The organism is Microbacterium sp. AG238 (assembly GCF_003610405.1).
GTDB lineage: Bacteria > Actinomycetota > Actinomycetes > Actinomycetales > Microbacteriaceae > Microbacterium.
The window spans coordinates 114,320-340,294 of record NZ_RAQC01000002.1; the positions used below are offsets into that span (position 1 = coordinate 114,320).

Genomic DNA, 225,975 nt, shown 5'->3' on the forward strand with positions numbered 1-225,975 from the left:
GTGTTCGACGAGCAGAACACGATCACAGACCCCGAGAACCCGACGACCATCGCGCAGCCGCGCGGCGAGCTCGTCTTCGAGGGCGCCCGCTTCCGTTACCAGGATGCGCCGGAGAGCGAGCGCGATCTGCTCGACGGCATCGACCTCGCGCTGCGTCCGGGCGAGACGATGGCGCTCGTGGGCCTGACCGGGTCGGGTAAGACGACGCTCACGACGCTGCCCGGCCGGCTGTACGACGTCACCGGCGGCCGTGTGCTGCTCGACGGCGTCGACGTGCGCGACCTGCGGCTCGACGAGCTGCGCCGCCACGTCGGCATGGCGTTCGAAGACGCGACGCTGTTCTCGCAAACCGTCCGCGAGAACGTGCTGCTCGGGCGCGAAGACCTCGAGCGCGGCAGCGCGGAGGCCGAGCGCGTCATGCGAGAGGCGCTGTCTGTCGCGCAGGCGAACTTCGTCGACACGCTGCCGGCGGGGGTCGACACGGTCATCGGCGAAGAGGGGCTCAGCCTCTCGGGCGGACAGCGGCAGCGCCTGGCGCTCGCCCGCGCCGTCGCCGCTCGTCCGGCCGTGCTCGTGCTCGACGATCCGCTGTCGGCACTCGACGTCGACACCGAGGCGCTCGTCGAAGACGCGCTCCGCGAGGTGCTCGCCGACACGACCGCCCTCATCGTCGCGCACCGCCCGTCGACGGTGACGCTCGCCGACCGGGTGGCGCTGCTCGAAGAGGGGCGCGTGACCGCCGTCGGCACCCACTCCGAGCTGCTGCGCACCAGCGAGCACTACCGCCACGTCATCTCGAGTCTCGAGGACGAACAGCAACGACAGGACGAAAGGGAGGTGACCCTGTGAGCACCGTCACCGGGACGAGCGGCGAGGACCGCTCCGACTACACCCGCGACGAGAGCCGCGAGATCCGGCGGCGCTCGCTGCGCCTGCTCGGGTCGCTGGTCTCGCCGCTGCGCATGCAACTGGCGCTGGCGGCGGTCGTGCTCGTGGTGTCGACGGCGTTGCGGGTCGCCGGCCCCGCTCTCGTGGGCTGGGGTATCGCCAATGCGCTACCCGCCGTGCAGAAGGAAGCCGACTGGATGCCGGCCATCGCGGTCGTCATCGTCTTCCTCATCACGGCTATCGGCGGCGCCGCGCTCATCGGCTGGTACGCCGTCGTCGCAGCTCGCCTGACCCAGGCGGTCATGATCGACCTGCGCAAGCGGATCTTCCGCCACACGCAGCGGCTGAGCCTGGAGTTCCACGAGTCGTACACCTCGGGGCGCATCATCTCGCGTCAGACCAGCGATCTCGACACGATCCGCGAACTGCTCGACGGCGGCCTGAACGAGCTCGTCTCGGGTCTGCTCTACGGCGGGTTCACCCTCATCGCGCTCCTGCTGCTCGATTGGCAGTCGGGCGTCATCCTCGCGGTCATGGGCATTCCGCTGTTCCTGCTCATGCGCTGGTTCTACCTGCGCTCGCAGGTCGTCTACCGCGAGTCGCGCGTCATCAGCGCGAAGGTGATCGTCAAGTTCGTCGAGTCGATGACCGGCATCCGCGCGGTGAAGGCGTTCCGCAAGGAGCCCGCGAACGATGCCGAGTTCGGCGGGCTCTCGAGCGACTACCGCGATGTGAACATGCGCTCGATCCGCCTGTTCGGAACGTTCGAGCCGGCGCTCATGGCGGTGGCATCCGTCTCGCTCGCCCTCGTGCTGGCATGGGGCGGATTCCGGGTGGTCGACGGCACGCTGAGCCTCGGCTTCCTGCTGTCGGCTGTGCTGTACGTGCGCAACTTCTTCGCGCCGATGCAGGAGGTCGCCTTCTTCCTCAACTCGTACCAGTCGGCGACAGCGGCGCTCGAGAAGGTGTCGGGCGTGCTCGAAGAGGAACCGACGGTTCCCGACCCGACGGCTCCGGTCGAGCTGCGTGAGGCCCGCGGGCACCTGCGTTTCGAGGACGTGACCTTCGGGTACTCGGATGCCGTGACGATCCTGCCCGACTTCTCGCTCGACATGCCCGCGGGGCAGACGATCGCGCTCGTGGGGACGACGGGCGCCGGCAAGTCGACACTCGCCAAGCTCGTCGCGCGCTTCTACGACCCCACGCAGGGCCGGGTGACCCTCGACGGCGTCGACCTGCGTCAGCTGCATCCGAAAGACCTACGGCGCGCGATCGTCATGGTCACGCAGGAGGCGTACCTGTTCAGCGGCACGGTGGCCGACAACATCGCGCTCGGCAAGCCCGACGCGACGATGGACGAGATCCAGGCCGCGGCACGGGCCGTGGGCGCGCACGAGTTCATCGAGCGACTCCCCGACGGATATGCGACCGACGTCAACAAGCGAGGCGGCCGCGTGTCGGCGGGGCAGCGTCAGCTGATCTCGTTCGCGCGCGCGTTCCTCGCCGACCCGGCGGTGCTGATCCTCGACGAGGCGACGGCCTCGCTCGACATCCCGAGCGAGCGGCAGATCCAGGAGGCCCTCGGGACGCTGCTGGCCGACCGCACGGCGATCATCATCGCGCACCGCCTGTCGACAGTGGCCATTGCCGACCGTGTGCTGGTGATGGAGCACGGCCGCATCATCGAGGACGACACACCCGCCGCGCTGATCGCGGGAACGGGCAAGTTCGCCCAGCTGCACACCGCCTGGCGCGAGTCGCTCGTCTGACCGCACGCCGAGAACGCACCCTCGCCCCGAGAACGCACCGGAGACGGTGCGTTCTCGGCGTTGCGGTGCGTTCTCGGCGGGGGTCGGCGTTGGGTGGAGGCCGTCAGCGGATGACGCCGGCGTGATGGGTGACCGCGGCGAGGGGGTGCGACTCGTCGAGGTCGGCGAGGGCCATCACCCCGTCGATGCCGACGCCGACGGGGGCCACCAGGCGCACCGACTCGTCGCCCGCGTGCAGATCGTCGGCGAAGGCCTCCCGCAGCGGGGTCGAGCCGAACACGCCTCCGATCGCGCACACCGGGAACGACTCCTCGTCACTGCGCACCTGGGCGATCGCGGCGCGCACGCTCTGGGCGAGCTCATGCGCGGCGCGCACCGAGATGTCCTGCGCGACGGCGTCGCCCGCGTCGGCCGCGCGGGCGACGACGGCCGCGTAGCTCGCGACGACGCGGACGCGGTCGGGGTCTGCCTGCAGGCTCATGTACGCCTGCGACAGGTCGGGCCAGCGGTCCGAGACCGCCGCCGTCAGCTCGGTCGTCGGGCCACGACCGTCGTAAGCGCGCATCACGGCGTCGAGGGCCTCGCGGCCGATCCAGTAGCCGCTGCCGGCATCGCCCATGATCCAGCCCCAACCGTCGACGCGTGCGGTGGTCTCGGCCCCGACGGCGAGCGTCACGACTCCGGTGCCGGCTGCCACCACGGCCCCGCGCCGGTCGCCGAGGGCGCCGAGGAACGAGGTCGTCGAATCGTGCGCGAGCACGACCCCGCGCACGCCCTGCGCCGCCGTCAGGGCGAGCAGGGCGTCGGCGTCGGCGTTCGCGTCGGTCAGCCCCGAGATGCCCGCCACAACCACGTCGGCCAGTGCCCCGGTGCGCGTCGCCGTCTCGGCGACGACGGCGGCGAGCTGGGGGAGCAGCGGCTCGCCGGTGCGGATGCCGGGGAAGAGGAGGTCTCCACCGGATGCCGCGGCCGGGCGCACCTTGATCCCGCTCTGTCCCGCGTCGATGGCGAGCACGCGACGTGCACTCATGCGGCGCCTCCGAGCGCGCGGCGCAGGAAGGCCGCCTGGGCCTCCCACTGGTAGCCCTGCCCGCCCTCGTGCTCGTTGAAGGGGAAGACCGACATCTCCTTGTGCGTGCCGCCGTAGGCGTTGAATGCGGCGTAGACCGTCGAAGGCGGGCACACCGGGTCGAGCAGTCCCACCGAGAACAGGGCGGCGGCGTCGGCGCGACGGGCGAAGTTCACGCCATCGAAGTACGACAGGGTCTCGAAGACCCGGGCCTCGTCGCCGCGGTGGACGGCGAGCCATCGCACGACCTCCTGATAGGGGTCGCTGCCGGTGAAGCCCACGGCGCGCTCGAAGTTGCAGAGGAAGGGTACGTCGGGCATCGCCGCGACGAGGCCCTCGCTCAGGCCGGCGGCCGCGATGGCGATACCGCCGCCCTGGCTGCCGCCCGTGACCGACACCCGCGAGGCGTCGACCTGCGGCAGCGACCGCACCGCGTCGACCGCGCGCACGGCGTCGGTGAACACGCGCCGGTAGTAGTAGGTCTCCGGCGATTCGATGCCGCGAGTCATGAAGCCGGGCACGGCCGGGCCCGACCCGTGCGGATCGGGCGTCTCGCCGCCGCTGCCCCACACGCTGCCCTGTCCGCGGGTGTCCATGACGAACGAGGCGTATCCGGCGGTGGCCCAGGCGAGCCGCTCGGTCGGCAGACCCCGACCGCCGCCGTAGCCGACGAACTCCACGACCGCCGGCAACGGCCCCTCGCGATGCGCGGGGAGGATCAGCCAGGCCTTCACGGGATCACCGCCGTAACCGGGGAAGGTCACGTCGTGCACATCGACGGTGGCGTACAGCTCGGCTGCCGCAGACACCGTCACCTCGCCTCCGGCCTCACGCGAGCCCGCGATCGTGGCCGACCAGAAATCGTCGAAATCGCTGGGCTCGCTCACCTCCGGGCGATAGTCCTGCAGTTCGGCGAGCGGAAGATCGAAGCGCGGCACGCGCTCACCCTAGCGCGAAGCCCGGAGTCGTGAGAGATATCTCGACATCGAGAGAACTGCCCCCGTGCGATACGCTGAGGACCGACCCTCGACGCGCTTTTTGGAGAGACGACACGTGCCCGACTCGACCATCATCTACACGTACACCGACGAGGCGCCGGCACTGGCCACCGCCTCCTTCCTGCCCATCGTCGAGGCCTTCGCCGGTGCGGCCGGCGTGGCCATCGAAACCCGCGACATCTCGCTCGCGGGCCGCATCCTCGCCGCCTTCCCGCAGAACCTCACCCCCGAGCAGCAGGTGGGCGATGCCCTCGCCGAGCTCGGCGGCCTGGCGACGCTGCCCGAGGCCAACATCATCAAGCTGCCGAACATCTCGGCCTCGATCCCGCAGCTGAAGGCGGCCATCGCCGAGCTGCAGGCTGCGGGGTACGACATCCCGAACTACCCCGACGAGCCGCAGAACGTCGACGAGAAGGACGTCCGCGCCCGCTACGACCGCATCAAGGGCTCCGCCGTGAACCCCGTGCTGCGCGAGGGCAACAGCGACCGTCGCGCTCCGCTGTCGGTGAAGAACTACGCGCGCAAGCACCCGCACCGCAACAAGCCGTTCGCCGACGGGGCGAAGACCCGCGTCGCGACGCTGGGCCACGACGACTTCAAGTCGAACGAGACCTCCACGGTCATCGAGGGCGACGACGTGCTCACCATCCGCTTCACGGCTCAGGACGGCACCGTCACCGAGCTGAAGTCGGGCCTCAAGGTGCTCCCGGGCGAGGTGGTCGACGCGACCTTCCTGTCGGCCGCGGCCCTCGACGCCTTCCTCGCCGACACGGTCGCGCAGGCCGCCGCCGAGGACGTGCTGTACTCGGTGCACCTCAAGGCGACGATGATGAAGGTCAGCGACCCGATCATCTTCGGTCACGTCGTGCGCGCCTTCTTCGCCGACGTGTTCGCCCGTTACGGCGACGACCTCGCCGCTGCCGGCCTCACCCCCAACGACGGCCTCGGTGCGATTCTCGCGGGCCTGTCTCAGCTCGGGAACGGCGACGAGATCCGTGCCGCCTTCGACGCCGCGATCGCCGCCGGCCCGCGTCTGTCGTACGTCAACTCCGACAAGGGCATCACGAACCTCCACGTGCCCTCCGACGTGATCGTCGACGCCTCGATGCCCGCCCTCATCCGCAACGGCGGCAAGCTCTGGGGTGCCGACGGCGGCGAGGACGACACGATCGCCGTCATCCCCGACTCGTCGTACGCCGGCGTCTACCAGGCGACGATCGACGACGTCATCGAGCACGGCCCGCTCGACCCCGCCACGATCGGGTCGGTGCCCAACGTCGGCCTGATGGCCCAGGCGGCGGAAGAGTACGGCTCGCACGACAAGACCTTCGAGATCCCGGCTGCGGGCACGGTCGAGGTCGTCGACTCCTCGGGCTCGGTCCTGCTGTCGCACGAGGTCCAGGCCGGCGACATCTGGCGTGCGACCCAGACGAAGGATGTCGCGGTGCGCGACTGGGTCAAGCTCGCGGTCACCCGCGCGCGCGCAACGGGCGTCCCCGCCGTGTTCTGGCTCGACGAGACCCGCGCCCACGACGCGAACCTCATCGCGAAGGTCAAGACCTACCTCGCCGAGCACGACACCGACGGCCTCACCATCGAGATCCTGGCGCCCGCCGACGCGACGCGCTACTCGCTCGAGCGCATCCGCCGCGGTGAGGACACGATCTCCGTCACCGGCAACGTCCTGCGCGACTACCTGACCGACCTCTTCCCGATCCTCGAGGTGGGCACGAGCGCCAAGATGCTCTCGATCGTCCCGCTGCTAGCCGGTGGCGGTCTGTTCGAGACCGGCGCAGGCGGCTCGGCACCGAAGCACGTGCAGCAGCTCGTCGCCGAGAACTACCTGCGGTGGGACTCGCTGGGCGAGTTCTTCGCTCTGGCCGCCTCGTTCGAGCACCTCGCCGAGTACACCGGCAACGCCCACGCCAAGGTGCTCGCCGACACGCTGGATGCCGCGACCGGCACGTTCCTCGAGCAGGACAAGTCGCCCGGCCGCGCGCTCGGCACGATCGACAACCGCGGCAGCCACTTCTACCTCGCGCTGTACTGGGCTCAGGAGCTGGCCGCACAGACGGTCGACGCCGAGCTCGCCGCCGCGTTCGCGCCGGTCGCTGAGGAGCTCGCCGCGAACGAGACCACGATCGTGGACGAGCTGGTGGCGGTTCAGGGATCGCCGGCGGAGATCGGCGGCTACTACCGCCCCGATGCCGAGCTCGTCGCTGCCGTCATGCGGCCTTCGGCGACGCTGAACCGCATCATCGACGGGATGTGACCTCACTCTGACGCAGCAGAACGCCCCGGCCGCTTCGGCGGTCCGGGGCGTTCTGCTGCGTGCGTGGGGGAGTCCGTCAGAAGCGGATCTCGGCGACGACCTCGCCGTACTCGGTCTCGTCGACGGGGGTGAAGCCGACACGGGTGAAGAACGCCTCGGGCCCGCCCTCGCCCGCTTCGTAGATCACGTTGAGGCAGTCGAAACCGCGCTTGCGCGCCTCGTCGACCAGTTGCTCGACCGCGAAGCGTCCGACGCCGCGGCCCTGGTCGTCGGCGTCGACGTTGATGCGCCACAGCACCGAGCGGAAGTGCTCGTGCGGCGCGTCGGGGTCGAAACCGGCGCTGACGAATCCGACGACCTCGTCGCCGTCGAGGATGACGCGCTGCCATGAGGTCGCAGGGTCGACCACGGTCGCGGCGATGGCGTAGCTCTCGGGCACGACGAAACGCTCCTGCCCGGGCTTCAGCGACAGGTTGTTCACCGCGACGATCGTCGACGCCGACAGTTCTTCCACTCGGAGGTCAGCCATGGTCACAGGCTAACGGTGATCGATCCGTCGCGCATCGATCGATCGGACGATACGACGGGAGACGTCGGTTCCCGTCGATCAGGCGTGGACGTAGACGTCGGTTCCGGCGACGGCCCACTCGTAGATCTGGGCGGCGCGCGAGTCGGGCATCCCGACGCACCCGGCGCTCATCCGGTTGCCCCAGTTGCTGTGCCAGTAGACGCCATGGAACGCCTGATCGCCGTTGAAGTACATGGCCCACTTGACGTCGGGCTGAACGTAGCTGACACCCGAGTCGGCAGCGGTGCCGCGCATGTCCTGGCGTGGGGTCTTCCACCCGATCGTGTAGTAGCCGGTCTGCGTGTCGGCGCCGGGGCGGCCCGTCGAGACGAGCCACGAGTCGACGACGACGCCGTTCTCCTTGAGGTAGAGGCGTTGCTCGCCGAGGTCGACCTCGAGAAGACGGGTGATGGTCTCGGTAGTGACCGGGACGACATCCACGGGCAGACGGTAGGCGGCATCCCCCGTCGCGAGCTGTTCGGCGAAATCGGCGGCGATGCCGTCGGTCGAAGTCAGCGTGCGGCCGTCGAGACCGGCGTCGGAGTCGTCGATGATCTCACCGGCGGCGTTGGCGAACACCACGCCGTTCACGGGGGCACGATCGACGAGGCTCGGCAGCGTGTCGACGACGGGCTGGATGGCGGCGGGGTCTGCCGTGATCTCGAACGACCCGTCGTCGGCGGTCGCGACCGTCAGCCAGCTCGCCGCCGTGGCGCGGTCGACGGGAACGGTGCGCTCGTCGCCGACGTAGAAGCCGACGCCGTCGAGCATGCTGTTGAGCGACGCGGCGGTCTCTTCCGCGGCGGCGGTGGTGGTCAGTGCCGAGACGGGTGTGAGCTCGGGGTCGATGGCGGCGCCGGTCGCGCCGGAGTCGAACGCGCTCTGCAGGCCCGCACGGGCCGCCTCGGGGTCCACTCCCGCGCCGGGCACGTCGGGGCTGACGACGTAGGACGTACCGTCGAACGAGATGGATGCCGCCGTGGGCTCGACGTAGAGGTCGCCCGCAGCGCCCCGCAGCGCGCTGCTGGCGCTGGCTTCGTCGAGGGTCACGGTGGCGGCGATGGGGTCGCCGAACCACTGGGTGACGTTCCACGCGGGTCGGGCGTCGAAGGCGGATGCCGCGAGCGCCGTGCCGTCCACCTGCGCCCCGAGGTCGGCACCCGAGACGCTCGCCCCGCCGTCACCGAGCGTGACGGTGGTCTGGTCGAGCCGGTCCTGCACAGCCGATGCTGCGGCGCCGGGGGTCATGAAACCGACGGGGACGCCGGCGATGGTCGTGCCGGGGGCGATCAGGAAGAAGGATGCCGCGGCTGCTCCCAGCGCGACGACGCCGACGGGAACACCGATCCACAGGCCGAGATGCCGCTTCTTGCGCGCCGGCTCGACAGGTGCCCATTCGACGCGCTGATCGGGATCGGTCGAGGGCACGCCCGATTCGGCCGTGCTCTCGTGATCATGCTTCGACGCGACATCCGTCACCGCTGTACCCCCGTCTGCGCGTGAACGCGCACTCGGAACTCATGGTACGCGACAGCAGTCCGAGAGCGGCCTGAGTGAAACCAGAGTGTTATTCAGCGGCGCGATCCGGCTCGCGCCGGGTGCTCAGCTGGCGCCGCAGAGTTCGGTGTAGGTGTCGATGCTGCCCTGGACGTCGCTGAGCGCCGTGGTCAGCTCCGTGGCTCGATCGGTGTCGCCGGCGGCGACGGCCTCCATCGAATCGGCGGCCGAGGAGAACGCCGTCTGCAGGTCGGGGAGGATGCCCGAGACTTCTTCGTTGGTGACCTGGGCGGCAGCCTCGCCCATGCCGTCGGAGATGGTGCGCAGCGCACTCGCCGCCGCGGCGGGGTCGGAGGGGTCGATCTCCTGGATGCCCTGCGTGGCTTCGGTCATGACGTCGTCGACCTGCGTGCACGCGTCTTCGACCGACTGGTTGCTCGCGGCGTTCGAGCCTCCGGAGGCGGAGTCGTCGCCCCCGGTGCATCCGGTCAGGGCGACGAGCGCCAGCGCGGTGACGGTGAGGGCGGTCAGGCGACGGTTCATGCGGTTCTCCTCGGGGCGGCGATCACTCCACCCTACGGAGGAGTGGCGCTGGAGAGTCCCACTTGACATCTGGTCTGGACGTGCGGCGCGGATGTAACGGGTTTGTAAACATCACTAGCAAAACCGACCCGGCCGCTTGTGCCGGCCCCTTTCGTAAGGTCTACTAACAAACATGACGAGCTCGGACACCCAGGCCCCGCGGCGCACGACCCGCACGCGGCGCCCAGGCGCGAAGATCCTGCCCGAGCACGCTCGGGCGCACAACCGCGCGCTCGTTCTCGAACGGCTCTTCCACGGGGGAGCGATGAGCCGTGCCGACCTGGCCCGCGAGACCGGATTGACGCGCGTCACGATCTCCGACCTCGTCGCCGAGCTCATCGGCGACGGCTTCGTGGCGGAACAGGGTGTCCGCGAGGCCGCGGGCCCGGGCAAGCCTGCCATCCTCATCGATCTCGCTCGTGACGGGCACCGCATCGTCGGCCTCGACCTCTCGGGGAACGACCTGTTCGCGGGGGCAGTCATGACCCTCGACGGCGAGATCGTCGCGCGTCACGAGGCTGCCGTCCCCCGAGACCGCGCCGACATCCTGCCGGTGGTCGTCGAGCTGGCGCGCACTCTCGTGCGCGATGCGCATGCGCCCGTGCTCGGGGTGGGCGTCGGTACCCCGGGTGTCGTCGACGCGGCCGGGGTCGTGCTCGCCGCGCCCGGCCTCGGTTGGGAAGGCGTCGACCTCACCGGCATCCTGAGCGATGCCGTCGGCGTGCCCGTCCTCGTCGCGAACGACGCGAACGCCGCGGTGCTCGCGGAGCACACGTTCGGCGGAGCCGGTGACGACGTCATCCTCGTCAAAGTCGGCCGAGGCGTCGGTGCCGGGCTCCTCACCGGCGGCGACCCCCTGCGCGGTGCGCGATCGGCCGCGGGTGAGATCGGTCACGTCACCGTGGGCACCGACGGCGGCCCCGACTGCGCCTGCGGCAAGGTGGGATGTCTCGAGGCATGGATCTCGGTCCCCTCTCTCTCCGCCCGCCTCGCAGCCGGTGCCGAAAGCGATCGCGAGGGACTCCTGCGCGACGCGGGCGAGCGGCTCGGCATCGCACTGGCCCCCATCGTCGGGGCGCTCGATCTGTCGGAGGTCGTCCTCTCCGGCCCCGCAGAACTTCTCGACGGCCCGCTCGCACGGGCGGCTGCCGAGACGGTGCGCACCCGCACGCTCGCCACGTTCCACGACGAGCTGCAGGTGCGGATGACGGAGCAAGGCCAGGACATCGTCCTGCGCGGCGCTGCCGTCATGGTCCTGTCAGGTCGCCTCGGCGTCTCCTGACCCTGCTCCACATCCCCTGAGATCCACCCGCACCAACCGCTCCACACCCGGACGAGCCATCCGACTCGTCGACACCAGAGAAGAAGGAATCACCATGAAGAAGAGCCTCGGAGCACTGTCGCTCCTCGGTGCCTCCGCCCTGCTGCTCGCCGGTTGCGCGAGCGGCGACGCGGGGCAGAGCGCCGAGACCGGAGACCTGACCGTGTGGCTTGTCGGCACCGACACCCCGCAGGACGCCCGCGACTACCTCAAGAAGACGTTCGAAGCCGAGAACGAAGGCTGGACGTTGACCATCGAGGAGAAGACCTGGGCCGACACCGCGGACAACTACGTCGCCGCGCTGTCATCGAACGACGCACCCGACCTGGTCGAGGTCGGCAACACGCAGTCGCCCGGCTTCATCGACCAGGGCCTGTTCCTCGACATCTCCGACATCGAGGCCGACCTCGGCGGCGATGCGTTGCTGCAGAGCTTCGTCGAGCTCGGATCCGCGGACGGCAGCCTCTACGCCGCGCCGTACTACGCGGGGTCGCGCATCGTCTTCTACTCGCCCTCTTCATACAGCGGTGAGGTGCCCACGACGCTCGAGGAGTACGTGGCCGACGGCATCGCCGCGACGACAGCCACCAAGTCGGGCATCTACGCACCCGGCAAGGACTGGTACAACGCCCTTCCCTACGTCTGGGCGAACGGCGGCGAGATCGCGACCCAGGACGGCGACACCTGGAAGGGCGGGTTCTCCAGCTCGGGCGGCATCGCCGGTCTGGAGATGCTCCAGGACGTCTACGAGAATGCCACCATCGCGCCGGCCGACGCGGACGAGACCGATCCCCAGGTGCCCTTCTGCGCCGGCGAGGTCGGATTCCTCTCCGCTCCCGCCTGGGTGAAGTGGTCGATCCTCGCACCCGCCGACGACGCGAAGGCTCCCGGCTGCCCCGAGACCGCGGGCGCCGACCTGAAGGCCTTCGCGCTTCCCGGCATGACCGCCGGCGAGGTCGCTCCGGTGTTCGCGGGAGGCTCGAACATCGCCGTCGCCGCGAAGTCGGACGCACCCGACAAGGCCGAGGCTGCGCTGAAGATCATCCTCTCGGAGGGCTACCAGAAGATCCTCGCCGAGAACGGCCTGATCCCCGCGCTGACCTCCTTCGCCGAGTTCCTGCCCGACGACGAGATCACGGCCGAGGCCGCCAAGGCCGTCGCGTCGTCGAAGGCCGTGCCGGCGAGCCCGAACTGGTCCGAGGTCGAGTCATCCGGTGCCATCAAGGACGCGCTGGTCAAGATCGCACAGGGCGGCGACGTCACCGCGATCGCGACCGAGCTCGACAGCCAGATCGAAGCGATCCTCAACAAGTAGCCGGGCGTCGTGGGACGCGGCGCCCGGCCCCGCGTCCCACGACGATCGCAGAGAGGACAGGACGATGACAGACGTCCTCACCCGCCCGCCCCGCCGCGCGAAGCGCCCGGCGTCGCCGACGCCGGGCGAGCGGGAACGGTCGCGCCGACGGCGTGACAACGTCGGCGCGCTGACACTGCTCGGCCCATCGCTCATCATCCTCGGGGTGATGGTCGGCTATCCCGCCGTGCTGATGCTCGTGCAGTCGTTCACCGACTACGCCATCCGCAACAAGGTGCAGGGCACGCTGCCCGACTTCATCGGTTTCGAGAACTACCTCGAGGTCTTCACGCAGTCCGACTTCCCGGCCGTCCTCGTCCGCAGCCTCGGGCTGATGGTGGTGATGACCGTGCTGATCGTCAGCCTCGGCGCTCTCGTCGCCGTGCTCATGACGCGGCTGCGGCGAGGCTGGCGCGTCCTCGTGTCGCTCGGCCTCCTGCTCGCCTGGGCGATGCCGCCGCTGGCGGCGACCACCGTCTGGGGCTGGATCTTCGACTCGCAGTACGGCATCGTCAACTGGGCCCTGAACACCATGACGGGATCGACCGACTGGACCAACCATTCGTGGCTGGCCAACCCGTGGTCCTTCTTCTTCGTCCTCACCGTGATCGTCGTCTGGCAGGGCGTGCCCTTCGCCGCCTTCACCCTTTACGCAGCACTCGGACAGGTCCCCGCCGAGGTGCTCGAGGCGGCATCCCTCGACGGCGCGGTGGGCTGGCAGCGTTTCCGCCTCGTGGTCTTCCCCTACCTGCGCAATGTCGTCACGGTCGTCGTCGTGCTCCAGGTCATCTGGAACCTCCGCATCTTCACCCAGGTCTACGCGCTGCAGCAGCGCGGCGGCCTCATCTCCGAGACCAACGTGCTCGGCACCTACATCTTCCGGCAAGGGCCGGGGGAGTTCGGCGTGACGAGTGCGATCGGCGTGCTCATGGTCGTGCTGCTCCTCGCCCTGTCATGGGGATACATCCGCACCACGCTCAAGGAGGAGGAGCTGTGAGCACCCAGGTCACCCCGGCGACCCAGCTCGGCACGATCGGGGTCGACGAGGTCGTCGGCGAGGTGGGGCGCGCGAAGCGCCCCCGGCCGCGATCGCTCGACGTGAGGCGACCGCCGCGTCGCCGCATCCTCTCGCGGGCGGGACTGAACCTCGCGGCGCTGATCGTCTTCGTCTGCTCGGTGTTCCCCGTCTACTGGATGCTGAACATGTCGTTCACGCGCGGCGAGAGCATCATCAGCCGCACCCCGAGCTTCCTGCCCTTCGACTTCACCCTCGGCAACTACGCGACCGCGTGGACGCGCGAGGCGGCTCCGGGGCAGACCGACTTCGTGCACGGTCTGCTGTCGTCGACCCTGGTGACCGTGGGCGTCCTCGTCGTCACCCTGGTGCTGGCCTTCCTCGCCTCGATCGCGGTCGCCCGCATCCGCTTCCGCGGCCGGCGCTCGTTCATCGTCGCCGTGCTCATCGTGCAGATGATCCCCGGCGAGGCGATGATGTTCACGATCTACGGCATGATCGACGACTGGCGCCTGATGAACACCCTCATCGGCCTCGGCATCGTCTACGTCGCCGCCGTCATCCCCTTCACGATCTGGACCCTGCGCGGCTTCGTCGCGGGAGTCCCGGCAGACCTCGAAGAGGCGGCCATGATCGACGGGTGCACGCGCACCCAGGCGTTCTGGAAGGTGACCTTCCCGCTGCTGGCCCCCGGGCTCGTCGCGACCGGCATCTTCGCGTTCATCCAGTCGTGGAACGAGTTCACGATGGCGCTGCTGCTCATGAAGGGCTACAACCTGACCCTCCCGCCGTGGCTGCTGTCGTTCCAGTCGGCGACCGCCGCGACCAACTGGGGCGCCGTGATGGCGGCATCCACCCTCATCTCGATCCCCGTCGTGATCTTCTTCCTCATCGTGCAGGGGCGGATGTCGGGCGGGCTCGTCTCGGGCGCAGTGAAGGGATGACGCTGCGCATCGGTGTCGACGTGGGCGGCACGAAGATCCTCGCCGTGTCCGTCGACGACCACGGTGACGAGATCGCGCGGCGGCGCCGGCCCACCGGATGGGGCGGGGATGCCGTCGCCGACGGCGTCGCAGCCATCGTCGCCGACCTCGCGGGCAGTGAGACGGACGTCGCCATCGGCGTCGGGGTTCCGGGACAGATCCTGCCGGGAAGCGGCGTCGTCGAGCACGCTCTGAACCTCGGGATCGAGCGGTACGACCTCGCCGAGGCTGTCGGGGCGCGGCTGGGCGTCAGGCCCTCGATCGACAACGACGTGCGCTACGCGGCCGTCGGCGTGCGCTCGCTCCGGCGCGCGGGCGGATCGCTCGCCTACCTCAATCTCGGTACCGGCGTCGCGGCGGGAATCGTCGACGAGGCCGGACCGAGGCGCGGCGCACGCGGCGCGGCCGGCGAGATCGGCCACATCCCCATCGACCCCGACGGCCCTCGCTGCCGCTGCGGACAATACGGATGCATCGAGGCGTTCGCCGGCGGCGGAGCCGTCGCCGAGCGCTGGGGCGAAGCCGCGCCGCTCCCGGTGCTGACGGTCTTCGACGCCGCCGATGCGGGAGACGAGCGCGCGGGCGCCATCCGAGGCGACCTGGTCCGCGGCGTCGCCGCAGGGGTTCGGCTCCTGGTGCTCACGACCGACGTCGACGTGGTCGTCCTGGGTGGGGGCATCGCCGCGCTCGCCGACCGCCTGCTCAGCCCCGTGCGGGCGGCGCTCGCCGAGTCCGCCGCGGCGTCGCCGTTCCTGCGGTCACTGCGGCTGGACCAGCGGGTCGAGCTCGTGCCCCGCGATGTGCCGGTGGGAGCCCTGGGGGCCGCTGTTCAGGCCCAGGCGAGCGGAAGCAGATGCTCGGTGCTGAGCGGTGCCAGTGGCAACGCGGCGGCTTCGTCCGCCGTGAGCCAACGCGCCTCGGCGATCTCGGCGGCTGCGCTGACCGACGCGGGGTCGAGCGTGATCGCGAACGCTTCGGCGACCACGCGGAAACCCGGCTCGTTCGCGGCATCCGACTCGAACCGGCCGAGATAGACGAGGTCGGGTTCGGCCACGACGACGCCGAGCTCTTCGTGCAGCTCGCGGACGAGGGCCGCGCCGGCCGACTCGCCCGGCTCGGGCTTGCCGCCGGGCGCCATGAACCGCTCGGTGCCGCGCTTGCGGACGAGGAGCGTGCGCCCGTCGCCGTCGGTCACCACCGCGGCGCTGACGTGCACCTCCCGGGCGGGGACGGATGCGGTCACTGTGCGAACACCTTCCCGGGGTTCAGGATGCCGGCGGGGTCGAAGACCCGCGCGATGCGGCGCTGCAGCTCCCACTGGTCGTCGCCGAGCTCGTCGGCGAGCCAGCGTCGTTTGAGGACGCCCACGCCGTGTTCCCCGGTGAGTGTTCCGCCGAGGCGCAGAGCCGACTGGAAGAGGTCTTCCGCCGCCTCCCAGATCACCTCGGGAACCTCGTCGCCGTCGAAGATGAAGTTCGGATGCAGGTTGCCGTCGCCCGCGTGGCAGACGGTGGGGATCGTCAGGCCGAAGCGCTCTTCGATGCGCGCGATCTCGTCGAACATCGCGGGCAGGGCGCTGCGCGGCACCGAGACGTCTTCGATGAGTGCAGTCCCCAGCGTCTCCATGGCCGGATGCATCGACCGCCGCACGGTCCACAGCTGCTGAGCCTCCGCGTCGTCCCGGGCGAGGCGAACGGTGCCGCCTGCCGCGGCGAGCACCGCCACGACGGCCTCCGCTTCGGCGGTCGCCCCGGGGCCGTCGGTCTGGACCGTCAGCTGCGAGGCGCCGGGGGTGGGGGCGGGAAGACCGAGCAGACGATGCGAGGCCGCCAGCGAGGTTGCGTCCATCAGTTCCATGATCGCCGGCTGGATCCCGGCTGCGGTGACCGCCGACGCCGCGACCGCCGCGGCGCGGACATCGCCGAACGTCGCGGCGATCGTGCGCGCCTCACCGGGAACGAGGCGGCGGAGTTTCAGCGTCGCGGCGACGACTATGCCCAGGATGCCCTCCGAGCCGATGACGAGCGAGGTCAGGTCGAGACCCGTCACGCCCTTGACCGTCCGATGGCCCAGGCGCATCAGGCGCCCGTCGGCGAGGACGAGATCGAGCCCGAGGACCGCGTCTCGGACCACGCCGTACTTCGCGCACAGCAGGCCGCCCGCGCCCGTGGCGATGTTGCCGCCGACGGTGGAGATGTCGCGGCTCGCGGGATCGGGAGCCCACCACAGGCCGTGCTCCGCGAGGGCGGCGTTCAACTGTCCGTTCAAGATGCCGGGCTCGACCACCGCGATGAGGTCGTCGGGGTGGACCTCGAGGATGCGGTCCATCGAACGCAGCGACAGCCCGATCTCGCCGACGCCGGTGTTCGCGCCGCCGGCCAGCCCCGTGCCGGCGCCGCGCGGGACCACGGGGGTGCCGGTCGCCGAGGCGATGCGCATCGTCTTCTGGACGTCGTCGACGGTGCGGGCATGGACGACAGCGAGGGGCGACCCGGATGCCGCCTGGCCCGACTTGTCGGCCCGGGCAGCGGTGCGGCCGGCGTCCGTGACATCGACGCGGTCGCCGAGCTCGGCGACGAGCCGGGCGACGACGTCGGGCACGGTCATGACAGGCGCTGGCGCCCGGCGATCACGCCGCAGGTCACCGCGATGACTCCGAACACCAGACCGATCCAGGCCTGGCCCATGCTCCACCAGGCGATGGTGGCCGAGGCATACACGAACAGCTCCACGAGGGCGCGCACGAACGGGTGCACGACGAGCACGGCGCGCGGCGAGACGAACAGAGCCCACAGGAGGATCGCGGCGACAGGAGCCCCGATGCCCGCGACCAGATTGAGCGGGAAATCCCACGCGGCGAAGCCCCAGATCGCGAACGTCGCGACGGCGAACAGCAGACAGGCGAAGGCGAGGAGCTCGACCGCCGAGAGAGCCCGCCGCGTGCCGGCCGCCTGCTGCGGCGCCTCGGGGTTGGCAGGACGGACGTTCGGCAGTTCGGACATGCCTCCGATTCTAGGCGCCGGCCTCACGCCACCGCCCCGGGAGAGACCTCCGGCGAGCGGGTCACGCGCACCCGGTCCACACGCGGCGGACCACGAGATCGGCGTCGAGCAGCACGGCGTCCGCGGGGCTTCCGATCGCGAGCGATCCGAGCTCGGGGCGGCCGATCGCCCGGGCCGGAGTGGTTGTCAGCGCCGCGACGGCCGCCGGCAGGTCCACGCCCGCGGCGACCGCCGTCCGCAGCGCGGCATCCTGCGTGAGGGTGGACCCGGCGATCGTTCCGTCGAGCAGCCGTGCCACGGTGTTCTCGACGCGCACCGCGAGCGCCCCGAGCACGTAGTCGCCATCGGCCGAGCCGGCAGCCGCCATCGCATCGGTGACGAGCGCGATGCGCCCGGGGGCGGCGGCGAAGGCGATCCGCACCACCTCGGGAGCGAGATGCACGCCGTCGGCGATGACCTCGAGCGTGACCCGCGGGTCGGCGGTGGCCGCGCCGATGGGGCCGGGCTCGCGGTGGTGGAGTCCCGGCATGGCGTTGAAGGCATGGGTGAGGATCGTGGCGCCGGCATCGAACGCGGCGCGCGTGGTCTCGGCATCCGCGTCGGTGTGCCCGACGGCGGCCGCCGCACCCGCGGCGACGATGCGCTCGATCGCGGCGAGGGCGCCGGGAAGCTCGGGGGCGATCGTGACCTGACGGACGGTGCCGCGCCCGGCATCCATCAGCCGCGCCACGGCGTCGGACGCGGGGGCGATGAGCAGCCCGGGGTCGTGGGCGCCGTGGTGCCCGAGGTCGAGGAACGGGCCTTCGAGGTGCGAGCCCAAGACGGTGCCGTCTGTTTCGGTGAGATCGGCGATCGCCGAGACCCGGCGTGCCAGGTCGTCGACCGACGCGGTGACGAGCGAGATGACCGCACGGGTCGTGCCGTGAGCGCGATGCAGCTCGCGGGCCGTGCGGATCGCGTCGGCGCCGTCGTCGTACGCCGCGCCACCGCCGCCGTGACCATGGATGTCGATGAAGCCGGGTGTGATCGTCGCGCCGGGACCAGCGGCCTCGACGGCGTCGACGATCTCGTCGACCGGTGCGCCGGCCACCGCGCCCCGCCACGTGTCGCCGGTGCCGTGCGCCTCGACCCGGCCGCTGCGTACGACGAGCCACGCGTCGGGCGTCTCGCGTCCGCCGTCGATGAGCCGCGCGGAATGGATGACGTGGTTCACGGGGTCCATGCCACCTCCGACGAAGCGGGGAAACGGATGCCGAGGGTCGTCCACAACGGCCCGAGCCCGCTGACCCGCTCGCGGAACGACTCCCACGTGCGGTCATCGGCGGCCCCGGTGGCGACCGACCAGGCGGCTTCGGCCGCAGCCGCGATGCGCGGGAAGGCCAGGGCGTCGATGCCGTCGAGATCGCGCACGGTCTCGGTCCACAGCGGGGCTTCGACCCCGAGGATGTCGTCGTCGGTGAGGCCGGACACGACATCGACCGGCTCCCACGAGTACGCCCGCTCGAGGCTCGTCGGGCCGTTCGCCCAGGTCAGCCCGAGCGGCGCATCGGCGGTCGGCTTCATGTCGAGGTACACGGCGTCGGCGGGGGAGAGGATGACGCGGCCGCCCCGCGCGACGAACGCCCGCGCCCGCTCGTCAGCGCCGTCGGTCGGTGTGATGAAGCCCCAGTACTGACCGATCGTGCCCGGTGCGAGGTCGTCGGCCGCGCCGGCCTCGTGCCACGCCACCGGGGTCTTGCCGAGGCGCGAGATGACTCGCGACGTGCGCGCGACGAAGGTCGCGAAGTCCGCCGCCGGGGTGCCGTGCGCCTCGTCGCCGCCGAAGTGCAGGTACGGCCCGGGCGTCAGCTCCGCCAGCTCCGTCAGGACGTCCTCGACGAACGCGTCGGTCGCCGGTGCGCCGATGCGCAGCGACGAGAAGCCGACGCCCATGCCCGAGTACGGCTCTCCGGCGACGGGGGTCGGGCCGCCCGCGGCATCCCACCCCTCCAGCGACGGCGCGGCCGCGACCTCGGGGTAGGCCAGGCCGACGGCGTGGGTGTGTCCCGGCATGTCGAACTCCGGGACGACGGTCATGTGGTTCGCGGCGGCGTGCGCGATGATCGCGCGGTAGTCGTCGGGTGTGTAGAACCCGCCGGGATCACCGCCCACCGCGCTCGACGAAGCGCGGGCGGCGAGCTCGGGGCGGCTGGCCAGAGCGAGCCGCCAGCCCTGGTCGTCGGTGAGGTGCAGATGCAGGACGTTGAACTTCAGGCTCGCCGCCCGCTCGAGGTAGGCGGTGACGGTCGAGACGTCATGGAAGTGGCGCGCGACGTCGAGCATGACGCCGCGGTAGGCGAAGCGAGGCTCGTCGGCGATGTCGACGGCGGGGATGACCCAGCCTTCCGGCGACCCGGCGATGAGCTGGCCGAGAGTCTGGGCTCCGTAGAAGAGGCCAGCGGCGTCGGCGCCTCGGATCGACACGCGGTGCTCGTCGACCGACATCCGGTACGACTCGGGCGGGCCGTCGCCGTCGACTGCGACGTCGATGACGGCGCGACCGGGATCTGCCGTGAGGTGGAGGCCCGTGCGGGTCAGGATGAGCCGGTGGAGCACGCCCGCGGCATCCGCATCGCCGGTCACAGCCACGTCGGCGGTGAGCGCGAAAAATGCGCCGGGAGAGGGCGTGACGGAGGAGGGCAGCGGGACCAGTGGCAGCGACGTCATCGCGCCCCTATCTGTAAGGATGCCTAACAAACTTTCGTGCCAGCGTACCAGCGCGGCATCCGTTATGCTCGGACGCGTCGCGACTGGCGTTGAGGTGGGCCACCACCGGGGAGCGACCGACACGGCATTCGACCGCACGCCTGGGCCGATGTGGAACCTCTGTTCGTGAAAGCCGTCGTCAGGAGATCGTCATGACCGATTCGTATTTCAACGCCCCGCTCGCCGAGGTCGACCCCGAGATCGCTCAGGTCCTCGAGCGCGAGCTCGACCGCCAGCGCGGCTACCTCGAGATGATCGCATCCGAGAACTTCGTGCCCGTCTCGGTGCTGCAGTCGCAGGGGTCGGTGCTCACCAACAAGTACGCCGAGGGTTACCCGGGTCGCCGCTACTACGGCGGCTGCGAAGAGGTCGACGTCGCCGAGGAGCTCGCGATCGAGCGCGCCAAGTCGCTCTTCGGCGCCGCGTTCGCCAACGTCCAGCCCCACTCGGGCGCGACGGCCAACGCCGCCGTGCTCCACGCCATCGCGCGCCCCGGCGACACGCTCCTGGGCCTCTCGCTCGACCACGGCGGCCACCTCACCCACGGCATGAAGATCAACTTCTCGGGCCGCCTGTACGACATCGTCGCCTACGGCGTGAACCCCGAGACCTCGCTGATCGACATGGACGAGGTCCGCCGCCTCGCCCACGAGCACAAGCCGAAGGTCATCATCGCGGGCTGGTCGGCCTACCCGCGTCAGCTCGACTTCGCCGCGTTCCGTGCGATCGCCGACGAGGTCGGCGCGTACCTCTGGGTCGACATGGCGCACTTCGCCGGTCTCGTGGCCGCGGGTGTGCACCCGTCGCCCGTGCCGCACGCCCACGTCGTCTCGTCGACGGTGCACAAGACCATCGGCGGCCCCCGCTCGGGCATCATCCTCACGAACGATGCCGACCTGGCCAAGAAGATCAACACCGCCGTCTTCCCGGGGCAGCAGGGCGGCCCGCTCATGCACGTCATCGCGGCCAAGGCGACGGCGTTCAAGCTCGCCGCGACGCCGGAGTTCAAGGAGCGCCAGGAGCGCACCGTGCGCGGCGCCGCGATCATCGCGGACCGCCTGACGCAGCGGGATGTCGCGGATGCCGGCATCGCCGTCCGCTCGGGCGGCACCGACGTCCACCTCGTGCTCGTCGACCTGCGCGACGCCGAGCTCGACGGCAAGCAGGCCGAAGACCTGCTGCACGAGATCCGCATCACGGTCAACCGCAACGCGGTGCCGAACGACCCGCGTCCGCCGATGGTCACCTCGGGCCTGCGCATCGGCACGCCCGCTCTCGCGACCCGCGGCTTCGGCGACGCTGAATTCACCGAGGTCGCCGACATCATCGCGCTCGCGCTGCAGCCCGGTGCCGACCTCGAGGCCCTGCGCGCTCGCGTGGCGACGCTCGCCGACGCCTTCCCGCTGTACCCCGGCCTGCAGCAGTAACCCGGCGTCGCCGGTCGCCGAGAACGCACCCGCTCCGCGAGAACGCACCCCGCGCGGTACGTTCTCGCGGGGGCCATGCGGTCTCGGCGGCCGCGGCCCCACGACCGCGATCCCTCTCGAACGGAGACTGACATGACCGCGCAGAAGCTCGACGGGCGGGCCACCGCCGCCGCCATCAAGACCGAACTGGCCGAGCGCGTCGCCGCGCTGAAGGCGCGCGGGGTGACCCCGGGCATCGCGACGGTGCTGGTCGGCGCCGACCCGGCATCCCAGCTGTACGTCGGGATGAAGCACCGCGAGTCCGAGGCGATCGGCATGAACTCGATCCAGATCGAGCTGCCGGCAGAGTCGACCCAGGCCGAGGTCGAGGAGGTCATCGACCGCCTCAACGCAGACCCGACGTGCCACGGCTACATCGTGCAGCTCCCGCTGCCGAAGCACCTCGACACCGACCGGATCCTCGAGCGCATCGACCCCGCGAAGGATGCCGACGGTCTGCACCCTGTCAACCTCGGGCGTCTCGTGCTCAACGTCAACGACCCCATCACGACGCCCCTGCCCTGCACGCCGCGTGCCGTCATCGAGCTGCTGCAGCGCAACGGGTACGACCTAGCGGGCAAGCACGTCGTCGTGGTCGGCCGCGGTGTCACGATCGGCCGCTCCATCGGCCTGCTGCTGACCCGTCGCGAGATCAACGCCACGGTGACCCTCACCCACACCGGAACCGCCGACCTCGGTGCGCACCTGCGCGAGGCGGACGTGATCGTCGGCGCCGCAGGCGTGAAGCATCTCGTGACCGCTGCCGATGTGAAGCCGGGCGCCGCCGTGCTCGACGTGGGGGTCACGCGCGAGAACGACCCCGAGACCGGCAAGTCGAAGGTCTACGGCGACATCGCACCGGATGTCGCCGAGGTCGCGGGCCTGCTCTCGCCGAACCCCGGCGGCGTCGGCCCGATGACCGTCGCCCTGCTGATGACCAACGTCGTCGAAGCCGCCGAGCGCGCGACCGCCTGACCCCGGCCTCCGCGTCCCCGCCCCCCGCTCGTCGACTCGCCACGAACTGCGGATGCCGGCCCGCCCGGACCCGCGTTGTCTGGCGACTCGACGGGGTGGAGGGGGAGTGGGGTCAGAGGAGGAAGCGGGAGAGGAAGGCGCGCGTGCGCGGTTCGCGCGGGGAGCCGAAGACCTCCGACGGTGCACCTTCCTCGACGATGACGCCTTGGTCGAGGAAGACCACCCGGTCGGCGACATCCCTCGCGAACGCCATCTCGTGCGTCGCCATCAGGATCGTCGACCCGGCCACGGCGAGATCACGGACCAGTTCGAGGACCTCGCCGACGAGTTCGGGGTCGAGTGCCGACGTGATCTCGTCGAGCAGCAGCACCTCGGGGTCCGTCGCGATCGCACGGATGATCGCCGCCCGTTGCTGCTGGCCGCCCGAGAGCCGATCGGGGTGCTCACCGGCCTTGTCGGCCAGCCCGATGCGCGCGAGGAGCTCACGCGCCCGCGCCTCCGCCTCGCGCCGTGGCACGCGATGCACGACGCGGGAGGCCAGGGTCACGTTGTCGAGCACCGACAGATGCGGGAAGAGGTTGTAGCTCTGGAACACCGCTCCCAGGCGTGCCCGCACCGCGTTCGCGTCGACGCGAGGATCGGAGATGTCCTCGCCGGCCAGCAGGATCTGCCCGTCGTCGATGGGCTCCAGCAGGCCGAGGCAACGCAGCAGGGTCGACTTGCCCGAACCGCTCGCACCGATCAGGGCGACGACCTCGTGCCGGGCGAGCGATACATCGACGCCGCGAAGCACCTCTTTGTCGCCGAACGACTTGCGGATGCCGCTGGCGTGCAGGACGTCGGTGCCCGCGGTGACCTCGCTCACAGCACCGATCCCGTCTGCTCGCGGCGTCGAAGCCTCGCGGTGTACCAATCGGTGAGCCGGATCGTCGGGATCGCGAGCAGCACGAACAGCACGCCCGCCACGACATACGGGGTGAAGTTGTAGGTCGTCGCGACCACTCCCCGCGCCTCGGCGATCGCGTCGAATGCGGCGAGGATCGAGATCAGCCCGACATCCTTCTGCATCGAGATGAAGTCGTTCATGAGCGGCGGGGTCATCTTGCGCAGCGCCTGCGGCAGCACGACTCGCACCAGGGTCTGCGGGTAGCTGAGCCCCAGCGCGCGGGCGGCGAGACGCTGCGACGGATGCACCGACTCGATGCCCGCCCGGACGACCTCCGCGACGTAGGCCGAGTAGGTCAGCGTGATGGCGAGGACACCCAGCAGCACCGGGTCGATGCGGGTGTTCAGGATCGTCGGCAGCCCGAAGCCGATGAGGTACAGCACGATGACGAAGGGCAGGCCTCGGAACAGGTCGGTGTAGGCGGCGGCGATCAGGCGGAGCGGGAAGAACACCGGCCCCCGCAGGGTGCGCAGCAGCGCCAGCACCAGGGCCACCGCGGCGACCGTGAATACCGAGATCGCGAGCACCTGCAGGTTGACGAGGAACCCCTGCCACACCTCCGGCAGCGCCTGGACCGCCACGGCGGGGTCGAAGAAGCTCCGCTGGACGGTCGCCCAGCCCTCCGTGTTGATCACCGTCACCCAGACGACGGCGGCGAAGGCGAGCGTCGACGCGACGGCGATCAGCACCGACCGGCGCTCGCGGCCGCGCCGATACGCACGGCGCTCGAGTTCGAGCGCGCTCGGGACGGAGGAGGTCACGGATAGACGCTAGCGCGCCCTCACTGGAGGAGCGTCACGCCCTCCGTGAGACCCGAGAGCCACTTCTGCTCGAGGTCGGCGAGGGTGCCGTCCTCGCGCAGTTCGTCGACGGCGGCCGTCACGGCCGGGGTGAGCGGCGAGTTCTTCGCCAGCAACAGGCCCCATTCGTCCTCGATGCCCGCCTTCGGCAGCTCGCCGACGAAGAACGAGTTCTCGATGTAGAAGTTGACGGCGAGGTAGGCGGTGGGCGTGTCGAGCACGATCGCGTCGATCTGTCCCGCGCCGAGGGCGGCCACGGCATCCTCGTTGGAGTTGTACAGGCGGGCCTCGGCGTCGGGCGCGACCTCTGCCAGCGTCTGGGCGCTGGTGGAGTTCGCCATCGCGCCGATCGTGAGGTCGGTCAGGCCCGCGATGTCGGAGACGCCGTCGGCCGCGCCGCCCGCGATCGCGACGATCGACTGGCTGGCCGAGTAGTAGGGCGACGAGAAGTCGACGCCCTGCTTGCGCTCATCCGTGATCGTGTACTGCTGGACGTTGATGTCGAAGCTCTTCGGCCCGGGCGCGATCGCGGCCTCGAAGCTCGTGCGCACCCACACGACGTCATCCGGTGCGAAGCCGAGCTTGTCGGCGACGGCATAGGCGACGGCGGCTTCGAAGCCCTCGCCCGACTCGGGGTCGTCGTCGACGAAGTACGGCTCGTAGGCCGTCTCGCCGGTGGCGAAGGTGAGCTTGCCGGGGGTGACGTAGTCTTCGGCGGCAGGTCCGGAGGCGGCGTCGCCGGAGGCGGCGGGCGCAGGCGAGGACGAGCAGCCGGCGAGGAGGATCGCGAGCGCAGCGACGCCGATCGACGCGGCGCGGACAAGAGAGCGGGACATCGGGGAACCTCCGGGTGCGGATGCCGCGCATCGGCGTGCTGTCACCGGCGGCTGCATCCATTCTCACCTGCCCCGGATACCGCGGGGCGCGCGGGTCGTCGTGTTACGGCCTGCGCGGCGGCGGGGCCCGAACCCTGCGAGGTCCCACTTGGGCCGGGTATGAGCCGCGCTTACCCGGCCTAAGTGGGACCTCGCGGGGAGTGGACCGCGGGGGCGGGATCGGGCAGGATCGGCGGCGTGCGGGACAACGGTGGGGGCGATAGCGGCAAAGGATGCCGCGGGGGAGCTGAGGTGATCGCGGCGCAGCGGCTGCGCTCCCACCTGTTGAGTGAACCCGCGTCGTCACTCGGCGAGGCCGCGGCTCACATGCTCGCGCTACAGGCGCAGGACTTCTGGTCCGGACGATGGGCGCTCGCCGTCCGCACCGACGGCGAGCCCGCGCTGCGCGCGGTGGATGCCGCGTTCGAGGACGGCACGCTCGTGCGCTCGTGGACGCAACGCGGGACGCTGCACATCGTGCGCTCGGTCGACCTCGCCGGGATGCTCGCGGTGACCGCCGAGCGCCAGCAGCGCGCGGCAACCGGCATCCTGCGTGGGCTCGCGGTCGACGATGCGGTGCTGGCGACGGCTGAGCGCGCCGCCCGGCAGGCGCTGCGCGGCCGGAACCGGCTCACGCGCGACGAGTTCGCCGACCTCCTGCGCGGCGCCGGCATCGAGACGGAACGCTCGCGTGGCAACCACATCCTCTCGGCGCTTGCCGTGCGCGGGGTGCTCGCCTTCGGCCCGGTGGTGCCGCGCGAGGGCGGGCCGACCCGCGACCAGTTCCTCGTCGCCGTGGACGAGCTGCCATCGGGGCGGATGCCCGACGATCCGCTCGCCGAGATGTTCGTGAGCTACATGCGCTCGCACGGACCCGCGCGCATCGAGGACTTCCGATGGTGGGCGGGCCTGCCGATCGGGATGTCGCGACGTGCGGCCGAGGCGGCTGGTGACCGGGTCGTCGAGGTCGAGACCGGACTGTTCGCGGCACCGGATGCCGAGCCCGGCGCGTCGGCATCCACCTCCGGCTCGGTTCCCGGCCGCGACGGCGGGGATGTCGTCGCCCTCCCCGCCTTCGACGAGTACTACCTCTCCTACGCCGACCGGACGACCGTCTGCGACCCCGACCTCGCGTCGCGGATCGGTCCGACCATGAACGGCCAGGTCGCGCCGATCCTGATCTCCCGTGGCCGGGTCATCGGCACCTGGCGCCACTCCGTCGCCCTCGGGCGGCACCATCTGCCACCCGGCTCCACGCTCGTGACGGACCCGTCGGTCGCGGCATCCGCGATTGCGGCGGCGCTCGCGCGGGTCTCACGCTTCCTCGCCGGCTGAGCTCGCGCGGCGCCTCCGAGGTCCCAGTTCGGCCGGGTATCCCGGCGTGATTCCCGGCCCAACTGGGACCTCGAGCGCTGTCCCGGGTCAGCCGGCGGCGTGACGGTCGAGGAAGGCGTAGACCTCGCCGTCGTCGACACCGGGGAAGTTGCCGCGCGGCAGCGGCGAGAACATCTGCATGTGCACGCGAGCGCTCGGCCAAGCCTTGCCCTCCCATCGCGACGTCAGATCGGGATCGGGCCGCCGGCAGCACGACTCATCGGGGCACGTGGATGTCGCCCGCTTCTGCGTCTCGCGTCCGCGGAACCAGCGGGCGTCGTCGAACGGTACGCCGACGGTGATCGAGAATTCGCCCTCAGCGGTGGTCCCGGTCTGGCTCGAGCACCAGAAGGTTCCGCCCGGGGTGTCGGTGTACTGGTAGTGCTCGACGGTGCGGTTCTGCTCCTCGAACGCCGACCGCGCCGAGAAGGCCCGGCACACGACCTGGCCCTCGACGCTGCCGGTGACGTCCATCGGCAGCGGCAGGCCGTCGTTCTCGTAGACCCGCGTGATCGCGCCCGCCCCGTCGACGCGCAGGAAGTGCAACGGGATGCCCAGGTGCGTGGTCATGAGGTTCGTCATCCGCATCCCGGCCGCCTCGTGCGTCACCCCGAACGCGTCGCGGAAGTCCTCGACAGCCAGGTTGCGGTCCTTCTTCGCCTGCGACAGGAACGCGACCGAGGCCGTCTCGGGCATGAGGCAGCACGCGGCGTAGTAGTTGATCTCGAGGCGCTGCTGCAGGAAATCGGCGTAGTCGTCCGGGGGAGTGTGTCCCAGCAGGCGATGGGCCATCGCCTGCAGTGCCATCGACCGCAGGCCATGGCCGCCCGGGATCGACGCGGGGGGAAGGTAGATGCGCCCGTTCTCGAGGTCGGTGACCGAGCGTGCCGAGTGCGGGAGGTCGGCGACGTACAGCAGCTCGAACCCCAGCTGCTCGGCCATGATGCTCACGGTGCGATGCGTCAGCGCGCCCGAGGTGTGCCCGGCCGCCTTCAGCTGCTTCTCGGCGAGGCGCTCGATGTCGGGGAGGTAGTTCGCGACTTCGCGCATCCGTAGGCGCAGCTCGGTGTTGGCGCGCCGAGCCTCTTCGGGCGTCGCGATCGCCTCGCGCTCGCGGCGCTGCAGTTCGCGATGCAGCCCGAGGATCGACTCCAGTGTCTCGTCGCTCATCGTCTTGCCCGCGCGTACCGGTGCGATCCCGAGCCTGCGGAAGACGGGACTGGCCTGTGCCCGCTCGAGCTCGAGTTCGAGGGCCGCGCGCCGGTTCGGCGGTTCAGGCGAGAGGAGATCGGCGACATCGGTGCCGGTCGCCGAGGCGATCGACTGCAGCAACGAGAGCTTGGGCTCGCGCCGTCCGTTCTCGATGAGGCTCAGCTGGCTGCCGGCGACGCCGACCTGCGCGCCGAGCTCGTCGAGCGTCAGCCCGCGGGCGACTCGGTGGTGACGGATGCGGTGGCCGAGGGTCGCGAGTTCGATTCCGGATGCAGCCATTCCTTGATCATAGGGAAAGATTCGGGTTTCTTGAAGGCGCCGTCTTCTGTAAGACGGGGTATTCGTGCGTTGGAATCGTCAGGTATCACCGATCTCGCCGCCGATGTAGGAGACCGACATGGCCATCGCCGACCTCTTCACCCGTCCCGCCTCAACCGGTACGTCCGCCGCGGCCAGCGCGCAGCGCCGCCCCCGCACCGATCTGGGCGCCCGGCCCGCGACGGCATCCGGACCGCTCGCGGATCTCGTCGCCTGGGTCGACGAGATCGCCGCGCTCACGCGGCCCGATCGGGTGCACTGGGTCGATGGCTCGGCCGCAGAGAACGACGCGCTGCTGCGCGAAATGGTCGACGAGGGCAAGCTCATCAAGCTCAATCCCGAGTGGCGGCCCGGGTCGTACCTCGCCCGATCGCACCCGAGCGACGTCGCTCGCACCGAGGCGCGGACCTTCATCGCGTCCGAGCGCGAGGAGGACGCCGGCCCCACCAACAACTGGGTGGCCCCCGACGACATCCGGGCGACCATCACCCCCCTGTTCGCCGGATCGATGCGCGGACGCACCATGTACGTCGTGCCGTTCTCGATGGGAGCGGTCGGCGGCCCGCTGTCGCACATCGGGGTACAGGTCACCGACAGCGCCTACGCGGTGGCGTCCATCGGCATCATGACCCGCGTCGGCTCGGCCGTGCTCGACGAGATCGCCGGCGGCAAGCCCTGGGTCAAGACCGTGCACTCGGTCGGCGCGCCGCTGGCGGCGGGTGAGACGGATGTCGCGTGGCCGTGCAACGACGAGAAGTACATCGTCCACTTCCCCGACACTCTCGAGGTGTGGTCGTTCGGGTCGGGCTACGGCGGCAATGCGATCCTCGCGAAGAAGTGCTTCGCGCTGCGCATCGCATCGGTGATCGGTCGTGACGAGGGCTGGCTCGCGGAGCACATGCTGCTCATCCGGGTCATCGATCCGGCAGGCAAGGCCTACCATGTGGCGGCCGCGTTCCCCTCCGCCTGCGGCAAGACGAATCTGGCGATGCTGCGTCCCACCATCCCCGGGTGGCGGGTCGAGACGCTCGGCGACGACATCGCGTGGCTGCGTCCGGGGTCCGACGGCCGGCTGTGGGCGATCAACCCCGAGGCCGGCTTCTTCGGCGTCGCACCGGGAACGGGCGAGTCGACGAACGTCACGGCGGTCGAGACGCTGTGGGGCAACACGATCTTCACGAACGTGGCGCTGCGCCCCGACGGCGACGTCTGGTGGGAAGGGCTCACCGATGAGGCGCCCGCCGAGCTGATCGACTGGGAGGGCAAGCCCTGGACCCCCGACTCGGGCCGGCCGGCCGCGCACCCCAACTCGCGCTTCACGGTGAGCGCCGCCCAGTGCCCGCAGATCGCGTCGGATTGGGATGCCGCCGAGGGCGTGCCTCTCGACGCCATCCTGTTCGGCGGGCGGCGGGCGACCAACGTCCCCCTCGTCGTGGAGGCCACGGACTGGACGCACGGCGTCTTCATAGGCTCGAACATCTCGTCGGAGCGCACGGCGGCGGCCGAGGGGACGCTCGGCGAGCTGCGCCGCGACCCCTTCGCCATGCTGCCGTTCTGCGGATACAACATGGGCGACTACTTCGCCCACTGGCTGAAGGTCGGGCAGAAGCTGCGGTTCGACCGGGCGCCGCGGGTGTTCCAGGTGAACTGGTTCCGCAAGGGCGCGGACGGGCGCTTCCTGTGGCCCGGCTTCGGTGACAACTCGCGGGTCATCGACTGGATCGTCCGCCGCCTGAACGGTGAGGTCGACGCCGTCGACAGCCCGATCGGCCGTCTGCCGCGCACCGATGACCTCAACCTCGACGGCATCGAGGTGTCCCAGCGTGATCTCGACGAGCTGTTCGCGGTCGACACGGAGTCGTGGCTGCGCGAGGCCGACCTCACCGAGGAGTTCTACGACACCTTCGGCGACCGGCTGCCCGCGGCACTGCGCTCCGAGCTCGAGGCCCTGCGCTACCGCCTCGGCCACCGCGCCTGACGCCGCCCCGTCCCGCCGCCCCGCGCCGGCCGCGAGGACGCACCGTCGCCGCGAGAACGCACCGCAGAGGGTGCGCGCTCGTGGCGATGGTGCGTTCTCGGCGAGAAGGCATGGGCCTCAGACGAGCAGCTGGTGCTTCGCGAGATCGCGATACAGCGGCACCGTGGCGACGAGCTCGGAGTGCGTGCCCTGGCCGACGACCCGGCCATGGTCGAGCACCACGATGACGTCGCTGTCGACGACCGTCGAGAGCCGGTGCGCGATGACCACGAGGGTGCGTCCCGTCGCGACCGCGTCGATGGCCTCGCGCATCCGCTGCTCGTTGAGTCCGTCGAGCGACGACGTCGACTCGTCCAGCAGGAGGACCGGGGGAGCCGCCAGCAGCGCGCGCGCGATCGCGAGACGTTGACGCTCTCCGCCCGAGAGCATGACACCCGCTTCGCCGACCGGAGCCTCGAGCCCCAGCTCGCTGCGCTCGAGCACGTCGCCGAGGTTGACCGCGCGCAGAACACGTTCGCATTCCGCGTCGGTGGCCTCGGGGGCGGCCAGTCGCAGATTGTCGGCGATCGTGCCCGCGAGGGTGGGGGCGTCCTGCTCGACGTAACCGAGCTGTGCGCGCAGTTCGGCGCGGGGGATCGACCGGATGTCGGTGCCCCCGACCAGCACCGCCCCGCCGGTGACGTCGTAGAACCGTTCGATCAGGGCGAGGGTCGTCGACTTGCCCGCACCCGAGGGGCCGACGAGGGCCACGCGCGCGCCGCGGGGAACGCGGAAGCTGACGCCCCGGAGCACCTCGCCCTCACCGGCGGCGACAGCCCCGGTTGCCGGGACGGAGACCGCTTCGGCATCCGCGTCGCTCTCCGAAGCACCGGCTCCCTCGGTCACCGCGGTGACCGCGGAGGTGTCGACGCGCGCGTCGGCGAGCGTGCGCAGCGCTTCGTCCGACGCGGTGCGCCGAGCCGCGACGACGGCCTCGGGGTAGTGGAAGTGCACCTCTCGGAACTCGATCGCGACGTCGCTGTCGCCCGAGGCGGTGACGGCGGCCGCGGCATCCGGGTCGGCCGAGTCCTCCGTGGGCAGATCGAGCACTTCCTGGATGCGGCCGAGCGCGCCGAGCGCCTGGTTGACCGAGGTGATCGCCCCGAGGAACGACGCCAGCGGCTGCACGAGGAAGAACAGGAACATCACGAACGTCACGAGGCTCGCGATCGAGATGGCGCCCGAGGCCACGCGGTATCCGCCGACGCCGAGCACGACGAGCAGTGATAGCTGAAGCGCGATGCCCGCGACGGGCACGACGAGAGCCGATGCCTTCGCGACCCGCACCCCCGCGTCGTACGCCTGGCGAGCGGAACCCGTGACGGCTGCTTCCTCGCGCTCGGTCGCTCCAGCGGCACGGATGGTGCGGATCGAGCCGATCGCCCGTTCGACGCCCGAGGCCAGTTCGCCGACGCGCTCCTGCTGTTCGCGTGTGGCACGGCGGATGCGGGTGCTCAGGCCCACGACGACGGCGACGGAGGCTCCGATCACGATGACGATGAGCAGCAGGAGCAAGGGGTCGATGAAGAGCATCGCGACGATCGCGCCGACGAAGATCAACGCGTTGCCGACGGAGTCGGCGAGGCCCTGGGTGAGCACGGCGTAGAGCAGGGTCGTGTCGGTGCCCACCCGCGAGACGAGGTCGCCGGTGCGCCGGGCGTCGAACTCGGAGATCGGCAGCCGCAGCAGCCGCGCGATGAGACGGCGGCGGCTGGAGAACACCACCGCCGTGCCGGTGCGCTGGAGCAGATAGTGCTGGAAGGCGCCGATGGCGGATGAGACGACGACGAGGATCACGAGTGCCCACACGAGGATGCCGAGCGCGTCGCCCGCCTGCACACGCTCGATGACCTGCCCGACGACGAGCGGCTGGCCCAGCGTGGCGACAGCCTCGACGACGCTCAGCACGGCGACCGCGACGAGCACTCCTTTGTGCTCGAACAGGTAGGGGAGCAGCTGCGAGAGCCGGGCTCGGGGCCCCTCATCGGTGCGGCGGCGTCCGCCGCGCATGCGGCTGCGGGTGTCGGACATGCGGTCCCCTCGGTTCGGCGAAGCTGTCACCTTCGACCGTACTTTCTTTCGCCCGAGGTGGTTGTCTGCTCACGGCGTCGATGGCAGAGTGCCCGGATGCGTTCGACCACGAAACGTCAGGCGGCGCCGCTTGCGGCGGCCGCGTTCCTCGTGTTCTCCCTCGCCGGCTGCACCGGTCCGGTCGTAGACGGCGAGGTGGCAGAGCCGTCGGCATCCGTCGGTTCCACGCCATCGCCCACACCGACATCCGATGCACGCACCGACGAGGAGCAGCTGCCGCTGCCGGTCGATGAGATCGCGGACTGGGCCGAGACGGCCGTGCCGCGTTCCTCGGACACGACCGGCATGGGCACGTTGTCGGGGTGGCTCAGTCAGCACACCTCCGCGCACCAGACATCGCAGTTCTCGTCGCTGCCCGCCGGCACCTACCAGGCGCAGGTCGCGTGCCGCGGCGCCGGCACGATCACGGTGACGGCGGGCCCGGTCGACGGAGCCTCGCCGAGCGAGCCCGTGACGTGCGAGAACAGCACGATCGCCTTCGACGTCACCATCGACCAGCCCGGCATGAGCGTCACGATGGACCTTGCGGGCGACCCCACCATCTACGCGCTCACGTTCGAGCGGATGGCCTAGACGCTCAGCGCTCGACGAGCACGCCGTCGGCGTCGGCCCAGAGGCGCCGGCCGGGTGTGAAGACGACGCCCCCGACCGTGACCGGCACATCGACCTCGCCGATGCCCGCCTTGCCGCTCTTACGCGGGTTCGAGCCGAGCGCCTTGACACCGAGGTCGAGCGACGCGATCGCCGCACGGTCGCGGATCGCGCCGTTCACGACGATGCCCGCCCACCCGTTCTCGACGGCGGATGCGGCGATCAGATCGCCGACGAGAGCCGATTCGAGCGACCCTCCGCCATCGACGACGAGCACCGCGCCATCGCCCGGCGTCGCCAGCACCTGTTTCACGAGTGCGTTGTCGCGATGGCAGCGCACGGTGCGGATCGGGCCCTCGAAGGCTCTCCGGCCGCCGAGGTCGAGGAGCTGGACGCCGAGCGAGTCGAGCTCGTCGCCGCGTTCGTCATAGAGATCAGCGGTGGCGGTCGTCATGTCGACAGGGTAGCGGCGACCGCCGAGCGCGGCCCCTCAGGCGCCGGTGGCGACGGGCCGATCGGGATGCTGCGACCACTGACTCCACGAGCCGGGGTAGAGGACGGGCCGGTACCCCGCGAGGCTCAGGGCGATGGCCTCGTGCGCGGCGCTGACCCCCGAGCCGCAGTAGACGCCGACCGTCGAGCCGGGCTCCGCGCCGAGCGCGGCGAATCGTGCCCGCAGCTCGTCGATGCTGCGGAACCGCCCCGACTCGTCGTTGTTCTGCGTCGTCGGCGCGGACACCGCGCCCGGGATATGACCGGCGCGCGGGTCCATCGGCTCGACCTCGCCGCGGAACCGTTCGCCGGCGCGGGCGTCGAGCAGCAGGCCGGCGCGGGCATGGTCGAGGACGTCGTCCATGCCCAGGACCGGCAGTGCGCCCGGCGACACGACCGCGGTGCCCGGACGCACGGCTGGCGCGTCGCCCTCCTCGAGGTCGAATCCCGCGTCGATCCAGGCGGCCAGGGCGCCGTCGAGCACCCGGACGTCGGCGATGCCGGTATCCCGCAGCACCCACCACGCTCGGCCGCTCGCGAGGTTGGCGACGTCGTCGTAGACCACGACGGTGTCGCCGTCGTCGATTCCCCAGTCGCGCACGGCGGCCTGCACCGTCTCGCGGGAGGGAAGCGGATGCCGCCCGGCAGCCGGGTCGCCGTGCTCGGCGAGCTGCGTGTCGAGGTCGGCGTAGCGCGCGCCGGGGATGTGGCCGGCGCGGAACGCGGGGCGTCCGTCGGGGCGGTCGAGCCACCATCTGACGTCGAGGATCCGCAGGGGCCCGCCGTCGGGATAGCGGCCCGCCACGATGGCAGCCCGGAGTTCAACGGCAGTGGTGAGGATGCGATCCATGCGTGCGATTCTCGCGCACCGCGGCTCCGGTCGCTGTCCGACCGCATCGCTAGTGTTGTCGCGTGCCAGAATCCGTCATCTCCGCCCGTGGGCTGCGCAAGACTTACGCCGTCAAGGGCAAGCCCGACTTCGTCGCCGTCGACGACCTCTCGTTCGAGGTGGCGCCCGGCGAGTCCTTCGGGCTGCTCGGCCCGAACGGCGCGGGCAAGTCGACCACGATGAAGATGATCGGCGCGGTCTCGACGCGCAGCGGCGGCGACCTGCAGATCCTGGGGCTCGACCCCGATCGCTACGGTCCCGAGATCCGGTCGCGGCTCGGTGTCGTACCGCAGCAAGACAACCTCGACGGTGAGCTCAACGCGCGCGAGAACCTCTACATCTACGGGCGCTACTTCGGTCTTCCCGGCAAGGTCTGTCACGAGAAGGCCGATGAGCTGCTCGCGTTCGCGCAGCTGGAGGACAAGGCCAAGAACAAGGTCGACCAGCTCTCGGGCGGCATGAAGCGACGCCTCACGATCGCCCGCGGTCTCATCAACGACCCGCGCATCCTGCTGCTCGACGAGCCGACCACGGGTCTCGACCCGCAGGCGCGCCACGTGCTGTGGGACCGGCTGTTCCGGCTGAAGGAACGCGGCACGACCCTCGTGCTCACCACGCACTACATGGACGAGGCCGAGCAGCTGTGCGACCGGCTCATCGTCGTCGACAAGGGGCGGATCATGGCCGAAGGCACTCCCGCCTCCCTGATCCGCGAGCACTCGAGCCGCGAGGTGCTCGAGGTGCGCTTCGGCTCCAATCGCAACGAGTCCGCGGCGGTCCAGCTGCGCGGCATCGGCGACCGTGTCGAGATGCTGCCCGACCGTATCCTCGTCTACGCGCACGACGGCGAGGCCGCTCTCGAGCGGGTGTCGGCAGCCGGCCTCACGCCGCTCACGAGCCTCGTGCGCCGGTCGAGCCTCGAGGACGTCTTCTTGCGCCTGACCGGACGGTCGCTGATCGAATGAGCACGCGAACCGCACATCCCACCCTCGACGAGTTGCGTGCCGAAGCCCTCGCCGGCGGGCGCAGGCCCCGCCGTTACGGCACCTGGTACGTCGCCGAGCACATGGTCCGCGCGATGCGCGCCTATGGCTGGACCATCGTCGTCGGCGCCGTCGGGCAGCCGATCATGTACCTGCTCGGGCTCGCCGTCGGACTCGCTGCCCTCATCACGGTGCCGATCTCCTCCCACGGGCAGGAGGTCGGCTACCTCCCGTTCGTCGCCCCGGCTCTGCTGGTAACCGCGGCGATCGCGGTGGCATCCGAAGAGATGACCTACCCGGTGATGGCGGGGTTCAAATGGCGCCGCTACTTCTACGGCTTCAACGCCTCGGCGCTGTCGAGCCCGCAGATCGCGAACGGCGTCATCATCGGGGCGACGGCGCGGATGATCGTCGCCGTCGGCGCCTACTACCTGTTCATCTGGCTGCTGCCGTTCGGCGCCGTGCCGAACCCCGCGACGGGCTGGCTGTCGATTCTCGCCGGCGTCGCGGCGGGCGTCGCCTTCGGCATCCCCCTCATGGCGTACGCCGGGTCGATCCAGGACGACAAGGGGCAGTTCGCTCTCGTTCAGCGGTTCATCTTCATGCCGATGTTCCTCTTCTCGGGCACCTTCTACCCGGTCGAGACCTTACCGATCGGCCTGCAGTGGATCGCCTGGATCTCGCCCCTGTGGCACGGCGCCGAGCTCGGGCGTGCGGCGACCTACGGGGCCGACATCGGGGCCGGGATGATCGCCGTGCACGTGCTCTACCTCCTCGCGCTCGCCGCCGTCGGCTACCTCTGGGGCCGGCGGGTCTTCACCGAGAGGCTTGCGAAATGAGCGCCCTGATCGCGCGAGAGACGTCGCCGGCCGGTCGCCGCGGCGGTGTGCGCGCGCTGTGGGCGGGCAACCCCGGTGCGGTCGTGCAGCGCGGTCTCATCGCGGCTCGGTCGTCGAGCTGGATCGTGGTGCTGTCGGGCTTCTTCGAGCCCGTGTTCTACCTCGCTTCGCTCGGGATCGGGCTCGGCGCCCTCATCGGCGACGTCGAGACTTCGTCGGGCACCGAGGTTCCGTACGCCGCGTACATCGCCCCGGCGCTGCTCGCGGTTTCGGCGATGAACGGCGCCGTGTACGACTCGACGTGGAACGTCTTCTTCAAGCTGAACTACGGCAAGCTCTACGAGGGCATGCTGTCGACGTCGCTCGGGCCGCTCGACGTCGCGCTCGGCGAGATCCTCTACGCGCTGCTCCGCGGTCTCGTCTATGCCACCGGCTTCATGATCATCATGCAGGTGCTCGGGCTCAACCTCGCATGGACCGCCGTGCTCGCTCTCCCGGCGGTGCTGCTCATCGCGTTCGGGTTCGCGAGCATCGGGATGGCCGTCACGAGCTACATGAAGACCTTCCAGCACATGGACTGGATCAACTTCGTGCTGCTGCCCATGTTCCTCTTCTCGGCGACCTTCTACCCGATCACGGTGTACCCCGAGTGGGTGCAGGTGATCGTGCAGGCGCTGCCGCTCTGGCACGGCGTCGAGCTGATCCGAGGATTGACGACCGGAATCCTCTCCGCCGGGATGCTGTGGCACGTGCTCTACTTCGTCGTGATGATCGGGCTCGGTCTGGTCTTCACCACGAAACGACTGCGAGCTCTGTTCCTCGACTGACGCCGAGACTCACCGCGCGGCAGCCTGCGCCTCCTCGCGGCGCCTCGATATCCAGGCCAGGACGTCCGGGGTGACGTAGTCGACGTGGCCCGCCTTCGGCCGAATGTCGGCCTCGAGTACCGCGAACGCCCACGCGCGCGCGACCGCCCACCGGGCGTCGTCGATGGGGGCCGATCGCGCGACATACGCGTCGTGCAGCGCGCGCCCGAAGCGAGGCAGCAAATCGGGAGCCAGTGCGCTGCCCGGGGATGCCGGGGTGCTCGTGAGGCGGCCGATGAACTCGACGAGCGAGTGGGTCCTCGCGAGATCGAGCAGCGCGGGGCCACGGCGGGCGTTCGCCCAATCGATGACGCCGGAGACCTCGCTGTCGCGCACGATCACGTTGAACGGATGCAGGTCGAGGTGCAGCATGCTCTGTCGCGTGCCCTCGAAGGTCGCGTGCACGCTCGCTCGCGCCGCTGCCGTGGGCGGCATCGCCCAGGCCGCCGACCACGAAGGCAACGCCGAGACGTCGAGGTGCGCCGCGTGCAGGCGAGCCAGAACATCGCCGCACGCCGCTCCCCAGTGCTCAGCCTCGTCGGGAGCGCGTGCGAGGCGTCCTGCGAGCGTCTCGCCGTCGCAGAATGCCACGATCGTGAGACGCCCGTCTCGTTGTCGCTCGTCATGCAGGACCGCGGGAACCGTCAGGCCGCCCTCAGAGGCCAGGCGCAGCGCCGTCGTTCCCACTGACCTCTCGTCGTCCGAGCCGCCCGGAGCCGACGGCGCCCACCGCGCGACCGCGTCGGGGATGCCGTCGCGGGTATGCACATGCCAGACACGGTCACCGCTGGAGCCGGCTTCCATCGGGGTGATGAGCGCCTCCGCGGGACGAGTGACGACCCCCAGGGCGTCGACGATCCGTTCGACGATCCCGGGCGGAAGCGATGATGCGGTGGCCACGCGGCCACGCTATCCCGGCGCTGGTCCGTGACGCGACGAGGCTACGACTCGATGACCTCGCGCGCTTTCCGGATGCGCCGCGGATTCACCGGATGCGTCGCGAGCACGACCTTGCCGCGCGAATGCAGCTTCTGGAGGTCGTCGTATGCCTCCGCGACGTCCGCGAGCGGGTAGAAGCCCGACACGAGCGGCGAGACGACCCGCTTCTCGGCGAGCTCGACAACCTTCCGCAGCTGAGTCGTGCCGTGGGCGACGGCGTCGGGGCTGTCGGAGAGCAAGGCGACCTCACGGTCGCGCCGATCGGCACTCGAGCGGAACTTCCCTGCGGGCACCCCCAGAGCCTCGGCCACCTCGCGCCCGTCCTGCCCGAAGTTGTCGATGAACGCCGTCACGCCCCCGGGCGCGAGAGCGCGGATGCGCTCGACGATCCCTTCGCCGTAGCGCACCGGCTTGACGCCGAGCTGGCGCAGGTAGTCGAAGTTGCGCTCGCCGCAGGTGCCGATGACCCGGGCGCCGCGGTGCAGCGCGATCTGCGCCTCGATACTGCCGACCCCGCCTGCGGCCGCCGAGATGACGACGGTGTCGCCGGAGTCGATCTTGAGCTCGTCGAGGATGTCGAGCGCGGTGGTGCCCGCCAGATACAGCCCGCCAGCGATCTCGAAGGTCACGCCGCGCGGCTTGCGGACCAGCCGGTCCACCCCGACCGTGAGGTGACTCGCATGCGCCCCCGATCGCACGTGGCCGACGACATCGGTGCCGACGGCGAACCCGCTGGTACCGGTGCCCGCCGCGATCACGGTGCCCGCGAAGCAGCTGCCCGAGCGGCGAGGAAAGGGATCGTCCCATTCCTTCTCGGCGCCCGATCGCACGAAGCCGTCGATGTGGTTGAGGCCCATCGTGATGATCTCGACCGTCACCTCTCCGGCCTCGGGCGCGGAAAGCGGACGTTTCACGAGACGCAGAACCTCGGGCCCGCCGGCCTGCTCGTACTCGACGACCGACGCCTCGGCGACCTTCTTCATGACGGGCTCCTCACCTGAATGTGAGTCAGACAGTAGACCGCGCGTGATGAGGTGGGGAGACCTTGACAACGACGGATGCCGCGAGCCCGAAGGCCCGCGGCATCCGTTCGTTCGCCGTGGCGATCAGCGGGTGGCCGCCGCCTCGCCGATGTTGGTGTCGTACTCGGAGTCCTTGGTCTCCTTCGACAGCCACAGCGCGATGAAGGTGAGCACCGCCGACGCCGTGAGATAGACGCCGACGAGCCAGGTCGAGCCGCCCGCGAGCGCCCACAGGGTCGTCGCGATGCTGGGCGCGACGGCCGCGCCGAGGATCGACGCCACGTTGTACGAGATGGCCGAGCCGGTGTAGCGCACGTTGGTCGGGAACAGCTCGGGCAGCAGCGCGCCCATCGGGCCGAAGGTCGCGCCCATGAGCATGAACCCGAGCACGAGGAATGCCTGCACGAGGGCTCCGGTGAACTTCGGGTCGAGCTGCGGCGCGAGGAAGACCGCGAACAGCAGGCCGAAAACCGCGATGACCCCGGTGACCCACAGCAGCAGCTTGCGCCGGCCGATGGAGTCGGCCACGGGGCCCGACAGCAGGGTGAAGATGCCGAAGAAGATCACGCCGACGATCTGCATGATGACGAAGTCGGTGAACCCGAACCCGAGGCCGGGGACGTAGGCCGCCGCGTCGAAGGCCGCCCCCGATGCCTCGGCGGTCGCCTGCGCGGTCTCGAGGGTCGGCTTGGTGCCGTACGCGAGGGTGAAGCTCGTCATCAGGTAGAAGAGCACGTAGGTGGCGAGCATGATGAACGTGCCGAGGATGAGCGCCCGCCAGTGCCCGCGGACGACGGACCCGAGCGGGAACTTGCGGATGGCACCGGTCTTCTCCGCCTTGGCGAACGTCTCGCTCTCGACGAGCTTGAGACGCACCCACAGGCCGACGATGACCATGACGGCCGAGAACAGGAACGGCACGCGCCAGCCCCAGGCGAGGAACTCCTCGGATCGCTGGGCCGGGCCGTCGGGGTGCGGCAGCGCGAAGTAGATCACGAGGAAGACCGAGTTGGCGATGATGAAGCCGATCGGGGCGCCCAGCTGGGGGAAGGTGCCGTACCAGGCGCGCTTGCCCTTCGGTGCGTTCTCGGTCGCGACGAGGGCGGCTCCCGACCACTCGCCGCCGAGGGCGAAGCCCTGAGCGAGACGCAGCACGAGGAGCAGCAGCGCCGCCCACCAGCCGATGTCGTTGAAGGTGGGGAGGCATCCGATGAGGATCGTTGCGATACCCATCGTCAGGAGCGACGCGACGAGGGTGGCCTTACGGCCGAACTTGTCGCCGAAGTGGCCGAAGACGACGGCACCGATGGGTCGGGCGACCATCGCGGCGCCGAAGACCGCGAACGAGGCGAGGAGCGACGCGGTGTCGTCATCGCTCGGGAAGAAGAGGATCGGGAAGACCAGGACGGCCGCGGTCGCGTAGACGTAGAAGTCGTAGAACTCGATCGTGGTGCCGACGAGGCTGGCGGTGATGACGCGGGAGCGGGGGTTCGCGGGCGCGGCGGGGGCCGCGGTGGCGGATGACATGTGCGGTGTGATGCCTGTCTGGGAGAACGGGTGAGCGCCCTCGTGGGAGCGTGCCGGTGGGCGGACGTCCGAGCGGGGTGGTGCGGCGGACGTTCGACGCGGGGATCACCGGCGGCGTCGACGGTGTCGGCGACGCACGATCGTCCATTCTACGGCGGATGCCGCGACCCGGGGTCCGAGTCGCGGCATCCGCTTGCCTGGTGGGCCGTGGCCCGGGTCGTCAGCGCCAGAGCACCGCGATCGCGACGTTCGCCACCGTGCCGAGTCCGATGAGCCAGAAGATCGCGGCGGGGACCGACTGCGTGCGCTTCTGGCGGGCTGAGCCGATGCCCAGAAGCGCGCCGATCACGAGCAGGATGACGAGTTTGACGGTGATCTTGACGTAGTTGAACTCGTGGTCGGTGCCCCACGGCGCTGCCAGAGCGAGCCCGGCGACCCCGGCGACGAGCAGGCCGTAGCTCATGACCCGGGTGATGCGGCGGGCTCCGAGGGCTTCGACGAGCCAAGCGCCGAAGAGCGTGGCGAAACCGATGAGGTGGACGACGAGGACGATTCCGCGGAGCGTTTCCATACCCTCAGCCTAGCTGAAGGTATGGAAGCCCGAAACGACGTCAGCCGCGGAACGAACGCAGCGTCAGCGCGGTGCGCAGCGCGGCATCCGCAGCCTCGGCGCCCTTGTCCTCCTTCGAACCGGGCAGGCCCGCCCGATCGATGCCCTGCTGCTCGTCGTCGAGGGTGAGCACTCCGAATCCGACCGGCTTGCCCGTGTCGATGGCGACACGGGTCAGCCCGTCGGTGGCTGCCGAGGAGACGAAGTCGAAGTGCGGTGTTCCGCCGCGGATGATGACGCCGAGGGCGACGACCGCGTCGGCGCCGGAATCGAGCGCCGCCTTGGCCACGACCGGCAGCTCGAACGAACCCGGCACGCGCACGAGCCGCCAGGCCGCACCGGACTCCTCGAGCACGCGTTCCGCGCCGGCGATGAGGCCGTCGGTGATGACGTCGTGCCATTGGCCGGCGACGACGACGACCTTCAGGTCGGTCGCGTCGATCTGCTGGCGTTCGGGGGCGCCGTGTCCGCTCATGCGATGTTCTCCGAGTTCTGTCGGGAGTCGGTGGTCTCGTCGGCTGCGCCGGTGGACGTGGCGGCGACCGTGCCGCGGGCGAGTGCCGCGCTCAGCTCGGCATCGTCGATGATGTGGCCCATGCGGTCGCGCTTCGTCGCGAGGTACTGGTGGTTGTTGGCACCGACTCCGACGAGCAGCGGTACCTGGTCGGCGATGTCGAGGCCCAGGGCGCGCAGCTGCGACACCTTGTCGGAGTTGTTCGTCAGCAGTCGGATGCTGCCCACGCCGAGGTCGGCGAGGATGCCGGCCGCAGCCGCGTAATCCCGGGCATCGGCGGGAAGCCCGAGCGCGAGGTTCGCGTCGAGGGTGTCGAGCCCGCGCTCCTGCAGCTGGTAGGCGCGCAGCTTGTTGATGAGGCCGATGCCACGACCTTCGTGACCGCGCATGTAGATGACGATGCCGCCCTCGCGGTCGATCGCGTCGAGGGCCGCATCCAGCTGCGGTCCGCACTCGCACTTGAGCGAGCCGAACGCCTCGCCCGTCAGGCACTCCGAGTGCACGCGCACGAGCGGGGCGGCATCGGTGAGATCGCCCGAGACGACGGCGATGTGGTCGGTCCCGGTGACGCGGTCCTTGTAGGCGAGGAAGCGGAACGCACCGTGCGAGGTCGGCACCTGCGCCTCCGCACGCAGGCTCACGCGGCGGCGGTTGGCCGCGGCGCCGCCGGCGGGGCGTGGATCCGTCTCCTCGAGGTGGGCGATGAGCTGCTCGATCGTGATGACGGGGATGCCGTCGCGCTCGCCGAGCTCGAGCAGTCCCGGCATCCGCATCATCGAGCCGTCGTCGGCGACGATCTCGGCGATCGCGCCGACCGGCTCGAGACCGGCGAGCTGCATGAGCTCGACGGCGGCCTCGGTGTGACCGCTGCGCTCGCGGACGCCCCCCTCGACGGCGCGCAGGGGCAGGATGTGCCCCGGACGGATGACGCTGCCGGGCGTGGAGGCGGGGTCGGCGAGCACCGTGAGGGTGCGGGCGCGGTCGGCGGCGCTGATCCCGGTCGTCACGCCCTCGGCCGCGTCGACCGAGACGGTGTAAGCGGTGCCGCGGGCGTCCTCGTTCGTCTCGACCATCGGGGGGAGGTCGAGACGGTCGGCCCACTCGGCGGGCATGGGAGCGCAGATGAACCCGCTCGAGTGGCGGACCGTCCACGCGATCCACTCGGGAGTGGCGAGAGCGGCCGACAGGATGACGTCGCCTTCGTTCTCGCGGTTCTCATCGTCGGCGACGATGATCGGCTTTCCGGCCCGCAGCGCGTCGAGCGCCTCGGAGAGGGGAGAAAGGCTCATCGGGAGCCTCCTTCGTTCGAGAGGGTGGTGAATGCCAGCAACCGCTGGACGTGTCGGGCGAGGATGTCGGTCTCGAGGTTGACCGCGTCGCCGGCGACACGGTCGCCGAGCGTCGTCGCGGCGAGGGTCGCGGGGATGAGCGAGACCTCGAGCCAGGCCTGCGGTGCGGTCGCCGTGCTCACATCGCTCACCGTCAGCGAGACGCCGTCGACCGTGATCGAGCCCTTATCGACGACGAGCGGTGCCAGGTCGGCAGGCACCGAGATGCGCAGCACGCGCCACTGCTCACCGGGACGCACCTCCAGCACGCGGCCGAGGCCGTCGACGTGCCCCTGGACGATGTGCCCGCCCAGACGGGTGTGTGCCGCAAGGGCGCGCTCCAGGTTCACGGCGCGGCCCGGTTCGATGCCCGTCAGGCTCGACACGTCGAGCGTCTGGCGCATCACGTCGGCCGTGAACCAATCGTCGCCCTGGTCGACCACCGTGAGGCAGACGCCGCTGACGGCGATCGAGTCGCCGTGCCCGGCATCCGACACCGCCTTCGGCGCGCGCACGGTGATCCGGACGCCGTCGCCCGACGGCTCGACGGCGACGACCTCGCCGATCTCTTCGATGATTCCGGTGAACATCAGGCGTCTCCTTCGGAGGGGGATGTCGGGGGCACGGGGGAGGCGACGATCAGCAGGTCGTCGCCGAGGGGCTCGACCGAGCTCACCCGCAGGCGTCGCTGGTCCGCGATCGTCTCGACGCCGAGCGAACGCAGTGCGGGACGGTCGTCGCCGGCCGATCCGGAGCCGATGAGGGTCGGCGCGATGTATGCGAGGATCTCGTCCGCGAGCCCGGCCCGCACGAACGCGCTCGCGATGGTCGGGCCGCCCTCGACGAAGACGCGCTGCACGCCGAGTTCCCGCAATTGCGTCATCAGCGAGGGCCCGTCGGGGCTCTCGCCGCCCAGGTTCTCGCCGTCGCGGTGAAGCAGCGGCATCGGATGACGGCGCACCAGGGCGTCGTCGGGCACGGACCGCTGACCGAGCACGACGGGCATCGGCTGCCGGTCGTAGAGGGTGCCGTCGGGACGCCGAGCGGTCAGGGCGGGATCGTCGGCGAGGAGGGTACCCGTTCCCACCACGATGGCGTCCGCCTCGCTGCGGCGGCGATGGACGTCTGCTCGTGCGACCGGGCCGGTGATCCATTGGCTCGTGCCATCAGGGGCCGCCGCGCGCCCGTCGAGCGACTGCGCCCACTTCACGGTGACGTGCGGTCGGCCGAGGCGCTGCACGGTGAGCCAGTCGTGGATGAGCGCGTGACCGTCGTCGCCCAGCACTCCGCCCTCGATATCGACGCCGGCATCCCGCAGACGCCGGGCTCCACCGGCCGACGCGTCGCCCGGGTCGGAGACGGAGTAGACCACGCGCGCCACGCCGGCCTCGATGAGGGCGAGCGCGCACGGGCCCGTGCGGCCGGTGTGGTTGCAGGGCTCGAGACTCACGACGGCAGTCGCGCCACGCGCCGCGCCCGCGGGCAGCTGCGACAGCGCATCCACCTCGGCGTGCGGCGTGCCGGCGCCGCGGTGCCAGCCCTCGGCGAGCACGGAGCCGTCGGCGGCGAGCAGCACGGCGCCGACCTGGGGGTTCAGTCCGCGCGGACCGTTGCCGGCGAGCTCGAAAGCGCGACGCATCGCGGCGATCTCGCGGTCGGTGGTGCCCGGCATCCTTCGTCCTTCGGTCAGTCTCCGGGGACGCGGGCGGGCGCGCGCAGCGCGAACGCTGCCGTGCTTCCTCTCATCCGGACTAGCGACTCGCGTCGCATCACCGTCGGTCCCGGAATTCCACCGGATCAACCTCTCGGCCCGAGGGCCTCGAGGGTCGCGGACTCTCACCGCCGGTTCGGATTCTCACCGACCCCGGAGCACGTTCAATACTCCGATCGTACTCAACGCGCGCGCGTCCGCGGCATTCCCGACTTCCGCCGTCACTTGAGCAGGCGTGAGAGCCGGCGATCGGCGAGCAGCTTGCCCCCGGTCTGACACGTCGGGCAGTATTCGAGACTGTTGTCGGCGAAGAAGACGCTGCGCACCTCATCGCCGCAGACGGGGCAAGCCTCGCCGCGGCGGCCGTGCACCCGCATCCCTCGGCGCTTGGCGTCTTTCAGAACGGCGGGCGGCTTGCCGGATGCCGCGGCGACCGCCTCGGCGAGCGTCGCGCTGAGCGCTGCGTAGAGGCGGTCGACCTCGGCGTCGTCGAGGTTTGCGGCGAGGGCGTACGGCGACATCTTCGCGGCATGCAGGATCTCATCGGAATACGCGTTGCCGATGCCGGCGACGATCGATTGATCGCGCAGCACGCCCTTGATCTGCGTGCGACGTCCGGTCAGCAGACCCGCGAGCGTGTCGCGGTCGAAGGAGGCATCGAGCGGGTCGGGCCCCAGCCGCGCGATGCCGGGCACCTCGGCCGGATCGCGGACGACGTAGACCGCGAGCGACTTCTTCGTACCGGCCTCGGTCAGATCGAACCCCGAGTCGTCGTCGAAGCCGATGCGGAGCGCGATCGGGGTCTTGCCCGGGCGGATGACGGTCGACGGCAGCGCGTCGTACCAGCGCAGCCATCCGGCCTTGGCGAGATGGAACACGAGGTGCGTGCCGCCGTCGGTGGCCAGGTCGACGAACTTGCCGTGGCGGGACGCCGAGGTCACCGTCGCGCCCTCGAGCGACTCGATCGGCGGATCGTAGGTCTTCAGCGCAGAGATCGCACTGACCCGGGCTTTCGTGATGCGGCGCCCGGCGAGGCGGCCGCCGAGGTAGTCGACGAGTCCCTGCACTTCCGGCATCTCGGGCATGGCGTCATCCTGGCACGCATCACCCCCATCGAGCACGGGGTTGCGCGCCTGATTCGGCGCGGTTCAGGCCGCGCGGGTCGATCCGCGCGGGTCAGTCGGCGCGGGTCAGTCGGCGAGGATCGGCCAGGGCTGCGGGGTGCGGTCGTCCGTCGGCAGGAGGCCGGCGATCCAGCCGTCGTGGTGGGCATCGCTGTGCGAGAGCCCCTGGCGCAGCATCCCCTCGTATCGGAAGCCCAGAGTGCGCGCCGCGCGTGCTGAGGCGATGTTGCCGACGATCGCCCGCCACTCGATGCGTGCGAGCGCCAGCGGCTCGGCGAACCCGAAGTCGATGACCGCCCGCGCCGCCTCGCTCAGGTATCCGTGCCCGCGCGCCGGTGCGCTCATCCAGAACCCGATCTCCGCCGCGCCTCCCGGGCTCACCCGGTGCAGGCCGATCATGCCGATCCACTCGCCGTCACGACGGATACCCCAGGTGAGCTCGGACTGCTCGTCCCACCAGGCCGCCGCCTTCGCGACGAACTCCTCGGCATGCGCGCGGGTGTACGGCGACGGCACCGTCGTCCAGCGCGGGACCTCGGGGTCCTGGGCGGCAGCGGTGATCGCCTCGGCATCATCGAGAGTAGGGATCGACAGCTCGAGCCGCGCCGTGCGGAGGGTCACCGGTTCCATGCCCCGACCCTACCGAGGTCCGGCGCGTGGTCCGGTTCCGCGGCCCCACACCTCGGTTCGGTGCCGCGAACAGGTTCAGCTTCGTGTTCCCGCGTCGAACGGCCCGGTGCGCCGCGTCCATCCTGCTGACGGCACGTCCGTCGGCTGTGCGGGTGGGGCGGTCTGCTCGCCGGTCTTTCGTGCGTCGATGGGGCGAAGGGGGAGTGGACCGCGCTAGCTGTGCCGCGAACAGGCTCACGGCATCATCGCGCGCGCCACCGCGCGCGGCGGCCCGCGTGAGCCTGCCGGCGGCACCGACACCGCGACTCCCCCACAAGCGGCGGATGAGCTGATCTGCTCACAATCTGCTACTGCTCCGGCCGCTGACGTGACCGCAAGCGGCACCGTCTCCGCATGGACCTTCGCGCCTCCTCAGCCTGGCCCGCCGCCGACGTCATGGATCTGCGTTGCTGGTCGACATCCGAGCTGCGCGCCGACGGAATGCGCAAACGCGACATCGCGGATGCCGTTGCCGCGGGCCGGCTCGTGAGGCCCCGGCGGGGGTCGTATCTCGTCGCCGATGCGCCACGGTCCGTCGTGACCGCCGTGTCGCTCGGTGGTCGGCTGACCTGCGTCAGCCTCCTGCGTCTGCTCGGGGCGTTCGTCCTCGAGCCTGGACAACCGCACGTTCAGCTCCCGCCGACGGCATCCCGCTTACCGCTCCGAACGGCGGGGACGGACGCGAAGCCGGTCCTGCACTGGACACCGCCCGCCGCACCGCGGCCCCGTTGGTTCGCGTGCTCGAGCATCATCGACGCCTTGGCGCGCGCGGTGATGTGTCAGCCGCCCCGAGCGGCCGTCGCGACGCTCGACAGCGCGCTTCAGCTCGGGCTCCTCCATGCTGCCGATCTCGACGCGGTCTTCGCGGCGCTACCGCTCCGGTACCGTTCCCTCCGGCGCCTGATCGACGGACGGGCCGAGTCCGGGCCGGAGACGCTCATGCGGCTCCTTCTGCGCGGCGTCGCGAAGACTGTCGAACTGCAGGTGCGCATACCTGGAGTGGGGCGAGTCGATCTGCTCGTCGACGGCTGGCTGATCGTGGAATGCGACAGCGATGCGCATCATTCCGGACTCGACGCGCGGCGACGAGACAGCACGCGCGATCTCGCGGCGGCAGCCCTCGGTTACCTGACGCTGCGACCGATGGCGGCGGACATCATGTGGCGTCCCGACCGGGTGCTCGAAGCCGTGCGGGGACTTCTCGGTCGCGGCGCGCCGCGGGCGCGCGTGCGCTGACTCCGGACGGGCGGGCCTCGTCGCGGGCCTTGTCGCGCGTGCCGTGCGCAGGCTGAGGGGGGTCGCGGCGGGTCGTGTGGGTGTGTGCGGAGTGCTGAGCCTGTTGACGGGACGGGGATGAGTCGAGGGTTGGTCCCCGGCCCCTCCCGCCCCGGCCGGTGTCGACGGATGTGGTCGTGGTGTGGGCTGGTGGACGGGGGCGGTGCCTGCTGTTCCGCGTGCCGTGAGCAGGCTCAGGTACGTCGCGGCGGGTCCTGTGGGTGTGCGCGGGGTACTAAGCCTGTCGACGGAACGGGGATGAGCCGAAGGGATGCTCGGTCCGCGTCGCCCCGCTTCGGCAACCCGGATCCGCACGGGGGATGGGGGCTGAGGTCCCACCCCGGGCCGGTATCGACGCTGATATCGCCGTGTTTCTGGTCCGGGCGTGGCCGGACGCGGCTCGGCCGCCTGCGCCCGCTGTTCCGCGTGCCGCGTTCAGGCTGAGAGGCGCCGCGGCGGGACGTGCGGGCGTCAACGGGGTGCTGAGCCTGTCGACGGAACACAGACGAGATCGAGACTGAGGATGCGGGCCTCAGGCTGAGGGATTCTGCGAGATGTAGACCGCCATCGCGGCCAGGTTCGACAACGGAGCCATCGCGCCGTTGGCCGGCGCGTCGAAGACCATCGCTTCGACACCCGCCTCGGCATACGACGCGACCCAGGCCGCCGCCGACGGAAGCGGCACCGCGAGCAGTCGCGACGCCTCATCCTCGGGCAGGCCGAACCCGAGGGCGGCTTCGTGCGCCCGGTCGGCCGTCGAGAACGCGAAGATGACGGCACCTTCGTCGGACCGCAGCGCGAAGGGGGTGGGCTCGTCGTCGGAACCGCGGGCGATGAAGAGCCAGCGATCCAGAGCGAAGGCGGCGCGCCAGAGCCGCTCCTGAACTGCGGCGTCGGTCGGCGATGCCTTCGATGCGGCGGCGGCCTCGTCGAGCGCTGCGATCAGTTCGGGTGCGGGCTCGGCCGGCACCTCCGCCAACGGCTCCGCGGACGCTGATGCCGACTCCGCGGGAACAGCAGCCCCGGCCCCGGTCGATTCGTTGTCAGACACGTCGCAGCAGTCCCAGCTTGTCGTAAACGTCGCCGAGCGTACGGTCGGCGACGTCGTCGGCACGGGCGGCGTTCGACGCGAGCACCCGGTCGAGCTCGGCGGGGTCGTCGAGCAGCTCGAGCGCGCGCTCGCGCACCGGTCCGAACTCGGACACGACCACCTCGGCGAGGCCCTTCTTGAAGTCGCCGTAGCCGCGGCCGGCGTACTCGTCCTCGATGGCGGGGATCTGACGGCCGGTGAGCGCCGCGTAGATCACGAGCAGGTTCGACACCCCGGGCTTGTTCTCGCGGTCGTATCGCACCGACCCCTCCGAGTCGGTCACGGCCCGCATGACCTTCTTCGCCGACACCTTCGGGTCGTCGAGGAGCCACAGCACACCGGCATCCGATTCTGCCGACTTCGACATCTTCGCGGTCGGGTTCTGCAGGTCGTAGATGCGGGCGGTGTCCTGCTGGATGACGGGCATCGGCACGCGGAAGGTCTCGCCGAAGCGCGAGTTGAAGCGCTCCGCAAGGGTCCGCGTCAGCTCGACGTGCTGCTTCTGATCGTCACCGACCGGCACGATGTCGGTCTGGTAGAGCAGGATGTCGGCGGCCATGAGCACCGGGTAGGTGAACAGCCCCACGTTGGTGGCGTCAGCGCCGTAGCGCTGCGACTTGTCCTTGAACTGCGTCATCCGGCCGGCTTCGCCGAAGCCGGTGATGGTCGAGAGCACCCACGCGAGCTCGGCGTGAGCGCGGACGTGCGACTGCACGTACAGCGTCGACCGAGACGGCTCGATGCCCGCCGCGATGTACTGGGCTGCGGTACGCCGGGTCTTCGCCCGCAGTTCGGCCGGATCGTTCGGCTGGGTCAGGGCGTGCAGGTCGACGACCGAGAAGAATGCGTCGTAGGTGTCCTGCAGGTCGCGCCACTGCATGAGAGCCCCGATGTAGTTGCCGATCTGGAGCGAATCGGCGGACGGCTGCATTCCGGAGTACAGGCGGGGCTTGGTCACCAGAAGAGTCTACGGGCGTCGTCCCGCGCTTCGTCGCCCCGCCCCTCGCCCCTCGGACGTCACCCAGGGAAGACGTAGTCCGCCACGACGGGGGCGTGGTCGCTCCACCGGGTGTCCCACGAGGGCGCGCGTACGACGCGGTAGTCGGTGACCCGCTCCGCCAGCTGCGGGGTGGCGAGGTGGTAGTCGATGCGCCATCCGGTGTCGGTGTCGAAGGCTTTGCCGCGGTTGGACCACCACGTGTACGGCCCGTCGACCTCGCCGGCGAACCGGCGTCCGACATCGACCCACCCGAGACCGGTGCCCCGCCCGCCGTCGACGGTGTCGACTTCGACGCCCGCGGGCGCGGTGAAACGGTCGAAGTAGGCGCGCTCGCGCGGCAGGAAGCCCGCCTTCTTGCGGTTGCCGCGCCAGTTGCGGATGTCGAACTCGCGGTGGCCGACGTTCAGGTCGCCGGTGATGACCGCGAGCTCGCCCAGCTGCGGCATCCGCTCCTCCATCGCGTCGAGGAACGCGTACTTCGCGACCTGCTTCTCGGTGTCGGCCTCGCCGGTGAAGACATAGGCGCTGACGACGGTGAGGTGCTCGCCCGCGACCTCGATGTCGGCCTCGACCCAGCGTCCCTTCGAGTCGAGGTCGTCGTCGCCGAGCTCGATGCGCCAGACGTCGAGGGGCTCACGGGCGGCGATCGCGACGCCCGCACGTCCCTTGGCGAGCGCCTCATCGGAGACGAAGTGCCAGCCGGGCAGGGCGGCGGCGAGGTCGGAGGCCTGCGCGCGGACCTCTTGGAGAGTCAGGATGTCGACGTCGGCGGTCTCGAGCCATTCATGCATGCCCTTGCGGGCGGCGGCGCGGATGCCGTTGACGTTGACGGAGGCGATACGAAGACGGCGTGACACGTCTGCCAGCGTAACCGCGACCTCCGACACCGCTCACCGGGCGGTCGTCTGCTCCGCGTCGAGTCGCCGCACCAGCTCGCGAGCCCGGTTCACGTCGCGCCGAGCGGGGATGCGCTGCCACCAGCCCGCCTCGGCGAGAGCGTGCTCGGCGTCGCGCAGCTGTGCTTCGGCGACGACGCGCAGCGCCCGCCGCTCGTCCGCGCGGCGCTCCTCCTCGGTCCTGACCTCGAGCGGGATGTCGTCGTCCGCGGCCGACACGGCCACCCACGACGCCGCGACGAGGATGACGATCCCCGCGAGCCGCAGCCAGAGGAGGAATCCGATCAGCACAGAGAAGGTCGCCAGGAGCGGGTTGGTGGGGGAGTATACGGCGAGGAAGCCGGCCCCGAGCTGCAGCACGCTCAGCGCGACGCCGCCGAAGATCGATCCGGGGATGATCTTGCGCCAGGGCAGTGCTGTGCCGGTCAGGAACCGGATCAGGGCGGTGAGCGCGGCGGCGTTGATGACGATCGCGACCAGCACCGATGCGAGCCGGCTGAGTACGTCGATCGTGGTCGACTCGTAGGCGACGTCGAACAGGTCGAACAGCTGCCGGACGACGCCGCCGGCCACGAGGCCGAGCGCGGCCCCCAGCACGAGCGCGAGGCCGAACAGCAGGGCCGCGCCGAAGTCGCGCAGCTTCAGGAGCACGTAGTTGCGCGTGTCGAACGGCAGGCCGAAGATGTCGCGCACCGCACGTCGCGTGAAGGTCACGAATCCGATGGCCGTCCACACCGCGACGGCCAGGGCGGCGGTACCGGTGACGGCGAGGAGGCTGCCGCTGTCGCGCGCGATGCTGGCGACGTCTTCTGGGGAGACGGGACCGTCGTGCGAGATCAGCCCCGGGATGTAGCTGTTGACGACCCCGATGAGGGCGTCGATGGCCATGCGCGACCCGCCGAGCCACAGCCCCACCACGGCGAACGCCGTGTAGAGGGTGGCGAAGAGCGCGAAGAGCGACTGGTAGCTGATGCTCGCCGCGAGGAGGAACCCGTTGTGGCGGAGGAAGTGCCGCCAGACCCGGATGGGGAACCAGCCGAGCGTGCGACGCGTGATGGTCGTCGCACGCTCGAGAGGCTGATCGAGGCGTTCGCGCAATCGGGACGAGTCCCACCGCTCGCGCAGCGCATCTGTCGCCGAGGGGTCGGGTTCCACGTCGTCGAATGTACCGGCAGCGTCGGTGTCAGCTGATCGAGCGCGAGGCCCGGCCGGCTCAACGACCGCGCAGAACCGCCTGCTTGACCTCGGCGATCGCCTTCGTGACCTCGATGCCGCGCGGGCATGCCTCGGTGCAGTTGAAGGTCGTGCGGCACCGCCACACGCCCTCCTTGTCATTGAGGATGTCGAGGCGGACGTCGCCGGCATCGTCGCGCGAGTCGAAGATGAAGCGGTGCGCGTTGACGATCGCGGCCGGCCCGAAGTACTGACCGTCGGTCCAGAACACGGGGCACGACGAGGTGCACGCGGCGCACAGGATGCACTTCGTGGTGTCGTCGAAGATCTCGCGGTCGGCGATCGACTGGATGCGCTCCTTGCCGGCCTCGGGCTTCGAGTTGGCGATCAGGAACGGCTGCACCTCGCGGTAGGAGGCGAAGAACGGCTCCATGTCGACGACGAGGTCCTTCTCCAGGGGCAGGCCCTTGATCGCCTCGACGTAGATCGGTTGCGAGATGTCGAGGTCTTTGATCAGCGTCTTGCAGGCCAGCCGGTTGCGGCCGTTGATGCGCATCGCGTCGGAGCCGCAGATGCCGTGGGCACACGAGCGGCGGAAGGTCAGCGACCCGTCGACGTCCCACTTGATCTTGTGCAGGGCGTCGAGGACGCGGTCGGTCGAGTAGAGCTCGACGTCGTAGTCGACCCACCTCGGCTCGCTGTCGACCTCGGGGTCGAAGCGCCGGATGATGAAGGTGACCAGGAACGACTGGATGCCGGTGTCGTTCGCCGCCTCGGCAGGGGCCGTGGCATCGGTCTCGACGATCGTCATCAGTACTTCCTCTCCAGCGGCGGGTACCGCAGTTCGCCGGCCTCGTTCTTGGTGAACACGACGGGCTTCCAGTCGAGCCGGATGTGGTCTTCGGGGTGCGACGAGTGGGGGTCGCCCGACAGGTAGGCCATCGTGTGCTTCATGTAGTTCTCGTCGTCGCGCGTCGGGAAGTCGTCGCGCATGTGTCCGCCGCGGCTCTCCTTGCGGTTGCGTGCGGCGACGACGACGACCTCGGCGATGTCGAGCAGGAAGCCCAGCTCGACCGCTTCGAGCAGGTCGGTGTTGAACCGCTTGCCCTTGTCGTCGACGTGGATGTTGTTGAACCGCTCGCGCAGGTCGGCGATGACGTCCATGACGTGCAGGAGCGACTCCTCGGTGCGGAACACCTGGGCGCCCTTGTCCATCTCGTCCTGGAGCGTCTTGCGCAGGACCGCGATCCGCTCGGTACCGGGGTTGTTGCGCACGCCTTCGATCAGCTCGCGCACCTCCTTGGCGGGATCGGCGGGCAGCGGGACGAAGTCGGCGGTCTTGACGTACTCGACGGCGTTGCGGCCGGCGCGCTTGCCGAAGACGTTGATGTCGAGCAGCGAGTTGGTGCCGAGGCGGTTCGAGCCGTGCACCGAGACGCACGCGCATTCGCCGGCGGCGTAGAGACCCGGAACGACGGTGGTGTTGTCGGCGAGGACCTCGGCCTTGACGTTCGTGGGGATGCCGCCCATCGCGTAGTGCGCCGTGGGCATGACCGGCACGGGCTCGACGACCGGGTCGACGCCGAGGTAGGTGCGGGCGAACTCGGTGATGTCGGGGAGCTTGGTCTCGAGGACCTCAGCCCCCAGGTGCGTGCAGTCGAGCAGCACGTAGTCGCGGTGCGGGCCCGCCCCGCGGCCCTCGGCGACCTCCTGCTGCATGCATCGGGAGACGATGTCGCGGGGAGCGAGGTCCTTGATGGTGGGCGCATAGCGCTCCATGAACCGCTCGCCCGACGCGTTGCGGAGGATCGCGCCCTCGCCGCGCGCGCCTTCGGTGAGGAGGATGCCGAGACCGGCGAGGCCGGTGGGGTGGAACTGGAAGAACTCCATGTCCTCCAGCGGCAGGCCCTTGCGCCACACGATGCCGACGCCGTCGCCCGTGAGGGTGTGGGCGTTCGAGGTCGTCTTGTAGATCTTGCCGAAACCGCCGGTGGCGAAGATGACCGCCTTCGAGTGGAAGACGTGCAGATCGCCCGTGGCGAGGTCGTACGCGACGACGCCGGCGGTCTGGGTCGAGCCGTCGGGGGCGGTGACGGTGATGAGGTCGAGCACGTAGTACTCGTTGAAGAAGTTGATGCCGAGCTTGACGCAGTTCTGGAACAGCGTCTGCAGGATCATGTGGCCCGTGCGGTCGGCGGCGTAGCAGGCGCGGCGGACCGGCGACTTGCCGTGGTCGGCGGTGTGGCCGCCGAACCGGCGCTGGTCGATCTTCCCGTCGGGCGTGCGGTTGAAGGGGAGGCCCATGTTCTCGAGGTCGATGACCGCGTCGATGGCCTCCTTCGCGAGGATCTCCGCCGCGTCCTGGTCGACGAGGTAGTCGCCGCCCTTGACGGTGTCGAAGGTGTGCCACTCCCAGGAGTCCTCTTCGACGTTGGCGAGTGCCGCCGCCATGCCGCCCTGCGCCGCACCGGTGTGCGAGCGGGTCGGGTACAGCTTCGAGATCACCGCGGTACGGGCACCCGGACCGGCCTCGATCGCCGCCCGCATGCCGGCGCCGCCGGCGCCGACGATGACGATGTCGAACTGGTGGTAGTGGATGCCGTCCTTGACGACGACCTCTTCGGTCTGGGTGCTCACGGGGCGAGCCTTTCGTTGCTGTGATTCACGTCGTCGGAGCGCAGGGTCAGCCCTGGCAGGTCTCCCAGAGCATGCTGTCCGCCGTCACTCCGAGGCAGGGGTCGAAGGTGAACACGACCAGGGTGCCGAGCAGGATCAGCAGTCCGGCGGAGAGCCAGATGGCCCACACCAGAACCTTGCGCGCCGTGGCACCGGTGACGTAGTCGTTCACGATCGTGCGCATGCCGTTCGCGCCGTGGATCAGCGCGAGCCACAGCATGAGGACGTCCCACCACTGCCAGAACGGGCTGGCGAACTTTCCGGCGACGAACGCGAAATCGATTCCCTTGATGCCCTCGCCGAGCATCAGGTTGACGAAGAGGTGACCGAAGATCAGGACCACCAGGAGCACGCCGGATGCGCGCATGTAGACCCAGCCCCACTTCTCGAGGTTGGCGCCCTTCTTGCGGACCTGCGGGCTGCGGGGAGCGGCAAGGGTGTCGGCGGTCATCAGTGACCCCCTCCAATCTCGGAGAGAACGATCGGCACGTGGCGGGCTGCGAAGCCGACGATCGTGACGGCCCAGACCGCCAGCACGCCCCACCACAGCTGGCGCTGGTGGCGCGTGGCCCACGGCCACAAGTCGACCGCGATGATGCGCAGGCCGTTGAAGGCGTGGTACACGATCGCGGCGACGAGGGCGACCTCGCCGAGACCCATGATCGGGTTCTTGTACGTGCCGATGACAGCGTCGTAGGCCTCGGGCGACACGCGGATCAGCGCGGTGTCGAGCACGTGGACCAAGAGGAAGAAGAAGATGGCCACGCCGGTGATGCGGTGAAGCACCCACGACCACATGCCCTCGTTGCCGCGGTACAGCGTGCCGCGCGGGGTCTTTGATGTGGTCTGGGCTACCGACGGTGTGACGCGTGCTGGTGCAGACACGGTCGTCCTCCCTGGATCGAACACGGTTCGTGGGGGCGATCGATGCCCCGGTGGGGTGGTTGACCCCCGGCGTCACATGGGCGCACAACGATTCTAGGCCGGGAAAATGACGCGGGGCGACGAAGGGCACCCTAAAGAAAGGGGGTTCTTGCGCCGGGAGCCGCACCGGCGCCCGGGTACGCTCGGAGCATGGTCGACGAGATCCCGGACTTCTACGCCGTCATCCCCGCGGGAGGGGTGGGCAGCAGGCTGTGGCCGCTGTCGCGCGCCGACGCCCCGAAGTTCCTGCATGACCTGACCGGATCGGGCCATTCGCTGCTGCGCGACACGTGGGATCGGCTCGCGCCGCTCTCGGGCCCCGATCGCATCGCCGTGGTCACCGGCCGTGCTCACCGCGCCGCGGTCGAGGCTCAGCTTCCCGGCATCCCCGACAAGAACGTCTTCCTGGAGTCGGAGCCGCGCGACTCGGCCGCAGCCATCGGTCTCGCGGCGGCGATCCTGCACCGGCGGCACCCTGACGTCATCATCGGCTCGTTCGCGGCCGACCACGTCATCCGCGGCAGCCGGGTGTTCGAGTTCGCGGTCCGCGACGCGGTCGAGGTCGCCCGCGAGGGCTACATCTGCACCATCGGCATCACCCCCTCCGAGCCCGCTGTCGGCTTCGGCTACATCAAGCGCGGCGGCGAACTGATCGTCGAGGGCGCTCGCGACGCCTCTCTCGTCGAGCGTTTCGTCGAGAAGCCCGACCTCGAGACGGCGCGAGCCTATGTCTCCGACCGGTCGTACCTCTGGAACGCGGGCATGTTCATCTCGCGGGCCGATGTCCTCCTGGCCGAGATCGAGGCGAACAGCCCCGAATTGCACGCGGGCCTGCTCGAACTGGCCGAAGCGTGGGACGACCGCGACCGTCGCGGCCCCGCCGTCGACCGCATCTGGCCGCGACTGAAGAAGATCGCGATCGACTACGTCGTCGCCGAGCCCGCAGCAGAGAAGGGCAAGCTCGCCGTCGTCCCGGGTCACTTCGACTGGGATGACGTCGGCGACTTCGCGAGCCTGGCCAAGCTCAACTCGAACGGGCGCAAGAACGATCTCGCCATCCTGGGCGAGAACGCCCGCATCCTCTCCGACGCCGCCAGCGGCATCGTCGTGAGCCACACGTCGCGCGTCATCAGCCTCATCGGCGTCAAGGACATCGTCGTGGTCGACACCCCGGACGCGCTGCTGGTCACCACGAGCGAGAACGCCCAGCGCGTCAAGCACGTCGTCGACGCCCTCAAGCTGACGGGCCGCGGCGACGTTCTGTGACGCGCACATTGCGTCTTTGTAACCATTCGCGAGGCGGGGTGCGTCCGAGGTGCAACCCGGACGAAACAGTAGGTAACTTCATTCCAGCCGCCGCGAAGTCCGCGGCGCCTTCAATGTGGAGGCTGCATTGACACTCTCGACCCCTCAGAAGCTCGTCGGCATCACAGCTGCCGCGGGCCTTCTCGTCGCCCTCGCCGGTTGCGGAGCCGCACCCGATGAGGCCGGCGGATCCGCCGCACCCGAGGCGGGCTCGGACTTCACCCCCTGTCTCGTCTCCGACGAGGGCGGCTGGAACGACCGTTCGTTCAACCAGTCGGCCAAGGAAGGCATGGACCGCGCGGCCAAGGAGCTCGGCGTGGAATCGATCGAGGTCGAATCCACCACGGAGAACGACTACGCGCCCAACCTCGAGACGCTCGTCTCGGAGGGCTGCGACCTGATCGTCGCCGTCGGCTACAAGCTCGCTCCGGCCACCGTCGCGTCGGCCACGGCGAACCCCGACATCGACTACGCGATCATCGACGACTACGCCGACACCGACTTCGACGGCACGACCGACGCGCCCAACATCAAGCCGCTGGTGTTCAACACCGCTGAGGCCGCCTACCTCGGCGGCTACGCGGCGGCTTCGTGGTCGGCTGACGCCGGTGTGAACAAGGTCGGCACCTTCGGTGGCGACAAGTTCAACTCGGTCACGGTCTTCATGGACGGCTTCCAGCTGGGTGTGGAGAAGTACAACGAGGACAAGGGCGCGAACGTCGGCGTCGTCGGCTGGGACATCACCGCCCAGGACGGCAACTTCACGGGCGGCTTCACCGCCAACGACACCGCCAAGCAGGTCGCTCAGGGCATCCTCGACCAGGGTGTCGACGTGATCCTGCCCGTCGGCGGCCCGATCTACCAGAGCGCCGCGCAGGCGATCCGCGAGGGTGGCAGCGACGTCGTCATGCTCGGCGTCGACAGCGACCTCGCCGTCTCCGACGACACGGTCGCCGACCTGACGCTCGTGTCGATCCAGAAGGCGATCGACGTCGCCGTCTACGACGCCACCGTTGCTGCCCAGAGCGGCGACTTCACGACCGACCCCTACGTCGGCACGCTGAAGAACGAGGGCGTGAAGCTGTCGAGCTTCCACGACTTCGAGTCGCGTCTGCCGGCCGGTCTCGCCGACGAGCTGACCGCCCTCCAGGAGTCGATCGTCGCCGGTGACATCACCGTGGACTCGCCGAACTCCCCGTGAGTTCATGAGTCGTCGGGGCCGGGGGACGAAAGTTCCCCGGCCCCGACCGCTGTCCACCCACCCTCCGTCGCATAGATTGGCCGACATGAAGCTCGAACTCCGGGGCATCACCAAGCGCTTCGGCACCCTGGTCGCCAACGACCACATCGACCTCGTCGTCCGGCCGGGCGAGATCCACGCTCTCCTCGGGGAGAACGGCGCCGGCAAGTCGACTCTCATGAACGTCCTCTACGGCCTGTACCAGGCCGACGAGGGCCACATCCTCCTCGACGACGTCGTCCAGGACTTCCGCGGACCCGGCGACGCCATGGGCGCGGGCATCGGCATGGTGCACCAGCACTTCATGCTGGTCCCGGTCTTCACCGTCGCCGAGAACGTCATGCTCGGTCACGAGAACACCAAGGGTCTCGGGGTGCTCGACCTCGCCGCCGCCCGCGCGCACGTGCGCGCCGTGGCCGACCGCTTCGGCTTCCAGATCGACCCCGACGCCGTCGTCGGCGATCTGCCGGTCGGCGTGCAGCAGCGCGTCGAGATCATCAAGGCGCTCTCGCGCGAGGCCAAGGTCCTCGTCTTCGACGAGCCCACCGCCGTGCTCACTCCGCAGGAGACCGACGAGCTCATGGCGATCATGCGTCAGCTGCGTGACGAGGGCACCTCGATCGTCTTCATCACCCACAAGCTCCGTGAGGTCCGCGAAGTCGCGGACCGCATCACCATCATCCGCCTGGGCAAGGTCGTCGGCGAAGCCTCGCCGACGGCGAGCAACGCCGAGCTGGCAGCGCTCATGGTCGGCCGCCCGGTCGAGATGGTCGTCGCCAAGGGGGCACCGAACGTGGGGGAGGGCGGTCTCGTCCTCGACGGCATCCGCGTCGTCACGCCGTCGGGAATCGTCGTCGTCGACGACGTCGACCTGCAGGTGCGTTCGGGTGAGGTCGTCGCCGTCGCCGGCGTCCAGGGCAACGGTCAGACCGAGATCGTCGAGGCGATCCTCGGGCTCCTGCCGATCGACCACGGTTCGATCCGCCTCGACGGCGACGAGCTCGGCGGACGCAGTGTCCGCGCGATCCTCGACCGCGGCGTCGGGTTCGTGCCCGAGGACCGCAAGGAGGACGGCCTCGTCGGAGCGTTCTCCGTGCAGGAGAACCTCATCCTCGACCGTTCGGACGACCGCGCCTTCAGCCGCGCGGGCACGATCGACCGCCGGGCGCTCGAAGCGTTCGCCCGCGAGCGCATCACCGAGTACGACATCCGCACCCAGGGCCCCGACACCCCGGTCGGCACCCTGTCGGGCGGCAACCAGCAGAAAGTCGTCATCGCCCGCGAGATGGCCCGGCCGCTGCGACTGCTCGTCGCGGCCCAGCCCACACGCGGCGTCGACGTCGGCAGCATCGAATTCATCCACAAGCGCATCATCGAGGCCCGTGACTCCGGCGTCGCCGTCCTCGTCGTCTCGACCGAGCTCGACGAGGTGGTCGCCCTGGCCGACCGCATCGCGGTGATGTACCGCGGTCGCATCGTCGGCGTGGTTCCGGCGACGACGCCGCGCGACGTGCTCGGTCTGATGATGGCCGGCGAGGTTCCCGAGGAGTCAGCAGCATGACCACCCCCACGCCCGGTCCCGGGCCCGACCTTCCCGTCGAGCCCGCGGACTCGCAGCTGCCCCCTGTCGGCGGCCCCCTGACGGGCAAGCCCGAGGTGGCCCCGCCGCCGACGACGAACCGCGTCATCACCGAGGTGATGCGCAGCAGCGCCGTCATCACGGTGCTCGCCATCGTGCTCGCGCTCATCGTCGGCGGCATCATGATGGCCGTCACGGACGAGCGGGTGGCTGCGGCGTCCGGCTACTTCTTCGCTCGCCCGGGTGACACCCTGGCCGCGATCTGGCAGTCGGTCTCGGGCGGCTACGACGCCCTGTTCCGCGGCGCCGTGTTCAACACGCGCGTCGACGACTTCGCGACGCAGATCCGTCCGCTCACGAATACGCTCGGCTTCGCGGCTCCGCTGATCGCCGCCGGACTCGGCGTAGCGCTGGCGTTCCGCGCCGGTCTGTTCAACATCGGCGGCCGCGGCCAGATCCTCATCGGTGCCGCTTTCGCCGCCCTCGTGACGTTCAACCTCGATCTGCCGATGTTCATCCACCTGCCGCTGACGCTGATCGCCGGCATCGTGGGCGGCGCCCTCTGGGGCGGGCTCGTCGGACTGCTGAAGGCGCGCACCGGCGCGCACGAGGTGATCCTCACGATCATGCTCAACTACATCGCCTACTACCTCGTCAGCTGGATGGTGCGGACCCCCTCGCTGCTGCAGCAGACGGGCACGACGCAGTCGATCTCGCTGCGAACGCCGGAGTCCGCCCAGTTCCCCGAGCTGCTCGGCCCGCAGTACCCGCTGCTCGACTGGGGCTTCATCGTCGTCATCATCGCGACGGTCGTCGTGTGGTGGGTCATCGAGCGATCCAGCCTCGGCCTGCGGCTGCGCGCCGTGGGCGAGAACCCGCACGCCGCACGCGCCGCCGGCATCTCGGTCGAGCGCATGTACGTCTATGCGATGCTCTTCGCCGGCGGGCTCGCGGGCCTCGCCGCCATGAACCAGGTTCAGGGTCAGGTCACCACCGGTTTCACCGCTTCGATCGACGCCGGCATCGGTTTCGACGCGATCACCGTCGCTCTGCTCGGACGCTCGCGTCCGTGGGGCGTCTTCGCCGCCGGCATCCTGCTCGGCGCACTCAAGGCGGGCAGCTTCACGATGCAGGGCTCGGAGGGGATCCCCGTCGAGATCGTGCTCGTGGTGCAGGCGCTCATCGTTCTGTTCATCGCGGCTCCGCCGCTCGTGCGGACGATCTTCTTCCTTCCCAAGACCGATGCTGAGAAGCGCGCGTCGGGCCGCACGAAGAACTCGTCGCGCCGCGCCGCTGTGAAGGCGGGTGCCTGATGGCAACGACCGATCTGACCTCCGCCGCCGCTGCTCCCGTCGCGGTGAAGGTCCGCCACCTCAAGCCGGCCATCGCCCTGGGCGTCGCCACGCTGCTGCTGGCGATGCTGTTCGCCCTCGTCCCGCGAGGCGGTACGAGCACGTTCCGCCTCGCCGACGGCGGCTCGACGATCCCGATCCCGGACGTCGCGCTCCCGACCGGGCCGACCAGTTGGACGCTGCTCGCGCTCATGGCCGTCATCACGGCGGTCGCGACGTGGGACGCGTTCGCCTACCGCCGCCCCCGCACGTGGCTGATCGCTGTGGCAGGGTTCGTCGGCGTGTTCGCCTTCCTCGTCTGGGCAGCTGCCGAGGGGCTCGTTCCCGTCATCGGTCTGCTCTTCGGCGCCGTGTCGCTGTCGGTCCCGCTCATCTTCGGTGCCCTCGGCGGCGTCATCGGTGAACGTGTCGGCGTCGTCAACGTCGCCATCGAGGGTCAGTTCCTGCTCGGCGCCTTCGGCGCGGTGCTCGTGGGCAGCATGACCGGCAACCCGTTCATCGGACTGATCGCCGCCATGGTCGGCGGCGTCCTGGTGAGCCTCGTCCTCGCGGTCTTCTCGATCCGCTACCTCGTCGATCAGGTGATCGTCGGTGTCGTGCTGAACGTGCTCGTGACCGGCCTCACCGGATTCCTCTTCGGTGCGCTCCTCGCGCCGAACGAGGCGACGCTCAACCGTGCGACGACGTTCCAGCGCCTGCCGATCCCGCTGCTCAGCGACATCCCCGTGATCGGGCCCGTGCTGTTCAACCAGACGTTCATCGTCTACCTGATGTACGTCACCGTCGGTCTCGTCGCCTGGGGCCTCTACCGCACCCGGTGGGGTCTGCGGCTGCGGGCCGTCGGCGAGCACCCGCAGGCCGCGGACACCGTCGGCATCAAGGTCAACCCGACCCGGTTCTGGAACGTCAGCCTCGCCGGTGCGATCGCCGGCGCCGGAGGTGCGTACTTCACCCTGGTGTCGGTGCCGACCTTCACCAAGGAGATGACCGCGGGCCTGGGCTTCATCGCCCTCGCCGCCGTCATCTTCGGACGCTGGGACCCGATCCGCGCGACTCTGGCGGCGCTGCTGTTCGGGTTCGCGACGAACCTGCAGAATCTGCTGACGGTGCTGCGGACGCCGATCCCCAGCGAGTTCATGCTCATGCTCCCGTACCTTGTGACGATCCTCGCGGTCGCCGGGTTCGCGGGGCACATCCGTGGGCCGGCAGCCGCCGGCAAGCCGTACATCAAGGGGTGACCTCTGCTGTGACAGACATCGATTGGGACGAGCTGCGCGCCGTCGCGACGGAAGCCATGACGCGTGCGTACGCACCGTACTCGCGCTACCGGGTGGGCGCGGCCGCGCTCGTCAGCGACGGACGCATCGTCTCGGGATGCAACGTCGAGAACGCGTCGTACGGCGTCGGGCTGTGCGCCGAGTGCGCCCTCGTCGGCGACCTGCACATGTCGGGCGGCGGACAGCTCGTCGCCTTCGTGTGCGTCAACAACGACGGGCAGACGATCATGCCGTGCGGTCGGTGCCGCCAGCTGCTGAACGAATTCGCCCTGCCCGGAATGCTGCTCGAGACCGTCTCGGGCATCCGCACGATCGACGAGGTGCTGCCCGACGCGTTCGGGCCCCGCGACCTCGAGGAGGCCGCCCGATGAGCGCCGAGTCCACTGCATCCGCTGTCGAGGCGTTCGACGCCGTCGATGTCATCCGCACCAAGCGCGACGGCGGGGCCGTCGCCGAAGACGCCCTCCGCTGGATGATCGATGCCTACACGCGTGAGTACGTCGCCGACTCGCAGATGGCGGCGTTCGCCATGGCGGTGCTGCTCAACGGCATGGAGCGCGACGAGATCCGCGTCATGACCGACGCGATGATCGCCTCGGGCGAGCGCATGAGCTTCGCCGGACTCGGCAAGCGCACGGTCGACAAGCACTCCACCGGCGGTGTCGGCGACAAGATCACCCTGCCCCTCGCGCCGCTCGTCGCCGCCTTCGGTGTCGCCGTGCCGCAGCTGTCGGGCCGTGGCCTCGGACACACGGGCGGCACGCTCGACAAGCTCGAGTCGATCCCCGGGTGGCGTGCGGCGCTGTCGAACGACGAGATGTTCGCTCAGCTGCGCGACGTCGGTGCCGTGATCTGCGCCGCAGGCTCGGGCCTCGCGCCGGCCGACAAGCGGTTGTACGCGCTGCGCGATGTCACCGGCACGGTCGAGGCGATCCCGCTGATCGCGTCGAGCATCATGTCGAAGAAGATCGCCGAGGGTACGGAATCGCTCGTGCTCGATGTGAAGTTCGGCTCCGGCGCCTTCATGAAGGACGTCGACAAGGCGCGCGAGCTCGCCCGCACGATGGTCGCGCTCGGCGCCGACTCGGGCGTTGCGACGACCGCGCTCCTCACCGACATGAACGCACCCCTGGGCCTTGCGATCGGCAACGCGAACGAGGTCCGCGAATCGGTCGAGGTCCTCGCCGGCGGCGGCCCCGCCGACGTGGTCGAGCTCACCGTGGCGCTGGCGCGCGAGATGCTCGCGCTCGCAGGACAGCCCGACGCCGACGTCGAGGCGGCCCTCGCCGACGGCCGGGCGATGGACGTCTGGCGCCGCATGATCCAGGCACAGGGCGGCGACCCGGATGCCGCGCTCCCCGCGCCCCGCGAGACGCACACGGTCACCGCGCCGACCGCCGGCGTGATCTCCCGGCTCGAGGCGCTGCCCTTCGGCATCGCCGCCTGGCGCCTCGGCGCCGGTCGCGCCCGTGCCCAGGACCCGGTCATCCACGCCGCGGGCATCGACCTGCACGTCAAGCCGGGTGACGAGGTGGCTGCCGGTCAGCCGTTGTTCACCCTTCTGGCCGATGATGGTGCGCGGTTCGACCGTGCTCTCGACGCGCTGCACGGCGCGTGGGAGATCGACGACGACGCTCCGCCCGCGGGGCCGCTCGTCCTCGAGCGCATCACAGCCTGAGCTCCGGCATCCGCCCCTCGGATGCCGTCCTTCCTAACCGTCCTACCCGCTCGTTCACACCAGGGAGCCCGCCATGCCGATCGAACAGCACGCCGACGTGAAACTGCAGGGCGTCTCGGTGCGGTCGCTGCCGAAGGTCTCGCTGCATGACCACCTCGACGGCGGCGTGCGTCCCGCCACGATCGTCGAGCTGGCCGACGAGCTCGGAACCGACCTGCCCGAGACCGACGCGGACGACCTCGCCGACTGGTTCGAGGAGCAGAGCGATTCGGGTTCGCTCGTGGACTACATCAAGACCTTCGAGGTCACACTCGGGGTCATGCAGACCCGTGAGGGGCTGCGCCGCATCGCGCGCGAGTTCGTCACCGACCTCGCCGCTGATGGCGTGGTCTACGGCGAGGTGCGCTGGGCGCCCGAGCAGCACCTGCGCGCTGGTCTGTCGCTGCAGGACGCCGTCGACGCCGTGCAGGAGGGCATCGAAGAGGGCGAGGATGCCGCCGAGGCTGCGGGCGACGACATCCGTGTCGGTCAGATCCTGTCGGCGATGCGTCAGGCCGACCGCTCGCTGGAGATCGCCCGTCTGGCGGTCGACAACCGCGGCCGCGGCGTCGCGGGCTTCGACATCGCGGGCCCCGAGGACGGCTTCCTTCCGGCGGGCCACCGCGAGGCGTTCGACTATCTCGCCTCGGAGTTCTTCCCGGTGACCGTGCACGCGGGTGAGGCCGCGGGCCTCGACTCGATCCGTTCGGCGCTCATCGACGGGCGTGCGCTGCGCCTCGGCCACGGTGTGCGCATCGCTTCGGACCTCAACGTCGTCTCACGTGAGGGCGAAGAGGTGCTCGTCCAGTTCGGCGACCTGGCGCGGTGGGTGCGCGACCGCGAGATCCCGCTCGAGCTGGCACCGTCCTCGAACCTGCAGACCGGTGCCATCGCCGGCTGGGGCACGCAGTGGGAGGATCACCCCTTCGATCTGCTGTACCAGCTGGGCTTCTCGGTCACGGTGAACGTCGACAACCGCACCCAGAGCCGGACATCGCTCACGCGTGAGCTCGCGACCCTGGCGCAGACCTTCGACTACGACCTCGACGATCTCCAGGCCTTCCAGCTGAACGCCGCCGCCGGCGCGTTCCTCTCGGTCGAGGAGCGCGAGGAGCTCATCGAGGTCATCGCGGAGGGCTTCGGGGCATGACCCCGGCTAACCCCGCCTAACCCCCTCGAGGTCCCAGTTGGGCTGGGTGTCGAAGCCTGATTCCCGGCCCAACTGGGACCTCGCGGTTTCTGCCCAGAGGGCGGCGAGCACGCGATGCTCACAGACGCGGGAGCCGGAGGCGTGGGAGCGTCGAAGAGGCAGAGGCTGTCGGGATGCGTCGGCCTCAGCCCCTTCCTGAACCGCTGCGCGGAGTTCCGTTCTCGGTCGGAGCCGCCCGAGCGATGGGCGTGACGGCGGGACGACTCGACGCGAGCGACCTCGAGATCCCGTTTCGCGGTACCCGGACACCGCGCGGAGCCCGCCCCGCGGATGTCGCCGAGCGGTGCACGCAGTATGCGGTGCGGCTGCGGCCCTGGCAGTTCTTCAGCCACGACACCGCGCTCGCGCGATACGGGGCGCCGCTCCCGTTCGGGAGCGATGCGCTCGCCCTGCACGTGGCGGCCCACCGGCCGAAGCGCGAGCCGCGAGCCGACGGAGTCATCGGCCACCGCCTCGGCGAACGTTCTCCGGCGGTGTGGACTGTCAGCGGCATCCCGTTCGAGCATCCCGCCCGCGCGTGGCGGCACGTCGGCGCGGTGTGGCAGCACGACGACCTCGTCGCGGCGGGCGACTACCTCGTCGGCCGCGGCGGGCTCGTGACCCTTGAACAGCTGGCGGACGAGGTCGAGCTGCACGCGGCGCGTGGGCGCAGCCGGCTCATCCGTGCGCTGGCCGACATCCGGCCGGGTTCGGAGTCGTCGGAGGAGACCCGTCTGCGTCTGGTCCTCCAGCGAGCGGGGCTTCCCGAGCCGGAGCTGAACCAGGAGCTGCGACGGGCATCCGGCGTCTTCATCGCACGGCTCGACCTCGCATATCGGCGATGGCGGGTGGCCGTCGAGTACGACGGTCGCCAGCATGCCTTCGACGACGCACAGTTCGCGCGCGACGCCGACCGCTGGCACGCGATCCGAGCGAGCGGCTGGGAGCACGTACGGATCCTGCGCCACCACCTTCGCGGTGACGGTCGGCCGGCGGTCGATATGGTCCGGTCCGCCCTTCTCCGAGCTGGGTGGCGTCCCTGACGCTCGAAGGCCTCACCGAGGTCCCACTTGGGCCGGGTATAGCTGCCGACTTCCCGGCCGAACTGGGACCTCGGGAAGGTGCCCCTGGGGCGTGCCCCCCGGGCGCCGGGTCAGCGGGGGAGGGATGCCACGAGTGCCGACAGCGCCGCGGTGACCTCGGCCCGCATGTCGGCGGGCGAGATCGAGGGGGTACCGTCGCCGGCCTGGGGACCGTAGTCGCCGAAGGATGCGTGGCTGGCGCCGGCGATCTCGACGAAAGTCGCACCGGCGGGCAGCAGGTGGCGGTTGTCGTCGACCTTCTGCGGTGTGGTCAGGCCGTCGTCCGAGCCCGACAGGCTCAGCACCGGCAGCCCTGATGCCGACAGGTCGGTCGCGCAGTATGACCCGAACAGGACGAGCCCGTCGGCATCCGTCGCCATCTGGCACGCCCGTACGCCGCCGAGCGAGTGCCCGCCAACCAGCCAGGTCTCGACCCCGGGGACGAGGTCCGTGAACGACGAGAGCGGCCGCGGGTCGAAGAATGCGAGGTTGAGCCACGGCCGGGTGATCACCACCGTCACATCGTCGTCAGCCACCACGTCGGCGAGGATCGCCGCGTATGCCTCGGCCTGCACTTTCGCGCCCGGCACGAAGACGAGGCCGACACCCCCCGGTCCCGCGGCGGGTTCGAGCACGAGGCTGCCGTCGACCTCCGACATCGCGATGCGCGCGTCGGCGCGGACGGCGGCGAGGGGCTCCGCCTCGGCGTCCATGACTCTGACCTGGCTCCAGACGAGGATGCCGACGACGGCGGCCACCAGGATGCCGGCGATCGACAGCAGGCCGACGCGGACGATCCGTCGCGTCCGCAACCGACGGCGCGGGCGTCCGGGCTCGTCACCCGCCGCCCGCACCGCCGCGTCGCTCATCGGGGGTCTGAGCCGATCGCCGACTGGCGCTCGGCGACCGCGCGCTCGACCCGCGCGAAGAGCGGGTGCGAGGGCTCGAGTCCCGTCACCGAGGCCGTGAAGGATGCCGCATCCTCGGTGCGCAGGCGCTGCTGCAGCTCGACGGACTGCGGGTCCTCCGGGTCGTCGAACGCAAGGGCGGCGCCGATCGCCGCGACCAACGCATCCACCGACAGGCCGGCCTCGGCCGCTTCCGCGGCGGGGCCGACGAAGCGCTCGTGCCGGGAGAGCTTGCGGAGGGGCTGGCGTCCCACGCGTCCGACGGTGTCGGGCAGCTCGGGGTTGGCGAAGCGCCGCAGGATCGTGGCGCGGTACTCCGCGAGCTCGCCGGCGTCGAGACCGTGCTTGTGGACGAGGAGCGCCGAGGTCTCTTCGAGCGCGGCCGAGACGCTCGCGGCGATCTCGGGTACGGCGAGGGCTTCGGCCACGGTCGGGGTACCGGCCTGCGCACCGAAGTACGCCGTCGTGGCGTGTCCGGTGTTGACCGTGAAGAGCTTGCGCTCGATGTAGGGCTCGAGGTCGTCGACGAAGTGCGCGCCGGGGATGTTCGGCAGGTCGCCCCCGAACGGGCCGGACTCGATCGCCCACTCGTAGAACGGCTCGACCGTGACGTCGACGCCGGCGCCCGCGGGCTGCGCGGGCACGATGCGGTCGACGGCGGTGTTGGCGAAGATCGCTCGGCCCGAGACGGCCTCCCACGCGTCACCGGCCTGGGCGCGGATCTCGTCGCGCAGCAGGTCGGTGGCACCGATCGCGTTCTCGCACGCCATCACGGCCAGCGGAGCGGCCGCGGGGTCGCGCAGCGCGAGACCGGCGAGGATGTGCGGCGCGATGAACTTCAGAACAGTGGGACCCACCGCGGTCGTGACGACGTCCGCGGTCGCGACGGCATCCGCGACGGCCTGCGGGTCCTCCGCGCTGTTGAGTGCGCGGAAACCGGTGACGGTGCGGTCGACACCGCCCTCGCCGACCTCGTGGACGGTGTACTCGGACGCGGCGTTGATGGCGTCGACCAGGGGAGCGGCGACATCGGAGAAGACGAGCTCGTAGCCGCCTTCGTTCAGGAGGAGGCCGACGAAGCCGCGGCCGATGTTGCCGGCTCCGAAGTGGACCGCGGTGCTCACTGGTTCACCGAAGCGAGCAGGGCGTAGAGCTCGTCGGGGGTCTGCGCGGCCTTCAGTCGGGCGACGTCGTCCTCCTCGGAGAAGAGCAGGGCGATCTGCGACAGGATGTCGAGGTGCTCGTCGCCCTTGCCGGCGATGCCGACGACGAACGACACGGGCTCCCCGCCCCAGTCGACGCCGCCGTCGTAGCGGACGAACGACAGCGCCGAGTCGAGGATCGCGTCCTTGGTCTCGTTGGTGCCGTGGGGGATGGCGAGCTCGTTGCCCATGTACGTCGACACGGTCTGCTCCCGCTGCTGCATGGCGTCGAAGTACGCGGAAGTGACGGCACCGGCGGACTCGAGAAGGTCAGCGGCCTCCTTCATCGCCTCTTCGCGGGTAGCGCTTCCGGAGTGGATGCGGATCTGACCGATGTTCAGGACCTCACGTGCCATGTCTGTCTCCTTCGAGTGATGTTGCGGGGGGATGACGCGGGGCCGAGGCGGATGGACCGCCCCGGCCCCGGGTCTGGGTTTCGAGCCTATGCGTCGGCGTCGTGCTGCTTGCGGACCATCTCCACGACCTCGTCGTACTTCGGCGAGTTCATGAAGTTGTCCACCGACACGTGCAGCGCGTCGGGGTTCTGCGCCTTCGCGCGGTCGGTCAGCTGCTGCTGCGTGATGACCAGGTCGGCGGTGCCGTCGAGGTTCGCGATGGCCTTGTTGACGACGGTGACGTCCTCGATGCCGGCCTTCTTCATCTTGTTGCGGAGGACGCTCGCGCCCATCGCCGACGAGCCCATGCCCGCGTCGCACGCGAACACGATCGACTGGATCGGCTTGGTCGCCGTCGCGGTGCCGGTGCCGGTCTCGGCGGCTGCGCCGGTGGCGGCGGCCGCACCCGATGCGCGCAGACCCGACAGGGCCTCCGAGCTCTTGCCCTTGTTGGCCTCGGTGCGTGCGATGGCGTCCTCGAAGGTGCCCTCACCGGCCGCCTCGCGGGCGAGGTCGCGCTTGCGGCCCGCCAGCAGGATTGCCGCCGAGACGGCGAACGTCACACCGGCCGAGATGATGACCGACAGGATGACGCCGAGGTGGCTGCCCGGCGCGGTCTGGATGAGCACCGCGAAGATCGACCCCGGCGAGGCTGCCGCGACGAGGCCGGAGTTGAAGATGACGTTGGTGGCAACGCCACTGGCACCACCGGCGATGAGCGCGACGATCAGGAGGGGCTTCGCCAGCACGTACGGGAAGTACACCTCGTGGATGCCACCGAAGAACTGGATGATGAACGCGCCCGGTGCGGTTCCGCGGGCGATTCCCACGCCGAAGACGGAGATCGCGAGCAGCAGACCAGCGCCGGGGCCGGGGTTGGCCTCGACGAGGAAGAGCAGGCTCTTCCCGGTCTCGAGCGACTCCTGGGTTCCGAGCGGGGTGAACACGCCGTGGTTGATGGCGTTGTTGAGGAACAGCACCTTCGCGGGCTCGACGATGATGCTCGCCAGCGGGATCAGGCCGCGGTCGACGAGGAAGCCGACGGCACCACCGAGCACGTCGGTGACGAACTTCATCACCGGGGCAAGCCAGAAGAAGGCTGCGAGCGCCGCGAAGAATGCGACGAAGCCGGCACTGAAGTTGTCGACGAGCATCTCGAATCCGGCGCGGACCTTGCCCGCCCACAGCTTCTCGATCCACTTGAGAGCCAGAGCGGTCAGGGGACCGGCGACCATGGCGCCGAGGAACATGATGGTGCCCGAGGCGCCCACGATGACGCCCATCGCCGCGACTGCGCCGACGACACCGCCGCGGACGCCGAAGACCATGCGGCCACCGGTGTAGGCGATCAGGGTAGGCAGCAGGTAGGTGATGATGGGACCGACCAGGCCGGTCCACTCGGTGCCGTCAGGGGTGACCCCGCCGCCGAGCATGCGGGAGTCGGCCCACTGCCAGGCTTCGATCGGCCCGTCCTGTCCGACCCATCCCGTGTCGATGAACAGAGCGGTGATCAGACCCCATGCGATGAAGGCCGCGATGTTGGGCATGACCATTCCCGAGAGGAAGGTTCCGAAGCGCTGGACGCGGACCCGGACCCCACCTCCCGCGGGTGGTGTTGACGTCGTTGTCATTTCTGGTTCTCCTTCTGGTGCGGTGCAGTGTGTGGTGCGGGTGCTGGTGCTGATCAGATGCCGGCGGCGGTCTGCGCGGCGGCGCGTGCCGAGGCCGCGTCCGTCGCGGTCAGGGCGGCCTCGGCGATGCGACGTGCGTCGTCGAGGGTGTGGGCGAGCAGGGTGGCGCGGACGTCGGCGAGCGCGGTGGGCGCCATCGACAGGCTCGTGGCGCCGAGGCCCACGAGCACGACGGCCAGCAGCGGGTCGGCCGCGGCCTCGCCGCAGATGCCCACGGGCTTGCCGTTGGCCTGGCCCGCCTTGCCGGTCTCGTGGATGAGACGCAGCACGGCCGGGTGCCAGGGGTCCTGGAACGACGACACCGAACCGAGCAGGCGGTCGGCGGCGAGCGTGTACTGCGTCAGGTCATTGGTGCCGATCGAGGCGAAGTCGGCGACCTTGAGCACGTGGTCGGCGAGCAGCGCCGACGACGGCACCTCGACCATGACACCGGCGGTCTTGATGCCGTACTCGCGAGCGATTCCGACGAAGTACTCCGTCTCCTCGACGGTGGAGACCATGGGGGCCATGACCCACAGGTCGGCCTCGGTCGCGGCATCCGCTTCGGCGAGCGCGGTGAGCTGCTCGCGCAGGATGTCCTCGCTGGCGCGGAGGGCGCGGAGCCCGCGGAGCCCGAGCGCCGGGTTCTCCTCGTGCGCGTCGTTGAGGAATGCGAGCGGCTTGTCGGCCCCGGCATCCAGGGCGCGGACGACGACCTTCTGGCCCGGGAACGCCTGCAGCAGCTTCGTGTAGGCCTCGCGCTGCTGCGCGACGGTGGGGGCCTGAGCGGAGCTGAGGAAGAGGAACTCGGTGCGGAAGAGGCCCACGCCCTCGGCGCCGAGCTCGACGGCCTGCGCCGCTCCCTCGGGCTTGCCGAGGTTCGCCAGCAGCGGGATGGCCGTGCCGTCGGCGAGTGCACCGGGGGTGATCGGGGCGGATGCCGCCGACTTCCGCTCGTCGGCGCGGTTCTGGGCCTGCGCGAGCTCGTCGTCGCTCGGGTCGGTCGTGACGACGCCCTTCGCGGCGTCGACGATGACGGTCTCGCCGTCGGAGAGGCTCGCGGCCTCGGTGACGCCGACGACCGCGACGATCGACTTCTCACGGGCCAGGATCGCGGTGTGCGAGGTCGGACCGCCCTCGGAGGTGACCAGCGCGAGGACCATGTCGAGGTCGAGCAGCGCGGTGTCTGCGGGGGCGAGGTCCTTCGCGACGAGCACGAACGGGTGTCCCGGCTCGGGCACGCCCGGGGCGGGGACACCGCGGAGGTGCGCGATGACGCGCTGCGCGACGTCGTCGAGGTCTGCGGCGCGCTCGCCGAGATAGCCGCCCATCGCCGACAGCTGGTCGCGGAACGAGGCGAAGGCGTCGTAGACGGCGAACTCGCCGGTCTTGCCGGCCTGCAGGCGGGTCGCGACCTCGGCCTCGAGGCTCGGGTCCTCGGCCATCATGGCCTGCGCTTCGAGCACGTCGCGGGCGGCTCCGCCCGCCTGTGCGCCGCGCTGTTCGAGTTCACGCGCGACAGCGGCGACGGCATCCTTCACGCGCGCCGTCTCTTCGTCGAGCGAGCGCTGCGACTTCTCGTCCTTCGGAGCGGGAAGCGGCTCCGCCATCCGTGCGATCGGTCCCTGCGCGACTCCCAGGCCGATGCCCACTCCGCGAAGCTCACTCATTGCTCGATCTCCTTCGTATCGTCCGTGTTCGTATCGATGGTCGTTCGTGGTCACTCGTCGTGGTCGGTGGCGAGGAGGTCGGCGAGTTCGTCGAGGACGTTCTCCGCGCTGTCGCCGTCGGCCGTGAGGGTGACGTAATCGCCGTACTCGACGCCGAGCGCGATGACTCCGAGGATGCTCGCCGCGTTCACGGGCGAGCCCGATCCCTTCGAGATCGTGACGTTGGCACCCGACTGCTTGACCGCCTGGGCGAACAGCTTCGCGGGACGGGCGTGGAGCCCGTTGGACGATCCGATGCGGACGGTACGCGATGCCTCGCTCATGAGGAGGTCCTCTCCGTTGATGGGATGTCGGTGCTGGAACGTGTGGTGGCAGCCGGAGCGGTGATCAGCGCGAGCGTCCGGCTGCCGTCGAGATCTCGGAAGATGTCGGCGGGCATCAGGATGACGCGCGTTCCGCGGGCAGCCGCGGCCTCGGTGATCCGGTCCAGCTTCGGGATGAGCTGGGGGCCGACGAGGACGATGTCCGCCGCGTCGAGATCGATCGGCAGTGACTGCTCGGTTCCGGCGGTGGCGGTGATGTCCAGACCGCGTGCTTGCGCCGCATGGCGCACTCGCTGTGCGACGAAAGTACTCGACGCACCCGCGCCGCATACGACCAGGATCCTCATCGACCCGCCTCCTCCTCTCCCCATTGTTGTGAGCGGCCTGAGAGGCGACAAGGCCTTCCTGCTTCCGCAGGGGCGGAAGGTGAGTCGGGCCATGATGGAATGGGAGCGTGACCAGGAGCCGGCAGGACCGCGTCCTCGCGATTCTCGCGCGAGACGGCGACTGGGTGACGGCAGCCGCGCTCGCCGACGCGATCGGGGTCACGCCGCGCTCCATCCGAAGCTATGTCACGGCGCTCAACGCCCGGGTCCCCGACGGCGCCGTGGTCGAGTCCGGGCCGCAGGGCTATCGTGCGGGGCCGGACAGTGCCGCCGCGGTGCACGTGGGTGACGCGGGCACACCTCGCGACCGGCTGCACCGCCTCGTGCGCGCACTGCTGGATTCCTCCGAGGGGATCGACCTCTTCGAGACCGCGGAGGCCTTCTTCGTCAGCCCCGCCACGATCGACGCCGACCTCGGCCGGGTGCGCGGCCTGCTCGGCGGCACCGAGCTCAGCCTCGAGCGCACGTCGTCGCGGGCGCGCCTGCGCGGCACGGAGATGGCTCAGCGGCGGCTCCTCAGCCGGCTCGCGCACGAAGAGACCGACGACGGATCGTTCGACCTCGACAGTCTTCGTCGCACTCTCGGCGAGCGGTCCGTCGGGGCGGTGGCCTTCGGCCCGTTCAAGGATGATCTCGTCGCCGAGCTCACCGAGCTCGGCTACTTCGTCAACGAGTTCGGCATCGGCGACGTCGTCATGCACATCGCCATCGCCGCCGATCGCATCACTCGGGGTCGGGCGCTCGAAGTGGCCGAGGCCGACGACGCCGCATTCCGCGCGGAGGTCGGCGACATCCTCGATCGCCTCACGCGACGCCACCTCGGGGTCGTCCTGGGCTCAGGCGACCGGCAGCACCTCGCCGCCCTCGTGCTCACACGTGTCGTCGCCCCGGGGGCGACCGAGCCGGCGGCGCTCGTCCGCGAGCGCATCGACCCGGATGTCGCGACCGCGGTGCGCGACGTCGTGCGGCGCGCGGCCGCGGAGTTCCTCGTCGACATCGACCAGGAGGACTTCGTGCTGCGCCTGTCGCTGCACGTGCAGAACCTCAAGCACCGGGCGCGCGAGCAGGCGTGGTCGCGGAACCCGCTCACCCGGTCGCTGAAGACGACGTATCCGATGATCTTCGAGGTCGCCGTCTACATCGCCGACGCGCTTCGGGGCCTCCTCGGCATCCCTCTCCTCGACGACGAGATCGCCTACATCGCGATGCACGTCGGCGGGCGCCTCGAACGCAGCCGGCTGTCGGCGCAGGCGCTGACGGCGACGATCGTCTGCCCCGGCTACTACGAGCTCCACGAGCTGCTGCGTTCCAGTGTCGACCGGTCGTTGGGGCAGGCACTGGATGTCGTGGGCGTCGAGACGCGCGTCGACCCGGACTGGGCCTCGATCGACACCGACCTCATCCTCTCCACCATCGCGCCTCCCGTGATGAGCGATCGGATCGTCCACATCCAGCCGTTCCTCACCGACGCCGACATCGATCGCGTGCAGACCGCCGCGGCCCGGCTTCGACGCGCTCGCCGCCTCGCGCGCCTGCGCGCCGAGCTCGAGCGCTACTTCGACCCCTCCGCCTTCATCCGCGGGCTCGACGGCGAGGGCGGGGAAGAGGCCTCGATACGCCGACTGGGCTCGCTGCTCGTCGAGCAGGGGGTCATCGACGACGACTACATCGAGCGCACGATCGAGCGCGAGCGGCTGTCCTCCACGGCCTTCACCGACGCGCTCGCCGTGCCGCACGCCATCGGCATGACGGCCACGCGCACGGCCATCTCGCTCGGCATCGCGGATCCCTCGATCGCGTGGGGCGACGGGCGGGTGCAGGTCGTGGCGATGGTGGCGTTCTCCGAATCGGATCGCGCCGCGTTCCAGACCGTCTTCGAGCAGCTGGTCGAGGTTTTCAGCGAGCGCGAGAGCGTGCAGCGGATCGTGCGCCGCGGCACGACCTTCAGCGCCTTCCTCGACGAGCTCGTGGCGGTCGTCGACGGCTGATCGCCTGCGCTCAGCGGGCCAGTCGCGCCCCGAGTCCCAGCTTCACCGCGGGCCACTCGTGCGGGAGCACGGAGTACACGACGGTGTCGCGCAGCGTTCCGTGCGGCCCGAGCCGGTGGTTGCGGAGCACGCCGTCCTGCTTCGCGCCGAGCCGCTCGATCGCCGCGCGCGATTGGCGGTTGTGCCATGACGTGCGGAACTCCACCGCGATGGCGTCGCAGGCCTCGAACGCGTGGGCGAGCAGGAGGCGTTTCGCGGCGGTGTTGACGGCTGTGCGCTGCACGGCGGGCGAGAGCCAGGTGTGCCCGATCTCGACTCTGCGGTTGGGTTGGTCGATGTTGCAGAACGTCGTCATCCCCACCGCGATGTCGCCCCGCAGCACGGCGAACGGGTTCATGTGCCCCTCGTCGCGCCAGGCAAGTCGCTGCGTGATGTCCGCCGACACCGAGTCGGGAACCGAGGTGTACCAGGCGTACTCGAGTCCGACGGTGGCCCGCGTCAGGTCGTCGGCATGTTCGTACGCGAGCGGCACGAGCCGCACGTGGTCGTCGGCGAGCTCCACGGGTTCGGTCAGCAGCACTCCCGAAGCCTAGCGGCGCGGAATGCGCGACGCGTGGGCCGTGCGTGCTGGAACGCGTGCGTCAGCCGATGGTCGCGAGCAGCCCGCGGACACCGGCCTCGAGAGCGGCGAGCCGGGATGCCGCGTCGGCGGGCGAGTCTCCGCGGACGTCGAGGTACAGCTTGAGCTTGGGCTCGGTGCCGCTCGGGCGTACGAGGATGCGGGCGTCGCCCTCGAGCCACAGTCGGAGGATGTCGCCGAGCGGCGGCCCCGTCACCGGAGCGGCGAGATCCTCGAACGACACGACTGCGGCATCGCCGATCCGCGTGGGCGGCGCCGCGCGGAGGGCGGCGGTGATGCGCCCGATGACCGCGAGGTCGTCGACGCGCACCGACACCTGTCCGCTGGCGAAGCTGCCGAACTCGGCGTCGAACTCGGCGAGCAGGTCGCCCAGCGCACGGCCCTGCTCTCGCGCCTCGGCGGCGAGGCCGAGGATCGCGATGGCGGCGGAGATGCCGTCCTTGTCCTTCACCGTCTCCGGATTGACGAGGTAGCCGAGCGCCTCCTCGAATCCGAAGACGAGCCCGGGGGCGCGTGAGATCCACTTGAACCCGGTCAGGGTGGCGTGGAAGTCGAGGCCGTAGCGCTCGGCGACGACCTGGAGCGCGGGGGAGGAGACGAGCGAGCAGGCGAGCGATGCCCCCGGCGTCGTGCCACCCTCCGCGGCGCGACGCGCCGCGCGCCAGCCGAGCAGCAGACCGATCTGATTGCCCGTCAGCCGCCGCCAGCCGCCCTCCGCCGCGGCATCCGGAATCGCGACGGCGAGACGATCGGCGTCGGGGTCGTTGGCCAGGATGAACTCGGCGTCGTTCGCGCGCGCTGTCTCGAGCGCCAGGTCCATCGCGCCCGGCTCCTCGGGATTGGGGAAGGCGACGGTGGGGAACCGGCCGTCCGGCTCCGCCTGCTCGGCGACCTGAACGGGGTGGGGGTAGCCGGCGGCGTCGAGGATGCGCAGCATCGTCTCGGTCCCCACGCCGTGCATGGCGGTGTAAACCCAGCGCATCCCGTTCGCGCCGGCAGGAGCCGGGGCGACCGTCGCCGTCGCCGCGACGTAAGCCTCGACGACCGCGTCGTCGGCGGTCTCGTACCGCTCGGAGCGGGGGAGGGCCGAGATGTCGCCCGCGTCGGCCACCCGCTGGATGTGCGCGGCGATCTCAGCGTCGGCGGGCGGCACGATCTGCGAGCCGTCGTCGGCGCCGCCGAGGTAGACCTTGTACCCGTTGTCGTCAGGCGGGTTGTGGCTCGCGGTGACCATGACGCCCGCGTCAGCGCCGAGGTGCCGCACCGCGAACGCCAGAACCGGCGTCGGGAGCAGACGGGGGAGCAGGATGGCCCGCAGGCCGGCGCCCGCGAAGATCTCGGCGGAGTCCTGTGCGAACCGCGCTGAGCCCCGGCGTCCGTCGTAACCGATGACGACGACGGGAGGGGCGTCCGGGCCCGCCTTCTCGAGGAGGTACGCCGCCAGGCCCGCGGCGGCCTGCGTCACGAGAACGCGGTTCATGCGATTGCTTCCGGCGCCGAGCCGGCCGCGGAGTCCCGCGGTGCCGAAGGCCAGGCGGGTGCCGAAGCGGTCGACGAGGTCGGCTGCGGCGACGGCATCCCCCGCCTCAGCCGCCGCGATGACCGCGGCCAGCTCGTCCCGGGTCTCGGGGTCGGGATCCTGAGCGAGCCAGGCTCGCGCCGCGTCCCACGGCACCACCGGGGTCGTCGTCTCGACGCCCACGCCCGTGACGGGCTCGTCCGCGGCGGTCACAGCGCCTCGATCACGCGGGCGAGGAGCGCTGAGATCACCGGCTCGGCCTCGCGTCCGGCCTCGATCACCTCGGCATGGCTGAGGGGGCTCTCCTGGATGCCGGCGGCGAGGTTGGTGATGAGGGAGAACCCGAGGATCTCCATGCCGGCCTCGCGCGCGGCGATGGCCTCGAGCGCCGTCGACATGCCCACGATGTCGCCGCCGAGCGTGCGAGCCATCCGGACCTCGGCCGGCGTCTCGTAGTGCGGGCCGCGGAACTGCGTGTACACGCCCTCGTCGAGCGTCGGGTCGATCGAGCGGGCGATGTCGCGCAGCCGCGAGGAATACAGGTCGGTCAGGTCGACGAAGGTCGCGCCCTCGAGCGGCGAGTCGGCGGTGAGGTTCAGGTGGTCGCTGATCAGCACGGGCTGGCCGGGGCGCCACGTCGGCTTGATGCCGCCGGCGCCGTTGGTCAGCACCATGATCTTCGCGCCCGTGGCCGCGGCCGTGCGCACGCTGTGAACGACCCGGCGGACGCCGTGACCTTCGTAGTAGTGGGTGCGCGCGCCGATGACGAGGATGCGTTTGCCCTCCGGGGTCAGGATGCTGCGAAGCGTGCCGACGTGCCCCTCGAGCGCGGGCTTGCTGAATCCGGTGACGTCGGTGGCGGGAATGGTCGCCGTGGTCTCACCGATCAGCTCGGCCGCACGACCCCACCCGCTGCCGAGGGTGAGCGCGATGTCGTGGCGCTCGACGCCGCTGATACGGGCGATGTCGGCCGCGGCCTCGCGGGCCACATCGAGCGGGTCGACCGCGGGATCGTCGAGCGGGTGCACGGAGGAGTCAAGCATCCCCCCACTCTAAGACGCGCGACCGCTCCGACGCAGGCGTGCGCGATGGCCTCCGCGGCTGAGGAAGAATGGAGACCATGTCGCCTCTCAGCTTCGAGCGCACCCAAAGCGTCGCCGTCCTCGGTGGCGGCCCCGGCGGATACGAGGCGGCCCTCGCCGCCGCCCAGCAGGGCGCGGAGGTGACGCTGGTCGAACGCGCCGGCGTGGGCGGCTCCGCGGTCATCACCGACGTCGTCCCCTCGAAGTCGCTCATCGCCACGGCTGATGCGGCCGTCGCCATCAGCGGGGCATCCGATCTGGGGGTGCAGCTGTTCGCGCGGTCCGATTCCGGCACGCCGCTCAAGCCCGAGGTCGCGATCAACCTCGCGGCGGTCAACCGCCGACTGCTTTCCCTCGCTCGCCAGCAGTCCGACGACATGCGCGCGCAGCTCGTCGAGGCCGGCGTGCGCATCATCTCCGGTCACGGCCGCCTCGACGGCACGCACGCCCTCATCGCGGCGACCGGCCCCGGGGGCACGGACTTCGACCGCGTCGAAGCCGACACCCTGGTCGTCTCGGTGGGTGCCTCGCCGCGCGAGCTGCCGAGCGCGAAGCCTGACGGCGAACGCATCCTGACGTGGACGCAGCTCTACGACATGAAGTCCCTGCCCGAGCACCTCATCGTCGTGGGCTCCGGCGTCACCGGCGCGGAGTTCGCGTCGGCGTACATGAACCTCGGCGCGAAGGTCACGCTGATCTCCAGCCGCGACCAGGTGCTCCCGGGCGAAGACGTCGACGCGGCCGCCGTCATCGAGAAGGTCTTCAAGCGCGGCGGGATGACGGTGCTGTCGAAGTCTCGCGCCGAGAGGGTCGAGCGCACCGAGAACGGCGTCGTCGCGACGCTCTCGGACGGTCGCACGGTCGAGGGGAGCCACTGCCTCATGGCGGTCGGCTCGATCCCCAACACCGCCGGCATCGGGCTCGAGGAGGCGGGCGTCCAGCTCACCGACTCCGGTCACATCCAGGTCAACCGCGTCGCGCGCACCTCCGTGCCGAACATCTACGCCGCCGGCGACTGCACCACCTTCGTGCCGCTCGCCTCGGTGGCCGCGATGCAGGGGCGCCAGGCCGTCTTCCACGCGCTCGGCGACACCGTCATCCCGCTCGATCGTCGCCGCATCACCGCGAACATCTTCACCGCTCCCGAGATCGCGACGGTGGGTCAGCAGCAGAAGGACGTCGAGTCGGGCCTCGTCAACGGCTACGTCCACAAGCTCCCGCTCGCCGCGAACCCGCGCGCGAAGATGATGGGCGTCAAGGACGGCTTCGTGAAGATCATCGCGCGTGAGGGCTCGGGCACCGTCATCGGCGGCGTCATCGTGGCCCCCCGTGCATCCGAGCTCATCTATCCGATCGCGATCGCCGTCGAGCGCCGTCTCACCGTCGACCAGGTCTCGCGCGTCTTCGCGGTGTACCCCTCGCTGACGGGCAGCATCACCGATGCCGCTCGCGCGATGCACCTCGTCCAGCGCGACGAGGATCCGCTGTCCTGAGCGGCGCCGACGTACCAACGTCGGAGAATCGCGCGAAGGTCGGAGCGGTACGAGCGAACGGTTCCGCTGTTCGCGACATTCTCCGACGTTCGCGCGGCGCAGGACGCGGGTAGGTCAGTCGACCTCGGCGTAGAACCGAGTCTCGGGTTCCGCGGCGACGTCGACGGTTACCGCGGTCGTCCGGCCGGCATCGGCGAAGTCGAGCCGGTGCGGCTGCTCGTCGCAGGCGATATCGGACTGCAGGGCACGCGAACCGGTCGCGGTGGCTGCTTCGACGAAGACGGTCGCGGTGTGCCCGCCGAAGCAGCGCACCTCGACCGCGGCCACCGGGCCGGGTTCGCCGAGCGTCAGGGTGACGCCGGCGGCGGCATCGGTCCTGTCTCCGACGGGGCTCGTGTTCCCGCTCGCGATGCCGACCCCGAGGTCCGCATCCGCGCGTTCAGCGGCCACCGAGGCGAGCCACGCATCCGCCGCCGCGAGATCCACGGTGGTGGGAGCGCAGGCGCTCAACCCGAGCACGAGCCCCAACGAGCAGACGACGGTGATGACACGTGAACGATGCGGCATGGCCCCGCTCCCGTCACGAGATGGTGAGCAGGGGGTGGCCCGCGCCGACCGTGGTGCCCGGGGTCGCATCGATGGCGCCGACGACGCCGTCCTTGTGCGCCTGGATGGGCTGCTCCATCTTCATCGCCTCGAGCACGACCACGAGGTCGCCCTTGACGACCTGCTGACCGGCCTCGACCGCGACCTTGACGACGGTCGCCTGCATGGGCGACTTCACGGCGTCTCCGGATGCCGCGGCGCTCGCACTCGCGGCGTGGGAGCGGCGCGACGGGGGCACCTGAGCGGGGCGCCCCACGGCGACCGGCGGTGTGGCGACACGGTCGGGAAGGCTGACCTCGAGCCGCTTGCCCGAGACCTCGACGACCACGGTGTGGCGGCCGCTCGGCTGCGCGGGAGCCTCCGACTCGCCGTCCCATGCAGGGATGTCGTTGACGAACTCGGTCTCGATCCAGCGGGTGAAGACGCCGAACGTGCCGTCCTCCGCCGTGAAGGCGGGCTCGCGCACGACGCGGCGGTGGAACGGCAGGACCGTCGGCATGCCGGCGACCTCGAACTCGTCGAGCGCGCGTCGCGAGCGCTCGAGGGCTTCCTCGCGGGTGCGCCCAGTGACGATGATCTTGCCGAGCATCGAGTCGAACGCGCCCGAGACCGAGTCGCCCGCGGTCACGCCGGAGTCGAGACGGATGCCGGGGCCGCCGAACGTCTTGAAGACGTGGATGCGGCCGGGCTGAGGCAGGAAGTTGCGCCCGGGGTCCTCGCCGTTGATGCGGAACTCGATGGAGTGCCCGACGGGGGCCGGGTCGTCGTAGTCGAGCGTGCCGCCTTCGGCGATGCGGAACTGCTCGCGGACGAGGTCGATGCCGGTGACCTCTTCGGACACCGGGTGCTCGACCTGCAGTCGGGTGTTGACCTCGAGGAACGAGATCGTGCCGTCGGCGCCGATGAGGAACTCGCAGGTTCCCGCGCCGACGTAGCCGACCTCGCGCAGGATGGCCTTCGAGGCGGAGTAGAGGATGTCGTTCTGCTCGGCGGTGAGGAAGGGGGCGGGTGCCTCTTCGACGAGCTTCTGGTGGCGTCGCTGCAGCGAGCAGTCGCGCGTGGAGACGACGACGACGTTGCCGGCCGCGTCGGCGAGGCACTGGGTCTCGACGTGGCGCGGCTTGTCGAGGTACTTCTCGACGAAGCACTCGCCGCGACCGAACGACGCGATGGCCTCGCGGGTGGCCGATTCGAAGAGTTCAGCGACCTCGTCGAGCTCGCGCGCGACCTTGAGCCCCCGCCCGCCGCCGCCGTAGGCGGCTTTGATGGCGATCGGCAGACCGTACTCGTTCGCGAAGGCGATGACCTCGTCGGCGCCGCCCACCGGCCCCGGAGTGCCCGGGGCGAGGGGAGCGCCCACCTTCTCGGCCACGTGGCGCGCGGTCACCTTGTCGCCGAGAGCCTCGATGGCTTCGGGTGTCGGGCCGATCCAGGTGAGGCCGGCGCCGATGACGGCACGCGCGAACTCGGCGTTCTCGGCGAGGAAGCCGTAGCCGGGGTGCACGGCGTCGGCACCGGAGCGGCGGGCGACGGAGAGGATCTTCTCGATGGAGAGGTAGGTCTCGGCACTCGTGGATCCCTCGAGGGCGTACGCCTCGTCGGCGAGGCGAGCGTGGAGCGCGTCGCGATCCTGGTCGGCGTAGACGGCGACCGACGCCTTCCCGCTGTCTCGGGCGGCGCGCACGATTCGGACGGCGATCTCGCCGCGGTTCGCGATCAGGACCTTGGCGATCTCAGGCATGAATGCCAGCCTAGCGAGCGCAGGCGCTCCTCTTTTGGATCACTCGCACAAAGTGATCGACTGAACGTGGGCGGATGCCTACCAACGCGGCGTCTCGGTCACGACGCGCGGGGCGTGGTCCACAGGTCGGGCCAGGCCACATCGAGCTCGCGGACGAGGCGGCGCAGCGTCGACAGCGACATCCCCACCACGGTCGAGGGATCGCCCTCGACCCGCGTGATGAAGGCGCCGCCGAGACTGTCGACGGTGAAGGCGCCCGCGACCTGCAACGGCTCGCCGGTGGCGACGTAAGCCGCGATCTCGTCCGCGGAGATGTCGTCGGCGAAGGTCACCGCGGCCTCGGCGACCGCGTGAGCCTCACGCGGAGCGGCGCCCGGACGAACCCGGAACACGGAGTGACCGGAGTGGAGGATGCCGGTGCCCCCGCGCATCCGCTCCCACCGCTCGGTCGCGACCGTCGGGAGCAGGGGCTTGCCGAGCACCTCGCCGTCGAAGGCGAACATCGAGTCACCGCCGATGACGATGCCGTCGAACTCGGGCTCGTCGCGCAGGAGAGCCGCGACGACGTCGGCGGCCTTGCGGCGCGCGAGCAGCAGAACGTGCTCCTCGGGCGGCAGAACCCGGCCCTCCGCTGATTCGAGCGCGGCGACGACAGCCTCCTCGTCGACCTCGGGCGCACGTGTCGACGGTTCGATGCCGGCCTGTCGCAGCAGCATGAGTCGGGCGGGGGAGGTCGAGGCGAGGCACACGCGCATGCCGTTCACGCTACCCGTGGGCGCGTGTGTGCGAGCATCGTGGGATGCAGTCCGGCGACCTTCTCGATCTCGACGTCACCGACGTCGCCCATGGCGGCGTCTTCGTCGCCCGTCACGAGGGGCGCGTCGTGTTCGTCCCCGACGCGATCCCCGGAGAAAGGGTGCGGGCACGGCTGACCGACACCGCGAAGTCCTCGTTCTGGCGGGCCGAAGCTCTCGAGGTGCTCGAGGCGTCGCCGCACCGGAGGTCCCATGTCTGGGCCCCGGCCGACATCGGCACCGCACCGGAGAACCGGCCCGGCGGGGCGGACTTCGGCCACATCGAGCTCACGTACCAGCGCGAGCTCAAGCAGCGGGTCCTGCGCGACGCCCTGCAGCGCTTCGGCGGCGTCGACAGCGACGTCGTGGTGGCCGCCGCGGGTGCCGACGAGACCGCCGACGGCACCGGATGGCGCACGCGCGTCAGCCTCCACGTCGACGACGAGGGGCGCATCGGTCCTTTCGCGGCCCGATCGCATCGCGTCGTCGAGGTCGACGATCTGCCCCTGGCGACGCCCGCGATCGCTGACGCGGTGTCGCGCGGCCGCTCGGCGGCTCCCGGTCGTCTCGACCTGGTGCAGCCCTCCGATGGGCGGGTGCGCGCGCTGCCGCGGCCCGAGACCCCCCGCCGTCGTGGTCGGGGCGGCCCCCGCCCGGTCGTGGACCCGGCTCTGCGCGAGACGGTGATCGAGCGGGTCGGCGACCGCGAGTTCCGGGTCGACGCGGGGGGCTTCTGGCAGGTCCACCGTCTCGCGCCGGCTGCTCTGCGGAACGCCGTGCACGAGGGGCTGCGCGCGGCAGGACGCGACGCGGTGGATCCCGAGGCGTGGCACCTCGATCTGTACGGCGGCGTGGGGCTGCTCGCGGCCGCCGTCGCGGAGCTCGGCGGCCCCGCCACCCGGATCACGAGCGTCGAGTCCGATCCGCGTGCCACCGACCATGCCGGTGAGAACCTCGCCGAGTGGGTCGGCGCGCGCGCGGAGACCGGTCGCGTCGACCGCTGGCTCGCCCAGACGGAGCAGGCGGCCTCGAGCGCCGAGCGTGCTCGGATGCGCGCCGGGGTCACGCTCCTCGATCCGCCGCGGGCGGGGGCCGGCCGCGAGGTCGTCGACTCGCTGCTGCGGTTGCGCCCCGCGACCCTCGTCTACGTCGCGTGCGATCCCGTCGCCCTCGCGCGCGACCTCGGCATGCTCCGCGCCGGGGGCTATGCGCCCGTGTCGCTGCAGGGGCTCGATCTGTTCCCCAACTCGCACCACGTCGAGGCGGTCGCGGTACTCACCGACGAGGGTCCGCTGTCCTAGGCTGAGCGCATGACACGGGTGGCACTCATCGACGATCACGAGTCGGTCCGACTCGGGCTCGCTGCCGCCTGTTCCCGCGCGTCCGTCGTCGACGTCGTCTTCACGGGCAGCACCGTCGCCGAGTACTTGCGCTGGCGCAAAGAGACCGGCGAGGCACCGGCGGATGTCGTCGTCCTCGACCTCATGCTCGGCGACGGCGCCACCGTCTCCGAGAACGTCGCGCAGCTCGTGTGGGACGGATCGCAGGTCATCATCCACAGCGTCGCCGACCGGCCGGCCGCCGTGCGCGAGGCGCTCGCCGCCGGAGCGCTCGGCGTCATCAGCAAATCAGCGCGCGCCGATGACGTCGTCGCGGCGATCCGGACGGTGGCGCGCGGCGAGCACCTCGACAACGTCGAGTGGGCCAGCGCCGTCGACGGCGACCGGGCGTTCGCCGACGCTCAGCTCTCCGCGCGCGAGCGCGACGTGCTGCGGCTCTATGCGGCGGGCCTTCCGCTGAAGGCCGTGGCCGAACGCCTGGGGATCGCCTATTCCACCGCGAAGGAGAACATCACCCGCGTGCGGGTGAAGTACGTCGAGGTCGGCCGCCCCGCACCCACCAAGGTCGACCTCCTCCGCCGTGCGATGGAAGACGGTCTCGTCGCCGAAGCCTCCGATGTCCGCTGACCCCCCTGACACCGGAGTCCCCCGTCCCCGCCGGCCCGCGGAGTTCCGTGAAGCTCTGGCTCAGACGCAGCGGTTCACCCAGTCGCGCATCGACCGCATCCTGGGAATCGTCGTCGGCGCGGGAAGCTCGGTCATCGGCATCCAGGCGCTCGTGGGCGCGCTCAGCGCGCCGGCGGGAAACCCGACCTGGAACACGATTCTGCTGGTCGTCGTCCTCGGCTCGCTCCTGATGATGTGCATCTCCCTCCTCACCTCCCGGGGTGTCCGCGTCTTCGCGGGGATCTTCGCGGGCGTCTTCCCGATCGCGACGCTCCTCTGGCCGCTCGCAGCCGGAACCGGCACGACGGTCGACGAGCAACCCTGGCTGTGGTTCCTCATCAACGTCGGCACCGTCGCGGCCGTGTTCTGCATGCCGCTCGCGGGGCAGATCGTCTGGGCGTTCCTGCTGCCGCTGCTCTACGGCACCATGCGGCTGACCTTGCTGCCACTCACGCCCGCCACCGTGCTCGATGTGGCGCTGGACTCCGCGTTCGCCATCATCCTCGCCAGTGTCCTGATCGTCGTGGGATGGATCCTCCGCTCTCTCGCCGCCAGCATCGACAGCGGGCGGGAGGGGGCCGTGCGCTCCTTCGCGCAGGCGGCGGCCGCCGACGCGGTGGAGAAGGAGCGGGTCGCTGTGGCAGCGCTCATGCACGACAGTGTGCTGGCGGCCCTCATCGCGGCCGAACGGGCCGAGACCGACCGGGAGCGCACCCTCGCGGTATCGATGGCTCGTGACGCCCTCACCCGTCTTGCGAACGTCGACCAGGAGGCGGGGGAGGGCCCGGACGCGCCGGTGTCGGCCCCCGCTCTCGGTGCCGAGCTCGAAGCGAGCGTGCGGAGGCTGCATCCGGCGACCGCCGTCACCCACGACATCGGCCCCGACGCCGTGGCGGTTCCGGGTCGCGTCGCGCGTGCGCTGCAGCTCGCGGCCGCGCAGGCCGTCACCAACTCGGTCGAACACGCCGCTGCGGCGAACCTGCGCGTCTCGTTCCGAGCCGACGCCACCGGGCTGGGCATCGCAGTGAGCGATGACGGTCCCGGTTTCGAGGCGTCTCGCGTCGCCGAAGACCGCCTCGGCATCCGCGCGTCGATCATCGCGCGCGTCGCCGCGGTGGCAGGAGTGGCCACCGTCGAATCCGGCGCGACCGGAACGACCGTGTCGATCAGCTGGCGGGAGCGCCCATGAACCGTTCGGTCCGTTGGGTGCTCTCAGCGCTCGGCGTCGCGTTCACCGCGTATCTCGCGGTGGGCGGCATGTTCTGGACCCGCCCCGTCGACGTGCCGGTCGTGCTGGTCCTCAACCTCGTGGTGTACCTCGCCGTCACCGGGCTGTGCATCTTCTGGCCCACGCGGCCGATGGGCGTTCCGTCGCGGCCCGCCGCCGACGTCCCGGCGTTGAGCGCGGTGACGGCGGGGATGAGCCGCCCGGCGCCGCTGCCCCTGTGGATCGCGCTGCTCGCCTTCGCCGTGACGATCGTGATCCCGTCCGCCACGTGGTGGGCCGCAGGCGAGGCCGGGCGGCTGCAGCCCTTCGCAACCTGGAGCCTCGGCGGTCTCGGGGCGCTGATGGCGATCCTCGTCGTCCGGCGGCGGTCGATCGTGGCCTGGTCGGGGATCGCGATGCTGTTCCTGCAGTCGGTCATCTGGATCGGTCCCGAGCCGACTCTGTCGCTCGGCGCCGTCGGTTCCGCCCTCTGGGTGGGCGGTGCGCAGATCATCGTGCTGCTGATCGACCGAGCCGCCGTCGAGACCGCGCAACTGACGGCCCTTCAACGCGAGGCGTCCGAGTGGCTCGCGACGCAGGAAGGGCGCCGGCGGGAGAGACGCGTTCGCGTCCAGCGAGCGCTCGCCGTCGCGGGCCCGGTGCTCTCGCGGACCATCAAAGCCGACGGCGACCTCGATGATGACGAACGGCTCCAAGCCCGGCTCGCCGAGGGACGTCTGCGTGATGAGCTGCGCGGGCCCCGCCTGCTGGACGATGCGGTGAGACGCGTCCTCGAGGACGTCCGACGCTCGGGCTCTCACGTCACCTTCCTCGACGAGGGCGGGCTCGACGGGCTCGATGAACGCGAACTCGCCGCCATTCGAGCCGAGCTCGCCGACGTGCTCGACGGCGTGCGGTCGGAGCGCCTCTACATCCGCACGTCGACGCATCCCGATACGGCGGTCACGGTGGTCGGCCGATCACGTCACGACGACGGTTCCGACGAGACGGTCGACCTCTGGCGCGAGATCGCGCGGCCTCGCCCGCGCCTCTGATACCGACGGGGTGCTGGGGGCGAGGGGCGGCGAAGCCGCCCGCCCCTCGCCATGCGAGTGGTTACCCGAAAACCGACTCGCAGCAGTCACCGGCACGAAGCTCAGGTGACCGAACGCAGTAGCGTTCCAGCAGATCCAGTCTGTGGCAATGTGCCAGATCTGTCTGTAGGTATTTCGGGGGACAAAATCGCTCGGGAGCGAACCGCCCCGAGCGAGCTGTCAGCCGGTGAACCTGCCCCAGCCGAAACCGCGGCGCAGCGGGGTCCGCAGCGCGCGCGCCGAGCGACGCCACGCCGATTCGGGCGTCGGCTCCGGGGCGACGGCCTCGGCCGCCTCCTGGGCGTACGACTCGCTCACGACGGCGATGAGCGCGGCGAGCTCTTCGGGCGTCGGGTTGCCGCGGCGCACGTCGATGCGGAGGGGTCGCTCCTCGCGCGCCGCCTCGTCGCGAGCGTCATCCGGCCCGGTCACAGCGGGATGTTCCCGTGCTTCTTCGCGGGCAGCTCGGCCCGCTTGCCGCGCAGCGCGCGCAGCGACTTGGCGATGTACACGCGGGTCTGCGCGGGCTCGATGATGCCGTCGAGCTCGCCGCGTTCGGCTGCGAGGAACGGGGAAGCCACGTTGTAGGTGTACTCGGATGCCAGGCGCGATCGGACGGCGGCGACATCCTCGCCCGCCTCTTCGGCGCGCTTGATCTCACCGCGGTAGAGGATGTTCACCGCACCCTGCCCGCCCATCACGGCGATCTCCGCCGTGGGCCAGGCCACGTTGACGTCGGCGCCCAGCTGCTTCGACCCCATCACGATGTACGCGCCGCCGTAGGCCTTGCGCAAGATCACCGTGACGAGGGGGACCGTCGCCTCGGCGTAGGCATAGAGCAGCTTGGCGCCGCGGCGGATGACGCCGGTCCACTCCTGGTCGGTGCCCGGGAGGTAGCCCGGGACGTCGACGAGAGTGACGATCGGCACCGAGAAGGCGTCGCAGAAGCGCACGAACCGGCTCGCCTTCTCGCCGGCGTCGATGTTCAGCGTGCCCGCCATCTGCGAGGGCTGGTTGGCGATGATGCCGACGGTGCGGCCTTCCACCCGGCCGAAGCCGACGACGATGTTCGGCGCGAACAGCGGCTGCACCTCGAGGAAGTCGCCCTCGTCGACGATGCCGGCGATCACCTGGTGGATGTCGTAGGGCTGGTTCGGGGAGTCGGGGATGACGGTGTTCAGGGTGCGGTCGTCGTCGGTGGTCTCCCACTCGAAACCGGTCTCGTAGACCGGGGCGTCCGACATGTTGTTGTCGGGCAGGAAGCTCAGGAGCGAGCGCGCGTAGTCGATCGCGTCGTCCTCGTCCTCGGCGAGGTAGTGCGCGACACCCGAACGCGTGTTGTGGGTGTGGGCGCCACCGAGCTCCTCCATGCCGACGTCCTCGCCCGTCACCGTCTTGATGACATCGGGGCCGGTGACGAACATCTGGCTCGTCTTGTCGACCATGATCACGAAGTCGGTCAGGGCGGGGGAGTAAACCGCGCCGCCGGCGGCCGGGCCCATGATGAGAGAGATCTGCGGGATGACGCCGGATGCGGCGGTGTTCAGGCGGAAGATCTCGCCGTACTTGCCGAGCGCCACGACGCCCTCCTGGATGCGGGCGCCGCCGGAGTCGAGGATGCCGATGATCGGCATCCCGCCGCGGAGGGCGAGCTCCATGACCTTGATGATCTTCTCGCCTGCCGACTCGCCGAGCGAGCCGCCGAACGTGGTGAAGTCCTGCGAGTAGACCGCGACCGTGCGTCCGTGGATCGTGCCCACCCCGGAGACGACGGAATCGCCGTACGGGCGGGAGCGGTCCATGCCGAACGCGGTGGTGCGATGCCGCACGTACTCGTCGAGCTCGACGAACGACCCCGGATCGACGAGCATCTCGATACGCTCGCGCGCGGTGAGCTTGCCCTTCTTGTGCTGCTTCTCGCGTGCCGTGTTCTCGGCGTCGACGACGGCCGACTGGTAGCGCGCGCGGAGGTCGGCGATCTTGCCGGCGGTCGTGGACAGGTCGGGCTGGTCGGTCACGCGTTCCACCCTATCCAGCGCTGCCCCGCAGCCGTTGGAGCACGCCCACAACGACGGCGGCGATCACCTGTGGAAACCCTCGGACGCAACCCCTCGCCTCGCGCCGATCCGGCATCGTAGGGTGACGCCATGACGATCCCCGAGAACGGCTATCCCCGTGCGGCCGCGGTATCGCCCCGCCTGCACGTCGTGGAGCACACCGATTCGACCAACGCCCACTTGCGTCGCGACGTCGAGGCCGATCCCGATGCCCACCCGCATCTCTCCGTCGTCGTGACGACCGACCAGCGCGCCGGGAGGGGCCGGCTCGATCGCAGCTGGACCGCTCCGGCCGGCACCGCCCTCGCGATCTCGGTGCTGCTGCGCGTCGGGGCCGTGCCGGTCCGCTTGCGCGGCTGGATCCCGCTCGTCGCCGGTCTCGCGATGAGCGATGCGGTCGCCGCCCAGCTGCACGGTCGGCGCGTGGGCGTCAAATGGCCGAACGACGTGCTGGTCGACGGCCGGAAGATCAGCGGCATCCTCGCCGAAGTCCTCCCGGGTGAGGCGGGGGACGTGATCCTCGGCGCCGGAGTCAACACGACCATGGCCGAGGTCGATCTGCCGGTCGCGACCGCGACGTCGTTCACCGCGCTGGGTGCCTCGGCCGACGAGGATCGGCTGCTGGCGGACTTCCTCTCCGGTCTGCGCGACCACATCGCCCACCTCGCGGTGTCGGGCGCAGACGACGCGCTGCGCGAGCGCGTCGCGGCGGCGTGCGTCACGATCGGCGAGGACGTCGTCGTCTCGCTGCCCGGCGGCGAGACGTTGACGGGAACGGCGGAGCGCCTCGACGAGGATGGGCGTCTGGTCGTGCGGACAGGGTCGGTCGAAAGCGTCGTCGGCGCCGGTGACGTCGTTCACGTCCGCGGAGTCGGCTGAGGCCTCGCGGCATCCGGGCGTGCCGTCGTCGCGTTGTCGTACCGGCGGGTCATGATGGTGCTGTGACACAGCCCGCAGCCTCGTTCGGCCGACCCGTCGCGCCCGCGCTCGGTGCCGCCGCGCCCGAGCTGCGCGTCGCCCGGCTGCGCCCGCACGCCGGGCCGCTGTTGTGGCCTGCGCTTCTGCTCATCGTCGTCGCGGGTGTCACGGGGTACTTCACCGACAACCTCCCCGCGCCGTTCACGGATGTCATGCTCTGGTCGGCCGCGGGGCTGGTGGTCGTGCTGCTCGTCGTGCTGCCGTTCCTGCGCTGGCTCGCGCACTCGTACACGATCACGACCCGCCGGGTTATCGAGACCTCGGGACTCATCGTCCGCCGCCGGGCCGAGCTCAGCCATATCCGCGGTTACGGTATCGACGAGTCGCGCGGCCCGCTGCAACGTCTCAACGGCACCGGCACGCTGACGCTCTCGAACGGCGTCGATCCCTCGATGCGGCTGCGGAGCATCCCGGCTGTCGCGCTCGTCCACGAGGTGCTGGCCGATCAGGTCGAGGTGAGCCAGATCCTCGCGCATCGCGACTCCCACAGCATGCCGGTCGTCGGCTCCGATTCCTGAGCACGCCCGAGTCCGATCGCGCGTGCGGCCACGTGGCGCGGTGCGCGATGATGGATCCGAAACCGGAGGAGGCGCCATGTCGTTGCGAGTAGGAATCGTCGGCGGAGGACAGCTGGCCCGCATGATGATCGCGCCGGCCGTCGAGCTGGGAATCGACGTGCGGGTGCTGGCCGAGGAGCACGGGATGTCCGCCGCCATCGCGGCGACGTCGACGGGTGACTATCGCGACCTCGAGACGGTCCGGTCATTCGCCCGCGACGTCGACGTCATCACCTTCGACCACGAGCACGTGCCGCAGGACGTTCTGCGTGCCCTCGTCGACGAGGGCGTGGCCGTGCACCCCGGCCCCGACGCGCTCTTCTACGCGCAGGACAAGCTGCGTATGCGCGCTCGCCTCGCCGAGCTCGACATGCCGCAGCCCGAGTGGGCCGCGATCTCGGATGCCGCCGGTCTGCAGGCGTTCCTCGACGACAACGGCGGGCGTGCTGTCGTGAAGACCCCGCGCGGCGGTTACGACGGCAAAGGCGTGCGCGTCGTGCGCGCCGCCGAGGAGGCGGCCGACTGGCTCGACGCGCTCGAACCCGGCGGACAGCTCCTCGTCGAAGAGCTCGTGGAGTTCACGCGCGAGCTCGCTCAGCAGGTCGCACGCCGGCCCTCGGGGGCGTGGCGTTCGTACCCCGTGGTGGAGACCGTGCAGCGCGACGGCGTGTGCGCCGAGGTCATCGCTCCGGCGCCGCGGGCGGGCCAGCGCCTGGTCGAGGTCGCCGAGAGCATCGGCGTCTCGATCGCGGAGGGGCTGGGTGTGACGGGCATGCTCGCCGTCGAGCTCTTCGAGACGGCAGACGACCGTCTGCTCGTCAACGAGCTCGCGATGCGGCCGCACAACAGCGGTCACTGGAGCCAGGACGGCGCCGTGACCGGACAGTTCGAGCAGCACCTGCGCGCAGTGCTCGACCTTCCGCTCGGCGACACGTCGCCGCGCGCGCCGTGGTCGGTCATGATCAACATCCTGGGTGGCCCCGTCTCCGACTCGCTCGCCGCGCGTATCCCCGCCGCTCTCGAGGCCCACCCGGGCGCGAAGGTGCACACGTACGGCAAGGCGCCGCGGCCGGGACGCAAGGTCGGTCACGTGAACCTCTCGGGCGACGACCTCGACGCCGTCGTGGGCGACGCCCGCGTGGTGGCCGCGCACTTCGACGACTGAGCATCACCGGGTACCGCGCCGCTCCGGGGATTCCTCAGGTGGCCCGCCTAACCTGGGTCGGTGACATCCTCGCCGCTGCATTCGTCGGACGCTCCGCTGGTCGGAGTCGTCATGGGTTCGGACTCCGATTGGCGCGTCATGAGCGACGCATCGCAGGCACTGACCGACCTGGGCATCGCGCACGAGGTCGAGGTCGTCTCGGCCCACCGCACGCCCGACAAGCTGCTGCGTTACGGCCGTGAGGCACGCGGGCGCGGGCTGCGCGTCATCATCGCGGGAGCCGGAGGAGCAGCGCACCTCCCGGGCATGCTCGCATCGCTGACGCCCCTCCCTGTCGTGGGGGTCCCCGTCCAGCTCGCGACCCTCGACGGGCTCGACTCCCTGTTGAGCATCGTGCAGATGCCCGGCGGCATCCCCGTCGCCACCGTCTCGATCAACGGAGCGAAGAACGCCGGCCTCCTCGCCGCGCGCATCATCGGGGCCGCTGATCCGGCGCTCGCCGACCGGCTCGAGGAGTACGCGCGCGGGCTCGAGCAGCAGGTCGAAGAGAAGAACCGCCGCCTGAAGGAATCCCTGTGAGCGTCGGCGCACCGCCGCGAAGCTCCGCCCGGCCGCGACCCTCGAGCCTGATCGAGGAGCGTCCCCTCCGGCATCCCGACACGTCGTCGCCCGAGGTGATGGGACGACGCGGCTGGTGGCTCGTCGTGCTCAACTTCGTGCTGCCCGGCTCGGCCCAGGTACTCGCGGGCAACCGGCGTCTCGGGCGTTTCGGTCTCGCGGCCACGATCACCATGTGGGTCCTCGCACTGCTGACCGTGCTGACCGGGCTGCTCTGGCGCCCGCTCCTGCTGTCGCTGGCGACCAACTGGTTCGTCCTCCTGATCGTCCAGGCGGTCATCGCGTTCTATGCGGTGCTGTGGATCGTGCTCACCATCGACACGCTGCGCCTGGTGAAGCTCGTGCGCGCCGGCACGGTCGCCCGCATCGGAGTGCCGCTCCTCGCGATCCTCCTCGCCGTCGCATCGACGTCCGCGGCAGCCTGGACCTTCGACCGGGTCAACTCGGTGCGCGAGACCCTCAGCACCGTCTTCGGGGCGAGCGGACCCAGCGTTCCGCCGTCGGACGGGTACTACAACGTCCTCCTGCTCGGCGCCGACAGCGGTGAGGGGCGCGACTCGATGCGATTCGACTCGATCTCCGTCGTCTCGGTCAACGCCGAGACGGGGGCGACGACGATCACCGGTGTACCGCGCGACATGGGGCATTTCCCGTTCGCGCCGGGACCGATGCACGACCTGTACCCCGACGTCCACGAGGGCCGTGTCGATCCGAACTGCGGGTGGAGCAGCGGCATCAACCAGCTGCAGACCGAGGTCGAGATCTGTCGCGATGGCGACGCGATGTACCCCGACGCCCGAGGCGACGGGTCGTCGCCGGGCGTCGAGGCGACGAAGGACGCCGTCGAGGGGATCCTGGGCATCACCATCCCGTACTACGTCTTCATCGACATGAAGGGCTTCGCCGACCTCGTCGATGCCCTCGGCGGTGTCGACATCAACGTCGTCGAGCGCCTGCCCAAGGGCGGCGGCCCGCGCTACGAGGGCCAGAGCGCCGAGGACTGGGCCGAGGGGTGGATCGAGGCCGGACAGCAGCACATGGACGGCGACACCGCCCAGTGGTACGCCCGCTCGCGCTACACGACGAGTGACTTCGACCGGATGCGCCGCCAGCGCGAGCTGCAGCAGGCGATCCTCGCCCAGATGACGCCGCAGAACGTGCTCGATCGGTTCACCGAGATCGCCGACGCAGGGCAGGTGCTCGTGCAGACCGACATCCCCGCCGACCTCTTGCCCTTCCTCGCCGACATCGCGATGAAGGCCAAGGAGCAGCCGGTCACCACGATCGAGCTGACTCCCGAGAACGGCATCGAGGAGGCCGACCCCGATTGGGCTCTCGTCCGGCAGATGGTGCAGGACGCGCTCCACCCGCAGACCCCGACCCCGGCGCCGGAGGGCTGAGCGATGGCCACCGTCCTCCGTGTCGTCCTCGATCAACTGACCGACGTCGTCGACGCCGACTCCGCCGAGGCATCCCTCGAGGTGGCGCGTGCGCTCATCGAGACCGCGCCGGCGCGATGCGAGGTCGCCGCCGTCGTCCCGTCGGATGCCGTGGATGCCGCCTCCGCGCTCAGCGGTGTCGCCCAGACCATCAGGGCGCCGTTCCCTCGAACGGGTCTGATGGCCTCGTGGCCGATGGGCATCTCGGGAGGCGTCGCAGGCGGTCTCTTACACGCCCCCACGTTGCTGGCCCCGCTCGTCAAGCACGATCGCGCGCACGACAACGAGCAGACCGTGGTCACCGTCTGGGACCTCGCCGTCTGGGACATGCCCGCACTGTTCCCCCGGGCGACACTGCTCGCCCATCGAGCGCTGCTCAAGCGCGCTGAGAAGCACGCGGATGCCGTCGTGGTACCCGCACACGCCACCGCGCACCGTCTCGCCGAGATCGCGCCGAAGCTCAGTGGCCGGATACGGGTCATCCCGGGCGCCGCGCCCGCGGACTTCCGCGTCCCGACCGACGCGGTCGGGCGGCGGCGCGAGCTGGGCGTGCCCGATCGTGTGGCCGTCGTCGCCGGCGGCACCGAGGAGCAGCTGCGCGCCGTGCTGGCCTCGATCGCGGGGGAGCAGACCTCCAGCGTCGTCGTGTTCGACGAGCCGGCCGAAGTGGCGAGCGCGATCGCCGGGGCCGGGATCGACCACGACCGCGTCATCGTGCCCGGGCGACTGGATGCTGCCGATCGCGCTGCCGTCCTCGACGCGGCCGTGCTGCTGATCGCGCTCTCCGACGGGTCGGGGTTCCCGTGGCGCGCCGTCGAGGCGATGGTGCTGGGCGTGCCCGTCGTCGCGTGCGACTCGCCCGTGCATCACGAGGTGCTGCTCGACGGCGCGCGCATCGCGCCGTTCGACGAGCTGCGGGATGCCGCGGGAGAAGTGCTGTCCTCTCCGGAGGAGCTCCACCGCTGGGCCGTCCGCGCCGGCGACCGCGGCCGGGCGTTCTCGTGGCGCGATCACGCCGAGCGCGTGTGGGCGCTCCACGCCGAGCTGTGAGCTGTCGGTAGGCTGTCGCAGTGAGTCATCGTGTGGGCGTCATCGTGCGCACCAAGGACCGCCCGTATTTCCTCGCTCGTGCCCTCGGCGACATCGCGGCGCAGAGCTTCCCCGACGCCGAAGTGGTGGTCGTGAATGATCGGGGCGACCGCGAGCAGGTGGCCGCGACGGTCGCCGCGTCGCCCATCGCCGATCGCGTCCGGATCGTGGACGTGTCTGAGCCGGGCGGACGTTGCTTCGCGGCCAACACCGGTATCCGCGCGACAGGGGCCCCCTACGTCGTGCTGCACGACGACGACGATCTGTGGCATCCGGACTTCCTCGCTCGCACCGTCGAGTACCTCGACGCCCACCCGAACGACGGTGGTGTCATGGTTCCGACCGACATCGTCTACGAGAAGCAGCACGGAGGCGTGTGGAAGGAAGTCTCCCGGGCTCCCTTCTGGGCGGGCATGACCTCCGTGACCTTCCTCGCTCTCCTGCAGATCAACCGCGCGGTCCCCATCTCGTTCTTGTACCGGCGCGAGATCCATGACGAGATCGGCATGTACGACGAGAGCCTGGAAGCGGTCGAGGACTGGGACCTGTATCTGCGTATCAGCGAACGGTTCGCCATCGGTTTCCTCGAAGGCGACGCGCTCGCGTTCTGGACGCAGCGGCCTTCCGGTCGAGGCGCCGACGGCAACAGCATGTTCGAGTTGTCATCGGCCCATCGTCGTGACGACATCCTGGTCAGAGACCGGGCGCTGCGCAGCTGGTCCGCCTCGAACGGGCCCGGCCTCCCGCTCTACATCGCCTACCTCCACGAGCAGCTCCGCGCAGAGTTCACCTCCGAACTCGAGGCGCGTCTCGATCGCCAGCGGGAGCAGATCGTCGCCGAGATCTACGACCGTCACCCCCTCTGGCGGCGGCTTCGACGAATCCGCAGCGTGTTCGCGCGCTCGCGTCGGGGGTGACCATGCGGCCGGATGTACGTGCGCGCGTCCGCGCGCTCCGCGGCACCCGCGTCATCGGTCCCGTGGTGCGTGCCGCCGACCGAGTGTGGTGGTGGCGAGTCATCCGCAGGTCGGGGCTCGTCGACTCCTCCTACTACGCCGCGCAGCTCGGTCTCCCGCAGATGCCCGTTGAAGCGGCGGTCTGGCATTACATCGTGCGCGGGTTCCGACGCGGCTACAGCGTGAACCCTCTGTTCGACGAGATCCACGCCGGTGGCGTCCTTCCCGAGGTCTACCGGGTTCCCGCGCTGTACGCCTACCTCCTGAGCGACCGGCCGACCGTCGACGTCCACCCGCTCTGGGACGCACGCGCCCTCGGAGGCGACGGCGCGTCCGGTGCGCTCGAACGGCTATGGGCGCTCCGTCACACCGAGATCCCCCTGCGCGTGGGAGGCGAGAGCCAGCTGCTCACCGTAACGGATTTCAGGTCGCGTGCGATCGACGCTGCACGGCGATGGCGCCGTGCAGGTCGGACCGCGGCTCCGGCTCCGGCTCGGGGCGACCGAATGCTCGCCCTCATCCAGCACCGCGACCGCCGGTACGGAGCGAAGGTGCATCAGGCGGGCCGGTTCGCGCAGCGAGACGGAGCGACGGCGATCCTTGCGCTCGTCGACCCCGATCTGTCGCAGTGGGTGACAGCGTCCATCGCCGCGGAGGCGGTGGACGGTTGCACCCTCCGCCGATACGGTCGGCGTCCGATCTGGGGGACGGTCGTGAGCGAGAGCCTGCACGGCTGGAGCGACGGGCACCTGGTCGCGCTCGATCCGCGGGGGAGCTTCTCGGATGACGACGTCGACCGTCTCCTGGTGCGCGCCCGCGACGGTGTGATCGCCGTCCCCGCCGTGCGTGAGCACGACGGAACCCTCGTCGGCATCGGCGCGGCGGCCGTCGATCACCACGGCAGCCTCTACCGCATCCTGGCGGGACATCCCGTGGAAGACCTGGCCGGGCTGGGGAGCGAGATCAGTGTTCCGCGCCTCTGCGGCATCGCATTCGCGTCGCACTCCTCACGGCTCACTCATCCTGAAGCGCGCGCGGCGATCTCGGACGCCCTCGACCTCGAAGACGTCTCCGACGTCATCGCCCGCGATCGCGAAGCGGTTGTTCTGCCGGACGTGACGACTGTGCTCGACGAACCGGCTGCAGCCTTCGACCGATCCCGACGCCCCTTGCGGTCGTTCGACGGCGTGCGGACTGATCGTGAGGCGGCCGAGCGCATTCTGCGCGCCGCAGGATTCGATGTCTCGGGGTGGCAGAAGGGCGCGAGAACCCGACGGCCGAGCCCGACGATGACGTGGCGACGGCCGTCCGCGCATTCGCAACGGTGGGCGATCAAGATCTGCTCGCCCGCCGGCCCGCGCGGCGACGTCTGGGGTGACACCCATTTCGCTCAGGGTCTCGCGGCAGCATTGCGGCGACGGGGACACGATGTGATCATCGACCACTTCGGCGCGGCGCGGCGACCGTCGGCTCACCTCGATGACGTCAACGTCGTGGTCCGGGGGCCGTACCGCATCGATCCGCCGAGCACGGGGGTGAACCTGCAGTGGATCATCAGTCATCCAGACGAGGTCTCACGGGGAGAGATCGCGCAGTTCGACCAGGTCTTCGCAGCTTCGAAGACCTGGTCCGAGAAGGTCTCACGTCAGTGGTCGGTCCCGGTGGAGCCGCTGCTCGAATGCGTCGACACCGACAAGTTCGTCCCTCGCGGACTGCCCCGCACTGCGGAGATAGTGTTCGTCGGCACAGCGCGGGGGATCGCGCGCCCGAGCGTGGTCGCTCCGATACGGGCCGGCGTCGACGTCAAGGTCTACGGCCCCGATTGGCGGCCCTTCATTCCGGCTTCGGCGGTGGTGGCGGAGCGGATTCCCAACGAGGCGCTTCCGGAGCGATACGAGACCGCGGCGGTCGTGCTCAACGACCAGTGGCCTGCGATGCGGGAGGAGGGCTTCATCGCGATGCGTCCGTTCGACGTCGTCGCGGTCGGCGGTCGTGTGATCTCCGAGCCCGTCGACGGCATCGAGGAGATCTTCGGGGGCGCCGTCGTGACCTACCGCAGCCCGCAGCATCTCGTGGAGATGCTGCGGGGAAACCTCGACATGCTCTTCCCGGACGATGACGAGCTGCGGCTGATCTCACGTCGTATTCGCGAGCAGCATTCCTTCGATGCGCGTGCGGCGGTGCTCCAGAAGGCGGCGCAGAAGGTTGCCGACCAGACGGCGGGTAGCATTATGCAGTTCGGATCTGCGGGAAACCGCGTAGGAGGGGCGAGCGAGTGAGTGAGACCGAGGCGCCAAAGCCTTTCCCGGCGGACGGTCGGCGGATCATCTTCTATCTCCTGTGGGACGCCAGGGGGCATGTCGATGACTACGTTCTGTACAAGCTCGAGAGGCTGCGCCCGTTCGCGGAGCACATCTTCGTCGTCGTCAACGGACAGCTGACCGACGAGGGCCGCGCCAAGCTCGAGGGACTGGTCGACACCATCTGGCTGCGGCCCAACGTCGGATTCGACGTCTGGGGGTACAAGGAGGCCCTCAGCGAGTTCGGCGAGGAGCGCCTGGCCGAGTTCGACGAGCTCATCCTCATGAACTACACCTGGTTCGGTCCGGTGAACCCCTTCGAGCCCGTCTTCGAACGCATGGACCGGGCACCGGTCCACTTCTGGGGGATGACCGAGCACGGAAAGCTCCGGCCCAACCCCTTCACCCGGACGGGGGTGCTCCACTCGCACATCCAGTCCCACTGGATCGCGGTACGCAAGAGCATGTTCCAGTCCGATCTGTGGCGGACCTACTGGGACGAGATGCCGCCGATCGTGTCGTACACGGACTCCATCCTCAGTCACGAGTCGAAGTTCACGCATCACTTCAGTTCGGCGGGATTCGAGTACGAGGTCGCCTTCCCGCAGCGCAACTACTCGACGTGGCACCCCGCATTCTTCGATGCGGAGGCGCTGCTGGATGACGGCTGTCCCGCGCTGAAGCGTCGCCCGTTCTTCCACGACCCTCTGCTGATCGACCGGCAGGCGATCGTGCCTCGGCGGTTCGTGGAGAAGGCGTCTCAGCTCGGCTACCCGACGGAGCTGATCTGGCAGAACATCTCGAAGTCGTCGCAGCCCAAAGTCGTGAACACGAACTCCGCGATGCTCGAGATCATGCCCGACGTCGACATCTCCTATGACGAGACCAAGCCGTTGCGCTTGGCGGTCATCGTGCACATCTACTACCCCGAGCTCACTCGAGAGCTCTTCTCTTACGCGGCGAATCTGCCCTCGGAGTACGACGTCTACGTGACGACGGACACGAAAGCCAAGGGCGAAGTCATCCGCACGATCGTGGACGAGCTGGATCAGCCGCTCATGCGCAAGCTCGACATCCGGTGTCTGCCGTCCAATCGCGGTCGCGATATGGGTGCCTTCTTCGTCGGATGCCGCGACGTGATCCGCTCGGACGACTACGACGTGATCCTCAAGATCCACTCGAAGAAGACCGTGCAAGAGGGCATGAACGCGGGGGAGTTCTTCCGGCGGCACCAGATCATGAACCTTCTGAACTCGCGCGGTTACGCGGCCAACCTCATCGCCCTGTTCCAGCGCGAGCCCGGCCTCGGCCTCGCGTACGCGCCCACCATCCACATCGGCTACCCGGTTCTGGGCCGGGGCTGGTTCGCCAACAAGGACGCGACGAAGAAGATGGCGAAGAAGCTCGGGATCTCCGTTCCGTTCGATGATCCGTCGCCTCTCGCCCCATACGGCTGCATGTTCGCGTTCCGACCCGAAGCCTTGCGCCTGATGACCGACCAGGAGCTCACCTACAAGGACTACCCGTCCCCGAAAGAGCACATCGACGGCAGTATCGCCCACGCACAGGAGCGACTGTTCAGCTACGCCGCGGCAGAGCTCGGATATCACACGAAGACCGTCGCCACCGCGCGTTACGCCGCCATCAGCCACACCTCTCTCGAGTACAAGCTCGACCGGATGAGCAAGAACATCCAGGGGTATGCCATCGATCAGGTCGGGTTGCTCGACGCTTCGGGCGACTTCCTCGGTGGGGGGCCGTTCGGTTATGCGAAGGCCTACATCCGGCTGCGCCATCCGCGCGCGGTCCCGGTGCTGCGCGCTTTCTACCGACCCGCCCGCGGAATCGCTCGCGTGCTTCGTGATCCTCGCGGCTGGGCTCGCCGCCGCCGTCCGTTCCGTCCCGTCGAGGACGGGATCGACGACATGGAACTGCTGTGACCTCACTCGCGGCGGCTTTCGATCCTCGCAGCAACTCGATCGGTTTCCTCCGGTGGCTGCTCGCCTTCGCGGTGATCTTCTCGCACGCCGGTCCGATCGCGGGCTTCTACGGCGGGCGCGACCTGGGGACCCAATGGAGTGACGAGCAATCCCTGGGCGGCGTGGCTGTCTCCGGGTTCTTCTTCATGTCGGGCTTCCTCATCACCCGCAGCAAGATGGGCAGGACGAGCACGCCCCGGTTCTTCTGGCACCGCGTGCTCCGCATCTACCCCGGTTGGTTCCTCGCGCTGCTCATCACCGCCTTCGTCTTCGCTCCGCTCGCGTGGTATCGCGAGGCGGGCACGTGGGACGGGTTCTGGAATGCGACCGAGCAATCGCCATGGACGTACTTCTCCAACAACTTCACTCTCATCCTCAACCAGCTGAACATCGCGGGGATGGGAACCTCGATCCCGCAGTACGCGCATGGGATCCAGGACTGGAACGGGTCGGCCTGGACGCTCGCATTCGAGTTCGGTGCATACATCCTCGTCGGCGCGCTGGGCGTCTTCGGAGCCCTGGCCAACCGGATGGTCGGCGGGATGATCGCGGGCGCGATCATCGTGCTCGCGGCCCTCCAGTGGCTGGGCATCGGAAATCTCGTCGGCCTGTCCTCGATCTTCGGCGACTTCCGCGTCCTCCTCCTCATGGCGCCCTTCGCCTGGGGCATCCTCTTCTGCCTGTTCGCCGACCGCATCCCGATCGACGACCGGCTCGCCGCCGCGTGCCTCGTCGTCGCGCTGTACACCTACGCGAAAGGCGGCTGGCTCGTATTCGGGCTCTACGCCTTCTGCTACTTCCTGATGTGGTTCGCCGTCCGTGTGCCCATCCGACACTGGGACCGTCACGGCGACTTCTCATATGGCATCTACATCATCGGCTGGCCTTTGATGGCGTTCGTGACGTACTTCGGACTTCAGCAGGCAGGACTCGTGGTCTACCACGTCGTCGTGATCGTCGGATGCCACGTGTACGCCTATCTGAGCTGGCATCTCATCGAGCGGCCCGCGATGTCACTCAAGAACTGGTCGCCGCGCTGGATGACCTCGTTCGCAGACCGCACTCGCGAAAGCAGATCACGTCTCGCAGGACGCGTGCGGCAGCAGCTCGTCATCACTCCGGGGGGCCGCCGATGACGGCGGGACTGACCGGGCTTCCGGAGGGACAGGAGCTGCGTCCCCGGCAGCGGTGGTGGCGCCGGCTGACATACCTTCCCCTCGTCATGCTCGGGATACTGAGCGTGCTCGCCCTCGTCGCGGGCGTCGTCGTGGCGGCCTCCCTCGAGTCGCGAGCGACGAGCCCGGCGGCCGTGTCACCGGTGGGCGACGGGCCGCAGACGGCCGCCGACGCGCTGTGTCGCCCGGAAGTGGCGACATCTGACGACGAGCCATGGCTCGATGATCCGAGCTCCGCGGAGGCGGCATGGCAGGAGCACGCCGACGCTGTCGCTCAGCCCTACCTGGTCGGTCCGAACGGGTGGATCTTCTGGAGCGACGAGATCGACCAGTATGCGTCGCAGGCGGTCGGCCGGGTCAATCTCAGCCAGCTCGATGTCGATCGGTGGGTCGATCACCTCACATCGTTGCGGGACGGCTTCGCGGCCGACGGGATCGAGTTCTACGTGATCGTCACGCCCTCGACCTCGAGTGTCTATCCCGAAGAGCTCCCGGAATGGATGCAGGCACTCCGCGGCTCGACCAGCATGGATCAGCTCGCCGCCGCGGCCGGCGGCCTCCCGCTCATCGACCTGCGGGCCGGCCTGATCGAGCAGAAGTCAGACGATGCTCACCTCTTCAGCTGGAGCAACAGCCACTGGACCGACTTCGGCGCGTATGCCAGCTGGAGCCAGATCTCTGCGTGCGTCAACGAGATCTATCCCTCGGAGCGTCCACTTCAGGTGCCTCCCATCGAGGGAACTCGAGTCATCGGCGACTTCAACGAGTGGGCGTCGTTCGGCGTCGAGAGCCCGGGAGCGGACTGGGCGGTGCCGGTGTACAGCGAACCGCTGCGCGAAGTCACGCGGACCCGGGATGACGGCAGCGTCGAGACGGTGCCGGGCGAGGCCACGACCGACGCCAGCATCCTGCCGGTCACGACCGAGGTTTCGGAGTCGACGACGGGCAAGAAGGCGTTGATCTTCCGCGATTCGATGGGTGGTGGACTCTCGCCGCTGTGGCAGCAGTCGTACTCCACGACGTGGCAGTTCTGGCACCGCTACCGCGCCGACTTCGAGGACCCGGTCTCCTACCGCGACTACGTGGCGCAGTACGCACCGGATGTCGTCGTTCTGCAAATCGCCGAGCGCCATCTTCTCAATGCTCCGCCCAGTGGCAGCGGCTATTAATGTAGCTCCCATGCTCCCCGCGCGGTCACCCTTGCGTCCACTCGTCGTCGTCGTCCTCGCCGGCGTCATCGCCTTGAGCGGATGTGCGACTCCGCCGGGCGGCGCAGCATCGCCCATCAGCCCCTCGCCGACGGAGAGCGCAGAGCCGACGCCCCAAGCCAGTCAGACGCCCGGCGAGGTCGTGGAGAGCCCGGCCCCTAGCCCCAGCGCCGTCGATCCGGGCGAGCAGGCGACCGTCATGTTCATCACGCTGGAGGTCATCGGCGGAACGCTGGAGGCGACCGGCACCGTGCCCGATGTGGTCGAGGAGGGCGGCACCTGCACGCTCACGCTCACCCAGGGGGATGCGACCCGGACGGTCGAGGCGAGCACGGCGACCGGCCCCGAGAGCACGTTCTGCGGCCTGATGACGATCCCGTCATCGGAGCTGGCGAGCGGCGACTGGCAGGCGACGTTGGCGTACCACTCCAGCGCACGGTCGGGTGTCTCCGAGACCGAATCGGTCACGCTCCCGTGATCGCGCGCTCGGCGGAACCGCGGCGGCGCATCACAGCGTTACATCTGGTCTTCGCGCTCGTCGCTGGCCTTCTGGTCGTCGTCGCACCGGCGGTGAGCCCGGTCTCGGCGCCGGCTGCCTCTGCCGCCAATGCGGCGGACTGGGATCCGGGCTACATCATCGACGATTCGGTCTTCTACTCCTCGACCGGCATGACCGCGAGCGAGGTGCAGTCCTTCCTCGACTCCCGGGTGCGCAATTGCGCGGCCGGGGCGACGTGCTTGAAGAACTACCGTCAGTCGACTGACAACCGACCCGTCGATCGGTACTGCGACGGATATCAGGGCAGCCCATCCGAGTCCGCTGCTCAGATCATCGACAAGGTCGCGCGCTCGTGCGGCATCAATCAGCGCGTTCTGCTCGTCCTGCTGGAGAAGGAGCAGAGCCTCGTCAGCTCGACGAACCCGCCGGCCTGGGCGTACACGGCGGCGACCGGGCAAGGATGTCCCGACACGGCTCCGTGCGACCCGTCGACGAGTGGCTTCTTCTACCAGGTCTACTACGCCGCCCGGCAGTTCGAGATCTACCGTCTGAACCCCAATAGCTTCGGCTATCGAGCGCAACGGTGGAACAACATCCTGTACAGTCCGACCACGTCGTGCGGTACGCGAAGCGTCTTCATCAACAATCAGGCCACGGCAGCCCTGTACATCTACACGCCCTACACGCCCAACCAGGCGGCGTTGGCGAACCTCTACGGCACGGGTGACGCCTGTTCGTCGTACGGCAACCGGAACTTCTGGCGTATCTTCACCGATTGGTTCGGCGACCCGCGGTCGTATGAACCGCACCCCGGCTTCGTGGCGTACTGGAACGAGCGGGGCGGCGCGAGCGGCTCGATGGGCAAGCCCGTCTCGTATCCCGTGTATCTCGAGGCGAACGGACAGGGCTGGTACCAGCGGTTCGAGAAGGGCGTCGTCTACGGCAGCTATGCCGGCGGCACCGTCTTCATCAGCAACGCGGCGATCCTGGCCGAGTACGAGCGCCAAGGTGGTCCGGGCGCCGGCATGAGCTGGCCGAACAGCGAGATGACCTGTGATGCGCAGAGCCGGTGCATGCAGTCGTTCGTGAGTGCGTCGATGACGCAGTCCGCGCGGGCGGGTGCCCGGGTGATCTGGGGTGGGCTCAACGACTATTGGAAGCAGAACGGTGCGGTCGCCGGTGCGCTCGGCGTCGCGACCGGCGATGTCGCCTACCGGACGCAGGGGAGCCTGCCGGCCTGGGTCCAGGATTTCGAGGGCGGCCGGCTCGTGCAGAGCCCCTACGGCATCCAGGTTGTCCCGACGGGCGCTGTTCTGCGCCAATGGGATGCCAACGGAGGCGGGGAGAACTGGCTCGGGTGGCCGACCGCCGGGTACACGTGCGAGGCGCTCGGCTGTGCCCAGCCGTTCGCGGGTGGCGTGATCAGCTACAGCTCGAGCTTCGGCGCGCACGTCATCCTGGGCGGTTTCACCGCCGAATGGCAGCGTCGTGGCGGGCTGAGCCGCATGGGCCCGGCCTACGAAGACCTGCGGACGAGCACCACCGGGCGCGGGTGGCTGCAGAACTTCGGTGCCGGCGTCCTGACACAGGGACCTTCCGGCATGGTTCTCGTTCCTTATGGTCCTGAGCAGGCGGTCTGGACCGCAGCTCAGTCAGAACGGGGCTGGCTCGGCTGGCCGACCGGGGAGCGCGCCTGCGTCTCGGCAGGATGCGCGCAAGTCTTCTCCGGTGGAGCGGTCACTCACTCGCCGACGTGGGGCACGTACACGACCTTCGGATCGATCGGCGGTTCCTGGAGCGCAGCGGGCGGCATCGGCGGGTACGGGCCGGCGTTGAACGCGCTCCGGTACAGCGATGCGAACGGCGGCGGTTGGGCGCAGCACTTCGGGTCGGGTGTCATCACCCAGCGTCGTGATCGGACTCCGGTCTTCACTCCCTACAGCCCCATCATCGACATGTGGTACCACTACGGCGCCGAGGTGACGTGGCTCGGATGGCCGAACGGGGCACAGACGTGCGACGCGAACGGCTGCGTTCAGCAGTTCCAGAACGGCGTGGCGCGATCTGACCGCGCAGGTCGGATTTCCTTCTTGCCACGATGACCAAGTCGGGGTGGTCGCCCGGGAGGGCGATCACCCCGACACCCGCTCCTCAACAGTCCGAGCGGGCTGGCCGGAGAACGCGTGCGATCAGGGACGTGAGGTGTCGTTCTCGACCGCGATGGCGGCCTCGACCACGCCCAGGTTGCCTTCGCCGCCCGTCATACGGAATCGCGCACCCTGCCAGAGCACGTGGGTGTCGACATCGATGGTCGGCGACGTGTTGGCGTTGATGAAGAACTCGCCGGGTCCCAGGTGAAGTGCGCCGATGCGGTAGTCCATGAAGTGGTCACCGGCCGAGATGGGGGGCAGGGTGGCATCGAGGCGCTCGGTGTTCGACGCGATCACCATCTGACCTGAACTGTTGTCGATGCTGAATCCGGTCGTCCATTGCTCCGCGCCCTCCGCGGCGTTCACATGGATGCGCAGGATCATCGCGTCGCCGGGGTGGAAAGTCGTCGCGACCCGCCCTGATGCGTCGAGGGTCTCGATCTTCGTCACCGTCAGGGACTGGGCACGGACCGGCTGCTGGCGGGCGGCGCGTTCGGCCTCGGCGCTCTCGCCGATGCGCTTGCCCTCCATGATGTCGCGCATCGCCGACAGGCCCTCGCGCACGTCGCCCGCGTGTACGACCTCTCCGTCCTTCAGCACGAAAGCGGTATCGCACAGCTCGGCGATCTGGCCGGCGGAGTGGCTGACGAGAATGATCGTCCGCCCTTCCTTCTGGAACGACCGGATCTTGTCCATGCACTTGCGCTGGAACGCCTCATCCCCGACGGCGAGTACCTCGTCGACGAGCAGGATGTCCGGATCGGTGTGCACCGCGACGGCAAACGCGAGCCGCATGTACATGCCCGAGGAGTAGAACTTGACCTCGTTGTCGATGAACTCGCCGATGCCCGAGAACCGGACGATCTCGTCGTATCGCTCGTCGGTCTCGGCTCGGCTGAGCCCGAGGATGGCGGCGTTGAGGTAGACGTTCTCGCGACCACTGAGTTCGGGGTGGAAGCCGGCGCCGAGCTCGAGCAGAGCGGCCAGGCGTCCCCGGGTGAAGACCTCGCCCGTATCGGGGGTGAGGATGCCGCCGATCATCTTGAGCAGAGTGCTCTTTCCGGAGCCGTTGGCACCGAGGAGACCGACGGTCGTGCCCGCGCGGATCGATAGCGATACACCGTCGACGGCGGTGTAGTCGCGGCGGTGCTTGCGGTGGCGACGGAAGCCGATGACCCGGTCCTTGAGCGAGTTGTCCTTCCGCACCACGAACGTCTTCGAGACGTTCTCGACGCGTACGACCTCGGGAGGTTCGATCGACACCATCACAGCTCCTGTGCCAGGTTGCCCTGCATGCGCTGGAAGGACCAGTGCGCGATGAGCAGGAACACGAGACCGACGACCCCGGCGATCCCCATTCGCAGAGCAAGGTCCTCGGGGTAATCAGCGGGGGTACCCCCTGACCACAGTGCGCGGTGGAACCCGAGCACGGCGAGGGTCAGCGGATTGTTGGTGTAGACCTCGAGCAGCCACGACGGGATGTCGAAGCGCACCATCACCTCTTTCACCATCTGCCAGGAGTAGACGATCGGGGAACCCCACATCATCAGGGTGAGCAGGATCTCGGTGATGTACTGGACGTCGCGCAGGTACACGTTCAATGCGGAGAGCAGAAGGCCGATGCCGACGACGTAGATCAGGATCAGCGCGACGGAGGGAAGGAAGTACAGCAGACCCGTCGGTTCGGGCCACTGCTGGAAGACCACGACCGCCCCGATGAGCACGGCGAGCTGCATCAGGAACATGAAGCTCGCACCGCCGACTGCCGCGAGCGGGAAGATCTCGCGCGGCAGGTAGATCTTCTTGACGAGTCCGCCGTTCGCCACGATGGAGCCGGTGGAGGCGCCGAGACTCTCGGAGAAGAGCATGTAGATCGTCAGGCCGGAGAACACGTAGATGCCGAAGTTCTCGATGCCTCGAGCTGCGCCGAGGACCTGGCCCAGGATGACGTAGTAGACCGCGAGCAGGATGAGCGGCTTGATCAGCGTCCACAGGAACCCGAGCACGCTGCCGCGGTAACGGACCTGAAGGTCGCGCCGGGTCAGAAGCCACAGGAGTTGGCGGTGGTCAGCGATCTCCCGCAGCTGTCGGCGGAACGAGCCCAATCCCTGCTTGTGCGGCGTGAAAGACCGGAGCGGGAGGGCGGCCAGCCGGTCGAATCGCGCTTCTGAGCTCACGAACGGGACGAACGCATCGAGTCGGTCTGGATCACCCTACGAATATACTTGCCGCATCATGGGAGAGTTCCGAACGGCACGGTCCGTCGTCATCACGGGTGCAGCAGGCTACGTCGGTCGCCACGTCGTGAAAGCGGTGTCCGACCTCGGCTACGACCCGGTGGCCGTGGTTCGGCCCGGAAGCGTCGAGCAGTTCGATGCCGGGGTGCGTCGGGTGGAGGCGGACGTCCTCGCTCCGGACTTCGCGATCGCCGACCTGATCGGCGACGACATCGCCGCCCTCATCCACCTGGCGTGGCAAGACGGTTTCGTCCACAATGCGCCCTCGCACATGATGCACCTATCCGCGCATTTCCGGCTGTTGTCGGATGCCGCGGCTGCGGGTGTTCCGCGTGTTGCGGCGCTGGGAACGATGCACGAGGTCGGCTATTGGGAGGGCGCCATCACGCCCGAGACGCCGACTGCGCCGCGATCGCTCTACGGAATCGCGAAGGACGCCTTGCGACGTGCGTCCTTGCTCGCTCTCAGCGACCAGACGGAACTGACCTGGCTCCGGTGCTACTACATCTACGGTGACGACCGCCGGAACAGTTCGATCTTCACCCGCATCCTCGAGGCGGTGGATGACGGCAAGACCCGATTCCCGTTCACGACCGGAGCGAACAAGTACGACTTCATCCACGTCCAGGAGCTCGCGGCGCAGATCGCGGCAGTGGCGGTCACGCCGGGCGTGACCGGGATCATCAACTGCGGGTCCGGGGTCCCGGTGTCGTTGGCCGATCAGGTCGAGGCATTCATCGCCGAGAACGAGCTGCCGATTGAGCTCGAGTACGGCGTCTTCCCCGATCGCCCATACGATTCGCCCGCCGTGTGGGGTGACGACGCTGCGCTCCGCTCGGCTCTGGCCGCCCGCGGCGAGCTCTGATCCCCGCCAACACGACCGACGCACCTACGGGAGACCACCTTGGCTTTGACATACGGCAAGACCCTTGCCTCGCACCAGACCCCGATTCCAGGGGTGTTGCTGATCGATCTGCCCGTGCACGGTGACAACCGCGGCTGGTTCAAGGAGAACTGGCAGCGGCAGAAGATGATCGACGTCGGTCTGCCCGATTTCGGGCCGGTGCAGAACAACATCTCCTTCAACGACGCTGCGGGCACTACCAGGGGAATCCACGCCGAGCCCTGGGACAAGTTCATCTCCGTCGCGTTCGGAAGCGTTTTCGGCGCGTGGGTCGACCTGCGGCCGGGAGCAACGTTCGGCACTCTTTTCACCGCTGAGATCGACCCGTCGACGGCGATCTACGTCCCGCGCGGGGTGGGGAACTCGTACCAGACCCTGGTGCCCAACACGGCGTACACCTATCTCGTGAACGACCATTGGAGCGCGGAAGCCCAGGAGCAGTACACCTTCGTGAATCTGGCGGACGAGGAACTCGCGGTGCCTTGGCCCATCGACCTGGCGGATGCCGAGCTCTCGGAGAAGGACCGGCGGCACCCGTCGCTGGCCGCGGTGCGGGCCTCGCTCGGATGACGGTGACCGCTCGTCGTCTTCTCGAGCCGGCCCTCATCGTCGCCCTCACCGTTGTCGGCTCATTCGTCACGTGGTTCCGGGTTCCCGCTGATCATCGCGACCGCGTCTGGGCCGAAGACGCGAACATCTTCCTCGAAGAGGCGCTGGTCCGGGGTCCGTGGTCGGTGCTCTTCGAGGGCTATGCGGGGTACCAGCATTTCGTTCCCCGGGTGGTCATGGCCGGTGTCCTTCCGGTACTGGACCTCGCTCACTATCCCGTGGTGATCTTCGCGATCTGCTCTGTCCTGACCGGTCTCACCGCGGCGGGGGTCTTCTGGCTCTCTCGCGACCTCGTCCCGTCCGTGACCGCCCGCGTGGCCCTCGCGGCCATCACCTTCCTGATTCCGCTCGCGACGCAGGAGACGATCGGCAACCTCGCCGACCTGCACAGCTACGCGATGTGGCTCGCGCCCTGGCTGCTGCTGTACCGGCCGCGTTCGTGGTGGACGAGTGCCGGCTGGGCCCTCGTCACATTCGCGGTCGTGATGACCGAGATCCAGGCCGTTTTCTTCGTGTTCCTGTTGTTCTTCCGACTCCGACCACGTGACCGGCATGTGTGGCCCGTCGCTGCGGCTTTCCTCGTCGCATCTGTTGTGCAGGTCATCACCGCTGCCACGGGAGGGCGCGACACCAGCAACGGCCCCCTCAGCATTCCTTCCACGGTCGCGGGCTGGATCATCAACGCGGTGATGCCCCTCGTCTCGGCCCACCCCGAGACGATCGTGGCGTGGGTCACGACGAGCGGCCTGCTCGTCGGGATCGCGATTCTCGTGCCTATCGCCGCTGCCGGCGTCTACGTGCTGATCCGGGGGAACACCGACCAGCGCGTCCTCGCGATCGCGCTCGCGCTCGGGTCCGCGGCGGTGTACACGGGCAGTGCCTGGGCCAACAGCGGCCCGTGGTTCGCATACGCCGAGGCCGGGTTCGGCGACATGACGGGGCTGGCCGTCAACATCAGGTACGGCGTGGCGTCGGGCATGATGCTGGCGGCGCTGATCCCGCTCGCCCTATCGGTCTTCGTGTCGCGGTCACGAGGCGGAGTCGTGGTCGGATCGCTGGGTGTGGTACTCAACGCCGGTCTCGTGGCCGTTCTGGCGATCGGCATGACGACAGCCGTGTCGAGTCGAGGCTGGGTCGACCGGTGGGAGCCTGCCGTGAACGACGCCGTCGAGGCATGTCTGGCTACCCCGGGCCTCGATGAGGCGACACTCCCGGTTGCTCCCGATCGATCCGTGGACGTCTCCTGCGACGATCTAGTGTCGCGACGAGGGTGACAGCTCGCGCCCGCGTCGGCTGACGAGGCGGGCGAGACCCCACTGGGTGACCCGGATCATGGCCTCGACCACGATGCGGCCGCTCATCTTCGACTCGCCGAACTCGCGCTCGCGGAACTCGATGGGCACTTCGACGAGCACGCGACCCGCGGCGTAGGCGCGGCGGGTGAGATCGATCTGGAAGCAATAGCCGCGCGAGTCGACATCGTCGAGCTTCATCTCGGTCAGCAGGTCGCTGCGGTAGACCCGGTACCCCGCTGTCACATCGCGAACCGGCACACCGAGCATGACCCGCGCGTACCAGCTTCCGCTGCGGCTGATGGCGCGCCGCAGAAGCGGCCAGTTCACGACACTTCCGCCCGTCACCCAGCGAGACCCGATCGCGCCGCCGACGCGACCGGTCGGGTCGGCGAGCACGGCCGCCAGCAGCGCGGGGAGCCGCTCCGGCGGATGGGATCCGTCGGCGTCCATCTCGACGAGCAGTTCGTAGCCGCGTGCCCGGCCCCAGGAGAAGCCCGCGATGTATGCGGCGCCGAGGCCGCCCTTCTCGCGTCTGTGCATCACGTGAATGCGTTCGTCAGCGCGCGCGAGGTCGTCCGCGAGATCACCCGTGCCGTCGGGGCTGCCGTCGTCGACGATCAGTACATCTGCAGCAGGTGCCGATCCGAGCGTGCGGTCGACGATCGACTCGATGTTCTCGCGTTCGTTGTAGGTCGGGATGATGACGAGTGTCGTCGCGGTTCTCTGCACGTGCTGGAAGCCTTCTGATCGTGAGCATCTGCCAGGCTACCCGATGCCCCTTGGCGGCACGGTCTTGGCGCACACGGGCTCTGAGCCGAGGTATCAGACGTCCGGGTACTCCGCCCCGGAGACGTCGGAACGGTGCAGCCGCCGCCGCAGGATGGCGGCTGCACCTGCGGCGAGTCCAGCGGTCAGGAGGTCGCCAGCGGTGAACATCCCCCGCGAGACGAGGGAGATCGCCGAGGCGTCGGCCGTCGACATCACGAGCGCCATGAGCCCGATGAGCACGGCCTCGCGGACGCCTACCCCCGAAGGGACGAGGAAGGCGAACAGGCTCGCGGTGAAGGCGAGGCCGATGGCGGCCGAGAACAGGAAGATGTTGGCGAAGGAGACGTGTTCGTCGGCCAGGAGCCAGAGATGAAGTCCGTAGAGCACATACGACGCCAGAGACCAGCCGAGGGCGCCCGCGATCGTCGACGTGCTCACGCGTCGTTCGAGTCGCGGCCTGCGGAACACGCGAAGCACCAGATTGGCGAGGCACGTCATCACAGCGGGATGCAGGCACACCAGGCCGACGGGCAGCAGCGTGAAGAACCAGAGCATCCACGGGTGCTCGGCGGCGATCTGCGGCAGCGCGACGGCCCCGAGGAGCAGCGAGGCGACGACGCCGATGCCGGCGGCGTACAGAGACGTCACGAGGACGCGCGCTCGGGCGACACCGTACTGGCGCCCGATCTCCATCTGGAGCAGGTACGCCCACGCCGATCCGGGAACGTACTTTCCCAGCTGGCCCACGAGCATGATCTGCGCGCTGCGCACGAAGGGCACCGCGTGTCCCAGCCCTCGAAGTAACGTGACCCAGGCGAGGGTGTTGCATACGAGTCCGACCAGAAGCGTTACCGCCGACGCCGCCACTCGCCAAGGGGCCATGGCGGCGATCGCCGTGCCGACCTCATCCCACATCGTGGCGAAGTACCACACCGCGAACGCGACGACGGCGAGGATCAGAACATAACGCGCCACGCGAAGAATGCGCGACACGATGCGTCGACGATCGTGGAGGGCGTTCGGATCAGCGTCGGTCATGTCACCGGACGCCCCCACGTCGTGGCTGGCACGACTCCACGAGATCGTCTACTGCCCCTTCGACGCGTAGAACGCCTCGACGCCGTCCTTCGCGGGCGCCCACCAGTCCTCGTTGTCGCGGTACCAGTCGATGGTGGCTTTCAGGCCGGCCTCGAAGTCCTGGTAGCGGGGCGTCCATCCGAGCTCGGCGCGGAGCTTGGTCGAGTCGATGGCGTAGCGGAGGTCGTGCCCGGGACGATCGGTGACGTGGTCGTACGCGTCGGTGGGGTTGCCCGTAAGGGCGAGGATGAGCTCGACGACGGTCTTGTTGTCCTTCTCGCCGTCGGCGCCGATGAGGTACGTCTCGCCGATGACCCCCTTGTCGAGAATGGTGAGGACGGCGGAGGAGTGGTCGTCGGCATGGATCCAGTCGCGGACGTTCTCGCCCTTGCCGTAGAGCTTGGGGCGGATGCCGCGGAGAACGTTGGTGATCTGGCGGGGGATGAACTTCTCGACGTGCTGGTACGGCCCGTAGTTGTTCGAGCAGTTGCTGATGGTCGCCCTCACCCCGAACGATCGCACCCAGGCGCGCACGAGCAGGTCTGAACCGGCCTTGGTGCTGCTGTAGGGCGAGGAAGGGTTGTACGGGGTGTTCTCGGTGAAACGCGCCGGGTCGTCGAGCTCGAGGTCGCCGTACACCTCGTCCGTGGAGATGTGGTGGAACCGCTTGTCATGCTTCCGGGCTGCCTCGAGCAGCGTGTAGGTGCCGACGATGTTCGTGTCGAGGAAGGGGCGCGGGTCGTGCAGGGAGTTGTCGTTGTGCGACTCGGCCGCGTAGTGCACCACCGCATCGACCTGGCCGAAGAGCTCGTCCACGAGCGCCGCGTCGGCGATGTCGCCCGTGACGAGGCGCACCCTGTCTTCGGGCAGGCCCGCGAGAGAATCGGCATTGCCGGCATACGTGAGCTTGTCGAGGACGATCACGTCGTCATCGGTGTTCGCGATCACGTGGTGGACGAAGTTCGATCCGATGAAGCCGGCGCCGCCGGTCACGAGAAGTTTCGCCATTACAGCCCTCTTTCCAGCAGCTCGAGCAGATACCCGCCGTACCCAGACTTCATCAGCGGGAGCGCGCGCTCGTGCAGCTGCTCGTCCGTGATGAATCCTTGACGCCAGGCGACCTCTTCGGGAACGCCGATCCGCAGGCCGGTTCGGCGTTCGATGGTGCGCACGTAGTCGGCGGCATCAGTCATCTGATCGAATGTTCCCGTGTCGAGCCAGGCGGTTCCGCGGGGGAGGACCTCGACGCTGAGACGTCCCTGTTCGAGATACGCCCGGTTGATGTCGGTGATCTCGTACTCGCCGCGCGCGCTCGGCTCGAGTGAACGTGCGATGTCGACGACCTGGTTGTCGTAGAAGTAGAGCCCCGGCACCGCGTAGTTGCTTCGGGGCTGCGTGGGCTTCTCCTCGAGTGAGATCGCCCGTCCGGACTCGTCGAACTCGACCACTCCGTACGCGCTGGGCTCCGCGACCCAGTACGCGAAGACGGCGCCGCCGTCGACATCCGAGTAGCGCTTGAGCTGCGACCCGAGACCCGGGCCGTAGAGGAGATTGTCGCCGAGCACGAGAGCGACCTTGTCGTCGCCGATGAAGTCGGCACCGATCGTGAAGGCCTGCGCGAGGCCGTCGGGCGACTCCTGCTGCGCGAAAGTGATGGAGACCCCGAGCTGGGAGCCGTCGCCGAGGAGGCGTTCGAACTGCTCAGCGTCATGCGGTGTCGTGATCATGAGGATGTCGCGGATGCCCGCGAGCATGAGCGTCGACAGCGGGTAGTAGATCATCGGCTTGTCGTACACCGGAATGAGCTGCTTGGAGATGCCGCGGGTGATCGGGTAGAGGCGCGTGCCTGAGCCGCCCGCGAGGATGATGCCCTTCACACGTCACATCTTGTCACAGGCGGTCGAGGACTCCCCGGAGGTTCTCGGAGCCTCGGCCGGTATCGTGAGGCGGTCGCATCCCCGAAAGCGAGAGGTTCCACCCGTGACGTTCGCGCCGATGATTCTCCCCGTACTCGCAGCGATGGCGATCCTCTGGGGCGTGGGAGGGTTCCTCGCCTGGACGGTCGGACTTCGCGGCTACTGGATCGCGGCGGTCGCCCCCGTCTTCTCCCTCACCCTGATCGGCGGCTCCGCCGTCGTCGCTTCCTGGGCGGGGGTGGCGTGGTCGATCCTGCCGCTGCTGGTGATCTCGGCTGCGGCTGGGGCAGGCATCTACGTCGTGCGCCGTCGCACGTCACCGCGTGCATCGGTGGCGCAGGAGCGCCCCCGCCTCGACCCCTGGCTGGTCCTGGCCCTCGTGCTGGCCGCCTCGGCCGTCGCGTTCCGGTTCGCGCAGATCGTTCAGAACCCGGCGAACATCTCGCAGACGTTCGACAACATCTTCCATCTGAACGGGGTGCGGTGGGCCGTCGCCGAAGGTGATGCCTCGTCGTTGCGGCTCGGCTACATGACGAGCCCCGACGGCAGTCTGCCGTTCTATCCGGCGGCCTGGCACGCGCTGACCGCTCTCGTGGTGCAGATCACCGGAGCTTCGGTGCCCGTCGCCATCAACGCCGTCGTTCTCACCACGTCGGCCCTGGTCTGGCCGCTGGGGGCCGTGCTTCTGGTGCGCACTCTCTTCGGCACGTCGAGCGTGCTGACGACCGCCGCAGCCCTCATCGCGGCGTCGATCCCGGCGTTCCCCATCCTGCTCATGGATTACGGCGTGCTGTACCCGCTCCAGCTGAGTCTGGCGGTGCTCCCCGTCGCGCTCGCTGCGACGGCGAGGCTACTGCGTGTCGCCTCGGCGGACGTGGTGCCTGCCGGGACCGGCTGGTGGCTGTTCATCCATCTCGGCATCATCCCCGGCCTCACACTCGCCCACCCCGGCGGTTTCGTCGCCTGGATGGCGTTGACCTTCCCCATGTTCGCGGTTGCTTTCGTTCGGGCGATGCGCATCGGCGGCCTGCGCACCCGCGTGATCCTGGTCGCCTCGGCCGTGGCCTACGTCGTCGTCGGATACCTCCTCGTCCGCGTCCTGCGGCCGCCGCTCGAGGCTCGCGGCTGGCCGCTTCAGATGCGAGGCCGAGAGGCGATCTGGCAAGTGCTGACCGTGTCGCCGTGGTACCTCGTGCCGGCGGTGGGGGTCGCACTGTGCGTTCTCGCAGGTCTCGTCTGGGCCGTGATCGACCGCACGCGCCCCCTCGTCGTCGCCATCGGCGTCTACGTGGTCGGCGCCGGTCTGTTCATCACCGTCGCGGCTCTGCCCTACCCGGCGCTGCGGGATTGGCTGACCGGCAGCTGGTACAACAACCTGCCTCGCCTCGCCTCGATCTTCGCCGTCTCGCTGGTGCCGCTCGCCGCATACGGGGCGGCGCGAACGTGGCAGTGGGCGACCTCGCGCATCGCGAAACCGCGATCCGAGGCCTCGTCGACATCCTGGCTGCGTGCCGCCGGCGGCGTCGTCGGTGCCGCTGTCTTCCTCGTCGTGCTGCAGGCCGATGGTGCCGTCAACCGTGCCGTCGAGTGGGCTGCCCCGCTCTACGAGGCGGAGGCATCCGCGCCGCTGCTGAGTTCCGACGAGTACGCGCTCCTCGAGCGACTGCCGAACGAGGTGCCCGAGGGCGTCGCCGTCGCCGGAAGCCCCTGGACGGGCGCGTCCCTTGCCTTCGCGATCGCTGATCGCCCGGTTCTGATGCCGCACACCCTCATGTTCGTCACCCCCGAGGTGCAGGAGGTCAACGACGGCCTGGCCGACGCCGTTCCCGGCGCGCCCGTCTGCGATGCGATCCGCGACCTCGAGGTCGGGTACGTGCTCGACTTCGGTCCGCAGGAGGTGCACGGCGGCGAGCATGACCTCCCCGGTCTCGAAGACCTGGAGAACTCTCCGGCCGTCGAGCTCGTCGACGCCGAAGGCGAGGCGAAGCTGTACCGGGTCGTCGGCTGCGGGTGATCGAGCGGACGCCGTCTAGACTGGAGACCATGCCGGTCGCTCCAGATTCCGTGCTCGTCATCGTTCCCGCGTGGAATGAGGAGCGCAATGTCGGCGGCACCGTGGAAGAGATCCTCGAGGCCGATCCCCGCTATCACGTCGCGGTGGTCGACGACGGTTCGACCGACGGCACCGCACGGGCAGCGCGGGAGGCGGGTGCCGTCGTCTTGAGCCTGCCGTTCAACCTCGGCGTCGGCGGTGCCATGCGCACCGGGTTCACCTACGCTCTTCGCGAGGGGTATCAGCGCGCGATCCAGGTGGACGCCGATGGCCAGCACAACCCGGCGGACATCGAGAAGGTTCTCGCCGGACTCGAGAACGCCGACATCTCCATCGGTGCCCGATTCGCCGAGGTCGGCGACTACGAGGTGCGCGGCCCGCGGCGGTGGGCGATGGTCTTCCTCGCAAGCGTGCTGACCCGAGTGGCCAAGACCCGGCTCACCGATGTGACCAGCGGCTTCCGCGCCGCCGGTCCGCGCGCCATCCAGCAGTACGTGCGGTATTACCCGGCGGAGTATCTAGGCGACACTCTCGACTCGCTCGTCGCCGCCTGCCACGCCGGACTGACCGTCACCCAGGTGCCCGTCGCGATGCGGCCACGACGGCACGGGGTGCCGAGCAAGGGCCCCATCGGGTCGGCGGTCTATCTTCTGCGCTCCGTGTTCGCGCTCGGTCTGGCCGTCATGCGGCGGACGAAGGCGACAGCCCCCGAGGAACTCCAGGAGGCGATCGCGTGATCGTGTTCTTCAGCATCGCTCTCGCGGTGCTCATCATCGTGGTCGTGCTCTGGCTGCTCCTCACGCGCCGCCTCCGCGAGAAGTACGCCGTGCTCTGGCTCGTCATCGGCGTCCTGGTGCTGCTTCTGGGTGTGTTCCCGCAGTTGCTTCTCGGACTCACCGATGCGCTGGGCGTTCAGGTGCCCGCCAACCTCCTGTTCTCGCTCGCGATCATCCTGCTGCTCGGCGTCGCCCTGCATCTGTCATGGGAGCTTTCGCAAGCGGAGGAGGAGATTCGGCGCACCGCCGAGGAAGCCGCGATCCTCCGAGCCCAGATCGAGGCGCTCGACGCCCGTGTCCGGCTTCTGGAGCCGGGGACCGACGAGCTTCAGCGCGATCCGTGACTGACGTCGCCGACGGACGCCGCGGACTGGTCTATCTGCTGGGCGCGACGGGTATCGCGGGTGTCGCCGGCTACGTCATCCAGGCCGTCGTCCCCGCGTTCATCGCCGCGGAGGACTACGTCACTTTCAGTGTCTACTGGTCGACCGTCTACCTGATCGTCGCGGCCATCGCGGGGTTGCAGCAGGAGATCGCACGTGCCGCGCGTCCGTCGGCAGACGCGACGCGGACCCGAGGCGCCCTTGCCCGCTACACCGCGGGCGCCGTGATCGTCGTCGTGGGTCTGACCGCCGCCAGCGCGCCGGCGTGGGCGGCCGCGGTGTTCGGCGATGCCGCCGGCGGGCTCGTCCCTCCGCTCCTCGCGGCGGTGCTCGGATACACGCTCGTCGCTGTCCTGAGCGGGGTGTTCTACGGCGCTCGCAACTGGAAGTCGGTGGCCGGAATGACGGTCCTCGACGCCGCGCTGCGCGTCGTCGCGGTGGTCGGCGTCGTCGCCGCGGGCGCGGGGATCGCCGTCGTCGGCTGGGCGGTCGCGCTGCCCTTCCTGCTGTCCGCCCTCGTCCTGTGGCTGGTGAGTGGCCGCCGGTCAGTGTCGGCGATCGTGCTCGATGCGTCGGGCGGGCAGCTGGCGCGGAACAGCGTCAGCACCGTCGGCGCGGCGCTCGCGACCGGGGTCATGATCAGTGGTCTGCCACTGCTCCTCGGATCGCTGGCGCAGGGGCTCGGGCCGCAGCTTCTCGCCTCGCTGATCCTCGTGATCACGCTCACGCGCGCGCCGTTGGTCATCCCGCTGCTCGCGATGCAGAGCTACCTCGTCGTGACTTTCCGGGACGACCCGTCCAGCGCGCGCAGACGCACCGTCGTGTGGTCCGCCTGCTTGCTCGTGGTCACGGCGGTTCTCGCCGTCGCAGGCACTGCGGTGGGGCCGTGGGTGGTCGAAGTGCTCTACGGCGACAAGTACGACGTGCCCTCGCTCGTCTACGCCGCGGTCATCGCGAGTGCGGGGTTCACCGCGCTGCTCTGCCTCAGCGGCCCTGCGGCTCTCGCCCGCGGTCGGCACGTGCGCTACGTCACGGGCTGGGGGGCGGCCTCGGTCGCACTCCTGACGGGTCTGATCGTGCTTCCCACGACGCTCGAGGGCGTCGTCATCCCGTTGATGGTCGCTCCGCTCGTCGGGGCGGCCGTTCATCTCACCGCCCTGGCGACCCCGCCCGAGACGGCGCGCGAGCAAGACTGACCGTCGGTGCTGTCGTCGTGATCAGCCGGCGCCGAGCGCCAGATCGAACGAACGTCGAGTCTGCTCCGCGGTGCTGGCCCACGTGAAGGCCTCCGCTCGACGGAGCCCGTCCTGGCTCATCCGGTCGCGGATGAGGCTGTCGGCCACCACCTCGTCGATGAGGCGTGCGAGAGCCGCGTGATCGGCAGGGGGAAAGTACCGAGCGGCGTCGCCTCCGACGTAGCGGTGGACGCCGATGTCCGAAAGCAGCACGGGGATGCCCGCGCTCATCGCCTCCAGTGTCGGCAGCGAGAAACCCTCAGCGAAGGACGGGATAGCGAGAGCAGTCGTCGTGGCGTACAGATGACGCACCTCATCGTCATCGACCCAGCCCCGCAGGTCGACCCAGTCGCGCATCCCGAGTTCATCGACAAGGGGCGCGAGGGGGTCCTCACCGCGTCCGCCCGTGATCACCAGGCGCGGCCTGCGGTCGGCGGGAATGCGCGAGATCGCGTGAACGAGAGCGCCCCAGTTCTTGTGGGGACGGCGGTTCCCCATCGCCAGGATGAAGGCTCCTTCGCTCCCTGCCAGGGAACGGTCGACCTGCACGGGCGCCGACCCGGCGAGCGGGATGACGTCGAGGCGTTCGCGGGGAACACCGAGGTACTTGACGATCTCGTCTGCAGAATCCGGGCTGATGGTGATGATGCGCGCCGCGTTGCGCGCGGCCACCTTTTCCATCCACTTGACCGGCGCGGTGTACAGCGGTGTGGACATGTACTCGGGGTGGCTCCAGTAGAGCATGTCGTGCATCGTGACGACCGTCGGCATCGACGACGCTCGCGGCCCCAGCGTCGCGGGCGCATGGATGAGATCCGCGCCTTCCCGCCGGGCGGCGCGCGCCACCGCGAAGAGCTCGCCTCGGGCCCAGGCGAACCTGTTCTCGCCGCTGATGCCCGACTCGATGATCCGGCCGGGGAACCACGAGAGGTCGAGCCGCGCACCTTCCCGGCTCGCATACCCGATGTACTCGGCATCATCGCGTCGACCGAGCGCGCGGTAGAGCTCGCGTGTGTAGGTCTCCATCCCGCCCTTCGTTCCCGTGTACGAGAGCAGATCGACGAAAATGCGGGGCATGAAGATCGAGGCTATCAACGATGGCCGCCTCAGACGGCGGGAGCACCGCCCGGTGCCGCCTGCGGTGGTCGGCGCGGGGTCGACGCCTGAGGGCGCGCGAGGCGCATCGCACGGCGTTCCACCACAACCCAGCTGGCCCAGGCCAGCGCGAACGTCGCGACCGCTGCGACGCCCATGTACGGGATCAGGCCCAACGCCGCACCCCCGAACAGCACGACGAGTTGCTGCACGGGCCAGGCGTAGATGTAGAAGCCGTAGCTGACATCGTTCTCCGCCACCCACCGCGGTTGGGGGACGACCGTCGACAGCCAGAGCACGCCGTAGGCGATGAACGGCGCCGCGGCCTGCCCGCCCCATCGCGGGACGAGGACGATGAGCGCGAGGGCCGCGATGAGGGACGCGATGCCGACCCACCGCGACATCCCGAACCGATCGACGACGAAGAAGACGAGCGAGCCGCCGAGGAAGTAGGGGATCAGCTTCGCGGCGAGGTAGAAGCTCTCGTCGAGCCCGACCCGTTGGGCCAGCGGGATGGCGATCCAGATCAGAACGCTCGCGACGAAGACGACCGCGGCCAGGAGCGGTCCCTTCCGGAACGCGGCGATGCCGCCGAGCACCCAGATCACGACGTAGCAGAGGAACTCGTAGAACAGCGTCCACAGCGACCCGTTCCACGCACCGGGATACGGCACGGTGTCGAGGGTCTGTCCGATCGTGTAGCTGTCGATGTACAGGGTGATGTTCGTCCACACGTACTGGAACGGTGTGACGGGCGTGGTGAAGAACCCCGTGAGGCTTCCCCGTTCGACCAGTGCCGCGATCGGGGCGAACACGAAGGCGGTCACCACCAGACAGACGATGAACGCGGGGAAGATGCGCGCAACACGGTGCAGGAGATAGGTGCCCGGGTCTGATCGCAGCCGACTTCGTGTGATCAGGAACCCGCTGATCACGAAGAATCCGGCCACCGCCCATCCGCCCACGTTCTCGCCGTGGAGGTGGGGACCCTCGCCGGCACCGACGATGTAGAAGGAGTGGGCGAACAGCACGGCTGCCGCGAGGATGAGCCGGAACATGTTCAGGCTGTTCGTGCGGTAGGGGTAGTCAGGGCCGCGCAGAAGGCTCATGCGCGTCGGCTTCCGCGTCGGGCGGTCACGCCGAAGGCGTGCGCCAGTGCCGATGCTGCTCCGGCGCGATTGGCGCGGGCGAGGTGCGGGAGCTCCGCGACCGCGTGCAGCCGCGACATCACTCGCCAGCGGGCTGTTCGCGCGGTCCGCCGCCAGCCGCGTCGATCGGCCAACTGAGCAGCCAGTGCGTAGTACTCGCGCTCGTCCCGGAATCGACTTCCGTCGACCAGCGTCTCTTGCGACGCCGAGGCGCTGTGCCTCCGGTAGGAGAACGCCGTGATCGGGTTGTACGCCAAGGTTCCGTCGTCGAAAGCGATGTCCATCAGCAGCCCGAGATCTTGGATGATCGGGAACCCGTCACGGAACGGGGTGGTCTTGAGTCGTCGGGTTGCGAAGACGAGTGACGGCCAGTAGAGCCAGTCACCGCGGATCAGACTCGTCGCCATGCGCTCGCCGCTCAGCACGGCGATGCGCCCGGGGCCGGGCTTGGGCGCGAGAACGTCCTGCTTGACGCGGTCGACGAGCGGCCGCACGCGGACTCCGCGTTCGTCGATCACGTCCACCCCCACCTGCACGACGTCGGCGTGCGGCACGAGATCCAGCGTGCGCTTGACGGTCTCGACGTAGTTCGGCTGCAGGAGGTCGTCCGACCCCAAGATGGCCATGTGCGCGCCCCGAGCGAGGCGCACGGCTTCGCGGAAGTTCCCCGTGATGCCGAGGTTGACCTCGTTCCGGCGATACGTGATGCGTTCGTCGGGCTCGTCGACGAACGCATCACGCACGGTCAGATCGGGGTAGCAGTCGTCGATGATCGTCAACCGCCAATCGCCGTCCTCCTGTCGCCGAACCGAATCGACGGTTTCGAACAGGAGGGAGGGCTCGCCCCAGTAGGGCAGGAAGATCTCGAGAGTCATGGCTTGTCCAGGTTACGGAATGCGGCGCCGATAGACTGGCCAATCGGGTCACCGTGAGCCCATTCTCCAGCGAACGAAAGCAGACTATGGACCTCCTCATCGTCGGCTCCGGCTTCTTCGGTCTCACCATCGCCGAGCGCGCCGCAGCATCCGGCCGCAAGGTGACCGTCATCGACCGCCGTCACCACATCGGCGGCAACGCCTACACCGAGAACGAGCCGACGACCGGCATCGAGGTCCACAAGTACGGGGCTCACCTGTTCCACACCTCGAACGCGACGGTGTGGGAGTACGTCAACCGTTTCACGCAGTTCACGAACTACGTCCACCGCGTCTACACGACGCACAAGGGCGTCGTGTACCCCCTTCCGATCAACCTCGGCACCATCAACCAGTTCTTCCAGGCTGCTTATACGCCGGGCGAGGCACGAAACCTCATCCAGGAGCTTGCCGGCGAGTTCGACCCGAAGCAGGCCAACAACCTCGAGGAGCGCGCGATCGGACTGATCGGCCGCCCGCTGTACGAGGCGTTCATCCGCGACTACACCGCGAAGCAGTGGCAGACCGACCCGAGAGAGCTTCCGGCGGAGATCATCTCGCGCCTGCCGGTCCGCTACACCTATGACAACCGCTACTTCAACGACACCTGGGAAGGTCTCCCGGTCGACGGTTACACCGCCTGGCTCGAGCGCATGGCCGACCACCCGAACATCGATGTGAAGCTGAACACTGAGTTCTTCGACGAGTCGCAGCCGCTCAACAAGAAGGCCACGGTCGGCCAGGTGCCGATCGTGTACACCGGTCCGGTGGACCGCTACTTCGACTACGCCGAGGGCGAGCTCTCGTGGCGCACCCTCGACTTCGAGCAGGACGTTCTCGACATCCCGGACTTCCAGGGCACGAGCGTCATGAACTACGCCGATGCGGACGCCCCGTACACGCGTATCCACGAATTCAAGCACTTCCACCCGGAGCGCGCGGATCGATATCCGACCGACAAGACCGTGATCGTGCGGGAGTACTCGCGTTTCGCGACTCGCGCCGACGAGCCTTACTACCCGGTGAACACGGCCGATGATCGCGCGGGACTGCTGGCATACCGCGAGCTCGCCAAGGGTGAGCAGGACGTTCACTTCGGTGGGCGTCTGGGCACCTACCAGTATCTCGATATGCACATGGCCATCGGCTCAGCGCTGTCGATGTGGAACAACCACCTGGCGTGACCGCGGTCGAGGCTCCGACGCCGACGACGCGGAGAGCCGTCGCCGGTTCGAGCAGGCGACGACTCGACATCGACGGACTGCGGGCCTTCGCGATCGTCCTCGTCGTCGTCTACCACGTCTGGCTCGGGCGGGTCTCGGGCGGCGTCGATGTCTTCCTGCTCATCTCGGCGTACTTTCTGACCGCGTCGTTCGTGGCGCGGTCGTCGTCGCTCGCACCGATCGATCTCCTGCGCTTCTGGGCACGCCGCTTCGCACGGCTCCTGCCTGCCGCGGCGGTGACGATCCTCGGCGTGCTGCTCTTCACCGCCGTCGTGCTGCCTGGTTCGCAATGGCGCCAGATGTGGACCGAAGCCTGGTCGTCGTTGTTCTACGTCCAGAACCGTGCCCTGACAGCATCCGCTGTGGACTATTACGCACGGTCCGAGACCTTTCCGAGTGCCCTGCAGCACTTCTGGTCGCTTTCCGTGCAGGGGCAGGTCTTCCTCCTCTGGCCCGTCCTCGTCTTCCTCGCCGTCGTCGTCGCGCGTTGGATCCGCCGTCCCGTGCGCCCGATCCTGATCGCCGGCTTCGGGCTGACCTTCTGCCTCTCGCTCGCGTACTCGATTCATCTGACGGCGGCGGATCAGCAGGTCGCGTACTTCAGCGTGCCGGCCCGGTTGTGGGAGTTCGCGCTCGGCTCGCTGGCCGCTCTGCTGCTTCCGCGGCTCCGGCTGCCGCGGTGGTGGGCCGGAGTCGTGGGCTGGGCCGGGATCGGCGCACTCATCGCCTGCGGCATCGTCCTCGACGTGGGCGCGGGTTTTCCGGGAGTCGCCGCGTTGTGGCCCACCCTGGCGGCTGTCCTCATCATCGTTGCGGGGCAGTCGCCGGGCCCCGGTTCCGCTTCTCGCTGGCTGGGTTCTCGTCCGATGGTCTGGATCGGCGGGATCGCGTACGCCCTCTACCTCGTGCATTGGCCGATCCTCGTGGCTTACATGACCCTCACCGACTCGACGTCGGTGGGTGCGATCGGCGGACTCGTCGTCATCGTGACGTCTGTCGCTGCCGCTGTGCTCCTCGCTTACGGGGTGGAACGGCCCCTCTCGCGCCTGCTGAGCCGGGGACGGCGAAACCTCGCCGTCATCGGCGCCGCCGTTCTCGCCGTCGCCCTTCCCCTGGGGACCTGGCAGGCGGGTGAGAGCATCCGCGTCGCCTCATACGACCCGCAGGAGAACCCGGGTGCACACGTGCTGATGCCCTGGCTCGGGGTGACGGCGGTCGAGGGGGCTCCTGTCCGGCCGGTCAGCACGCAGTTGGGTGAGGAGTGGGTCGCGCTCGACGGCCCCTGCACGGATGCGCTCCGTCCTGCCGGTGATGTGGCCGCCGCGACGTGCGTTCAGACGGAGGTTGATCCGGACGCGCCGATGTTCCTCGTCATCGGGGACTCGCACGCGCAGCAGTGGATGGGGGCGGTCCTCCCCGTGTTGGAGGAGGCCGGGTGGAACATCGTCGCCCTGCTGCGTGGGGGATGCTCGTTCGCGCCCGATGAGGACGCGGGCGACGAGTGTGCCGAGTGGCGTGAGGAAGCCCGCGCGTATGCCGAAAGCCAACCCGCGGATGTCGTCATGCTGATGGGCACGAAAGCAGCGCCGTCGTCGCCCGCGGAACGTCAGCCCCTCGGCCTCGAGCGCCCGGTCGCCAGTATCGCCGCCAGCGGCTCCCAGGTTCTGCTCGTGCGCGACAACCCCCGCTACGACTTCGACATGTACGGATGCCTCGAGGCGTCAGCGTCCGCCTCCGACTGCGCCATGGCGCTCGACGCCGTGATGGCGCCCGAGAATCCTGCTCTGGGACTCACCGAGGAGGGCAGCGTCTACTTCCTCGATCTGTCCGAGTATCTGTGCCCGGAGGGGGTGTGTCTGCCGGCCATCGGGAACGTCGCCGTGTACATCGACGACAATCACCTGACGGCTTCGTACGCGCAGTCGCTCGCGCCCGCGGTGCTCGCCGCGTTCCGGGGGATGCCCGGCGTTCCCCTCGGGTGAAGTACGCGCCGTAGGATCGAACGCGTGAGTCCCGCCGTCGTCGGCGCCCCCGGATCGCCGCGGCGCTACCTCCACTCTCTGTGGCTGCTGTCGGCGCGCGATCTGCGGGTGCGCTACTCCACGAGTGCGCTCGGCTACTTCTGGTCGGTCCTCGACCCGCTCGTGATGAGCGGGATCTACTGGTTCGTCTTCACGCAGGTCTTCCATCGGGACGTCGGTGAGAACCCCTACATCGTCTTCCTCATCACCGCGCTGCTGCCGTGGGTGTGGTTCAACTCGGCGGTCACCGACTTCACGCGTGCGTTCAATAAGGACGCACGGCTGGTCCGGTCCACCTCGATCCCACGCTCGATCTGGGTGGGGCGCATCGTCTTGAGCAAGGGCATCGAGTTCCTCTTCTCGCTGCCGGTGCTCGCGATGTTCGCGATCTTCGGGGGAGCGACGGTCAACGCCGCGCTCCTCCTCTTCCCGGTGGCCGTCGTGCTTCAGGTGATCCTGCTCCTCGGGCTCGGGCTCATCGTCGCCCCGCTCTGCGTGCTCTGGGGCGATCTCGAGCGAACCACGCGGCTCGTCCTGCGCGCACTCTTCTACGCGTCGCCGATCATCTACGGCGTGGCCGACCTGCCGGGCGTCTTCAAAGAGATCGGCGCGTTCAACCCGCTGGCCGGGATCTTCACGCTCTACCGCGTCGGGTTCTTCCCCGACCAGTGGGACACGCTGTCGGTGATCGTCGGGGCCGCCACCAGCATCCTGATCTTCGGGCTCGGACTCCTCGTCTTCTCACGCCTCGAGCGTCCGGTGCTGAAGGAGCTGTGATGACCGGACTCGCGATCGAGGTGCGCGACCTCGGTGTGCGCTTCCGCCGCAACCGGCGCGGGAGGCGCAACCTCAAGGACCTGTTCGGCGGCGCCTCGCGCCGAAGCCGCCCGGGGGAGTTCTGGGCCCTCCGCAACGTCTCGTTCTCCGTCGAGCCGGGCGAGTCGATCGGTGTCGTCGGACGCAACGGGCAGGGCAAGTCGACGCTCCTCAAGCTCGTCGCCGGCGTCCTCCTGGCCGACGAGGGCACCGTCGACGTGAACGGCGGGGTGGCTCCGCTCATCGAGATCACGGGCGGCTTCGTGGGAGACCTCACCGTGCGCGAGAACGTGCGCCTCACGGCAGGCCTGCACGGGATGTCGAAGGCCGAGGTCAACCGCCGGTTCGACGACATCATCGACTTCGCGGAGATCGCCGATTTCGTCGACACGCCCTACAAGCACCTGTCGAACGGCATGAAGGTCCGCCTCGCCTTCTCCGTGGTGTCGCAGCTCGACGAGCCGATCCTGCTCGTCGACGAAGTGCTCGCCGTCGGCGACCGTGCTTTCCGCGCGAAGTGCTACAAACGCATCGACGAGCTGCTCGCCGAGGGGCGGACGCTGTTCTTCGTCAGCCACAACGAGAAGGACCTGCGTCGCTTCTGCACGCGTGGTCTCTACCTCGACAAGGGCTCACTGGTCCTCGACGGACCGATCGGCGACGTGCTCGACCGGTACAACGACGACCACAACGGCGGGGCCTGAGGCTCAGCGCTTCGCAGGGCCGAAGATGCTCTCCCACGATTCCGGCGAGGTCAGCTGCCCCATCGCGCGGCGGTAGCGCCGCGACAGCTTCGGCCAGTCGCGCTTGAGCTGCGCGTGCAGTCGCAGGCTCTCTCGCAGCATCCGCCGGAAGGCCGCCCGGTCACGGGTGTAGATGTTCTTGCCCGACCCGTCGGCCGCGCTCACCAGGGCGCTGTCGTAGCGGGGGAGACGCCACCACTGCGCGTCGCCCTTGCCGAACTCCACCTCGGGCTGGGCGATGTTCTCCGGGCGCGGAGCATGCAGCCAGTGTGACGCGAGGGTCGAGAGGGTGAACCAGCGGAGCTTGAGGCCCGTCGGGCTGTCGAAGGTGTGGCGGGGGAGGCGCTTGAAGACCTGACGCCCCCTCCGCGAACGCAGTGGTACGCCGGTGTCGCGGTGGATGACCGTCTCGGGGAACTCCTTCTGCAGAGCCCTGGCGGCGGGCATGGCCGTCGCGATTCCCGCCGCCATGTGCTCCGGTCCCGACAGGATGTCGCGCAGGGCACGGTGGCGCAGCTCGACGGGGTAGTACTGCATCATCATCAGGTGCTTGAGGTCGAGTCGTCGACTGTGCCGCAGCAGCGTGCCACCGCGCGGACTGTTCGAGTGCAGCAGTGCGGCGACGATGCGGTTCCGCGCGTGGAAGTACGCTTGCCAGTCGATGGAGTCGTCCTTGCCGACCCACGACACGTGCCAGAGCGCGACGCCGGGCATCGAGACCGTGGGGAAGCCGGCGTCGCGCGCGCGCAGGCAGTACTCCGCGTCGTCCCACTTGATGAACGCGGGCAACGAGAGGCCGATCTCACGGATGACCTCGACCGGGATGAGACACATCCACCAGCCGTTGTAGTCGGCGTCGAGCCGCATGTGCAGCTCGGGGGACTGCCGGAGGTTCGCGACGGAGAAGTCGTGCGGCATCTTCTCCTGCTGCAGCGTGCGCCACATGAACGGCTCGTCGTCGACGACCTCGGCCCAGGCGTGGAGCTTCGGGCGGTCGAGCAGATCGAACATATGCGCGCCGACGATCGTCGGCGTCGTCGCGTACCGGCCGAACACGATCGACCGACGGAGTGACTCGGGCTCGATGCGCACATCGTCGTCGAGCAGCTGGACGAAGTCGCTGTCGGGCCGCTGGAGGGTCTCGTGCATCGCGCGGGCGAAGCCGCCCGAGCCGCCGAGGTTGGGCTGCGTGATGATCTGAAGCGTCTCGCCGAGGCTGTCGGCGACCTCGGCGAAGTCGTGCTGGGCGTCGACGCGGTCGGTGCCCTGGTCGATGAGGAAGATGCGGTCGACCAGCTCGAGGACATCGGGCGCCGCGTCGAGGGCGCGCAGGGTTGCCACGCAGTAGTCGGGCTTGTTGTACGTCGTGATCCCGAGCGAGGCTTTGCCCGACCGGGCCGGTTCCTGCTCGGTCGTCCACTCAGCTCCCAGGAACCGAGCGTCCTCGCGGTCGGCTGCGATGTCGAACCAGATCCATCCGCCGTCGCTGTACTGGTTGAGGGTGAGCTCGAACGTGCTGGTCGCCTCGCCGGTGACCTCGCGGGTCTCCAGTCGCTGGCGGGTGCCGCCGCCGTTGGACCGGTACACGAGGACGGTGGCGGGGCCCTCGGTGTGCACGGTGAGGGTCACGTCGCGGACCGGCGTCCAGTGCTGCCAGTACGACGCCGGGAAAGCGTTGAAGTACGTGCCGAACGACACCCGCCGGCCGCCCACGATCCGGGCCTCCGAGCGACCGAGGATGTTCGACAGCTGGGCCCGCGACGACACGCGCACGGGCTCCTCGTCGATCTCGGTCCACGTCTCGGGGTCGACATAGAGCGGAAGGAGGTCGGGGTCGTGCTCGAGAGGGAGGACGGCGCGCTGCAGCAGGTGGGGCATGATCTGTCTTTCGTCAGGGACGGGCCGGCTGATCGGTCAGCGGCTGCATCGGCTGCCACGAGCGGTCTCGGGCGATGCGCCGGCCGTCGCGGAGGCCGCGGAAGAGGTTCGAGGTGCCTCGCACGGTGCGCTCGACCAGGAAGAGCCGGATCAGCTCCTTGCCGAACGTCAGGGTCGTCCCGAGACCGAACAGCACCGGGTTGTAGACGCCCTTCGTTCGGTAGTACTGCTTGATGTGCGCCCGGTTGCGCATGATGTAGTACCGGTAGGCGTCGCTCGAGGCGTTCATGTGGCGGATGCCCATGTCCCACTGGCGGATCTCACGCGTGCGGCGCAGGACGAACTCGTCGACGATGACCGACGTCGTGATGCGCGAGGCGAGCCATCCGTAGAGCTGGTCGTCCCAGTAGATGAAGAACCGCGGGTCGGGGAGCCCGATGCGGGCGACGATGTCGCGGTGGATGAACATGCCCTCGAAGCATCCGGAGTTCATCTCCTTGTAGCCCGCCTCGCCGAAACCGGCGGGCGCGAAGGGGATCGGGATGCCCATGCGTTCGGCGACGCGGTACTGCCAGTAGAACTCGCTGCCGTCGTAGTCGTAGCGACGGCCCTGGATGCTACGGAAACGCGGCGCCCAGCGGCCCATCTTCGCGAGGCCGTCGGGGAGCACCTCGACGTCGTCGTCCATGAGCCAGATCCATTCGGAGCCGAGCTCGTACGCCACGCGCACGCCCTCGCTGAATCCGCCCGACCCGCCCGTGTTCGTCTCGAGACGCCGGTACTCGAGCTGCGTGCCCAGCCGATCGCGGAACGAGTCGACGACGGATGTCGTGTCGTCCGACGACGCGTTGTCGATGATCACCACGTGCCCGGGCTTCGGGTCCATGCGGACGATGCTCTCGAGCAGCCGCGACAGGAGCGCGGAGCGGTTGAAAGTGACGATGGCGATGGTCGCCGTTGTCGGGTCGAAAACCTGCGCGCTCACCGGCCCGATCCTACCGTGCGATGCCGTGGGTTCCCGTCGAGGTGTCGCCGGGGAGACCTGCGGCGGGAGTCGTCGGCCGCACGGCATCCCGGATGTTCTCGCGCCAGGATCGCGATTGCCCCGCCCGTAGGGCGCACAGCACGAGCATCAGCCAGCCGTAGCCGTGGAGGGGGAAGCTCTCGAAGAGGGCGTCGACGAGCACGGTCACGAGGATGAGCGGCGTCCAGGCGTAGAGGATCGAGCGGCGCTCGCTCGCGACGAGCCAGGCGCGGCCGAGGGCCAGGCCGACGAACGTCATGAAGATGAGGAGTCCGACCCAGCCGAGCTGGAGGACGACGTCGACGTAAGCGTTGAGCGCCGAGGTGTGACGGTCGCCGAGTGCGAAGTTGATGGCGTTGAACGGGAAGTCCGTCCGTGACCACGGTCCGAACCAGCCCCACCCGCGCACGGGCTCCACGCGGACGAACGAGGCGACCTGGTCCCAGAGCTCAGCGCGGATGGAGAAGTCGGTGCCCGCGCCGATCCACGCGATGATGCGCTCGCGGAAGAGGTATCCGACCAGCGCTCCGACGACGACGGTCGCGGCGAGCACGGACTGCACGGGCCGGCGCAGCGCACGGCGGGTGCGGCGGACGAGGCCGAGGGCGGCCGTCGCGATCCCCGTCGCGACGGCGAGGACGAGCACGGTGGGGGAGTCCGACAAGGCGGCGAGGAGTGCGGCCAGGACCGCCGAGAAGAGAGAGACGCCGGTGCGGACTGACACGGTCCGCCATTCGATATAGAAGGTGATCAGAGCCAGGACCGCGATGAACCCGAGGGAGTTGCGGGTGCCGAAGATGCCCTGGACCGGACCGAGGACGGCGATGTCTCCCTCGATGCCGAGGAAGCTGAAGGGCATGTCGAAGAACACGCCCGAGAGGAGCTCGAGCGCCAGCGATAGCACCAGCAGGACGCGGAACACGTCGGCCAGCGCGCGGACCGTCTGGAGGGTGTCGCGCGTGTTGGCGATGACGACGGCGAGGAACGCGATCGAGGCGAGCGCGAGCCACCCGCCCAGCGTTCCGGAGGCGTCGGTGGTCCAGGTGATGCTCGCGAGCGCCCAGCCGAGGAACACCACGAGGGTCGACGGGATCAGTCGCACGAGGGTGAACTCGCGGCGACGCACCAGCAACAGGGCCGCGCCCACCACGCACAGCCCCGCGATCACGGTGAGCCAGGTGACGCGGCCCGCCGTCCGCTCGACGAGATGCTCCGCGAAGACCGCGGCGATCGCGGTGTGGGCGAAGGCCTGCGCGAACGCCGCCGAGTCGAGGGTCCGCACGAGCCACGACGTCGACAGTGCCGGTGGCGTCGTCACGCCGCGCCCTCGACGGGCGCACCGCGTTCGATGGGGGCCCCGCCTTCGAGCGGCCAGGCGGCTGCGAGCGTCGAGCGGCGACGCACGGGGGTGCCCCGCACGGACGCAGGAGCCTGCTTGATCGCGAACGCGAGCATCACGAGCAGGAACCAGCCCCAGTTGAGCAGGGGTGACGACTCGGTGACGCTCTGGACGAGCAGGATCGTTGCCACCAGCGCCGGGATGAGCAGCAGGCGCGACCGGGGTTCGCGCTCGGCACCGGGCCGGGGGATGCGGCCGAGTGCCAGGAACCACGCGCGCCACGTGAAGGCGCCGAGGGCGACGGCGAACAGCAGCACCCCGACGACGCCGAGCTGCATCGCCACGTCGAACCACGTGCTGTGCGCCTGCATCACCGTGACGCCGCGATCGATGATCCACCCGTCGAAGAACGGGTCGGTGGGCACCCACGGCACGGAATAGCCCCAGCCGATGATCGGGCTCTCGGCGAACCGTTCGCCCACGGTCGCCCAAATCTCCTTGCGGCCGCTGAGATCGGAGGAGCGTCCGAGCAGCTCGAAGAGGGCTTCCCGCACGATCCACAGGGTCGTGATGAGGGTGATGCCCGTGACGGTGAAGACGATGTAGAGGATGCGCCGGGTACGTGCGGTGCGCGCGCGGCGCATGAGCAGCACGACGACGATCACGAGAGCGATGGCGATCGCGCACATCGCCGCTGTCGCGGACGACCCCCGCCAGAAGCAGAATGCCGCCAGCAGCGTCCACGCCACGAGCGGCCCGCGCCGGCCGGCGCGGGTGTTGATCTGCAGGCCGAACACCACGAGCCCGAGGAGCGCGATGTAGGCCAGGGAGTTGGCATTGCCGAAGATGCCCTGGATGCGGTCGTCGGTGAAGAGCTTGTCGCGTGACCAGAACATGATCGGGTCGCCCGTGAAATCCGGTCCGGGCCGCACGAAGCCGGGCAGGATCGGTCCCTGCCAGATGAGCGAGACCCACAGCTCGAAGGCGAGCGAGAGGGCCAGCATCCACTTCACCGCCGCGGCGATGGCCTCGATGATCTGGCGCCCCGTGAGCACGGCGGCGACGAAGATCGCCTGCGCCGTCGTCGCCAGCAGAAGGGCGAGCGTCATCGCGGTCGCGCGCGGCCATTCGGTCCATAGCAGCGAGAGCACCGCCCAGCCGACGTAGGCCAGGGCGAACCACGGGAGGCGGCGCCAGCGGCGGCGCGGCCGTTGGATCACCCAGATCGCCGCGGAGACAGCGGTCGTCACCGCCACCACGACAGCCGAGCCGCCCACGCCGATCGCCATGAGCCAGGCCGTGCCCGCCATCGATGAGGCGATGATCAGGGTGCACCACGCGCGCACCAGCCGGAGGGGGAGGCGCCGCGGTGCCGGGGTCGTCGGCGCAGCCGTTCCTGATCCCTCGCGCGTATGACTGGCCATGATGCTCTCAGATTAGCCGGAGGGCCCTGAGAGCACTCAGGGGCTGCGGACAGGCTCCCGCTGGTCGGGGAGGCCGTCGCCCTGCTCCGCGTCGAGACGCTGCTCGGCCGGCCCGCGTCCGACGAGCGGAGCCTGCTTGATCTTGAAGGCGAACAGGATGATGAGGAACCACCCCCAGTTCAACAGCGGCGCCGACTCGGCGAGGCCCTGGACGAGGAGGATCGTCGCGACGAGCGAGGGGACGAGGGTCAGGGCGCTGTAGGGACGATCGGCGACGATATCCCAGCGCGGGCGATCGACCGCGAAGAACCACGAACGCCAGATGAAGGCCAGCAGTGCGAGCCCGATCAGCGCGACGCCGATGTACCCGAGCTGGAGCGCGACGTCGAGCCACATGTTGTGCGCCTGCATGACGCTCACACCGTGATCGACGATCCAGCCATCGAAGGCAGGGTCGGAGGGCACCCACGGTGTCGAGTAGCCCCATCCGATCACCGGGCGCTCGGCGATGCGTTCGCCCACGGCATCCCAGATCCGCTGCCGGCCCGTCAGGTCAGAGGACCGGCCGAGGAGCCCGAACACCGTGTCGCGCGTGAGCCAGACGGCCGTGCCCCCGATGCCGGCGACGGCCACGTACATGATGTAGAACCGCGTGCGCTCGCCGGGGCGCCGGGCCGTGCGCATCAACAGGATCGTGACGAGGACGACCGCCACCGCGACGGCGCACAGGAACGCGGTCGCCGATGCCGCGCGCCAGAAAAGGAACAGGGCGAGGGCGGTCCACAGCCCGAGCAGGAATCGCCGCGGTGCTCCCGAGGCGATCCTCACGATGAAGACGATGATCGCCAGGAGCGCGATGTACGCGAGCGGGTTGGCGTTTCCGAAGATGCCCTGCAGTCGCCCCCCGTTGAAGAGGTTGTCGCGTGACCAGAGGGTGATCGCATGCCCCGCGTAGTCGGGGTCCGGGCGCGCGAACCCCGGCAGGATGTCGCCGCGCCAGATGAGCGCGACCCACAGCTCGAAGACGATCGACAGGCCGAGCATCCATTTCAGCGCCGCGGCGACGGCACGGAGGATCTCTCGCCACGTCAGCACCGCTCCGACGAACATCGCCTGGAGCGTCGTGGACACCAGCAGCAGCAGCGTGAGCTCTGTCGCGCCGAGCCAGGAGGACCAGAGCATCGAGGCCACCGCCCACGCGACATAGGCGAGCGCGAACCACGGCAACCGGCGCCACTGCACCCGCGGACGCAACGACACCCAGAGGATCGCCGATACGACGCCGGTGGCGACGACGACGATGGCCGCGCCCGTCGACCCGAAGGCCATCAGCCAACTCGTGCCTGCCATCGACGCCGCGATGATGAAGACGCACCAGGCGCGCAGCAGCAGATGGCCGGTCGTCTCGCGCGCGGGCGCCGTTGGCGGTGCCGAGACGGGGTGGCGGGAGTGGACGGCCATGGTGCAGACAGGCTACCGCGGCGTCGCGTCTTGACAGGGGCTGGGCGGCGTCCGCGTCCTAGGCTGGGCTCGTGCTGATTCCGATCTCGAACATGGCCAGGGACTACGCGTGGGGCTCCACGACGCTCATCGCCGAGCTGCAGGGGCGGGAACCCTCGGGGACGCCCGAGGCGGAGATCTGGTTCGGGGACCACCCGGGAAGCCCGTCGCGCGTCGACGACGGCACCGGACGTCCCCTGAACCTCGTCCTCTCCGAGGCGGGCATCGCACCCCTGCCCTATCTGCTGAAGATCCTCGCTGCGGGGACGTCGCTGTCCATCCAGGCGCATCCCTCTCGGGATCAGGCGGCGGCCGGATTCGCCCGCGAAGAGGCCGCGGGCATCCCGCGGGATGCCCCGCACCGGCTGTACCGCGACGAGAACCACAAGCCCGAGATCATCGTGGCCCTGTCGGAGACCTTCCGTGCGCTGGTCGGGCTGCGGCCGATCGCCGATACGCAGCGTCTGCTCGCCTCGCTCGGCGAGGGCAGCGGTGTGGGCGCGCTCTCGGCGGCCCTTTCCCCGACCGACGCCGAGGACGAGCCCGCGGCGCTGCGCCGGGTCATCGGCTGGGCGCTCTCGGGCGAGGCATCGGATGTCGTGACCGACCTCGCCGCTGCGTTGGAGAGCTCCGCGAGCGATGAGGTCGCCTCGGAGTTCGCCGCCGAGATCCGTGTCCTCCGAGACATCGCGGGCGCCTTCCCCGGTGACGCCGGCCTCGTCGTGGCGACCCTCATGAATCTCGTCGAGCTGCGGCGAGGAGAAGCGCTCTTCGCTCCGGCCGGCGTTCTCCACGCCTATCAGGACGGCCTCGGCGTCGAGCTGATGGCGGCGAGTGACAACGTGCTCCGCGGCGGTCTGACCCCCAAGCATGTCGACGTGCCCGAGTTGCTGCAGGTCGTGAGCACCGAGAGCGGTCCGGCGCCGATCGTCGAGCCGCTCGACGTCGCGCCCGGCGTGTTCGGCTACGACGTCGGCGTGTCGGACTTCCGCCTCGTGCGCGTCGAGACGACGTTCGAAGCGGTCGCCGAGATCGCGCTCGACGGCATCGCGATCGTGCTCGCGACGCGCGGAGACATCGTCGTCGAGGCAGACGGAGACCGCGTGGAGCTCGTACCCGGCACGGCGGCCGTCGTGTCGGCGACGTCGGTGGCGATCGGCGGCGCGGGGGAGGCGTTCGTCGCTCAGCCGGGCGTGGCGTGAGCGCGCGACACGCCGATGTGTCGCCGCGAAGCTTAAACACGCGCTTGAGGGTTTACGATCCGCGACTTGACCCGGAGGAATGACACGGGTGTAATTAATCCCAGACACGCGGCTCGCGTGCCGGCCGGCGAGGAGGGAACACGATATGACGGCATACCGTTCGGGCGTTCCCGACAACTGGTTCGTCGACCCGGTCAACCTGGGCGTGCCCGGGGTGCGGCGCGTCGACACCGACGGCGACGACAACGCTCTCGCCTGGCAGACCGACGCACTGTGCGCGCAGACCGACCCCGAGGCCTTCTTCCCCGAGAAGGGCGGCTCCACGCGTGACGCCAAGCGCATCTGCACGTCGTGCGACGTGCGCGGAGAGTGCCTCGAGTACGCCCTGCAGAACGACGAGCGCTTCGGCATCTGGGGCGGTCTCAGCGAGCGCGAGCGCCGCAAGCTGAAGCGCCGCGCGGTCTGATCCTACGTCGCCGACGGCTCTCGACGAGATCGGCGACCCGCCCCGCCGCTGCCGAGCCCGCTCAGGATCGCCGCCTAGGCTTGCTCCGTCATGCCCGCCCGTGTTCACGCGCTCCTGGTCGTGCGTCCCGACGGACGCGCTCCGGCGGCCTTCCATCTCACGCGCACGCTCGCCGCGCTGCGCGATCAGACGCGCGCCGTCGACGCGCTGACCATCGTGCTCTGCGGGGGCGATGAGCGGCTGCGTGCTCTCGCCGAGGAGTCTGGCGCCGAGGCGGTGATCGCGGCGCCGTCTCGCACCGGGTTCGCCGCAGCCCTCCGGCTCGCGTCGCGCCGTATCGACGGTGACGCCGTCTGGCTGCTCGCGCAGGACGTCGCTCCGGAGCCGGAGGCGCTGCAGCGTCTCGCCGCGGCCCTCGAGACGGCACCGTCCGTCGCGATCGCCGTCCCCAAGCTCGTCGAATGGGACGACACCACCCGCATCGTCTCGCTCGGGCGCTCGATGACGAGGTTCGGCGCCGCGGTCGGCCTCGCCGACGGTGAGCACGACCAGGGGCAGCACGACGGCACAGACGACGTCCTCGGCGGCGACGTGCGCGGCATCCTCGTCCACACGGCGGCCTGGCGCGAGCTCGAAGGCGTCGACGAAGCACTCGCCGGCGCTGACGAGGGGCTCGATCTGGGGGTGCGCGTGCGGCTGGCGGGCGGACGCGTCGTCCTCGCGCCCGGGGCACGCATCGCCGTCGCGCACGACGGCGTCGCCGGATCGCCTGCGCCGCGGACGACCGGCGCCCGGGCACGAACCGCACACGCCGCGCGTCTGGCGCAGCTCCACCGGCGGCTGGTCTACGCCCCGCCGCCCGCGGTCGCCATCCACTGGCTCACCCTGCTGCCGTTGGCGCTGTGGCGCAGCATCCTCCACCTCGTCGGCAAGCGGCCCGCTCGGATCGGTCCGGAGTGGTCGGCAGCGGTCACCGTGCTGGTGCGGCTGACGGCGGTCGCCCGCGCCCGACGTCGCATCGCGCGCCACCGTCGCGCATCCTGGTCGCAGCTGGCGCCCCTGCGCGTGAGCTCCCGCGTCATGCGGCAGCGGCTCATCGAAGACCAGCCTGCCGGCGACGGTCCCCGCCGCACCGAGCTCGGCTTCTTCTCGGGAGGCGGTGCCTGGGCCGTGCTCGCCGCGCTCGCCGTCTCGATCGCAGCGATGCCCGCCGCGCTGAGCTGGCCCTCGATCGGCGGCGGAGCGCTCGCGCCCCTCGCCGCCAACGCGGCCCGCGCGTGGTCCGAAGCCACCGGAGCGCAGCGCCCGCTCGGCTGGGATGTCGTCGGGCCCGCCGACCCGTTCAGCGCCGTGCTGGCCGTGCTCGCGTCGTTCTCGCCGACCGACCCGTCGCGCGCGCTCGTGGTGCTGTGGCTCCTGGCGCTCCCGCTCGCGGTGCTCGGCGGATGGTTCGCCGCGACCCGCATCACCGAACGTCCGGTCCTGCGCATCGTCGGCGCGGTGGTCTGGGCCCTCGCACCGATGTTCCTCGTGGCGCTGGGGGACGGGCGCCCGGCATCCGTCATCGCCCACCTCGTGCTGCCTTGGCTGGCTTTCACAGCCGCGGCTGCGCATCGGTCGTGGGGCAACGCCGGAACGGCATCCATCCTGCTCGCCGCCGTACTGGCGTGCTCGCCCGTGCTCTCCGCACCCGTCGCGGTCATCTGGCTCTTCGCCGTGGTGCTGTCGATGGTGCTGCGAGGCCGGCGGGCGGCCTTCCGGTGGCTCTGGATCATCGTCCCGTCCGCGGCGCTGTCGGCGCCGCTCGTCTTCGCACGACTCCGTGCGGGAGATCCGTGGTCGCTCCTGGCCGATCCGGGCATTCCGTGGAGCGGGCCCCGGTTCGCGGATGACGTCCTGGGGAGGTTCCTCCTCGCGGCGGGCTTCCCGGCCGACGCCGGCTGGGCGGCCTTCACCGGTGCCAGCGGCCCGGTGTGGTGGCTGATCCTCTTCACCGCGCCGCTGCTCGCCCTCGCGCTGGCCGCCGCCGTCTCGGCGCGACGCTTCGTCGGCATCGTCCTGCTCGCCATCGCGGGCCTCGGGACGGCGACGGCCTTCGCGGCCGCGGGGCTGGCGGTGGCCATCGACGGCACGACCGCCATCGCTCTCTGGCCCGGTGCGGCTCTCAGCCTCGCCTGGGTCGGTGTCGCCGGGGGAGCGCTTCTCACGCTCGACAGCGTCGTGCCGACTCGCGTGGTCCGCGCGGTCGCCGCGGCGACCGCGGTCGCCGGGCTCGTCATCGCCGCGGTCCCCATGCTCACCGCTCAGGCGCGGGATGCGTCGCTGGTCGGTCGCGGCGAGACGAGCACCCTCCCCGCCTTCGTCGCGGCCGAGGGCGCGAACTCGCCCGGGCTCGGCACGATCGTGCTCACCCCGACCGACGACGGTGTCGCGGTGGACGTGGTGTGGGGTGGCAGCGCGACCCTCGGCGGCCAGTCGACGCTCGTCACCGCACGCACCGAACTCACGGATGCCGATCGGGAGGCGGCGCAGATCGCCGCCGACCTGGTCGCCGACACCGCGAACGACGTCGTCGCGCAGCTGCGTGACCACGGCGTCGCGTTCATCCTGCTCGCCTCGTCCGAGGATGAAGCCGCGACCGCTCGCAGCACACGGCTCGCCGCAGCGACCGCGCTGGGCAGTCGTGACGGCCTCGACGCCGTCGGATCGACCGACAAGGGTGAGCTGTGGCGCCTGTCGGGAGACGTCGCTCCCCGCGCCGAAGCTCCGACGACGGCGCGCGCCGTGACGTCGGTGCTGTGGAGCGGCATCGCGGTGGTGTTCGCGGTGGCCCTGCTCCTCGCCCTGCCCACACGCGGCAGCCGGTCGGCTTCGCGGGCGGCACCACGCCTCGTGGGGATACGAGCGCTCCGCAGGAGGGACCGATGAACTCGCGAACCGCACTCGTGACCCGTCTCGCCGTGGGCGCGGTGGCCGCCGTCGTCGTCGGAGGCGGCGTCATCGCCGCCGCAGCGGCCCCCTGGCCGACCTTCGCACGCGAGCCCATGTCGCTCGATGTCGTTCCCGAGGCGGCGCGTTCGATCGCCGCGTGCGACGGCCCGCTCCTCGCTCTCGGCCGCGACGCGACGGCGGCCGGCGCGATCACCGCCGCGGCGCCATCGAGCGTCGTCTCGGCGACGGACGGCGCAGAGTCGACGGAGTACACGCTCGCGACCCCCGATCGAACCGGCGACGGAGCGTCACCCGAAGCCTTCTCGGCAGAGCCGACGGACGGCGTGCCGACCGATCTCGGCGCGGCGTCGTCTGCATCGCTCGATGACCCCGATCTGCGCGGCCTGGCGGTTTCGGCGTGCACGCGCCCCGCGATGGAGTCGTGGCTGGTCGGCGGATCGGCCGCCACGGGGGCGAGCGACCTCGTGCTCCTGACGAACCCGGGTGATGTCGCGGCGACCGTCGATCTGAGGGTGTTCGGTGCTGACGGAGCCCAGGACCCCGTCGCGGGGCGCGACATCGTCGTGGCCGCTCGCTCGCAGCGCGCCATTCCCCTCGCGGCGCTTCGCCGCGGCGAGCAGAGTCCCGTCGTGCAGGTCACGGCGCAGGGAGCCCCGGTGCGGGCATCCCTGCAGTCGGCACTGACACGCACGCTCATCGCCGGTGGCGTCGACCAGGTGGGGGCGAGTGCCCTGCCGGCGACGCAGCAGACCATTCCGGCCGTGAACGTCACCGTCGCCCCCGATTCCGTCGCCTCGGCGGGCGGACTGTCGGTGCGGCTCATGGCGACTGCGGCCGACACCTCCGCGAACGTGACCGTCCGCTCCGTCGCCGACGGGAGCGTGGTGTCGCAACAGGACGCGATCGCCGTGACCGCCGGGCGACCGGTCGAGCTCGAGGTGACGGGGATGCCCGTCGGTGACTACACCGTCACCGCGACCGCATCCGATCCTCTTGTAGCCGCAGCGTGGACCTCGACCGACCAGGCCGCGCCGGCTGATTTCGCCTGGGCTGTCGCCGCGCCGCTCGTCGACGCTCCGACCCTCGTCGCCGTCGCATCCGGTCCCGCGCCGTCGCTCACCCTGACGGCCGATCAGGACACCGTCGCGACGCTGACCCCCATCGCCGGCGGAACGCCGCAGACAGTGCAGCTGGCAGCAGGGCAGTCCGGCACGATCGACGTCGCGGCGGGGACCGTCTACCGACTCGACCCCGGCACCGGCGGCATCCGCGGCTCCGTCGGCTTCTCGGCAGCCGGACAGCTCGGGACGTATCCCGTGACGGGGTCGGCCGCAGCAGCAGCCGAGCTCACCGTGTATCCCTGACCCGGGTCAGAGGAAGCGGAACCGGTCGGGTCCGAGGTCCCAGGGATCGCGGTCGAGGTATTCGGCCGCCGCACGGAAGACGCAACTCTCGACCATCATCCGGCGGTGCAGATCGTCGTTGCGGTGCAGCCGGTTCAGGCGCTCGATGGGCAGGCGATAGAGCACGATGCGCTTCTCGTTCGCGAAGACCTGCCAGCGCGGGATGCCGTCCTCGTCGCTTGCCGCCGGCATGCCGGCGACTTCGAATCGCACCTCGCGTAGCTCGGGCCACGCGCTCCGCAGAAACTCCGCGGCTGTCCCGACCGAGAGATCGAACCGCTCGGAGCGCGTCTCGAGGGGCGGGAGCGGGGGGCGAACGACCGGGCTGCGATCATCGCGGCCGTGTCGCCCGTGGCGCGACGGCCGGTTCCGCCGAGGCGGCACGGCTCGGGAACGACGCCGGATCATGAGGCCATCCTATGCGGCCCCGGACGCCGGCCCGGCGCGGCATCCGATCGTGCCGCGTCTGCGGCGTTACGGTGGACGGGATGCGCGAGAGACTGTGTTCGAAGGTGGGCTGCGCCCGCGAGGCTGTGACGACCCTGACCTTCGACTACGGCGATCAGATGGCCGCTCTCGGCCCGCTGGGAGGCGGCACCGACCCGCACGCGCACGACCTGTGCGCCATCCACACCGAACGACTCTCCGTGCCCAAGGGATGGGTCGTCATTCGTCACGAGACGCTCAAGATCTGACGGGGAACCCGCGCGGAGTCTCGGTGGCTGCCCCGACGAGCGCGCGCGCCCGGTCGTCGATCCGGGTGATCGCGGCATACTCCCGATCCCGGCGAGCTGCGACGACGGCCCGGACGAGGGATTCGGGGTCGGTCTGCGGCAGAGGCGAGACGAACGGTGCGACCTCGGCGGCGATCATCGTCGCAGAGCGCTGTCGAGCCCCGGGCTCCATTCCCTCGGCCGAGCGGGCGAACTGCGTTGCCCGCCGCGCGACGCGATCGGGCAGCCTCGCGACATCGGCGACCTCGGCCCATTCCCGCAGCTCGGCGGGAATCGGGCCGGCAGGATGCGGCAGGCGCGGAGCGCGCGTGCGCTCGCAATAGGTCCCCGCGACCATGTCGCCCAATCGGGTCGAGCGCGGCGTGAACGCGGCGACCACCCCGGCGAGTGCTCCGAATGTGAACCAGATCTCCAGTACTCCGACGAGGGCGCGGATGAATGCCTGCCGGAACCCGGTGGCGCCGCCGTCGGTGCGCACGATGCGGCCGCCGACCGCGAGCTTGCCGAGACTGCGCCCGTGGGTGAGGGTCTCGATCGCCGTCGGGATGACGACCAGCACGAGGACGAGGGCTGAGATGACCAGGATCCCCGACAGGTTCTCGAGGCCGAAGCCGCCGACGAGGAGGCCTCCGACGAAGGAGAACAACAACAGCAGCACGATGCCGCAGAGGACGTCGATGAGCACGCCGAGCGCGCGGAGGAAGAAGCCCAGGGGCTGGACGTCGAGCGCGACCGCCTCACCGGTGAGGATCTCGTCCTGACGGATCTGCGCCGGGGGAGCGGGCGTGGTCATGGGTACAGTTAAGCAAATGGACCTCGACGCCCTGGTCGCCGCGCGTCGCGCCGAGTGGGATCGGCTCGACGCGCTCGCGCGTGCCCGCCGGCTGTCGAGCGCCGAGGTCGACGAGCTGGTGACGCGCTATCGTGCCGCGTCCGCCGACCTCGCCGACATCAAGACCTCCGCCGGCCGCAGCGTCGAGGGAGACCGGCTGTCGATGATCCTCTCGCGCGCCCGGCTGCGCCTCACCGGCGCGCCCGAGAACGTCTTGCGACTGCTGCCGCGCTTCTTCGTGCAGCAGCTGCCGGCCGCGCTCTATCGCGTGCGCTGGACGACGCTCGCGGTCGCGGTGGCGTTCATCGCCATCAGCTCGCTCGTGGCGTTCTGGGTCTCGGGCGATCCCGCCGCGGTGGCCGCCCTGGGGTCGCAGGCCCAGCTCCAGCAGTACGCCGAGAACGACTTCACCGCCTACTACAGCGACAACCCCGCGGCGGTGTTCGCCGGCACCGTGTGGACGAACAACGCCTGGATCGCCGCGCAGTGCGTGCTGTTCGGGATCACCGGGCTGTGGCCCGTGATGGTGCTCATGCAGAACGCGGTGAGCATCGGTCAGGCGGCGGCGATCCTCATCGCGTTCGACCGGGGAGACGTGTTCCTGCTGCACATCGCCCCGCACGGGCTGCTCGAGCTGACGTGCATCTTCGTCGCAGGTGCGACGGGTCTCCACATCTTCTGGGCGTGGGTCGCACCGGGGCGGCGGAGCCGCGGCGAGGCGCTCGCCGCGGCGGGACGCTCGCTCGCGACGGTCGCGATCGGGCTGATCCTGGCGCTCGCGCTCTCCGGACTCGTCGAGGGTTTCGTCACCCGTCAGCCGTGGCCCTGGCCGCTCAAGATCGGGATCGGCGCCCTCGCACTCGGCGTCTTCCTCGCCTACATGCTGGGACTCGGGCGGATCGCCGCGCGGCGAGGCGAGACGGGTGACCTCACGGAGTATGAAGCGGGGACGCCGCGCCTGGTCGCCGGATGAACCCGTCGCATCGGCTTAATTTGATCTAATCAAAAATAAAAGCTACGATCTCAGCATGACGATCGCGACCGCCCCCGAGGCCATCCGCGCCTTCGGTCTGCGAGTCACCGAGTCTCGCGCCGCCGTCTACGCCGCGCTCCACGCGCGACCCCACGCGAGCGCCGACGAGGTGTACACGGCCGTCGCGGATCGGATGCCGCAGGCCAGCCGGCAGTCGGTGTACAACGCCCTCAACGATTTCGCCGACGCGGGCCTCGCCCGTCGCATCGAGCCCGCCGGCCGCTCCATGCTGTTCGAACTCCGCGTCGGCGACAACCACCACCATCTCGTCTGCACCGCATGCGGCCGAGTGGAAGACGTCGACTGCGCCGTCGGGCACGCACCGTGCCTGCACCCGTCCGACGATCACGGCTTCGAGGTCGCCTCGGCCGAGGTGACCTACTGGGGGCGGTGCGCGGAATGCGCCTCATCCGCGACCCCGGCGGCATCCTGAACTTCTCTCTCTCCCGAAACCCCCAACGGAAGGATCCCCATGAGCGATCGCGACCCGCAGTCCGCGCCCATCGGCGAGGACGTGACCGACACCGACCAGGCGGTCACCCCCATCGACACACCCGAAGACGAGCGCGGCGACGGTGAGACCCGGCCGCGTTCCAACGACGCCGGCGGCTGCCCCGTGATCCACGGCGGCGAGCAGGGACAGGGGCACGGCCACGGCTCGCACGGCGGACAGCCCCACCCGACGGTCGGCAACGCCAACCACGTCTGGTGGCCGAACCAGCTCAACCTGCGCATCCTGAAGAAGAACCCCGCCGTGGCCAATCCCGTCGGCGAGGACTTCGACTACAAGGCCGCGTTCGAGGCACTCGACCTCGCCGCCGTGAAGAAGGACATCGAAGAGGTCCTCACCACCTCGCAGGACTGGTGGCCGGCCGACTTCGGCCACTACGGCCCCCTCATGATCCGCATGGCCTGGCACTCGGCGGGCACGTATCGCGTCACCGACGGCCGCGGCGGCGGCGGGGCCGGTCAGCAGCGCTTCGCCCCGCTGAACAGCTGGCCCGACAACGTCAACCTCGACAAGGCCCGGCGCCTGCTGTGGCCCGTCAAGAAGAAGTACGGCCAGTCGATCTCGTGGGCCGACCTCATGATTCTCGCCGGCAACGTCGCGCTGGAGTCGATGGGCTTCTCGACCTTCGGCTACGCCGGCGGTCGTCCCGACGTCTGGGAGCCGGACGACGACGTGTACTGGGGTCCCGAGACCACGTGGCTCGCCGACGAGCGCTACTCCGGCGACCGCGACCTCGAGAAGCCGCTCGCGGCGGTGCAGATGGGCCTCATCTACGTCAACCCCGAAGGCCCGAACGGTGAGCCCGACCCGCTGAAGTCGGCGCGCGACATTCGCGAGACGTTCGGCCGCATGGGCATGAACGACGAGGAGACCGTCGCCCTCATCGCCGGTGGTCACACCTTCGGCAAGACCCACGGCGCGGCTCCGGACTCGAACCTCGAAGACAACCCCGAGGCCGCAGGCGTCGAGATGCAGGGCCTCGGGTGGAAGAACAACTTCGGCACCGGCCACGGCGACGACACGATCACGTCGGGACTCGAGGTCACCTGGACCTACCACCCCACGCGCTGGGACAACGAGTTCTTCCACATCCTCTACGCCTACGACTGGGAGCTCATGCGCAGCCCCGGCGGCGGACACCAGTGGCGTCCCGTCAACGGTGCCGGCGCCGACATGGTGCCGCTCGCGCACTCGAACGGCCGTCGCGAGCCGCGCATGCTCACGAGTGACCTCGCGCTGCGGATGGATCCCGCCTACGACGAGGTCTCGCGCCGCTTCAAGGACGACCCGGTGGCCTTCGGCGACGCGTTCGCCCGCGCCTGGTTCAAGCTCACGCACCGTGACATGGGCCCCATCGCGCGCTATCTCGGTCCCGAGGTGCCGCAGGAGGAGCTCATCTGGCAGGACCCGCTTCCCGCCGTCGACCACGAGCTGATCGATGACGCGGATGCCGCCGACCTGAAGGCCCGCATCCTCGCGACCGACCTGACCGTGAGCGAGCTCGTCTCGACGACGTGGGCAGCAGCCTCGACCTTCCGAGGCAGCGACAAGCGCGGCGGCGTCAACGGCGCCCGCATCCGTCTCGCCCCGCAGAAGGACTGGGAGGCCAACAACCCGGCCCAGCTGCAGCGCGTGCTGGGTGTGCTCGAGAGCGTGCAGGCATCGTTCAACGACGGCCGCACCGACGGCAAGAAGGTCTCGCTGGCCGACCTCCTCGTGCTGGCGGGCAACGCCGGCGTCGAGAAGGCCGCGCGTGACGGCGGTGTCGACGTGACGGTTCCCTTCCGTCCCGGACGCACCGACGCCACCGCCGAGCAGACCGACGAGCTGTCGTTCAGCCACCTCGAGCCGGTCGCCGACGGCTTCCGCAACTACTACGGCCCGAACGCGGTGCTGCCGGCCGAGCACCACCTCATCGACAAGGCGAACCTGCTGACGCTGAGCGCGCCCGAGATGACGGTGCTCGTCGGTGGCCTCCGTGCTCTGGGAACGAACTACGACGGATCGTCGTTCGGCGTGTTCACCGAGCGTCCGGGTGTGCTCACGAACGACGTGTTCGTCAAGCTGCTCGACCTGGGCGCCACGTGGAAGCCGCTCGACCCGGGGTCGCACGCCTTCCGCGGCGTGAACGCCGACGGGTCGGAGATCGGCATCGGCACGCGCGTCGACCTGCTGTTCAGCTCGAACTCCGAGCTCCGCGCCATCGCCGAGGTCTACGCCTCGGATGACGCGAGCGAGAAGTTCGTGCGCGACTTCGTCGCCGCGTGGACCAAGGTCACCGAGCTCGACCGGTTCGACCTGCGCTGATCCGCGGCATCCCTTCGAAGGCCCGTCCCGATTCTGCGGGGCGGGCCTTCGTCGTCTGGGCTTTGTGTGGGGCGGGGTGGCTGGATAGGGGTTCGGCTGGGTTGGGTTGGGTTGGGTTGGGTTGGGTTGGGTTGGTTGGCGGGTTGGCAGTTGGCGCCCCTTCTCTGAGCCGGAGGGGGCGCGAGCTGCCACGTGAGGGGGAGACGCTGGCTTGGGTTGGCAGATGGTGCCCGATCGCGCGCTGGGTGTGGGCGCGAGCTGCCAAGCGAGCGGGATGCTGGTGGGGCGGGGTGGCCGCGTGGCCGGGGCGCCTGCTCGCCGGAGGTTGGGGCGCGCTGCCACAGGCTCTTGGGTTGGCAGTTGGCGCCGCTTCTCTGAGCCGGAGGCGGCGCGAGCTGCCAGGTGAGGGGGGAGACGCTGGCCTGGGTTGGCAGATGGTGCCCGATCGCGCGCTGGGTGTGGGCGCGAGCTGCCAAGCGAGCGGGATGCTGCTGGGGCGGGGTGGCTGCGTAGCCGGCGTGCCTGCTCGCCGGAGGTTGGGGCGCGCTGCCACAGGCTCTTGGGTTGGCAGTTGGCGCCGCTTCTCTGAGCCCGAGGGGGCGCAACCTGCCACCTGAGGGGGGAGACGCTGGCCTGGGTTGGCAGATGGTGCCCGATCGCGCGCTGGGTGTGGGCGCGAACTGCCAAGCGAGCGGGATGCTGCGAGGCGGGTTGACAGTTGCTGCCCTCTCTCCGCGGTTGAGCGGCCGCGCTCAGAGCCCAGCACCGGGGCACCGCTCAGAGGCGGCCCGCGGCCTTCAGCGCGAGGTAATGGTCGGCAACCGCGGGCGGGAGGGCCTCCGGGGTCGCGCTGAGGGCTTCGCCTCCGGCACGGCGGATCGCGCCGGCGACCAGTTCGGCGTCACGCGTGGCGTGCGCGATGGCCGCCTCACGGTAGACGTCTTCGGCGAGGCGCTCGGCCGGTGCCGGCTCCGGGGCGTCCTGCGCCGAGCCGACGAGCACGGTCGTGCGCTCGGTCAACGACGGCAGAGCTCCGAGGAAGCCCCGGGCGGCGTCGGGGGCGTCTTGCGCGGTCAGCAGCACCACGAGCGAGGGGCGCGACGTCAGCGCGCGCACCTCCGTGAGTACGGCGTTCCAGTCGGTGTCGATGAGTGTCGGCTCGACCGGCGCCATCGCGTCCACGAGGGCGGGCAGCAGCCGTGGACCGTCGATGCCCGTGACCCGCGCGCGCCGAGCTCGGTCGAACATGAGCAGGTGGACGTGGTCGCCCGCACGTGCGGCGAGAGCGCTCAGCAGCAGCGCCGACTCCATCGCTGCATCCAGACGGACACCGTCGCCCACGCGTGACGCGCTCGTGCGGCCGGTGTCGATGACGATCACGACGTGACGATCGCGTTCCGGGCGCCAGGTGCGCAGCATGGTCGTCCCCGCTCGGGCGGTCGCACGCCAATCGATGGAGCGGACGTCGTCGCCCCGCACGTACTCGCGGAGGCTGTCGAACTCGGTTCCGCGCCCGCGTACCTGAACGCTCGTGTTGCCGTCGAGCTCCCGTAGGCGGGCGAGGCGCGACGGCAGGTGCCGGCGCGAGGCGAACGGCGGCAGCACCCGCAACGCCCCCGGCGCGGCGATCACGCGCTGCCGTCCCGCGAGCCCCATCGGGCCGCGACTGCGCACCGCGATGAACGCCGAGCGCAGCTCACCGCGACGTCGGGGCAGCAGTGGCATCGCGACGGCTCGACGCTCGCCGGCGGGGATGTCGATGGTCGCACGGGCCTCGCCTGCGCCGGCGGTCGGCTGCCAGCCGTCGCGCAGATCGCCGCGGATGCGGCGGGGTCCGCGGTTTCGCAGCAGAAGGCTCGTCTCGACGCGCTCGCCGGCACGTGCCCGGGACGGGATGCGCCGCTCGACCTCGATGTCGCGCAGCGGGCCGGCCAGCACGGTATCGACCACCGCGAGGATGATGCAGAGCCCCGCCCATGCGAGCGCCGTCCACGCCGCGTCGATCCCCGCCGCGGGGGCGAGGACGACGGGCACGACGCCGAGGGCGACGAGCAGCACGAACAAGCCGGAGAGGTACACGGCGACTCAGATCGGGACGCGCGTCTGCTGCAGCACCGAGGTGAGGATCGTGTCGGGCGAGACCCCCTCGATCTCGGCGTCCGGGCGAAGCTGCAGCCGATGACGCCAGGCCGGCACGAGCATGGTCTGGACATGGTCGGGCGTGATCGCCGGGTACCCGCCGAGCCACGCCCACGCCTTGGCGGCGGCGAGCAGCGCGGTCGCGGCGCGCGGGCTCGCCCCGAGCTGCACCGAGGGGGACTGCCGGGTCGCCCGCGCGAGGTCCACGACGTACCCGAGGACGTCGTCGGAGACCTCCACCGCGGCTGCGGCCTGTTGAGCGGCGCGGATCTCGGCTGCCGTGACGACGGCCGAAACGCCCGCGGTCTCGAGCGACCCGGGCCGGAAGCCGTCGGCGTGACGACGCAGCACCGAGATCTCGTCGTCGCGCGCGGGGAGGTCGATGACCAGCTTCAGCAGGAAGCGGTCGAGCTGCGCTTCGGGGAGGGTGTAGGTGCCTTCGTGCTCGACGGGGTTCTGCGTCGCGGCGACGAGGAACGGGTCGGGGAGGGGGCGGGAGACGCCGTCGGCCGAGACCTGACGCTCCTCCATCGCCTCCAGGAGGGCGGCCTGCGTCTTCGGCGGCGTCCGGTTGATCTCATCCGCGAGCAGCACGTTGGTGAAGACCGGTCCGGAACGGAACTCGAACTCGCCGGTACGCGCGTCGTAGACCAGTGACCCGGTGACGTCGCCCGGCATGAGGTCGGGAGTGAACTGGATGCGGGTGGTGTCGAGGCCGACGGCTCGGCTGAAGGTACGCACGAGCAGCGTCTTCGCGACGCCGGGCACGCCTTCGAGCAGCACGTGCCCGCGGCCGAGGAGCGCGATGAGGAGGCCGGTGACGGCTCCGTCCTGCCCGACGACGGCCTTGCCGACCTCGAGCCGGACGCGGTTCATCGCTTCGCGGAGGTCGCCGGGTGCGGTCTCGCTCATGGGGTGTTCCTTTCGGGGCGGACGGATCGGAGGACTGCTGCTTCGACGTCGCGCAGACGGTCGGCGGCGTCGACGAGTTCGCGGTCGTTTCGGGGGAGGTCGTCGAGAAGGATGCCGCGGACGCGCGTGCGGTCGTCACCGATGCGGCTCGCGGCGGCATCGGCGATGGCGCCGGCGTCGGCTGAGCCGAGCCCCAGCGACCGGGCGATGCGGCGGAGCGCCTCGCGCCGCAGCTGGTCGAGCGCGTGCACGGGGTCGGCTGATGCCGCGTACAGGCGCGCTCGGCCCTCGGTGGTCTCCGACGCGCGGACGGTCACCGGCAGGTTCTCCGCCACGAGCGGGCCGAAGCGGCGGCCGCGCCAGACGGCTGCGGCGACGACCGAACCGAGCAGGAGCAGGATCGCCGGAGTCACCCACGCGGGCGTGAGCTCGCCCAGCGACGGGGCCGCGGTGATGGAGCCGTCGCCGATCGACGGCAGGTACCAGACGACGGCGCCGGTCGCGCCCAACAGGTTCAGCCCGAGCGCGGCGTTGCCCTCGTCCGCCAGTCGCTGGTTGACCAGCAGAGCCGTGGCGTCCACAGCGACGACGCTCGCCGCGTCATCGACGGAGGCGACGAGCCCGTAGCCCGATGCGGCGGGGTAGCAGGCGTGGTCCACCCCCTCGCCGGTGAACACCTCGCCCGGGCTGACGGGGCCGCTGATGTCGGCGGCGGGCAGGTCGCAGTCGGGCTCGACGGTCGAGCCGTCCGTGAACCCGGCGCTGCGTGCGTCTCCCAGCAACAGGCGCAGATCGCGCGTTCGCGGCTCGAGCAGGACGACACCGGCGGCGGCATCGCGCAGCTCCAGGATGTCGTCGTCGTCGAGGGGTGCGGTGTCGGCGATCGCGAGCGTCGCGCCGTTGCCCTCGAGAGCCTGCAGAGCCGCCGCTCGATCGCGTGCGACCGTGACCTCGACGCCGCGGTCGCGCAGCAGCGCGGTCAGGGCGCGCGATCCTTCGGGGCCGGCTGCATCCGGGTCGAGGAGCCCCTGTGCGGGCATCGTGTTGATACCCGCGACGGCTGCGACCGCGATGCCCGCGACGAGGAGGCCGGCTGCCACACCCGCCCAGCCGAGCACGGCCCGGGACCGCCGTCGCACAGACCCAGCCCCAGGCGCAGGCGCCACCGTCGCCGCTGTGATGCTCATACCGGCACCTGCGCTCGTGCCGTCGCGAGACGCTCGTCGAGAGCGCGCACGGAGGCGTATGCCGCGGCGGTTCCGGGCCGTCGCAAGTACCGCACGTCGTCGAAGACCCGGGCTGCCCGGTCGAGATCGTCGCTCTCCGCCGGGAAGATGCGACCTGCGTCGGCGGCGAAGCGGTGCACCGTCGTACCGGGAGCCGGGTCGACGATTGTGCGCTCCGCGAGCCCGCGCGCGAGGGCCCGCACGCGCAGGACGATCGCCTCGTCCCACGCGCCGCGGCTCGCGGCATCCTCTGCGTCGGCACGCAGCTGGGCGGCGCTGCGCGTCTCGTCCTCGCCGAAGAGGGACACGCTCGCGCGCGAACGCACGACCGTCCGCGGCCGCCCCCAGATCAGGATCGCCACGCCGACGAGCAGCAGAAGGACGACGATCGCCCCGACGGCGAGCCACGGCCCGAGCGTCGCGGGGACCTGCCCGCTGAACAGGGCCCCGAGGAACTCGACGACGCCGCGTGCGAAACGGTCGATGGGCGTCGGCTCCGCCTCTTGGTAGGCGGCCTTCGACAGCTCCGCCTCCGCCCACCGACGGGCTTCGTCGGGGTCGGGGGCGACCGGTGTGCCGATGAATCTCATGCGCGGTCAGCGCCCGGAGCGGTCCAGTTGGTCGATGACGGGCGATCAGCGGATGCGGCGGGCGTCTCCGCGCCCGGGCCCGGTTGCGCGGAGGGGGGCGACTCGGGGGATGCGGGCGGCGCGGGCTGAACCGGCTGGTATCCGGGCTGCGACGCCGGCGGCGGGGGATAGCCGGGCTGCGGCGCATATCCGGGCAGCGGTGCATAGCCGTAGCCCGGCTGCGCACCGGCGTACGTCGGCTGCTGCCAGCGGCCGTCCAGCGTGCGACCGACGTTGCGGCGATAAGGGTCGGGGGCGGCGACGCCGGCATCGCGCTGGTCGACGTACGACGACAGGTCGAGGTCGAGTCCTTCGCGCCGCATGCGGCAGTCGATGTACACGAGCGCTCCCGCGGTCGACTGCACGATCACGGCGATGGTCTGGATGAGGGTCACGAAGGCCTGCGCCAGGAGCGTGCCGACCAGCAGCGCGATGATCTGGCCGGGCTCGGGGTCGCCGGTGGGGGTGATGACCGAGGTGAGCCCCATCGTGACGAACGAGAACGGCACGCTGACGACCTGGGCCAGGACCCCGAAACTCATCGAGATGATGACGATGATGCCGAGCGTCGGCCAGAACCGACCCCGGGTGAGTCGCCACGATCGAGCGATGGCACCGAAGACGGTCGCCTGCTCGAGGACGATGACCGAGGGCACCAGCAGAAGCTTCGTGCTCAGCCAGAGGCTCAGCGGGATCGCCGACAGGCCCAGGACGACGGCCAGGATGATCGCCGCGGGGCCGACGCTCACCGCGAGCCCCACGATCCCGGCGGCGAGGATGCCGACGACGACCGCGACGATGAGGAAGACCAGGGCGGAGTATCCGATCAGCCGCCACGCCACGGGCTTCACGCGACGCCACAGTGCCCCGAGGGTGTGCTTCTCGGCGACGACAGCGTGCGCGACCTCGCTGACCACGACGCCTTGGACGAGGACGCCGAGCGCCCCCGAGGCCAGAGACAGCACGAGCGCCGTCGCCCCGCTGATCGCGATCGAGCCGGCCAGGACGGTCTCGAACTCCTCGGTACCGGGCCGCAGCGACGCGAGCCTGCCGAAGGTCGCGAAACCGACCGCGACGATCCCCGCGGTCGCCACCAGGATCGCGACGGTCTGCACGACCAGGGCGAAGCCCAGCAGGACCTTCGGATTCTGGCGCAATGCCGAGAACGAGCGTCCCAGGATCACCCCGAACGAGAGCGGCTGAAGCGGGATGATGCCGGGACGCGGCGCCGGCGTCCACGCGGGGTATGACGTCACGATGCACTCCTGGAACAGTCGGCTCGGTCGAACCCATCGTGTCACACGAGCGCGCAGCATCCGGAGTCGACGGCGCGCGGGTCGGGTACGGTGAGTACGCGCACGTCGCGCGCGAGCCCGAGCCGAAAGACGAACGCCGCCCATGACTTCTCGCATCCTGGTGGTCGATGACGACACCGCCCTGGCGGAGATGATCGGCATCGTGCTGCGCACCGAGGGGTTCGACACCGTGTTCTGCGCCGATGGCGCGGCGGCCGTCGAGACCTGGCGCACCGAGAAGCCCGATCTGATCCTGCTCGACCTCATGCTCCCCGGTGTGGACGGCATAGAGATCTGCACCCAGGTGCGGGCCGAGTCCGGCGTGCCGATCATCATGCTGACCGCGCGCACCGACACCGCGGACGTCGTGCGCGGCCTCGAGTCGGGAGCCGACGACTACATCGTCAAGCCGTTCAACCCCAAAGAACTGGTCGCCCGTATCCGGACGCGGTTGCGTCCCGCGGTAGCGTCGGCGTCGGAATCGCTGCGCATCGGCGACCTCGTCGTCGACGTCGAGGGCCACGAAGTCCGGCGCGGCACCGACGTGATCGCGTTGACGCCCCTCGAGTTCGAGCTGCTCGTCGCGCTCGCCTCGAAGCCGCAGCAGGTGTTCTCGCGCGAGATGCTGCTCGAGCAGGTCTGGGGCTATCACTACAAGGCCGACACGCGTCTGGTGAACGTGCACGTGCAGCGGCTGCGGGCGAAGGTCGAGATCGATCCCGACAACCCGCGCATCGTGACGACCGTCCGCGGCGTCGGCTATCGCGCCGGCGCCGTCATCTGACGATCCGATGCCTATCCGCACCGTCACGACGGCGACGGTGGCGACGCACGGCTGGCGGTCGTGGGGGCGTCGACTCGCCCGCACGTGGCGGCGATCGCTGCGATTCCGCACGGTCGCGATCACGCTCGGCGCCACCGCGCTGACGATCACCGTGGCGCTGGTGTGGATGTCGCTGGCGATCCAGAACGACCTCTTCGAGTCGCGCACCTCGCAGCTGCTCGCCGAGGCTCAGCGCGCGACGCAGTCGGCCCAGGCGACGCTGGATGCCGCTGAGGTCGGGGGCGACGTCGTGGCCGTCGACAACCTCATGGAAAGTGTGCGCACCTCCATCCAGCGGCAGTCGTCGACCGACCGCATCGCGGCGTTCCGGATCTCATCGGAGCCGTCGGCCATCGCGCCCCAGGATTTCGACTCGGCCGGCCTTCCCGCCGACCGCATCAGCGACGAGCTGCGCGCGCAGGTGCAGAGCGACGACGAGCTGCAGTGGTGGCAGCCCGTCGGCTTCGCCGCATCCGGGGGCGGTCAGGTGCCCGGCATCGTGGTGGGGCAGCAGATCGTCCTACCCGAGGTGGGGGCGTACGAGCTGTACCTCGGCTACGACCTGGCGGGCGAGGCGCAGACCCTCGGGTTCGTCCAGATCACCCTGTGGATCGTCGGCGTCGGACTGGTCGTCCTCATCGGCGCGATCTCGTGGATCGTGCTGCGCTCGGTCACCGAGCCGATCGCGCAGGCCGCCGAGAGCAGTTCGCGGCTCGCGGCGGGAGATCTCGCCGTACGACTGCAGGTGCGCGGCGAGGACGAGTTCGCGACCCTCGGACGGTCGTTCAACGCGATGGCCGACAGCATCGAGGCGCAGATCAAGGAGCTCGCCGAGCTGTCGCAGGTGCAGCAGCGATTCGTGTCGGATGTCTCGCACGAGCTGCGAACCCCGCTGACCACGATCCGTCTCGCCTCCGACATGCTCAACGATCGACGCGAGGACTTCGATCCGGTGGCGGCCCGCGCGGCCGAGCTGCTGCACGACCAGGTGCACCGGTTCGAGGTGCTGCTGACCGATCTGCTCGAGATCAGTCGCTACGACGCGGGCTCGGTTCAGCTGGAGAGCGAGCCGACGAGCATGACGCAGCTCGCCGAAGACGTCATCGCCTCGATGGCTCAGCTCGCCGAGCAGCACGGGAGCGATGTGCGCCTCGTCGCCCCGGGCGGATACTCGCCCGTGGAGATGGACCCGCGACGCGTGCGCCGGATCGTCCGCAACCTGCTCGGCAACGCGATCGAGCACGGCGAGGGCAGACCGATCGTGGTGAGCGTGGACAGCGATGCCCGCGCGGTGGCGATCGGGGTGCGCGACTACGGCCTCGGGATGCGGCCGGCCGACACCGAGCGCGTGTTCGATCGCTTCTGGCGCGCCGACCCCTCCCGCAAACGCACCATCGGCGGCACCGGCCTCGGACTGTCGATCGCCCTCGGCGATGCCCGGTTGCACGGCGGCACCCTCGCGGTGTGGTCCGAACTGGGTCGGGGGACGAACTTCGTGCTCACGATTCCGCGACGCAGCGAGCCCCTCGACGGTCACTCGCCGCTCCCGGTCGATCCCGGGGAGGATGGCGTACCCTTCGACGATCTGGGGCTGACCCAGCCGATCTCCCTGCCCCGTCCCGCGAAAGGCTCGTCGTGAAGCGTCTTCGCCCGGTCGTCGCCGTCGTCGGGATGCTGTTCGCCGTCCTGCTGACCGCCTGCACGGGGCTGCCGACCTCGGGCCCCGTCGTCGCGGGGGCTCCGATCGATCAAGAGGCCGGCGCGGTCGACTTCTCCTTCCTTCCCGACGATCCGCCGCCGGGAGCGACGCCGCAGCAGATCGTGGCGGGATTCCTCGCGGCAGGGTCTGGGCCCCGCGACGACTGGGGGACGGCTCGGCAGTTCCTCGCCCCCGAATTCCGGTCATCGTGGCAGCCGACCGCCCGCGCCACGATCGACCTTCCCGGCGAGCGGGTGTTCACCGTCGCCGGTGACGGGACGGTCACCGTCTCGATCACACCCGAGGCCGCCGTCGATGCCACCGGGGCGCTGTCGGTGACCGATGGCGGGTCTATGCCGCTGGACTTCACCCTCGTCGAGGTGGACGGCGAATGGCGGATCTCGGACGCCCCCGACGGTGTCGTGCTCGACCGGGCACGGTTCCAGGCGGTCTTCCGCGAGTACTCCGTGATGTACTTCGACCGGTCGTGGTCCTACCTCGTGCCCGACCGTCGCTGGTTCCCCGCGACGAACGCGGCGACGCACATCACGGAGGCACTGATCGACGGCGACCCGAGCCCCTGGCTGTCCGGCGCGGTCTACTCGGCGTTCCCCGAGAGCCTCGAGCTCGCGACGCGCGCGGTTCCGCTCGAGGGGGGAGTGGCCCAGGTGCCGCTGTCACAGTCAGCGCTGGCGATCGTGCCCGAGACCCGCAACCGGATGCAGGCGCAGCTCGACGCGAGCCTGCAGTCGGCCGGCATCCGCGGTGCCCAGATGTCTGTCGATGGCGAGCCGGTCGCCGCTCAGGCCGTGGACGTCCGGCCCATCCGTGTCGATGTGCGGCCCGCCGTGCTGACCGAGGACGCCTTCGGCTTCCTCTCCGGCTCCGAGATCGAGCCGCTGCCGGGCTTGTCCGACGTCATCCCCGACCTCGATCCGGAATCGATCCAGGTGGGGGCGGATCGCAGCGCGGCCGCCGTCCGCACATCCTCCGGCGCCGTCGTGCGGGTGCGCGATGACGCGACCTTCGAAGTCGTCGACGAACGAGCAGGGCTCATCGATCCCACGATCGATCCGCAGGGCTTCATCTGGAGCGTGCCTGCCGGCGCGCCCTCGGGTCTGACGGCGACGGGTGCGGACGGCACGGTCGTCTCGATCGCGAACGCATGGCCGGGTGCGTCGCAGATCTCGAGCATCGAGGTGTCGCGAGACGGCACCCGCATCGCCGCGCTCGTGCGCGACGGCTCGCGCCCGGCCCTGTGGATCGCCGGCATCCTCCGCGACGACGACGGCGCTCCCGCCGGTCTCGGTGACCGTGAGACGGTGGCGCAGCTCCCGGGCACCGGAATCGACGCGAGCTGGGTCGACGGGTCGACGATCGCGGTCCTCGCCGAGGACGGCGACGCCGACGTCGTCATCTCGCAGTCGGTCGGGGGGTTCGGGGAGGAGCTCACGGCACCGCTCGGCCCCGTCGCGATCGCGGCGACGAACCAGCTGCGAGCCGTGCGTCTCCTCGACGGGGAGGGCGTGCTCTATGCGCAGAAGGGGCAGGCCTGGCCGACGGTGGCGGGCGGCATCCGAGTCCTCGCGTCGCAGCAGGGCTCGCCCCGCTGACTTCTCCCCGGCGACGACGCAGGCGTTCTCCTCCCCCGCGGCGGGACTCGCGGCGGTCTCGGCCGGAGTCCGGCGAGACCATGGGCTCGTGTCGTCCACCGCCCCCCGCCGTGAGCGCTGGCGAGAACACCTCGCCGACGCGCTCGACCTCATCCTTCCCGTCTGGTGCGCCGGATGCGATGCACCCGGCCGCCCCCTTTGCGCGACGTGCGCCTCGGAGTTCCCGCGCCCGCGCCGATGCGACACCGACGGCCTCGAAGTCTGGAGCGTCGCGCGGTACGAGGGCGTGGCCGCCCGCGTCATCCGCGCCCTCAAGGAGGATGGCCGCACCGGCCTCGGCCGCCCGCTCGGCCGGCTGATGGCAGGGCTCGTCCGAGAGGCGGGGTGGGGCGATGCCGTGCTCGTGCCGGTCCCGCCGTCGCGGCCAGCGCTGCGGCGCAGAGGGTACGCAGTGCCGGAGCTGCTCGCTCGGCGGTGCGACGCGCGCGTTGCGCGGTGGCTCCGTGCGCGCGGCAGCGTCGCCGACCAGCGTCTGCTCGGCCGCGCGGAGCGGCAGCGCAACGTCGCCGGAGCGTTCGTCGCGCGGCCGGGTACCGGCCCCGTCGTCATCGTCGACGACGTCATGACCACGGGGGCCACCCTGCGCGCGGCGCAGAACGCGCTCGGCGGTGCCGGTCTGTGGGTCGTCGGTGCCATCGTCCTGGCCGACACGCCGCTTCGGGTGGCCGCTGAAGATATTCCCGGCGGTTCATGAGTGACAACGCGCCCTCGCCGCACTAGCGTGGGGGAGACCAAGGCGAACGAAGGTCCGCCCTTGAACCGGGCGGACCGGAGCAAGGAGGTCAGGATGGAAACCAGCATCGTCGGCGTGGGAGTCGGGATCACGGATCGCTTCCGCACGGTGGCTGAAGAGAAGTCCAGTCGCATCGAGACGCTCGCACCTCGTGCGCAGCGCCTCGACATCAAGGTCACTCATCACGCGTACCGCAACGGGCGCATGGATGACGAAACCGTCGAACTGACCCTCACCGGAAAAGGACCGATCGTCCGGGCTGAGGCCACGGACGGCGACAAGTTCGTCGCGCTCGACCTCGCGGTCGACAAGCTCGTCGAGCAGGTGCGCCGCGCGAAGGACAAGCGCGTCGACGCGCGCAACCACCCGCGGGGAGCCAAGCTCGACAAGGGCACGGGTGCTCTCGAGGGCATCGACGTGGAGCCCGCGTCGGTCGAGGTCCTTCGAGCTGTCGCGACCGGCGAGGTCCCCGTCATCGGAGACTCCGCTGAAGAAGACGACTACACGCCCGTCGTCATCCGCACCAAGGAATTCGGTGCTGAATGGATGACCGTCGAAGAGGCCGTCGACCGGATGGAGCTGGTCGGGCACGACTTCTTCCTGTTCATCAACGCCCGCACCGACCACCCGAGCGTGGTCTACCGCCGAAAGGGGTGGGATTACGGCGTCATCTCGCTGACCGCCGCAGCTCCGCCCGAGGCCGAGCTGGCGTCCTGACCTGAGGACGACGACGGGGGCGGGTGCCATCGCGGCATCCGCCCCCGTCGTATGTCGCCCGAAGCCGCCGGTGCTCGGTCCCGCCGGCGTTCAGTCGAACATGCCGTCGAGCATGCTGCCGATCACGAGACCGCCCAGGATGCCGCCGACCATGTTGCCGCCGTTGCCGCGACCGCCCCAGCCGCCGCCGTAGCCGCCCGGGCCGCCCCAACCGTCGTTGGGGCGCGAGCCGTCGATGTCGCGCTGGGCCAGGTGGAGGGCTTCACCCGCGAGAGCGGCGCATCGCCGAGCATCGGCGAGGGCTTTCTCGCGGTCGTCCTCGGCGATGGGGCCGACAGGTGCGAGGCCGAGGCGCAGACTCTCGGCCTCGGCGAGCCGGGTGCGCGCGTCCGCGCCGATCCAGCCGCGGTGACCGGCGATGACGCTCCGCGCGACCGAGAGCTGCCGGTCGGCGTCGTCGATGGCATGCCGCACGTGGCTCTCGGGCGGCACCGGTCGGGCGGCGCGCTCTCGAGCGGTGTCCACGGCGACATCGAGGGCGGCGTTCTTCTCGCGGAGCATCGAGAGCTCGGCGAACGGATCGCCCTTCGATCCGGCGGGGCTGATGCGGGTCAGCGCCTGCTGGAGCTCTGCCATCGCGGTCGTGACCGCGGGGGTCTGCGGCGCGGTCCGTGCCGTCACGAGGTCGTCACGCGAGTCGGCCACGACATCGGCGAGCGTCGACTGGGCGCGCAGCGCTTCGACCTCGAAGTCGTCGACGGCATCGAGGAGGGTGCGGGCGCGGCGCACGGCCTCGGTCGCCGTCTCGAGCGCGATGTTCGCGGGTCCGCGCTCGCCCGCGGAACGGCGGCGCTCGGCGACATCCGCTCCGTGCTCGGCGAACTCGAGCAGCCCCGCCGCCTCGTCGGCGTTGCCGCTGATGCGGTTGAGCGCGTCGGGGTGGTAGCGCCCCGAGACGCGCTCGATGACGGCGCGTGCGGGCTCGATTCGCTCGCGCAGCGTCGTGACATCGGCCCGGATGCCGGCGAGGATCTCCGGCGCGCGCCGCGCCCGCTCGATCGCCTCCGACAATGTCGACGTGCGGTCGTCGAGCAGATCCTGCGCCCATTCGCACAGCTGCACGATGCGCGCGTTACGCGTGCGCACCTCTTCGGGGGTGTCGGGGATCTCGTCGTGATTGAGCTGCTTGAGGTGGAACGCCTCGCCCAGGTGATGACGCACGGCGGTGATCGCCTCGCGCAAGGGAGCGGTCGCTTCCTCGCCCAGCTCGGCCTCGGCGAAAACCATCTCATCGCTCGTGACGCGCAGACGCTCGTCCGCCCCGACGAGGGCGATGTCGGCCTCGCGCGCGAGGCTCGCATCCGCGTCGGAGACCTTCTGCTGTTCTTGCTTGCGTCTGCCCCAGAATCCGGCCATGTTCTGATCCTAGGTCTCGCCGGTCCGCACGGGAGGGGATGTCGTCGTCTCTCGCAGGCGACGCCAAGGTCACGGCCCGATAACATGGCTCCATATGCCCGTGCGTACGCGCGGGCGCGGCCGACGTGGCGTCGGCGCACCCGACAGATGGAGATCCGCTGTGGCCAACCCTCTCGAGAAACTGCTCCGCGCCGGTGAGGGCCGTGTGCTGCGCCGCCTGCAGCAGATCGTCAAGGCCGTGGGCGCGCTCGAAGAGGACTACGCCCGCCTCACCGACGAGGAGCTGCGGAACGAGACCGCCGAGCTCCGTGCGCGCCACGAAGCCGGCGAGACCCTCGACCGTCTGATGCCCGAGGCGTTCGCAGCCGTGCGCGAAGCTGCCAAGCGCACGCTCGGTCAGCGTCCCTACGACGTTCAGGTCATGGGTGGCGCGGCGCTCCACCTGGGCAACATCGCCGAGATGAAGACCGGTGAGGGAAAGACGCTGACGGCGACCTTCGCGGCTTACCTGAACGCGATCGCTGGCCAGGGCGTGCACGTCATCACGGTCAACGACTACCTCGCCTCGTACCAGTCCGAGCTCATGGGGCGCGTGTACCGGGCGCTGGGCATGACGACCGGCACGATCGTCTCCGGGCAGACCCCCGACGTCCGCCGCGAGCAGTACGCGGCCGACATCACGTACGGCACCAACAACGAGTTCGGCTTCGATTACCTGCGCGACAACATGGCGTGGCGCCGTGAAGACCTGGTTCAGCGCGGTCACTTCTTCGCCGTCGTCGACGAGGTCGACTCGATCCTCATCGACGAGGCACGCACCCCGCTCATCATCTCGGGCCCGTCGTCGGGCGAGGCCAACCGGTGGTTCGTGGAGTTCGCCCGCGTCGCCACGACGCTCGAGCCCGGTGTCGACTACGAGGTCGACGAGAAGAAGCGCACCGTCGGCGTTCTCGAGCCCGGTATCGAGAAGGTCGAGGACTACCTCGGCATCGACAACCTCTACGAATCGGCGAACACCCCGCTCATCTCGTTCCTCAACAACTCGATCAAGGCGCGCGCCCTGTTCAAGCGCGACACCGATTACGTCGTGATGAACGACGAGGTCATGATCGTCGACGAGCACACCGGCCGCATCCTCGTCGGGCGCCGCTACAACGAGGGCATCCACCAGGCCATCGAGGCGAAGGAGGGCGTTCCGGTCAAGGCCGAGAACCAGACCCTCGCCACCGTCACGCTTCAGAACTACTTCCGCTTGTACGACAAGCTGTCGGGTATGACCGGTACCGCCGAGACCGAGGCGGCCGAGTTCATGTCGACCTACAAGCTCGGTGTCGTGCCGATCCCCACGAACAAGCCGATGATCCGCAAGGACCAGCCCGACCTCGTCTACAAGAACGAGACGGCGAAGTTCGCGCAGGTCGTCGAGGACATCGTCGAGCGGCACGCCAGCGGTCAGCCCGTGCTCGTGGGAACGACGAGCGTCGAGAAGAGCGAGTACCTGTCGCGGCTGCTGGCCAAGAAGGGCGTCAAGCACGAGGTCCTCAACGCCAAGAACCACGCGCGTGAGGCCGAGGTCGTCGCCCGGGCCGGTCGTCTGGGGGCGGTGACGGTCGCGACGAACATGGCCGGCCGTGGCACCGACGTCATGCTCGGCGGCAACGCCGAGTTCCTCGCCGTGCAGGAGATGAAGTCGCGCGGTCTCGATCCGGTCGAGACGCCGGAGGAGTACGAGGCGGCGTGGGACGAGGTCTTCACGTCGGTGCGGGCTACCGTCGCCGAGGAGGCCGAGAAGGTCGTCGCGGCCGGCGGCCTGTACGTGCTCGGCACCGAGCGTCACGAGTCGCGCCGCATCGACAATCAGCTGCGCGGTCGTTCGGGCCGCCAGGGCGACCCCGGTGAGAGCCGCTTCTACCTGTCGCTGACCGACGACCTCATGCGCCTGTTCCAGTCGGGCGCGGCCGAGGCGATCCTCGCTCGCACGAACTTCCCCGAAGACGTCGCGATCGAGTCGTCGATGGTCTCGCGCGCGATCAAGAGCGCGCAGGCTCAGGTCGAGGCGCGCAACGCCGAGATCCGCAAGAACGTCCTCAAGTACGACGACGTGCTCAACCGCCAGCGCGAGGCGATCTACACCGACCGCCGCCAGGTGCTCCACGGCGACGACCTCTCCGAGCGTGTGCAGCACTTCATCGAAGACGCCATCAGCGCGGTGATCGACGACCACACCTCGTCCGGTCACACCGAGAGCTGGGACTTCGACGCCCTCTGGACCGAGCTGAAGACGCTCTACCCCGTGGGCGTCACGATCGACGAGGTCGTGGCGGAGGCGGGGAACAAGGGCCGCATCACGCCCGAGGTGCTCAAGCGCGAGCTGCTCTCCGACGCCAAGATCGCGTACCAGAACCGCGAGGAGGCGCTCGGTGAGCCCGCGATGCGCGAGCTCGAGCGTCGCGTGGTGCTGCAGGTGCTCGACCGCCGCTGGCGTGACCACCTCTACGAGATGGACTACCTCAAGGACGGCATCGGCCTGCGTGCGATGGCTCAGCGCGACCCGCTCATCGAGTACCAGCGCGAGGGGTACGAGATGTTCCAGTCGATGATGAGCCAGATCAAGGAGGAGTCGGTCGGCTTCCTCTACAACCTCGAGGTCGAGGTGCGCTCGGCCGAGAGCGGCGACGTCGACGCCAAGGGGCTCGCCCCGACGCCCGTCGAGACGCAGAAGCTCGAGTACTCGGCGCCGAGTGACACCGGATCGGGCGAGGTCGAGGTGCGCAACGACCGCGGCCAGGTGCAGAAGACGGCGACGGCGAAGGCGCGTCAGCACGCGGCCGAGCAGGATGCGCCCGCCGATGGCCCGCGCGGCGCGTTCGGGCAGAAGACGGCCGCGAGCGAGGATGCCGCCGATGCGGGCAACCGCGCGGCGCGCCGCGCCGCAGGCAAGAAGAAGTGATCCGGCGAGCGGGCCACGCTTCGTCGATCGGCCCGCTCGACCCCCGGATATCCTGATCGGATGAACCGCCGTACCCTCGATCAGTCATCGAAGCTCAAGGACGTCCTCTACGAGATCCGTGGCAGCGCCCTGGCCGAGGCCGACCGACTCGAGGCCGACGGGCACCGGGTGCTCAAGCTGAACACCGGCAACCCCGCGATCTTCGGGTTCGAGGCGCCCTTCCAGATCGTGCGAGACATGATCGAGTCGGTGCCCAACGCGCACGGATACAGCGACAGTCGCGGCATCCTGTCCGCGAGGCGCGCCGTCGTGTCGCGCTATGAGGAGGTTCCGGGGTTCCCTCACGTCGACCCCGATGACGTCTACCTCGGCAACGGCGTTTCCGAGTTGATCACGATGACGATGCAGGCGCTGCTCGATGAGGGCGACGAAGTGCTCATCCCCGCGCCGGACTATCCACTGTGGACGGCGATGACGAGCCTCGGGGGAGGTAAGCCCGTTCACTACCTGTGCGATGCGAGCCAGGGCTGGGAGCCCGACCTCGAGGACATCCGCTCGAAGGTGACTCCGCAGACGAAGGCCATCGTCGTCATCAACCCGAACAACCCCACCGGTGCCGTGTACAGCCGGGAGGTGCTCGAGGGCATCGTCCAGATCGCGCGCGAGCACTCGCTGCTGCTGCTCTCGGATGAGATCTACGACCGGATCCTCTACGACGAGGCGAGCCACATCCCGCTGGCGACGCTCGCTCCCGATCTGCTCTGCCTGACCTTCAATGGGCTCTCCAAGACGTACCGCGTGGCCGGATACCGGTCGGGCTGGCTCGTCATCACCGGCCCGAAGGCGCACGCGAAGGGCTTCCTCGAAGGCATCCAGTTGCTCGCCTCGACGCGTCTGTGCCCGAACGTGCCGGCACAGTTCGCGGTGCAGGCGGCGCTGTCGGGTGTGCAGTCGATCGAGGCGCTCATCGCACCGACGGGGAGGTTGCACGAGCAGCGGGATGCCGCGTGGCAGGGCCTGGAGAGCATTCCGGGCGTCACGTGCCACAAGCCCGAGGGAGCGCTGTACGCCTTCCCCCGCCTCGATCCCGAGGTGTATGACATCCACGACGACGGCAAGCTCGTCTACGACTTCCTCGTCGCGGAGCATGTGCTGCTCGTGCAGGGCACCGGCTTCAACTGGCCGGACCCCGATCACCTGCGCATCGTCACGCTGCCCGAGGCGCGGGTCCTGACCGAGGCGATCGAGAGGCTGGGCAACTTCCTCTCGTCCTACAAGCAGTGATGCGGGGAGGGCACGCGGGCGCCGATCACAGCAGGGCGAGCGACGTCGCACGCCACCGGCCGTCGAGCCCCTCGAGTCGGAGTGCGACAGCGCGCGTCCGGTGCGGGGTGGTGACGACCACCGTGCCCTCGACGACCCCGTCCGCCGGCTCGCACGTCCGCACCGAGACGATCGAGTAGACCGGCCGCGCCGGCGTCACCTGCCGTGCGCTGCGCGCCCGCGCCGCGAGGTTCGCGCGCGTCACGAGCACGCGGAAGGCGTCCTCGCTCAGCCACCGCGCGAGCTGCTCGACCTCGCGTACTCCGGCGAGCACCTCGAGCACACCCCTGGTCAGGTTGCGTGCCAACGGCTCGGGATCGGGGAGATCCGACGTCGGCGTCGGCTGCGCCGCGAAGAACTCGGCGATGTCGAGCGACGACCCGATACGCGGGTATCGACGCGGCTCGTCGGCGTTCACGGACGTCATCGTGCGCACCTCCTTCCCTCGGCTCTGCCAACGCCGACGAGTACAACACACTGCCGAATCTGGCCGGATGAGAATCCTCCAACCTGTGGACAACTCACCCCGGCCCGCTATGCCGCCGATAGCCTCGTCGCGTGCGATGGCAGCGCTTCTTCGAGGATCTCGAACACCAGCTGGACTCCGAATGGGAGGCCGAGCGGGCGGCGCTCGACACCGAGGCCGAGCGGTTGCGCCTCTCTCGGCTCACGCTGCGTGAACGCGTCGCCGAGCTGGTCGGCACCGAGGTCGCGATCGATGTCGTCGCCGCCGATGCTGTGCGCGGACGTGTGACGGGAGCCGGTGCCGACTGGGTCGGCATCGAGAGCGCCGCCGGGCTGCGCGCCGCAGTCGTGCCGCTCGCGGCAGTAGCCTCGGTCGCGGCTGCGGAATCCGACCTGCTCCGCAGCGCCCGTCCGTCCGGACGCCGCCCGGCGCTCGCGGAACGCATGACACTCGGGTTCGTCCTGCGCGACCTCGCGCGTCGTCGCGTCGGCGTCCGCATCGCGGTTGCGGGGAACGCGACCTGGACGGGCACCATCGACCGCGCCGGCGCGGACCACCTCGATCTCGCGCTCCACGGTGCGGGGGAGCACCGGCGGACGAGCGCCGTCACGGGTCATCGCATGATCGCCTATCCGGCGCTGCAGACCGTGCATCTCGACGGCGGAAACGGGTGAGGGATCAATCGCTTCGGCGCCGCCGACCCCACAGCTCGGGAAAGCTCGCGATCTGCGATTGCTGCCATAGCGCCGCGCGACGAGCATCTTCGACCTGGGCGTCGAGGTAGTCTTCGACGCTCGCCGACTCGATCCGCCACCGAGACGGCGTTCCCACCTTCGCGCCGACCAGCCGGCCCTCGTGGACGAGCGCGATCACCTCGTCGACCTCGATCTGCAGCATCTCTGCGACCTGGGACGGGGTGAGGAAGCGCGCACTGTCGGGCGTGGCGGGCATGCGTCCATTATCTGCACGCTCACGTCGCCGCGTCGTGCCCTTGACACCCCTGTGGAGAACCGAGAACGTCCGCGCGTCGGTTCGCCCACGATGGTGGCATGGTCGTACGCACGTCACTCCGCAGACGCCTCCGCCGGGCCGACGCACGCGTCATCATCGGCATCGTGCTGGTGCTGATCTCCATCGCCGGCGTGTGGTCGGTCGTGTCGGCTGCCCGCCAGACCTCGACCGTTCTCAGCGCAGCACGCACGATCGTCGTCGGCGAGCCCGTCGAGGCGGACGATCTGCGCGTCGTGGAGGTGGCACTCGGGGCGGCCGACGAGATCTACGCGGCTCCGGGCACGCTCGAGCCCGGCGCCGTCGCCGCCCGGACGATACCCGCGGGCGAGCTGGTGCCGCGCGGCGCTGTGGCGTCGCCCGATCAGCTGGCTGCGACGACGATCGTCGTACAGACGACGAACGCCGTGCCGGGCTCGGTCTCGGCGGGAACCCGGGTGGAGGTGTGGAGCGCAGCTGAGCGCGAGCGCGGTGTGTTCGCCGACCCCCGCATCCTCGTCGCGGACGCGACGGTGCGAGCCCTGCAGAGCAGTGACGGCCTCGTCGCGCAGCAGCGCTCCGCCGCCGTCGAGTTGGTCGTGCCCCGGGCGGATGTCGGCGCCCTGCTTGCCGCGATCGGCGCGGGAGACGCCCTCTCCGTGATTCCTGCTGCGGGTGGGGACCGCTGATGCGCGTCGTGGTCGCGATCCCGGATGCCGGGCCTTTCGTCGAACGACTGCGTGCCGGCGGCCATACGGAGGTCGCGGTGCTCGCCCCCGACGTGATGGTCGGCGTAGCGCGCGAGGGCTCAGGTGCGACCGAGGCCCTGGCCGAGGCGGATGTCGTGGTGCTCGCTGCATCCCGGGCCTGGCTCACCCGCGAGGTCGTCGAGCTGTGCGATCGCGCGGCGACGCGGATCGTCGCCTGGGCTCGGGATCCTTCCGAGCGCCGGTTCGCGGAGGTCCTCGGTGTCGCGGTCGTCGATGCCGACGTGGATGCCCTGGACGCCGTGACCGCCCTCCCGTCTCCGCGACCGCGCGGCCGATCGCGAGGCCGGGTGATCGTCGTGTGGGGCGCGGCCGGTGCGCCGGGGCGCACGACGCTCGCGATCGAGCTCGCCCGGGAGACGGCTCGGGATGGGCGCCGCGTCGCGCTCGCCGACGCGGACACCCATGCTCCGTCGGTCGCCATCGCGCTGGGCATCCCCGACGAGGGGCCAGGGCTCGCGGCGGCCTGCCGACGGGCATCTCGGGGCGAGCTGACCCCGGCCGAGCTGACCCGTATCGCCGAGCCGGCCGGTGCCGTCGAGGTCCTGACGGGGATCAATCGCACGACACGCTGGCCCGAGCTCGGGTCGGGCCGCGTCATGCGCACCTTGGCGACCTGTCGTGAGTGGGTCGACGACGTGTTCGTCGACGTCTCGGCATCTCTCGAACGCGACGAAGAGATCGTCAGCGATCTCGACGGCCCGCGACGTAATGGGGCCACGCTCGCGGCGCTCGAATCAGCCGACCTGGTCGTCGCCGTCGCCGCTGCCGACCCCGTCGGGCTCTCCCGATTCCTGCGGGCATATCCCGACCTGCGGGCGACGGTCGGGGCCGTACCGGTGCATGTCGTGGTCAACAAACTGCGCGGCGGGCCACTCGGGATCGATCCACGAGGTCAGATCCGCCGCAGCTTCGAGCGATACGCGGGCATCGAGCGATGCTGGTTCGTTCCCTGGGAACCGCGTGCCGCGGACGCCGCGCTCCTCGCGGCGCGCCCCATCGGAGAGGGCAACGGGCGGGGGCCGCTCCCCGCGGCAGTTCGCCGGTTCGTCGGCGAGGCGATCGCCCCGCCGACGCCGTCCACCCCCGCCCAGCTCCGGCGGCAGCGTGTGACGGGGCGGGCGGCGCCAGTGAGGTCGGCCCCCTAGTCTGGAATGGTGTCGACCCTCAGCGATCTCGTCCATGCTCAAGGACTCTCCACCGACGCCGACGTCGAGTGGCTCCACCGCCTCGCGGGCGATGGGCAGCTGTTGGCCGACCTCGCGTTCGCCGACATCGTCATCTGGGTGCCCACGGCCGACGACTCGTTCATCGCCGTGGCGCACACGCGGCCCGGGGGAGCGGCGACGTTGTTCTATCGAGACATCGTCGGCGACCGGGTGCGGCCGCAATGGCGCACGCAGGTGAAGGATGCCTTCACCCAGGCGCGCATCGTCGATTCCGCGTCGCCCGACTGGTTCGAGGAGACCCCCACGCGCGTGCGCGCGGTCCCCATCGTGCGGGAGCGGGCCGCGGAGGGGCGACCGGCGCACGTCGTCGGAGTGCTCACGCGGCACACGAATCTCGGTGAGGCGCGCACACCGTCGCGCCAGCAGATCACGTTCAACGACTGCGCGGACGATTTGTTCGGGATGGTCGCGTCGTCGGACTTCCCCGACCTCAACGCCCCGACCGCCCCGCGGCGCGGCGCGCCGCGGGCATCGGACGGACTCATCCGGCTCGACGTCGATGGCATGACGACCTTCGCTAGCCCGAACGCGCTGTCGGCCTTCAATCGGCTGGGCTTCGAGGATGAGCTCGAGGGTGAGCCACTCATCGAGGTCGCGACCGCGATCCTCCCCAGCAAGCGCGAGTTCGACGAGTCGCTGCCTATCGTGATGGCCGGGCGTGCCCCGTGGCGGGCCGACATCGAGGCACGCGGGGTGACGGTGTCGTTGCGGACCATTCCGCTGCGCGACCACGGTACGCGCATCGGTGCCATCGTGCTGTGCCGCGACGTCAGCGAGATCCGGCACCAGGAGCAGGAGCTCATCACCAAGGATGCGACGATCCGCGAGATCCACCACCGCGTGAAGAACAACCTGCAGACGGTCGCGTCGCTGCTGCGGATCCAGGCGCGTCGCACGCATTCCGAGGAAGCCCGCGACGCTCTCACCCAGGCGATGCGGCGTGTGTCGGCCATCGCCGTCGTCCACGACACCCTCTCGGAGGGGCTCGCGCAGAACGTCGATTTCGACGAGGTCTTCGCGCGCGTCCTCAAGCTCGTCGCCGAGGTGGCGGCAGCGCCCAACACGCGCGCCCGGACGCGATCGACCGGCCGTTTCGGAACGCTGCCGAGCGAGTACGCCACGCCACTCGCGCTCGCTCTCACCGAGCTCGTGACGAACGCGGTCGAGCACGGTCTCGCCGGCACGGAGGGTGACGTCGAGATCGTCGCCGAGCGTTCGGCGGAGCGCCTCGAGGTCAAGGTCCGCGATTCGGGCAGCGGGTTGCCGGAGGGTCAGGTCGGGCGCGGCCTCGGCACGCAGATCGTCCGGACGCTCATCCAGGGCGAACTCAGCGGGACGATCGACTGGCACACGCTCGTCGGGAGCGGCACCGAGGTGACCATCGACATCCCGCTGCGTTACATCGAGCGCGACGCGGGCTGAGTGCGACGAGCGCGTCCGGCGGTCAGGAGGGCTGCGCGGCTCAGGAGGCGCGACGTGCGCGCGCAGCGCGGCGCTTCAGCGCACGGCGCTCATCCTCGGAGAGGCCTCCCCAGACGCCCGAGTCCTGGCCGGTCTCGAGGGCGTACTGCAGGCAGATCTCCGTGACGGTGCAACGGGCGCAGACCGCCTTCGCCTTCTCGATCTGGTCGACGGCGGGGCCGGTGTTGCCCACGGGGAAGAAGAGTTCGGGGTCGACGGTCAGGCAGGCAGACTTGTCGCGCCAATCCATGTGGTGCTCCTTGGGGTGGTGATTCTGTCGGGCCGGACTCGGGTAGTCCGTTACCCTGGATAAGTGTGCGAGCGGATGCTCGCCCCACTTCGCTGTGGGAGCACACGGCTTGATCTATCGTCCCATAGCCCGGACAGATGAATCAAGGGTGAACTGTGGATTTGCTCGCCGCCGGGCCGTGAATACCGGCATTGCGCGGCCTGGATCGAAGGTCGGATGCCATGGCTTCCTCTGCTGTCGAACGCCTCGCGGGAGCCGTGCTCGCGGCCGAGGCCCTGGCGCTCCTCGCGGTCGTCGGGTGGGAGATCGTCGCTCTCGTGAGCGGCGACACGATCGACGTGCCGAGCTCCGTGGCGCTGATCGTGTTGACGGCGGTCGGGGCGGTGGCGCTCGCCGCATTCGCGGTCTCGGTGTGGCGACGGATCTCCTGGGGCCGCTCGGGAGGCATCGTCGCGCAGCTGCTGATCCTGGCCGTCGCGCTCGGTGCGGCCACGGGCCAGTACGCCGACCCGGGAACGGCGGTGCTCATCGCGGTGCCGGGCATCGTCGGTTTCGTGATGCTCGTGGCCGCTACGCGGCGCGCAGCGCGCGATCGCGGCGAATCCTGACACCGCGAGTCCTGCCACCGCGAGTCCTGCCACCGCGACGGGCGACGAGAGCGCTTCAGTCCAGACCGAGCAGGGCGCGCACGCGCGCGACGTGGCCGGTGGCCTTGACGTTGTAGAGCGCGTGCTCGATGCGACCGTCCGCGTCGATGACGAAGGTCGATCGGATGACGCCCTCGACGGTCTTGCCGTAGTTCTTCTTCTCGCCCCACGCGCCGTACGCCTCGTGCACGGCGTGGTCGGGATCGCTCAGCAGCGGGTAGGTCAGCTGCTCCTGCTCACGGAAGCGGCGGAGCTTGGCCTCGTCGTCGCGCGAGATCCCGATCACCTCGATCCCTGCGGCGCGCAAGGAGTCGACGCTGTCGCGGAAGTCGCATGCCTCGCGCGTGCACCCGGGTGTCATGGCGGCGGGATAGAAGAAGACGACCGTGCGCCGTCCGCGCAGGTCCGACAGCGAGAGCGTCGAGCCGTCCTGGTCGTCGAGGGTGAATTCGGGGGCGGGATCGCCCGGTTCCAGACGCGTCATGATTCCAGCCTAGAACGCCGCACGGCCGGGTCGACGCCGGCAGAGAACGTGCCGAGCAGGCGCTGCAGCGAGTCGAGACGTGCCGGTCCGCGTTCGCCGAGTCGGCCCGCCGCGACAGCCTCGATGATCGCGCAGTCGGGTGCGTCGGGAAGATGCGTGCATCCGCGCGGGCATTCTTCGGCGACGGCGGCGAGGTCGGTGAAAGCGGCGAGGATGTTGGCGGGATCGACGTGCCCGAGTCCGAACGACCGCACGCCGGGCGTGTCGATGACCCAACCGCGGCCCTCAGGTCCGCGGTAGCGCAGCGAGACGGTGGAGCTCGATGTGTGGCGACCGCGTCCGGTGACCTCGTTGACGTGCCCGGTCGCCCGGGCAGCCGTCGGCACCAGCGCGTTCACGAGGGTGGACTTGCCGACACCCGAGTGGCCGACGAACACCGTCGCATGACCCACGAGCTTCGCGCCGAGTTCGTCGACCGGCATCCGTCCGCGTCCGCTCGTGAGGACTTCGAGGCCGTCGACCCCCTCGAAGTGAGCGAGGAACGTCGAGGGGTCGGCGAGGTCGGTCTTGGTGACGACGAGCATCGGATGGATGCCGGCGTCGAGGGCCGCGATGAGGTAGCGGTCGACCAGCCGCGGGCGCGGCTCGGGGTCGGCCGCCGCCACGACGATGACCATCTGGTCGGCGTTCGCCACGACGATCCGTTCGACCTGATCGGTGTCGTCGGCGCTGCGGCGCAGCAGCGTCGTGCGCGGTTCGATGCCGACGATGCGTCCGAGAGTGCCCTCGTCGCCCGACACGTCTCCGACCACGCGTGCTCGGTCACCGCTGACGATCGGCTGCTTCCGCAGCTCCCGAGCCCGCACCGCCAGGGTCGTGTGCTCGTCGTCGCCGTCCTCGTCGATGAGCACCGTGTACCGACCGCGGTCGACACCCACGACGCGCGCCACCTGCGCATCGCTGTGCGCGGGGCGGCGCTTCGTGCGGGGCCGATTCGCTTTGGGGTTCGGACGCATCCGGATGTCGGACTCGTCGTACTCCTCGTCGAGGTCGTCGTCGCCGCCGAGCCAGCTCACCCGTCGACCCGCGCATTGTCTGCGAGCATCTCGGCCCACAGCTCGGGGAACTCCGGCATCGTCTTGGCGGTGGTGCCGATGTCGTCGACCTCGACCCCCGGCACGCGAAGACCGATGATCGCGCCCGCGGTCGCCATGCGGTGGTCGTGGTGGGCTCGCCAGAGCCCGCCACGCAGCGGCGCGGGTGTGATCCGGATGCCGTCCTCGAGCTCCTCCGCCGAACCTCCGAGTGCTCGCAGGTTGCCGACCAGAGCAGCGATCCGGTCGGTCTCATGCCCACGGATGTGGCCGATCCCGTGCAGCGTGCTCGGCGAGTCAGCGAAGGCCGCGAGCGCGAAGAGCGACGGTGTCAGCTCGCTCGCGGCAGAGAGGTCGAGGTCGACTCCGCGGATCTCACCGGTTCCGGTGACGGCGAGGACGCCGCTGCGGCGCGTCACCCGAGCGCCCATCTCCGTCAGGATGTCGACGAGCAGGGCACCGGGCTGAGTGGAGTGCACGGGCCAGTGGGGCACGGTCACACGGCCGCCGGTGAGGACGGCCGCGGCGAGGAACGGGGCCGCGTTGGAGAGGTCGGGCTCGATCGTGAGCTCCTTGCCGCGCAACGGACCGGCCGGCACGAGCCACTCGCGTTCGTTCGGGCGTTCGACGACGACGCCGCGGTGGCCGAGTGACTCGACCGTCATGTCGATGTGGGGCAGGCTCGGCAGGCGGTGGCCGTCGTGCACGAGTCGGAGGCCCACATCGAAGCGAGGCGCGGCCAGCAGCAGGCCCGAGACGAACTGGCTGGACCCGCTCGCATCGATCGTGACCTCGCCGCCGCGCACGTGCCCATGCCCGTGCACGAGGAACGGCAGGGTCCAACGGCCGCCGTCGTCGATGTCGACACCGAGCTCGCGGAGGCTACGGATCATCTCCGCCATGGGCCGGTGCAGGGCGCTCTCGTGCGCCGTCACGGTGACCTCCCCGCGGGCGAGGCCCGCCAGGGGCGTGACGAAGCGCATCACGGTGCCTGCCTGGCCGCAGTCGACGACGGCGTCGACGGGGCTTTCGCCGAACGGGGTCACGATGAGGTCGGGACCGAACCGTCCGTCGCCGGGGACCGCTTCGATGTGAGCACCGAGCGCGCGCAGCGCATCGATCATGCGCGCGGAGTCGTCGGAATGGAGGGGCGCGATGAGCCGCGAAGGTGTTTCGGCGAGGGCAGACAGCACCAGCTCACGATTGGTGATCGACTTCGATCCGGGGACGGCGACCTCGGCTCGGACAGGGGCATCGGCGACGGGAGCGCGCCACGGCGCGCCGATGTCGGCGGGACGGGGGGAATACGCGGCTGTGCTCATGGGTTTCCACAGTATCGAACGCCCTCGTTCTGTCGAGGTCGTTGGTCCTACCGAGGGAAGGGAGTCCATGATCGCACTCGCCGATCCCACCGTCGTGCCGTGGGACGCCCACGTAGACTGGCCGCTGATGGAAGAGCAAGCGGTCACCGATCCGAGCGTGCAGTTCGAGGAGCAGGCGCTCCCGTTCATGGACCAGCTTTACGCCGCGGCCATGCGTATGACGCGCAATCCCGCCGACGCGGCGGATCTCGTGCAGGAGACGTTCGTCAAGGCGTTCGCCTCGTGGTCGTCGTTCACGCAGGGCACGAACCTCAAGGCGTGGCTGTACCGGATCCTGACGAACACGTACATCAACACCTACCGCAAGAAGCAGCGGGAGCCCTACCAGGGCACCATCGACGACCTCGAGGACTGGCAGCTGGGCGGAGCGGAATCGACCACCGCATCCAGCAGCCGCTCGGCCGAGGCCGAAGCGATCGACCACATGCCGGCATCCGCGGTGAAGGATGCCCTGCAGTCGATCCCCGAGGATTTCCGGCTGGCGGTGTACCTCGCCGACGTCGAGGGATTCGCCTACCAGGAGATCGCCGACATCATGAAAACCCCCATCGGCACGGTCATGAGTCGTCTGCACCGTGGCAGACGACTGCTGCGTGACCTGCTGGCCGACTACGCGAAAGAGCGGGGCATCGCGACGCCCCCCACGAGGAGCAAGAAATGAGTGACTGCGGCTGCGAGAAGGCGCGACGCGATCTGGAAGAGTACCTGCGCAACGAGGTCTGCAAGACCGAGCATTCCGACATCCGCGAGCACCTGGAATCGTGCCCGGCATGTCGTGACGAGGCTCTGGTCTCGCGCACGCTCACCGAGGTGGTGGCCCGCGCCTGCCGGGAGTCTGCTCCCGAGGAGCTCCGCGACCAGGTGCTGGCGCGGCTGCGGCAGGCCCAGGAGGCCGCGCACGCCTGAGTCCGCCCGTGTGGCTCTGCTGACCGGCTGAGACGGCACGAGAGCACGGGGCGAAAAGCTGGAAGGGGCAGACGTCCGTCACGTCTGCCCCTTCTGCGCTGTCACCGTCTCAGAGCGTGAGCGCCTGCTCGATGAGCTTCGCCTGCTCGACCGCATGCACCTTCGGTGAGCCGGTGGCCGTCGATGCGGCGGCGGGTCGGGTGATGCCGCGAACGGCGCGTCCGTCGAGCTTGGCGGAGGCCTCGAGCGCGATGAACGGCCACGCACCCTGGTTCTCGGGCTCGTCCTGGACCCAGACGACCTCGGCGTTCGGGTAGCCCGCGAGGACAGCCTTGAGCTCGTCGACCGGCGCGGGATAGAACTGCTCGAGACGCACGAGCGCGATGGCCGGGTTCGGCTTCTTGTCGAGCTCGGACTTCAGATCCCAGTGGATCTTGCCCGAGTGCAACAGCACCCGCTTGACGGCGCTCTTGTCGGTGATCGCGATGTCGTCGATGACGGGCTCGAACTTGCCGTTCTGGAAGTCCTCGACCGGGCTCGTCGCGCCGCGCAGGCGCAGCATCGCCTTCGGGGTGAACACGACGAGCGGACGGCGCGGGCGTGCGTACGCCTGGCGACGGAGCAGGTGGAAGTACGACGCGGGCGTCGACGGGCGAGCGACCGTCATGTTGTCCTGGGCGCACATCTGCAGGTAGCGCTCGATGCGGGCCGACGAGTGGTCCGGCCCCTGGCCCTCGTAGCCGTGGGGGAGCAGCAGGACGACACCCGACTGCTGCGCCCACTTCTGCTCGGCCGACGAGATGAACTCGTCGATGACCGACTGGGCGCCGTTGGCGAAGTCGCCGAACTGCGCCTCCCACAGCACGAGCGAATCGGCACGCTCGACCGAGTATCCGTACTCGAAGGCCATCGCCGCGTACTCGCTCAGCAGCGAGTCGTAGACGTAGAAGCGGCCCTGGTTCTCGGAGAGATTCGCGAGCGGCAGCCACTCCTGGCCATTCGAGCGGTCGTGGAGGACCGCGTGGCGCTGCACGAACGTGCCGCGACGGGCGTCCTGGCCGGCGAGGCGGACGTTCGTGCCCTCCATCAGCAGCGACCCGAAGGCGAAGAGCTCACCCATCGCCCAGTCGATGTTGCCGTTGCGGCTCATGTCGTGGCGCTTGTCGAGCAGCTGCTTGAGCTTGCCGTGCACCGTGAAGCCTTCAGGGGCGTTGACGAACGCGTCGCCGATCTGGCGGATGACGTCTTCGCCGACACCCGTCGTCTCGGGCGCGCCGACGGCCTGATCGATCGGCCCCGACAGACCCACCGGGCCGGAGGCGCCGGTTTCGGCGGCGTGCGTCTCGGCGAACGCGACCTCGAGGCGGTCCTGGAAGTCGCGCTTGGCCTGCTCGTACTCTTCCTCGGTGATGTCGCCGCGTCCGACCAGCGACTCGGTGTAGAGCCGGCGGACCGAGCGCTTCGCCTCGATGAGGTTCGTCATGAGGGGCTGGGTCATCGAGGGGTCATCGCCCTCGTTGTGGCCGCGGCGGCGGTAGCAGACGAGGTCGATGACGACGTCGCGCTTGAACTCCTGGCGGTAGCGGAAGGCGAGCTGCGCGACGTGCACGACGGCCTCGGGGTCGTCGCCGTTGACGTGGAAGATCGGCGCCTGGATGGTCTTGGCGACGTCGGTCGCATACACCGAGCTGCGGGCGTCGAGCGGGAGCGTGGTGAATCCCACCTGGTTGTTCACCACGACGTGGACGGTGCCGCCCGTGCGGTATCCGCGCAACTGCGACATCTGCAGGGTCTCGACCACGACGCCCTGGCCGGCGAAGGCCGCATCGCCGTGCACGAGGATCGGGAGCCACGAGAACGACGCGATCGGGCCGCGGTCCTGCTTGGCGCGGACGATGCCCTCGAGCACGCCGTCGACGGTCTCGAGGTGCGAGGGGTTGGCCGCGAGGTAGACCGGAAGCTCATCGCCCTCGTCACCGACGAAGGTGCCCTCGGTGCCGAGGTGGTACTTCACGTCGCCCGAGCCGCTCTTCGAGCCGATGGCGACGGAACCCTCGAACTCGCGGAAGACCTGGCCGTACGTCTTGCCGGCGATGTTCGTCAGCACGTTGAGGCGGCCGCGGTGAGCCATGCCGATCGCGGCCCCCTCGAGCCCGGTGCGAGCGGCACCCTGGAGGATCTCGTCGAGCAGCGGGATCAGCGACTCGCCGCCCTCGAGGCTGAAGCGCTTCTGACCCACGAACTTCGTCTGCAGGAAGGTCTCGAACGCCTCGGCCTGGTTCAGCTTGCCGAGGATGCGCAGCTGCTCGGCGTGGCCGGGCTTCTGGTACTTCACCTCGACGTTGTCCTGGAACCACTTGCGCTGATCGGGGTCCTGGATGTGCATGTACTCGATGCCGATCGTGCGGCAATACGAGTCGCGCAGGACGCCGAGGATCTCACGCAGCTTCATGACCCGCTTGCTGCCGAAACCTCCGGTGACGAACTCGCGATCGAGGTCCCAGAACGTCAGGCCGTGCTGCTCGATCTCGAGGTCGGGGTGCGTGCGCTGGCGGTACTCGAGCGGGTCGATGTCGGCCATGAGATGGCCGCGCACCCGGTAGGAGTTGATGAGTTCCTGAACACGGGCGGTCTTGTCGACGCGCTCGGCGAGGTCGACGTTGATGTCGGTCGACCACTGGATGGGCGCGTAGGGGATGCGCAGTGCGGCGAAGATCTCGTCGTAGAAGCCGTTCTTGCCGATCAGCAGCTCGTGCACCGTCTTCAGGAACTCGCCCGAGCCGGCACCCTGGATGACGCGGTGGTCGTACGTGCTCGTCAACGTGATGGTCTTGCCGATGCCGAGGTTGACCAGCGTCTTCTCGCTCGAGCCCTGGAACTCGGCCGGGTAGTCGAGGGCGCCGGCGCCGATGATGCTGCCCTGGCCGCGCATGAGGCGCGGGACGGAGTGCACCGTTCCGATGCCGCCGGGGTTCGTCAGCGAGATCGTCGTGCCCTGGAAGTCCGCTGCCGTCAGCTTGTTCTTGCGAGCGCGGGTGACCAGGTCCTCATAGGCCGAGAGGTACTCGGTGAAACTGAGCGACTCGGCGCGCTTGATGCTCGGCACCATGAGCGCGCGGGTGCCGTCGGGCTTGGGGAGGTCGATCGCGATGCCGAGACCGACGTGCGCGTGCGCGATGACCGAGGGCTTGCCGTCGACTTCGGCGTACGAGACGTTCTGGCTCGGGAAGGCCTTGAGAGCCTGGATGAGCGCCCAGCCGATGAGGTGGGTGAAGCTGATCTTGCCGCCGCGCGTGCGCGACATGTGGTTGTTGATGACGATGCGGTTGTCGATCATCAGCTTCGCGGGGATCGTGCGCACGCTCGTCGCGGTGGGCACCGTGAGCGAGTCGTCCATGTTCGCCGCGAGGGTCTTGGGCATCCCGCGAAGCGGGGTCACGACGTCTTCACGTTGCTCGACCTCGGCGGCGGGCGTCGTCGGGGCCTGCGCGGGCACGGGCTGAGCGGCCGCGGGCCGCGCCGTCGTGCGGGCGACCGGCTGCGAGCCGACAGTCGGCACGGGCGCCGTCACCGGGTGGGATGTCGTGGCGGGCTGAGCGGCCGCGGGCTGCGACGGAGCGGATGCGGCGGGCTTCGCGCTGGCGCCGCTCACGTGAGCGGCGTAGGCCTCGAGCGTCGGCCACCACTCCTTGTCCACCGAGTTCTTGTCTTCGCGGAACTGTTCGTACAGTTCCGCGACGAGCCATTCGTTCGCCCCGAACTCGCCGTCGTTCGAGGTTCCGATTCCGGTCGCCTGGCTGGACACGGCAGATCGCCTGCTTTCATCGGTGAAGATCAGTTCTCACGGCGGTGGTCCGCCGCCGCGCACAGTCTCCTAGGGTAGCCCAGATCAACGGACCGGATGCCGCCACAGCATCCGTGGTATCGCATCGTGATCGAGGCGCTCCGGCCGCCTGTCGGGTCGGCGGCGTAGCGTATGGGCCATGCGTTTCTCCGGTGCAGATCCCACGGTCGACTTGACGTACTCCGATGTCTTCCTCGTGCCGCGCCGATCGGCCATCACGAGCCGGCTCGACGTCGATCTCGCCCCCGGCGACGGCACCGCTGCCACACTGCCGATCGTCTCGGCCAACATGAACTCCGTCACCGGTCCGCGCCTCGCCGCCACCCTGGCGCGGCGCGGCGGTCTGGGCGTCCTGCCGCAGGACATGCCTCTCCAGGATCTCGACGCCGCCATCCGATGGGTCAAGGACCAGCCGGTCGCGTGGGACACCCCGATCGTGCTCTCACCGGATGCCACGGTGGCCGAGGCATCCCGCATCCTCCCCGCGCTCGACGGGCACGGCATCGTCGTCGCCGACCCGGCGGCACCGACGCGGCGCATCGAGGACATCGCCGGAATCGTCCCCGCCGCCCGCCTCGCGACCGCGTTGCCCGACGCGCGTCTGGGCGACCTCGTCCGAGACCGAGCGACCGCGATCGACGCCGACGATGTGGCCGATCCTCGGGCCGCCTTCGACCTCATCGACGCGGCCGACGTGCCGGTCGTCGCGATGCTCCACCAGGGGGTGCTCGTCGGCACCCTCTCGCGCCGCAGCGCGCTGCGCACCGCGATCTACCGCCCCGCCGTCGACGGCGACGGCCGGCTCATCGTCGCGGCCGCGATCGGGATCAACGGTGACGCGGCGGCCAAGGCGCAGGCGCTCGCCGCCGCGGGCGTCGACGTGCTCGTCGTCGACACCGCCCACGGGCACCAGGAGGGCATGCTCCGCGCACTGCGCGAGGTCGCCGCGCTCGATCTCGGTCTGCCGATCGTCGCGGGCAACGTCGTCACGGCCGAGGGCGTGACCGACCTCGTCGATGCGGGAGCCACGATCCTCAAGGTCGGCGTCGGCCCCGGCGCGATGTGCACGACCCGCATGATGACAGCCGTCGGGCGCCCGCAGTTCTCCGCGGTGCTCGAGACCGCGCAGGCCGCGGCGGAACGCGGCGCGCACGTATGGGCTGACGGTGGAGTCCGCTACCCCCGGGATGTCGCCCTCGCGCTGGCCGCGGGCGCGGCATCCGTCATGATCGGCTCGTGGTTCGCCGGCACGATCGAGTCGCCCGGCGAGGTCCAGCTCGACGACGAGGGACGTGCGTTCAAGGAGTCGTGGGGAATGGCCTCGACGAAGGCCGTCGTCGGCCGGTTCGGGCGTCTCGATGCCTATGAACGAGCGCGCAAGGAGCTGTTCGCCGAGGGCATCTCGTCGTCGCGCATCTACCTCGACCCGCTGCGTCCGGGCGTCGAGGATCTGCTCGACATGATCACCTCGGGCGTGCGTTCGTCGTTCACCTACGCGGGCGCGGCCACGGTCGCGGAGTTCCACGACCGCGCGACAGTGGGTCTGCAGTCGGCGGCCGGCTACGAAGAGGGCAAGGCGCTTCCCGTCAGCTGGTAGGTCCGCGCGCCGTGCTTCGCTCGCAGTTCGCGGGATGGGGCGCGCTTCGTACTGCGGCCGACGACCGAAAGTGCGCCCGATGACTGCGCCGCTCTCGGCTCACCGCCCGGGGCGCGGGCGGGCCGAGGGGAGGCCGTCGGCCCGCAGGATGTCGTACAGCAGCCGGGGGCTCCGCAGGTGCGGGGTGCGCCATCGTGAGAGCGCGCGAACCTGACGCCGTAGTGCGTCGCCCCGATCCTTCTCGGCGATGAGCACCTGCTCGGGTGTGCGTCCCTGCCGCATCGCCGGGTCGAGGTACTTGCCGGTGCCGTCGAACTCGCCGATGTGGTCGTGATCGGGCCACCAGAAGTCGGCGAACGCGTCGCGGCCGTCCGGCAGGGTGAAGCGCTGTTGCAGCGTCGGTGCGGGGAAGCCGAGCCGGTCGATCAGGACTCTGCTCTGGGATTCGCGGACGCTGTCGGAGAAGCCGGTGGCGAACGCGGTCACGGCGGCGACTCGGGCGTGGGCGCGGCCGGTGTAGCGGGATGCCGCTTCTTCGAGCTCCTGCCGCGTGCACAGTGCGCCGCCGGAACGTCGGTGCCACAGGGCCTGGTCGGCGGCGACGACCCCGCTGACCGCGGGCAGGAGCGACACAAGGTCGACGGCCGTACGCGCGGGCACGGTGAGGAGATGCGCGCCCCAGGGCATCACCTCGTCGGCATCCAGCGGCCGGTGATGGCGGCGGATGGCGCCCGATGAGCCCGCGGACGTGGCCGTGGTGACGTCGATCGTTCGCGGCCACGAGCCGAGCAGATCGATGCCGAGCACGGCGGCGGCCGCGTGATGCGAGAAGACGGTGCCCGGGCGCAGGCGGGCCGCAGCCTCCCACACGCGCTGCGCGTGCGCGTCGCGCGGATTCAGCGCCGCCCAGGCCTCGGACGCGGCGTACGACCCGCGCGCGATCGGAGTCGCGGCCCCGGTTCTGCGCGCCCGATCGAGGAGCCGCGCGGTGGTCTCGTCGGCCTCGCGCCGCCGGACGACGACGTCCAGCGGCGGTCGGGTCATCCAGTTCATGCCGGAAGCCTGCCCGAGCGCGGGGCTCACCGGGCCCGCGGCATCCGTCACCGCGGAATCCGCCGTCCCACACGCTCCGGGGGAGGAATCGACGTGAAGCGCACTTCTCGAAGAGAAGCGCAGCTCGAAGCGCGCTCGACGCGCGAAGGTGCGCCCGACCCCAGGGCAACGCAAGCGAACCGGATGCCGCCCTCCGGGCCGCCCTCGACAGGCGTAAGATCGGGCGCACGATGGACGACCCTCCTAGTTGCCGACCCTCGCCCCGCCGACCCCGATCGATCGGGGGTGACGCCTGATGGATTTCGTCATGCTGGGCGTGGGGCTCCTGCTGACCGTCGGCACCGGTCTGTTCGTCGCGAGTGAGTTCGCGCTCGTCAATCTCGATCGCGCAGATCTCGAAGCGCGCCAGGCGGCGGGTGAATCCCGACTGTCGATGACGATCGCGGCGCTTCGGATCACCTCGACGCATCTGTCGAGCGCGCAGCTCGGGATCACCCTGACGACGCTGCTGACCGGTTACACGATGGAGCCGGCGATCTCGAATCTGCTCTCGCCCGTCTTCGAGGCGTGGGGCTGGCCCGAGACCGTATCCCGCCCGGTCGCCGCCATCGTGGGCGTGTCGATCGCGACGATCTTCTCGATGATCCTGGGCGAGCTCGTCCCGAAGAACTTCGCGCTGGCGATCCCGCGCCAGACGGCGAAGCTCGTCATCCCGTTCCAGACCCTGTTCACGACCGTGTTCCGGCCGGCTGTCACGGTGCTCAACGGCAGCGCGAACGGCGTGCTGCGCTCGATGGGCGTCGAGCCCAAGGAGGAACTCTCGGGTGCCCGCTCCGCGGAGGAGCTGTCGAGCCTCGTGCGCCGGTCCGCGAGTGCGGGCGTGCTCGAGAAGGACACCGCCTCGCTGCTCGACCGATCGCTCACGTTCGCCCGGCTCACCACGGCCGACGTCATGACGCCGAGGCCCAGCCTGCACGCCGTCGCCGCGGGCGACAGCGTCGAGGACGTCATCCAGCTCGCGCGCCGCACCGGCCACAGCCGGTTCCCGGTCTTCGGCGACTCGATGGACGACATCACCGGCATCGTCCACGTCAAGCAGGCGGTCAGCGTTCCGCGCGAGCGCCGCGCCGATGTGCCCGCCGCCGCGATCGCGGAGGAGCCGCTGCGGGTGCCCGAAGCGGTGCACCTCGACGCCGTGCTGGGCGAACTGCGCGCTCGGGGCTATCAGATGGCGATCGTCGTCGACGAGTACGGCGGCACCGCCGGTGTCGTGACCCTCGAGGATCTCGTGGAAGAGATCGTGGGCGAGGTGCTCGACGAGCACGACCGCAACCGGGCCGGAGTGCTTCGGGTCGCGGGCGGCATCGTGTTCCCCGCCGATCTTCGTCCCGACGAGGTGCTCGACCGCACCGGCGTCCGCGTCCCCGAGGGCGACGTCTACGACACCGTCGGCGGATTCGTGATGAGCGTGCTCGAACGTATTCCCGTCGTCGGCGACACGGTCGAGATCGAGGACGGCACGCTCACGGTTCAGCGCATGGACGGCAGGCGCGTCGACCGTGTGCTGTTCGAGCCCACCCCGGTGCCCGATACGGCGACGACCGCATCGGCGGTCGAGCCGATGCGACGCGCGCCGCGTCGCGAGGACGGTGATCGTCGATGAACGATTGGGCAGGACTGGCCTGGCTCGTCGTGCTGCTGGCCTTCAACGCGTTCTTCGTCGCGAGCGAGTTCGCCGTCATCTCCGCGCGCCGATCTCAGATCGAGCCGCTCGCCGACAAGGGATCGCGCTCGGCGAAGACCGCGCTGTGGGCGATGGAGCACGCGACGCTCATGCTCGCTACCTGCCAGCTGGGCATCACGATCTGCTCGCTGGTGATCCTCAACGTCTCCGAGCCGGCGATCCACCATCTGCTGGCCGTGCCGCTCGGGCTCACCGGGTGGGGCGAGGCAGTCGTCGACGTCGTCGCCTTCGCAGTGGCGCTCATCGTCGTGTCGTACCTGCATGTCGTGTTCGGCGAGATGGTTCCGAAGAACCTGGCGTTCTCGCTGCCCGACCGGGCGGTGCTGCTGCTGGCGACACCGCTGCGCTGGGTGTCTCGGCTCTTCTACCCGATCATCGTCGCCCTGAACTGGATCGCCAATCACGCGGTGCGCCTGTTCCGGGTCGAGCCGAAGGACGAGGCGACGTCGACCTACACGCTCGACGAGGTCGCCACCATCGTCGCGACCTCTCGCATCGAGGGCGTGCTCGACGATGCGTCGGGAACGGTCGCCGCGGTCGTGGAGTTCACAGACAAGAAAGCCGCCGACGTCGCCGTGCCGCTGAGCGAACTGGTGACACTGCCCGAGACGGCCACGCCAGAAGACGTCGAGCGCGCCGTGGCGCGGCACGGCTTCTCGCGCTACGTCATCGTGGACGACGCCGACCAGCCGGTCGGGTACGTGCATCTGAAGGACGTGCTGCGCGAGGCGGAGGATGCCGACGGCGTGGCCTCACGGCCGATCAAGTCGAAGCGCATCCACCTGATGGTGCCCGTCGCCGAGACGACCGATCTCGAGGATGCGCTCGCCCTGATGCGGCGGTCGAGTCGTCACCTCGCTCAGGTGCGGGATGCCGAGGGTCGGACGACCGCGGTGCTCTTCCTCGAGGACATCATCGAGGAGCTCATCGGCGAGGTGCACGACGCCACGCGCCGCGCACCTCGCTGGGCCTGAGCGAGCCCGGCCCGGAAGGGGCGAGGTGGGGACGCCGGTTCAGCGACGCCGCGCGCGGACGTACTGCGGCGGCCAGATCTCGGCGTCCTCGCCCAGCTCGTCGGCCGCGCGGAGCCCGAAATGCGGGTCGCGCAGCCACTCGCGGCCGGCCATGATCGCGTCGGCGGCGCCCGCGACGAGGATGTCCTCGGCCTGGGCACCGGTCGTGATCTCGCCGACGGCGCTGACGGGCAGGCCGGTCGTCGTGCGGATCTCGCGTGCGAAGGGCACCTGGTAGCCGGGACCAGTGGTGATGCGCTGGTGTGCGACGAGCCCGCCGCTCGAGACGTCGATGAGGTCGGCGCCGCGCTCGTGCGCCCATGTCGAGACCGTCGACGTGTCGGCGACATCCCAACCGCCCTCGGCCCAGTCCGTCGCCGAGAAGCGCACGAACAGCGGGGCGTCCGGTGCGGCGGCGCGAACCGCCTCGAGGATGCGCAGCAGGAGCCGCGCGCGGTTCTCGAGCGAGCCGCCGTACTCGTCGGTGCGCTGGTTCGACAACGGCGACAGGAACTCGTGCAGCAGGTAGCCGTGCGCGGCGTGGATCTCGAGCACGTCGAAACCCGCCTCGAGTGAACGGCGCGCCCCGTCGGCGAATGCGGTCACGAGCGCGTCGATCTCGGCAAGATCGAGCTCGTCGGGCCGGGCGTAGCCGTCGAAGGCCACGGCGGAGGGGGCGAGCGTCTGCCAGCCGCCGTCGGTCGCCGGCACGGTCCCGCGCTCGGCGGCGAACGGCGAATAAGTCGATGCCTTGCGGCCCGCATGCGCGAGCTGGATCGCGGCCACCGCACCCCGGTCGTGGATCGCGGTCACGATCGGACGCCAGGCGTCGCGCTGCGCGTCGTTCCAGATGCCGGTGTCTTCGGGCGTGATGCGACCTTCCGGCACGACCGCGGTCGCCTCGGCCATGACGAGTCCGGCGCCGCCCGAGGCGAACTGCGCGAGGTGGACGTGATGCCAGTCGTTCGGGATGCCGTCCTGGGCCGTGTACTGGCACATGGGGGCGACCCAGAGGCGGTTGCGCACCTCGACGGTTCGGATGGTCAGGGGGCTGAACAGCTGGCTCACGCCGGGCTCCTTCGGGGCGCCGATAGGGTGGCGCCATGGTCGAGATCCACGAATGGGATGCGCGCGACACGGCCGCGCTCCTGCGCAAGCCAACTGCCGACGACCACAAGTATTCCCGTGGGGTCCTCGGTGTGCGAACCGGGTCGCAGGAGTATCCGGGAGCCGCCGTGCTCGGCGTCGAGGCCGCGTGGCGGACCGGCGTCGGCATGGTGCGTTACCTCGGCCCCGAGCGTCCCGCCGATCTCGTGCTGCAGCGCAGGCCCGAGACCGTCACCGCGCCCGGACGCGTGCAGGCGTGGCTGATCGGATCAGGGACGGATGCCGCGACCCGGCCCGCCGCCGAGACCGCCCGGCTGGGGGAGCTGCTGCAGGGCGACCTCCCCGTCGTCGTCGATGCGGGCGCTCTCGATCTGGTCGCCGGCGCCGCAGCACCGCTCGTGGTCACGCCGCACCAGAGCGAGCATGCACGACTGCGAGCCCTGCTCGGCCTCGACCATGCGGTACCGACATCGCTTGCCGACCGCATCGCCGCGGCCCGCGAGACCGCCGCTGCGGCGGGGATCGCCGTGCTGCTGAAGGGCGCCGAGACCGTCGTCGCCGCGCCCGACGGCTGGAACACCGTCGTCCGTGCCGGAACCGGGTGGCTCGCCACCGCGGGCACGGGCGACGTGCTCGGCGGCATCCTGGGTGCGGTCGTGGCGGCCCGGGGTGCTCAGCACGACCTGGATGCAGCGGCCCTGGCGCCGCTGGCCGCCGCCGCGGCGTTCATCCACGGGCACGCCGGTCGCACCGCAGGGCCTGGTCCGATCACGGCGTTGGATGTCGCCGAGGCCGTGCCCGCCGTGGTCGACATGCTGCTCTCGGGCCGTGACCCGGGCGGCCGCTGACGTCCGGCGGCGCTGGAACGGGCTCACCGTAGGATGTGACGGTGTCGAGACGGGGAACGCTGTGGGTCGCGTTCGCGCTCGTCCATGTCGTCGTCGCGGCGCTCGGATTCGTCTTCCCGAACCAGCCGATGGGTGACGTCTACCTCGTCTACGAACCCTGGTCGCAGCGAGCGCTCGCCGGTGAGGGCATCGTGGGAGTCGACGAGGACTGGGTGTATCCGCAGCTCGCCCTCGTCCCGCTCGTGCTCGCCCACGGATTCGCCTGGATCGCGGGCTACACCGTCGGATGGGCTGTCTTCGTCTCGGCCCTGGATGCCGTGGCATTCGCCGTCCTCGTCGGGCGTGCCCGGTCGCGCGGCCGTGTGACGGCGGCGTGGTTCTGGCTCGCCGCGATCCTGCTCCTCGGGCCCGTGGGGCTCTACCGGCTCGACGCCGTCACCGTCGCGCTCGCCGTGATGGGGTGCCTGTGGCTTCGCGGACGGCCCTGGCTCGCCGGCATCCTGCTGGCGGTCGCGACCTGGATCAAGGTGTGGCCGGCGGCGATCATCGCGGCCGCCGTCATCGCACTCCGGCGCCGATGGGCGCTGGTCGGCGCGGGCCTCGTCGTCTCTGCCGTCACGCTCGCCGTCGTCGTGGGCGCAGGGGGTCTCGATCACGCTCTCGGGTTCATCGGCGATCAGACCGGGCGCGGACTGCAGGTCGAGGCTCCCGTGAGCATGTTCTACCTCTGGGGTCAGATGCTCGGGCTCCCGGGCTTCTTCGTCTACTACTCGACGGAGATCCTCACGTTCCAGGTGACCGGCACCGAGATCGATCCCGTCATCGCGGCGATGACTCCGATCCTCATGCTCGGAGTCGGCGCCGTGGCGGTCGTCGCCGCTCTCAAGGTGCGCCGCGGTGCCGCGGTGCGGGACCTTCTGCCGGTCGCGGCGCTCGCGATCGTCGCCGTGTTCATCGTGCTCAACAAGGTCGGGTCGCCCCAGTATCTGTGCTGGCTCGTTCCGCCGGTCGTGCTCGGGCTGGTCGTCGCACGCCGCGATTGGGCGCGTCCCGCGGTCCTCGTGCTCGTGCTGAGCGCTCTCACCCAGCTCGTCTATCCGGTGTTCTACGGCGAGGTCCTGACGGCGCACCCGCTGGGCGTCGGCATCCTCACCGCTCGCAACGCCCTGCTCGTCGTCCTCGGTGTCTGGATGGTGGTCCGCCTCGTCCGGGTGCCGGTTCGGACGCCGTCATCCATCCCCGTCTGATCCGGAGGTCACCATGCTCATCGCCTTCTCCGTCGCCCCCAGCGGCACCGGCCGCGCCGACGGCTCCGTGCACGACGCCGTCGCTGCAGCGGTCGCCGTCGTGCGGGCATCCGGCCTGCCGCACCGCACCACCTCGATGTTCACCGAGGTCGAGGGGGAGTGGGACGAGGTGATGGATGTCGTCAAGCGGGCGACCGAGGCGGTGCTGCCGTTCGGCTCGCGTGTCTCGCTCGTGCTGAAGGCCGACATCCGCCCGGGATTCAGCGGCGAACTCGACGGCAAGGTCGAGCGCCTCGAGAGCGCGCTCGAATCGATTCGACATGACGGGGAGGCCGGGGCTACGCTCCCGGAGTGACGACGCCCGACCTCTCCCGCCCGACGGCCCGCCGGGCTCTGCTCTCGCTCGCGATCGGCAGCTTCGGCATCGGGATGACGGAGTTCGTCGTCATGGGCCTCCTGCCCGAGATCGCCGGCGAGCTGCTGCCCTCCGTCTACGCGAGCGATCCGGAAGCGGCGATCGCGCAGGCGGGGTGGCTCATCACCCTCTACGCCGCCGGTGTCGTCGTCGGCGCGCCGACGATCGCGGGAATCGTGGCGAAGTATCCCCGGCACCGGGTCATGGTCTTCCTCGCGCTCGCCCTGACCCTCGGCAACGCGCTGACGCTCATCCTGCCGACTTTCGAGCTCGTCGCGGCATCCCGGTTCCTCGCGGCGCTGCCGCACGGGGCCTACTTCGGCATCGGCGCCCTGGTCGCCGCCGACGTCCTGGGTCCGGGCAAGCGCGCGCAAGGTGTGGCGTTCGTGCTCACCGGCCTCACGATCGCCAACGTCGTGGGTGTTCCGCTCGGCACGTTCCTCGGTCAGCAGTTCGGATGGCGAGCGGCGTTCCTCGTCGTCGCGGCGATCTTCGCGATCGCGACGGTGGCCATCGCCCTGACGGTCCCGCACCACGCGGGGGAGCCGTCGCGAACCCTGCGCGCCGAACTGCGGGTCTTCGGCATCGGCCAGGTGTGGTTCGCCCTCGGGATCGGCGCCATCGGCTTCGGGGGATTCTTCGCGGTGTACAGCTACGTCGCGACCCTCGTCACCGAGGCGGCCGGCTCGCCGCAGTGGGCGGTGCCGATCGTGTTCGTCGTGGCCGGGGTCGGCATGACGATCGGAAACCTCGTCGGCGGCAGGTTCGCCGATCGTGACCTGCGGCGCAGCCTCCTGGGCGGCCTGCTCGCCCTCGCCGTCGTCCAGTCGCTCCTCGCGCTCACGGCGGGCTGGATCGTGGCCGTAGGCCTCTTCGTCTTCCTCGTCGGGTTCTTCTCCTCGGCGCTGAGCCCGACCATCCAGACGCGGCTGATGGATGTCGCGGGCGACAACCAGTCGATCGCGGCGGCGCTGAACCACTCGGCCCTGAACATGGGCAACGCGCTCGGCGCGGCGCTCGGAGGCGCCGTCATCGCCGCGGGACTCGGATACGTGGCACCCGTGTGGGTGGGTGTCGTCCTGGCGCTCGCCGGGCTCGGAGTCGCGTGCGCGAGCTTCGTCGTCGAGGCCCGTGCCCGGCGCCGCACGTCGCCGCAGGTCGAGCGGTCCGGCACGCCCGCGCCTCCGCGCTGAGGCGTCAGCCCTCGAGCAGCCGTCGCAGGTGAGCGCCGACGGTCGGCGTCTCGATGAGGAAGGCGTCGTGCCCGAAATCACTCGAGATCACCACCGCCGCGTCGTCGATCGTCGATCGGATGCCGCGTGCGATGCGATGCTGCCCCTCGACCGGGAACAGTCGATCGGAATCGATGCCGAGCACGAGCGTGCGCGCCGTCACGCGTGACAGAGCGTCGTCGACGCCGCCGCGGTCTCGGCCGACGTCGTGTGAGTTCATCGCCTCGACGAGGGTGATGTAGCTGTTGGCGTCGAAGCGTCGCGTGAACTTGTTGCCGTGGAAGTCGAGGTAGCTCTCCACCGCGAAGCGCCCGCCCAGACCCAGGGGGCTCTTGCCCGACTGCCAGGTGCGCTGGAAGCGCAGGTTCAGCTCGGTCGGACTGCGGTAGTTCAGCAGCGCCATCCGGCGCGCGAGCGCGAGGCCGCGGTGCGGGCCGTCGCCGTCGGCCGCGTCGTAGTACTCGCCGTCCTGGAACCGGGGGTCGATGCGGATGGCTTCGAGCTGGACCGAGTTCAGTGCGATCTGGTCGGCGGTGTTGACGGGCGGCGCGGCAAGGATCGCGAGTCGGTCCAGGCGGTCGGGGTGACCGACGCCCCACTCGAGCGCGTGCATTCCGCCCATCGATCCGCCGACGACCGCCGCCCACACCTCGATTCCGAGGGCGTCGGCCAGCCGCACCTGCGCGGCGACCTGATCGCGGATCGTGAGGTAGGGGAACCTCGCCGCCCATTCGTAGCCGTCGGACGAGATCGAGGAGGGGCCCGTCGAGCCCTGGCAGCCGCCCAGCATGTTCGGGGCGACGACGAACCAGCGATCGGTGTCGATCGCCAGGCCGGGACCGACGATGTCCTCCCACCAGCCGGCCGTCGGGTGCCCGGGACCCGCGTCGCCGCGCAGATGGCTGTCGCCGGTGAGGGCGTGGAGCACGAGCACGGCGTTGTCGCGCTCGGGAGACAGCTCGCCCCAGGTCTCGTAGGCGAGGCGGAAGCTCGGCAGCTGCTCGCCGCTCTCGGTGATGAGCGGACCGAAGGCGCCGAAGCTCCGGTGTCCGACAGGGTCGCCGTCGCGCCACGCGCCCGTGGCGGGCGGCCGTCCGCGCAACAGGCGCGCATCGGCCTCCGTGATCGGCGCGCTCGGCACCGTGTCTTCGGAGGTCTGCCAGTCCATGTCGGCCATTCTCCCGGGTGAGGGCGCGCGCTGCTCGCGTGTTACGTCACGACCGGAGCGCTGATACCTCGTAGGTCGCGCCGTGCTGGCCCGCGAGCGCGACCGGCATCCCGTCGACGGTCTGGATGAAACTCCCCGTGGCGTCGACGCCCTGCGGCATCCGCCCGTCGATCTCCGGCAGGGTGCCGGCGGTCTCGTTCGAGATCCAGACGACCCGGCGGTTCACCCTCGCCCCGAGAGTGCTCACGAGGTCGGCGAAGCGGCGACGCTCGGCAGCGTCGAGGTACAGGAGCACAGCGCTGTGGAACACCACGAGCGTCGCGTCGGGAGGGCTCTCAGCGGCGACCTCGGGGAGACGGTCGAGGATGTCGCCGGGGACGATGCGCGGCGGGTCGGACCGAGCCACGTCGACAGCGGCGCGGTGGCGCTCGATGCGTTCGTCGTGCACGGGACCGGGCCAGATGAGGGTCTCGAGCCAGGCGACGGCGTCGGCGTCGCCCACGTCGATCGGGGCGAGGTCGATGCCGGCCCGCCAGACGATGTCGGGGATGGTCTCGGGGATGGCACCGGGGTCGTCGACGCGGCAGCGCAGCATGGGGAGCGCGGCGGCATCCGGTCGCTCGGGGACGATCGTCCGAAGCGGACCTTCCTCGGATGACGAGTACTCGTACGCGTACCGGTCGGGGTAGAGGCAGAGGCCCGCGGCGGTGCCGGTCTCGAGCAGGGCGATCGGACCCTCGATGTGCGAGAGGGGCGGTAGGAGCGTGGCGCAGCGACCGACCTCGTTCGTCTGCGTACGGCGCTCCGCGGTGATGGCCGCCACGCGATCCCACTCCGTGAGCAGCCTGTCTCGCCAGACGGCGAACGGTTCGAGCCCGCACCCGGCCCAGCGCGCGGCGGCGAAGACGAGGTTCGGCTGGCCACGACGTTCGCCGAGTCGCGAGATCCGCTCGGTCAGCTCGTCGTCGCCGGCGATCCCCTCGGCCCATTCGGCATAGGTGGGCGAGCTGCCCCGGGCCCAGTCGGCGAAGGCATGGTAGCGACGGGAGGTGTCTGCGTCCATCGCTTCAGCGTAGATGCGCTGAGCGTCACCATCGTCGCGTAAGATACCGCGAAGCAAGGGGAGTACTTCCACCTGCGGCGCTCTCGTCATTACGGATCCGACGTCGGATCCCGGGACGCCGGTCCCTGCGGGGATGAAGGAGACCTGGCCGTTCGCTACTGTCGACCCCTTGGAGCCTTCGTGGACATCACTCCGCTCGTGTGGATCATCACCATCGCGGTGACCATCGCCTTCTTCGTGTACGAGTTCTTCGCGCACGTGCGCACTCCGCACGAGCCGACGATCGCCGAATCGGCGCGCTGGTCGGCGTTCTACATCGGCCTCGCCCTCATCTTCGGCGTGGTCATCGGGTTCGTGCCGGGCTGGGGCTGGGTGTTCGCGGGCGAGTACTTCGCGGGCTACCTGACCGAGAAGGCGCTGTCGATCGACAACCTCTTCGTCTTCCTCATCATCATGACCGGCTTCGCCGTTCCCAAGAAGTACCAGCAGAAGGTGCTGATGATCGGCATCGTGATCGCGCTCATCATGCGCGGCGCGTTCATCGCCATCGGTGCGGCCCTCATCGACAACTTCTCGTGGATCTTTTACATCTTCGGCGCGCTGCTGCTCTTCCTCGCGTACCGTCAGGCGTTCTCCCACGGCGACTCCGACCCGGCGAACGGCAAGTTCATGCGCTTCGTCCGTCGTCACCTTCCCGTGACCGACGAGTACAACGGCGACAAGCTGACCGTCCGCAAGGAGGGCAAGCGCTTCGTCACGCCGATGCTCCTGGTCATCATCGCGATCGGCTTCATCGACCTGGTCTTCGCGGTCGACTCGATCCCCGCCATCTACGGCCTGACCAACGAGGCTTACATCGTGTTCACGGCGAACGCCTTCGCTCTGATGGGTCTGCGTCAGCTGTTCTTCCTCATCGGCGGCCTGCTCGAACGTCTGGTCTACCTCGCGCAGGGCCTGGCCGTCATCCTGGCCTTCATCGGTGTGAAGCTCGTCTTCCACGCGCTCCACGTCAACGAGCTGCCCTTCATCAACGGCGGCGAGCCCCTGCTGTGGGTCCCCGAGATCCCCATCTGGTTCTCGCTGCTGTTCATCGCGGCCACCGTCGCCGTCGCCACCATCGCCAGCCTGCGCAAGACCCGCGGCGACAAGGCGAAGAACGACCGCGAGCAGGTTCAGGGCGAGCAGATCACGACGGCGTCCGACGCCGACTGACGACGCCGCAGACGACGGATGCCCCGGCCCCACCGATGACGGTGGGGCCGGGGCATCCGGTCGTTCTGAGGAGGAACGATCAGGCGCGCGCTGCCTCGACGACGTCGCGCGCGGCCGCGAGGGCCTGCTCGAGGTCGGCCTTGAGGTCGTCGATGTTCTCGAGACCGACGGACAGACGGACGAGCCCGGGGGTGACACCCGTCGTGAGCTGCTGCTCCGGGGTGAGCTGCGAGTGGGTCGTCGACGCGGGGTGGATGACCAGCGAACGCACGTCGCCGATGTTCGCCAGGTGGCTGAACAGCTGCAGCGAGTCGACGAACGCGCGGCCGGCGGCCACGCCGCCCTTCAGCTCGAAAGACAGCACGGCGCCGACGCCCTTGGGCGCGTAGCGGTTGGCTGCGGCGTACCACGGCGAGGTCGGCAGACCGGAGTAGTTCACCGACGCGATGTCATCGTGGTTCTCGAGCCATTCGGCGATCTCCTGCGCGTTCTGCACGTGACGCTCGATGCGCAGCGAGAGCGTCTCGATGCCCTGAATGAGCAGCCAGGCGCTCTGCGGCGAGATCGCGGCGCCGAGGTCGCGCAGCAGCTGCACGCGGGCCTTGATGACATAGGCGAGGCCGTCGCCGACAGCCTGCGTGTAGACGGCGCCGTGATACGAGGGGTCGGGCGTCGTCAGTCCCGGGAAGCGCTCGGAGTGCTCGGACCAGGGGAAGCTGCCGCCGTCGACGATGACGCCGCCGATGACCGTGCCGTGGCCGCCGAGGAACTTCGTCGCGGAGTGGACCACGATGTCGGCTCCGTGCTCGAAGGGGCGGATGAGGTACGGGGTCGCGATCGTGTTGTCGACGATGAGCGGTACGCCGGCCTCGTGGGCGACGTCGGAGACACCGCGGATGTCGAGGACGTTGATCTGCGGGTTGCCGATCGTCTCGGCGAAGAAGAGCTTCGTGTTGGGCCGTACCGCGCGGCGCCACTCGTCGAGGTCGTCCTGGTTCTCGACGAACGTGACCTCGATGCCGAGCTTGGCGAGCGTGTACTTGAACAGGTTGTAGGTGCCGCCGTAGATCGAGCTCGAGGCGACGAAGTGATCTCCCGCCTCGGCGATGTTGAGGATCGCGAAGGTCTCGGCCGCCTGACCCGATGCGACCAGGAGTGCGCCGGTGCCGCCCTCGAGCGCGGCGAGGCGCTGCTCGACGACATCCTGCGTGGGGTTCTGGATGCGCGTGTAGATGTTGCCGAACTCCGCCAGAGAGAAGAGGTTCGCGGCGTGGTCGGAGTTGTCGAAGACGTACGAGGTCGTCTGGTAGATCGGCGTCGCGCGTGCCTTCGTGACCGGGTCGGGCGCGGCCCCGGTGTGGATCTGCTTCGTCTCGAAGCGCCAGTTCTCGGGTGCGGACATGCGTGGCTCCATCGGGTCGGAAAGCGGCGACGGTCGCCGGCCTGGGTCGAGCGTACGGGCGCCGGCTGTGCCGGACAACGCACGGGACACGCTGCGTAATCTGGCGGCTACGGTGGAGGGATGACGCGACGTGCAGTGGTCACCGGTGCCAGCTCGGGAATCGGCGAGGCGGTCGTCCGCGCGCTGCGCACCTCCGGTTGGGATGTGGTGGGGGTCGCGCGCCGAGCCGACCGCCTCGAGGCGCTCGATGCCGAGGTCGGCTCAGCATCGTTCGCCGCCGATCTGACGAGCGAGGCGGATGTCGCGGCGCTCACCGAGCACCTCGCAGCCTCGGGTGACCTCCACGCCCTCGTCCACGTCGCCGGTGGAGCCCGCGGCACCGACCGCGTCGAAGACGGCGCGCCCGAGGACTGGCAGTGGATGTTCGAGGCGAACGTCCTGTCGGCGCAACGGCTGACGGCTGCGCTCCTTCCTCTGCTGCGGCGAGGGGTGGCAGCCGGCGGCGGTCACGCCGACACCGTCTACGTCACCTCGACCGCAGCCCAGACCGCGTACCCCGGCGGTGCCGGTTACAACGCCGCGAAGGCGGGAGAGTCGATGCTCGTCCACGCGCTCCGACTGGAGCTGAACGGCGAGCCCATCCGCGTGGTCGAGATCGCCCCCGGCATGGTGCGTACCGAGGAGTTCACGCTGAATCGTCTCGGCGGCGATCACGAGGCGGCCGACCGCCTGTACGAGGGCGTCGAGCAGCCGCTCGTCGCCGCCGATGTGGCCGATGTCATCGCCTACGCGCTGAACGCCCCCGGGCACGTCAACCTCGACCTCGTGACGATGCGTCCCGTCGCGCAGTCCGCACAGCACCTGCTCGCGCGGGGACCGCTGAGTCCTCGGTCGTGAACGCCGCTCCGCGAACCACGGCCGCGCAACGCATGACCTGGATGGACACGCTTCGCGGCGTGGCCATCCTGCTGGTCCTGGTGCTGCACGCGAGCGCCCTCTCGTTGATGCTCTCGGGCGTCGACGGGCCGCTGTGGTTGCAGATCCTCAATTCGGCGGTACTCCCGTACCGCATGCAGGTTCTGATGGTCCTATCCGGAATGCTGCTCGGCGCATCGCTGTCCAAGCCTCCCGGCAGGTACGTCCTCGGAAAGGTCCGCGCGCTCGTCTGGCCCTACCTGATCTGGTGCGTCGTCTATTGGGTGGCGGTGGGTCAGCCGAGCGTGCCGCGCTGGCACGAATGGATCGCGCTGAGCTGGCTCTGGTACATCTTCTTCATCGCGACCTACTTCGCGATCGCGCCGGCGCTCGTCCGAGTCCCGACCTGGATCCCGCCGCTGTTCTTCTGGACGGTGTCCGCCATCGTGTCCGATCCGGACTGGACGAACTACTTCCTCTACGCCGGGTACTTCTTCGCCGGTCACGCGGCGTGGTCGTACCGTGGCCAGATCGCGCGTGCGTATCGCCCGTGGATGGGTGCGGTGGCCCTCATCGCGACGGTGGCCCTTTCCGTGGGGTATGTCGCGCAGGACTTCGGCGTCACTTTTCTCATCGCGCTCCGGCGGGAGGAGTTGCTCTACGCGCCGCTCAACCTGCTGGGTATCGCTGGACTGATCATGCTGGTCCGGCGTCTTCCCGACGGCGGCACGCGCTATCTGCGCTACGTCGGTCGCAACTCCGTGGTGTTCTACCTGTCGCACTATCCCACGCAGATCGTTGTGACGAACGCGCTGACGCAGGCGGGGATCTCCGACTGGCGAGCACACGTCGGGGGTGGCCTGGCGGCGGCGCTGGCTGTTGGCTATGCGCTCACGGCTCTGCGGCGGTTCCCCGTCGTCGATGCGCTCTTCGTCATGCCGTGGCCCCATGCCCGGGCCGTTGCAGGAGCGACCCCGACCGTTGGGCGAAGGAGTGCATGATCAGGGATCGTGCGAGTCGGCGAGAGGGCCGGTCTTCTCGGCACGCACGGCTCATCCTCGCGGCTGAGCCACCGCCTCGTCCGACTCGTCCGCCGATGGCGCAGCCGGCGACTCGTCGGCATCGGCGAACGCGACTCTCGGCACCATGAACAACAGAACGGCTGCGACGAAGCCGCCGGCGGCGCAGATGGCCCACACCGTGAGATAGCCGCCGAGCGACGCTGCGGTCTCGCTCGCCACGACGCCCGCGCCGGCGGCGAGCACGACGCCGAAGACCGCCGACGAGAACGTCCCGCCGATGGTCTTGGTCGTGTTGGTCATGGCCGAACCCACACCGGTCTGCCCGCGTGGAGCGGCGGCGGCAGCCGCGGCAGGCATGGCACCGACCAGCGCGCCGCAGCCGAGACCTGCGACACCGAGGTTCAGCAGCACCTGCCAGAGCTCGCGGTGGAACGGCAGGAAGAGGGCGTAGCCGACACCGACGAGCAGGGCCGCGACGATGAGCACGATCCGCGGGCTCGCCCGCCGCGACGTCACCGCGAACAGGACGGCACCCACGATGAGTGACACGAGGTAGACACCGATGACGTTCGACCGGTCGGTCGCGTCGAGCCCGAGGCCGTAGCCGAGCGACGGATCGGTGCCGGCGTAGGTCGACAGCGGCCCCTGCGCCCCGAGAAGGCTGATACCGACGAGGAACGCGGTCGCTTGCACCGGCCACATCTCGGGTCGTGCGAGCATCCTGACGTCGACCGCGGGGTCGGGCTGACGCAGTTCGAAGCGCCCGAAGAGCACGAAGCCCACGATCCCCGCCAGCAGGAGCGCCCACACCCACAGCGCCCCGGGACCGTTCAGACGGAGGAAGGTCAGCGCGCTGGTGACGAGCAGGAGCGCGAAGGCGAGGAGGACGAACCCGCGCGAGTCCAGACGACGCCTGCCCGGTTCCGGCGTCGACTCCGGCACCCAGAGCCAGATGACGACGGCGACGAGGGTCACGGCCACGGCGGGAACGATGAGGGTGAGCGTCATGTCACCGGCCGTCGCCGCGTAGATCCGTCCGGCAGCCAGCGCGCCCACGATGGCGCCTGCCTGCAGCCCGACCACGAGAAGCCCCGCGGCCCGGCGGGTGAGCGAGACCCCGCGGCTCTGCCGTCTGCCGCGCTCGAAGATGAGCGCGATCTCGAGGGGGAGCCACACGACGTAGAACCCCTGCAGCGCCCAGGCGACGAGGAAAGTCCAGAAGGATGCTGCGAACGCGAGCCACCAGGTCGCGCCGGCGGTCAGGATGGCGGCGATCAGCAGGATCCGCTTGTGCCCGTACATGTCGCCGAGCTTGGCGAGCACCGGGACGACGAGGGCCGACAGCAGCAGCTGGGCTGCTTCGAACCAGTTGACGTCGGAGTCGTGGATCCCGAGCTCGGTGACGATATCGCTGAAGAGGGGGACGTAGTAGCCCTGCAGGATGCCGCTGACGATCTCGACCAGGATGAACCACCCGATCAGGCCCGCGGTGACGCCCAGGGCGGAGGTTCGCAGCGTCGTCGACACGGGGCGAGCATACCGCCGCCCCCGGCCTACCCTGGGATAGTGACGCCTCGCTCCCTCACCGACCTGGCCGCCGACGGCTCGATGGCTCGCGACTGGGCTGAGGCGCTGCAGCCGGTCGCCGGCGACATCGCTGCGCTGGGCGACCGGTTACGCGCGGAGACCGCCTCGGGTCGCGGCTACCTGCCGGCGGGCGACCACGTGCTGCGCGCCTTCCGCCGGCCGATGGCTGACGTCCGCGTCCTGATCGTCGGCCAGGATCCTTATCCGACTCCCGGGCATCCGATCGGTCTCTCATTCGCGGTCGACGCGCATGTGCGTCCGCTGCCGCGCAGCCTCGGCAACATCTACCGAGAACTCGAATCCGACCTCGGCATCCCGCCCGCGTCGCACGGCGACCTGTCTGCGTGGAGCGACCAGGGCGTTCTCCTGCTGAACCGGGTGCTGACCGTCGCACCCGGCGCGCCCGCGTCGCACCGCGGCTGGGGGTGGGAACGCGTCACCGAGCACGCGATCCGCGCTCTCGCGGCCCGCGAGCAGCCGCTCGTCGCGATTCTGTGGGGGAAGGATGCCGCGACTCTGCGTCCGCTCCTCGGCGACACCGCGATCGTCGCATCGCCTCATCCCTCGCCGCTCTCCGCGAGTCGCGGATTCTTCGGTTCGCGACCGTTCTCACGCGCGAACGAGTTGCTCGTCGAGCGCGGAGCCGCACCGATCGACTGGCGCATCCCGGAGGCCTGATCCGCCGTCGTCATCGGCGTGAAACGTGCGGCCCGTAGAGTTGCCCCATGCTCGAGGAGGACTCCAATCGCGATCGCCGCCGCCTTCCGCGGCACCTGCGTCGCCCGGCTGAACCGGAACGGCCTTTCTCGTACGAGATCCGGTCGGTGCAGCCCGACGATCTTCCCGACATCCGCGAGATCTACAACTATTACGTGACCAACTCGGTCGTGACCTTCGATGAGAAGAGATGGTCGCTGGCGCAGTGGCGCGAGAAGTACGACTACCTGACGAAGCTCAAGCTGCCCTTCCTCGTCGCGGTCTCACCGACGGGGCAGATCTTGGGATACGCCCTCGCGTCGCCGTGGAACGGGAAGACCGGTTTCCGGTACACCGCCGAGACCTCGATCTACCTCGGCCAGGCGGCGACCGGCAAAGGACTGGGGCGCGCGCTGCTCGAAGCGCTCATCGAAGCGTGCCGTGAGCTGGGGCTGCGAGAGATCGTCGCCGTCGTGAGCGACAAGGGCGCCGAGGCATCCATCGCCCTGCACGAGCGGTTCGGGTTCGTCGAGGTCGGCCGGATGGGGCGTGTGGGGCACAAGTTCGGTCGATGGCTCGGCACGATCTACCTGCAGAAGTCGCTCGAACAGCCCAGGAAAGGCCTGCGCGGGCTCTTCGCGCCGAAGTCCGGCTGAGCGGTCACATCGGGTCGGGGGATCTCCGGCTTCAGGGCTCGGGCGGTCGCCCTGATCGCACCGCCTCCACCAGCGAGCGCCACGGCGACGCGAGGTCGTCGGCGAGGTCCGCCTGGTGCGTGGCCTCGCTGTCGGAGACGACGATGTGCCAGCGGAAGCGATCGGCTCCCGGCGCTGACGCGGAGGGTGCCGGCGGTGCCGACGCGTCCCAGGGACAGCGCCGGACCAGCTCGAGCCACAGACCGCGTTCCGCGTCGCTCGGCTCGACCCGCCACGTCCGCGTCAACCCCGCGAACCCGCCGCTGCGTTCGACCACGATGCGCAGCGGGCTCGACGTGCCGTCTTCGGTGTCAGGCATCCTCCTGCACGCCGACGCCGTGCCATCCGGCACGAACCGCGGCGACCTCCTCCGCCCCCTCACCGTACTCGTCGGCGGCCGTGGCGACGGTGGCCCGCGCGAAGGTGACGAAGTCGGAGTCGGGGGAGAGTGCGCGGGAGGTGAGCGTGCGGTACCAGATGAGGCCCGCTCGCTCCCAGGCGTAGCCGCCCAGCCGCGTCGCCACGATGTGGAATGCGCGGTTGGGGATCCCCGAGTTGATGTGGACACCCCCGTTGTCGTTCGTCGTGTCGACGTAGTCGCGCATGTGGCCCGGCTGCGGGTCACGTCCGAGCACGTCGTCGTCGTAGGCCGACCCCGGTGTGGCCAGTGACCGGAGGGCACGGCCTTGGACGGCATCCGTGAAGATCCCCGCGCCGATGAGCCACGAGGCCTGCTCGGCAGTCTGTCCGAGCACATGCTGCTCGGTGAGTGCGCCGAACACATCGGACAGCGACTCGTTGAGAGCGCCGGACTGACCCGCATAAGTGAGCCCTCCCGAGAACTCGGTGACGCCGTGGGCGAGCTCGTGCGCGATGACGGTCAGTGACCCGGTGAACCCGGTGAACACCTCTCCGTCGCCATCGCCGAAGACCATGCGCTCGCCGTTCCAGAACGCGTTGTCGTAGGCCTCGCCGTAGTGGACGGTGGCCGCGAGCACGCCACCTCGCCCGTCGATCGAATCACGGCCGAACGCGTCGCGGAAGAAGGTGAAGGTCGCCCCGAGTCCGTCGAAGGCCTCGTCGGCCCCGCGGTCGCCGGTCGGGGGATCGTCTTCGCGGCGGACGAGGATTCCCGGGAGCTCCTCGCGGTTCTGCGCGTCGGACACGGCACGCTCGGCAGCCGCGACGCGTTCGGCGACGAGGGTGCCGCCCGGCTCGACGGAGAGCCGCAGCTGCGAACGCCCGGCGAGATCGGACGGGCGTGCCGCGAGGGTCGTCCGTGCCGCGACCGCTGCCCGCGCGAGGTGCGGCTCGCGGGCTGAGGCGACGCGGGCCAGAAGGTAGGGGGGAATGATCGCGCGCATGGCCTCACGGTAGCGGTGACCGCCGACATCGATGACGGCACGAACGCGGACCCTCAGTCCTGCGCGCGATGCGGATCGATCACCGGCACCGAGGCGAGCAGGCGACGCGTGTACGCGGCCTGCGGCTGCAGCAGCACCTTCTCGGTCGGCCCCTCCTCGACGATGCGCCCCTCGGTCATCACGACGACCTCGTCGCAGAGGTTCTGCACCACGCCGATGTCGTGCGAGACCAGCAGCAGCGTCATCCCCTGTTCTGCTCGCAGGCGGCGCAGGACGTCGAGGATCTGCGCGCGGACGGTCACGTCGAGGGCCGACAGCGGTTCGTCGCCGACCAGGATCTCGGGGCGATGCGCGATCGCGCGCGCGAGGGCGATGCGCTGGCGCTGGCCGCCCGAGAACTCGTGCGGGTAGCGGTCCGCTGCGTCCGCATCCAACCCGACGTCCGACAGCACCTCGTGTACGCGGGCGCGTCGGTCGCCCGGGACGTCGAGCGCCCACAGCGGTTCGGCGACGATACGGCCCACGCTCATGCGGGGATCGAGCGAGGCGTACGGGTCCTGGAAGACGATGCCGGTGCGACGGCGGAGCCAGTGCAGGCTGCGTGCCGACGCACGGGCGTCGACGGCGCGGCCGTCGATCGTGACCGTGCCGGACGACGGCGTGTCGAGGCCGAGAAGAAGCCGGACGAGGGTCGACTTGCCGGACCCCGACTCGCCGATGATGCCGAACGCTGAGCCCGCTCGCACGTCGACGTCGACATCATCGAGCGCGACGGTCTCGCGACGCGGCGCCCCCGCACCGCCGTGGCGCACCCGGTAGTGCTTGCTCAGGCCGCGTGCCGAGATGAGCGACTCGCCGGTCATGCGTCTCCCTCCGGACGCCACACCGTGGCCGTGGCGTCGCGCAGCAGGCCACGGGTGACCTCCGACTGCGGAGCGGTGAGCAGATCGGCGACCGTACCCGTCTCGACGACGCGCCCGCGTTCGAGCACGACGGCCCCCGTCGCGACCTGCGACAGCACCGCCAGGTCGTGCGTGATGAACAGCAACGACATCCCGTCGTTCTCGACCAGTTCACCCAGGAGTGACAGGATCTCGGCCTGGATCGTCACGTCGAGCGCCGTCGTCGGCTCGTCGGCGATGAGAAGGTGCGGGCGGGCCGCCAGTGCCATGGCGATCGCGACCCGCTGGCGCTGGCCCCCGGAGAGCTGATGCGGGTAGCGGCGCAGTGCGCCCTCAGGGAGCCTCACCCGATCAGCATCGGCCTGAGCCCGGGCCAGAGCCTCACGGCGGCCGGCGCGGCGGTGGATGCGCAGCGGCTCCGCGATCTGCCGCCCCACGGTACGCAGTGGATTGAGGGCGGTCTGGGGCTCCTGGAAGACGATGCCGATCTCTTCGCCGCGCAGAGCGGCGAGCTCGCGGTCGGGCAGCCCGATCAGCTCCCGCCCGTTCCACCGGATGCTGCCGTCGACCTCGGCGCCGTCGGGCAGCAGCCCGAGGACGGCGAGGGCGGTCAACGACTTTCCCGACCCCGACTCGCCGATGAGGCCGACCCGGGCGCCGTCGGCGACGGTGAAAGACACGTCGTCGACCACGCGGCGGCCGTCGAGCGCGATCGACAGGCTGGTGACCTCGAGGCTCATGCGACGACCGCCGGGGTGTGCGAGGCAGCCGGTGACCGCCGTCGGGCGAGCGTCGGGTCGGTCGCCTCACGCAGACCGTCGCCGAGGAGGTTCAGACCCAGCACGGTGACGGTGATCGCCAGGCCCGGCCACACCACGCTCAGGGGATGCGCCGTCAGATAGTTCTGCAGCTCGCTCAGCAGCAGGCCCCACGACGGCTGCGTCGGGGGAGCGCCGAACCCGAGATAGCTCAGGCCCGCCTCCGCGAGCACCGCGACGGCCATGCCCCACGACAGCTGGACGATGAAGACCGGAGCGACGTTGGGGAGCAGATGACGCACCGCGATCTGCCCGGGCGTCAGACCGTTGGCGCGCGCCGCGAGCACGAAGTCGCTGTGCAGCGTGCGGCGCAGCTCCGGCCGTGTGACGCGCGCGATGTTGACGCCGAAACCGATGCCGACGGAGATCACGACGACCCAGAGCGAGCCACCCCACACCGCCGAGATCATCATCGCGATCAACAGCACGGGGAAGGCGATCAGGATGTCGACGAGTACCGCGACGACCTCGCGGGTCCAGCGGCCCGTGAGCGCGCCGAGACAGGCGAGCGTGATACCGATGAGCGTCGCGACGACACCGGCACCGGCGGCGACGAGGACCGTCGTGCGCGCCCCCACGATCAACAGCGAGAGGATGTCGCGGCCCGAGGCGTCGGTGCCGAGCAGATGCGGCCAGCTCGGCGGGCTCCACCGCGCCGGGATGTCGACGCGCTGCGGGTCGAACGGTGTCCACACGAGCGACACCGCGGCCACGACCCCGATGGTGACGACGACGACGAGTCCGAAGCGGCCGGCGGGAAGCGACCAGAGTCGGCGCAGCCACGGCATCCGGGCGTTCATACGGCCTCCCGCTGTCTCGGATCCAGGCTGCGGTGCACGAGGTCGACGACGAACCCGACGACCAGGACGACCGCCGTGAGGGCCAGGAGCTCGCCCTGAACCTTCGGCAGATCGCGCAGTCCGACATCCGCGACGAGCATGCGCCCGATGCCCGGCAGGGTGAACAGCTGCTCGATCACGACCGCGCCCACGACGATGCCCGCGACTTGAAGGCCGAGGACGCTGATGATCGACAGCCCGACCGTCGGAAGGCCATGACGAAGCAGCGCCGCTCGGCGGGTGAGGCCCTTCGCGGCGGCCGTGCGGACGAAGTCCTGACCCATCGCCGACAGGGTCGCACTGCGGACGAACCGCATCAGCATCGCGCCCTCCACGACCCCGATCGTGATCGCGGGCAGGACCAGCGCGGCGAAGGCCCGCGCCGGGTCGCGCCAGCCGTCGCGCGGGAAACCCTGCGCGGGCAGCCACCCGAGCCAGATCGCGAACACCACGACGAGCATCATCCCCGCCCAGACGACCGGCACGGCCGCGAGCGCCTGCGCCCCGAACGAGAGCGCCGTACCGTCGACGCGGCCGCGACGGAGCGCCGCGACGACGCCGAACGGAAGCGCGATGATCAGCGCCACCACCATCGACATCACTCCGAGGGGCACGGTGACCTGAGCTTTCGCGGCGAGCTCCGCCGCGACGGGCGAGCCGGTCACCAGCGAGGCGCCGAGGTCGCCGCGCAGCAGCCCGGACACCCAGTCGAGGTACTGCGTCGGCAGCGGCACGTCGAGGCCGAGCCGCTCACGAAGCGCGGCGACCTGCTCGGGGGTGGAGTTGGTGCCGGCGATCTGCTGGGCGACGTCGCCGGGAAGTACCCGCAATGTCACGAAGATCAGCACGCTGGCGACGACCAGACCCAGCAGCAGCAGGGCCAGTCGCGTCAGCGCGTAGCGGATCACCCGTCGCTCTTGGCAATCTCGGCGAGGTTGATGCGGGCGTTCACGTTGTCGACGGGCATGCCCGAGACGTTCGTGGCGACCGCGACCACCGAAGCCCAGTTGTAGAGCCAATCGGCGGCGTGATCCTCGGACACGATCCGCGCGGCCTTCTTCAGGAGGTCGTCCGCGGACTGCTCGTCCGTTGCCAGCAGCGACTGCGCGTACAGGTCCTGCACCTCGGCGTTGTCGTAGGTGAAGTAGTAGTCGGGGTTCGCCCAGTTCTCGAAGTCGCGCGGCTCTGCGTGGTTGACGACGCTGAGCTCGTAGTCCTTGTTCGTGTAGACGTCGCTGAGCCAGGTGCCGAAGTCGACGGGGTTGACCTTCAGGTCGATCCCGACGTCATTGAAGTTCGAGACCAGGATCTGGGGGAGCGTCGTGCCGTAGGCCGACGGGATGGTCAGAGTCAGAGCGAGGTCGCTGACGCCGGCCTCGCTCAGCAGTGCCCGGGCCGCCTCGGGGTCGTACGACACGACATCCGACAGGTCTTCGTATCCGGGGTCCGCCTCCGGGATCGGACCGTACAGTGTCTGCCCTGCGCCGACGGCCTCGACGATGGCGTCGTGGTCGATCGCGGTTCGGATCGCTTCGCGCACCCGGACATCGGCCAGAGGCCCCGAGGTGGAATTCATCGCGAGCACGCTCTTGTCCGTCGCGCTGCCGGTCTCGACGACGAAGTCGCCGCCGCCCTCGACCTGGTCGGCGAGGTTCGCGTCGAAACCGACCACGACGTCGATCTCGCCGGCCAGAGCCGCGTTGATGGCGGCCTGGTTGTCGGGGATGAAGTCGAACGTCACGTCGGCTACCTGAGCCGCGTCGCCCCAGTAGGCGTCGTTGCGCTCGAGTGTCAGGCTGGCGCCCTGACGCCAGTTCGCGAGACGGAAGGGGCCGGTGCCGTTGGCAGCGGTGTTGTAGTCGACGGTGTCGCCCTCTTTGAGGATGATGCCCGCGCGGCCCGTGAGATTCCACAGCAGTGACGAATCGGGCTGCGACAGAGTCAGGATGATCTTCTGCCCGTCAGCCGCGACCGAGGTCACGTTCGCGAGTCGTTCGCTGTCCGCCCACTCGGGAGTGGCCTGCCGCGTGGTCAATGACGAGACGACATCCTGCGGGGTCAGGGCCTGGCCGTCGTGGAAGGTGACTCCCTCGCGCAACGTGAAGGTGTAGGTCAGGCCGTCTGCCGAGATCTCGTGAGCGCTGGCGAGCGCGTCGACGATCTCGCCCTCCGCGGTGCGGGCGACGAGGCCTTGGTAGACGTTGTCGATGAGCGTCTGATCGAGCGAGATGCCCGCCGTCTGCCGGATGTCGAGGTTCGACGGTTCGAGCACGAGGCGGATGTTGACGCTCGCGTCAGGGTTCGGGGCGCCGACGCTGGTGGACGGTGCCGGATCGGTGGATCCGGTGCAGCCGGCGAGGAGAAGCGTGCCTGCGGCCAGCAGTGCGGCGGCGGTCACGGTGGTGCGGCGGATCATGTGGAGGAGGGTTCCTTTCGCAAGGGCGGCGGCATCGTTGCTGTCCGATGCGGGATCCGCGAACTCAGTGCGGCATACAGCCTAGGGTCCGGCGCGACCGTGAGACGCATTCGCCGACGTCTAGCGTCGCACGGCGTCGGGCTATTCCATCGGGTGCGGGCCGCGCACAGGCTGCGCGGGGTCGGCAAGCAGCGGAGCCCGGGGGTAGAACGACTGAGCCTGCTGGCGGCACAGCCTCACCGGTGGACCTCGCCGCGTTAGAGCGGACCGGGCCTGTCTCCGCAGGCCGAAGGCCTCATCCCGTGACGTCGTCAGGCTGAGCTATCGTCCTGCGGTGCCTGGGCATCTGCGACGTCGACTGAGCCTGTCGGCGGCCCATCGCCCGCTACCAAGCCTTCGCGGGCGGGTCGGTGTGCGGCCCGGCCCCGCAGTGTCCCGTCGACAGGCTGAGCGGCTGTTTTCGCGTGCCGCTGCCCGGCACGCAGCGGCTCAGCCTGTTGGCGGCACGCCGCCCGGCGCTCCGGCCCGGGGCTGGGCCGTGCCGGCCCGAGTGGGGTCAGGCGGTGGTGGCGTCGCGGATGATGCGGGCGAGCTCGGTCGGAAGCTCCTCCTGCACGTTGTGGCCGGACTCCACGGTCACGATCCGCGCCCCGGGCACACGGTCGCCGAAGGCGGCGACGTCGGCGTCGGTGAGGTAGCCCCGTGTCCCGCGCACGAGGGTGATGGGCGCCGTCACCGCCGCGAAGTCGTCCCAGCCGGATGCCGCGAGCGCCGGCGCCAGGGCATCCTGCCGCTCGGATGCCGCGGCCGCGGCGCCCGGGTCGGCGGCGAGTCCGTTGGCGATGCGGGCGAAGTGGTGCTTCCACTCCACTCGGCCGTCGTCGCGCACGCGCGAGTTGAGGTACACGCCGCGCTCGGCCGCCGCGCGGTCGCCCCCGAGACCGAACGACAGTGCCCGCTCGACCATCTCCGCTCGTGAGGCCCAGCTGGTCGGTCCGGCGAAGAACCGCCGGATCTGCGACGCCGCGCCGGCGGGGTCGAGCCCGGGCGCGATGTCGACGATCACGAGGGAGCGCACCAGCTCGGGATGCGTCGCGGCGAGGGCCGCGGCCGTCAGTCCGCCGAGCGACTGTCCGACGACGACCTGCGGCGTGTGCGTCCATTGCGCGACCGCGGGGGCGATGTCGGCCGCGAGGGTCCGGCCCGTGTAGTCGGCGTCGTCGCGCCACCCCGAGTCGCCGTGGCCGGGCAGGTCGAACGCCAGTGCGGGGCGCCCCAGGCTGAGGATCGTGCGATCCCACGTGTGCGCATTCAGCCCGGCGCCGTGAAGGAACGTGAACTCGGGTTCGCCATCGCCGAGTCGCAGCGCGCTGATGGGACGTCCATCGGGGGCGAAGGTGAACAGCCGCTCGGCCGCGGGGGTCGGCACACCCGCTTCGGCGGCTTGAACGGGCAGGAACGAGAACTCGTCGAACGTGTCGTCGTGCACGGTGATCCTTCGCATCGGGGACGGGTCCATTCTCGCGCGGCGCCGGAGGTCGGTGGGTAGGGTTGACGCATGACCCCCGAGCGGCGCATCCACCTCGCCAAGGCGGCTCGTCCGGCTTACGACGCGCTCGACGCTTTCGCGCGCACGGTGGGAACCATCGCCCAGGATGCCGGCATCGGCGAGCGCCTGAAGGAGCTTGCTCTGGTGCACAGCTCGCAGCTCAACGGCTGTGCATACTGCGTCCGTGTGCACGTCGGGCGAGCGGTCGCCGCCGGCGTGACGGCCGACGAGGTCGCCCAGCTCGCCACCTGGCGCGAGTCGGGGGTCTTCGACGAGCGGGAGCGCACGGCGCTCGAGCTCGCCGAGGCCTACGTGAACATCGCCGATGACGGAGTCTCGGACGAGCTCTACGACCGCGTCGGCGGGGTGTTCTCCGAGGCGGAGTACGTCGCGCTGAGCTGGCTGTTCATCTCGATCAACGCGTTCAATCGCCTGACGATCGCGGGGCGGTACCCGGTGCCGCCGCTCCCGCGTGCCGGCCGATGAGCGGCGCGGCCTCGCTGTCGGTGCCGGGCGCCCTGAACTTCCGCGACACCGGCGGCCTGCGGGCGGGCAGCACCTCGACGCGGCCGGGCGTCCTCTACCGGTCGGGCAACCTGTTCCGCGTCGACGACGACGGTCGGCGTGCTCTCGGCGAGCTCGGGCTGCGGCGCATCATCGACCTGCGCGACGACGACGAGGTGCGCTCCGAGCCCACGGTCCTGGGAGACCTCCCTATTCGGACGCAACGCGTTCCGCTGTTCCTGGGATCGGTCGCCTCGCTGTTCCGCGCCGACATGTCGCTCGAGTCGATGTACCGATCGCTGGTCGACGAGTCGGCGCCGCGGGTGCTCGAGGTGGTGCGCGGTGTCATCGCCGATCAGCCGGTGCTCGTCCACTGCACGATCGGCAAGGACCGCACGGGCGTGACGATCGCGATGATCCTCGCGGCGGCGGGAGTGGACGAGGATGCCGTCGTCGACGACTACGCGCGGACGGAGACGTTGCTCCCGGCCGAGCGGAATGCGCCGATCCTCGCGTACCTCCGCGCGCACCACCCCGACGCCCCGCAGCTGGTCGATCTGGCCACACGCTCGCCAGCCCCCGTCATGCGCGCGCTGCTGGCGGATCTGCGCGAGCGATTCGGTTCACCGGCCGAGTACCTTCGGTCGCACGGACTCGGCGACGACGAGCTGGATGAGCTGCGCCGCATCATCCTGCTGTGAGAACTCCGGGGAGTCGTCCGGATTCGGCTAGGTAGGTAAGGCATGCCTACACCGCGGGTATAGTGGACTCATCATGTCCGAGCTCCACAGCGCCGCCGCCTGTCGCGCGTCGAAGCACGTCCGGGTGCAGCATCTGGTCACGGCCGACGAGCACTCGCTCGCCGAGCTCGAGGCGCTGCTGGCGACGCTGCCGCTGTGTTCGACCGGACGGGTCTTCATCGAGGTCCCCGATGCCGCATGGATCGGCACCGTCTCGGCGCCGGCCCGCATGGTGGTGACGTGGCTCGACCGTTCCCGCCGCACCGGCGCGCCGGGCTCGGGGCGCGGCTGTGCGCCGGGTGAGGCGCTATCGCGCGCCGTCACGGCCTGGGCCGACGAGATGCTCTGCACCGATGCCGCGCGGGCGACGCGCGTGCACCTGCTGGGCGGGTTCCTCGGCACCGTCGACATCGTCGATCACCTGACCGTGCGCTGCGGCATGGCCGCCGAGTCGATCCACACACCCGAACGCTTCGGCCTCGCGACCGCCCGCTGAAGCAGGTCAGTGGCGCTCGGCGCGGCGCGGGATGTAGTTGCCGTCCGCGAGCCCCGCGTCGATCTCGAACCGGTTCCGCAGGGGATTGCGGCCCGCGATCAGGTACAGCAGAGGCATGAGCAGCCCGTAGCGCCGCCACTGCCGAGCGTGTACGGCCTCATGCGCGAGGATCCGCTCGCTCGGCTCGCGGTCGCCGGTCAGGAAGCACGAGCCCACGCAGACGCCGCCGCGGCCGAACGTCCAGGCCGGCATGCCGCGGAAGACCCACAGCCCGTGACGGCGTTCGATGCGGCCGGTCGACCATAGCGCGCCCCACACGAATCCGAAGGCGGTGCCGGCGCGGGCTCCGAGCTCGCTGATGGGGGAGTCGAGCAGCACGCGGGGGATGACGCGGTCGAGCGCGGCCCCGCGAGCGACCGCCTCGTCGGCGCGCTGACGCCATCCGGCGGGCGGCGTGCGCACCGCGCTCACGCGAGGGCCCCGACGACCCGCAGCACGGAACCCATGTCTTCCACGACCGCCTCGGGGTGCGGTGGAGCGAACCCGGAGACGGATGCTCCCGCGAGCGGGAACCGCCCGCGCAGGATGCCGATGGCGTTCGTGAGCGTCGGGAGGTCGAGTCCGAACGGGACGGCTGCGCTCACACCGGTGATCGCTGCGGGGTCGAGGACATCGAGGTCGACGTGGAGGTACACCGAGCCCGCGCCGGTGGCGGCGACCGCATCGGCCAGGCGCGCGGGGTCCGCGAGATCGTCGACGCCCAGATGCGTGAGCCCCGAGGCCCGCACCACATCGATCTCGGGATCGTCGAACTCCCGGGCTCCCGCCAAGACGACGCGCTCGGCGGGCACCGCAGCATCCGGTGACAGCGGGCTCGTCTCGAACACCGCGCGCAGTGCCATGCCTGCGAACGCGCCGGACGGTGACGACTCGGGGGAATGCAGATCGGCGTGGGCGTCGAACCAGACCACGGCCATATCGGGATGCAGCGCGGCCGCGTGTGCGATCGCGGGCACAGCCACTCCGCAGTCGCCGCCCACGACCACCGTGTGCCCGGTCGGTCCGGTGCCGCTCGTGCCGTCCGCAGGGCTGTCGGCGTCGCCGAGTGCCGCCATGACCAGGTCTCGGGTGCGCTGAAGCGAGCTGAACCGCCGGATGCCGCTGCCGAGGGCCTCACCGGCCTCGACGGGGACCTCGACCCGCACCGTCGCGCTGCGCGGCAGGTCACCGGCGATCGCCTCGGCGCCGTCGATGAGGGTCATCGATCGAGCCGACGGCGAGCCCTGCCACTGCGGGACCACGATGAATCGGGTCATGACGTCATCCTCTGTTCGGGGTGCGGGAATCGATTGTCGACGCCCGGGCGGTGGCGCCGGCCCGGGCGTCGACATCGGGCATCAGCGCTCGATGGCGCCGGCGGCCCCGCCCGTCTTCAGCGCGGCGAGCCGAGCTTCGACCTCGGTGAGCTGGCCCACGTCTTCGAGGCTCTCGAACTGTGCGTCGAGGCTCGACGCGGCGAGCTCCTGCTTGCCGGCGGCGAGTGCCTCCTGGCGGCGGACCTTGTCTTCGAAGCGCCCGAGCTCGCTGGTGGGGTCGAGCACGTCGATCGACTTGACGGCGTCGTGGACGCGGTTCTGCGCCTCCGCCGTCTTGGCGCGCGCGAGCAGCTCGGAGCGCTTCGCGCGGAGCTGGTCGAGCTTGACCTTCATGCCGTTCAGGCCGTCCTTCAGCTTCTCGACCACCTCGGTCTGAGTCGCGATGGTCGGCGCGATCGTGCGGGCCTCGTTCTCCTCGCTGATCTGACGCTGCAGCGCGACCTTGGCGAGGTTGTCGAACTTGTCGGCGTCGGCGGTGTTGCCCACCGCGCGCAGCTCGTCGGCCTTGCGGCTGGCCGCGAGGGCCTTGTTGCCCCACTCGGCGGCCGCCTGGACGTCCTCCTGGTGGTCGCGCTCGAGCAGACGCAGGTTGCCGATCGTCTCGGCGATCGCCGACTCCGCGTCGGCGATCGAGTTGGTGTAATCCCGCACGAGCTGGTCGAGCATCTTCTGCGGGTCCTCGGCCTGGTCGAGAAGGGCGTTGATGTTCGCCTTCATGAGCGTCGAGATGCGACCGAAGATGGACTGCTTTGCCATCGGGGTTCCTTTCGTGGTTGGTACGGAAGAGGGAGAAATCGTCAGAAGCGGCCGCCGCCGCGGCGGGAGCGACCGCCGCCGCCGAATCCACCACCGCCGGTGCGGCCGCGAGATCCGCCGCCGAATCCGCCGCGCGATCCGCCGAGGCCGCCGCCGAAGCCGCTACCGCCGAATCCCGACGAGCGTCGGCCGGATGAGCCGCCGCCGAGGAGCGAGTTCAGCACCATGCCGCCGATCATGGCACCCATCATGCTGCTGGAGTTCGATCCGGCGGAGGCCGACGTGAAGCCGCCGACGTCGGTGCGCGCCGCATCGATCGCGAGCCCGCTCAGCTGTGTCGCGCGCGTCGCGTCGGCCAGGGCGCGTTCGGGGTCGATCTGCGATGTCGCCTCGGCGCGATCGAGCGACGCCCGCGCTTCCGCGACCCGCGTGCGCGCCGTCGCGCCGACGGCGCCGCGCCGCGTGCCGATGTAGTCCTCCGCGGCAGAGACCTGTGCGCGCGCCTGCTGCAACTGCTGGTCGAGCGTCTGCCGTGCGCGGGCCGCGCGCTGTGCGGCGTCGCGCGCACCGGCGAGGGCGGCATCGATCGCCGAGTTCGCGCCCAGGAGCGTCGACAGCGCAGCCTGCGGGCGGCGGTGCTCGCCCGTCAGCTGAGCGCGGGCGGCGTCGATCTGCTGACGCGTGGTGGACGCGACCGCGCCGAGCGAGCCGTCGGGATCAGGGACGCCGACGGCGGCGGCGACATCCTGCTCCAGCTCGGTCACGAGGGCGGCGGCGTCGCGTTCGGCGGTCGCGAGGTCGGCGGCCACCTTCTCGACGGAGGCTTCGAGCTGGGCGGCCTGTGTCACGGCCCCCTCCGCTGCGCGCAGGGCGATGGCCGCGCTGGCGCCGTCGCCGGCCGCGATCGCGCGCTGGGCCGCGTCGAGCTGCTCGTCGGCGTAGCTCAGGCGACTGCGCGCCTGATCGGGGTTGTCGCCGATGGTCGCGAGCTCCTCGGGCGCGTACGCCGATCGGAGCCGTTCGAGCGACGCGATCGCGCCGTCGAGCCCGGTTCCGGCCGCCGCGCGGTCCTGCTGGATGCGCACCAGCGCCTCGGGTGCGTTCTGCTCGAGATCGCGCAGGCGGTCGAACTCGTCGGCACGCGCATCGAGCTCGGAGTCGGCGTGCGCGCACAGCTCGAGGATCCGCGTGTGGATGGCGCGGACGTCGGCCTCGGTGTCGGGCTGGTCGTCGTCGAGGCGCTGCTGCAGCGAGAACGCCTCGTCGAGGTCGCGCCGCGCCTGCGCCAGCGTCTGCGCGAAAGCGGCGGCCGCGTCGTCGCCGAACTGCGCCGTCGCGAAGCCGAGCTCCTGCTCGCTCGTCCGGATGGCGTCGTCGGCTGCGACCAGCGCGCTGGCGGAGCGGCGCGCGAGAGACTCGATCGGTTCCGCGGCTGCACCCCGAGCGGAGCCGCCGGCGCCGCTTCGGCGACGGCGAACGAGGACGACGACGACCGCGATCACGGCTCCGACCGCGAGGATGCCGAGGACGATCGTCAGAACCGGGATGCCGGAGCCCTGCGCGGCGCCTCCGGAGCCTTCGGTCGTGCCGCCGGAACCGCCGACCGCAGCCGAGAGCCCTCCGGCTGCGGCGAAGGCTGCTCCGCCCCAATCCTCGGAGCGGAGCTCGGGCAGGATGTCGCGCGTCTCGATCGTGCCCAGCGTGTCGCCGTCGACGGGACCGTTGGTGTCGCCCGAGAGGTAGAAGTTGCGCTGCTCGGTGGCGATGGCCAGCACGTACTGGTTGATACCCAGGCCGCCCCGGTCGGCGACCGCGTTGGCCCAGCCTTCGGCGTCGGACGGGCTGCTGAAGGCGTCGACGTAGACCACCCACAGGTCGATACCCGCCTCGGAGCTCAGTGCTGTCAGCCTCTCGTCGACGGCACGCTCTTCACCCGACGACAACGCATCGGCCTGATCCACGACGCGCCCCGCACCGAGGTCGACCGGGTCGGTCGCCCAGGCCGCGGCGGAGCCGCCGACGACGAGCATCAGGCTCGCCACTATCGAGAGCGTCGCTGCTCGGAGCACGCGCATCCGTTCCCCTTCCGAGGTCGGAGGACCGGCCTCGCTTCCACTCTATTGAGGGCCCGGGGTCCGAGCCTATGCCGCGACTGTGAATCAGCGGGCAGCGGAATCGCGGCGCGGATACCGCGGGACGGGAAGGGCCGCGGTTACGCTGACCGGCGGCCGGAGAGGCTCGAGGTGGAGGAAGCATGGACGACAGGTACGGCTCGGATGTTCTCGCAGCGGGCTGGCGGGACGCCGGACGCAAAGTCGTTCCCGACGTCCCCGCCGATCCCGATCTCGTCGTCGAGGTTGCGGCAGACGGCTACTGCGGAGCCGTCGTCGCCGTCCGCGGCGGCAACGTCGAACTTGAGGACCGCCTCGGAAAGGTGCGTCTGTTCCCGCTCGGTGGAGGTTTCCTCGTCGATGGCGAACCGGTCAAGCTCGTGGCGCCGAAGGCCACGCAACCCACGGGACGGATGCGGACCGCCTCCGGTTCTTTCGTGGCGCCTCAGCAGCGGGCGCGCGTTGCGCGGGCATCGCGCATCCTCGTCGAAGGACGTCACGATGCCGAGCTCGTCGAGAAGGTGTGGGGTGCCGACCTCCGCGTCGAGGGCGTCGTGGTCGAGTACCTGCAGGGCATCGACCTGCTCGACGACCTCCTCCGAGACGAGCCTCCGTCCGCCGACCGCCGCTACGGAGTGCTCGTGGACCACCTCGTCGCCGGCTCGAAGGAGACCCGTATCGCGGAGCAGATCCTGCGCGGACCGCACGGCGCGCACCTGAAGATCGTCGGACACCCCCATATCGACGTCTGGCAGTGCGTCCGCCCCGAGGCCGTCGGCATCCGCGCGTGGCCGCAGGTGCCGCGCGGAGTCGATTGGAAGACCGGCGTCTGCCGGGCGCTCGGCTGGCCCGCCGAGGATCAAGCCGACATCGCGCACGCGTGGCAGCGCATCCTGGGATCGGTCCGTACGTATCGCGACCTCGACCCGGCCCTGCTCGGCCGGGTCGAAGAGCTCATCGACTTCGTCACCACCTGACCAGGCACCTCGGCTCGGCGCCGACCCGGCTGCTCGATACCCTGGACTCATGCCGCAGACCGACGCGCCCGACACCGGTGACGAACCCCGCTACCGCGAGCGGCCCGTGTCGTTCGCGCGCCGCAGCGGTCGCATGAGCGACGGCCAGGAGCGCGCCTGGAACCAGCTCGGCGACTTCTACAACATCCCCGTCGAGCGCGATCAGGCCCTCCTCAGCGTCAGGCCGGGTTCGCACGTGGACCCCGCGTCGCTGTTCGGGCGCGAGGCTCCGCTCGTGGTCGAGATCGGCTCGGGCCAGGGGCACGCGATCGTCGCGGCCGCACAAGCCGTGCCCGAGACCGACTTCCTCGCGGTCGAGGTGTTCCGCGCCGGCCTTGCGCGCACCATGCTCGACGCCGATCGTGCGGGCGTGCGCAACCTGCGCCTCGTCGAGGCGAATGCGCCCGAGGTGCTCGAACACCTGCTGCCCGCGGCATCCGTCGACGAGCTGTGGATCTTCTTCTCCGATCCGTGGCACAAGACACGGCACACCAAGCGGCGCCTCATCTCTCCCGACTTCACGCCGCTGGCCGCGCGGGTGCTGAAACCCGGCGGCGTGCTGCGTCTGGCGACCGATTGGGAGGACTACGCCCGTCAGATGCGAGAGGTGATGGGGGATGCCGCTGGCTTCGCGCCCGACTTCGACGGCGACTGGGCGCCGCGTTTCGAGGGACGGGTGATGACGGCCTTCGAGCGTAAGGGCATCGCCAAGGGGCGCGACATCCGCGATCTCGCCTACCGCCGCGTCGACGCGGCCTGACGGGATGCGGTCGCTGTGAAGACGCATCCGGGCCTGGCCGCCCGCCCCTACGTCTCGGCGAGCACGCTGCCGGCCCTGCTGGTATGCCTGGCCGCACCGGCGTTCTTCGTGCTCCTGCAGCCCTGGCTCGGCTGGGCGCTCCTCATCGTCGGTCTCGTCGCTGCGCTCGGCGTCGACCGCTGGCGCGTCAGCGAAGCGGGACGGCCCTCGCTGGCCCGCGACCTCTCGCTCATCGCCCTCGGTCTCGTCGTCGTGAGCCTCATCGACCTGAAAGCCGAGCTCGACAACCTCGCGATGGTGCGATTCACCCTTGCGCTCGGCGGCGCTGTGCTTCTGCCCTATCTCGTGTCGCGCTTCGTCTACCGCGACCACGCGATCCGCTTCCCCTGGCGCGGCGGGGGACGCTGGACCACCTTCCAATGGGTGTGGCTCGCCGCCGTCCTCGTGCTCGGATGGCTCATCCTGCCCTTCTACTTCATCACCTCGGGCGTGTACACGAACTGGCCGGTCGTCGATACTCCCGACCTGATCGCGAGGCTCTTCGTCGGAGTCGGCGCCGTGGGCATCTGGGACGAGCTGTTCTTCATCTGCACCTGCTTCGCGCTGCTGCGACGGCACTTCGCCGACGCGGCGGCGAACGTCCTCCAGATGATCGTCTTCGTATCTTTCCTGTGGGAGCTGGGCTATCGAGCCTGGGGGCCGCTGCTGACGATCCCGTTCGCGCTGCTGCAGGGCTACATCTTCCTGCGCACGCGCTCGCTCGCCTACGTCGTGACGGTGCACCTGCTCTTCGACGCCGTCGTCTTCGGCGTGCTCGTCCATGCGCACAATCCGGGGCTCCTCGACGCCCTCTTCCTCGTCCCGGCGCCCTGAGGGCCGGGGTACCCTGGGTCGCGGGGCCCCGACCGCGGGTCCGCGGACGAGGGAGCAGTACCCGCACCAGACAAGACTGACTCGGACAGGTCTGTCATGTCATGGGTGATCCTGATCGCATCCGGCGTCCTCGAGGCGGTATGGGCGGCCGCGCTCGCGGCATCCGAGGGGTTCCGCCGCAAGCGGCCCGCTCTGCTCTTCGCCGTCGCGCTCGTGGGCAGCATTGCGGGTCTCGCCATCGCGATGACCGAGCTGCCCACCGGCACGGCCTACGCCGTCTGGGTCGGCGTCGGCGCGACCCTCACGGTGGTGTGGGCGATGGTGACTCAGCGCGAGCGCGCCTCGGTGGCGCGTGTCCTCCTGCTCGTGCTGCTGGTGGCCTGCGTCATCGGCCTCAAGGTGGTGAGCTGACATGGCGCGGGCATGGGTCGTCCTCCTCGCCAGTGCCGTCTGCGAGGCCGTCTGGGCCACGGCGCTCGGGCAGTCCGACGGGTTCCGCGAGCCCGTGGCGACCCTCGTGTTCGTCGCCGGACTGCTCGTGAGCATGATCGGACTCGGACAAGCCATGAAGCGGATCCCGATCGGCACGGCGTACGCGGTCTGGGTCGGCGTGGGGGCGGCGCTCACGGTCGCCTGGTCGATGGCAACCGGCGCCGAGGCGTTCTCGCCGGGCAAGATCGTCTTCATCGCGGGCATCGTCATCGCCGTCATCGGGCTGAAGCTCGTGCCTGCCTCGGCCCCGATCAGGCGATCACAGGCGGGCGAGGAGCGCCGGGCCGAAGACGAGGGCCGCCGCGATCGGAACCACGAGCGCCGCTAGAGCGACGATGCCCAGGATGGCGATGTTGCCCAGGATCGACCCCACCAGGGCGCGGCCCCGGCCTGCGGCGAGGTGGATGCGGTCGAGAGGCGAAAGAGGTGCGGCGGTCACATTCCGACGTTACGAAGCGGAGAGGTGTCTGCGCGTCGGTCGATCGGCTGAGAGGCATCCGACTGGGGGATGATCCGGGCCCGACGCGTGTCAATCCCCTCGGACCGCGCGGATGCGGCGCGTACCGTCGCGGGCAGCAATCGACGAAAGGACGATCCGATGAGCGACTCCGATCCGCAGCGCGGCGAGCACGACGGGCCCGAGCAGGGCACGACCACGGGCGGGGCATCGGCCTTCCCTGGCGCCCCCAGCGCGGCACCCGACGAGCCCGCGCCTGATGATGGCGACGTCGACACGACCACCGATGAACGCGGACAGCCGCTCGAGAACCCGTCGGGCGGTTGACGGCGTCACCGCCGGGCATCTGCACCGCCTGTCAAGAGCACGACGCGCCGCGATGAGCGGTGTCAGCCTGTACCCACCAACGCCGGACCCGCCCCACTGAAGGAGAAACGATGAGCGACAACGAAGACCCCCGGACGATTCTCGCCGAGCTGCTGCCGGACTTCCGGTTCGCCATGGTCACCACGATCGACGACGCGGGAAAGCTCACCGCGCGCCCGTTGACCGTTCAGGAAGCGGAATTCGACGGCGACCTGTGGTTCGTCGTCGATCGGGGCTCGTCCGTCGCCTCGCATGTGACCGTCCGTCCCACCGTCGGGGTGGCGCTCAGCAAGGATGACGCGTGGGTCTCCCTCGCCGGCGAAGCTGCGATCGTCGATGACCGAGCCCGGCTCGAGCACTACTGGTCGAGCACCCTCGAGGCGTGGTTCCCCGACGGACCGGACGACCCGAGGATCACGCTGCTGCGTGTCGATGCGATCTCGGGCGAGTACTGGAGCAGTGCGGGCGGGCGCATCGCGACGGCCATCGGTCTGATCAAGTCCAAGCTCACGGGCGAGACCTACGAAGGGCGCAACGAGAAGCTCGAGCTCTGAGCTCTCGGGCTCCCATACGACGAAGGGCCGTCCCGCGATGCGGAACGGCCCTTCGTCGCCGTGCGGGTGGCTCCTACTTCGCGAGGAAGGCGAGGAGCGCGTCGTTGAACGCGCGCGCGTGGCTCACGTTCAAGCCGTGCGGGGCATCGTGGATCAGAGCCAGTTCGCTCCCCGCAAGCTGCTCGTGGGTGCGCTTTCCCGAACCCTCGAAAGGCACGGTGCCGTCGCCGTCGCCGTGGATGATGAGTGCGGGAACGGTCACCGCATCCAGGTCGCGGCGGAAGTCGGTCGTGGCCCACGCCTCCATCGACTTCAACGCCGCGTGATGGTCCGCCTGACGGGTGAGCGCCAGCGCCTCCTGGCGCTGCTCCTCGGTCACCTTGAGCTCGCCGTCGACGGAGAAGAAGGCGGTCGTGAAGGTGTCGTAGAACGCCGCCTCATCCGCCTTCAGGCCGTTCTCCATCTCGTCTGCGGCTTCCTGCGTCAGCGGACCTTCGGGGTTGTCGGGCGTCTGTGCGAGGTACGGCGGGACCGCGGCGGCGAACACCACGCTGCGGAGCCGCTCCTGACCGTGGTTCGCGACGTAGCGGGCGACTTCACCGCCGCCCATCGAGAAGCCGACGAGGGTCGCGTCACGCAGGTCGAGGGTGTCGAGCACGGATGCCAGATCCTGCGCGAAGGTGTTGTAGTCGTAGCCCGATCGTGGCTTGTCGCTGCGCCCGAAGCCCCGGCGGTCGTACGACACGACGCGGTATCCGGCCGCAGTGAGCGCGGGGATCTGCTCGGACCATGACTCAGCCGACAGCGGCCACCCGTGGATCAGGACGACGGGGCGGCCCGACCCGCCGGTGTCGTCGACGTGCAGCTCGATGTCGTTGAAGAGGCCCTTGTGCGCGGTGATCTCAGTCATGACGTCATCGTCATCCCCTTCGCGAGGATTTTCGAGCAGTTGACGCATGATCGCCCCGAGGCTAGGTGAGGCGGCAGACTGGAGGGATGAGGTTGACGTGACTCTCAGAGGCGTCTGTGCCGGAGGGTGACAGCGTCTTCCGGCTCGCCGCCCGACTGCGTCCGCACGTCTCCGGTCGAAGTATCGTCTCTGGCGAGCTGCGCTCTGGGGCGGCCGCCGGGACGTCTCTCGCCGGCTGGATGATCGCCGGGCTCGAGACCCATGGCAAGCACCTCATCACCTGGCTCGAACCCGGATTCGCACTTCACACTCACCTGCTGATGCAGGGATCGTGGACGGTGACGCGCGCCGGCCGCTCCGTGCCGACGCGAGCGAACCGGGCGGTCCGCGTGCGCGCGGAACTCGACTGCGGTGCCACGCTCTGGGGCATTGACATGCCGGTCGTCGAGATTCTGCGAGCCGGGGACGTCGCTAGGGTGCTCGGACACCTGGGCCCGGACCCGTTGCGGACGGACTGGGAAGCGGCCGAGGCGGTCCGGCGCCTCGATGTGCGGCCCGACCGCTCGTTCGTCGCCGCCCTCCTCGATCAACGCAACATCGCTGGTCTGGGCAACCTGTGGGTGAACGAGCTGGCATTCCTCTCGGGGGTGCATCCGTTCGACCCCGTCGGCACGGCTGACCTCGCGGTCCTCGTCGACCGTGCCGCGCGGGCTCTGCGGCTCTCGGCCTCGGTGCCCGGCATGTACCAGGTCACGACGGGCTCAGCCCGGCGCGGGAGTGCGCACTGGGTGACCGGTCGTGCCGGGAAGCCGTGTCTGAGGTGCGGAACTCCGATCGTCGTGCGCGCCGAGGGTCCGGGTGATCCCGGGCGCAGACGCACCTGGTGGTGTCCGTCCTGTCAGCCCCGGAAGAGCTGATCGTTCAGACGGCGGACGCGCTGCCGCGTTCGCGTTGCAGCGTGGGGGCAGGCTCGACCGAGTCGACGGCGTCCTGCATACGGGAGAGGAAATCGATCACGGCCGCCGTGGCCTCGGGGGAGGTCTCGTCGGCGACCTGGTGCATGCGGTCGTGCATCGCCGAGAGGGTCGCACGCACCTCTTCGTCGGCTCGCTCCGTCGGTTCCAGGTAGACACTGCGTCGGTCGCTGGGGTGCGGCACTCGGCGCAGATAACCCGCCGATTCGAGGCGGTCGAGGAGGCTCGTCGTGCTCGCGGTCGAGATTCCGAGATACTTGGCGACGTCTCCCGGCTTCACCTGCAGGTTGCGCGATTGTGCCCGGAGCAACTGTCGGATGACCAGCAGCTCGTTCTCGCCCATCGACATCGACTCGCGCGTGCGCCGCCGCATGGCGGCCTCGGCGGCCTGGTAGAGCCGCAGCGCTTCGAGCGCGCTGGTCGCACGCCGACGTTCGTTGTCATAGAAGAAGCCGGTCATCTGCACACCTCCGCGTCATTGGCTTGCGAGCTTTACCTTAGCAGATATCTAACTTGACGAGATACTTGCCCAACTAGTAGCGTTCTCAACAAGTCATCCAGCATCTGTGAGGAGCCACCATGGGTCAGCTGTTCTACGGGAACACGTCCGAATCGATCGAGATCCCGGACCGTCTGCTCGCGCACCTCAAGGTGCTCACGGCGACGAAGCTCCGCCGCTCGGAGAGCTTCACCCTCACCTGGCGGCATGGTGCCGACACAGCGGCAGGGCGGCAGACGATCTGGCTGCAGCCGTCCATCCCGCTCCGCTTCGTCTTCACCGGCATCGAGGCGGAGAAGCTCGACTCGGCGCTGCTCACTGAGATGGCCCGCGCGGCCACGTCGTCGACCGGCCTCGTCGTCGACTTCGCAGACTTCGAGGTTGCTCCCGCGGCCCCGATCGCGTCGGCACTGCCCGGCGGCGACGTCGTCCCTGCTTCGCGTGAGCTGGCGACCGCAGCATGAGCATGCTCGAGCGGCCCGCCGCGACGCCTCGCGTTCTCAGTGCCCGCAACATCACCTGGTCGACGGTCGCACCCGGCTTCTACGTCGCCTCGACCGACGGGGAGTTCGTCGGTTCGATCGACACCTCACCCGACGGTCACTACATCGCCCTCGACGGTCACGCGACCCCGATCGGGCGCTACGCCACGCTGAAAGACGCGCAGCGATCGCTCCTGACGACGGAAGCCCCGGGCAACCGAGCTCGCAGGTCGCGTGCACGTCGCCACCTGCGCATGACCGCCACGGCTTCGGGTGCCGTGGCCGGGGCGCTCGCCCTGACGGCGGGAGCGCTCGCCCCGTTCATCTGAGACCGGACGGCAGCAGCCGTCCACGAAGAGAAGGAGAACGACATGAGCAATGACGACACCCGTCGCGAGACGGACGAGAACGCCTACGAGGGCCCGGACGTCGAGGTCTCGACGGCCCAGACCGACAGCGACGGTACGCAAGAGCCGGGCGGACTCGGAAAGGACGGGACGATCCCGAGCCACCCGGACGGGGTCGCTGCGGGCCACACCGGGACTGCGTCGACCTTCGAACCCGAAGAGGACGAGAAGTCCTGAAGCACTGCCCGAGATGCCCGGAGATTCTTTCGCCGGGCATCTTCGTGTTCTCGCGGGAGAACGGGCGCGGCCGGCGAGGCCGTCTACGGGGTCACATGCCCTCAGGCGGCTCCGTGGCTGTCGACCACTGATCGAAGTCATCCACCTCTGGGGCGATCCGGCCCCAGCTCGCATCGACGCTCAGGTCGGCGGCCAGCAAGCAGGCGTACTCGAGTCGGGCGTCGACGGTGGGGTCGGCTACGGGAAGCACGACGTACCAGAGCGCGTCGGGCCGCAGGGCGGACCGGGCGTTCTCGCGTCGGATGGTCGACCGATCGAGTTGCTCCGATGCTGGCGCGTTATCGTCCCTGACGGAGACGAGGCATGCGTCGACCAGCTCGGATGTCGTCCACATGGTGTCTGACTCGCCGGTGGGAGGCGTTGTCGGCTCAGGCGTCGCGGATGACTCGGGTTGCGCCGTCGGGGAGGACGACGGAGTCTCGTCCGCAGTCGGCGAGGGGGGAAGGGTCGAGCCCGCGGCTCCGCCGACGCCGACGGTCGCGCAGCCTGTGGCCAGCAGCGCGAACAGGGCGAGGGTCGGTAGGCCGATCCGACGCCGAAGATTGATGCTGCTCATGGGCTCTCCTCGGTCTCAGTTTTCGACGCTCGCGCTGGGAACTCGGAAGCTGTCTCCCTCGTACTGCCAGATATCGGGCCACCGCGCGATCACGCCGTCGCGTTCCTGCGCGCTGGCCGTGTAGAAGTGGTGTCGCGCGGACGGACTCCAGAACCGGGCGACGGTGACCGTATCGGGTGCAGACGAGTCGGCGGGGTACACGAAGAATGCGGTGCCCTCGTACGACCAGACGTCTGGCCAGCGAGCCATGACCGAGTCACGTTCGCCGGCGCTCGTCGTGCAGAAGTGGCCGTTGTACTGGGCGCTCCAGAATCGGAAGAGCGGTACGGTGCCGGCGACCTCAGTTGTGAAGGCGCGGTACGCGGTTCCCTCGTACGACCAGATGTCGGGCCAGCGGGCCGCGATGCCGTCGCGCTCGGCGGCGCTCGCCGTGTAGAAGTGCCCCTGATAGCGGGCGCTCCAAAAGCGATAGACCGGGGTCGCGGCGGTAGGCGACGTGACCGGAAGCGGAGCTCCTTCGATGAGCCAGGCCGGGTTCCACACCGTTCCGGTGCGGTGCGGGCCTGAGAATATCGCCAAGTGAAGGTGAGCGTTGGCTTCGGTGCGCGGGCGGACATCTCCGGTGTTCCCTGTTCGCCCCAGGGGAGTCCACCGGAAGACGCGCTGGCCCACGCTCACCAGGGGGGCTGCCACGTTCCATGTGCAGGTATTCGGACCGTACGCCCGCCGCATGTTGGACGATCACGAACACACCCCTGCTGACGTCGCCGTCGTCGCCGACAGCGGTCACGGTGCCGTCGGCGACCGCGAGGATCGTGGTGCCGACGCGTGGGTTCACGTAGTAGTCGGCGCCGATGTGACCGCTGTACGTCTGCCCGGGATACCCGTCCACGCCCGAACCGCGCGTCGCGCGGCTCGCGAAGGGGTAACCCCAGACGATCGGGAGTGCCGCATGCTCCGCGGGGGTCTTCACCGTGTACGTCAAGGCTCGAGCGGGTGCCGCCGAGGCGAGCACGAGAGAGCCTGCGGCAACGGATCCGAGCAGCACTGTGCGGCGGCTGAGCGCTCGCGGGGTCTTGCTCTCGTCCGTCGACACGAGAGGAACCTAACAGGATGCTGAGATTCTGCCGAGGTTCGCGTGATCCGCGCACCCCGCACCGCGCTGATTCTCCCCGTGACGAGCGCCGTCGATAGGGTCGGAAGGTGCTCCGTCTGATCTTCTTCGCAGCTATCGGCGCGCTTCTGGGTGGCGCGGTCGTCGAGTATGTCGGACCGCCCGACGCCGGCTGGGGGATCATGAGCATCGCGCTTCCGGTCGCCATCATCAGCGGGACGTTCATCCTCATCGGCCGATCGATGGCCGGGGGAGTGGCCGCGTCGAACGACGACATCCGTCGTGCGATCGACTCTCGACGGCTCGGCCTCGCCCGCGTCGACGCGATTCGACAGACCGGAACGCAGATCAACGATCAGCCGTTGTGCGAGATCGATCTGACGGTGCGCCCGCTCCGGGGCGACTCGTATGCGACGACTCTGCGCACGGTCGTCGCGCTGACCGAGCTTCCCGCCTTCCAGCCCGGACTTCTGCGCCAGGTCGTCATCCTCCTCGACGGGGGCCCCGAGGTCGCCTTCGTCGACGGCGAACTCTCGCCCGCCGAGGTCGCCCACCTCGCGGTCCCGGATCGTTCGGCGGTGCGTTTCGTTCCGATGCAGAGCCACACGCGGATCTCTGGCGGGCGACGCAAGGGCCCGCTGATCGGCGTCGGGCGGCGCGGTCGTCCGCTTCGCCTTCTCGTCTTCGCGATCGTCGCCGTCGCGGTGGCGGTGGCCGTCGTCATGCCCTATCGAGAAGCCGTGGCGCAGACCGTCGCGGCGGTTCTCGACGGTCGCGCGCACGTCGACATGCGCCAGCCCGAGCCGCTGGCGCAGGCCGAGGCCGCGCTCGAACGCGAGATCGGCCACGATCGCGTGATGTCTATCTACGTCACTCCCGACTTCGTCATCGTCGAGGCCCCGGTGACCCCTGGTACCACGCACACCGACCGTTGGATGTACCGCGGCGGGCAGGTCTCGCACTCCGGGCCGGTGTCGGTGCAGCCCAAGACTCCCGAGGAGGCCTTCTCCTGGGACGACGTGGACCTCAGCGCCGTCCTTCCGGGCATGGACGAGGCGGCGTCTCAGAGCGGGCTTCCGGTCGGTGACGCCGGGGCGACGGTCATGCGTACCTCGGGTGCCCCCGACACCGATTCGTTCGGCCAGATGGTGGGGCCGGTCGCGATCAGGTTCTCGCTCGACGGCGACTACGAGAGCGCATCATTTCGGATGTCGGCCGATGGCAGCGGGCTCACCCGGGACTGAGCCCGGGGCCGTCGCCATGGTCGTCGTTCCTGCCGAATCCCAGGCGGGCCAGCGCGGACCGGAGGCTGCTCGCGGCCAGCGCATCGTCGGGCAGCGCGTGCGGCGGCACGAACATCCGCGTGATGAGGGGTCCCATCAGGAGGTCGTAGATCTGATCGGCATCCGCGTCGGGCCGTTCGATCTCCCCGCGCGCGACAGCGGCGTCAATGGCATGTTTCACGCGCTCACGGCGCGGTCGGATGAAGTCGGCGTCGAGCAGTCCCGCGAGGTCGTCGTCCGTGCGCGCGACTCCGATGAGGTCGACCACGCTGTTGCGGGCGACCGGGGCTGAGAGGACAGCGATCTCCTCGCGTTGCACCGCATGCAGATCACCGTCGAGGGATCCGGTCTCGGGGGCCGGACCGGGTGCGAAGCGTCGCGCGAGAACAGCGACGGCGAGGTGGGCCGCGCTCCGAAACCGCCGATAGAAGGTGGGTCGTGTCGACCCGACGCGACTCACGAGACCGTCGACGGTGAGAGCCGAAAAGCCCTGTTCGGCGATGATCTCTTCGCCCGCGCGAATGAAGTCATCGGTGGTGTCCTGCGCGCGCGGACGACCGGCTCGTCTTCCCGACATGGAGTCACCTTAGACGTGACCATCTGGAGAACGTCCCGGATGCTTCGCCGAGCGGACCACTGCCGCGGTTTCCGGTCATTGCAGCCCCGCGGAGCCGGCCCGCGCGGTCCCGTCGCCCGTTATCCTGTGAGAGCCCACCCGTGCCCTATCGAGAAAGAACACCCGTGAGCAATCGCCATTCCTCCACCGACCAGGAGGGTCGATCTTCGTACCCCCTCGCTGAGAGAGGGGGTGAATCCGAATGATCGAAGCAGTCCTGACACTGCTGCTCGGCATCCTGCTGACATTGGCGATCATCGCCGCCTGCGGCTTCTTCGTCGCCCAGGAGTTCGCATACATGTCGGTCGACCGGTCGCGCATGGCCGCGCGCGCCGAGAAGGGCGATGCGCAGGCTGCACGCGTGCTGGCGATCACCAAGCGCACGTCCTTCATGCTTTCCGGCGCGCAGCTCGGCATCACGGTGACCGGTCTGTTGATCGGTTACGTCGCCGAGCCCCTCATCGGCGAGTCGATCGGCACGCTGCTGGGCGGCGTCGGCATCGACCCGGCTGTCTCGGTGCTGATCGGCACGGTGGGCGCGCTCCTGCTGGCGACCATCGTGACGATGATCTTCGGCGAGCTGTATCCGAAGAACCTCGCCATCGCGAGCCCCGAGCCGCTGGCCCGCGCCCTCGCGATGCCGACCCGCATCTACCTGATGCTCTTCGGCTGGCTCATCACCGTGTTCGATGTCGCCGCGAATGCGCTGCTGCGTCTGCTGCGCATCGAGCCGCTAGAGGATGTCGACGAGAGCGCGACCGCCCGCGACCTCGAGGCGATCATCGAGGAGTCCCGCGCGAGCGGCGATCTACCCGACGACCTGTCGATGATCATCGACCGCATCCTCGACTTCCCGCAGCGCGACGTCGAGCACGCGATGGTCCCTCGCTCACGCATCGACTCGATCTCGCCCGACACGACCGTGGGTGAGGTGCGTGCGCTCATGGCGACCGGCCACACCCGCTACCCGGTCATCGGCGCCGAGGACGACCCCGTCGGCGTCGTCGAGCTCATCGACCTGCTGCGCGGGCACTACGCCGACGACGCTCCCGTTTCGACGATGATGCGCGAGGCCGTGGTGCTGCCGACGACGATGCAACTGCCGGTCGCCCTCGATCGCATGCGGCAGACGCGTAACGAGCTCGCCTGCGTCGTCGACGAGTACGGCAACTTCGACGGCATCCTCACGATCGAGGATCTCACCGAAGAGGTCATCGGCGAGATCTCCGACGAGCACGACCTCGACGTCCACGAGATCGTGAACGTCGGTGAGGATCACTGGCGTCTGCCCGGTGACATCCACCTCGACGAGGTCGAGCGCCTCATCGGCTACGACCTGCCGAGGGACGATGCCGAGACCATCGCCGGACTCATCATCAGCGAGCACGGTGACCTGCTGCCCGAGGGTGCGGTCGTGCGCATCGACCTGCCCGAACGGGCGTCCGAGACCGTGCAGGGGCTGCGGATGCAGCGCTGGCTCGACGTCGAGGTCGCCGAGGTCGCCCGACTCGTCCCCTCGGAACTCGTCGTGCGCCTGTACGAGGTGGATCTGGATGCCGCTGAGGCGGGTCCGGTGGGCGGCGGCGATGCCGTCGTCGCTGCTGGCGCGAGCGATGAGGAGGTCATCCGATGAGCTGGTGGGTCGTCACGATCAGCACGATCGCACTCATCCTCGCGAGCGCGTTCTTCGTCATCGTCGAGTTCGCGCTCCTCGCTGCCCGTCGCCACCGCCTGGAAGAGGAGGCCGACCGCAGCGCGTCGGCGCGGGCGGCGCTCCGCGGCGTCAACGAGCTGACCGTCATGCTCGCGTTCGCTCAGCTCGGTATCACCGCGTGCACCTTCCTGCTCGGTGCGATCACCAAGCCGGCGATCGACTACGCCCTCGCGCCCGTGTTCGAGCAGTGGGGTCTGCCATACGTCCTCGCCGACATCATCGCGTTCATGCTCGCCCTCATCGTGGTGACGTTCCTGCACCTCGTCATCGGTGAGATGGCGCCGAAGTCGTGGGCGATCGCCCACCCCGAGGTCGCGGCGAAGGCGACGGGTATCACCGCCCGTGCGCTGACCTGGCCGTTGCGCCCGTTCCTGCTGTGGATCAACCACATCGCGAACCGGCTCGTGAAGGCATCGGGCGTCGAGCCCGTCGAGAAGGCCGCCGCGGGCGGGCAGGACGCCGACACCATCCGCGAGCTCGTCGCGCATTCGCGTGCGGCGGGAACCCTCGAGGAGCAGTACTCCGAGCCGATCGCGCGCGCCATCGCGCTCGGGTCGCTGACGGTCGGTGACATCGTCCGCACCGACCGGGTGCCCACCGCGGTGCCGGCGACGGCGACCGCCGCCGATGTGCAGGCGGTCGCGGCATCCTCCGCCCATCTGCGCATCCTGGTGGGGGAGGGCGCGTCGAGTCGTGTCGCCCATGTTCGCGACACGCTCGCCGTCGCACCTGAGACCCCCGCGCTCGACATCGCACGTGAGGCGCTCGTCCTCGCGCCCGACGCATCGGCGTACGACGCGCTCGCGCGCATGCGCCGCGGCCACGTCCAGCTCGCGACGGTCGTCGACGGCGACCGGCTGCTCGGTGTGGTCACGCTCGACGACCTGCTGCGCGAGGTGCTGCCCGGCGCCGCCGAGGCGGAGCTGGCGGCGCCCGCGAGCTGATCCCGGTTCGCGACGCTCGCTCGGTTGTCAGTTCCCGCCGCCTCCCGTTGGTGGTGGCGACGGGAACTGCCAAGTCAACGCCCATCCGGCCACCAACCCCGCTAAGCTACTGTTGGTAACTTAGCGGGGAGGCGTCATGAGCGACGACGGGCGGCGACGGCGGATGCCGCGGGGCGAGCGGCGCGCGCAACTGCTGGCGGTCGCGCGCGAGCTGATCCGCGAGCGAGGGACCGACGAGTTCACGCTCGGCCGCCTCGCGGAGCGCGCGGGGGTGACCAAACCCGTCGTGTACGACCACTTCGGCGATCGTGCGGGCGCACTCGCCGAGCTCTACCGCGAGTTCGAGGAGCAGCAGCGGGCGACGCTGACCGCGGCGCTCGCCGAAGCGTCGCTCACGCTCGATGCGGTATGCCGCGCCGTCGCGGGGGCCTACATCGACTGCTCGCTCGCCGAGGGGCGCGAGCTGGCGGACGTTGTCTCGGCGCTCGATGGATCCGCGACGCTCGTCGAAGTACGGCGCGAAGCGGAGGGGGCCTACCTCGCGCTGTGCGACGACGTGCTCGTCTCGTGCGGCGTCCGTCTCGATGACGCGGGCGCTCGGGCCCTCATCGGTGCCGGCGACGCCCTCACGCGGGCGGCACTTGACGAACGCGTGAGCCCCGCGGCGGCGCGCTCCACCCTCACGCGCGTCCTGCACGCCCTCGTGACACCAGCCACCCCACCGGAGGAATCATGACCATCTCGCACGAGCCCACGCCGGGCACCGCCCACTGGGTGCTCGCTCATCCGCGACCGACCTCGTTCAATGCCCGGCTCTTCCGCGACGGTGTGGCGGAGCTGTCACGAACGCGGAGCGTGGCGACATCCGATCTGTACGCACAGGGGTTCGATCCCGTTTTCCCCGACAGCGAGCTCGACGTGACGCTCGGCCGCGCGTCTGGCCCCGCCGGTGGCGAGTACGGCCGCGCCCCCTTCCCGGATGACGTCATCGAGGAGCAGCGCAAGCTCGCCGCCGCCGAACTGCTCGTGCTGCAGTTCCCGCTGTGGTGGTACGGGCCGCCCGCGATCCTCAAGGGGTGGATCGACCGGGTGTTCACGAACGGGTTCGCCTACGGAGACATGGACCCCGAGCTCGGCGTGCCGAGGCGTTACGGCGACGGCGGTCTCACCGGACGCCGGGCACTCGTCGTGGTGACGGTGGGTGAGGACGAGCGCTCGATCGGCGAACGCGGGATCAGCGGCGACCTCGAGTCACTCCTGTTCCCGCTCACCCACGGTGCGCTCTGGTACGTGGGGATCGAGACGCTCGAGCTCCACGTCGTCCACGACGCCGATGGTCTGGATGCCGCGGGCGTCGACCGCGAGGCCGAACGTCTGCGTGCCCGCATCGCCGGGCTCGACAGCGAGACGCCGCGCCGATACCGGGCGCTCCGCGACGGCGACTACCGCGGCACCCGGTCGCTGCGGAGCGACATCCATCCGGGGCGGACCGACTTCGGGATCCACCTCGCCGACTGAGCCGGTGTGTGCCCGCGATGGGTACACCTCCGGGCACACAGAAGGGCAGCCGAGTCCTCGACTGCCCTTCTGCTCACTGGTGCCCCCGACAGGAATCGAACCTGCGACCTTTGGTACCGGAAACCAACGCTCTATCCCCTGAGCTACGGAGGCGTGCCGATCGAGACTATCACCGCGACGGCCGGCGCTCCGACCGGGGACGAGCTCGCGCACTTCACTTTATGAGTGCTAAAGTCATTGCATGACGCAAAACAACTTCGTTTACGATGACGCAGCCCGCATGGTCGCCGTCGGGACGAAGGCCGAGAAGGATGCGCGTCGCGCGACGCGCTGGTTCCGGATCTTCGTCGTGCTGCAGGCGGCATACGCGCTTGCCTTCACGCTGTCGATCGATGTCGCCGGGGCGGACTATTGGAAGGCCTTCCTGCCGTTCGTCCTCGCGTCGGTCTGCATCTGGATGATCGCGCTCCGATCCGAGCGATCGGCGCCGCGCAACGGGATGCGCAACATGGGTATCGCGGTCGCGACGTGGTTCG

General features: G+C 69.8%; 211 protein-coding genes, 1 tRNA gene, 3 pseudogenes and 2 riboswitches (2 of these 217 only partly in view). Of the genes and pseudogenes, 110 read left to right on the forward strand and 105 right to left on the reverse strand.

Features of this window, described 5'->3' with window-relative positions; all coding sequences use genetic code 11:
* Both DEU36_RS12135 and DEU36_RS12140 read left to right on the forward strand, forming a co-directional pair.
* A protein-coding gene (locus tag DEU36_RS12135; protein ID WP_120264611.1) for an ABC transporter ATP-binding protein crosses the window boundary here: on the forward strand, positions 1–849 show its 3' portion. It extends 972 nt beyond the left edge of the window; only the last 849 of its 1,821 coding nucleotides appear in the window; the start codon falls outside the window, past its left edge; its stop codon occupies positions 847–849.
* A complete protein-coding gene (locus DEU36_RS12140; RefSeq protein WP_120264612.1) occupies positions 846–2,657 on the forward strand; it encodes an ABC transporter ATP-binding protein in 1,812 nt (603 codons plus the stop codon). The genes DEU36_RS12135 and DEU36_RS12140 overlap by 4 nt, the downstream gene beginning before the upstream one ends.
* A gap of 103 nt (positions 2,658–2,760) precedes the next feature.
* Here the strand turns inward: DEU36_RS12140 and DEU36_RS12145 are convergent, their stop codons facing one another.
* Both DEU36_RS12145 and DEU36_RS12150 read right to left on the reverse strand, forming a co-directional pair.
* Positions 2,761–3,687 (reverse strand): N-acetylglucosamine kinase, encoded by a 927-nt coding sequence (locus tag DEU36_RS12145; protein WP_120264613.1) that lies wholly within the window; start codon positions 3,685–3,687, stop codon positions 2,761–2,763.
* Positions 3,684–4,664, reverse strand: coding sequence for an acetylxylan esterase (locus tag DEU36_RS12150; RefSeq protein WP_120264614.1), 981 nt, complete (start codon positions 4,662–4,664; stop codon positions 3,684–3,686). Before DEU36_RS12150 ends, DEU36_RS12145 begins: the two co-directional genes overlap by 4 nt.
* Before the next feature lie 115 nt (positions 4,665–4,779).
* Here DEU36_RS12150 and DEU36_RS12155 point away from each other — a divergent pair, with 115 nt between their 5' ends.
* A complete protein-coding gene (locus DEU36_RS12155; protein ID WP_120264615.1) occupies positions 4,780–6,996 on the forward strand; it encodes an NADP-dependent isocitrate dehydrogenase in 2,217 nt (738 codons plus the stop codon).
* Between the two features lie 76 nt (positions 6,997–7,072).
* Here DEU36_RS12155 and DEU36_RS12160 read toward each other — a convergent pair whose 3' ends face one another.
* From DEU36_RS12160 to DEU36_RS12170, 3 genes are all read right to left on the reverse strand, one after another.
* Positions 7,073–7,525 carry a GNAT family N-acetyltransferase gene (locus DEU36_RS12160; protein ID WP_094260231.1) on the reverse strand — a complete coding sequence of 151 codons (453 nt, stop codon included), beginning with the start codon at positions 7,523–7,525 and terminating at the stop codon, positions 7,073–7,075.
* Between the two features lie 78 nt (positions 7,526–7,603).
* On the reverse strand, positions 7,604–9,043 hold the full coding sequence (locus DEU36_RS12165) for a L,D-transpeptidase family protein (RefSeq protein WP_120264616.1): 1,440 nt from the start codon (positions 9,041–9,043) through the stop codon (positions 7,604–7,606).
* A gap of 123 nt (positions 9,044–9,166) precedes the next feature.
* On the reverse strand, positions 9,167–9,604 hold the full coding sequence (locus DEU36_RS12170) for a hypothetical protein (protein WP_120264617.1): 438 nt from the start codon (positions 9,602–9,604) through the stop codon (positions 9,167–9,169).
* Positions 9,605–9,776: 172 nt separating this feature from the next.
* Between DEU36_RS12170 and DEU36_RS12175 the strand changes: the two genes are divergently transcribed.
* From DEU36_RS12175 to DEU36_RS12195, 5 genes are all read left to right on the forward strand, one after another.
* Positions 9,777–10,925 (forward strand): ROK family transcriptional regulator, encoded by a 1,149-nt coding sequence (locus DEU36_RS12175; RefSeq protein ID WP_120264618.1) that lies wholly within the window; start codon positions 9,777–9,779, stop codon positions 10,923–10,925.
* 94 nt (positions 10,926–11,019) lie between these two features.
* Complete coding sequence (locus DEU36_RS12180) at positions 11,020–12,279, forward strand: extracellular solute-binding protein (RefSeq protein WP_120264619.1); 1,260 nt, start codon at positions 11,020–11,022, stop codon at positions 12,277–12,279.
* 64 nt (positions 12,280–12,343) lie between these two features.
* Positions 12,344–13,315 carry a carbohydrate ABC transporter permease gene (locus DEU36_RS12185; protein ID WP_120264620.1) on the forward strand — a complete coding sequence of 324 codons (972 nt, stop codon included), beginning with the start codon at positions 12,344–12,346 and terminating at the stop codon, positions 13,313–13,315.
* Positions 13,312–14,277, forward strand: coding sequence for a carbohydrate ABC transporter permease (locus tag DEU36_RS12190; RefSeq protein WP_120264621.1), 966 nt, complete (start codon positions 13,312–13,314; stop codon positions 14,275–14,277). Before DEU36_RS12185 ends, DEU36_RS12190 begins: the two co-directional genes overlap by 4 nt.
* Positions 14,274–15,350 (forward strand): ROK family protein, encoded by a 1,077-nt coding sequence (locus DEU36_RS12195; RefSeq protein ID WP_310790738.1) that lies wholly within the window; start codon positions 14,274–14,276, stop codon positions 15,348–15,350. Before DEU36_RS12190 ends, DEU36_RS12195 begins: the two co-directional genes overlap by 4 nt.
* Here DEU36_RS12195 and DEU36_RS12200 read toward each other — a convergent pair.
* From DEU36_RS12200 to DEU36_RS12220, 5 genes and pseudogenes are all read right to left on the reverse strand, one after another.
* Positions 15,245–15,634 (reverse strand): annotated as a pseudogene (locus tag DEU36_RS12200) (NUDIX domain-containing protein); the annotation flags it as partial. The gene DEU36_RS12195 and the pseudogene DEU36_RS12200 sit on opposite strands and share 106 nt — an antisense overlap.
* Entirely contained in the window at positions 15,556–16,923 is a 1,368-nt protein-coding gene (locus tag DEU36_RS12205) for an FAD-binding oxidoreductase (protein WP_183045391.1), read from the reverse strand. The gene DEU36_RS12205 and the pseudogene DEU36_RS12200, both read right to left, overlap by 79 nt.
* Positions 16,920–17,318, reverse strand: coding sequence for a YrdB family protein (locus DEU36_RS12210; RefSeq protein ID WP_120264622.1), 399 nt, complete (start codon positions 17,316–17,318; stop codon positions 16,920–16,922). The genes DEU36_RS12205 and DEU36_RS12210 overlap by 4 nt, the downstream gene beginning before the upstream one ends.
* Before the next feature lie 61 nt (positions 17,319–17,379).
* Positions 17,380–18,540 (reverse strand): N-acetylglucosamine-6-phosphate deacetylase, encoded by a 1,161-nt coding sequence (locus DEU36_RS12215; protein WP_120264623.1) that lies wholly within the window; start codon positions 18,538–18,540, stop codon positions 17,380–17,382.
* The gene (locus DEU36_RS12220; RefSeq protein ID WP_120264624.1) at positions 18,528–20,024 is read right to left on the reverse strand and encodes a beta-N-acetylhexosaminidase; all 1,497 of its coding nucleotides are present in this window, start codon (positions 20,022–20,024) and stop codon (positions 18,528–18,530) included. Before DEU36_RS12220 ends, DEU36_RS12215 begins: the two co-directional genes overlap by 13 nt.
* Before the next feature lie 69 nt (positions 20,025–20,093).
* Positions 20,094–20,177, forward strand: a riboswitch (ZMP/ZTP riboswitch).
* A gap of 38 nt (positions 20,178–20,215) precedes the next feature.
* Between DEU36_RS12220 and glyA the strand changes: the two genes are divergently transcribed.
* Together glyA and DEU36_RS12230 are read left to right on the forward strand one after the other, a co-directional pair.
* Positions 20,216–21,490, forward strand: coding sequence for a serine hydroxymethyltransferase (gene glyA / locus DEU36_RS12225; protein ID WP_120264625.1), 1,275 nt, complete (start codon positions 20,216–20,218; stop codon positions 21,488–21,490).
* A 132-nt stretch (positions 21,491–21,622) separates the two neighbouring features.
* Complete coding sequence (locus DEU36_RS12230) at positions 21,623–22,504, forward strand: bifunctional methylenetetrahydrofolate dehydrogenase/methenyltetrahydrofolate cyclohydrolase (RefSeq protein ID WP_120264626.1); 882 nt, start codon at positions 21,623–21,625, stop codon at positions 22,502–22,504.
* Positions 22,505–22,616: 112 nt separating this feature from the next.
* Here DEU36_RS12230 and DEU36_RS12235 read toward each other — a convergent pair whose 3' ends face one another.
* Genes DEU36_RS12235 through DEU36_RS12245 form a run of 3 tightly spaced genes read right to left on the reverse strand, consistent with a single transcriptional unit; the run spans position 22,617 to position 25,086 of the window.
* Positions 22,617–23,369 carry an amino acid ABC transporter ATP-binding protein gene (locus tag DEU36_RS12235; protein WP_120264627.1) on the reverse strand — a complete coding sequence of 251 codons (753 nt, stop codon included), beginning with the start codon at positions 23,367–23,369 and terminating at the stop codon, positions 22,617–22,619.
* Entirely contained in the window at positions 23,366–24,211 is an 846-nt protein-coding gene (locus DEU36_RS12240) for an amino acid ABC transporter permease (RefSeq protein ID WP_120264628.1), read from the reverse strand. The genes DEU36_RS12235 and DEU36_RS12240 overlap by 4 nt, the downstream gene beginning before the upstream one ends.
* Positions 24,212–24,231: 20 nt before the next feature.
* Positions 24,232–25,086 (reverse strand): ABC transporter substrate-binding protein, encoded by an 855-nt coding sequence (locus DEU36_RS12245; RefSeq protein ID WP_120264629.1) that lies wholly within the window; start codon positions 25,084–25,086, stop codon positions 24,232–24,234.
* Positions 25,087–25,377: 291 nt separating this feature from the next.
* Here DEU36_RS12245 and DEU36_RS12250 point away from each other — a divergent pair, with 291 nt between their 5' ends.
* Positions 25,378–26,460, forward strand: coding sequence for a winged helix DNA-binding domain-containing protein (locus tag DEU36_RS12250; protein WP_259455365.1), 1,083 nt, complete (start codon positions 25,378–25,380; stop codon positions 26,458–26,460).
* An 87-nt stretch (positions 26,461–26,547) separates the two neighbouring features.
* Here DEU36_RS12250 and DEU36_RS12255 read toward each other — a convergent pair whose 3' ends face one another.
* Complete coding sequence (locus tag DEU36_RS12255) at positions 26,548–27,990, reverse strand: XRE family transcriptional regulator (RefSeq protein WP_120264630.1); 1,443 nt, start codon at positions 27,988–27,990, stop codon at positions 26,548–26,550.
* Between the two features lie 118 nt (positions 27,991–28,108).
* Here DEU36_RS12255 and DEU36_RS12260 point away from each other — a divergent pair, with 118 nt between their 5' ends.
* Positions 28,109–30,007, forward strand: coding sequence for a phosphoenolpyruvate carboxykinase (GTP) (locus tag DEU36_RS12260; RefSeq protein ID WP_120264631.1), 1,899 nt, complete (start codon positions 28,109–28,111; stop codon positions 30,005–30,007).
* A gap of 117 nt (positions 30,008–30,124) precedes the next feature.
* On the opposite strand, the gene DEU36_RS12265 is transcribed toward DEU36_RS12260, so the two are convergent.
* On the reverse strand, positions 30,125–32,077 hold the full coding sequence (locus tag DEU36_RS12265) for an ABC transporter ATP-binding protein (RefSeq protein WP_120264632.1): 1,953 nt from the start codon (positions 32,075–32,077) through the stop codon (positions 30,125–30,127).
* 96 nt (positions 32,078–32,173) lie between these two features.
* Here DEU36_RS12265 and DEU36_RS12270 point away from each other — a divergent pair, with 96 nt between their 5' ends.
* Positions 32,174–32,710 carry a hypothetical protein gene (locus DEU36_RS12270; protein WP_120264633.1) on the forward strand — a complete coding sequence of 179 codons (537 nt, stop codon included), beginning with the start codon at positions 32,174–32,176 and terminating at the stop codon, positions 32,708–32,710.
* A gap of 4 nt (positions 32,711–32,714) precedes the next feature.
* On the opposite strand, the gene rraA is transcribed toward DEU36_RS12270, so the two are convergent.
* On the reverse strand, positions 32,715–33,182 hold the full coding sequence (gene rraA, locus DEU36_RS12275) for a ribonuclease E activity regulator RraA (protein WP_120264634.1): 468 nt from the start codon (positions 33,180–33,182) through the stop codon (positions 32,715–32,717).
* A gap of 36 nt (positions 33,183–33,218) precedes the next feature.
* The gene (locus tag DEU36_RS12280) at positions 33,219–34,070 is read right to left on the reverse strand and encodes a sulfurtransferase (protein ID WP_120264635.1); all 852 of its coding nucleotides are present in this window, start codon (positions 34,068–34,070) and stop codon (positions 33,219–33,221) included.
* A gap of 62 nt (positions 34,071–34,132) precedes the next feature.
* On the opposite strand from DEU36_RS12280, the gene DEU36_RS12285 reads away from it, so the two are divergent.
* From DEU36_RS12285 to DEU36_RS12295, 3 genes are read left to right on the forward strand one after another with little or no spacing between them, the layout of a single operon-like run.
* Positions 34,133–35,074 carry an ABC transporter ATP-binding protein gene (locus DEU36_RS12285; protein ID WP_120264636.1) on the forward strand — a complete coding sequence of 314 codons (942 nt, stop codon included), beginning with the start codon at positions 34,133–34,135 and terminating at the stop codon, positions 35,072–35,074.
* Complete coding sequence (locus DEU36_RS12290) at positions 35,071–35,931, forward strand: ABC transporter permease (RefSeq protein ID WP_120264637.1); 861 nt, start codon at positions 35,071–35,073, stop codon at positions 35,929–35,931. The genes DEU36_RS12285 and DEU36_RS12290 overlap by 4 nt, the downstream gene beginning before the upstream one ends.
* Positions 35,928–36,758 carry an ABC transporter permease gene (locus DEU36_RS12295; RefSeq protein WP_120264638.1) on the forward strand — a complete coding sequence of 277 codons (831 nt, stop codon included), beginning with the start codon at positions 35,928–35,930 and terminating at the stop codon, positions 36,756–36,758. The genes DEU36_RS12290 and DEU36_RS12295 overlap by 4 nt, the downstream gene beginning before the upstream one ends.
* 9 nt (positions 36,759–36,767) lie before the next feature.
* Here DEU36_RS12295 and DEU36_RS12300 read toward each other — a convergent pair whose 3' ends face one another.
* The 10 genes from DEU36_RS12300 to DEU36_RS12345 all read right to left on the reverse strand — a co-directional run bounded on the left by DEU36_RS12300 (position 36,768) and on the right by DEU36_RS12345 (position 46,202).
* Entirely contained in the window at positions 36,768–37,697 is a 930-nt protein-coding gene (locus tag DEU36_RS12300) for an aminoglycoside phosphotransferase family protein (protein WP_120264639.1), read from the reverse strand.
* 41 nt (positions 37,698–37,738) lie between these two features.
* Entirely contained in the window at positions 37,739–38,719 is a 981-nt protein-coding gene (locus DEU36_RS12305) for an NADP-dependent oxidoreductase (RefSeq protein WP_120264640.1), read from the reverse strand.
* A gap of 123 nt (positions 38,720–38,842) precedes the next feature.
* Complete coding sequence (locus tag DEU36_RS12310) at positions 38,843–40,285, reverse strand: MFS transporter (RefSeq protein ID WP_120264641.1); 1,443 nt, start codon at positions 40,283–40,285, stop codon at positions 38,843–38,845.
* Between the two features lie 220 nt (positions 40,286–40,505).
* Positions 40,506–40,856 carry a Fe-S protein gene (locus DEU36_RS12315; RefSeq protein ID WP_120264642.1) on the reverse strand — a complete coding sequence of 117 codons (351 nt, stop codon included), beginning with the start codon at positions 40,854–40,856 and terminating at the stop codon, positions 40,506–40,508.
* Between the two features lie 40 nt (positions 40,857–40,896).
* A complete protein-coding gene (ribH, locus tag DEU36_RS12320; protein ID WP_120264643.1) occupies positions 40,897–41,370 on the reverse strand; it encodes a 6,7-dimethyl-8-ribityllumazine synthase in 474 nt (157 codons plus the stop codon).
* Positions 41,367–42,698, reverse strand: a complete 1,332-nt coding sequence (gene ribA / locus DEU36_RS12325) for a GTP cyclohydrolase II (protein ID WP_120264644.1) — start codon at positions 42,696–42,698, stop codon at positions 41,367–41,369. The genes ribH and ribA overlap by 4 nt, the downstream gene beginning before the upstream one ends.
* Positions 42,695–43,327: a riboflavin synthase gene (locus tag DEU36_RS12330; protein ID WP_120264645.1), complete on the reverse strand. Its 633-nt coding sequence runs from the start codon at positions 43,325–43,327 to the stop codon at positions 42,695–42,697. Before DEU36_RS12330 ends, ribA begins: the two co-directional genes overlap by 4 nt.
* A complete protein-coding gene (ribD, locus tag DEU36_RS12335; RefSeq protein ID WP_120264646.1) occupies positions 43,327–44,409 on the reverse strand; it encodes a bifunctional diaminohydroxyphosphoribosylaminopyrimidine deaminase/5-amino-6-(5-phosphoribosylamino)uracil reductase RibD in 1,083 nt (360 codons plus the stop codon). The genes DEU36_RS12330 and ribD overlap by 1 nt, the downstream gene beginning before the upstream one ends.
* A gap of 260 nt (positions 44,410–44,669) precedes the next feature.
* Complete coding sequence (locus tag DEU36_RS12340; protein WP_120264647.1) at positions 44,670–45,533, reverse strand: Fpg/Nei family DNA glycosylase; 864 nt, start codon at positions 45,531–45,533, stop codon at positions 44,670–44,672.
* 105 nt (positions 45,534–45,638) lie between these two features.
* The gene (locus tag DEU36_RS12345) at positions 45,639–46,202 is read right to left on the reverse strand and encodes a GNAT family N-acetyltransferase (protein ID WP_120264648.1); all 564 of its coding nucleotides are present in this window, start codon (positions 46,200–46,202) and stop codon (positions 45,639–45,641) included.
* A gap of 393 nt (positions 46,203–46,595) precedes the next feature.
* On the opposite strand from DEU36_RS12345, the gene DEU36_RS12350 reads away from it, so the two are divergent.
* The gene (locus tag DEU36_RS12350; protein ID WP_259455366.1) at positions 46,596–47,477 is read left to right on the forward strand and encodes an endonuclease domain-containing protein; all 882 of its coding nucleotides are present in this window, start codon (positions 46,596–46,598) and stop codon (positions 47,475–47,477) included.
* Positions 47,478–48,048: 571 nt separating this feature from the next.
* Here DEU36_RS12350 and DEU36_RS12355 read toward each other — a convergent pair.
* The 8 genes from DEU36_RS12355 to sdhC are packed head-to-tail and all read right to left on the reverse strand — an operon-like array spanning position 48,049 to position 55,236.
* Positions 48,049–48,567, reverse strand: coding sequence for a hypothetical protein (locus tag DEU36_RS12355; RefSeq protein WP_259455367.1), 519 nt, complete (start codon positions 48,565–48,567; stop codon positions 48,049–48,051).
* Entirely contained in the window at positions 48,560–49,564 is a 1,005-nt protein-coding gene (trpS, locus tag DEU36_RS12360; protein WP_120264649.1) for a tryptophan--tRNA ligase, read from the reverse strand. The genes DEU36_RS12355 and trpS overlap by 8 nt, the downstream gene beginning before the upstream one ends.
* A 59-nt stretch (positions 49,565–49,623) precedes the next feature.
* The gene (locus DEU36_RS12365; protein ID WP_120265154.1) at positions 49,624–50,463 is read right to left on the reverse strand and encodes an exodeoxyribonuclease III; all 840 of its coding nucleotides are present in this window, start codon (positions 50,461–50,463) and stop codon (positions 49,624–49,626) included.
* 33 nt (positions 50,464–50,496) lie between these two features.
* The gene (locus tag DEU36_RS12370) at positions 50,497–51,657 is read right to left on the reverse strand and encodes a YihY/virulence factor BrkB family protein (protein ID WP_183045435.1); all 1,161 of its coding nucleotides are present in this window, start codon (positions 51,655–51,657) and stop codon (positions 50,497–50,499) included.
* 58 nt (positions 51,658–51,715) lie between these two features.
* Entirely contained in the window at positions 51,716–52,486 is a 771-nt protein-coding gene (locus tag DEU36_RS12375) for a succinate dehydrogenase iron-sulfur subunit (RefSeq protein WP_120264651.1), read from the reverse strand.
* Positions 52,486–54,312, reverse strand: coding sequence for a succinate dehydrogenase flavoprotein subunit (gene sdhA / locus DEU36_RS12380; RefSeq protein WP_120264652.1), 1,827 nt, complete (start codon positions 54,310–54,312; stop codon positions 52,486–52,488). Before sdhA ends, DEU36_RS12375 begins: the two co-directional genes overlap by 1 nt.
* A 46-nt stretch (positions 54,313–54,358) precedes the next feature.
* Positions 54,359–54,802: a succinate dehydrogenase hydrophobic membrane anchor subunit gene (locus DEU36_RS12385; protein WP_023955540.1), complete on the reverse strand. Its 444-nt coding sequence runs from the start codon at positions 54,800–54,802 to the stop codon at positions 54,359–54,361.
* Positions 54,802–55,236: a succinate dehydrogenase, cytochrome b556 subunit gene (gene sdhC / locus DEU36_RS12390; RefSeq protein WP_120264653.1), complete on the reverse strand. Its 435-nt coding sequence runs from the start codon at positions 55,234–55,236 to the stop codon at positions 54,802–54,804. Before sdhC ends, DEU36_RS12385 begins: the two co-directional genes overlap by 1 nt.
* A 189-nt stretch (positions 55,237–55,425) precedes the next feature.
* Between sdhC and DEU36_RS12395 the strand changes: the two genes are divergently transcribed.
* The 9 genes from DEU36_RS12395 (at position 55,426) to DEU36_RS12435 (ending at position 65,977) form a co-directional block, all read left to right on the forward strand.
* Positions 55,426–56,541, forward strand: coding sequence for a mannose-1-phosphate guanylyltransferase (locus DEU36_RS12395; RefSeq protein ID WP_120264654.1), 1,116 nt, complete (start codon positions 55,426–55,428; stop codon positions 56,539–56,541).
* 127 nt (positions 56,542–56,668) lie between these two features.
* Positions 56,669–57,781, forward strand: a complete 1,113-nt coding sequence (locus DEU36_RS12400; RefSeq protein WP_120264655.1) for a BMP family protein — start codon at positions 56,669–56,671, stop codon at positions 57,779–57,781.
* Between the two features lie 85 nt (positions 57,782–57,866).
* Positions 57,867–59,381 carry an ABC transporter ATP-binding protein gene (locus DEU36_RS12405; RefSeq protein WP_120264656.1) on the forward strand — a complete coding sequence of 505 codons (1,515 nt, stop codon included), beginning with the start codon at positions 57,867–57,869 and terminating at the stop codon, positions 59,379–59,381.
* Positions 59,378–60,712, forward strand: coding sequence for an ABC transporter permease (locus DEU36_RS12410; protein ID WP_120264657.1), 1,335 nt, complete (start codon positions 59,378–59,380; stop codon positions 60,710–60,712). Before DEU36_RS12405 ends, DEU36_RS12410 begins: the two co-directional genes overlap by 4 nt.
* The gene (locus DEU36_RS12415) at positions 60,712–61,989 is read left to right on the forward strand and encodes an ABC transporter permease (protein ID WP_120264658.1); all 1,278 of its coding nucleotides are present in this window, start codon (positions 60,712–60,714) and stop codon (positions 61,987–61,989) included. Before DEU36_RS12410 ends, DEU36_RS12415 begins: the two co-directional genes overlap by 1 nt.
* An 8-nt stretch (positions 61,990–61,997) precedes the next feature.
* On the forward strand, positions 61,998–62,399 hold the full coding sequence (locus DEU36_RS12420) for a cytidine deaminase (protein ID WP_023955526.1): 402 nt from the start codon (positions 61,998–62,000) through the stop codon (positions 62,397–62,399).
* Entirely contained in the window at positions 62,396–63,706 is a 1,311-nt protein-coding gene (locus DEU36_RS12425; RefSeq protein WP_120264659.1) for a thymidine phosphorylase, read from the forward strand. Before DEU36_RS12420 ends, DEU36_RS12425 begins: the two co-directional genes overlap by 4 nt.
* Positions 63,707–63,779: 73 nt before the next feature.
* Positions 63,780–64,895 carry an adenosine deaminase gene (locus tag DEU36_RS12430; protein WP_120264660.1) on the forward strand — a complete coding sequence of 372 codons (1,116 nt, stop codon included), beginning with the start codon at positions 63,780–63,782 and terminating at the stop codon, positions 64,893–64,895.
* 173 nt (positions 64,896–65,068) lie between these two features.
* A complete protein-coding gene (locus DEU36_RS12435) occupies positions 65,069–65,977 on the forward strand; it encodes a hypothetical protein (RefSeq protein ID WP_147374413.1) in 909 nt (302 codons plus the stop codon).
* A gap of 110 nt (positions 65,978–66,087) precedes the next feature.
* On the opposite strand, the gene DEU36_RS12440 is transcribed toward DEU36_RS12435, so the two are convergent.
* The 7 genes from DEU36_RS12440 to DEU36_RS12470 all read right to left on the reverse strand — a co-directional run bounded on the left by DEU36_RS12440 (position 66,088) and on the right by DEU36_RS12470 (position 72,531).
* Positions 66,088–66,885, reverse strand: a complete 798-nt coding sequence (locus tag DEU36_RS12440; protein ID WP_120264662.1) for an alpha/beta hydrolase — start codon at positions 66,883–66,885, stop codon at positions 66,088–66,090.
* Positions 66,882–68,048: a mannitol-1-phosphate 5-dehydrogenase gene (locus DEU36_RS12445; protein ID WP_120264663.1), complete on the reverse strand. Its 1,167-nt coding sequence runs from the start codon at positions 68,046–68,048 to the stop codon at positions 66,882–66,884. The genes DEU36_RS12440 and DEU36_RS12445 overlap by 4 nt, the downstream gene beginning before the upstream one ends.
* On the reverse strand, positions 68,045–68,482 hold the full coding sequence (locus tag DEU36_RS12450) for a PTS sugar transporter subunit IIA (RefSeq protein WP_023955519.1): 438 nt from the start codon (positions 68,480–68,482) through the stop codon (positions 68,045–68,047). Before DEU36_RS12450 ends, DEU36_RS12445 begins: the two co-directional genes overlap by 4 nt.
* Positions 68,483–68,568: 86 nt before the next feature.
* On the reverse strand, positions 68,569–70,152 hold the full coding sequence (locus DEU36_RS12455; protein WP_120264664.1) for a PTS mannitol transporter subunit IICB: 1,584 nt from the start codon (positions 70,150–70,152) through the stop codon (positions 68,569–68,571).
* Positions 70,153–70,205: 53 nt separating this feature from the next.
* Positions 70,206–71,861 (reverse strand): phosphoenolpyruvate--protein phosphotransferase, encoded by a 1,656-nt coding sequence (gene ptsP, locus DEU36_RS12460; RefSeq protein ID WP_120264665.1) that lies wholly within the window; start codon positions 71,859–71,861, stop codon positions 70,206–70,208.
* A 50-nt stretch (positions 71,862–71,911) separates the two neighbouring features.
* Entirely contained in the window at positions 71,912–72,184 is a 273-nt protein-coding gene (locus tag DEU36_RS12465; protein ID WP_120264666.1) for an HPr family phosphocarrier protein, read from the reverse strand.
* The gene (locus DEU36_RS12470) at positions 72,181–72,531 is read right to left on the reverse strand and encodes a PTS sugar transporter subunit IIB (protein WP_120264667.1); all 351 of its coding nucleotides are present in this window, start codon (positions 72,529–72,531) and stop codon (positions 72,181–72,183) included. The genes DEU36_RS12465 and DEU36_RS12470 overlap by 4 nt, the downstream gene beginning before the upstream one ends.
* Positions 72,532–72,638: 107 nt before the next feature.
* Between DEU36_RS12470 and DEU36_RS12475 the strand changes: the two genes are divergently transcribed.
* A complete protein-coding gene (locus DEU36_RS12475) occupies positions 72,639–74,558 on the forward strand; it encodes a transcription antiterminator (protein WP_120264668.1) in 1,920 nt (639 codons plus the stop codon).
* Positions 74,559–74,568: 10 nt separating this feature from the next.
* Here the strand turns inward: DEU36_RS12475 and DEU36_RS12480 are convergent, their stop codons facing one another.
* The 3 genes from DEU36_RS12480 to DEU36_RS12490 form a co-directional block, all read right to left on the reverse strand.
* Entirely contained in the window at positions 74,569–75,138 is a 570-nt protein-coding gene (locus DEU36_RS12480; RefSeq protein ID WP_120264669.1) for a GNAT family N-acetyltransferase, read from the reverse strand.
* 61 nt (positions 75,139–75,199) lie between these two features.
* Positions 75,200–76,876: a phospho-sugar mutase gene (locus DEU36_RS12485; protein WP_120265155.1), complete on the reverse strand. Its 1,677-nt coding sequence runs from the start codon at positions 76,874–76,876 to the stop codon at positions 75,200–75,202.
* Positions 76,877–76,926: 50 nt separating this feature from the next.
* Positions 76,927–77,760, reverse strand: a complete 834-nt coding sequence (locus DEU36_RS12490; RefSeq protein WP_120264670.1) for a purine-nucleoside phosphorylase — start codon at positions 77,758–77,760, stop codon at positions 76,927–76,929.
* A 68-nt stretch (positions 77,761–77,828) separates the two neighbouring features.
* Between DEU36_RS12490 and DEU36_RS12495 the strand changes: the two genes are divergently transcribed.
* Positions 77,829–79,292 carry an NAD(P)H-quinone dehydrogenase gene (locus tag DEU36_RS12495; RefSeq protein WP_120264671.1) on the forward strand — a complete coding sequence of 488 codons (1,464 nt, stop codon included), beginning with the start codon at positions 77,829–77,831 and terminating at the stop codon, positions 79,290–79,292.
* Between the two features lie 114 nt (positions 79,293–79,406).
* On the opposite strand, the gene DEU36_RS12500 is transcribed toward DEU36_RS12495, so the two are convergent.
* The 3 genes from DEU36_RS12500 to DEU36_RS12510 form a co-directional block, all read right to left on the reverse strand.
* On the reverse strand, positions 79,407–79,859 hold the full coding sequence (locus DEU36_RS12500; protein WP_120264672.1) for a hypothetical protein: 453 nt from the start codon (positions 79,857–79,859) through the stop codon (positions 79,407–79,409).
* A gap of 13 nt (positions 79,860–79,872) precedes the next feature.
* Positions 79,873–81,639, reverse strand: coding sequence for a biotin carboxylase N-terminal domain-containing protein (locus DEU36_RS12505; protein ID WP_120264673.1), 1,767 nt, complete (start codon positions 81,637–81,639; stop codon positions 79,873–79,875).
* Between the two features lie 98 nt (positions 81,640–81,737).
* Entirely contained in the window at positions 81,738–82,394 is a 657-nt protein-coding gene (locus DEU36_RS12510) for a nucleoside triphosphate pyrophosphatase (RefSeq protein ID WP_120265156.1), read from the reverse strand.
* Between the two features lie 44 nt (positions 82,395–82,438).
* On the opposite strand from DEU36_RS12510, the gene DEU36_RS12515 reads away from it, so the two are divergent.
* Genes DEU36_RS12515 through DEU36_RS12530 form a run of 4 tightly spaced genes read left to right on the forward strand, consistent with a single transcriptional unit; the run spans position 82,439 to position 86,701 of the window.
* Positions 82,439–83,734 carry a class I SAM-dependent RNA methyltransferase gene (locus DEU36_RS12515; protein WP_120264674.1) on the forward strand — a complete coding sequence of 432 codons (1,296 nt, stop codon included), beginning with the start codon at positions 82,439–82,441 and terminating at the stop codon, positions 83,732–83,734.
* A 9-nt stretch (positions 83,735–83,743) separates the two neighbouring features.
* On the forward strand, positions 83,744–84,400 hold the full coding sequence (locus DEU36_RS12520) for a response regulator transcription factor (RefSeq protein WP_120264675.1): 657 nt from the start codon (positions 83,744–83,746) through the stop codon (positions 84,398–84,400).
* The gene (locus DEU36_RS12525) at positions 84,390–85,628 is read left to right on the forward strand and encodes an ATP-binding protein (RefSeq protein ID WP_259455368.1); all 1,239 of its coding nucleotides are present in this window, start codon (positions 84,390–84,392) and stop codon (positions 85,626–85,628) included. Before DEU36_RS12520 ends, DEU36_RS12525 begins: the two co-directional genes overlap by 11 nt.
* Positions 85,625–86,701: a hypothetical protein gene (locus DEU36_RS12530; protein ID WP_120264676.1), complete on the forward strand. Its 1,077-nt coding sequence runs from the start codon at positions 85,625–85,627 to the stop codon at positions 86,699–86,701. The genes DEU36_RS12525 and DEU36_RS12530 overlap by 4 nt, the downstream gene beginning before the upstream one ends.
* Positions 86,702–86,920: 219 nt before the next feature.
* Here DEU36_RS12530 and DEU36_RS12535 read toward each other — a convergent pair whose 3' ends face one another.
* A complete protein-coding gene (locus DEU36_RS12535; RefSeq protein ID WP_120264677.1) occupies positions 86,921–87,172 on the reverse strand; it encodes an acyl-CoA carboxylase subunit epsilon in 252 nt (83 codons plus the stop codon).
* On the reverse strand, positions 87,169–88,758 hold the full coding sequence (locus DEU36_RS12540; RefSeq protein WP_183045392.1) for an acyl-CoA carboxylase subunit beta: 1,590 nt from the start codon (positions 88,756–88,758) through the stop codon (positions 87,169–87,171). Before DEU36_RS12540 ends, DEU36_RS12535 begins: the two co-directional genes overlap by 4 nt.
* A gap of 129 nt (positions 88,759–88,887) precedes the next feature.
* On the opposite strand from DEU36_RS12540, the gene DEU36_RS12545 reads away from it, so the two are divergent.
* The 13 genes from DEU36_RS12545 to DEU36_RS12605 all read left to right on the forward strand — a co-directional run bounded on the left by DEU36_RS12545 (position 88,888) and on the right by DEU36_RS12605 (position 104,862).
* Positions 88,888–89,676 carry a biotin--[acetyl-CoA-carboxylase] ligase gene (locus DEU36_RS12545; protein WP_120264679.1) on the forward strand — a complete coding sequence of 263 codons (789 nt, stop codon included), beginning with the start codon at positions 88,888–88,890 and terminating at the stop codon, positions 89,674–89,676.
* 62 nt (positions 89,677–89,738) lie between these two features.
* Positions 89,739–90,293, forward strand: a complete 555-nt coding sequence (locus tag DEU36_RS12550) for a PH domain-containing protein (protein ID WP_120264680.1) — start codon at positions 89,739–89,741, stop codon at positions 90,291–90,293.
* Between the two features lie 76 nt (positions 90,294–90,369).
* Positions 90,370–91,497 carry a 5-(carboxyamino)imidazole ribonucleotide synthase gene (locus DEU36_RS12555; RefSeq protein ID WP_120264681.1) on the forward strand — a complete coding sequence of 376 codons (1,128 nt, stop codon included), beginning with the start codon at positions 90,370–90,372 and terminating at the stop codon, positions 91,495–91,497.
* A 111-nt stretch (positions 91,498–91,608) separates the two neighbouring features.
* Positions 91,609–92,076 (forward strand): 5-(carboxyamino)imidazole ribonucleotide mutase, encoded by a 468-nt coding sequence (gene purE, locus DEU36_RS12560; protein WP_120265158.1) that lies wholly within the window; start codon positions 91,609–91,611, stop codon positions 92,074–92,076.
* Positions 92,073–93,515 (forward strand): LCP family protein, encoded by a 1,443-nt coding sequence (locus DEU36_RS12565; RefSeq protein ID WP_120264682.1) that lies wholly within the window; start codon positions 92,073–92,075, stop codon positions 93,513–93,515. The genes purE and DEU36_RS12565 overlap by 4 nt, the downstream gene beginning before the upstream one ends.
* A gap of 3 nt (positions 93,516–93,518) precedes the next feature.
* On the forward strand, positions 93,519–94,604 hold the full coding sequence (locus DEU36_RS12570; RefSeq protein ID WP_120264683.1) for a glycosyltransferase: 1,086 nt from the start codon (positions 93,519–93,521) through the stop codon (positions 94,602–94,604).
* Between the two features lie 20 nt (positions 94,605–94,624).
* Positions 94,625–95,560 carry a glycosyltransferase family A protein gene (locus DEU36_RS12575; RefSeq protein WP_120264684.1) on the forward strand — a complete coding sequence of 312 codons (936 nt, stop codon included), beginning with the start codon at positions 94,625–94,627 and terminating at the stop codon, positions 95,558–95,560.
* A 2-nt stretch (positions 95,561–95,562) separates the two neighbouring features.
* Entirely contained in the window at positions 95,563–97,878 is a 2,316-nt protein-coding gene (locus DEU36_RS16035; protein ID WP_183045393.1) for a glycosyltransferase, read from the forward strand.
* On the forward strand, positions 97,875–99,839 hold the full coding sequence (locus DEU36_RS12585) for a rhamnan synthesis F family protein (RefSeq protein WP_183045394.1): 1,965 nt from the start codon (positions 97,875–97,877) through the stop codon (positions 99,837–99,839). The genes DEU36_RS16035 and DEU36_RS12585 overlap by 4 nt, the downstream gene beginning before the upstream one ends.
* Positions 99,836–101,014: an acyltransferase gene (locus DEU36_RS12590; protein WP_120264686.1), complete on the forward strand. Its 1,179-nt coding sequence runs from the start codon at positions 99,836–99,838 to the stop codon at positions 101,012–101,014. Before DEU36_RS12585 ends, DEU36_RS12590 begins: the two co-directional genes overlap by 4 nt.
* Positions 101,011–102,222, forward strand: coding sequence for an alginate O-acetyltransferase AlgX-related protein (locus tag DEU36_RS12595; RefSeq protein ID WP_120264687.1), 1,212 nt, complete (start codon positions 101,011–101,013; stop codon positions 102,220–102,222). Before DEU36_RS12590 ends, DEU36_RS12595 begins: the two co-directional genes overlap by 4 nt.
* A 10-nt stretch (positions 102,223–102,232) precedes the next feature.
* Positions 102,233–102,739: a hypothetical protein gene (locus DEU36_RS12600; protein WP_120264688.1), complete on the forward strand. Its 507-nt coding sequence runs from the start codon at positions 102,233–102,235 to the stop codon at positions 102,737–102,739.
* On the forward strand, positions 102,736–104,862 hold the full coding sequence (locus DEU36_RS12605) for an LGFP repeat-containing protein (RefSeq protein ID WP_120264689.1): 2,127 nt from the start codon (positions 102,736–102,738) through the stop codon (positions 104,860–104,862). Before DEU36_RS12600 ends, DEU36_RS12605 begins: the two co-directional genes overlap by 4 nt.
* A gap of 87 nt (positions 104,863–104,949) precedes the next feature.
* Here DEU36_RS12605 and DEU36_RS12610 read toward each other — a convergent pair whose 3' ends face one another.
* Both DEU36_RS12610 and DEU36_RS12615 read right to left on the reverse strand, forming a co-directional pair.
* The gene (locus DEU36_RS12610) at positions 104,950–106,176 is read right to left on the reverse strand and encodes an ABC transporter ATP-binding protein (RefSeq protein WP_120264690.1); all 1,227 of its coding nucleotides are present in this window, start codon (positions 106,174–106,176) and stop codon (positions 104,950–104,952) included.
* Positions 106,176–107,087 (reverse strand): ABC transporter permease, encoded by a 912-nt coding sequence (locus DEU36_RS12615; RefSeq protein ID WP_120264691.1) that lies wholly within the window; start codon positions 107,085–107,087, stop codon positions 106,176–106,178. The genes DEU36_RS12610 and DEU36_RS12615 overlap by 1 nt, the downstream gene beginning before the upstream one ends.
* A 58-nt stretch (positions 107,088–107,145) precedes the next feature.
* Here DEU36_RS12615 and DEU36_RS12620 point away from each other — a divergent pair, with 58 nt between their 5' ends.
* The 3 genes and pseudogenes from DEU36_RS12620 to DEU36_RS12630 all read left to right on the forward strand — a co-directional run bounded on the left by DEU36_RS12620 (position 107,146) and on the right by DEU36_RS12630 (position 109,934).
* Positions 107,146–108,012: an NAD(P)-dependent oxidoreductase gene (locus DEU36_RS12620; protein WP_120264692.1), complete on the forward strand. Its 867-nt coding sequence runs from the start codon at positions 107,146–107,148 to the stop codon at positions 108,010–108,012.
* Positions 108,013–108,051: 39 nt separating this feature from the next.
* Positions 108,052–108,603: pseudogene (locus DEU36_RS12625) on the forward strand (dTDP-4-dehydrorhamnose 3,5-epimerase family protein); the annotation flags it as partial.
* Positions 108,604–108,623: 20 nt separating this feature from the next.
* A complete protein-coding gene (locus DEU36_RS12630; RefSeq protein ID WP_120264694.1) occupies positions 108,624–109,934 on the forward strand; it encodes a hypothetical protein in 1,311 nt (436 codons plus the stop codon).
* On the opposite strand, the gene DEU36_RS12635 is transcribed toward DEU36_RS12630, so the two are convergent.
* From DEU36_RS12635 to rfbA, 4 genes are all read right to left on the reverse strand, one after another.
* Complete coding sequence (locus tag DEU36_RS12635; RefSeq protein WP_120264695.1) at positions 109,914–110,684, reverse strand: polyprenol monophosphomannose synthase; 771 nt, start codon at positions 110,682–110,684, stop codon at positions 109,914–109,916. The two genes, DEU36_RS12630 and DEU36_RS12635, sit on opposite strands and share 21 nt — an antisense overlap.
* 93 nt (positions 110,685–110,777) lie before the next feature.
* Positions 110,778–111,761: a lysylphosphatidylglycerol synthase transmembrane domain-containing protein gene (locus DEU36_RS12640; RefSeq protein ID WP_147374415.1), complete on the reverse strand. Its 984-nt coding sequence runs from the start codon at positions 111,759–111,761 to the stop codon at positions 110,778–110,780.
* 48 nt (positions 111,762–111,809) lie between these two features.
* Positions 111,810–112,808, reverse strand: a complete 999-nt coding sequence (gene rfbB / locus DEU36_RS12645; RefSeq protein ID WP_120264697.1) for a dTDP-glucose 4,6-dehydratase — start codon at positions 112,806–112,808, stop codon at positions 111,810–111,812.
* Positions 112,808–113,677 carry a glucose-1-phosphate thymidylyltransferase RfbA gene (gene rfbA / locus DEU36_RS12650; protein WP_120264698.1) on the reverse strand — a complete coding sequence of 290 codons (870 nt, stop codon included), beginning with the start codon at positions 113,675–113,677 and terminating at the stop codon, positions 112,808–112,810. Before rfbA ends, rfbB begins: the two co-directional genes overlap by 1 nt.
* Positions 113,678–113,780: 103 nt before the next feature.
* Between rfbA and DEU36_RS12655 the strand changes: the two genes are divergently transcribed.
* Genes DEU36_RS12655 through DEU36_RS12670 form a run of 4 tightly spaced genes read left to right on the forward strand, consistent with a single transcriptional unit; the run spans position 113,781 to position 118,124 of the window.
* Positions 113,781–115,730 (forward strand): DUF6541 family protein, encoded by a 1,950-nt coding sequence (locus DEU36_RS12655; protein ID WP_120264699.1) that lies wholly within the window; start codon positions 113,781–113,783, stop codon positions 115,728–115,730.
* A gap of 29 nt (positions 115,731–115,759) precedes the next feature.
* A complete protein-coding gene (locus tag DEU36_RS12660) occupies positions 115,760–116,506 on the forward strand; it encodes a glycosyltransferase family 2 protein (protein ID WP_120264700.1) in 747 nt (248 codons plus the stop codon).
* On the forward strand, positions 116,503–116,889 hold the full coding sequence (locus DEU36_RS12665) for a DUF2304 domain-containing protein (RefSeq protein WP_120264701.1): 387 nt from the start codon (positions 116,503–116,505) through the stop codon (positions 116,887–116,889). The genes DEU36_RS12660 and DEU36_RS12665 overlap by 4 nt, the downstream gene beginning before the upstream one ends.
* Positions 116,886–118,124, forward strand: a complete 1,239-nt coding sequence (locus DEU36_RS12670) for a hypothetical protein (protein ID WP_120264702.1) — start codon at positions 116,886–116,888, stop codon at positions 118,122–118,124. Before DEU36_RS12665 ends, DEU36_RS12670 begins: the two co-directional genes overlap by 4 nt.
* Before the next feature lie 21 nt (positions 118,125–118,145).
* Here DEU36_RS12670 and DEU36_RS12675 read toward each other — a convergent pair whose 3' ends face one another.
* Genes DEU36_RS12675 through DEU36_RS12685 form a run of 3 tightly spaced genes read right to left on the reverse strand, consistent with a single transcriptional unit; the run spans position 118,146 to position 121,281 of the window.
* Entirely contained in the window at positions 118,146–119,240 is a 1,095-nt protein-coding gene (locus DEU36_RS12675; RefSeq protein ID WP_120264703.1) for a glycosyltransferase family 1 protein, read from the reverse strand.
* Between the two features lie 29 nt (positions 119,241–119,269).
* On the reverse strand, positions 119,270–120,367 hold the full coding sequence (locus DEU36_RS12680; protein ID WP_120264704.1) for an acyltransferase: 1,098 nt from the start codon (positions 120,365–120,367) through the stop codon (positions 119,270–119,272).
* Positions 120,364–121,281: a glycosyltransferase gene (locus DEU36_RS12685; protein WP_120264705.1), complete on the reverse strand. Its 918-nt coding sequence runs from the start codon at positions 121,279–121,281 to the stop codon at positions 120,364–120,366. Before DEU36_RS12685 ends, DEU36_RS12680 begins: the two co-directional genes overlap by 4 nt.
* Positions 121,282–121,367: 86 nt before the next feature.
* On the opposite strand from DEU36_RS12685, the gene glf reads away from it, so the two are divergent.
* Genes glf through DEU36_RS12705 form a run of 4 tightly spaced genes read left to right on the forward strand, consistent with a single transcriptional unit; the run spans position 121,368 to position 126,084 of the window.
* Positions 121,368–122,504 carry a UDP-galactopyranose mutase gene (glf, locus tag DEU36_RS12690; protein WP_120264706.1) on the forward strand — a complete coding sequence of 379 codons (1,137 nt, stop codon included), beginning with the start codon at positions 121,368–121,370 and terminating at the stop codon, positions 122,502–122,504.
* A complete protein-coding gene (locus DEU36_RS12695) occupies positions 122,501–124,525 on the forward strand; it encodes an acyltransferase family protein (RefSeq protein WP_183045395.1) in 2,025 nt (674 codons plus the stop codon). Before glf ends, DEU36_RS12695 begins: the two co-directional genes overlap by 4 nt.
* A 24-nt stretch (positions 124,526–124,549) precedes the next feature.
* On the forward strand, positions 124,550–125,341 hold the full coding sequence (locus DEU36_RS12700) for an ABC transporter permease (protein ID WP_120264708.1): 792 nt from the start codon (positions 124,550–124,552) through the stop codon (positions 125,339–125,341).
* Positions 125,341–126,084: an ABC transporter ATP-binding protein gene (locus DEU36_RS12705; RefSeq protein ID WP_120264709.1), complete on the forward strand. Its 744-nt coding sequence runs from the start codon at positions 125,341–125,343 to the stop codon at positions 126,082–126,084. Before DEU36_RS12700 ends, DEU36_RS12705 begins: the two co-directional genes overlap by 1 nt.
* A gap of 3 nt (positions 126,085–126,087) precedes the next feature.
* Here DEU36_RS12705 and DEU36_RS12710 read toward each other — a convergent pair whose 3' ends face one another.
* The 5 genes from DEU36_RS12710 to DEU36_RS12730 are packed head-to-tail and all read right to left on the reverse strand — an operon-like array spanning position 126,088 to position 133,249.
* Positions 126,088–128,001: a glycosyltransferase gene (locus tag DEU36_RS12710; protein WP_120264710.1), complete on the reverse strand. Its 1,914-nt coding sequence runs from the start codon at positions 127,999–128,001 to the stop codon at positions 126,088–126,090.
* Between the two features lie 13 nt (positions 128,002–128,014).
* On the reverse strand, positions 128,015–128,986 hold the full coding sequence (locus DEU36_RS12715) for a glycosyltransferase (protein WP_259455369.1): 972 nt from the start codon (positions 128,984–128,986) through the stop codon (positions 128,015–128,017).
* Between the two features lie 10 nt (positions 128,987–128,996).
* A complete protein-coding gene (locus tag DEU36_RS12720) occupies positions 128,997–130,343 on the reverse strand; it encodes an O-antigen ligase (protein ID WP_183045396.1) in 1,347 nt (448 codons plus the stop codon).
* Positions 130,340–131,788 (reverse strand): O-antigen ligase, encoded by a 1,449-nt coding sequence (locus tag DEU36_RS12725; protein WP_120264712.1) that lies wholly within the window; start codon positions 131,786–131,788, stop codon positions 130,340–130,342. The genes DEU36_RS12720 and DEU36_RS12725 overlap by 4 nt, the downstream gene beginning before the upstream one ends.
* A gap of 36 nt (positions 131,789–131,824) precedes the next feature.
* Entirely contained in the window at positions 131,825–133,249 is a 1,425-nt protein-coding gene (locus DEU36_RS12730; protein ID WP_120264713.1) for an O-antigen ligase, read from the reverse strand.
* A 71-nt stretch (positions 133,250–133,320) separates the two neighbouring features.
* Between DEU36_RS12730 and manA the strand changes: the two genes are divergently transcribed.
* The 4 genes from manA to DEU36_RS12750 all read left to right on the forward strand — a co-directional run bounded on the left by manA (position 133,321) and on the right by DEU36_RS12750 (position 139,272).
* A complete protein-coding gene (manA, locus tag DEU36_RS12735) occupies positions 133,321–134,490 on the forward strand; it encodes a mannose-6-phosphate isomerase, class I (RefSeq protein ID WP_120264714.1) in 1,170 nt (389 codons plus the stop codon).
* Positions 134,491–134,635: 145 nt separating this feature from the next.
* Positions 134,636–134,956: a WhiB family transcriptional regulator gene (locus tag DEU36_RS12740; RefSeq protein WP_023955405.1), complete on the forward strand. Its 321-nt coding sequence runs from the start codon at positions 134,636–134,638 to the stop codon at positions 134,954–134,956.
* 90 nt (positions 134,957–135,046) lie between these two features.
* Positions 135,047–137,884 carry a glycosyltransferase family 2 protein gene (locus tag DEU36_RS12745; protein ID WP_120264715.1) on the forward strand — a complete coding sequence of 946 codons (2,838 nt, stop codon included), beginning with the start codon at positions 135,047–135,049 and terminating at the stop codon, positions 137,882–137,884.
* Positions 137,881–139,272: a DUF5719 family protein gene (locus DEU36_RS12750; RefSeq protein WP_120264716.1), complete on the forward strand. Its 1,392-nt coding sequence runs from the start codon at positions 137,881–137,883 to the stop codon at positions 139,270–139,272. The genes DEU36_RS12745 and DEU36_RS12750 overlap by 4 nt, the downstream gene beginning before the upstream one ends.
* A gap of 6 nt (positions 139,273–139,278) precedes the next feature.
* Here DEU36_RS12750 and DEU36_RS12755 read toward each other — a convergent pair whose 3' ends face one another.
* A complete protein-coding gene (locus DEU36_RS12755; protein WP_120264717.1) occupies positions 139,279–139,719 on the reverse strand; it encodes a metallopeptidase family protein in 441 nt (146 codons plus the stop codon).
* A gap of 80 nt (positions 139,720–139,799) precedes the next feature.
* Between DEU36_RS12755 and DEU36_RS12760 the strand changes: the two genes are divergently transcribed.
* On the forward strand, positions 139,800–140,006 hold the full coding sequence (locus DEU36_RS12760) for a DUF3499 family protein (protein WP_120264718.1): 207 nt from the start codon (positions 139,800–139,802) through the stop codon (positions 140,004–140,006).
* Here the strand turns inward: DEU36_RS12760 and DEU36_RS12765 are convergent.
* The gene (locus DEU36_RS12765; RefSeq protein ID WP_120264719.1) at positions 139,996–140,838 is read right to left on the reverse strand and encodes an RDD family protein; all 843 of its coding nucleotides are present in this window, start codon (positions 140,836–140,838) and stop codon (positions 139,996–139,998) included. The genes DEU36_RS12760 and DEU36_RS12765 overlap by 11 nt on opposite strands.
* A gap of 16 nt (positions 140,839–140,854) precedes the next feature.
* Here DEU36_RS12765 and DEU36_RS12770 point away from each other — a divergent pair, with 16 nt between their 5' ends.
* Genes DEU36_RS12770 through katG form a run of 3 tightly spaced genes read left to right on the forward strand, consistent with a single transcriptional unit; the run spans position 140,855 to position 144,728 of the window.
* A complete protein-coding gene (locus DEU36_RS12770) occupies positions 140,855–141,850 on the forward strand; it encodes a stage II sporulation protein M (protein ID WP_120264720.1) in 996 nt (331 codons plus the stop codon).
* Positions 141,851–141,905: 55 nt separating this feature from the next.
* The gene (locus tag DEU36_RS12775; RefSeq protein ID WP_120264721.1) at positions 141,906–142,343 is read left to right on the forward strand and encodes a Fur family transcriptional regulator; all 438 of its coding nucleotides are present in this window, start codon (positions 141,906–141,908) and stop codon (positions 142,341–142,343) included.
* A 39-nt stretch (positions 142,344–142,382) separates the two neighbouring features.
* On the forward strand, positions 142,383–144,728 hold the full coding sequence (gene katG, locus DEU36_RS12780; protein ID WP_120264722.1) for a catalase/peroxidase HPI: 2,346 nt from the start codon (positions 142,383–142,385) through the stop codon (positions 144,726–144,728).
* Positions 144,729–145,505: 777 nt separating this feature from the next.
* Here the strand turns inward: katG and DEU36_RS12785 are convergent.
* From DEU36_RS12785 to DEU36_RS12805, 5 genes are all read right to left on the reverse strand, one after another.
* The gene (locus DEU36_RS12785) at positions 145,506–146,807 is read right to left on the reverse strand and encodes a DUF58 domain-containing protein (RefSeq protein WP_120264723.1); all 1,302 of its coding nucleotides are present in this window, start codon (positions 146,805–146,807) and stop codon (positions 145,506–145,508) included.
* A 6-nt stretch (positions 146,808–146,813) separates the two neighbouring features.
* The gene (locus DEU36_RS12790) at positions 146,814–147,779 is read right to left on the reverse strand and encodes a MoxR family ATPase (protein WP_120264724.1); all 966 of its coding nucleotides are present in this window, start codon (positions 147,777–147,779) and stop codon (positions 146,814–146,816) included.
* Complete coding sequence (locus tag DEU36_RS12795; protein WP_183045397.1) at positions 147,776–148,879, reverse strand: DUF4350 domain-containing protein; 1,104 nt, start codon at positions 148,877–148,879, stop codon at positions 147,776–147,778. Before DEU36_RS12795 ends, DEU36_RS12790 begins: the two co-directional genes overlap by 4 nt.
* 83 nt (positions 148,880–148,962) lie before the next feature.
* Positions 148,963–149,595 carry a DUF4129 domain-containing protein gene (locus DEU36_RS12800; RefSeq protein ID WP_120264726.1) on the reverse strand — a complete coding sequence of 211 codons (633 nt, stop codon included), beginning with the start codon at positions 149,593–149,595 and terminating at the stop codon, positions 148,963–148,965.
* Positions 149,592–150,890 carry a glycerophosphoryl diester phosphodiesterase membrane domain-containing protein gene (locus tag DEU36_RS12805; RefSeq protein WP_120264727.1) on the reverse strand — a complete coding sequence of 433 codons (1,299 nt, stop codon included), beginning with the start codon at positions 150,888–150,890 and terminating at the stop codon, positions 149,592–149,594. Before DEU36_RS12805 ends, DEU36_RS12800 begins: the two co-directional genes overlap by 4 nt.
* Positions 150,891–151,032: 142 nt before the next feature.
* Between DEU36_RS12805 and mtrA the strand changes: the two genes are divergently transcribed.
* From mtrA to hpf, 5 genes are all read left to right on the forward strand, one after another.
* Positions 151,033–151,713 (forward strand): MtrAB system response regulator MtrA, encoded by a 681-nt coding sequence (gene mtrA, locus DEU36_RS12810; protein ID WP_120264728.1) that lies wholly within the window; start codon positions 151,033–151,035, stop codon positions 151,711–151,713.
* 7 nt (positions 151,714–151,720) lie between these two features.
* Positions 151,721–153,391 (forward strand): MtrAB system histidine kinase MtrB, encoded by a 1,671-nt coding sequence (gene mtrB, locus DEU36_RS12815; RefSeq protein ID WP_120264729.1) that lies wholly within the window; start codon positions 151,721–151,723, stop codon positions 153,389–153,391.
* A complete protein-coding gene (locus tag DEU36_RS12820) occupies positions 153,388–155,064 on the forward strand; it encodes an LpqB family beta-propeller domain-containing protein (RefSeq protein ID WP_120264730.1) in 1,677 nt (558 codons plus the stop codon). Before mtrB ends, DEU36_RS12820 begins: the two co-directional genes overlap by 4 nt.
* Before the next feature lie 88 nt (positions 155,065–155,152).
* On the forward strand, positions 155,153–155,818 hold the full coding sequence (locus DEU36_RS12825; RefSeq protein WP_259455370.1) for a ComF family protein: 666 nt from the start codon (positions 155,153–155,155) through the stop codon (positions 155,816–155,818).
* 93 nt (positions 155,819–155,911) lie between these two features.
* Complete coding sequence (gene hpf, locus DEU36_RS12830) at positions 155,912–156,574, forward strand: ribosome hibernation-promoting factor, HPF/YfiA family (protein ID WP_120264732.1); 663 nt, start codon at positions 155,912–155,914, stop codon at positions 156,572–156,574.
* Positions 156,575–156,664: 90 nt separating this feature from the next.
* On the opposite strand, the gene DEU36_RS12835 is transcribed toward hpf, so the two are convergent.
* Positions 156,665–157,990, reverse strand: coding sequence for a hypothetical protein (locus tag DEU36_RS12835; RefSeq protein ID WP_120264733.1), 1,326 nt, complete (start codon positions 157,988–157,990; stop codon positions 156,665–156,667).
* Between the two features lie 160 nt (positions 157,991–158,150).
* Here DEU36_RS12835 and secA point away from each other — a divergent pair, with 160 nt between their 5' ends.
* Both secA and DEU36_RS12845 read left to right on the forward strand, forming a co-directional pair.
* Positions 158,151–160,940, forward strand: a complete 2,790-nt coding sequence (gene secA, locus DEU36_RS12840; RefSeq protein WP_120264734.1) for a preprotein translocase subunit SecA — start codon at positions 158,151–158,153, stop codon at positions 160,938–160,940.
* A 60-nt stretch (positions 160,941–161,000) separates the two neighbouring features.
* On the forward strand, positions 161,001–162,224 hold the full coding sequence (locus DEU36_RS12845) for a pyridoxal phosphate-dependent aminotransferase (protein ID WP_120264735.1): 1,224 nt from the start codon (positions 161,001–161,003) through the stop codon (positions 162,222–162,224).
* 25 nt (positions 162,225–162,249) lie between these two features.
* On the opposite strand, the gene DEU36_RS12850 is transcribed toward DEU36_RS12845, so the two are convergent.
* Positions 162,250–162,690 (reverse strand): Rv3235 family protein, encoded by a 441-nt coding sequence (locus tag DEU36_RS12850; protein WP_120264736.1) that lies wholly within the window; start codon positions 162,688–162,690, stop codon positions 162,250–162,252.
* Between the two features lie 131 nt (positions 162,691–162,821).
* Between DEU36_RS12850 and DEU36_RS12855 the strand changes: the two genes are divergently transcribed.
* Positions 162,822–163,403, forward strand: coding sequence for a hypothetical protein (locus DEU36_RS12855; RefSeq protein ID WP_120264737.1), 582 nt, complete (start codon positions 162,822–162,824; stop codon positions 163,401–163,403).
* Positions 163,404–163,407: 4 nt separating this feature from the next.
* Here the strand turns inward: DEU36_RS12855 and DEU36_RS12860 are convergent, their stop codons facing one another.
* Positions 163,408–163,680: a helix-turn-helix domain-containing protein gene (locus DEU36_RS12860; RefSeq protein WP_120264738.1), complete on the reverse strand. Its 273-nt coding sequence runs from the start codon at positions 163,678–163,680 to the stop codon at positions 163,408–163,410.
* Positions 163,681–163,778: 98 nt separating this feature from the next.
* Here DEU36_RS12860 and DEU36_RS12865 point away from each other — a divergent pair, with 98 nt between their 5' ends.
* Genes DEU36_RS12865 through DEU36_RS12875 form a run of 3 tightly spaced genes read left to right on the forward strand, consistent with a single transcriptional unit; the run spans position 163,779 to position 167,134 of the window.
* The gene (locus DEU36_RS12865; RefSeq protein ID WP_120264739.1) at positions 163,779–164,405 is read left to right on the forward strand and encodes an SAF domain-containing protein; all 627 of its coding nucleotides are present in this window, start codon (positions 163,779–163,781) and stop codon (positions 164,403–164,405) included.
* Positions 164,405–165,631, forward strand: coding sequence for a hypothetical protein (locus tag DEU36_RS12870; RefSeq protein ID WP_120264740.1), 1,227 nt, complete (start codon positions 164,405–164,407; stop codon positions 165,629–165,631). The genes DEU36_RS12865 and DEU36_RS12870 overlap by 1 nt, the downstream gene beginning before the upstream one ends.
* A gap of 9 nt (positions 165,632–165,640) precedes the next feature.
* A complete protein-coding gene (locus tag DEU36_RS12875) occupies positions 165,641–167,134 on the forward strand; it encodes a sensor histidine kinase (protein WP_120265160.1) in 1,494 nt (497 codons plus the stop codon).
* Positions 167,135–167,174: 40 nt separating this feature from the next.
* On the opposite strand, the gene DEU36_RS12880 is transcribed toward DEU36_RS12875, so the two are convergent.
* Entirely contained in the window at positions 167,175–167,423 is a 249-nt protein-coding gene (locus DEU36_RS12880) for a WhiB family transcriptional regulator (protein WP_023955350.1), read from the reverse strand.
* Positions 167,424–167,644: 221 nt separating this feature from the next.
* Here DEU36_RS12880 and DEU36_RS12885 point away from each other — a divergent pair, with 221 nt between their 5' ends.
* Entirely contained in the window at positions 167,645–168,031 is a 387-nt protein-coding gene (locus tag DEU36_RS12885; protein ID WP_120264741.1) for a histidine kinase, read from the forward strand.
* A 55-nt stretch (positions 168,032–168,086) separates the two neighbouring features.
* On the opposite strand, the gene bcp is transcribed toward DEU36_RS12885, so the two are convergent.
* From bcp to aroA, 3 genes are read right to left on the reverse strand one after another with little or no spacing between them, the layout of a single operon-like run.
* Positions 168,087–168,554 carry a thioredoxin-dependent thiol peroxidase gene (gene bcp, locus DEU36_RS12890; protein ID WP_120264742.1) on the reverse strand — a complete coding sequence of 156 codons (468 nt, stop codon included), beginning with the start codon at positions 168,552–168,554 and terminating at the stop codon, positions 168,087–168,089.
* Positions 168,551–169,630 (reverse strand): ribosome small subunit-dependent GTPase A, encoded by a 1,080-nt coding sequence (rsgA, locus tag DEU36_RS12895; protein ID WP_120264743.1) that lies wholly within the window; start codon positions 169,628–169,630, stop codon positions 168,551–168,553. The genes bcp and rsgA overlap by 4 nt, the downstream gene beginning before the upstream one ends.
* On the reverse strand, positions 169,627–170,970 hold the full coding sequence (aroA, locus tag DEU36_RS12900) for a 3-phosphoshikimate 1-carboxyvinyltransferase (RefSeq protein WP_120264744.1): 1,344 nt from the start codon (positions 170,968–170,970) through the stop codon (positions 169,627–169,629). The genes rsgA and aroA overlap by 4 nt, the downstream gene beginning before the upstream one ends.
* Before the next feature lie 67 nt (positions 170,971–171,037).
* On the opposite strand from aroA, the gene DEU36_RS12905 reads away from it, so the two are divergent.
* Both DEU36_RS12905 and DEU36_RS12910 read left to right on the forward strand, forming a co-directional pair.
* The gene (locus DEU36_RS12905; RefSeq protein ID WP_120264745.1) at positions 171,038–171,691 is read left to right on the forward strand and encodes a sigma-70 family RNA polymerase sigma factor; all 654 of its coding nucleotides are present in this window, start codon (positions 171,038–171,040) and stop codon (positions 171,689–171,691) included.
* The gene (locus DEU36_RS12910; protein WP_120264746.1) at positions 171,688–171,936 is read left to right on the forward strand and encodes a zf-HC2 domain-containing protein; all 249 of its coding nucleotides are present in this window, start codon (positions 171,688–171,690) and stop codon (positions 171,934–171,936) included. Before DEU36_RS12905 ends, DEU36_RS12910 begins: the two co-directional genes overlap by 4 nt.
* A gap of 109 nt (positions 171,937–172,045) precedes the next feature.
* On the opposite strand, the gene DEU36_RS12915 is transcribed toward DEU36_RS12910, so the two are convergent.
* Positions 172,046–175,741, reverse strand: coding sequence for a multifunctional oxoglutarate decarboxylase/oxoglutarate dehydrogenase thiamine pyrophosphate-binding subunit/dihydrolipoyllysine-residue succinyltransferase subunit (locus DEU36_RS12915; protein ID WP_183045398.1), 3,696 nt, complete (start codon positions 175,739–175,741; stop codon positions 172,046–172,048).
* A 178-nt stretch (positions 175,742–175,919) separates the two neighbouring features.
* Here DEU36_RS12915 and DEU36_RS12920 point away from each other — a divergent pair, with 178 nt between their 5' ends.
* Positions 175,920–177,377 carry a GuaB1 family IMP dehydrogenase-related protein gene (locus DEU36_RS12920; RefSeq protein WP_120264747.1) on the forward strand — a complete coding sequence of 486 codons (1,458 nt, stop codon included), beginning with the start codon at positions 175,920–175,922 and terminating at the stop codon, positions 177,375–177,377.
* Positions 177,378–177,476: 99 nt separating this feature from the next.
* Here DEU36_RS12920 and DEU36_RS12925 read toward each other — a convergent pair whose 3' ends face one another.
* Complete coding sequence (locus DEU36_RS12925; RefSeq protein WP_147374416.1) at positions 177,477–178,430, reverse strand: hypothetical protein; 954 nt, start codon at positions 178,428–178,430, stop codon at positions 177,477–177,479.
* A gap of 295 nt (positions 178,431–178,725) precedes the next feature.
* Between DEU36_RS12925 and DEU36_RS12930 the strand changes: the two genes are divergently transcribed.
* Together DEU36_RS12930 and DEU36_RS12935 are read left to right on the forward strand one after the other, a co-directional pair.
* Positions 178,726–180,093 (forward strand): hemolysin family protein, encoded by a 1,368-nt coding sequence (locus DEU36_RS12930; RefSeq protein ID WP_120264749.1) that lies wholly within the window; start codon positions 178,726–178,728, stop codon positions 180,091–180,093.
* On the forward strand, positions 180,090–181,148 hold the full coding sequence (locus DEU36_RS12935) for a hemolysin family protein (RefSeq protein WP_120264750.1): 1,059 nt from the start codon (positions 180,090–180,092) through the stop codon (positions 181,146–181,148). The genes DEU36_RS12930 and DEU36_RS12935 overlap by 4 nt, the downstream gene beginning before the upstream one ends.
* Positions 181,149–181,187: 39 nt before the next feature.
* On the opposite strand, the gene DEU36_RS12940 is transcribed toward DEU36_RS12935, so the two are convergent.
* Positions 181,188–182,255 (reverse strand): NADH:flavin oxidoreductase/NADH oxidase, encoded by a 1,068-nt coding sequence (locus DEU36_RS12940; RefSeq protein ID WP_120264751.1) that lies wholly within the window; start codon positions 182,253–182,255, stop codon positions 181,188–181,190.
* Between the two features lie 35 nt (positions 182,256–182,290).
* Here DEU36_RS12940 and DEU36_RS12945 point away from each other — a divergent pair, with 35 nt between their 5' ends.
* From DEU36_RS12945 to DEU36_RS12960, 4 genes are read left to right on the forward strand one after another with little or no spacing between them, the layout of a single operon-like run.
* A complete protein-coding gene (locus DEU36_RS12945) occupies positions 182,291–183,142 on the forward strand; it encodes an ADP/ATP-dependent (S)-NAD(P)H-hydrate dehydratase (protein ID WP_120264752.1) in 852 nt (283 codons plus the stop codon).
* 41 nt (positions 183,143–183,183) lie between these two features.
* A complete protein-coding gene (locus tag DEU36_RS12950; protein ID WP_259455371.1) occupies positions 183,184–184,389 on the forward strand; it encodes a glycosyltransferase family 87 protein in 1,206 nt (401 codons plus the stop codon).
* A 13-nt stretch (positions 184,390–184,402) separates the two neighbouring features.
* Entirely contained in the window at positions 184,403–184,744 is a 342-nt protein-coding gene (locus DEU36_RS12955) for a thiamine-binding protein (RefSeq protein WP_120264753.1), read from the forward strand.
* A complete protein-coding gene (locus tag DEU36_RS12960; protein WP_259455372.1) occupies positions 184,741–185,997 on the forward strand; it encodes an MFS transporter in 1,257 nt (418 codons plus the stop codon). The genes DEU36_RS12955 and DEU36_RS12960 overlap by 4 nt, the downstream gene beginning before the upstream one ends.
* Before the next feature lie 4 nt (positions 185,998–186,001).
* Here DEU36_RS12960 and DEU36_RS12965 read toward each other — a convergent pair whose 3' ends face one another.
* The gene (locus DEU36_RS12965) at positions 186,002–187,204 is read right to left on the reverse strand and encodes a homoserine O-acetyltransferase (protein WP_120265164.1); all 1,203 of its coding nucleotides are present in this window, start codon (positions 187,202–187,204) and stop codon (positions 186,002–186,004) included.
* 46 nt (positions 187,205–187,250) lie between these two features.
* On the reverse strand, positions 187,251–188,267 hold the full coding sequence (locus tag DEU36_RS12970) for a DUF2332 domain-containing protein (protein ID WP_120264754.1): 1,017 nt from the start codon (positions 188,265–188,267) through the stop codon (positions 187,251–187,253).
* A 180-nt stretch (positions 188,268–188,447) separates the two neighbouring features.
* Between DEU36_RS12970 and DEU36_RS12975 the strand changes: the two genes are divergently transcribed.
* Positions 188,448–189,479 (forward strand): TerC family protein, encoded by a 1,032-nt coding sequence (locus tag DEU36_RS12975; protein ID WP_120264755.1) that lies wholly within the window; start codon positions 188,448–188,450, stop codon positions 189,477–189,479.
* 79 nt (positions 189,480–189,558) lie between these two features.
* Here DEU36_RS12975 and DEU36_RS12980 read toward each other — a convergent pair whose 3' ends face one another.
* The gene (locus DEU36_RS12980) at positions 189,559–190,881 is read right to left on the reverse strand and encodes a bifunctional o-acetylhomoserine/o-acetylserine sulfhydrylase (RefSeq protein WP_120264756.1); all 1,323 of its coding nucleotides are present in this window, start codon (positions 190,879–190,881) and stop codon (positions 189,559–189,561) included.
* A 120-nt stretch (positions 190,882–191,001) separates the two neighbouring features.
* Between DEU36_RS12980 and DEU36_RS12985 the strand changes: the two genes are divergently transcribed.
* The gene (locus tag DEU36_RS12985; protein ID WP_183045399.1) at positions 191,002–191,778 is read left to right on the forward strand and encodes an SDR family oxidoreductase; all 777 of its coding nucleotides are present in this window, start codon (positions 191,002–191,004) and stop codon (positions 191,776–191,778) included.
* 41 nt (positions 191,779–191,819) lie between these two features.
* Complete coding sequence (locus DEU36_RS12990) at positions 191,820–192,797, forward strand: acyltransferase (protein WP_183045400.1); 978 nt, start codon at positions 191,820–191,822, stop codon at positions 192,795–192,797.
* Positions 192,798–192,848: 51 nt separating this feature from the next.
* Here the strand turns inward: DEU36_RS12990 and DEU36_RS12995 are convergent, their stop codons facing one another.
* A complete protein-coding gene (locus tag DEU36_RS12995) occupies positions 192,849–194,345 on the reverse strand; it encodes an MFS transporter (protein WP_259455373.1) in 1,497 nt (498 codons plus the stop codon).
* 81 nt (positions 194,346–194,426) lie between these two features.
* Between DEU36_RS12995 and DEU36_RS13000 the strand changes: the two genes are divergently transcribed.
* Both DEU36_RS13000 and DEU36_RS13005 read left to right on the forward strand, forming a co-directional pair.
* The gene (locus DEU36_RS13000; RefSeq protein WP_120265166.1) at positions 194,427–195,083 is read left to right on the forward strand and encodes a uracil-DNA glycosylase; all 657 of its coding nucleotides are present in this window, start codon (positions 194,427–194,429) and stop codon (positions 195,081–195,083) included.
* Between the two features lie 47 nt (positions 195,084–195,130).
* Entirely contained in the window at positions 195,131–195,757 is a 627-nt protein-coding gene (locus DEU36_RS13005) for a GNAT family N-acetyltransferase (protein ID WP_120264759.1), read from the forward strand.
* Positions 195,758–195,788: 31 nt separating this feature from the next.
* On the opposite strand, the gene DEU36_RS13010 is transcribed toward DEU36_RS13005, so the two are convergent.
* The 8 genes from DEU36_RS13010 to DEU36_RS13045 form a co-directional block, all read right to left on the reverse strand.
* Positions 195,789–196,115, reverse strand: a complete 327-nt coding sequence (locus tag DEU36_RS13010; protein WP_120264760.1) for a protealysin inhibitor emfourin — start codon at positions 196,113–196,115, stop codon at positions 195,789–195,791.
* Positions 196,108–197,160, reverse strand: a complete 1,053-nt coding sequence (locus DEU36_RS13015; RefSeq protein ID WP_120264761.1) for a M4 family metallopeptidase — start codon at positions 197,158–197,160, stop codon at positions 196,108–196,110. Before DEU36_RS13015 ends, DEU36_RS13010 begins: the two co-directional genes overlap by 8 nt.
* A 53-nt stretch (positions 197,161–197,213) precedes the next feature.
* A complete protein-coding gene (locus DEU36_RS13020) occupies positions 197,214–198,023 on the reverse strand; it encodes an ABC transporter ATP-binding protein (RefSeq protein ID WP_120264762.1) in 810 nt (269 codons plus the stop codon).
* A complete protein-coding gene (locus DEU36_RS13025; protein WP_120264763.1) occupies positions 198,020–198,802 on the reverse strand; it encodes an ABC transporter ATP-binding protein in 783 nt (260 codons plus the stop codon). Before DEU36_RS13025 ends, DEU36_RS13020 begins: the two co-directional genes overlap by 4 nt.
* Entirely contained in the window at positions 198,799–199,668 is an 870-nt protein-coding gene (locus tag DEU36_RS13030) for an ABC transporter permease (protein ID WP_183045401.1), read from the reverse strand. Before DEU36_RS13030 ends, DEU36_RS13025 begins: the two co-directional genes overlap by 4 nt.
* An 8-nt stretch (positions 199,669–199,676) precedes the next feature.
* On the reverse strand, positions 199,677–200,627 hold the full coding sequence (locus tag DEU36_RS13035) for an ABC transporter permease (protein WP_120264765.1): 951 nt from the start codon (positions 200,625–200,627) through the stop codon (positions 199,677–199,679).
* On the reverse strand, positions 200,624–202,135 hold the full coding sequence (locus DEU36_RS13040) for an ABC transporter substrate-binding protein (protein ID WP_120264766.1): 1,512 nt from the start codon (positions 202,133–202,135) through the stop codon (positions 200,624–200,626). The genes DEU36_RS13035 and DEU36_RS13040 overlap by 4 nt, the downstream gene beginning before the upstream one ends.
* A 556-nt stretch (positions 202,136–202,691) precedes the next feature.
* Positions 202,692–203,639: an alpha/beta fold hydrolase gene (locus tag DEU36_RS13045; protein WP_120265167.1), complete on the reverse strand. Its 948-nt coding sequence runs from the start codon at positions 203,637–203,639 to the stop codon at positions 202,692–202,694.
* 54 nt (positions 203,640–203,693) lie between these two features.
* Here DEU36_RS13045 and DEU36_RS13050 point away from each other — a divergent pair, with 54 nt between their 5' ends.
* The 3 genes from DEU36_RS13050 to DEU36_RS13060 all read left to right on the forward strand — a co-directional run bounded on the left by DEU36_RS13050 (position 203,694) and on the right by DEU36_RS13060 (position 205,424).
* Positions 203,694–204,170 (forward strand): carboxymuconolactone decarboxylase family protein, encoded by a 477-nt coding sequence (locus DEU36_RS13050; protein ID WP_120264767.1) that lies wholly within the window; start codon positions 203,694–203,696, stop codon positions 204,168–204,170.
* On the forward strand, positions 204,167–204,889 hold the full coding sequence (locus tag DEU36_RS13055; RefSeq protein WP_120264768.1) for a tyrosine-protein phosphatase: 723 nt from the start codon (positions 204,167–204,169) through the stop codon (positions 204,887–204,889). The genes DEU36_RS13050 and DEU36_RS13055 overlap by 4 nt, the downstream gene beginning before the upstream one ends.
* A gap of 73 nt (positions 204,890–204,962) precedes the next feature.
* Positions 204,963–205,424 carry an SIP domain-containing protein gene (locus tag DEU36_RS13060; RefSeq protein WP_120264769.1) on the forward strand — a complete coding sequence of 154 codons (462 nt, stop codon included), beginning with the start codon at positions 204,963–204,965 and terminating at the stop codon, positions 205,422–205,424.
* 6 nt (positions 205,425–205,430) lie between these two features.
* Here DEU36_RS13060 and DEU36_RS13065 read toward each other — a convergent pair whose 3' ends face one another.
* From DEU36_RS13065 to DEU36_RS13080, 4 genes are all read right to left on the reverse strand, one after another.
* A complete protein-coding gene (locus tag DEU36_RS13065) occupies positions 205,431–205,895 on the reverse strand; it encodes a Fe-S oxidoreductase (protein WP_120264770.1) in 465 nt (154 codons plus the stop codon).
* Positions 205,892–206,740: an arginase family protein gene (locus DEU36_RS13070; protein WP_120264771.1), complete on the reverse strand. Its 849-nt coding sequence runs from the start codon at positions 206,738–206,740 to the stop codon at positions 205,892–205,894. Before DEU36_RS13070 ends, DEU36_RS13065 begins: the two co-directional genes overlap by 4 nt.
* Before the next feature lie 81 nt (positions 206,741–206,821).
* Positions 206,822–207,556 (reverse strand): PspA/IM30 family protein, encoded by a 735-nt coding sequence (locus DEU36_RS13075; RefSeq protein ID WP_120264772.1) that lies wholly within the window; start codon positions 207,554–207,556, stop codon positions 206,822–206,824.
* Positions 207,557–207,597: 41 nt separating this feature from the next.
* Positions 207,598–209,631: a TPM domain-containing protein gene (locus DEU36_RS13080; RefSeq protein WP_120264773.1), complete on the reverse strand. Its 2,034-nt coding sequence runs from the start codon at positions 209,629–209,631 to the stop codon at positions 207,598–207,600.
* Between the two features lie 179 nt (positions 209,632–209,810).
* On the opposite strand from DEU36_RS13080, the gene DEU36_RS13085 reads away from it, so the two are divergent.
* The 5 genes from DEU36_RS13085 to DEU36_RS13105 all read left to right on the forward strand — a co-directional run bounded on the left by DEU36_RS13085 (position 209,811) and on the right by DEU36_RS13105 (position 213,136).
* The gene (locus tag DEU36_RS13085; RefSeq protein WP_120264774.1) at positions 209,811–210,644 is read left to right on the forward strand and encodes a DUF3097 domain-containing protein; all 834 of its coding nucleotides are present in this window, start codon (positions 209,811–209,813) and stop codon (positions 210,642–210,644) included.
* Between the two features lie 49 nt (positions 210,645–210,693).
* Entirely contained in the window at positions 210,694–211,443 is a 750-nt protein-coding gene (trmB, locus tag DEU36_RS13090) for a tRNA (guanosine(46)-N7)-methyltransferase TrmB (protein ID WP_120264775.1), read from the forward strand.
* 15 nt (positions 211,444–211,458) lie between these two features.
* Positions 211,459–212,316 carry a CPBP family intramembrane glutamic endopeptidase gene (locus tag DEU36_RS13095; RefSeq protein WP_259455375.1) on the forward strand — a complete coding sequence of 286 codons (858 nt, stop codon included), beginning with the start codon at positions 211,459–211,461 and terminating at the stop codon, positions 212,314–212,316.
* Between the two features lie 20 nt (positions 212,317–212,336).
* A riboswitch (guanidine-III (ykkC-III) riboswitch) is annotated at positions 212,337–212,402 on the forward strand.
* Between the two features lie 10 nt (positions 212,403–212,412).
* On the forward strand, positions 212,413–212,727 hold the full coding sequence (locus tag DEU36_RS13100; RefSeq protein WP_120264776.1) for a multidrug efflux SMR transporter: 315 nt from the start codon (positions 212,413–212,415) through the stop codon (positions 212,725–212,727).
* Position 212,728: 1 nt separating this feature from the next.
* The gene (locus tag DEU36_RS13105) at positions 212,729–213,136 is read left to right on the forward strand and encodes a multidrug efflux SMR transporter (protein WP_120264777.1); all 408 of its coding nucleotides are present in this window, start codon (positions 212,729–212,731) and stop codon (positions 213,134–213,136) included.
* Here DEU36_RS13105 and DEU36_RS13110 read toward each other — a convergent pair.
* Complete coding sequence (locus DEU36_RS13110) at positions 213,068–213,247, reverse strand: hypothetical protein (protein ID WP_120264778.1); 180 nt, start codon at positions 213,245–213,247, stop codon at positions 213,068–213,070. The two genes, DEU36_RS13105 and DEU36_RS13110, sit on opposite strands and share 69 nt — an antisense overlap.
* Before the next feature lie 159 nt (positions 213,248–213,406).
* On the opposite strand from DEU36_RS13110, the gene DEU36_RS13115 reads away from it, so the two are divergent.
* Positions 213,407–213,592, forward strand: a complete 186-nt coding sequence (locus DEU36_RS13115) for a hypothetical protein (protein ID WP_120264779.1) — start codon at positions 213,407–213,409, stop codon at positions 213,590–213,592.
* Between the two features lie 110 nt (positions 213,593–213,702).
* Positions 213,703–214,185: a pyridoxamine 5'-phosphate oxidase family protein gene (locus DEU36_RS13120; RefSeq protein ID WP_120264780.1), complete on the forward strand. Its 483-nt coding sequence runs from the start codon at positions 213,703–213,705 to the stop codon at positions 214,183–214,185.
* Between the two features lie 73 nt (positions 214,186–214,258).
* Here the strand turns inward: DEU36_RS13120 and DEU36_RS13125 are convergent, their stop codons facing one another.
* Positions 214,259–215,095, reverse strand: coding sequence for an alpha/beta fold hydrolase (locus DEU36_RS13125; RefSeq protein WP_120264781.1), 837 nt, complete (start codon positions 215,093–215,095; stop codon positions 214,259–214,261).
* Positions 215,096–215,211: 116 nt separating this feature from the next.
* On the opposite strand from DEU36_RS13125, the gene DEU36_RS13130 reads away from it, so the two are divergent.
* Positions 215,212–216,012: a DNA-formamidopyrimidine glycosylase family protein gene (locus DEU36_RS13130; protein ID WP_120264782.1), complete on the forward strand. Its 801-nt coding sequence runs from the start codon at positions 215,212–215,214 to the stop codon at positions 216,010–216,012.
* Positions 216,013–216,016: 4 nt separating this feature from the next.
* Here DEU36_RS13130 and DEU36_RS13135 read toward each other — a convergent pair whose 3' ends face one another.
* Positions 216,017–216,529, reverse strand: coding sequence for a MarR family winged helix-turn-helix transcriptional regulator (locus tag DEU36_RS13135; protein ID WP_120264783.1), 513 nt, complete (start codon positions 216,527–216,529; stop codon positions 216,017–216,019).
* Between the two features lie 119 nt (positions 216,530–216,648).
* Here DEU36_RS13135 and DEU36_RS13140 point away from each other — a divergent pair, with 119 nt between their 5' ends.
* From DEU36_RS13140 to DEU36_RS13150, 3 genes are read left to right on the forward strand one after another with little or no spacing between them, the layout of a single operon-like run.
* Positions 216,649–217,032 carry a hypothetical protein gene (locus DEU36_RS13140; RefSeq protein WP_259455376.1) on the forward strand — a complete coding sequence of 128 codons (384 nt, stop codon included), beginning with the start codon at positions 216,649–216,651 and terminating at the stop codon, positions 217,030–217,032.
* On the forward strand, positions 217,029–217,379 hold the full coding sequence (locus DEU36_RS13145; protein WP_147374417.1) for a peptide ABC transporter permease: 351 nt from the start codon (positions 217,029–217,031) through the stop codon (positions 217,377–217,379). The genes DEU36_RS13140 and DEU36_RS13145 overlap by 4 nt, the downstream gene beginning before the upstream one ends.
* 42 nt (positions 217,380–217,421) lie before the next feature.
* Positions 217,422–217,634: a hypothetical protein gene (locus DEU36_RS13150; protein WP_120264785.1), complete on the forward strand. Its 213-nt coding sequence runs from the start codon at positions 217,422–217,424 to the stop codon at positions 217,632–217,634.
* A gap of 91 nt (positions 217,635–217,725) precedes the next feature.
* On the opposite strand, the gene DEU36_RS13155 is transcribed toward DEU36_RS13150, so the two are convergent.
* The 3 genes and pseudogenes from DEU36_RS13155 to DEU36_RS16415 form a co-directional block, all read right to left on the reverse strand.
* The gene (locus DEU36_RS13155; RefSeq protein WP_120264786.1) at positions 217,726–218,250 is read right to left on the reverse strand and encodes a hypothetical protein; all 525 of its coding nucleotides are present in this window, start codon (positions 218,248–218,250) and stop codon (positions 217,726–217,728) included.
* A 15-nt stretch (positions 218,251–218,265) separates the two neighbouring features.
* On the reverse strand, positions 218,266–218,829 hold the full coding sequence (locus DEU36_RS16225) for a hypothetical protein (protein ID WP_259455377.1): 564 nt from the start codon (positions 218,827–218,829) through the stop codon (positions 218,266–218,268).
* 124 nt (positions 218,830–218,953) lie between these two features.
* Positions 218,954–219,346 (reverse strand): annotated as a pseudogene (locus tag DEU36_RS16415) (M23 family metallopeptidase); the annotation flags it as partial.
* Positions 219,347–219,453: 107 nt separating this feature from the next.
* Between DEU36_RS16415 and DEU36_RS13170 the strand changes: the two are divergent.
* On the forward strand, positions 219,454–220,608 hold the full coding sequence (locus DEU36_RS13170; protein ID WP_120264789.1) for a hypothetical protein: 1,155 nt from the start codon (positions 219,454–219,456) through the stop codon (positions 220,606–220,608).
* Here the strand turns inward: DEU36_RS13170 and DEU36_RS13175 are convergent.
* Positions 220,595–221,224 carry a TetR/AcrR family transcriptional regulator gene (locus tag DEU36_RS13175; RefSeq protein WP_120264790.1) on the reverse strand — a complete coding sequence of 210 codons (630 nt, stop codon included), beginning with the start codon at positions 221,222–221,224 and terminating at the stop codon, positions 220,595–220,597. The genes DEU36_RS13170 and DEU36_RS13175 overlap by 14 nt on opposite strands.
* Before the next feature lie 241 nt (positions 221,225–221,465).
* Between DEU36_RS13175 and DEU36_RS13180 the strand changes: the two genes are divergently transcribed.
* The 4 genes from DEU36_RS13180 (at position 221,466) to DEU36_RS13195 (ending at position 225,439) form a co-directional block, all read left to right on the forward strand.
* Entirely contained in the window at positions 221,466–222,896 is a 1,431-nt protein-coding gene (locus tag DEU36_RS13180; protein WP_120264791.1) for a hemolysin family protein, read from the forward strand.
* Positions 222,893–223,921, forward strand: a complete 1,029-nt coding sequence (locus tag DEU36_RS13185; RefSeq protein ID WP_120264792.1) for a CNNM domain-containing protein — start codon at positions 222,893–222,895, stop codon at positions 223,919–223,921. The genes DEU36_RS13180 and DEU36_RS13185 overlap by 4 nt, the downstream gene beginning before the upstream one ends.
* A 136-nt stretch (positions 223,922–224,057) precedes the next feature.
* A complete protein-coding gene (locus DEU36_RS13190) occupies positions 224,058–224,657 on the forward strand; it encodes a TetR/AcrR family transcriptional regulator (protein WP_220700931.1) in 600 nt (199 codons plus the stop codon).
* Positions 224,654–225,439 (forward strand): NAD(P)H-dependent oxidoreductase, encoded by a 786-nt coding sequence (locus tag DEU36_RS13195; RefSeq protein WP_120264794.1) that lies wholly within the window; start codon positions 224,654–224,656, stop codon positions 225,437–225,439. The genes DEU36_RS13190 and DEU36_RS13195 overlap by 4 nt, the downstream gene beginning before the upstream one ends.
* Positions 225,440–225,516: 77 nt before the next feature.
* Here the strand turns inward: DEU36_RS13195 and DEU36_RS13200 are convergent.
* Positions 225,517–225,592, reverse strand: a tRNA-Arg gene (locus tag DEU36_RS13200).
* 88 nt (positions 225,593–225,680) lie between these two features.
* On the opposite strand from DEU36_RS13200, the gene DEU36_RS13205 reads away from it, so the two are divergent.
* Positions 225,681–225,975: the 5' portion of a hypothetical protein gene (locus DEU36_RS13205; protein WP_120264795.1), read on the forward strand. Its footprint extends 131 nt past the window's final position; 295 of the gene's 426 nt are visible here — the first part of the coding sequence; its start codon is at positions 225,681–225,683; its stop codon lies beyond the right edge, outside the window.

Excerpts from the sequence above, each read along its gene's own strand:
- DEU36_RS12455 (WP_120264664.1), bottom strand. The coding sequence starts at position 70,152 with ATGACAACGACGTCAACACCACCCGCGGGAGGTGGGGTCCGGGTCCGC.
- DEU36_RS12175 (WP_120264618.1), top strand. The coding sequence starts at position 9,777 with ATGACGAGCTCGGACACCCAGGCCCCGCGGCGCACGACCCGCACGCGG.
- DEU36_RS13175 (WP_120264790.1), bottom strand. The coding sequence starts at position 221,224 with ATGTCGGGAAGACGAGCCGGTCGTCCGCGCGCGCAGGACACCACCGAT.
- DEU36_RS12410 (WP_120264657.1), top strand. The coding sequence starts at position 59,378 with ATGACCACCCCCACGCCCGGTCCCGGGCCCGACCTTCCCGTCGAGCCC.
- DEU36_RS12925 (WP_147374416.1), bottom strand. The coding sequence starts at position 178,430 with ATGAACTGGATGACCCGACCGCCGCTGGACGTCGTCGTCCGGCGGCGC.
- DEU36_RS12310 (WP_120264641.1), bottom strand. The coding sequence starts at position 40,285 with ATGTCATCCGCCACCGCGGCCCCCGCCGCGCCCGCGAACCCCCGCTCC.
- DEU36_RS12180 (WP_120264619.1), top strand. The coding sequence starts at position 11,020 with ATGAAGAAGAGCCTCGGAGCACTGTCGCTCCTCGGTGCCTCCGCCCTG.
- DEU36_RS12170 (WP_120264617.1), bottom strand. The coding sequence starts at position 9,604 with ATGAACCGTCGCCTGACCGCCCTCACCGTCACCGCGCTGGCGCTCGTC.
- DEU36_RS12930 (WP_120264749.1), top strand. The coding sequence starts at position 178,726 with ATGGATTTCGTCATGCTGGGCGTGGGGCTCCTGCTGACCGTCGGCACC.
- rraA (WP_120264634.1), bottom strand. The coding sequence starts at position 33,182 with ATGACGACCGCCACCGCTGATCTCTATGACGAACGCGGCGACGAGCTC.
- DEU36_RS12530 (WP_120264676.1), top strand. The coding sequence starts at position 85,625 with ATGAACCGTTCGGTCCGTTGGGTGCTCTCAGCGCTCGGCGTCGCGTTC.
- DEU36_RS12145 (WP_120264613.1), bottom strand. The coding sequence starts at position 3,687 with ATGAGTGCACGTCGCGTGCTCGCCATCGACGCGGGACAGAGCGGGATC.
- DEU36_RS12910 (WP_120264746.1), top strand. The coding sequence starts at position 171,688 with ATGAGTGACTGCGGCTGCGAGAAGGCGCGACGCGATCTGGAAGAGTAC.
- DEU36_RS13155 (WP_120264786.1), bottom strand. The coding sequence starts at position 218,250 with ATGAGCAGCATCAATCTTCGGCGTCGGATCGGCCTACCGACCCTCGCC.
- DEU36_RS12525 (WP_259455368.1), top strand. The coding sequence starts at position 84,390 with ATGTCCGCTGACCCCCCTGACACCGGAGTCCCCCGTCCCCGCCGGCCC.
- DEU36_RS12425 (WP_120264659.1), top strand. The coding sequence starts at position 62,396 with ATGAGCGCCGAGTCCACTGCATCCGCTGTCGAGGCGTTCGACGCCGTC.
- DEU36_RS12610 (WP_120264690.1), bottom strand. The coding sequence starts at position 106,176 with ATGGTGTCGATCGAACCTCCCGAGGTCGTACGCGTCGAGAACGTCTCG.
- DEU36_RS13135 (WP_120264783.1), bottom strand. The coding sequence starts at position 216,529 with ATGACCGGCTTCTTCTATGACAACGAACGTCGGCGTGCGACCAGCGCG.
- ribA (WP_120264644.1), bottom strand. The coding sequence starts at position 42,698 with ATGAGCCTTTCTCCCCTCTCCGAGGCGCTCGACGCGCTGCGGGCCGGA.
- DEU36_RS12790 (WP_120264724.1), bottom strand. The coding sequence starts at position 147,779 with ATGAGCGAGACCGCACCCGGCGACCTCCGCGAAGCGATGAACCGCGTC.
- DEU36_RS13115 (WP_120264779.1), top strand. The coding sequence starts at position 213,407 with ATGAGCGACTCCGATCCGCAGCGCGGCGAGCACGACGGGCCCGAGCAG.
- ptsP (WP_120264665.1), bottom strand. The coding sequence starts at position 71,861 with ATGAGTGAGCTTCGCGGAGTGGGCATCGGCCTGGGAGTCGCGCAGGGA.
- DEU36_RS13180 (WP_120264791.1), top strand. The coding sequence starts at position 221,466 with ATGATCGAAGCAGTCCTGACACTGCTGCTCGGCATCCTGCTGACATTG.
- DEU36_RS12345 (WP_120264648.1), bottom strand. The coding sequence starts at position 46,202 with ATGGAACCGGTGACCCTCCGCACGGCGCGGCTCGAGCTGTCGATCCCT.
- glyA (WP_120264625.1), top strand. The coding sequence starts at position 20,216 with ATGACCGATTCGTATTTCAACGCCCCGCTCGCCGAGGTCGACCCCGAG.
- purE (WP_120265158.1), top strand. The coding sequence starts at position 91,609 with ATGGGTTCGGACTCCGATTGGCGCGTCATGAGCGACGCATCGCAGGCA.
- DEU36_RS12265 (WP_120264632.1), bottom strand. The coding sequence starts at position 32,077 with ATGTCCGACACCCGCAGCCGCATGCGCGGCGGACGCCGCCGCACCGAT.
- DEU36_RS13100 (WP_120264776.1), top strand. The coding sequence starts at position 212,413 with ATGTCATGGGTGATCCTGATCGCATCCGGCGTCCTCGAGGCGGTATGG.
- DEU36_RS13190 (WP_220700931.1), top strand. The coding sequence starts at position 224,058 with ATGAGCGACGACGGGCGGCGACGGCGGATGCCGCGGGGCGAGCGGCGC.
- trmB (WP_120264775.1), top strand. The coding sequence starts at position 210,694 with ATGCCGCAGACCGACGCGCCCGACACCGGTGACGAACCCCGCTACCGC.
- DEU36_RS12945 (WP_120264752.1), top strand. The coding sequence starts at position 182,291 with ATGGTCGAGATCCACGAATGGGATGCGCGCGACACGGCCGCGCTCCTG.
- DEU36_RS12280 (WP_120264635.1), bottom strand. The coding sequence starts at position 34,070 with ATGGATCGCATCCTCACCACTGCCGTTGAACTCCGGGCTGCCATCGTG.
- DEU36_RS12850 (WP_120264736.1), bottom strand. The coding sequence starts at position 162,690 with ATGACGTCCGTGAACGCCGACGAGCCGCGTCGATACCCGCGTATCGGG.
- DEU36_RS12680 (WP_120264704.1), bottom strand. The coding sequence starts at position 120,367 with ATGAGCCTTCTGCGCGGCCCTGACTACCCCTACCGCACGAACAGCCTG.
- DEU36_RS12730 (WP_120264713.1), bottom strand. The coding sequence starts at position 133,249 with ATGGCCGTCCACTCCCGCCACCCCGTCTCGGCACCGCCAACGGCGCCC.
- DEU36_RS12755 (WP_120264717.1), bottom strand. The coding sequence starts at position 139,719 with ATGATCCGGCGTCGTTCCCGAGCCGTGCCGCCTCGGCGGAACCGGCCG.
- DEU36_RS12495 (WP_120264671.1), top strand. The coding sequence starts at position 77,829 with ATGGAGACCATGTCGCCTCTCAGCTTCGAGCGCACCCAAAGCGTCGCC.
- DEU36_RS12245 (WP_120264629.1), bottom strand. The coding sequence starts at position 25,086 with ATGTCCCGCTCTCTTGTCCGCGCCGCGTCGATCGGCGTCGCTGCGCTC.
- DEU36_RS12305 (WP_120264640.1), bottom strand. The coding sequence starts at position 38,719 with ATGAAGAAGGTCGCCGAGGCGTCGGTCGTCGAGTACGAGCAGGCCGGC.
- DEU36_RS12725 (WP_120264712.1), bottom strand. The coding sequence starts at position 131,788 with ATGGCCAGTCATACGCGCGAGGGATCAGGAACGGCTGCGCCGACGACC.
- DEU36_RS12350 (WP_259455366.1), top strand. The coding sequence starts at position 46,596 with ATGGACCTTCGCGCCTCCTCAGCCTGGCCCGCCGCCGACGTCATGGAT.
- DEU36_RS12800 (WP_120264726.1), bottom strand. The coding sequence starts at position 149,595 with ATGAGATTCATCGGCACACCGGTCGCCCCCGACCCCGACGAAGCCCGT.
- DEU36_RS12740 (WP_023955405.1), top strand. The coding sequence starts at position 134,636 with ATGACGGCATACCGTTCGGGCGTTCCCGACAACTGGTTCGTCGACCCG.
- DEU36_RS12315 (WP_120264642.1), bottom strand. The coding sequence starts at position 40,856 with ATGGAAACGCTCCGCGGAATCGTCCTCGTCGTCCACCTCATCGGTTTC.
- DEU36_RS13015 (WP_120264761.1), bottom strand. The coding sequence starts at position 197,160 with ATGCGCGCGATCATTCCCCCCTACCTTCTGGCCCGCGTCGCCTCAGCC.
- aroA (WP_120264744.1), bottom strand. The coding sequence starts at position 170,970 with ATGAGCACAGCCGCGTATTCCCCCCGTCCCGCCGACATCGGCGCGCCG.
- DEU36_RS13025 (WP_120264763.1), bottom strand. The coding sequence starts at position 198,802 with ATGAGCCTCGAGGTCACCAGCCTGTCGATCGCGCTCGACGGCCGCCGC.
- DEU36_RS13195 (WP_120264794.1), top strand. The coding sequence starts at position 224,654 with ATGACCATCTCGCACGAGCCCACGCCGGGCACCGCCCACTGGGTGCTC.
- DEU36_RS13085 (WP_120264774.1), top strand. The coding sequence starts at position 209,811 with ATGGACGACAGGTACGGCTCGGATGTTCTCGCAGCGGGCTGGCGGGAC.
- DEU36_RS12430 (WP_120264660.1), top strand. The coding sequence starts at position 63,780 with ATGCCGATCGAACAGCACGCCGACGTGAAACTGCAGGGCGTCTCGGTG.
- DEU36_RS12405 (WP_120264656.1), top strand. The coding sequence starts at position 57,867 with ATGAAGCTCGAACTCCGGGGCATCACCAAGCGCTTCGGCACCCTGGTC.
- DEU36_RS13070 (WP_120264771.1), bottom strand. The coding sequence starts at position 206,740 with ATGACCCGATTCATCGTGGTCCCGCAGTGGCAGGGCTCGCCGTCGGCT.
- DEU36_RS12160 (WP_094260231.1), bottom strand. The coding sequence starts at position 7,525 with ATGGCTGACCTCCGAGTGGAAGAACTGTCGGCGTCGACGATCGTCGCG.
- DEU36_RS13185 (WP_120264792.1), top strand. The coding sequence starts at position 222,893 with ATGAGCTGGTGGGTCGTCACGATCAGCACGATCGCACTCATCCTCGCG.
- DEU36_RS12775 (WP_120264721.1), top strand. The coding sequence starts at position 141,906 with ATGACGATCGCGACCGCCCCCGAGGCCATCCGCGCCTTCGGTCTGCGA.
- DEU36_RS13050 (WP_120264767.1), top strand. The coding sequence starts at position 203,694 with ATGACCCCCGAGCGGCGCATCCACCTCGCCAAGGCGGCTCGTCCGGCT.
- DEU36_RS12375 (WP_120264651.1), bottom strand. The coding sequence starts at position 52,486 with ATGACGATCGTCGAGACCGATGCCACGGCCCCTGCCGAGGCGGCGAAC.
- DEU36_RS12675 (WP_120264703.1), bottom strand. The coding sequence starts at position 119,240 with ATGCCCCGCATTTTCGTCGATCTGCTCTCGTACACGGGAACGAAGGGC.
- DEU36_RS12515 (WP_120264674.1), top strand. The coding sequence starts at position 82,439 with ATGCAGTCCGGCGACCTTCTCGATCTCGACGTCACCGACGTCGCCCAT.
- DEU36_RS12290 (WP_120264637.1), top strand. The coding sequence starts at position 35,071 with ATGAGCACGCGAACCGCACATCCCACCCTCGACGAGTTGCGTGCCGAA.
- DEU36_RS12955 (WP_120264753.1), top strand. The coding sequence starts at position 184,403 with ATGCTCATCGCCTTCTCCGTCGCCCCCAGCGGCACCGGCCGCGCCGAC.
- DEU36_RS12260 (WP_120264631.1), top strand. The coding sequence starts at position 28,109 with ATGGCCATCGCCGACCTCTTCACCCGTCCCGCCTCAACCGGTACGTCC.
- DEU36_RS13055 (WP_120264768.1), top strand. The coding sequence starts at position 204,167 with ATGAGCGGCGCGGCCTCGCTGTCGGTGCCGGGCGCCCTGAACTTCCGC.
- DEU36_RS13010 (WP_120264760.1), bottom strand. The coding sequence starts at position 196,115 with ATGCCTGACACCGAAGACGGCACGTCGAGCCCGCTGCGCATCGTGGTC.
- DEU36_RS12270 (WP_120264633.1), top strand. The coding sequence starts at position 32,174 with ATGCGTTCGACCACGAAACGTCAGGCGGCGCCGCTTGCGGCGGCCGCG.
- DEU36_RS12905 (WP_120264745.1), top strand. The coding sequence starts at position 171,038 with ATGATCGCACTCGCCGATCCCACCGTCGTGCCGTGGGACGCCCACGTA.
- DEU36_RS12835 (WP_120264733.1), bottom strand. The coding sequence starts at position 157,990 with ATGGCCGGATTCTGGGGCAGACGCAAGCAAGAACAGCAGAAGGTCTCC.
- DEU36_RS13005 (WP_120264759.1), top strand. The coding sequence starts at position 195,131 with ATGCTCGAGGAGGACTCCAATCGCGATCGCCGCCGCCTTCCGCGGCAC.
- DEU36_RS12195 (WP_310790738.1), top strand. The coding sequence starts at position 14,274 with ATGACGCTGCGCATCGGTGTCGACGTGGGCGGCACGAAGATCCTCGCC.
- DEU36_RS12990 (WP_183045400.1), top strand. The coding sequence starts at position 191,820 with ATGGACACGCTTCGCGGCGTGGCCATCCTGCTGGTCCTGGTGCTGCAC.
- DEU36_RS13000 (WP_120265166.1), top strand. The coding sequence starts at position 194,427 with ATGGCTCGCGACTGGGCTGAGGCGCTGCAGCCGGTCGCCGGCGACATC.
- DEU36_RS12710 (WP_120264710.1), bottom strand. The coding sequence starts at position 128,001 with ATGCCCCACCTGCTGCAGCGCGCCGTCCTCCCTCTCGAGCACGACCCC.
- DEU36_RS12435 (WP_147374413.1), top strand. The coding sequence starts at position 65,069 with ATGCGTCGGCCTCAGCCCCTTCCTGAACCGCTGCGCGGAGTTCCGTTC.
- DEU36_RS12860 (WP_120264738.1), bottom strand. The coding sequence starts at position 163,680 with ATGCCCGCCACGCCCGACAGTGCGCGCTTCCTCACCCCGTCCCAGGTC.
- DEU36_RS13125 (WP_120264781.1), bottom strand. The coding sequence starts at position 215,095 with ATGACTGAGATCACCGCGCACAAGGGCCTCTTCAACGACATCGAGCTG.
- DEU36_RS13040 (WP_120264766.1), bottom strand. The coding sequence starts at position 202,135 with ATGATCCGCCGCACCACCGTGACCGCCGCCGCACTGCTGGCCGCAGGC.
- DEU36_RS12685 (WP_120264705.1), bottom strand. The coding sequence starts at position 121,281 with ATGACTCTCGAGATCTTCCTGCCCTACTGGGGCGAGCCCTCCCTCCTG.
- DEU36_RS12760 (WP_120264718.1), top strand. The coding sequence starts at position 139,800 with ATGCGCGAGAGACTGTGTTCGAAGGTGGGCTGCGCCCGCGAGGCTGTG.
- DEU36_RS13020 (WP_120264762.1), bottom strand. The coding sequence starts at position 198,023 with ATGACCGGCGAGTCGCTCATCTCGGCACGCGGCCTGAGCAAGCACTAC.
- DEU36_RS12640 (WP_147374415.1), bottom strand. The coding sequence starts at position 111,761 with ATGACCGACGCTGATCCGAACGCCCTCCACGATCGTCGACGCATCGTG.
- DEU36_RS13145 (WP_147374417.1), top strand. The coding sequence starts at position 217,029 with ATGAGCATGCTCGAGCGGCCCGCCGCGACGCCTCGCGTTCTCAGTGCC.
- DEU36_RS12440 (WP_120264662.1), bottom strand. The coding sequence starts at position 66,885 with ATGAGCGACGCGGCGGTGCGGGCGGCGGGTGACGAGCCCGGACGCCCG.
- DEU36_RS12505 (WP_120264673.1), bottom strand. The coding sequence starts at position 81,639 with ATGCCTGAGATCGCCAAGGTCCTGATCGCGAACCGCGGCGAGATCGCC.
- DEU36_RS12870 (WP_120264740.1), top strand. The coding sequence starts at position 164,405 with ATGCGCGTCGTGGTCGCGATCCCGGATGCCGGGCCTTTCGTCGAACGA.
- DEU36_RS12185 (WP_120264620.1), top strand. The coding sequence starts at position 12,344 with ATGACAGACGTCCTCACCCGCCCGCCCCGCCGCGCGAAGCGCCCGGCG.
- DEU36_RS12295 (WP_120264638.1), top strand. The coding sequence starts at position 35,928 with ATGAGCGCCCTGATCGCGCGAGAGACGTCGCCGGCCGGTCGCCGCGGC.
- DEU36_RS12205 (WP_183045391.1), bottom strand. The coding sequence starts at position 16,923 with ATGACCGTGCCCGACGTCGTCGCCCGGCTCGTCGCCGAGCTCGGCGAC.
- DEU36_RS12660 (WP_120264700.1), top strand. The coding sequence starts at position 115,760 with ATGCCGGTCGCTCCAGATTCCGTGCTCGTCATCGTTCCCGCGTGGAAT.
- DEU36_RS12705 (WP_120264709.1), top strand. The coding sequence starts at position 125,341 with ATGACCGGACTCGCGATCGAGGTGCGCGACCTCGGTGTGCGCTTCCGC.
- mtrB (WP_120264729.1), top strand. The coding sequence starts at position 151,721 with ATGCCTATCCGCACCGTCACGACGGCGACGGTGGCGACGCACGGCTGG.
- DEU36_RS12500 (WP_120264672.1), bottom strand. The coding sequence starts at position 79,859 with ATGCCGCATCGTTCACGTGTCATCACCGTCGTCTGCTCGTTGGGGCTC.
- DEU36_RS12620 (WP_120264692.1), top strand. The coding sequence starts at position 107,146 with ATGGGAGAGTTCCGAACGGCACGGTCCGTCGTCATCACGGGTGCAGCA.
- DEU36_RS12570 (WP_120264683.1), top strand. The coding sequence starts at position 93,519 with ATGGCCACCGTCCTCCGTGTCGTCCTCGATCAACTGACCGACGTCGTC.
- rfbB (WP_120264697.1), bottom strand. The coding sequence starts at position 112,808 with ATGGCGAAACTTCTCGTGACCGGCGGCGCCGGCTTCATCGGATCGAAC.
- ribD (WP_120264646.1), bottom strand. The coding sequence starts at position 44,409 with ATGCCGGGCACCACCGACCGCGAGATCGCCGCGATGCGTCGCGCTTTC.
- DEU36_RS12745 (WP_120264715.1), top strand. The coding sequence starts at position 135,047 with ATGCCCGCCCGTGTTCACGCGCTCCTGGTCGTGCGTCCCGACGGACGC.
- DEU36_RS12985 (WP_183045399.1), top strand. The coding sequence starts at position 191,002 with ATGACGCGACGTGCAGTGGTCACCGGTGCCAGCTCGGGAATCGGCGAG.
- hpf (WP_120264732.1), top strand. The coding sequence starts at position 155,912 with ATGGAAACCAGCATCGTCGGCGTGGGAGTCGGGATCACGGATCGCTTC.
- DEU36_RS12980 (WP_120264756.1), bottom strand. The coding sequence starts at position 190,881 with ATGTCCGCACCCGAGAACTGGCGCTTCGAGACGAAGCAGATCCACACC.
- DEU36_RS12555 (WP_120264681.1), top strand. The coding sequence starts at position 90,370 with ATGTCGTTGCGAGTAGGAATCGTCGGCGGAGGACAGCTGGCCCGCATG.
- DEU36_RS12330 (WP_120264645.1), bottom strand. The coding sequence starts at position 43,327 with ATGTTCACCGGAATCATCGAAGAGATCGGCGAGGTCGTCGCCGTCGAG.
- DEU36_RS12450 (WP_023955519.1), bottom strand. The coding sequence starts at position 68,482 with ATGGCACGTGAGGTCCTGAACATCGGTCAGATCCGCATCCACTCCGGA.
- DEU36_RS12520 (WP_120264675.1), top strand. The coding sequence starts at position 83,744 with ATGACACGGGTGGCACTCATCGACGATCACGAGTCGGTCCGACTCGGG.
- DEU36_RS12765 (WP_120264719.1), bottom strand. The coding sequence starts at position 140,838 with ATGACCACGCCCGCTCCCCCGGCGCAGATCCGTCAGGACGAGATCCTC.
- DEU36_RS12395 (WP_120264654.1), top strand. The coding sequence starts at position 55,426 with ATGGTCGACGAGATCCCGGACTTCTACGCCGTCATCCCCGCGGGAGGG.
- DEU36_RS12970 (WP_120264754.1), bottom strand. The coding sequence starts at position 188,267 with ATGGACGCAGACACCTCCCGTCGCTACCATGCCTTCGCCGACTGGGCC.
- DEU36_RS12465 (WP_120264666.1), bottom strand. The coding sequence starts at position 72,184 with ATGAGCGAGGCATCGCGTACCGTCCGCATCGGATCGTCCAACGGGCTC.
- DEU36_RS13030 (WP_183045401.1), bottom strand. The coding sequence starts at position 199,668 with ATGCCGTGGCTGCGCCGACTCTGGTCGCTTCCCGCCGGCCGCTTCGGA.
- ribH (WP_120264643.1), bottom strand. The coding sequence starts at position 41,370 with ATGAGCGGACACGGCGCCCCCGAACGCCAGCAGATCGACGCGACCGAC.
- DEU36_RS13060 (WP_120264769.1), top strand. The coding sequence starts at position 204,963 with ATGTCCGAGCTCCACAGCGCCGCCGCCTGTCGCGCGTCGAAGCACGTC.
- DEU36_RS12385 (WP_023955540.1), bottom strand. The coding sequence starts at position 54,802 with ATGACCGCCGACACCCTTGCCGCTCCCCGCAGCCCGCAGGTCCGCAAG.
- DEU36_RS12600 (WP_120264688.1), top strand. The coding sequence starts at position 102,233 with ATGCTCCCCGCGCGGTCACCCTTGCGTCCACTCGTCGTCGTCGTCCTC.
- DEU36_RS12770 (WP_120264720.1), top strand. The coding sequence starts at position 140,855 with ATGGACCTCGACGCCCTGGTCGCCGCGCGTCGCGCCGAGTGGGATCGG.
- DEU36_RS12340 (WP_120264647.1), bottom strand. The coding sequence starts at position 45,533 with ATGCCCGAGATGCCGGAAGTGCAGGGACTCGTCGACTACCTCGGCGGC.
- glf (WP_120264706.1), top strand. The coding sequence starts at position 121,368 with ATGGACCTCCTCATCGTCGGCTCCGGCTTCTTCGGTCTCACCATCGCC.
- DEU36_RS13105 (WP_120264777.1), top strand. The coding sequence starts at position 212,729 with ATGGCGCGGGCATGGGTCGTCCTCCTCGCCAGTGCCGTCTGCGAGGCC.
- DEU36_RS12865 (WP_120264739.1), top strand. The coding sequence starts at position 163,779 with ATGGTCGTACGCACGTCACTCCGCAGACGCCTCCGCCGGGCCGACGCA.
- DEU36_RS12415 (WP_120264658.1), top strand. The coding sequence starts at position 60,712 with ATGGCAACGACCGATCTGACCTCCGCCGCCGCTGCTCCCGTCGCGGTG.
- DEU36_RS12885 (WP_120264741.1), top strand. The coding sequence starts at position 167,645 with ATGGCTTCCTCTGCTGTCGAACGCCTCGCGGGAGCCGTGCTCGCGGCC.
- DEU36_RS12230 (WP_120264626.1), top strand. The coding sequence starts at position 21,623 with ATGACCGCGCAGAAGCTCGACGGGCGGGCCACCGCCGCCGCCATCAAG.
- DEU36_RS13080 (WP_120264773.1), bottom strand. The coding sequence starts at position 209,631 with ATGCGCGTGCTCCGAGCAGCGACGCTCTCGATAGTGGCGAGCCTGATG.
- DEU36_RS13045 (WP_120265167.1), bottom strand. The coding sequence starts at position 203,639 with ATGCGAAGGATCACCGTGCACGACGACACGTTCGACGAGTTCTCGTTC.
- katG (WP_120264722.1), top strand. The coding sequence starts at position 142,383 with ATGAGCGATCGCGACCCGCAGTCCGCGCCCATCGGCGAGGACGTGACC.
- DEU36_RS13075 (WP_120264772.1), bottom strand. The coding sequence starts at position 207,556 with ATGGCAAAGCAGTCCATCTTCGGTCGCATCTCGACGCTCATGAAGGCG.
- DEU36_RS16035 (WP_183045393.1), top strand. The coding sequence starts at position 95,563 with ATGCGGCCGGATGTACGTGCGCGCGTCCGCGCGCTCCGCGGCACCCGC.
- DEU36_RS12215 (WP_120264623.1), bottom strand. The coding sequence starts at position 18,540 with ATGGACCCCGTGAACCACGTCATCCATTCCGCGCGGCTCATCGACGGC.
- DEU36_RS13150 (WP_120264785.1), top strand. The coding sequence starts at position 217,422 with ATGAGCAATGACGACACCCGTCGCGAGACGGACGAGAACGCCTACGAG.
- DEU36_RS13140 (WP_259455376.1), top strand. The coding sequence starts at position 216,649 with ATGGGTCAGCTGTTCTACGGGAACACGTCCGAATCGATCGAGATCCCG.
- DEU36_RS12935 (WP_120264750.1), top strand. The coding sequence starts at position 180,090 with ATGAACGATTGGGCAGGACTGGCCTGGCTCGTCGTGCTGCTGGCCTTC.
- bcp (WP_120264742.1), bottom strand. The coding sequence starts at position 168,554 with ATGACGCGTCTGGAACCGGGCGATCCCGCCCCCGAATTCACCCTCGAC.
- mtrA (WP_120264728.1), top strand. The coding sequence starts at position 151,033 with ATGACTTCTCGCATCCTGGTGGTCGATGACGACACCGCCCTGGCGGAG.
- DEU36_RS12595 (WP_120264687.1), top strand. The coding sequence starts at position 101,011 with ATGACGGCGGGACTGACCGGGCTTCCGGAGGGACAGGAGCTGCGTCCC.
- DEU36_RS12490 (WP_120264670.1), bottom strand. The coding sequence starts at position 77,760 with ATGCTTGACTCCTCCGTGCACCCGCTCGACGATCCCGCGGTCGACCCG.
- DEU36_RS12470 (WP_120264667.1), bottom strand. The coding sequence starts at position 72,531 with ATGAGGATCCTGGTCGTATGCGGCGCGGGTGCGTCGAGTACTTTCGTC.
- DEU36_RS12845 (WP_120264735.1), top strand. The coding sequence starts at position 161,001 with ATGAACCGCCGTACCCTCGATCAGTCATCGAAGCTCAAGGACGTCCTC.
- DEU36_RS13120 (WP_120264780.1), top strand. The coding sequence starts at position 213,703 with ATGAGCGACAACGAAGACCCCCGGACGATTCTCGCCGAGCTGCTGCCG.
- DEU36_RS12210 (WP_120264622.1), bottom strand. The coding sequence starts at position 17,318 with ATGTCCGAACTGCCGAACGTCCGTCCTGCCAACCCCGAGGCGCCGCAG.
- DEU36_RS12220 (WP_120264624.1), bottom strand. The coding sequence starts at position 20,024 with ATGACGTCGCTGCCACTGGTCCCGCTGCCCTCCTCCGTCACGCCCTCT.
- DEU36_RS12750 (WP_120264716.1), top strand. The coding sequence starts at position 137,881 with ATGAACTCGCGAACCGCACTCGTGACCCGTCTCGCCGTGGGCGCGGTG.
- DEU36_RS12920 (WP_120264747.1), top strand. The coding sequence starts at position 175,920 with ATGCGTTTCTCCGGTGCAGATCCCACGGTCGACTTGACGTACTCCGAT.
- DEU36_RS12510 (WP_120265156.1), bottom strand. The coding sequence starts at position 82,394 with ATGCGCGTGTGCCTCGCCTCGACCTCCCCCGCCCGACTCATGCTGCTG.
- DEU36_RS12545 (WP_120264679.1), top strand. The coding sequence starts at position 88,888 with ATGACGATCCCCGAGAACGGCTATCCCCGTGCGGCCGCGGTATCGCCC.
- DEU36_RS12880 (WP_023955350.1), bottom strand. The coding sequence starts at position 167,423 with ATGGATTGGCGCGACAAGTCTGCCTGCCTGACCGTCGACCCCGAACTC.
- DEU36_RS12255 (WP_120264630.1), bottom strand. The coding sequence starts at position 27,990 with ATGGCTGCATCCGGAATCGAACTCGCGACCCTCGGCCACCGCATCCGT.
- DEU36_RS12965 (WP_120265164.1), bottom strand. The coding sequence starts at position 187,204 with ATGGACTGGCAGACCTCCGAAGACACGGTGCCGAGCGCGCCGATCACG.